The 230,035-nt window shown below is 56.0% G+C and carries 221 protein-coding genes, 2 tRNA genes, 1 pseudogene and 1 other annotated feature (1 of these 225 cut by a window edge); of the genes and pseudogenes, 104 read left to right on the top strand and 120 right to left on the bottom strand.

The features are described 5' to 3' along the window. The 3 genes in view from bcsA to bcsR are tightly spaced (at most 11 nt apart) and all read right to left on the bottom strand, a layout consistent with a single transcriptional unit that may run on beyond the window. A protein-coding gene (gene bcsA / locus ABLV66_RS01120) for a UDP-forming cellulose synthase catalytic subunit (RefSeq protein ID WP_045390803.1) crosses the window boundary here: on the bottom strand, positions 1-2,124 show its 5' portion. 495 nt of this gene lie to the left of the window's left edge; 2,124 of the gene's 2,619 nt are visible here — the first part of the coding sequence; it begins with the start codon at positions 2,122-2,124; its stop codon lies off the left edge, out of view. Continuing rightward, positions 2,121-2,858 (bottom strand): cellulose biosynthesis protein BcsQ, encoded by a 738-nt coding sequence (bcsQ, locus tag ABLV66_RS01115; protein ID WP_348876589.1) that lies wholly within the window; start codon positions 2,856-2,858, stop codon positions 2,121-2,123. Before bcsQ ends, bcsA begins: the two co-directional genes overlap by 4 nt. A gap of 11 nt (positions 2,859-2,869) precedes the next feature. After that, the gene (gene bcsR, locus ABLV66_RS01110; RefSeq protein ID WP_045390797.1) at positions 2,870-3,058 is read right to left on the bottom strand and encodes a cellulose biosynthesis protein BcsR; all 189 of its coding nucleotides are present in this window, start codon (positions 3,056-3,058) and stop codon (positions 2,870-2,872) included. Positions 3,059-3,226: 168 nt separating this feature from the next. On the opposite strand from bcsR, the gene bcsE reads away from it, so the two are divergent. From bcsE to bcsG, 3 genes are read left to right on the top strand one after another with little or no spacing between them, the layout of a single operon-like run. Then, on the top strand, positions 3,227-4,783 hold the full coding sequence (gene bcsE / locus ABLV66_RS01105; protein ID WP_047047793.1) for a cellulose biosynthesis protein BcsE: 1,557 nt from the start codon (positions 3,227-3,229) through the stop codon (positions 4,781-4,783). Continuing rightward, positions 4,780-4,977: a cellulose biosynthesis protein BcsF gene (gene bcsF, locus ABLV66_RS01100; RefSeq protein WP_045390791.1), complete on the top strand. Its 198-nt coding sequence runs from the start codon at positions 4,780-4,782 to the stop codon at positions 4,975-4,977. Before bcsE ends, bcsF begins: the two co-directional genes overlap by 4 nt. Beyond that, on the top strand, positions 4,974-6,653 hold the full coding sequence (bcsG, locus tag ABLV66_RS01095) for a cellulose biosynthesis protein BcsG (RefSeq protein ID WP_348876590.1): 1,680 nt from the start codon (positions 4,974-4,976) through the stop codon (positions 6,651-6,653). Before bcsF ends, bcsG begins: the two co-directional genes overlap by 4 nt. Positions 6,654-6,735: 82 nt before the next feature. On the opposite strand, the gene ABLV66_RS01090 is transcribed toward bcsG, so the two are convergent. The 10 genes from ABLV66_RS01090 to ABLV66_RS01045 all read right to left on the bottom strand — a co-directional run bounded on the left by ABLV66_RS01090 (position 6,736) and on the right by ABLV66_RS01045 (position 17,689). After that, positions 6,736-6,843, bottom strand: coding sequence for a type I toxin-antitoxin system toxin Ldr family protein (locus ABLV66_RS01090; protein WP_015703763.1), 108 nt, complete (start codon positions 6,841-6,843; stop codon positions 6,736-6,738). Between the two features lie 298 nt (positions 6,844-7,141). Continuing rightward, entirely contained in the window at positions 7,142-8,155 is a 1,014-nt protein-coding gene (gene dppF / locus ABLV66_RS01085) for a dipeptide ABC transporter ATP-binding subunit DppF (protein ID WP_015369233.1), read from the bottom strand. After that, positions 8,152-9,135 (bottom strand): dipeptide ABC transporter ATP-binding protein, encoded by a 984-nt coding sequence (gene dppD / locus ABLV66_RS01080; protein WP_045390786.1) that lies wholly within the window; start codon positions 9,133-9,135, stop codon positions 8,152-8,154. The genes dppF and dppD overlap by 4 nt, the downstream gene beginning before the upstream one ends. A 10-nt stretch (positions 9,136-9,145) precedes the next feature. Next, positions 9,146-10,048, bottom strand: coding sequence for a dipeptide ABC transporter permease DppC (gene dppC, locus ABLV66_RS01075; protein ID WP_045390783.1), 903 nt, complete (start codon positions 10,046-10,048; stop codon positions 9,146-9,148). Positions 10,049-10,057: 9 nt separating this feature from the next. After that, positions 10,058-11,077 carry a dipeptide ABC transporter permease DppB gene (dppB, locus tag ABLV66_RS01070; protein WP_002921786.1) on the bottom strand — a complete coding sequence of 340 codons (1,020 nt, stop codon included), beginning with the start codon at positions 11,075-11,077 and terminating at the stop codon, positions 10,058-10,060. A 133-nt stretch (positions 11,078-11,210) separates the two neighbouring features. Next, complete coding sequence (dppA, locus tag ABLV66_RS01065; RefSeq protein ID WP_047047780.1) at positions 11,211-12,818, bottom strand: dipeptide ABC transporter periplasmic-binding protein DppA; 1,608 nt, start codon at positions 12,816-12,818, stop codon at positions 11,211-11,213. 758 nt (positions 12,819-13,576) lie between these two features. After that, positions 13,577-13,653: transfer RNA gene (locus ABLV66_RS01060), tRNA-Pro, on the bottom strand. A gap of 91 nt (positions 13,654-13,744) precedes the next feature. Next, positions 13,745-15,436: a kdo(2)-lipid A phosphoethanolamine 7''-transferase gene (eptB, locus tag ABLV66_RS01055; protein WP_047067268.1), complete on the bottom strand. Its 1,692-nt coding sequence runs from the start codon at positions 15,434-15,436 to the stop codon at positions 13,745-13,747. Positions 15,437-15,658: 222 nt separating this feature from the next. Continuing rightward, positions 15,659-16,864 (bottom strand): L-lactate MFS transporter, encoded by a 1,206-nt coding sequence (locus tag ABLV66_RS01050; protein ID WP_045390772.1) that lies wholly within the window; start codon positions 16,862-16,864, stop codon positions 15,659-15,661. A gap of 240 nt (positions 16,865-17,104) precedes the next feature. Beyond that, positions 17,105-17,689: an autotransporter outer membrane beta-barrel domain-containing protein gene (locus tag ABLV66_RS01045; protein WP_196796514.1), complete on the bottom strand. Its 585-nt coding sequence runs from the start codon at positions 17,687-17,689 to the stop codon at positions 17,105-17,107. Between the two features lie 258 nt (positions 17,690-17,947). On the opposite strand from ABLV66_RS01045, the gene tag reads away from it, so the two are divergent. Then, positions 17,948-18,511, top strand: a complete 564-nt coding sequence (tag, locus tag ABLV66_RS01040) for a DNA-3-methyladenine glycosylase I (RefSeq protein ID WP_047047771.1) — start codon at positions 17,948-17,950, stop codon at positions 18,509-18,511. Beyond that, positions 18,508-18,948, top strand: coding sequence for an N-acetyltransferase (locus ABLV66_RS01035; RefSeq protein ID WP_348876591.1), 441 nt, complete (start codon positions 18,508-18,510; stop codon positions 18,946-18,948). The genes tag and ABLV66_RS01035 overlap by 4 nt, the downstream gene beginning before the upstream one ends. Here ABLV66_RS01035 and ABLV66_RS01030 read toward each other — a convergent pair. Then, positions 18,917-21,247: a molybdopterin guanine dinucleotide-containing S/N-oxide reductase gene (locus tag ABLV66_RS01030; protein WP_348876592.1), complete on the bottom strand. Its 2,331-nt coding sequence runs from the start codon at positions 21,245-21,247 to the stop codon at positions 18,917-18,919. The two genes, ABLV66_RS01035 and ABLV66_RS01030, sit on opposite strands and share 32 nt — an antisense overlap. A gap of 168 nt (positions 21,248-21,415) precedes the next feature. Here ABLV66_RS01030 and ABLV66_RS01025 point away from each other — a divergent pair, with 168 nt between their 5' ends. The 6 genes from ABLV66_RS01025 to ghrB all read left to right on the top strand — a co-directional run bounded on the left by ABLV66_RS01025 (position 21,416) and on the right by ghrB (position 27,372). After that, positions 21,416-22,078, top strand: a complete 663-nt coding sequence (locus tag ABLV66_RS01025; RefSeq protein WP_348876593.1) for an OmpA family lipoprotein — start codon at positions 21,416-21,418, stop codon at positions 22,076-22,078. Between the two features lie 102 nt (positions 22,079-22,180). Beyond that, positions 22,181-23,197, top strand: a complete 1,017-nt coding sequence (locus ABLV66_RS01020) for a LacI family DNA-binding transcriptional regulator (protein WP_045390758.1) — start codon at positions 22,181-22,183, stop codon at positions 23,195-23,197. A 109-nt stretch (positions 23,198-23,306) separates the two neighbouring features. Next, positions 23,307-24,056 (top strand): sugar phosphate isomerase/epimerase family protein, encoded by a 750-nt coding sequence (locus tag ABLV66_RS01015; protein WP_348876594.1) that lies wholly within the window; start codon positions 23,307-23,309, stop codon positions 24,054-24,056. Positions 24,057-24,059: 3 nt separating this feature from the next. Continuing rightward, positions 24,060-24,995, top strand: coding sequence for a sugar kinase (locus tag ABLV66_RS01010; RefSeq protein WP_213797583.1), 936 nt, complete (start codon positions 24,060-24,062; stop codon positions 24,993-24,995). 100 nt (positions 24,996-25,095) lie between these two features. After that, positions 25,096-26,376 (top strand): MFS transporter, encoded by a 1,281-nt coding sequence (locus ABLV66_RS01005; RefSeq protein ID WP_045390750.1) that lies wholly within the window; start codon positions 25,096-25,098, stop codon positions 26,374-26,376. 24 nt (positions 26,377-26,400) lie between these two features. Continuing rightward, positions 26,401-27,372: a glyoxylate/hydroxypyruvate reductase GhrB gene (ghrB, locus tag ABLV66_RS01000; RefSeq protein ID WP_063415760.1), complete on the top strand. Its 972-nt coding sequence runs from the start codon at positions 26,401-26,403 to the stop codon at positions 27,370-27,372. 66 nt (positions 27,373-27,438) lie between these two features. Here the strand turns inward: ghrB and ABLV66_RS00995 are convergent, their stop codons facing one another. Further along, positions 27,439-28,149, bottom strand: a complete 711-nt coding sequence (locus ABLV66_RS00995) for a DUF3053 domain-containing protein (RefSeq protein ID WP_045390744.1) — start codon at positions 28,147-28,149, stop codon at positions 27,439-27,441. 436 nt (positions 28,150-28,585) lie between these two features. Here ABLV66_RS00995 and ABLV66_RS00990 point away from each other — a divergent pair, with 436 nt between their 5' ends. From ABLV66_RS00990 to cspE, 3 genes are all read left to right on the top strand, one after another. Beyond that, positions 28,586-29,944, top strand: coding sequence for an MFS transporter (locus ABLV66_RS00990; RefSeq protein ID WP_047067277.1), 1,359 nt, complete (start codon positions 28,586-28,588; stop codon positions 29,942-29,944). A 246-nt stretch (positions 29,945-30,190) separates the two neighbouring features. After that, a complete protein-coding gene (locus ABLV66_RS00985) occupies positions 30,191-30,481 on the top strand; it encodes an HTH-type transcriptional regulator (RefSeq protein ID WP_045390740.1) in 291 nt (96 codons plus the stop codon). Positions 30,482-30,745: 264 nt separating this feature from the next. Then, the gene (cspE, locus tag ABLV66_RS00980) at positions 30,746-30,958 is read left to right on the top strand and encodes a transcription antiterminator/RNA stability regulator CspE (RefSeq protein WP_000014594.1); all 213 of its coding nucleotides are present in this window, start codon (positions 30,746-30,748) and stop codon (positions 30,956-30,958) included. 50 nt (positions 30,959-31,008) lie between these two features. Here the strand turns inward: cspE and yidD are convergent, their stop codons facing one another. From yidD to ABLV66_RS00955, 5 genes are all read right to left on the bottom strand, one after another. Further along, positions 31,009-31,413: a membrane protein insertion efficiency factor YidD gene (gene yidD, locus ABLV66_RS00975; protein ID WP_072058237.1), complete on the bottom strand. Its 405-nt coding sequence runs from the start codon at positions 31,411-31,413 to the stop codon at positions 31,009-31,011. An 86-nt stretch (positions 31,414-31,499) separates the two neighbouring features. Further along, on the bottom strand, positions 31,500-33,119 hold the full coding sequence (locus ABLV66_RS00970; RefSeq protein ID WP_348876595.1) for an ABC-F family ATP-binding cassette domain-containing protein: 1,620 nt from the start codon (positions 33,117-33,119) through the stop codon (positions 31,500-31,502). 232 nt (positions 33,120-33,351) lie between these two features. Continuing rightward, positions 33,352-35,421, bottom strand: a complete 2,070-nt coding sequence (glyS, locus tag ABLV66_RS00965) for a glycine--tRNA ligase subunit beta (protein WP_348876596.1) — start codon at positions 35,419-35,421, stop codon at positions 33,352-33,354. A gap of 9 nt (positions 35,422-35,430) precedes the next feature. Continuing rightward, entirely contained in the window at positions 35,431-36,342 is a 912-nt protein-coding gene (gene glyQ / locus ABLV66_RS00960; protein ID WP_001168551.1) for a glycine--tRNA ligase subunit alpha, read from the bottom strand. A 137-nt stretch (positions 36,343-36,479) separates the two neighbouring features. Continuing rightward, positions 36,480-36,779 carry a YsaB family lipoprotein gene (locus ABLV66_RS00955; protein ID WP_045390734.1) on the bottom strand — a complete coding sequence of 100 codons (300 nt, stop codon included), beginning with the start codon at positions 36,777-36,779 and terminating at the stop codon, positions 36,480-36,482. 184 nt (positions 36,780-36,963) lie between these two features. Here ABLV66_RS00955 and ABLV66_RS00950 point away from each other — a divergent pair, with 184 nt between their 5' ends. After that, positions 36,964-37,959 (top strand): acyltransferase, encoded by a 996-nt coding sequence (locus tag ABLV66_RS00950; protein WP_047047740.1) that lies wholly within the window; start codon positions 36,964-36,966, stop codon positions 37,957-37,959. 34 nt (positions 37,960-37,993) lie between these two features. On the opposite strand, the gene yiaA is transcribed toward ABLV66_RS00950, so the two are convergent. The 4 genes from yiaA to xylA form a co-directional block, all read right to left on the bottom strand. After that, positions 37,994-38,434 carry an inner membrane protein YiaA gene (gene yiaA / locus ABLV66_RS00945; protein WP_348876597.1) on the bottom strand — a complete coding sequence of 147 codons (441 nt, stop codon included), beginning with the start codon at positions 38,432-38,434 and terminating at the stop codon, positions 37,994-37,996. Between the two features lie 34 nt (positions 38,435-38,468). Further along, complete coding sequence (gene yiaB, locus ABLV66_RS00940) at positions 38,469-38,846, bottom strand: inner membrane protein YiaB (RefSeq protein WP_045390725.1); 378 nt, start codon at positions 38,844-38,846, stop codon at positions 38,469-38,471. A gap of 169 nt (positions 38,847-39,015) precedes the next feature. Then, positions 39,016-40,470, bottom strand: coding sequence for a xylulokinase (xylB, locus tag ABLV66_RS00935; RefSeq protein ID WP_047047735.1), 1,455 nt, complete (start codon positions 40,468-40,470; stop codon positions 39,016-39,018). 94 nt (positions 40,471-40,564) lie between these two features. Next, the gene (gene xylA / locus ABLV66_RS00930) at positions 40,565-41,887 is read right to left on the bottom strand and encodes a xylose isomerase (protein ID WP_348876598.1); all 1,323 of its coding nucleotides are present in this window, start codon (positions 41,885-41,887) and stop codon (positions 40,565-40,567) included. 372 nt (positions 41,888-42,259) lie between these two features. Here xylA and xylF point away from each other — a divergent pair, with 372 nt between their 5' ends. The 4 genes from xylF to xylR all read left to right on the top strand — a co-directional run bounded on the left by xylF (position 42,260) and on the right by xylR (position 47,322). Continuing rightward, on the top strand, positions 42,260-43,255 hold the full coding sequence (gene xylF, locus ABLV66_RS00925) for a D-xylose ABC transporter substrate-binding protein (protein WP_045390717.1): 996 nt from the start codon (positions 42,260-42,262) through the stop codon (positions 43,253-43,255). 64 nt (positions 43,256-43,319) lie between these two features. Further along, positions 43,320-44,861, top strand: a complete 1,542-nt coding sequence (locus ABLV66_RS00920; protein WP_045390714.1) for a xylose ABC transporter ATP-binding protein — start codon at positions 43,320-43,322, stop codon at positions 44,859-44,861. Next, positions 44,839-46,020, top strand: coding sequence for a xylose ABC transporter permease XylH (xylH, locus tag ABLV66_RS00915; RefSeq protein ID WP_047047728.1), 1,182 nt, complete (start codon positions 44,839-44,841; stop codon positions 46,018-46,020). The genes ABLV66_RS00920 and xylH overlap by 23 nt, the downstream gene beginning before the upstream one ends. 123 nt (positions 46,021-46,143) lie before the next feature. Beyond that, positions 46,144-47,322: a D-xylose utilization transcriptional activator XylR gene (gene xylR, locus ABLV66_RS00910; protein ID WP_045390709.1), complete on the top strand. Its 1,179-nt coding sequence runs from the start codon at positions 46,144-46,146 to the stop codon at positions 47,320-47,322. 43 nt (positions 47,323-47,365) lie between these two features. Here the strand turns inward: xylR and ABLV66_RS00905 are convergent, their stop codons facing one another. Then, on the bottom strand, positions 47,366-48,193 hold the full coding sequence (locus ABLV66_RS00905) for a protein bax (RefSeq protein ID WP_063447255.1): 828 nt from the start codon (positions 48,191-48,193) through the stop codon (positions 47,366-47,368). Between the two features lie 315 nt (positions 48,194-48,508). Between ABLV66_RS00905 and ABLV66_RS00900 the strand changes: the two genes are divergently transcribed. Together ABLV66_RS00900 and avtA are read left to right on the top strand one after the other, a co-directional pair. Next, positions 48,509-50,539, top strand: a complete 2,031-nt coding sequence (locus ABLV66_RS00900; RefSeq protein WP_348876599.1) for an alpha-amylase — start codon at positions 48,509-48,511, stop codon at positions 50,537-50,539. A 172-nt stretch (positions 50,540-50,711) separates the two neighbouring features. Further along, a complete protein-coding gene (avtA, locus tag ABLV66_RS00895) occupies positions 50,712-51,968 on the top strand; it encodes a valine--pyruvate transaminase (RefSeq protein ID WP_348876600.1) in 1,257 nt (418 codons plus the stop codon). A gap of 36 nt (positions 51,969-52,004) precedes the next feature. Here avtA and ABLV66_RS00890 read toward each other — a convergent pair whose 3' ends face one another. Continuing rightward, the gene (locus tag ABLV66_RS00890) at positions 52,005-52,493 is read right to left on the bottom strand and encodes a 4Fe-4S binding protein (protein WP_045390701.1); all 489 of its coding nucleotides are present in this window, start codon (positions 52,491-52,493) and stop codon (positions 52,005-52,007) included. Positions 52,494-52,611: 118 nt separating this feature from the next. Next, positions 52,612-53,430, bottom strand: a complete 819-nt coding sequence (gene yiaJ, locus ABLV66_RS00885; RefSeq protein ID WP_045390824.1) for an IclR family transcriptional regulator YiaJ — start codon at positions 53,428-53,430, stop codon at positions 52,612-52,614. A 217-nt stretch (positions 53,431-53,647) separates the two neighbouring features. Between yiaJ and yiaK the strand changes: the two genes are divergently transcribed. From yiaK to araD, 8 genes are read left to right on the top strand one after another with little or no spacing between them, the layout of a single operon-like run. After that, positions 53,648-54,646, top strand: coding sequence for a 3-dehydro-L-gulonate 2-dehydrogenase (yiaK, locus tag ABLV66_RS00880; protein ID WP_045390698.1), 999 nt, complete (start codon positions 53,648-53,650; stop codon positions 54,644-54,646). An 11-nt stretch (positions 54,647-54,657) separates the two neighbouring features. Continuing rightward, positions 54,658-55,122 (top strand): YhcH/YjgK/YiaL family protein, encoded by a 465-nt coding sequence (locus tag ABLV66_RS00875; protein ID WP_045390696.1) that lies wholly within the window; start codon positions 54,658-54,660, stop codon positions 55,120-55,122. A 38-nt stretch (positions 55,123-55,160) separates the two neighbouring features. Then, the gene (locus ABLV66_RS00870) at positions 55,161-56,084 is read left to right on the top strand and encodes a DUF4862 family protein (RefSeq protein ID WP_047047713.1); all 924 of its coding nucleotides are present in this window, start codon (positions 55,161-55,163) and stop codon (positions 56,082-56,084) included. Positions 56,085-56,134: 50 nt separating this feature from the next. Then, positions 56,135-57,454: an MFS transporter gene (locus tag ABLV66_RS00865; RefSeq protein ID WP_047047711.1), complete on the top strand. Its 1,320-nt coding sequence runs from the start codon at positions 56,135-56,137 to the stop codon at positions 57,452-57,454. Positions 57,455-57,502: 48 nt separating this feature from the next. Then, positions 57,503-59,008, top strand: coding sequence for an FGGY-family carbohydrate kinase (locus ABLV66_RS00860; protein ID WP_047047708.1), 1,506 nt, complete (start codon positions 57,503-57,505; stop codon positions 59,006-59,008). After that, positions 59,005-59,667, top strand: a complete 663-nt coding sequence (gene ulaD, locus ABLV66_RS00855; protein ID WP_213797575.1) for a 3-keto-L-gulonate-6-phosphate decarboxylase UlaD — start codon at positions 59,005-59,007, stop codon at positions 59,665-59,667. The genes ABLV66_RS00860 and ulaD overlap by 4 nt, the downstream gene beginning before the upstream one ends. Next, positions 59,660-60,520 carry an L-ribulose-5-phosphate 3-epimerase gene (locus ABLV66_RS00850; RefSeq protein ID WP_045390681.1) on the top strand — a complete coding sequence of 287 codons (861 nt, stop codon included), beginning with the start codon at positions 59,660-59,662 and terminating at the stop codon, positions 60,518-60,520. Before ulaD ends, ABLV66_RS00850 begins: the two co-directional genes overlap by 8 nt. After that, positions 60,514-61,212, top strand: coding sequence for an L-ribulose-5-phosphate 4-epimerase (gene araD, locus ABLV66_RS00845; protein ID WP_049060720.1), 699 nt, complete (start codon positions 60,514-60,516; stop codon positions 61,210-61,212). The genes ABLV66_RS00850 and araD overlap by 7 nt, the downstream gene beginning before the upstream one ends. 40 nt (positions 61,213-61,252) lie before the next feature. Here araD and yiaY read toward each other — a convergent pair whose 3' ends face one another. The 6 genes from yiaY to ABLV66_RS00815 all read right to left on the bottom strand — a co-directional run bounded on the left by yiaY (position 61,253) and on the right by ABLV66_RS00815 (position 68,125). After that, positions 61,253-62,404, bottom strand: coding sequence for an L-threonine dehydrogenase (gene yiaY, locus ABLV66_RS00840; RefSeq protein WP_213797573.1), 1,152 nt, complete (start codon positions 62,402-62,404; stop codon positions 61,253-61,255). A 169-nt stretch (positions 62,405-62,573) separates the two neighbouring features. After that, positions 62,574-64,430, bottom strand: coding sequence for a selenocysteine-specific translation elongation factor (gene selB / locus ABLV66_RS00835; RefSeq protein WP_348876601.1), 1,857 nt, complete (start codon positions 64,428-64,430; stop codon positions 62,574-62,576). Next, positions 64,427-65,815 (bottom strand): L-seryl-tRNA(Sec) selenium transferase, encoded by a 1,389-nt coding sequence (gene selA / locus ABLV66_RS00830; RefSeq protein ID WP_047047691.1) that lies wholly within the window; start codon positions 65,813-65,815, stop codon positions 64,427-64,429. Before selA ends, selB begins: the two co-directional genes overlap by 4 nt. Before the next feature lie 105 nt (positions 65,816-65,920). Beyond that, entirely contained in the window at positions 65,921-66,529 is a 609-nt protein-coding gene (locus ABLV66_RS00825) for a glutathione S-transferase (protein WP_047078823.1), read from the bottom strand. A 91-nt stretch (positions 66,530-66,620) separates the two neighbouring features. After that, a complete protein-coding gene (locus ABLV66_RS00820; RefSeq protein ID WP_047047684.1) occupies positions 66,621-67,757 on the bottom strand; it encodes an HlyD family secretion protein in 1,137 nt (378 codons plus the stop codon). 2 nt (positions 67,758-67,759) lie between these two features. Beyond that, a complete protein-coding gene (locus ABLV66_RS00815; RefSeq protein WP_348876602.1) occupies positions 67,760-68,125 on the bottom strand; it encodes a DUF3302 domain-containing protein in 366 nt (121 codons plus the stop codon). A 538-nt stretch (positions 68,126-68,663) separates the two neighbouring features. On the opposite strand from ABLV66_RS00815, the gene ABLV66_RS00810 reads away from it, so the two are divergent. The 3 genes from ABLV66_RS00810 (at position 68,664) to mtlR (ending at position 72,420) form a co-directional block, all read left to right on the top strand. Continuing rightward, positions 68,664-70,574, top strand: coding sequence for a PTS mannitol transporter subunit IICBA (locus ABLV66_RS00810; RefSeq protein ID WP_348876603.1), 1,911 nt, complete (start codon positions 68,664-68,666; stop codon positions 70,572-70,574). Between the two features lie 101 nt (positions 70,575-70,675). Next, positions 70,676-71,824, top strand: coding sequence for a mannitol-1-phosphate 5-dehydrogenase (gene mtlD, locus ABLV66_RS00805; protein WP_045390661.1), 1,149 nt, complete (start codon positions 70,676-70,678; stop codon positions 71,822-71,824). Continuing rightward, positions 71,824-72,420, top strand: a complete 597-nt coding sequence (gene mtlR, locus ABLV66_RS00800; RefSeq protein ID WP_045390658.1) for a mannitol operon repressor MtlR — start codon at positions 71,824-71,826, stop codon at positions 72,418-72,420. The genes mtlD and mtlR overlap by 1 nt, the downstream gene beginning before the upstream one ends. Here the strand turns inward: mtlR and ABLV66_RS00795 are convergent. After that, positions 72,409-72,633: a hypothetical protein gene (locus tag ABLV66_RS00795; RefSeq protein ID WP_045390655.1), complete on the bottom strand. Its 225-nt coding sequence runs from the start codon at positions 72,631-72,633 to the stop codon at positions 72,409-72,411. The two genes, mtlR and ABLV66_RS00795, sit on opposite strands and share 12 nt — an antisense overlap. Before the next feature lie 275 nt (positions 72,634-72,908). Between ABLV66_RS00795 and ABLV66_RS00790 the strand changes: the two genes are divergently transcribed. The 5 genes from ABLV66_RS00790 (at position 72,909) to trmL (ending at position 77,930) form a co-directional block, all read left to right on the top strand. Further along, on the top strand, positions 72,909-73,271 hold the full coding sequence (locus ABLV66_RS00790; protein ID WP_015369186.1) for a YibL family ribosome-associated protein: 363 nt from the start codon (positions 72,909-72,911) through the stop codon (positions 73,269-73,271). A 300-nt stretch (positions 73,272-73,571) separates the two neighbouring features. Then, on the top strand, positions 73,572-75,227 hold the full coding sequence (gene lldP, locus ABLV66_RS00785; protein ID WP_042893619.1) for an L-lactate permease: 1,656 nt from the start codon (positions 73,572-73,574) through the stop codon (positions 75,225-75,227). Then, the gene (gene lldR / locus ABLV66_RS00780; RefSeq protein WP_015369184.1) at positions 75,224-75,997 is read left to right on the top strand and encodes a transcriptional regulator LldR; all 774 of its coding nucleotides are present in this window, start codon (positions 75,224-75,226) and stop codon (positions 75,995-75,997) included. Before lldP ends, lldR begins: the two co-directional genes overlap by 4 nt. Continuing rightward, a complete protein-coding gene (gene lldD, locus ABLV66_RS00775; protein WP_045390646.1) occupies positions 75,997-77,181 on the top strand; it encodes an FMN-dependent L-lactate dehydrogenase LldD in 1,185 nt (394 codons plus the stop codon). Before lldR ends, lldD begins: the two co-directional genes overlap by 1 nt. Positions 77,182-77,456: 275 nt before the next feature. Next, the gene (gene trmL / locus ABLV66_RS00770; RefSeq protein ID WP_045359275.1) at positions 77,457-77,930 is read left to right on the top strand and encodes a tRNA (uridine(34)/cytosine(34)/5-carboxymethylaminomethyluridine(34)-2'-O)-methyltransferase TrmL; all 474 of its coding nucleotides are present in this window, start codon (positions 77,457-77,459) and stop codon (positions 77,928-77,930) included. An 81-nt stretch (positions 77,931-78,011) separates the two neighbouring features. Here trmL and cysE read toward each other — a convergent pair whose 3' ends face one another. The 5 genes from cysE to ABLV66_RS00745 form a co-directional block, all read right to left on the bottom strand. Next, a complete protein-coding gene (gene cysE / locus ABLV66_RS00765) occupies positions 78,012-78,833 on the bottom strand; it encodes a serine O-acetyltransferase (RefSeq protein ID WP_004106845.1) in 822 nt (273 codons plus the stop codon). Positions 78,834-78,913: 80 nt separating this feature from the next. Next, positions 78,914-79,933: an NAD(P)H-dependent glycerol-3-phosphate dehydrogenase gene (gene gpsA, locus ABLV66_RS00760; RefSeq protein ID WP_015369181.1), complete on the bottom strand. Its 1,020-nt coding sequence runs from the start codon at positions 79,931-79,933 to the stop codon at positions 78,914-78,916. Continuing rightward, positions 79,933-80,400: a protein-export chaperone SecB gene (gene secB / locus ABLV66_RS00755; protein WP_015369180.1), complete on the bottom strand. Its 468-nt coding sequence runs from the start codon at positions 80,398-80,400 to the stop codon at positions 79,933-79,935. Before secB ends, gpsA begins: the two co-directional genes overlap by 1 nt. Positions 80,401-80,460: 60 nt before the next feature. Continuing rightward, on the bottom strand, positions 80,461-80,712 hold the full coding sequence (gene grxC, locus ABLV66_RS00750) for a glutaredoxin 3 (protein WP_015369179.1): 252 nt from the start codon (positions 80,710-80,712) through the stop codon (positions 80,461-80,463). A gap of 104 nt (positions 80,713-80,816) precedes the next feature. Continuing rightward, positions 80,817-81,248 (bottom strand): rhodanese-like domain-containing protein, encoded by a 432-nt coding sequence (locus tag ABLV66_RS00745; protein WP_015369178.1) that lies wholly within the window; start codon positions 81,246-81,248, stop codon positions 80,817-80,819. A 245-nt stretch (positions 81,249-81,493) separates the two neighbouring features. On the opposite strand from ABLV66_RS00745, the gene gpmM reads away from it, so the two are divergent. The 3 genes from gpmM to ABLV66_RS00730 are packed head-to-tail and all read left to right on the top strand — an operon-like array spanning position 81,494 to position 85,270. After that, positions 81,494-83,038 carry a 2,3-bisphosphoglycerate-independent phosphoglycerate mutase gene (gene gpmM / locus ABLV66_RS00740; RefSeq protein ID WP_020077692.1) on the top strand — a complete coding sequence of 515 codons (1,545 nt, stop codon included), beginning with the start codon at positions 81,494-81,496 and terminating at the stop codon, positions 83,036-83,038. 9 nt (positions 83,039-83,047) lie between these two features. Continuing rightward, entirely contained in the window at positions 83,048-84,319 is a 1,272-nt protein-coding gene (envC, locus tag ABLV66_RS00735; protein ID WP_045390637.1) for a murein hydrolase activator EnvC, read from the top strand. Positions 84,320-84,322: 3 nt separating this feature from the next. Then, on the top strand, positions 84,323-85,270 hold the full coding sequence (locus tag ABLV66_RS00730; RefSeq protein WP_348876604.1) for a divergent polysaccharide deacetylase family protein: 948 nt from the start codon (positions 84,323-84,325) through the stop codon (positions 85,268-85,270). Between the two features lie 6 nt (positions 85,271-85,276). Here ABLV66_RS00730 and ABLV66_RS00725 read toward each other — a convergent pair whose 3' ends face one another. The 4 genes from ABLV66_RS00725 to kbl form a co-directional block, all read right to left on the bottom strand. Further along, positions 85,277-86,068, bottom strand: coding sequence for a glycosyltransferase family 2 protein (locus ABLV66_RS00725; protein ID WP_045390630.1), 792 nt, complete (start codon positions 86,066-86,068; stop codon positions 85,277-85,279). 166 nt (positions 86,069-86,234) lie between these two features. After that, complete coding sequence (locus ABLV66_RS00720; protein ID WP_348876605.1) at positions 86,235-86,963, bottom strand: hypothetical protein; 729 nt, start codon at positions 86,961-86,963, stop codon at positions 86,235-86,237. A 175-nt stretch (positions 86,964-87,138) separates the two neighbouring features. After that, positions 87,139-88,164, bottom strand: coding sequence for an L-threonine 3-dehydrogenase (tdh, locus tag ABLV66_RS00715; RefSeq protein WP_015369171.1), 1,026 nt, complete (start codon positions 88,162-88,164; stop codon positions 87,139-87,141). Between the two features lie 12 nt (positions 88,165-88,176). Then, positions 88,177-89,370 (bottom strand): glycine C-acetyltransferase, encoded by a 1,194-nt coding sequence (gene kbl / locus ABLV66_RS00710; RefSeq protein ID WP_015703795.1) that lies wholly within the window; start codon positions 89,368-89,370, stop codon positions 88,177-88,179. 212 nt (positions 89,371-89,582) lie between these two features. Between kbl and rfaD the strand changes: the two genes are divergently transcribed. From rfaD to ABLV66_RS00690, 4 genes are read left to right on the top strand one after another with little or no spacing between them, the layout of a single operon-like run. Further along, on the top strand, positions 89,583-90,515 hold the full coding sequence (gene rfaD / locus ABLV66_RS00705) for an ADP-glyceromanno-heptose 6-epimerase (RefSeq protein WP_045390625.1): 933 nt from the start codon (positions 89,583-89,585) through the stop codon (positions 90,513-90,515). A gap of 9 nt (positions 90,516-90,524) precedes the next feature. Further along, complete coding sequence (gene rfaF / locus ABLV66_RS00700; RefSeq protein WP_015703797.1) at positions 90,525-91,583, top strand: ADP-heptose--LPS heptosyltransferase RfaF; 1,059 nt, start codon at positions 90,525-90,527, stop codon at positions 91,581-91,583. A gap of 3 nt (positions 91,584-91,586) precedes the next feature. Further along, positions 91,587-92,558 (top strand): lipopolysaccharide heptosyltransferase RfaC, encoded by a 972-nt coding sequence (rfaC, locus tag ABLV66_RS00695; RefSeq protein ID WP_348876606.1) that lies wholly within the window; start codon positions 91,587-91,589, stop codon positions 92,556-92,558. Beyond that, positions 92,558-93,472 (top strand): WaaZ-like lipopolysaccharide core biosynthesis protein, encoded by a 915-nt coding sequence (locus ABLV66_RS00690; protein WP_047047664.1) that lies wholly within the window; start codon positions 92,558-92,560, stop codon positions 93,470-93,472. Before rfaC ends, ABLV66_RS00690 begins: the two co-directional genes overlap by 1 nt. A 12-nt stretch (positions 93,473-93,484) precedes the next feature. Here the strand turns inward: ABLV66_RS00690 and ABLV66_RS00685 are convergent, their stop codons facing one another. The 3 genes from ABLV66_RS00685 to ABLV66_RS00675 all read right to left on the bottom strand — a co-directional run bounded on the left by ABLV66_RS00685 (position 93,485) and on the right by ABLV66_RS00675 (position 96,421). Then, entirely contained in the window at positions 93,485-94,714 is a 1,230-nt protein-coding gene (locus ABLV66_RS00685) for an O-antigen ligase family protein (protein WP_348876607.1), read from the bottom strand. 6 nt (positions 94,715-94,720) lie between these two features. Continuing rightward, positions 94,721-95,362, bottom strand: coding sequence for a glycosyltransferase family protein (locus tag ABLV66_RS00680; protein ID WP_045386549.1), 642 nt, complete (start codon positions 95,360-95,362; stop codon positions 94,721-94,723). 96 nt (positions 95,363-95,458) lie between these two features. Beyond that, the gene (locus ABLV66_RS00675; RefSeq protein WP_045390617.1) at positions 95,459-96,421 is read right to left on the bottom strand and encodes a polysaccharide deacetylase family protein; all 963 of its coding nucleotides are present in this window, start codon (positions 96,419-96,421) and stop codon (positions 95,459-95,461) included. 111 nt (positions 96,422-96,532) lie between these two features. Here ABLV66_RS00675 and rfaQ point away from each other — a divergent pair, with 111 nt between their 5' ends. From rfaQ to coaD, 7 genes are all read left to right on the top strand, one after another. After that, positions 96,533-97,609 carry a putative lipopolysaccharide heptosyltransferase III gene (rfaQ, locus tag ABLV66_RS00670; protein ID WP_348876608.1) on the top strand — a complete coding sequence of 359 codons (1,077 nt, stop codon included), beginning with the start codon at positions 96,533-96,535 and terminating at the stop codon, positions 97,607-97,609. Next, positions 97,606-98,733 carry a glycosyltransferase family 4 protein gene (locus ABLV66_RS00665; protein WP_213797563.1) on the top strand — a complete coding sequence of 376 codons (1,128 nt, stop codon included), beginning with the start codon at positions 97,606-97,608 and terminating at the stop codon, positions 98,731-98,733. Before rfaQ ends, ABLV66_RS00665 begins: the two co-directional genes overlap by 4 nt. Positions 98,734-98,735: 2 nt before the next feature. Beyond that, positions 98,736-99,830, top strand: a complete 1,095-nt coding sequence (locus ABLV66_RS00660) for a glycosyltransferase (protein WP_213797562.1) — start codon at positions 98,736-98,738, stop codon at positions 99,828-99,830. A gap of 30 nt (positions 99,831-99,860) precedes the next feature. Then, positions 99,861-100,850: a glycosyltransferase gene (locus ABLV66_RS00655; protein WP_047066655.1), complete on the top strand. Its 990-nt coding sequence runs from the start codon at positions 99,861-99,863 to the stop codon at positions 100,848-100,850. 92 nt (positions 100,851-100,942) lie between these two features. Next, a complete protein-coding gene (gene waaA, locus ABLV66_RS00650; protein WP_015369159.1) occupies positions 100,943-102,217 on the top strand; it encodes a lipid IV(A) 3-deoxy-D-manno-octulosonic acid transferase in 1,275 nt (424 codons plus the stop codon). Continuing rightward, positions 102,217-102,987, top strand: a complete 771-nt coding sequence (locus tag ABLV66_RS00645; protein ID WP_032713074.1) for a glycosyltransferase family 2 protein — start codon at positions 102,217-102,219, stop codon at positions 102,985-102,987. The genes waaA and ABLV66_RS00645 overlap by 1 nt, the downstream gene beginning before the upstream one ends. A 2-nt stretch (positions 102,988-102,989) precedes the next feature. Continuing rightward, positions 102,990-103,469 (top strand): pantetheine-phosphate adenylyltransferase, encoded by a 480-nt coding sequence (coaD, locus tag ABLV66_RS00640; RefSeq protein WP_015703808.1) that lies wholly within the window; start codon positions 102,990-102,992, stop codon positions 103,467-103,469. A gap of 78 nt (positions 103,470-103,547) precedes the next feature. Here coaD and mutM read toward each other — a convergent pair whose 3' ends face one another. From mutM to radC, 4 genes are all read right to left on the bottom strand, one after another. After that, positions 103,548-104,357 carry a bifunctional DNA-formamidopyrimidine glycosylase/DNA-(apurinic or apyrimidinic site) lyase gene (mutM, locus tag ABLV66_RS00635; protein WP_015369156.1) on the bottom strand — a complete coding sequence of 270 codons (810 nt, stop codon included), beginning with the start codon at positions 104,355-104,357 and terminating at the stop codon, positions 103,548-103,550. Positions 104,358-104,536: 179 nt separating this feature from the next. Continuing rightward, entirely contained in the window at positions 104,537-104,704 is a 168-nt protein-coding gene (gene rpmG / locus ABLV66_RS00630; RefSeq protein ID WP_002922510.1) for a 50S ribosomal protein L33, read from the bottom strand. Between the two features lie 20 nt (positions 104,705-104,724). Continuing rightward, a complete protein-coding gene (gene rpmB / locus ABLV66_RS00625) occupies positions 104,725-104,961 on the bottom strand; it encodes a 50S ribosomal protein L28 (RefSeq protein WP_002436699.1) in 237 nt (78 codons plus the stop codon). A gap of 217 nt (positions 104,962-105,178) precedes the next feature. Beyond that, positions 105,179-105,844: a RadC family protein gene (gene radC / locus ABLV66_RS00620; protein WP_045390599.1), complete on the bottom strand. Its 666-nt coding sequence runs from the start codon at positions 105,842-105,844 to the stop codon at positions 105,179-105,181. Between the two features lie 177 nt (positions 105,845-106,021). Here radC and coaBC point away from each other — a divergent pair, with 177 nt between their 5' ends. From coaBC to slmA, 3 genes are all read left to right on the top strand, one after another. After that, positions 106,022-107,233 carry a bifunctional phosphopantothenoylcysteine decarboxylase/phosphopantothenate--cysteine ligase CoaBC gene (gene coaBC / locus ABLV66_RS00615; RefSeq protein ID WP_348876621.1) on the top strand — a complete coding sequence of 404 codons (1,212 nt, stop codon included), beginning with the start codon at positions 106,022-106,024 and terminating at the stop codon, positions 107,231-107,233. Further along, positions 107,211-107,669 carry a dUTP diphosphatase gene (dut, locus tag ABLV66_RS00610; protein ID WP_020077682.1) on the top strand — a complete coding sequence of 153 codons (459 nt, stop codon included), beginning with the start codon at positions 107,211-107,213 and terminating at the stop codon, positions 107,667-107,669. Before coaBC ends, dut begins: the two co-directional genes overlap by 23 nt. A 124-nt stretch (positions 107,670-107,793) precedes the next feature. Continuing rightward, on the top strand, positions 107,794-108,390 hold the full coding sequence (gene slmA / locus ABLV66_RS00605) for a nucleoid occlusion factor SlmA (protein ID WP_015369151.1): 597 nt from the start codon (positions 107,794-107,796) through the stop codon (positions 108,388-108,390). 94 nt (positions 108,391-108,484) lie between these two features. On the opposite strand, the gene pyrE is transcribed toward slmA, so the two are convergent. Continuing rightward, on the bottom strand, positions 108,485-109,126 hold the full coding sequence (gene pyrE, locus ABLV66_RS00600) for an orotate phosphoribosyltransferase (protein WP_015703811.1): 642 nt from the start codon (positions 109,124-109,126) through the stop codon (positions 108,485-108,487). A 112-nt stretch (positions 109,127-109,238) separates the two neighbouring features. Next, a complete protein-coding gene (gene rph / locus ABLV66_RS00595) occupies positions 109,239-109,955 on the bottom strand; it encodes a ribonuclease PH (RefSeq protein ID WP_045390593.1) in 717 nt (238 codons plus the stop codon). Between the two features lie 170 nt (positions 109,956-110,125). On the opposite strand from rph, the gene ABLV66_RS00590 reads away from it, so the two are divergent. Both ABLV66_RS00590 and ABLV66_RS00585 read left to right on the top strand, forming a co-directional pair. Beyond that, complete coding sequence (locus ABLV66_RS00590; RefSeq protein ID WP_045390591.1) at positions 110,126-110,989, top strand: YicC/YloC family endoribonuclease; 864 nt, start codon at positions 110,126-110,128, stop codon at positions 110,987-110,989. Between the two features lie 206 nt (positions 110,990-111,195). Beyond that, on the top strand, positions 111,196-111,813 hold the full coding sequence (locus ABLV66_RS00585) for a trimeric intracellular cation channel family protein (RefSeq protein WP_348876609.1): 618 nt from the start codon (positions 111,196-111,198) through the stop codon (positions 111,811-111,813). Between the two features lie 4 nt (positions 111,814-111,817). Here the strand turns inward: ABLV66_RS00585 and ligB are convergent, their stop codons facing one another. Beyond that, a complete protein-coding gene (ligB, locus tag ABLV66_RS00580) occupies positions 111,818-113,491 on the bottom strand; it encodes an NAD-dependent DNA ligase LigB (protein ID WP_348876610.1) in 1,674 nt (557 codons plus the stop codon). A 258-nt stretch (positions 113,492-113,749) separates the two neighbouring features. Here ligB and gmk point away from each other — a divergent pair, with 258 nt between their 5' ends. From gmk to fpr, 7 genes are all read left to right on the top strand, one after another. After that, positions 113,750-114,373, top strand: coding sequence for a guanylate kinase (gmk, locus tag ABLV66_RS00575; RefSeq protein ID WP_015369144.1), 624 nt, complete (start codon positions 113,750-113,752; stop codon positions 114,371-114,373). A 54-nt stretch (positions 114,374-114,427) separates the two neighbouring features. Next, complete coding sequence (gene rpoZ / locus ABLV66_RS00570; RefSeq protein ID WP_000135058.1) at positions 114,428-114,703, top strand: DNA-directed RNA polymerase subunit omega; 276 nt, start codon at positions 114,428-114,430, stop codon at positions 114,701-114,703. 18 nt (positions 114,704-114,721) lie between these two features. Beyond that, entirely contained in the window at positions 114,722-116,842 is a 2,121-nt protein-coding gene (spoT, locus tag ABLV66_RS00565) for a bifunctional GTP diphosphokinase/guanosine-3',5'-bis pyrophosphate 3'-pyrophosphohydrolase (protein ID WP_015369143.1), read from the top strand. A gap of 96 nt (positions 116,843-116,938) precedes the next feature. After that, positions 116,939-117,628 (top strand): tRNA (guanosine(18)-2'-O)-methyltransferase TrmH, encoded by a 690-nt coding sequence (gene trmH, locus ABLV66_RS00560; RefSeq protein ID WP_047047644.1) that lies wholly within the window; start codon positions 116,939-116,941, stop codon positions 117,626-117,628. Positions 117,629-117,633: 5 nt separating this feature from the next. Further along, complete coding sequence (gene recG, locus ABLV66_RS00555) at positions 117,634-119,715, top strand: ATP-dependent DNA helicase RecG (protein ID WP_020077678.1); 2,082 nt, start codon at positions 117,634-117,636, stop codon at positions 119,713-119,715. Positions 119,716-119,766: 51 nt separating this feature from the next. Next, on the top strand, positions 119,767-120,777 hold the full coding sequence (gene glpX / locus ABLV66_RS00550; protein ID WP_045390580.1) for a class II fructose-bisphosphatase: 1,011 nt from the start codon (positions 119,767-119,769) through the stop codon (positions 120,775-120,777). A 95-nt stretch (positions 120,778-120,872) separates the two neighbouring features. Then, positions 120,873-121,619, top strand: coding sequence for a ferredoxin--NADP(+) reductase (gene fpr, locus ABLV66_RS00545; protein ID WP_032709404.1), 747 nt, complete (start codon positions 120,873-120,875; stop codon positions 121,617-121,619). On the opposite strand, the gene ABLV66_RS00540 is transcribed toward fpr, so the two are convergent. After that, positions 121,620-122,048, bottom strand: coding sequence for a DUF805 domain-containing protein (locus ABLV66_RS00540; protein ID WP_045390577.1), 429 nt, complete (start codon positions 122,046-122,048; stop codon positions 121,620-121,622). It lies immediately after the preceding gene. Between the two features lie 112 nt (positions 122,049-122,160). On the opposite strand from ABLV66_RS00540, the gene ABLV66_RS00535 reads away from it, so the two are divergent. Together ABLV66_RS00535 and tpiA are read left to right on the top strand one after the other, a co-directional pair. Further along, entirely contained in the window at positions 122,161-122,760 is a 600-nt protein-coding gene (locus ABLV66_RS00535) for a DUF1454 family protein (protein ID WP_015369137.1), read from the top strand. Positions 122,761-122,868: 108 nt separating this feature from the next. Then, positions 122,869-123,636 carry a triose-phosphate isomerase gene (gene tpiA, locus ABLV66_RS00530; RefSeq protein WP_002922909.1) on the top strand — a complete coding sequence of 256 codons (768 nt, stop codon included), beginning with the start codon at positions 122,869-122,871 and terminating at the stop codon, positions 123,634-123,636. A 98-nt stretch (positions 123,637-123,734) separates the two neighbouring features. Here tpiA and ABLV66_RS00525 read toward each other — a convergent pair whose 3' ends face one another. The 4 genes from ABLV66_RS00525 to zapB form a co-directional block, all read right to left on the bottom strand. Continuing rightward, complete coding sequence (locus ABLV66_RS00525; protein WP_348876612.1) at positions 123,735-125,039, bottom strand: SLC13 family permease; 1,305 nt, start codon at positions 125,037-125,039, stop codon at positions 123,735-123,737. A 64-nt stretch (positions 125,040-125,103) separates the two neighbouring features. Then, positions 125,104-125,868: a CDP-diacylglycerol diphosphatase gene (locus tag ABLV66_RS00520; protein ID WP_045390571.1), complete on the bottom strand. Its 765-nt coding sequence runs from the start codon at positions 125,866-125,868 to the stop codon at positions 125,104-125,106. A gap of 169 nt (positions 125,869-126,037) precedes the next feature. After that, positions 126,038-127,027, bottom strand: coding sequence for a sulfate ABC transporter substrate-binding protein (locus ABLV66_RS00515; protein WP_015369134.1), 990 nt, complete (start codon positions 127,025-127,027; stop codon positions 126,038-126,040). A gap of 151 nt (positions 127,028-127,178) precedes the next feature. Continuing rightward, entirely contained in the window at positions 127,179-127,424 is a 246-nt protein-coding gene (gene zapB, locus ABLV66_RS00510; protein WP_020077673.1) for a septal ring assembly protein ZapB, read from the bottom strand. A 438-nt stretch (positions 127,425-127,862) separates the two neighbouring features. Between zapB and ABLV66_RS00505 the strand changes: the two genes are divergently transcribed. Both ABLV66_RS00505 and glpK read left to right on the top strand, forming a co-directional pair. Next, positions 127,863-128,711, top strand: coding sequence for an MIP/aquaporin family protein (locus tag ABLV66_RS00505; protein ID WP_015369132.1), 849 nt, complete (start codon positions 127,863-127,865; stop codon positions 128,709-128,711). 21 nt (positions 128,712-128,732) lie between these two features. Continuing rightward, positions 128,733-130,244: a glycerol kinase GlpK gene (glpK, locus tag ABLV66_RS00500; protein WP_045411423.1), complete on the top strand. Its 1,512-nt coding sequence runs from the start codon at positions 128,733-128,735 to the stop codon at positions 130,242-130,244. Positions 130,245-130,358: 114 nt separating this feature from the next. Here glpK and gltS read toward each other — a convergent pair whose 3' ends face one another. After that, positions 130,359-131,561 carry a sodium/glutamate symporter gene (gene gltS / locus ABLV66_RS00495; protein WP_015703819.1) on the bottom strand — a complete coding sequence of 401 codons (1,203 nt, stop codon included), beginning with the start codon at positions 131,559-131,561 and terminating at the stop codon, positions 130,359-130,361. Positions 131,562-131,848: 287 nt separating this feature from the next. On the opposite strand from gltS, the gene ABLV66_RS00490 reads away from it, so the two are divergent. From ABLV66_RS00490 to ABLV66_RS00475, 4 genes are all read left to right on the top strand, one after another. Beyond that, positions 131,849-133,240: a nucleobase:cation symporter-2 family protein gene (locus ABLV66_RS00490; protein ID WP_015369129.1), complete on the top strand. Its 1,392-nt coding sequence runs from the start codon at positions 131,849-131,851 to the stop codon at positions 133,238-133,240. Between the two features lie 161 nt (positions 133,241-133,401). After that, a complete protein-coding gene (locus tag ABLV66_RS00485) occupies positions 133,402-135,099 on the top strand; it encodes an AsmA family protein (RefSeq protein WP_289577795.1) in 1,698 nt (565 codons plus the stop codon). Between the two features lie 216 nt (positions 135,100-135,315). Then, entirely contained in the window at positions 135,316-136,875 is a 1,560-nt protein-coding gene (locus tag ABLV66_RS00480; RefSeq protein WP_348876613.1) for a PTS transporter subunit EIIC, read from the top strand. Positions 136,876-136,888: 13 nt separating this feature from the next. Continuing rightward, positions 136,889-138,268: a family 4 glycosyl hydrolase gene (locus ABLV66_RS00475; protein WP_348876614.1), complete on the top strand. Its 1,380-nt coding sequence runs from the start codon at positions 136,889-136,891 to the stop codon at positions 138,266-138,268. Positions 138,269-138,752: 484 nt separating this feature from the next. Here ABLV66_RS00475 and ABLV66_RS00470 read toward each other — a convergent pair whose 3' ends face one another. The 11 genes from ABLV66_RS00470 to ABLV66_RS00420 form a co-directional block, all read right to left on the bottom strand. Next, positions 138,753-139,475 carry a MurR/RpiR family transcriptional regulator gene (locus ABLV66_RS00470; protein WP_015369125.1) on the bottom strand — a complete coding sequence of 241 codons (723 nt, stop codon included), beginning with the start codon at positions 139,473-139,475 and terminating at the stop codon, positions 138,753-138,755. A 71-nt stretch (positions 139,476-139,546) separates the two neighbouring features. Beyond that, on the bottom strand, positions 139,547-140,221 hold the full coding sequence (locus tag ABLV66_RS00465) for a D-lyxose/D-mannose family sugar isomerase (RefSeq protein WP_047078202.1): 675 nt from the start codon (positions 140,219-140,221) through the stop codon (positions 139,547-139,549). Beyond that, positions 140,218-141,135 (bottom strand): ROK family protein, encoded by a 918-nt coding sequence (locus ABLV66_RS00460; RefSeq protein WP_047078203.1) that lies wholly within the window; start codon positions 141,133-141,135, stop codon positions 140,218-140,220. Before ABLV66_RS00460 ends, ABLV66_RS00465 begins: the two co-directional genes overlap by 4 nt. Positions 141,136-141,184: 49 nt before the next feature. Next, positions 141,185-142,045 (bottom strand): ketose-bisphosphate aldolase, encoded by an 861-nt coding sequence (locus ABLV66_RS00455; RefSeq protein ID WP_045386571.1) that lies wholly within the window; start codon positions 142,043-142,045, stop codon positions 141,185-141,187. Between the two features lie 80 nt (positions 142,046-142,125). Continuing rightward, positions 142,126-142,977: a class II fructose-bisphosphate aldolase gene (locus tag ABLV66_RS00450; protein ID WP_348876615.1), complete on the bottom strand. Its 852-nt coding sequence runs from the start codon at positions 142,975-142,977 to the stop codon at positions 142,126-142,128. 11 nt (positions 142,978-142,988) lie between these two features. Further along, positions 142,989-144,080, bottom strand: a complete 1,092-nt coding sequence (locus ABLV66_RS00445; protein ID WP_348876616.1) for a PTS fructose transporter subunit IIC — start codon at positions 144,078-144,080, stop codon at positions 142,989-142,991. Positions 144,081-144,103: 23 nt separating this feature from the next. Further along, positions 144,104-144,418, bottom strand: coding sequence for a PTS fructose transporter subunit IIB (locus ABLV66_RS00440; RefSeq protein ID WP_015369119.1), 315 nt, complete (start codon positions 144,416-144,418; stop codon positions 144,104-144,106). 21 nt (positions 144,419-144,439) lie between these two features. Then, on the bottom strand, positions 144,440-144,910 hold the full coding sequence (locus ABLV66_RS00435) for a PTS sugar transporter subunit IIA (RefSeq protein WP_074386932.1): 471 nt from the start codon (positions 144,908-144,910) through the stop codon (positions 144,440-144,442). Between the two features lie 10 nt (positions 144,911-144,920). After that, positions 144,921-146,492: a BglG family transcription antiterminator gene (locus ABLV66_RS00430; RefSeq protein WP_348876617.1), complete on the bottom strand. Its 1,572-nt coding sequence runs from the start codon at positions 146,490-146,492 to the stop codon at positions 144,921-144,923. 267 nt (positions 146,493-146,759) lie between these two features. Next, entirely contained in the window at positions 146,760-149,078 is a 2,319-nt protein-coding gene (yicI, locus tag ABLV66_RS00425; RefSeq protein WP_348876618.1) for an alpha-xylosidase, read from the bottom strand. A gap of 12 nt (positions 149,079-149,090) precedes the next feature. Continuing rightward, the gene (locus ABLV66_RS00420; protein WP_194400742.1) at positions 149,091-150,485 is read right to left on the bottom strand and encodes a glycoside-pentoside-hexuronide family transporter; all 1,395 of its coding nucleotides are present in this window, start codon (positions 150,483-150,485) and stop codon (positions 149,091-149,093) included. Positions 150,486-150,777: 292 nt separating this feature from the next. Between ABLV66_RS00420 and ABLV66_RS00415 the strand changes: the two genes are divergently transcribed. The 4 genes and pseudogenes from ABLV66_RS00415 to rhuM all read left to right on the top strand — a co-directional run. Further along, positions 150,778-150,872, top strand: a tRNA-Sec gene (locus tag ABLV66_RS00415). Positions 150,873-151,039: 167 nt separating this feature from the next. After that, positions 151,040-151,324, top strand: a complete 285-nt coding sequence (locus ABLV66_RS00410; protein ID WP_317852636.1) for a DUF6680 family protein — start codon at positions 151,040-151,042, stop codon at positions 151,322-151,324. Continuing rightward, on the top strand, positions 151,317-151,604 hold the full coding sequence (locus tag ABLV66_RS00405; RefSeq protein ID WP_063416204.1) for a SymE family type I addiction module toxin: 288 nt from the start codon (positions 151,317-151,319) through the stop codon (positions 151,602-151,604). The genes ABLV66_RS00410 and ABLV66_RS00405 overlap by 8 nt, the downstream gene beginning before the upstream one ends. A gap of 223 nt (positions 151,605-151,827) precedes the next feature. Continuing rightward, positions 151,828-152,520, top strand: a pseudogene (rhuM, locus tag ABLV66_RS00400) (RhuM family protein); the annotation flags it as partial. A gap of 202 nt (positions 152,521-152,722) precedes the next feature. Here the strand turns inward: rhuM and ABLV66_RS00395 are convergent. Continuing rightward, on the bottom strand, positions 152,723-153,919 hold the full coding sequence (locus ABLV66_RS00395; protein ID WP_015703847.1) for a porin family protein: 1,197 nt from the start codon (positions 153,917-153,919) through the stop codon (positions 152,723-152,725). Positions 153,920-154,417: 498 nt separating this feature from the next. Between ABLV66_RS00395 and ABLV66_RS00390 the strand changes: the two genes are divergently transcribed. The 3 genes from ABLV66_RS00390 (at position 154,418) to ABLV66_RS00380 (ending at position 156,935) form a co-directional block, all read left to right on the top strand. Next, positions 154,418-155,425: a zinc-binding alcohol dehydrogenase family protein gene (locus tag ABLV66_RS00390; protein WP_348876619.1), complete on the top strand. Its 1,008-nt coding sequence runs from the start codon at positions 154,418-154,420 to the stop codon at positions 155,423-155,425. Further along, positions 155,426-155,728: a putative quinol monooxygenase gene (locus ABLV66_RS00385; protein WP_238984208.1), complete on the top strand. Its 303-nt coding sequence runs from the start codon at positions 155,426-155,428 to the stop codon at positions 155,726-155,728. It abuts the gene before it with no gap. A 157-nt stretch (positions 155,729-155,885) separates the two neighbouring features. Further along, complete coding sequence (locus ABLV66_RS00380; RefSeq protein WP_047047612.1) at positions 155,886-156,935, top strand: NAD(P)-dependent alcohol dehydrogenase; 1,050 nt, start codon at positions 155,886-155,888, stop codon at positions 156,933-156,935. Here the strand turns inward: ABLV66_RS00380 and ABLV66_RS00375 are convergent. Continuing rightward, the gene (locus tag ABLV66_RS00375; RefSeq protein WP_348876622.1) at positions 156,932-157,885 is read right to left on the bottom strand and encodes a GlxA family transcriptional regulator; all 954 of its coding nucleotides are present in this window, start codon (positions 157,883-157,885) and stop codon (positions 156,932-156,934) included. The genes ABLV66_RS00380 and ABLV66_RS00375 overlap by 4 nt on opposite strands. Before the next feature lie 21 nt (positions 157,886-157,906). After that, positions 157,907-158,686, bottom strand: coding sequence for an MBL fold metallo-hydrolase (locus ABLV66_RS00370; protein WP_348876620.1), 780 nt, complete (start codon positions 158,684-158,686; stop codon positions 157,907-157,909). Between the two features lie 167 nt (positions 158,687-158,853). On the opposite strand from ABLV66_RS00370, the gene ABLV66_RS00365 reads away from it, so the two are divergent. Beyond that, positions 158,854-159,396 (top strand): NUDIX domain-containing protein, encoded by a 543-nt coding sequence (locus ABLV66_RS00365; protein WP_047047607.1) that lies wholly within the window; start codon positions 158,854-158,856, stop codon positions 159,394-159,396. Here ABLV66_RS00365 and nlpA read toward each other — a convergent pair whose 3' ends face one another. From nlpA to murQ, 4 genes are all read right to left on the bottom strand, one after another. Continuing rightward, on the bottom strand, positions 159,397-160,206 hold the full coding sequence (gene nlpA, locus ABLV66_RS00360) for a lipoprotein NlpA (protein ID WP_047047605.1): 810 nt from the start codon (positions 160,204-160,206) through the stop codon (positions 159,397-159,399). A gap of 111 nt (positions 160,207-160,317) precedes the next feature. Beyond that, entirely contained in the window at positions 160,318-160,599 is a 282-nt protein-coding gene (locus ABLV66_RS00355; RefSeq protein WP_495523850.1) for a hypothetical protein, read from the bottom strand. 148 nt (positions 160,600-160,747) lie between these two features. Beyond that, complete coding sequence (gene murP / locus ABLV66_RS00350) at positions 160,748-162,181, bottom strand: PTS N-acetylmuramic acid transporter subunit IIBC (RefSeq protein ID WP_047047603.1); 1,434 nt, start codon at positions 162,179-162,181, stop codon at positions 160,748-160,750. Between the two features lie 24 nt (positions 162,182-162,205). Further along, positions 162,206-163,108, bottom strand: coding sequence for an N-acetylmuramic acid 6-phosphate etherase (gene murQ, locus ABLV66_RS00345; RefSeq protein ID WP_015369100.1), 903 nt, complete (start codon positions 163,106-163,108; stop codon positions 162,206-162,208). A gap of 273 nt (positions 163,109-163,381) precedes the next feature. Here murQ and ABLV66_RS00340 point away from each other — a divergent pair, with 273 nt between their 5' ends. After that, positions 163,382-163,798: a GNAT family N-acetyltransferase gene (locus tag ABLV66_RS00340; protein ID WP_049061460.1), complete on the top strand. Its 417-nt coding sequence runs from the start codon at positions 163,382-163,384 to the stop codon at positions 163,796-163,798. 166 nt (positions 163,799-163,964) lie between these two features. Here the strand turns inward: ABLV66_RS00340 and ABLV66_RS00335 are convergent, their stop codons facing one another. Beyond that, positions 163,965-164,612, bottom strand: coding sequence for a TetR/AcrR family transcriptional regulator (locus ABLV66_RS00335; protein WP_348877037.1), 648 nt, complete (start codon positions 164,610-164,612; stop codon positions 163,965-163,967). An 80-nt stretch (positions 164,613-164,692) separates the two neighbouring features. Here ABLV66_RS00335 and ABLV66_RS00330 point away from each other — a divergent pair, with 80 nt between their 5' ends. After that, positions 164,693-166,186, top strand: a complete 1,494-nt coding sequence (locus ABLV66_RS00330; protein ID WP_348877038.1) for an MDR family MFS transporter — start codon at positions 164,693-164,695, stop codon at positions 166,184-166,186. Here the strand turns inward: ABLV66_RS00330 and ABLV66_RS00325 are convergent. Continuing rightward, positions 166,183-167,154: a LysR substrate-binding domain-containing protein gene (locus ABLV66_RS00325; protein ID WP_162183996.1), complete on the bottom strand. Its 972-nt coding sequence runs from the start codon at positions 167,152-167,154 to the stop codon at positions 166,183-166,185. The two genes, ABLV66_RS00330 and ABLV66_RS00325, sit on opposite strands and share 4 nt — an antisense overlap. A 39-nt stretch (positions 167,155-167,193) precedes the next feature. Between ABLV66_RS00325 and ABLV66_RS00320 the strand changes: the two genes are divergently transcribed. Next, complete coding sequence (locus ABLV66_RS00320) at positions 167,194-167,823, top strand: pyridoxamine 5'-phosphate oxidase family protein (protein WP_348877039.1); 630 nt, start codon at positions 167,194-167,196, stop codon at positions 167,821-167,823. After that, the gene (locus ABLV66_RS00315; protein ID WP_316422752.1) at positions 167,823-168,293 is read left to right on the top strand and encodes a nuclear transport factor 2 family protein; all 471 of its coding nucleotides are present in this window, start codon (positions 167,823-167,825) and stop codon (positions 168,291-168,293) included. Before ABLV66_RS00320 ends, ABLV66_RS00315 begins: the two co-directional genes overlap by 1 nt. A 19-nt stretch (positions 168,294-168,312) precedes the next feature. Here the strand turns inward: ABLV66_RS00315 and ABLV66_RS00310 are convergent, their stop codons facing one another. After that, positions 168,313-168,849 carry a carboxymuconolactone decarboxylase family protein gene (locus ABLV66_RS00310; protein WP_348877040.1) on the bottom strand — a complete coding sequence of 179 codons (537 nt, stop codon included), beginning with the start codon at positions 168,847-168,849 and terminating at the stop codon, positions 168,313-168,315. Between the two features lie 116 nt (positions 168,850-168,965). Here ABLV66_RS00310 and ABLV66_RS00305 point away from each other — a divergent pair, with 116 nt between their 5' ends. Continuing rightward, complete coding sequence (locus ABLV66_RS00305) at positions 168,966-169,871, top strand: AraC family transcriptional regulator (protein ID WP_348877041.1); 906 nt, start codon at positions 168,966-168,968, stop codon at positions 169,869-169,871. A 13-nt stretch (positions 169,872-169,884) separates the two neighbouring features. On the opposite strand, the gene ABLV66_RS00300 is transcribed toward ABLV66_RS00305, so the two are convergent. After that, positions 169,885-170,976 (bottom strand): RNA-guided endonuclease InsQ/TnpB family protein, encoded by a 1,092-nt coding sequence (locus ABLV66_RS00300; protein WP_348877042.1) that lies wholly within the window; start codon positions 170,974-170,976, stop codon positions 169,885-169,887. A 46-nt stretch (positions 170,977-171,022) separates the two neighbouring features. Between ABLV66_RS00300 and tnpA the strand changes: the two genes are divergently transcribed. The 5 genes from tnpA (at position 171,023) to ABLV66_RS00275 (ending at position 173,628) form a co-directional block, all read left to right on the top strand. Further along, positions 171,023-171,433, top strand: a complete 411-nt coding sequence (gene tnpA / locus ABLV66_RS00295) for an IS200/IS605 family transposase (protein WP_063416198.1) — start codon at positions 171,023-171,025, stop codon at positions 171,431-171,433. Positions 171,434-171,566: 133 nt separating this feature from the next. Beyond that, entirely contained in the window at positions 171,567-172,469 is a 903-nt protein-coding gene (locus ABLV66_RS00290) for an EamA family transporter (protein ID WP_015369087.1), read from the top strand. Positions 172,470-172,570: 101 nt separating this feature from the next. Then, the gene (locus ABLV66_RS00285) at positions 172,571-172,861 is read left to right on the top strand and encodes a YicS family protein (RefSeq protein WP_045390509.1); all 291 of its coding nucleotides are present in this window, start codon (positions 172,571-172,573) and stop codon (positions 172,859-172,861) included. A gap of 216 nt (positions 172,862-173,077) precedes the next feature. Beyond that, complete coding sequence (locus ABLV66_RS00280) at positions 173,078-173,311, top strand: type II toxin-antitoxin system CcdA family antitoxin (RefSeq protein ID WP_045390507.1); 234 nt, start codon at positions 173,078-173,080, stop codon at positions 173,309-173,311. 2 nt (positions 173,312-173,313) lie between these two features. Continuing rightward, a complete protein-coding gene (locus ABLV66_RS00275) occupies positions 173,314-173,628 on the top strand; it encodes a CcdB family protein (protein WP_047078232.1) in 315 nt (104 codons plus the stop codon). Positions 173,629-173,657: 29 nt separating this feature from the next. On the opposite strand, the gene ABLV66_RS00270 is transcribed toward ABLV66_RS00275, so the two are convergent. Then, positions 173,658-174,593: a LacI family DNA-binding transcriptional regulator gene (locus ABLV66_RS00270; RefSeq protein WP_047047582.1), complete on the bottom strand. Its 936-nt coding sequence runs from the start codon at positions 174,591-174,593 to the stop codon at positions 173,658-173,660. 293 nt (positions 174,594-174,886) lie between these two features. Between ABLV66_RS00270 and ABLV66_RS00265 the strand changes: the two genes are divergently transcribed. The 3 genes from ABLV66_RS00265 to ABLV66_RS00255 all read left to right on the top strand — a co-directional run bounded on the left by ABLV66_RS00265 (position 174,887) and on the right by ABLV66_RS00255 (position 178,195). After that, positions 174,887-175,201 (top strand): PTS sugar transporter subunit IIB, encoded by a 315-nt coding sequence (locus tag ABLV66_RS00265; protein WP_015369080.1) that lies wholly within the window; start codon positions 174,887-174,889, stop codon positions 175,199-175,201. 11 nt (positions 175,202-175,212) lie between these two features. Next, on the top strand, positions 175,213-176,538 hold the full coding sequence (locus tag ABLV66_RS00260) for a PTS sugar transporter subunit IIC (RefSeq protein ID WP_045390501.1): 1,326 nt from the start codon (positions 175,213-175,215) through the stop codon (positions 176,536-176,538). A gap of 277 nt (positions 176,539-176,815) precedes the next feature. Then, positions 176,816-178,195 carry a carbohydrate porin gene (locus tag ABLV66_RS00255; RefSeq protein ID WP_142425989.1) on the top strand — a complete coding sequence of 460 codons (1,380 nt, stop codon included), beginning with the start codon at positions 176,816-176,818 and terminating at the stop codon, positions 178,193-178,195. Positions 178,196-178,421: 226 nt separating this feature from the next. Here the strand turns inward: ABLV66_RS00255 and phnV are convergent, their stop codons facing one another. From phnV to phnR, 5 genes are all read right to left on the bottom strand, one after another. Then, positions 178,422-179,219, bottom strand: a complete 798-nt coding sequence (gene phnV, locus ABLV66_RS00250; RefSeq protein WP_348877043.1) for a 2-aminoethylphosphonate ABC transport system, membrane component PhnV — start codon at positions 179,217-179,219, stop codon at positions 178,422-178,424. Between the two features lie 2 nt (positions 179,220-179,221). Next, a complete protein-coding gene (gene phnU / locus ABLV66_RS00245; RefSeq protein ID WP_047044680.1) occupies positions 179,222-180,082 on the bottom strand; it encodes a 2-aminoethylphosphonate ABC transporter permease subunit in 861 nt (286 codons plus the stop codon). After that, positions 180,082-181,194 carry a 2-aminoethylphosphonate ABC transport system ATP-binding subunit PhnT gene (gene phnT / locus ABLV66_RS00240; protein ID WP_047065741.1) on the bottom strand — a complete coding sequence of 371 codons (1,113 nt, stop codon included), beginning with the start codon at positions 181,192-181,194 and terminating at the stop codon, positions 180,082-180,084. Before phnT ends, phnU begins: the two co-directional genes overlap by 1 nt. Before the next feature lie 5 nt (positions 181,195-181,199). Next, entirely contained in the window at positions 181,200-182,213 is a 1,014-nt protein-coding gene (gene phnS, locus ABLV66_RS00235) for a 2-aminoethylphosphonate ABC transporter substrate-binding protein (protein ID WP_348877044.1), read from the bottom strand. A 179-nt stretch (positions 182,214-182,392) separates the two neighbouring features. Then, positions 182,393-183,112 carry a phosphonate utilization transcriptional regulator PhnR gene (phnR, locus tag ABLV66_RS00230; protein WP_015369072.1) on the bottom strand — a complete coding sequence of 240 codons (720 nt, stop codon included), beginning with the start codon at positions 183,110-183,112 and terminating at the stop codon, positions 182,393-182,395. A gap of 141 nt (positions 183,113-183,253) precedes the next feature. Here phnR and phnW point away from each other — a divergent pair, with 141 nt between their 5' ends. After that, entirely contained in the window at positions 183,254-184,357 is a 1,104-nt protein-coding gene (gene phnW / locus ABLV66_RS00225; RefSeq protein WP_348877045.1) for a 2-aminoethylphosphonate--pyruvate transaminase, read from the top strand. Positions 184,358-184,366: 9 nt separating this feature from the next. Beyond that, positions 184,367-185,176, top strand: a complete 810-nt coding sequence (gene phnX, locus ABLV66_RS00220; RefSeq protein ID WP_348877046.1) for a phosphonoacetaldehyde hydrolase — start codon at positions 184,367-184,369, stop codon at positions 185,174-185,176. Between the two features lie 5 nt (positions 185,177-185,181). Here the strand turns inward: phnX and nepI are convergent, their stop codons facing one another. Further along, positions 185,182-186,366, bottom strand: coding sequence for a purine ribonucleoside efflux pump NepI (gene nepI, locus ABLV66_RS00215; RefSeq protein WP_015369069.1), 1,185 nt, complete (start codon positions 186,364-186,366; stop codon positions 185,182-185,184). A 261-nt stretch (positions 186,367-186,627) separates the two neighbouring features. Further along, positions 186,628-187,080 (bottom strand): DUF1198 domain-containing protein, encoded by a 453-nt coding sequence (locus tag ABLV66_RS00210; RefSeq protein ID WP_348877047.1) that lies wholly within the window; start codon positions 187,078-187,080, stop codon positions 186,628-186,630. Positions 187,081-187,350: 270 nt separating this feature from the next. Here ABLV66_RS00210 and ABLV66_RS00205 point away from each other — a divergent pair, with 270 nt between their 5' ends. Together ABLV66_RS00205 and ABLV66_RS00200 are read left to right on the top strand one after the other, a co-directional pair. Next, positions 187,351-188,211 carry a DUF6708 domain-containing protein gene (locus ABLV66_RS00205; RefSeq protein WP_348877048.1) on the top strand — a complete coding sequence of 287 codons (861 nt, stop codon included), beginning with the start codon at positions 187,351-187,353 and terminating at the stop codon, positions 188,209-188,211. Positions 188,212-188,232: 21 nt separating this feature from the next. Next, positions 188,233-189,099, top strand: a complete 867-nt coding sequence (locus ABLV66_RS00200; RefSeq protein ID WP_348877049.1) for a DUF6708 domain-containing protein — start codon at positions 188,233-188,235, stop codon at positions 189,097-189,099. A gap of 80 nt (positions 189,100-189,179) precedes the next feature. On the opposite strand, the gene uhpT is transcribed toward ABLV66_RS00200, so the two are convergent. From uhpT to ivbL, 7 genes are all read right to left on the bottom strand, one after another. Beyond that, complete coding sequence (gene uhpT / locus ABLV66_RS00195; RefSeq protein ID WP_015369067.1) at positions 189,180-190,571, bottom strand: hexose-6-phosphate:phosphate antiporter UhpT; 1,392 nt, start codon at positions 190,569-190,571, stop codon at positions 189,180-189,182. A gap of 145 nt (positions 190,572-190,716) precedes the next feature. After that, positions 190,717-192,045 (bottom strand): MFS transporter, encoded by a 1,329-nt coding sequence (locus ABLV66_RS00190; RefSeq protein WP_045397811.1) that lies wholly within the window; start codon positions 192,043-192,045, stop codon positions 190,717-190,719. A gap of 11 nt (positions 192,046-192,056) precedes the next feature. Further along, positions 192,057-193,538: a signal transduction histidine-protein kinase/phosphatase UhpB gene (uhpB, locus tag ABLV66_RS00185; protein WP_348877050.1), complete on the bottom strand. Its 1,482-nt coding sequence runs from the start codon at positions 193,536-193,538 to the stop codon at positions 192,057-192,059. A 17-nt stretch (positions 193,539-193,555) separates the two neighbouring features. Then, the gene (gene uhpA, locus ABLV66_RS00180) at positions 193,556-194,149 is read right to left on the bottom strand and encodes a response regulator transcription factor UhpA (RefSeq protein WP_015369064.1); all 594 of its coding nucleotides are present in this window, start codon (positions 194,147-194,149) and stop codon (positions 193,556-193,558) included. 150 nt (positions 194,150-194,299) lie between these two features. After that, on the bottom strand, positions 194,300-194,587 hold the full coding sequence (gene ilvN / locus ABLV66_RS00175; RefSeq protein ID WP_016162014.1) for an acetolactate synthase small subunit: 288 nt from the start codon (positions 194,585-194,587) through the stop codon (positions 194,300-194,302). A 3-nt stretch (positions 194,588-194,590) separates the two neighbouring features. Beyond that, entirely contained in the window at positions 194,591-196,279 is a 1,689-nt protein-coding gene (ilvB, locus tag ABLV66_RS00170) for an acetolactate synthase large subunit (RefSeq protein ID WP_047044651.1), read from the bottom strand. 104 nt (positions 196,280-196,383) lie between these two features. Continuing rightward, entirely contained in the window at positions 196,384-196,479 is a 96-nt protein-coding gene (gene ivbL / locus ABLV66_RS00165; protein ID WP_316422746.1) for an ilvB operon leader peptide IvbL, read from the bottom strand. 551 nt (positions 196,480-197,030) lie between these two features. Between ivbL and tisB the strand changes: the two genes are divergently transcribed. The 4 genes from tisB to emrD all read left to right on the top strand — a co-directional run bounded on the left by tisB (position 197,031) and on the right by emrD (position 199,947). Beyond that, complete coding sequence (gene tisB, locus ABLV66_RS00160; protein WP_004145059.1) at positions 197,031-197,150, top strand: type I toxin-antitoxin system toxin TisB; 120 nt, start codon at positions 197,031-197,033, stop codon at positions 197,148-197,150. Between the two features lie 89 nt (positions 197,151-197,239). Beyond that, entirely contained in the window at positions 197,240-197,686 is a 447-nt protein-coding gene (locus ABLV66_RS00155) for a GNAT family N-acetyltransferase (RefSeq protein WP_045397801.1), read from the top strand. Positions 197,687-197,753: 67 nt separating this feature from the next. Continuing rightward, the gene (locus ABLV66_RS00150) at positions 197,754-198,587 is read left to right on the top strand and encodes an EamA family transporter (RefSeq protein ID WP_063416238.1); all 834 of its coding nucleotides are present in this window, start codon (positions 197,754-197,756) and stop codon (positions 198,585-198,587) included. A gap of 175 nt (positions 198,588-198,762) precedes the next feature. Then, positions 198,763-199,947, top strand: coding sequence for a multidrug efflux MFS transporter EmrD (gene emrD, locus ABLV66_RS00145; protein ID WP_047044642.1), 1,185 nt, complete (start codon positions 198,763-198,765; stop codon positions 199,945-199,947). Between the two features lie 360 nt (positions 199,948-200,307). On the opposite strand, the gene dsdC is transcribed toward emrD, so the two are convergent. Continuing rightward, entirely contained in the window at positions 200,308-201,231 is a 924-nt protein-coding gene (gene dsdC / locus ABLV66_RS00140; protein WP_045395944.1) for a DNA-binding transcriptional regulator DsdC, read from the bottom strand. A gap of 223 nt (positions 201,232-201,454) precedes the next feature. On the opposite strand from dsdC, the gene dsdX reads away from it, so the two are divergent. Together dsdX and dsdA are read left to right on the top strand one after the other, a co-directional pair. After that, entirely contained in the window at positions 201,455-202,792 is a 1,338-nt protein-coding gene (gene dsdX, locus ABLV66_RS00135; RefSeq protein ID WP_047044639.1) for a D-serine transporter DsdX, read from the top strand. A 16-nt stretch (positions 202,793-202,808) separates the two neighbouring features. Then, the gene (gene dsdA, locus ABLV66_RS00130; RefSeq protein ID WP_047044636.1) at positions 202,809-204,137 is read left to right on the top strand and encodes a D-serine ammonia-lyase; all 1,329 of its coding nucleotides are present in this window, start codon (positions 202,809-202,811) and stop codon (positions 204,135-204,137) included. On the opposite strand, the gene ABLV66_RS00125 is transcribed toward dsdA, so the two are convergent. The 5 genes from ABLV66_RS00125 to ABLV66_RS00105 all read right to left on the bottom strand — a co-directional run bounded on the left by ABLV66_RS00125 (position 204,134) and on the right by ABLV66_RS00105 (position 208,358). Beyond that, on the bottom strand, positions 204,134-204,622 hold the full coding sequence (locus ABLV66_RS00125) for a radical SAM protein (protein ID WP_047044633.1): 489 nt from the start codon (positions 204,620-204,622) through the stop codon (positions 204,134-204,136). The two genes, dsdA and ABLV66_RS00125, sit on opposite strands and share 4 nt — an antisense overlap. Then, positions 204,619-204,981 (bottom strand): DUF202 domain-containing protein, encoded by a 363-nt coding sequence (locus ABLV66_RS00120; protein WP_015369054.1) that lies wholly within the window; start codon positions 204,979-204,981, stop codon positions 204,619-204,621. The genes ABLV66_RS00125 and ABLV66_RS00120 overlap by 4 nt, the downstream gene beginning before the upstream one ends. Beyond that, on the bottom strand, positions 204,971-205,318 hold the full coding sequence (locus ABLV66_RS00115) for a YidH family protein (protein ID WP_015369053.1): 348 nt from the start codon (positions 205,316-205,318) through the stop codon (positions 204,971-204,973). Before ABLV66_RS00115 ends, ABLV66_RS00120 begins: the two co-directional genes overlap by 11 nt. Positions 205,319-205,416: 98 nt before the next feature. Further along, entirely contained in the window at positions 205,417-206,739 is a 1,323-nt protein-coding gene (locus ABLV66_RS00110) for a 6-phospho-alpha-glucosidase (protein ID WP_020077628.1), read from the bottom strand. Next, positions 206,736-208,358, bottom strand: coding sequence for an alpha-glucoside-specific PTS transporter subunit IIBC (locus ABLV66_RS00105; RefSeq protein ID WP_047044625.1), 1,623 nt, complete (start codon positions 208,356-208,358; stop codon positions 206,736-206,738). Before ABLV66_RS00105 ends, ABLV66_RS00110 begins: the two co-directional genes overlap by 4 nt. Before the next feature lie 297 nt (positions 208,359-208,655). Between ABLV66_RS00105 and ABLV66_RS00100 the strand changes: the two genes are divergently transcribed. Then, the gene (locus tag ABLV66_RS00100) at positions 208,656-209,402 is read left to right on the top strand and encodes a GntR family transcriptional regulator (RefSeq protein WP_348877245.1); all 747 of its coding nucleotides are present in this window, start codon (positions 208,656-208,658) and stop codon (positions 209,400-209,402) included. Here the strand turns inward: ABLV66_RS00100 and ABLV66_RS00095 are convergent. From ABLV66_RS00095 to ibpA, 5 genes are all read right to left on the bottom strand, one after another. Then, complete coding sequence (locus tag ABLV66_RS00095; protein ID WP_047078169.1) at positions 209,370-211,031, bottom strand: putative transporter; 1,662 nt, start codon at positions 211,029-211,031, stop codon at positions 209,370-209,372. The two genes, ABLV66_RS00100 and ABLV66_RS00095, sit on opposite strands and share 33 nt — an antisense overlap. A gap of 439 nt (positions 211,032-211,470) precedes the next feature. Then, positions 211,471-211,827, bottom strand: a complete 357-nt coding sequence (locus tag ABLV66_RS00090) for a hypothetical protein (protein WP_319822770.1) — start codon at positions 211,825-211,827, stop codon at positions 211,471-211,473. Further along, on the bottom strand, positions 211,824-212,162 hold the full coding sequence (locus ABLV66_RS00085; protein ID WP_348877227.1) for a hypothetical protein: 339 nt from the start codon (positions 212,160-212,162) through the stop codon (positions 211,824-211,826). The genes ABLV66_RS00090 and ABLV66_RS00085 overlap by 4 nt, the downstream gene beginning before the upstream one ends. Positions 212,163-212,396: 234 nt before the next feature. After that, positions 212,397-212,825 carry a small heat shock chaperone IbpB gene (gene ibpB / locus ABLV66_RS00080; protein ID WP_348877228.1) on the bottom strand — a complete coding sequence of 143 codons (429 nt, stop codon included), beginning with the start codon at positions 212,823-212,825 and terminating at the stop codon, positions 212,397-212,399. Between the two features lie 116 nt (positions 212,826-212,941). After that, positions 212,942-213,355 (bottom strand): small heat shock chaperone IbpA, encoded by a 414-nt coding sequence (gene ibpA / locus ABLV66_RS00075; RefSeq protein WP_015703892.1) that lies wholly within the window; start codon positions 213,353-213,355, stop codon positions 212,942-212,944. After that, positions 213,349-213,423: a sequence feature (ROSE (Repression Of Heat Shock gene Expression) occurs in the 5'-region of heat shock genes and acts as an RNA thermometer to modulate expression.), on the bottom strand. It overlaps the preceding gene by 7 nt. A gap of 233 nt (positions 213,424-213,656) precedes the next feature. Here ibpA and ABLV66_RS00070 point away from each other — a divergent pair. Next, a complete protein-coding gene (locus ABLV66_RS00070) occupies positions 213,657-213,986 on the top strand; it encodes a YceK/YidQ family lipoprotein (RefSeq protein WP_348877229.1) in 330 nt (109 codons plus the stop codon). A 1-nt stretch (position 213,987) separates the two neighbouring features. Here ABLV66_RS00070 and ABLV66_RS00065 read toward each other — a convergent pair whose 3' ends face one another. From ABLV66_RS00065 to dnaA, 13 genes are all read right to left on the bottom strand, one after another. Next, a complete protein-coding gene (locus ABLV66_RS00065) occupies positions 213,988-215,214 on the bottom strand; it encodes a YidR family protein (protein WP_047078167.1) in 1,227 nt (408 codons plus the stop codon). A gap of 51 nt (positions 215,215-215,265) precedes the next feature. Then, positions 215,266-216,603, bottom strand: a complete 1,338-nt coding sequence (locus ABLV66_RS00060) for an MFS transporter (RefSeq protein ID WP_348877230.1) — start codon at positions 216,601-216,603, stop codon at positions 215,266-215,268. A 178-nt stretch (positions 216,604-216,781) separates the two neighbouring features. Next, on the bottom strand, positions 216,782-217,930 hold the full coding sequence (gene dgoD / locus ABLV66_RS00055; protein ID WP_016946147.1) for a galactonate dehydratase: 1,149 nt from the start codon (positions 217,928-217,930) through the stop codon (positions 216,782-216,784). Next, entirely contained in the window at positions 217,927-218,544 is a 618-nt protein-coding gene (locus ABLV66_RS00050; protein ID WP_047078166.1) for a 2-dehydro-3-deoxy-6-phosphogalactonate aldolase, read from the bottom strand. Before ABLV66_RS00050 ends, dgoD begins: the two co-directional genes overlap by 4 nt. After that, on the bottom strand, positions 218,528-219,406 hold the full coding sequence (locus ABLV66_RS00045) for a 2-dehydro-3-deoxygalactonokinase (protein WP_348877231.1): 879 nt from the start codon (positions 219,404-219,406) through the stop codon (positions 218,528-218,530). Before ABLV66_RS00045 ends, ABLV66_RS00050 begins: the two co-directional genes overlap by 17 nt. Next, a complete protein-coding gene (gene dgoR, locus ABLV66_RS00040; protein WP_015369039.1) occupies positions 219,403-220,092 on the bottom strand; it encodes a D-galactonate utilization transcriptional regulator DgoR in 690 nt (229 codons plus the stop codon). The genes ABLV66_RS00045 and dgoR overlap by 4 nt, the downstream gene beginning before the upstream one ends. Before the next feature lie 233 nt (positions 220,093-220,325). Then, entirely contained in the window at positions 220,326-221,465 is a 1,140-nt protein-coding gene (locus tag ABLV66_RS00035; protein WP_047044608.1) for a BamA/TamA family outer membrane protein, read from the bottom strand. Then, positions 221,462-222,475: a hypothetical protein gene (locus ABLV66_RS00030; protein WP_072251479.1), complete on the bottom strand. Its 1,014-nt coding sequence runs from the start codon at positions 222,473-222,475 to the stop codon at positions 221,462-221,464. The genes ABLV66_RS00035 and ABLV66_RS00030 overlap by 4 nt, the downstream gene beginning before the upstream one ends. Positions 222,476-222,790: 315 nt before the next feature. Further along, the gene (gene yidA / locus ABLV66_RS00025) at positions 222,791-223,603 is read right to left on the bottom strand and encodes a sugar-phosphatase (protein ID WP_348877232.1); all 813 of its coding nucleotides are present in this window, start codon (positions 223,601-223,603) and stop codon (positions 222,791-222,793) included. A gap of 202 nt (positions 223,604-223,805) precedes the next feature. After that, positions 223,806-226,220: a DNA topoisomerase (ATP-hydrolyzing) subunit B gene (gyrB, locus tag ABLV66_RS00020; RefSeq protein ID WP_032706564.1), complete on the bottom strand. Its 2,415-nt coding sequence runs from the start codon at positions 226,218-226,220 to the stop codon at positions 223,806-223,808. 28 nt (positions 226,221-226,248) lie between these two features. Continuing rightward, entirely contained in the window at positions 226,249-227,322 is a 1,074-nt protein-coding gene (recF, locus tag ABLV66_RS00015) for a DNA replication/repair protein RecF (RefSeq protein ID WP_045378107.1), read from the bottom strand. A gap of 207 nt (positions 227,323-227,529) precedes the next feature. Beyond that, positions 227,530-228,630, bottom strand: a complete 1,101-nt coding sequence (dnaN, locus tag ABLV66_RS00010) for a DNA polymerase III subunit beta (protein WP_045378110.1) — start codon at positions 228,628-228,630, stop codon at positions 227,530-227,532. Positions 228,631-228,634: 4 nt separating this feature from the next. Further along, positions 228,635-230,035, bottom strand: coding sequence for a chromosomal replication initiator protein DnaA (gene dnaA / locus ABLV66_RS00005; protein ID WP_015703901.1), 1,401 nt, complete (start codon positions 230,033-230,035; stop codon positions 228,635-228,637).

The raw sequence follows: 230,035 nt of genomic DNA, 5'->3' as shown, positions 1-230,035 counted from the left end.
CGCCGCCGGCATCGACATCTCTACGCGGTGCGAACGCCGCACCTGCTTGCTCTCCACCGACACCGCCACGGCGCCGCCGAGGATGATTAAGTTATAAAATACCCAGATGATGCTGACCCAGACGGTTAAAATTTCGTTCTCGGGTCCGTACATAAAGCGCCAGATGCCGACCGCCACGCCCACCAGATTAAGCAACACCAGATAAATATAGGGGCGTGAGATAACCCAATCGACATACTCATCTTTCACTAGTCCGCCTTTGGCGGTGACGTTGAACTTGCCTTTGTGCGGGTTAATCAGCGCGACGAAGGTCGGTGGCGCGATATACCATGCCAGCACCGTTTCGTAGATTTCACTCCAGAAGGAGTGGCGGTACTTGCCCTGGATCTTCGAGTTCGTCAGGCTGGCATGGATCATATGCGGCAGCACGAACAGCGCGATCATAAGCGCCGGCGCATAGATGATATAGGCGTGTAACAGCAGGAATGCCAGCGGCGCGGTGAGGAAGATAAGCCGCGGGATACCGGACAAAAAGTGCAGCATCGCGTTGACGTAGCAGATACGCTGCGCCAGCTTCAACCCTTTACCAAACAGCGGGTTATCAAGACGGAAAATCTGCACCATTCCGCGCGCCCAGCGAATACGCTGGCCGATATGCGCCGACAAGCTTTCCGTCGCCAGCCCCGCCGCCTGCGGGATGCGCATATAGGCGGAGGTATGGCCACGACGATGCAGGCGCAGTGAGGTGTGGGCATCCTCGGTGACCGTCTCGACGGCGATACCGCCGATTTCATCCAGCGGGCCGCGGCGAATGACCGCGCAGGATCCGCAGAAAAAGGTCGCATCCCACATATCGTTGCCGTCCTGGACTAGGCCGTAAAACAGCGTCCCTTCATTTGGCGTTTTACGAAAACGGCCCAGGTTGCGTTCGAACGGATCCGGCGAGAAAAAGTGGTGCGGCGTCTGCATCATCGCCAGCTTTTTATCCTTCAGGAACCAGCCCATGGTCATCTGCAGGAAGGAGCGGGTCGGCACGTGGTCGCAGTCGAAAATAGAGACGAACTCGCCCTTCGCATACTTCAACGCATTGTTGATATTACCGGCCTTGGCATGTTCGTGGCTGGTACGCGCGATGTAATGGACGCCGACATCTTTCGCGAACTGGCGAAACTCTTCGCGCCCGCCGTCATCAAGGATCCAGATATTGAGCTTATCCTTTGGCCAGTCGATACCCTGCGACGCGTAGATAGTATTTTTCACCACGCTAAGATCTTCGTTGTAGGTCGGGACGAAGATATCCACCGTCGGCCATTCGTTCATATCTTCCGGCAGCGGCACCGGCTGGCGATTGAGCGGCCACACCACCTGGAAATAGCCCAATACCAGCACAATCCAGGCGTAGGTTTCGGCAAACAGCAAAATCAACCCGCATACCAGGCTGACCGGATCGTTCCAGTTCAGCGTGGAGGTATAGCGCCACCAGATGTAGCGACAGGAAACGGTCAGCGACAACACGATCAACATCAGGGCGGAGAAACGCCCCGGAATACGCCGCACCAGCAGCGCGACGCCCCACAACAGCAGCAGGAAAATAAATTGCGACAGCGGGTTAAACGGCTGGGTGATACACAACAGCGCCAGAATCAGCGAGAAGAAGGTGATGGTACCCAGCACCAGCCGCCGCAGCTGTGGATGCAGGTGCTCAAGCTCTTTCTGCTTATCGAGATGGCCGGTACGGGTGTTGACCTTTTCCGGTAATTTTTCCATCCACTGCGCGTAGCGCCCGTGAACCCCTTCCAGCGCTGCCAGCGAGCGCCAGTTAATTTTTTTATCCGGTTCCGGCACCCGGGTCGCCAGTAGCCAGAGCGACTGCAGCAAATAGCGTATCGGATCTAACGGGCGTGGGCGATGCGGATTAATATGCGGAAAATAGTCGCCGTGGTGTTCGCGAATAGCTTGCCAGCGCGGCGTCTCAAGCGGCATTAACGCCCATGCCAACGACACCCACAGGCAACCGAGAAAAGCTGAAAGCACCGACGCGCCATGCTGACGATAGTCATCATAACGTGCGCTCAAGCGCTCGCCCACCGGCGGCGCCAGCAGCAACGTACTCAGGCGGATCATGCCGCTCCCTCTCTGGCATAGTGCAGCAGACACCAGTTGGCCAGCGTCAGCACCTCTTCCGCCGCCAGCGAATCCTGGCGATATTCGCCAAGCGGCTGTTTAGCCGCCAGACATTCCGCCATCGCTTCATCGCGGTGAATCGTGACCGGCAGAATACGGCGCTGGCTTTCCAGCCACAGTTGATAGAGATCTTCCTGCAGCTGGCTGCCGACGCGCAGATCGTTAATCAAAATATCCGCATTAGCAGGCAGCGCCTGCTGATGCAGGCGAATATGGCTATTGCCGTCGGGATGCACAACCTGTAGAGCGTGATGGCAAACGCTCAGTAATTCGCGGGTAAGCGGAGAGTAGCCTTCGGGTATATCAATCAGCAGCCAGCGGTGGCTCCCCTGCTGGTCGAGCAATTTGATTTGCTCCGCGATGGGTTCCAGCGTCGGACTGAACTTATCAACGTGCTCACGTTCGCCAGGCGTCAGGCGGCCAAACGGCAGAAGATCGATATGCGCGGTGTAGCGCAACCCGGCGTCGCGCCAGTCACCTCCGTCAATCAACGAGCGCGCCCAGCCGTTGCGATGGTCGAAATCAACGTTGAAGAAAAAGCGCAGCATATTGTCCGGGCTGGCATCGACCACCAGCACGGTTTCACCGAGCAGCTGTAGCGCCCAGGCCAGTGCGGCGGTAATAGATGTGGTGCCTACGCCGCCGCGTATGCCTTGTAATCCCAGAATCGCCATCGACGGCTTCCTTACTTTTTCTCAGCTAATTCGGCCAACAGCGGCCAGCGTTGCAACGCCGCAGCGAGCTGTTCGCGTCGGGAAATGTCGTGGTAATCAATATCCGGCAGGGAAAATGCCCGGCTTAATGCCAGGAAATCATTTTGGAAGGTATATCCCAGCGTTGCATCGCCAGGTACCGTAGGGTCTTTTTCCGGCATTTCTCTGTCCATTCGAAAAACACATTATAAAACCAGGAAGTGGAAACCGCTCATCCCTAAAATTACGTGTACATGCTAAAACTGATGTCCTTTAATTTCAATGTTAGGTTTACTCTCACGCTTTCGCTAGTAAACTAATCATTGTAAATAGGGCACGCGAGGAACATCGTGGATATTGTATATACATTGGGTATTTCATCATTATGGGACGAAGTATGCCATATGCCCGTTGGCGGGGTATGGTGGCTTAATGTCGACCGCTATGCCGACGCCGTCAGCCTGCTGAATCAAACGCTGGAAAGCCAGGCTCCGGAAAGCAAGGTCGCCGCCATAATAATGGGTAAAAAACCTAATGAAGTCATATCATTAAGAAAATATCGCGGTCCTGATAAAATCGCACTATTCACGATGCCAGATCGCCCGGAAGGCCTGCAGGAGTTGCACCGCGACATACTTTGTTCTATGGAACCTGGCAACTATTTATTTATTCTGCTATGTACAGAAAATTCCTGGCAAAATATAAAAACAGAAGAATTACTCCATTGGGTAGAAAAATCTAATCGATGGGCCAAATACCATAACTGCTCTCTTATGGTACTTAATTCGGCTAATGATACCGACAAACAACTTTCTCCGTTATTACGCCAGTACCGCGCCCTTTCCGGGCTGGCGAGCATTCGTTATCAGGGCGATAGCCATCTATTTGATATCGCGTGGTGGGGCAGTGAGAAAGGTATTAGCGCGCAGCAGCAGCTGGTTATTTTACACGATGATGAGGGCTGGCGGCTGGCGCAGAGCGAAGAAGCGGCAGTGCAACCGCGTAGCGACGAAAAAATCGTCCTCAGTAATTTGCGCGTGCTGGAAGGGGCGCCTGCGCTTTCCGAATACTGGACGCTGTTCGAAACCAATGACGCCGTCTTTGAAGCCGGTCGTACCGCGCAGGCGGCCACCTTGCTATTTTCCATTACCCAAAATGAGCAAATAGAGCAGCTCGGACGCTATATCCATACCCTGCGTCGCCAGCGAGGCAGCGCCTTAAAAATCGTGGTACGTGAACAAACGCCGAGCCTGCGCGCCACCGATGAACGCTTGCTGTTAAGCAGCGGCGCCAACATGGTAATCCCCTGCAGCGCCGGGCTTTCTCGCTGCCTCACGCTTATTGAAAGCGTGCAAAAGCAGAAATTTACTCGCCACGTTCCGGAAGACTTCAACACGCTGTTGACCTGGAGCCGGCCGCTTAAACTTCGCGGTTATCAAAAGTGGGACGCCTTCTGTGAAGCGGTCAGCAATATCATGGCCAACACGCTGCTGCCGCCGGATAGCAAAGGGGTAATGGTGGCGCTGCGCCCCGCGCCGGGGCTACGTGTCGAACAGGCGTTAACCCTTTGTAAACCCAACCGCATGGGCGATATCGCGACGATCGGTAATAATCGATTAGTGCTGTTTTTATCGTTTTGCCGGGTAAATGACCTGGACACGGCGTTAAACCATATCTTCCCTTTACCGACCGGAGACATTTTCTCTAACCGTATGATTTGGTTCGAAGATAAGCAAATTTCCGCGGAAATCCTGTTGATGCGCGGCATATCTCCTGACAACTGGAACACGCCGCTGCCGATTACGGTGGGCAAAAACGAAGCCCTTAACGTTAAACACGATGGGCGCCAGTGGCGGCGAATCCCTGAACCCTGGCGACTCTCCACCGACGGAGAACCGCGGTCATGATGTCTATCGCCGATATCATTCAGCTGATCGTATTGTGCGCCCTGCTATTTTTCCCGCTGGGATACCTGACGCGCCATTATCAGCGCCGTATTCGCACCACTTTACGTTTGATGTTCTTTAAACCCCGTTTCGTGAAACCGGCCGGCGTACTGCGCCGGGAGAGCGCGACCAGGCAGGGCAAACCGAAAAAATGACCAAAGCAAAAACTACCGCTACGCCGCTTCCGCTATGGCAGTACTGGCGCGGCCTGTCCGGCTGGAACTTCTATTTTCTCGTGAAGTTTGCCCTGCTGTGGGCGGGATACCTGAACTTCCATCCAATGCTCAACCTGGTGTTCCTCGCCTTTTTGCTGGTGCCGATCCCCCGTGAAAAACTGCACCGGATACGCCACTGGATAGCGATTCCGCTCGGCTTTGCCCTGTTCTGGCATGACACCTGGTTACCGGGTCCGGAAAGCATCATGAGCCAGGGCTCGCAAATCGCCGGTTTCAGCGCCGATTACATCTGGGACCTGATCACCCGTTTTATTAACTGGAATATGGTCGGCGCCTTCTTTGTGCTGCTGGTGCTGTGGCTATTCATCAGTCAATGGCTGCGCGTTACCGTCTTCGTTTCGGCGATCATGGTCTGGCTGGTTATCAGCCCGCTGCTGCCCTCCTTTACTTTATGGCCCGCCGGGCAGCCGACCACCGCAGCGGCCACGCCGGCGGCAACGACCGGTGGAACGACAACAGCCGCGGCATCAGCCAGCGCCGCCGCCAGCGGCGATATCCCGCCGCAGACCGAACCGCCAACCTCAGCTAACCTTAGCAATTGGCTGAAAACTTTCTATGCTTCTGAACAGAAAAGAAAAACACCGTTCCCGGATCAGCTGCCTGGGGATGCGCAGCCGTTCGATCTGCTGGTTATTAATATCTGTTCCCTGTCATGGTCAGACATTGAGGCTGCCGGGTTGATGGATCATCCGCTGTGGAAACATTTCGATATCCTCTTCAAAAACTTTAACTCCGCCACTTCCTACAGCGGCCCGGCAGCCGTTCGCCTGCTGCGCGCCAGCTGCGGCCAGCTATCGCATAACAACCTGTATCAGCCGTCTGGCAACGAGTGCTACCTGTTCGAAAATCTGGCCAAACTCGGCTTTACCCAACAGCTGATGCTGGGGCATAACGGCGTATTCGGCGACTTCCTCAAAGAGGTTCGCTCGCTCGGCGGCATGCAGAGTCCGCTGATGGATCAGAGCGGTTTACCGGTAATCCTGCAAGGCTTCGACGGATCGCCGGTTTACGACGACCAGGCGACGCTCGATCGCTGGCTACAGTCTACCGAGAAGCTTAACACGCCCCGTACCGCGACCTTCTACAACACGCTGCCGCTGCACGATGGCAACCATTATCCCGGCCAAAGCAAAACGGCCGACTATAAGGCCCGCGCGCAGAAGTTCTTTGATGAGCTGGACGCCTTCTTCACCGAACTGGAAAAATCGGGGCGTAAAGTGATGGTGGTGGTGGTGCCGGAACACGGCGCCGCGCTGAAGGGGGATAAGATGCAGGTTTCCGGGCTGCGCGATATCCCAAGCCCGTCGATTACCAACGTACCTGCGGCGGTGAAATTCTTCGGCATGAAGGCACCGCATCAGGGCGCCGCGGTGGAAATCACTCAGCCTTCCAGCTACCTCGCGGTTTCTGAACTCGTGGTGCGCGCCCTGGACGGTAAGATGTTTACCGAAGATAACGTCAACTGGCAGCAATATACCGCAAATCTGCCGCAGACCGCGGCGGTATCAGAAAACTCCAACGCCATTGTCATTCAGTATCAGGGCAAACCCTACGTGCAGCTAAACGGCGGCAGTTGGGTGCCGTATCCGCAGTAAAGACGAAAAAGGCCGCAGGAGAATTCCTGCGGCCTGTTCGGGCGCAAATTGCCAACGCAGCAGACTCACGCCCGCCGGTCCGTCACTTCTGGTTGTGCATCCAGCTGACGATAATGCTGACCACGATGCCAGCAATTATCGGCGCCGCCAGATCGTCCCATAAGATCAGACCTAACTGTGTGAGCGTCATAGAGCCGCCTGTATTGCAATGGCAACCGTTCGCGGCTATCTTTAACTTGTCTGGAGTTATGATAGCCCTCGTTCAGTTGCCTGGTTAACACCAGCAACGTGCGAGGGTTTTCTCTTTCCAGCAACTTATCTATGCCGCCGGGGTTCAAGCCCCCGCAACATTGCGCCTCACCGGGCGAACCCGGCTTGGCGTCGATTCTACTGCTCTGAGTCATCGCCTTCACCACGCCCTTTGGCAATCTGCGAGGCGCATTCCAGCTCTCCCCCGCAGAAATCATCACGCGACAACCCGCTTCCCATCACGCCCGCGCTTTCTCGGGATTCTCATCCTGATCAACGGCAAAGCAAGCCACCAGTTGGCCGCCGTAATCCTTAAGCTGCGGCTGAAGCTGGGTGCATGGGCCAAAGCGTCGGCGGCAGCGCGCATTGAAGGCGCAGCCCGGCGGCGGATTCAGCGGGCTCGGCAGTTCGCCGGTGAGCTTGATGCGCTCGCGTCGATCGTCCGGGTTCAGACGCGGCGTCGCTGACAACAGGGCCTGAGTATACGGATGACGCGGGTTATTAAAGATCTGGTCCTTGGTCCCCTTCTCCACGCAGCGGCCAAGATACATCACCATGACTTCATCAGCGATGTGCTCGACGACCGAGAGATCGTGGGAGATAAACACGTAGGACAAGCCTAAATCCTGCTGCAGGTCCATCATCAGGTTCAGCACCTGCGCACGTACCGAAACATCCAGCGCGGAAACCGGCTCATCGGCTATCACCACATCCGGATCCAGCATCAGTCCGCGGGCAATAGCGATACGCTGGCGCTGGCCGCCGGAGAACATATGCGGGTAGCGATCGTAATGTTCCGTTTTCAGGCCCACCTTCGCCATCATCGCCAGCGCTTTTTCACGCCGCTGCTCTTTGCTCAGGCTACTGTTGATCAACAGCGGCTCTTCCAGAATCTGCCCCACTTTTTTACGCGGGTTCAGCGAACCATATGGATTCTGAAACACAATCTGGATTTTTTGCCGCCGCAGCTTTTGCGCCTGCGGGTCGTGCTTGAGCAGATCCTGCCCCTGATAATACAGCTCGCCGCCGGTGGGAATTTCAATCATCGTCAGCAAACGACCCAGCGTCGATTTGCCGCATCCCGACTCCCCCACCACCGCCAGCGTTTTACCGCGTTCAAGGGTAAAAGAGACGCCGTCCAGCGCTTTCACCAACCGTTCCGGAGCAAACAACCCTTTCTTCACCGGATAGTGTTTTTTCAGATCAATGGCCTGCAACAGCGGTTGTTGCGTGGCGGCCTTTTGCGTACTCATAATCCAGGCCTCCCGGCATCATCGAGTGGGTAGTGGCATTTTGACTGACGGCCGCCGTCGAGATCCGCGAGCGCGGGCTCTTCACTCCGGCATTTATCCGTGGCATAGGGGCAGCGCGGGTTCAGCAGGCAGCCGTTTGGGCGGTCATATTTCCCCGGAACAACCCCCGGTAGCGATGCGAGACGCGCCTTATCCTGGGCAAACTCCGGCAGCGCGCGCAGCAGCGCCTGGGTGTAAGGATGGCGCGGCGCGCGGAAGATATCTTTCGCATCACCGGTCTCCACCACCTGACCCGCGTACATGACGATAATTTTATGCGCGGCTTCCGCCACCAGCGCCAGGTCATGGGTAATCAACACCAGCGCCATATTTTCTTGCTGCTGCAACTCCAGCAGCAGTTCGATAATCTGCGCCTGAATGGTCACATCCAGCGCGGTGGTCGGTTCATCGGCAATCAGCAGTTTTGGCCGGCAGGCGATAGCCATCGCGATCATCACGCGCTGGCTCATCCCACCGGAAAGCTGATGCGGGTAAACGTCCAACCGCGACGCCGGGTCAGGAATACCCACCAGGTTCAGCAGGTCGATCGCCCGCTGGCGGCGGGTTTGCTTATTGCCGCCCTGATGGACCTTAATCGCTTCCATTATCTGATAGCCGACGGTAAAGCACGGGTTGAGGCTGGTCATCGGATCCTGGAAGATCATTGCCACTTCCGCCCCCACCAGCTGACGCCGCTCTTTTTCCGAAATTCGCTGCAGATCGCGGCCGTTAAATTCCAGTTTGTCCGCCATCACCCGACCGGGGTAGTCAATCAGGCCCATAATCGCCAGCGAACTCACCGACTTACCGGAACCCGACTCGCCCACGATACCGACTACTTCGCCCTGCTTCACGCTATAGCTGATGCGGTCCACGGCGCGGAACGGCGCATTTTGCTCGCCGAAATGCACCGATAATTTATCTACATTTAATAACGCCATCTCGAACCTCTTACTGCTTCAGTTTGGGATCGAGCGCGTCACGCAGACCGTCACCCATCAGGTTAAATGCCAGCACCGTCAGCAGGATCGCCACGCCCGGGAAGGTCACCACCCACCAGGCGCTTTGCGCGAACTGCAATACGTCGGAAAGCATGGTGCCCCACTCAGGCGTCGGCGGCTGCGCACCCATGCCGAGGAACCCCAGCGCTGCCATGTCGAGAATGGCGTTAGAGAAGCCCAGCGACGCCTGAACGATCAGCGGCGCAAGGCAGTTAGGGAGAATATTAACGAACATCTGGCGCATCGCGCCGGCGCCCGCTACGCGGGAAGCGGTCACGTAATCGCGGTGCACTTCCACCAGCACCGCCGCGCGCGTCAGACGCACATAGTGCGGTAGGGCGACGAAGGTGAGCGCCAGCGAAGCATTGACGATTGACGGCCCGAAGATAGCCACCAGCACCAACGCCAGCAGCAGGCTGGGCAGCGCCAGCATGATATCGACCACGCGCATGATGATGGAGTCCACCACCCCGCCGAAATAGCCAGCAACCAGCCCCAGCACTACGCCGAGGATCAGCGACAGCACTACCACCAGACAGCCCACCAGCAGCGACAGGCGCGCGCCGTACATCAGGCGCGAGAGAATATCGCGCCCCACGTCATCGGTGCCAAGCAGGTGCGCCATACTGCCGCCATCCTGCCAGAACGGCGGTGCCAGCAGCGAATCACGGAACTGATCCGCCGGGTTATAAGGGGCGAGAAAGTTGGCGAATACCGCGATGATAATCATCACCGCCACGTATACCAACCCGACGACTGCCCCTTTGTTGCGTTTGAAATAGTGCCAGAACTCCTGCAGCGGGGTCATTGGCACCGGCGCGGCGACAACTTTATTTTCTGTAATTTGTGACATGATGGCCCCTTACTTCTTATGCCGGATACGCGGGTTCACCACACCGTACAGCAGGTCGACCAGCAGGTTGACGAGAATAATCATCGTCGCCACCAGCAGCACCCCGCCCTGCACAACTGGATAATCGCGGCGCTGTAGCGCATCGATAAGCCAGCGGCCTAAACCTGGCCACGAAAAAATCGTTTCGGTCAGAATGGCGCCCGCCAGCAGCGTGCCCACCTGCAGACCAATCACCGTAACCACCGGCAGCATCGCGTTGCGTAGCGCATGGATGACAATCACCCGCATGCGGGTTAACCCCTTAGCGCGAGCGGTACGGATGTAATCCTCGCCCAGCACTTCCAGCATCGACGATCGGGTCATACGCACGATCACCGCCAGCGGAATCGTACCCAGCACGATGGCGGGTAGGATCATATGCATTAAGGCATCGATAAAGTCGCCCTGTTCACCCCAGATGGCGGTGTCAATCAGCATAAAACCGGTCAGCGGCAGAGTATCGTCAAGGAATACCGTATCGCTGATACGCCCGGAGACCGGCGTCAGGTTCAACTGTACCGAAACCAGCATAATCAGCATCATGCCCCACCAGAAGATAGGCATCGAGTAGCCGGTCAGCGCCAGGCCTACGGCGGTATGGTCAAAGATGGAGCCGCGTTTTACCGCAGCCAGCACGCCCACCGGAATACCGACGGCGACGGCGAAAATCATCGCGCAGACGCCCAGTTCGAGGGTGGCCTTGAAGCGTGGCACAAACTCTTGCCACACAGGAATGCGGCTTTTCAGCGAGATCCCTAAATCACCGTGCAGTACGCCCCAAATATAATGGGCATATTGCTGCCACAGCGGCTTATCGAGGCCCATTTCGGCCAGCAGCTGCGCGTGACGTTCGGGGGAAATACCACGTTCGCCCGCCATAATCATCACCGGATCGCCGGGGATCATATGCACGAAGGCAAAGGTGAGAAGGGTAATACCGATAAATGTCGGGATGACGAGTCCCAAACGTCGGAGAATAAACTGCAACATAACCCGGATTCTCTCTAGTGACGCCAGGCCTGGTGACAAGGCGTCTGTATTGCTCACAAATGTATTCCCCGAATAGCGGGAATACGCCCCCCGCCTCTCCCACGCGGGGAGAGGGGGTCAGGCATCGTGCTTATTATTCGACAGAGACGTTATCGAAGTGGTGTTTGCCAAGCGGATCAACCACATAGCCTTTGACTTCTTTACGCACTGGCTCGTAAACGGTGGAGTGGGCGATGATCAGCGCCGGAGCCTGGTCATGCATCACTACCTGAGCCTGTTTGTACAGTTCAATACGCTTGTTGTGGTCGTCGGTGGCGCGCGCCGGTTGAATGAGGTCTTCAAACGGCTTGTAGCACCAGCGAGAGTAGTTAGAGCCGTCTTTCGCCGCGGCGCAGCTGAACAGAGTTGCGAAGAAGTTATCCGGATCCCCGTTGTCGCCGGTCCAGCCCATCATCACGGTCTGGTGTTCGCCCGCTTTTGCACGTTTCAGGTACTCGCCCCACTCATAGGTGACGATCTTGGCCTGTACGCCGACTTTCGCCCAGTCAGCCTGGATCATTTCAGCCATACGGCGCGCGTTCGGGTTATACGGACGCTGTACCGGCATTGCCCACAGGTCGATGGTGAAGCCTTTTTCCATGCCCGCTTCTTTCAGCAGCTGCTTCGCCTTTTCAGGATCGTAGGTGTAGTCTTTAACGTCATCGTTATAGCCCCACATGGTCGGCGGGATCAGGTTCTTCGCCGACTGGCCGGCGCCCTGATAAACGGCTTTGATGATCGCTTCTTTGTTCACCGCGTAGGTCAGCGCCTGGCGAACTTTGACGTTATCGAGCGGTTTTTTCTCGGTGTTGAAGGAGAGATAACCCACGTTCAGACCCGGCTGTTCCAGCAGGTTGATGTTTTTATCTTCCTTCATGCGCGCGATGTCAGCCGGGTTCGGATAAGGCATCACCTGGCATTCGTTTTTCTGCAGCTTGGCGTAGCGTACGGAAGCGTCAGGGGTGATGGAGAAGACCAGACGATCGATCTGCGGCTTGGTGCCCCAGTAGCCCGGGAAGGCTTTATACAGAATGCGCGAGTCTTTTTGGTACTGCAGCAGTTGGAATGGGCCGGTGCCGATTGGGTTGAGGTCTACTTTTTCCGGCGTGCCGGCTTTCAGCATGTTGTCGGCATATTCTTTCGACAGGATAGAAGCAAAGTCCATCGCCAGGTCAGCGAGGAACGGCGCTTCCGGGCGAGTCAGCACGAACTGGACGGTATTATCGTCCACTTTCTTCACTTCGCTAATCAGGTCCTGCAGGCCCATCCCTTCGAAGTACTCATAGCTGCCGCCAGAGACTTTATGGTACGGATTTTTGTCATTTTTCTGACGGTCGAAGGAGAACACCACGTCGTCGGCATTCAGATCGCGCGTCGGTTTAAAATCTTTATTATCCTGCCACTTCACGCCTTTACGCAGGTGGAAAGTATAGGTTTTACCATCCTCGCTGACATCCCACTTCTCAGCCAGGCCAGGAATAACTTCGGTCGTACCGGTTTTGAATTCAACCAGGCGGTTGTAAATAGGTACCGAGCTGGCGTCATAGGTGGTACCAGAGGTGAATAGCTGTGGGTTAAAGCCTTCCGGCGAACCTTCAGAACAATAAACCAGGGTTTTAGCTTGTACGCTTGCGGCGACGGTCATGGCGACCAGGCTCAGACCAAGCTTCAGCATCCCTGACTTTTTCAAGGAAATACTCATTATTCTGCTCCAAAACTGTGATGTTGTTTGCATATAGCCGCCAGACCTTTATTTATTTTTTACCCGGTCTGGTCGGTGGTGCCCGAAGGCGTTGAGAGAGATGGGGATTCCGTTCGCTAAAACGACTGAGTTGCAGTACGGATTCTCCATGAAATGCCCCTCATGCCGTACAATCTGTCAACAGAATGGAGAAACGTCAATACAGCTAACCGGGTTTTGCGTCAGGGGTGAGAATCGGTGGGCAAAGATTAAAAAAACTTGATGGCGCTATTTTCAGCAGAGAAATTTATGCTACCGGCAATAAACCAGAATAAAGCCCTTAATAGTTTGCAACATCTGGTGATAAACAATTCTTAAAAATGGTGAAAATTTCTTCCCATGTGGCCATTATGTGAGCGATTAATAGCGCGAACGTTAAAACGCACAGCGGAAAATGCTGTACTTAGTCATAAGCTTCGCGAAAAAAGATCTATTCATCGATAAAAAAAAGCAATGGAAGATGTCACAAAACAGCGAACAGCTGGCGAGATGCGCGGGGAAATGCGATTTTTGTGATTCTGACAAGGTTTTCACCCCGGCTTGCGCTGCGCTTAGCCGGGCTACCGGGCTGGTTATGCGCTGTGCGAATGTAGCCCTGATAAGGCGCTTGCGCCGCAATCAGGGAAGCGCTCGAGTCGAACCTCTGCCCCCGGAGGTTCTCATCCTCTTCGGGCCACAGATGCAAAAAAAGCCTGCTCGTTGAGCAGGCTTTTCGAATTTGGTCGGTGATAGAGGATTCGAACCTCCGACCCCTTCGTCCCGAACGAAGTGCGCTACCAGGCTGCGCCAATCACCGAATGCGGGGCGCATCTTACTGCTGGGATGCACACCCGTCAATGCCTTATTAGCAAAAAATCAATCAAGCGGCGAGAATCTCGCCACTGCAGCTATTCTTTCACCGCTTTCTTCGAAGCCGGCACGCGACACCAGTTATTGTTTTCATTAATCCCGCCGTCCGGCGAGGTATAACCAAGACAACCCATAATGGTGTCATACAGCTCAACGTGACGGTGCGGAGCCTTCGTCGCCGCCTGCTGCTTGAGACGCGCAAAGGAGGCGGCATGGTCCGGGTTCGCCAGATACTTATCCGACATCCAGACCATCATCGGCACGCGGAACTGTTCCGGCGGCGCCATCATACGCGGCGTACCGTGCAGATGTTCGTGTTCATTAATCGACTCGCCGTGATCGGCGGCGTAGAACACGATAGCCTTTTTATCACGCAGTTGGTCCAGCACGCTGACGATAAAGTGATCCACGTAGGTGACGCTATTATCGTAAGAGTTTATCAACTCGGCCTTCGAACATTTGCTGTCCACGCCGATACACTCCGGTTTCCATTGCGCGAAGCTGCGCGGATACCGCTGGGTGTAGTTAAAATGCGATCCCTTGGTATGCAGGATAATCAAGCGCTTGCCATCAGGATTTTGCTCCATACCGCGCTTCATCTCATCGACCAGCAGCATATCATCCACGTTCTTGCCGCGGTTGCGCGGCTCGGCGCCGATCTGCTCGCGATAGGCGATATTGTTGGCCATCGTATTGCTGTAGAACCACATCTCGCTCTGCATGGCGTACAGGTCGCCGGCAAAACCTAGCTGGTGCAGAACAGCGAACACATTCTGCTCTTTCAACGTCCGCTGCGGATTATCATCCGCCCCGCCCTCACGCACAAACATACAGCGCAACGACAGCTTGGTGGCGGTATCGCAAGAGGTGCCGCGGAATGCGACAAGATTCTTCTCTTGCGCCAGCTTCGGCGTGGTATTGCGGTTATAGCCGAGTATACCCATATGATCCCAGCGGGTGGTCTCGCCGATGATAAACACCACGTAAGTATCATCAAGATCCTGCGGCGCCACGTAGGTGAATTTTTTCGCCGGATTAATCAAAGATTTATTATCAGACGACTCATCCACCTGCGCCCAGGCGTACAGCCCGAGCGCCGACAGCCAGTTTGAAGGCAGATACGAGTTGGCAATGACGCCGCCGTAGCTTGGCATATCGACCTCTGAATTGCGCTCAACGTTCTTCTGGCGCACTTCCAGCAGGCGAATCGGCCCCCAGACCATCAGCCCGGCCAGCACGACTATCAGGATATTTTTCACCCGCTGACCCGGCGTTTTGACCTGTTGCAGCAGCGTCTTACGGCAGCGGTTGCTCCAGATAAGAAGGAGCGGCAACACGCTAACCGCGGCCAGCCAGAGGATCAGATGCCAGCCGATAACCTCTTTCGAAAGGTCAATATCGGTGGTCATCACCGAAGCGATTATGCCGTAGCCAATCACCACATTGAGGAAAGTCATGTAATAACTTGCCCCAGCGGAAAACAGCACCACCAGCGTGGCTAAGATGCGCCAGACCCGACGGCCAAATAACGAGAGCAGACGCAGCAGGAAGAAGGTGACCAGCACCGTCGCCACCAGTTCCACCACTCCGGACAACCCTTTCCAGACGGTAAACTCTTGAGCGTAACCATCGAAACGACGGAAAAACACCGCGGCGTTCATAAACCAGCCGATGTACAGCGCAAGCCAAAAACTCAGCTTCTGCTGCGACATCGTTTTAATGTATTTCATGCAAGCAAACCTGGGAAACGAAGAGATAAAACCGCCCTGATTAAAACGATATAAACAGGAAGATTAATTAAGTGCGTCTGGGTTGGTTATCGGAAACCTCTACAAAGCGCGCTAAGTAGACCACAGCAAATGGGAAAAGTATCCGCGAGGAATGTGATTCAGCCAGATATTTACAAAATATCTGGCTGGTAAGGCATTATTCGCTTAGGAAGGGCGATGCTATCAGGCGTGCGCCTGGTGGTAAATTTCGCTTTTCGGCTGACGAATGGTAGTGGAAAGCGCCAGCGACAAAATCAGCAGAGCGAAGATGACGCAGAAGGTGACGTAGAAGCCGCCGAACACGGAGGCAATCAGCGAACCGCAAATACTACCGATACCGAAGCCGAGATAAATCACGCCGTAGTTTTTCGCCAGGTTATTGAGGCCAAAGAACTCGCTTACCAGCGACGGGAAGACGGTAATGGTGCCGCCGAAGTTAAAGGCCACACAGGCAATCGCCGCAAAGAAGGTCATCGCATTTAGCGGCGCGAACAGCAGGGCCGCCATACCAACCAGGGAGACCACCTGACCGATGGTAATCACGCGGATACGGGAGATTTTGTCGGACAGGATACCCAGCACCAGGCGGCCGCTCAGGTTAGCGATAGAAATCACGGTAACCGCATTCGCCGCCGTCGCCACGTCGAGATGCACCATGCCCTGCGCGATATCTTTTGCTACACCAATCACATACAGACCGCTCATGCAGGCCGTCAGGAACATCACCGCCAGCATCCAGTACTGCGGTTTACGCATGGATTCAGCAAGGGTGAAATCATTTTCGACAACGCCGTTGGCGGTAGTGGTCGCGGGATGATTCGGCGCATCTTTCATCATGGTGGCGCCAAAGACGATCATCACCAGTACGATAGCGCCCCAGATAACAAAGGTTTTTTCCAGCCCGACCGTCGCCAGCAGGTGACTATCGATAAATTTAAAACCGAGGCTGCCAAGGCCATAAGCGCCAATTGAGAAGGCGGAAATCAGACCTTTACGCTCGGGGAACCACTTCACGCAGTTCGACAACGTCAGCAGATAGCCCGCGCCGTCCGCCAGACCGACCAGCAGGCCGGCGCTCAACCACAGCATCATCAGGCTGTTGGCATGGGCTGTGAGGAAAAAGCCGACGCCAAGCAGGATGCCGGATGCCATGGTGACGCGTTTCACGCCAAAGCGTTCCTGCAATTTACCGGCAACGGAAGAGGATAACGCCAGCCCAAGACTTAACAGGCCGAAGGAAAATGCCACCTGGCTTACTGGCTCGTCCAATTTGCTGGCCAGAGAACTATTAAACAAACTCCATGTATAAACCGATCCCAGAGCGAATTGCGTAATGATCGTGCCAATCAGCGTGAGCCAACGGGTATATTGAGTGTTTGCAGCGTTCATAGCAGATGTCCTGAAGGATTAACTGCCGCCACAATAACCAAATCCCCAAATCCGGTGGGGGAAAACGGCATGAACTGCCATCAATGAGGAATGAAATGCATTTATGGCGGAATGAATGACATTGCAAAACATTCATTCCCTAAATTTCACTCAAAAAGTTAGTGTGCGCTACCTCACAGAAACGCGCCGTTACTGAGATTTAACAGTAACGACTGCATTTCAAATGCGTAACAAATTCGGTCAGAAATTGGCGCTGACGCCCATCAGATACAGCGTATTTTCACCCGACGGAACGTTATCTGCCTGTGAAAGTGTAGCCCACGCCGCCAGATGTGAACCCAGCGGCATATCTGCGCCCAGCGTGACGTCGCCCCAGCTACCGTCTTTTCCGCGGCTAATCGACGCATTGTTATCGATAGAGATAGACTGGTTATAGCTCACCTGCGCCCATGGATGCACGCCCCATAGCTGTTGGTAATCCATACGCCAGCCGAGCGTGTTGACGTAAATACTTTCGCCCGCACGACGCGTCGCGGGCGGCGGGTTGAGATCGCTACGCAAGCTGGCGACCGGCCCGGAGGTCACGCCGCTGGCCAGTGAGTAGTTCCATCCCACGCTCATGCCGTGACTCAAATCCGGCGGCACCAGCGCCTGATTCAACGCCAGTCCGGCGGGCGCTTCTGACGCCCTCATTCGCTCGGCGAGAATATCTTCATAACGCGGTTGGTGATCGCTATCCCATGTATAGCGTTCCGACGTATTACTTTTTGTATCGTTAGCGATATATTCCTGTTGCCAGGCATTGGCGCCTGAAACACACGACACCCAGATAGTGATGCACGCCGGGGCCAACCCACCCCGGAGGCCATTGCATTTCTTTATTATCATTAATGCGACTCCAAAAGAGCCGAATCGGCAATGTTGCTGTGTTTTTATACTCAAAATAATTCGAGCTGCCGCCCACTTCTACGCAACTTGAAGTATAAGGAGTTGATGGGAAGTGGTTTCCCTGTATTAACTATTATCTTTATCTTTCAGCCGTCAAGGCGGATGAAAAAGTTTTCTGACGAAAGGGAGAGAAACATGCAACGTTGCGGATGGGTAAGCCAGGATCCTCTTTATATCCAGTATCACGATAACGAATGGGGAGTCGCCGAGAGAACGCCGCAAAAGCTGTTTGAAATGATCTGCCTCGAAGGCCAGCAGGCGGGACTCTCGTGGATAACCGTACTGAAAAAACGGGAAAACTATCGTCAGGCCTTTCACCAGTTTGACCCGATTCGCGTAGCGGCCATGGATGAAGCTGACGTCGAGCGCCTGTTACAGGATGCGGGCATCATCCGCCATCGGGGGAAGATCCAGGCCATCATCGGCAATGCGCGGGCGTTTCTCGCCATGGAAGCCAACGGTGAAGCATTCAGCGATTTTGTCTGGTCGTTTGTCGATAATCAGCCGCAAATTACCCATGCCGCGACGCTCGCCGAAATCCCCACCACCACACCAGCCTCCGATGCTCTATCTAAGGCGCTGAAAAAGCGCGGCTTTAAATTCGTCGGCTCCACTATCTGTTATTCATTTATGCAGGCCTGCGGGTTAGTCAACGATCACGTGACCGGTTGCTGTTGCCACCCCGGGAGACCAGCATGATCAAAAAATGGGATGCCGCAGAGACCGGCCCGCTACTCGAGTTGTGGCTGGAAAGCACTATTTACGCGCATCCGTTCATTGCAGAAAGCTACTGGCGGGAGAGTCTGGAAGTCGTGCGCGATGTCTATCTTCCCGCCGCCGCCACCTGGGTGTGGCAGGAGAATGATGCGCTGAAAGGGTTTGTCAGCGTGATGGATTCGCGCTTCGTCGGGGCGCTTTTCGTCACCCCGCAAGCGATCCGCCACGGTATCGGCCGCGCGCTGCTTGATGAGGTCAAGCAGCACTACGACTGGCTAAGTCTGGAGGTTTATCAGAAAAACGTGCGGGCGGTGAATTTCTACCACGCGCAGGGCTTCCGTATAGAAGACTGCGCGTGGCAGGACGACACCCAGCATCCGACCTGGATTATGCATTGGCCGGCGGGTCAAATGCGCTGAGCGCCAGCGCGGGTCCATCATATTTTTCCAGCCATGCCAGCGCCGTATTCCCGGCGCAACCGTTGCCCAGACGCGAGGTCGGAATATCTTTCGTCAGCACGTTCACCGCGCCGTTTTTGCAAATTCCGACATTGGGGTCGATATCCGGCCACGCGCCTTCATGCAGGCAAATCACCCCCGGGCGAATACCTTCCGTGACCACCGCGCCGGCCAGTACCTGACCACGTGAATTCCACACCCGCACCAGATCGCCGTCGGCGATATTGCGCGCCTGCGCGTCCAGCGGATGGATAGTCAGCGGTTCGCGCCCGGCGACGGCGTAGCGTTCTCGCAGCGAAGTCTGGTTCAACTGGCTATGCAGGCGGTGCGCCGGGTGGGCGGAAAGCACCTGTAGCTGACCCGCCTCGGCGTTGCCGTGCCACTCATCAGGCTCGAGCCACATCGGGTGCGGCGGACAATCGGCATAGCCAAAGCCGGCAATGGTCGGCGAGTGAATTTCAATTTTCCCGCTCGCGGTTTTTAACGGGTTAGCCTGCGGGTCTGCGCGGAATGCCGCGAAGCGGGAGAATCGGGCATTGTCCGGGTTTTCCGGCATTTCTATTAGCTGATTAGCCTGCCAGAATTCGGCAAACGGCGGCAGCGTCACCTGCTGCTGCGCCCCGCGTTGGGCGGCAATCTGGTAGAAGGTCTCCAGCCATTGCAAATCGTTTTTTCCTTCGGTGAAACGTTCGCGACCGCCCGCCTCCCAGCGTTCGCTCAGGTCCGCAAAGACATCGAAATCATCGCGCGCTTCATCGCGCGGCGCGACCACCCGCTTCATCGGCACCAGATGCTGATTGCTGTAGTCGCCGGTCATGGTCAGATCGTTGCGCTCAAACGAAGTGGTCGCCGGTAAGACGATATCGGCATGGCGCGCGGCGGCGGTCCAGAAGCATTCGGAAATCACAACCAGCTCCGGCTTCTGCCAGGCCTGAATCAGGCGGTTGGTATCCTGATGATGGGTAAAGTTGGCGCCGCCCGCCCACCAGATAAAGCGGATATCGGGAAAGCGTCGCGTCATCCCGTTGTGCTGATAGCTTGCCCCAGGGTTTTCCAGCGCCTCAACGATACGGGCGACCGGGATTTTCTCCACCGCATCGGTTCCTCCCGCCACGCTCCCCTGCATAGAGGCCAGCACCGCGGCGCGGCGCGTCGGGTTGCCGCCGTTGGCAAAGTGGTAAGAAAGACCAAAACCGCCGCCGGGCGTGCCAATCTGCCCCAGCATCGCCGCCAGCGTCACCAGCATCCAGTGTTTTTGCTCGCCAAACTGCTGGCGCTGCATGCCCCAGCCGGACATCAGCATGGTGGTATTTTCATGGAAAAGTTTTGCCAGTTCGCGGATTTTATCCGCCGCTACGCCGCAGATCGCCGCCGCCCATTCGGCGGTTTTGGCGACGCCATCGCTTTCACCACTCAAATAGCGGGCGAAAATGTCATAACCGCTGGTACAGCGGGCGAGGAATTCATCGTCCTGCCAGCCATGCTCGACCAGGGTATGGGCGATCCCCAGCATCAACGCGACGTCAGTGCCCATATGCGGCGCGATCCACTCCATTGATTCGCCAAAGAAATCAACGCTTTCCGATCGCATGGGATCGATACAGATCAGCCGTTTGCCGCTCTGGCGCAGGCGATCAAACCAGGGGATCCCTTGTTCATCCGAGGCGTTCCAGGCAATTTTCAGCGTATTCAGCGGATTAGCGCTCCACAGCACCACCACCTCGCTGTGCTCCAGAATAAGCGGCCAGCTGGTCTGCTGCTGATAAACTTCATTACCGCCTACCACATAAGGCATGATCGCCTGCGCCGCGCCGGTTGAATAATCGCCGAGGTGGCCGGTATAGCCCCCGGCAAGACTCATATAGCGCTGCAGCAAGGTTGCCGCCTTATGCAACACGCCGTTAGAACGCCAGCCATAGGAACCGGCGAAAATCGACTGCGGGCCGTAGCTTTCACGGATCCGCCGATGCTGAGCATCAATCAGGTCAAGCGCCTGCTCCCAGCTTACCCGCACGAATTCATCCTGACCGCGCACGCCCTGCGGCTGTTGGGGCGAGGCGAGAAAGCCTTTTCGCACCATCGGATAGCGAACGCGAGTTTTACTATGCACCTGTTCGCGCACCGCCGTTTGCAGCGAGTTGGCGAAGGGAGTGTCCAGCGCGCCGCGGGACGAAATCACATTTTCACCATCCGTCTCTACCAGCATTGGCCCCCAGTGGGCCGCGGTTAGGATGGTTTTAGTTGCAGATGAGGTTGGCAAAGCAGGCTCCTGGGTCAGCGAATGCAGGTGTTGTGGCGGTTTGTTAGTCAACCGTTCAATGTTACTTACAAAAAGAGATACCCTGCGGGGAATTTTCTCCGTATTCGGACGTCATAATCAACCGTCACGCTTGCGGTGGCAAAGAATAAAAAGGATTAAGGAAATAAGATGAAAAAACGCGTACTGATGATTGCTGCTATCGTTAGCGGCACACTGGCTATTTCTGGTTGTACTACCAACCCTTATACCGGCGAACGCGAAGCAGGAAAATCCGGCATCGGCGCGGGTATCGGCTCCTTAGTGGGCGCAGGCGTCGGCGCGCTCTCCTCTTCCAAACATGACCGCGGCAAAGGCGCGCTGATTGGCGCAGCGGCAGGCGCGGCGCTCGGCGGCGGCATCGGTTACTACATGGACGTGCAGGAAGCGAAACTGCGCGAAAAAATGCAGGGAACCGGCGTCAGCGTGACGCGAAATGGCGACAACATCGTGCTTAACATGCCGAATAACGTCACCTTTGACAGCAGCAGCGCCAACCTGAAACCTGCAGGCGCCAACACCCTAACCGGCGTCGCGATGGTGCTGAAAGAGTACGAGAAAACCGCCGTTAACGTCGTCGGATATACCGATAGCACCGGCAGCAACGATCTGAACATGCGTCTGTCACAACAGCGTGCCGACAGCGTCGCCAGCGCGCTCATCACTCAGGGCGTGGCGGCTAACCGTATTCGCACCACCGGCATGGGCCCGGAGAACCCGATCGCCAGCAACAGCACGGCGGAAGGCAAAGCGCAGAACCGTCGCGTGGAAATTACCCTCAGCCCGCTGCAGTAATCTTCTCGTTTCCGGCCCGGCAGCCTTCCTGCCGGGCAAAATGCTTGATATCGCTATTTTTCGCGCTAAGGTGTTGGCAGATTTTCAGCAAAGGAAGCCATCATGGCGAAAGCGGCGCGAGCAACCATCAGCGACGTGGCGAAAGCCGCGAAGACCGGTAAAACCAGCATTTCACGCTATCTCAACGGCGAAAAGCATCTGCTATCCGACGATCTACTGGCGCGGATTGAAAAAGCGATTGCCGAGCTCAACTACCGTCCCAGCCTGATGGCCCGTGGCCTGAAACATGGCCGTACCCGCCTGATTGGCCTGATCATCGCCGATATCACTAACCCTTACTCCGTGAACGTGTTAAGCGGGATTGAAGCCGCCTGCCGCGAAAAAGGCTTCACCTTGCTGGTATGTAATACCAACAACGAAATCGATCAGGAGCTCCACTATCTCGACCTTTTACGCAGCTATCAGGTTGAAGGGATTGTGGTTAATGCGGTCGGCATGCGCGAAGAAGGCCTCAACCGTCTGCAGCAATCCGCGCTGCCGATGGTGCTTATCGACCGTAAAATCCCCGATTTCGCCTGTGATGTCGTGGGGCTGGATAACACCCAGGCCGCCACCACCGCCACCGAGCATCTGGTAGAAAAGGGTTTTGAAGCGCTGCTGTTTTTAAGCGAGCCGATTGGCTCCGTTAACACCCGCCGCGAGCGCCTGGACGCCTTCCGCGCCACCCTACAGCGCTATACTGGCGTAGTGGCGGAAAATGCTGAAGTACCGCTTAACGATGGCGCCATGATGGATAACGTCCTGCGCCAGTTCCACGCCCGCCACCGCGGAATGCGCAAAGCGGTGATTTCCGCCAACGGCGCCCTGACGTTACAGGTAGCCCGCTCGCTGAAGCGCGTTGACCTCATCTGGGGCAGCGATATCGGCCTGCTGGGCTTCGATGAGCTGGAATGGGCGGAGCTGGCCGGCGTCGGCATCACCACCCTCAAACAACCAACCTGGCAGATTGGCTATGCCGCAGTCGAACAGGTCGTCAGACGTATCGAAGGCGGCAGCGACCCCATCTGCGAGCGGGTGTTCTCCGGCGAGCTCATTGTGCGGGGATCAACTTCTCGTTAACGATTCATCGTGATGACGATCATAAATTAAACATCCTGGCCTTTTCTTTGGAACCGGTACCATCTAGCGTAATAGGGAGTTAAGCCCCACCACGCCAGGAGTTTGTTCAATGGCCAGAAAAATCATTGTCGTCACCGCCGCTTATGGCAACGACCACGTTAAAGCGCTTGGCGGGCAGTCCGCCGTATTACCCTTTATCGCCGGTTCCGGCGCCGATGGCGTGGAAATTCGCCGCGAGCTGTTCAGCGCGGCGGAACTGAAGCAGTTGCCGACGCTGGCGGCCGACATTGAAAAACGGGGCCTGCAGGCCTGCTACTCCGCGCCGCAAGCGCTGTTCGCCGACAATGGCGAGCTCAATCCTAATCTCCCGTCATTACTTGAGGAAGCGCAAACCCTCAACGCCCTGTGGCTGAAGCTCTCCCTCGGTCATTTCGTCCATAATCAACAGCTGGAGACGCTGCGCGATATTCTGAGCGACAGCGGCATGGCGCTGGTGGTGGAAAATGACCAGACCGATTGCGGCCAACTGGCGCCGATGCAGCGCTTCAAAGCCGCCTGTCGGGTCCATCAGATGCCGGTGACGCTGACTTTCGACATGGGGAACTGGCTGTGGGTCGGCGATTCGCCGGAAGAAGCCGCACGCCATCTGGCCCCCGCAGTCAGCTATATTCATGTGAAGGCGGCGGAGCCTCATCATGAGAAGTATCGCGCCGTCCCACCGGACCAGGCGGACGCACGCTGGCTGGCGCTGCTCGATAACCTGCCCGCCGACGCGCCGCGCGGTATTGAATTCCCGCTGGTCGGCGACGACCTGACCGCCGTCACCCGCCATTACGTTGATCTGCTACGCGAGGATTAAGCCATGGAAAACTTAGATGTCATTACCATTGGCGAAGCCATGGCGATGTTTGTCGCCACCGAAACCGGCGAACTGGCGGAAGTTGAACGCTTTATCAAACGCGTGGCCGGCGCTGAACTGAACGTGGCGACCGGACTGGCGCGACTGGGGCTGAAGGTGGGCTGGGTGAGCCGCGTCGGCAACGATAGTTTTGGCCGTTTCGTGCTGAATTCACTGGCCAAAGAAGGTATTGACGCGCGCGGCGTAGCCGTTGACGAGCGCTACGCTACCGGCTTCCAGATGAAATCTAAAGTCGAAAATGGAACCGATCCCATCGTGGAATATTTCCGTAAAGGATCGGCTGCCAGCCATCTGTCGACGGAAGATTTCCGCGCCGATTACTTCACCAGCGCCCGCCATTTGCACTTAAGCGGCGTCGCCGCCGCGCTGTCCGACAGCTCGTATGCATTGCTGGAACATGCGGCCAACGTAATGAAAGCCGAAGGGAAAACCCTCTCTTTTGACCCAAACCTGCGCCCGGTACTGTGGAAAAGCGAAGCCGAGATGGTGGAGAAACTGAACAGCCTCGCCTTCCAGGCTGATTGGGTTTTGCCAGGCTTAAAAGAGGGGGTGATTCTTACCGGCCAGCAGACGCCGGAAGGTATCGCTGATTTCTATCTGTCGCGCGGCGTTAAGGCGGTGGTGATTAAAACCGGCTGCGACGGCGCATGGTTCAAGACCGCCGACGGCGAACAGGGCGCCATCGCCGCGATTAAAGTCGATAACGTGGTGGACACCGTCGGCGCGGGCGATGGCTTTGCCGTCGGCGTGATCAGCGCGCTGCTGGAAGGCAAAACGCTGACGCAAGCCGTGAACCGCGGTAACAAAATTGGCTCGCTGGCCATTCAGGTCCAGGGCGATAGCGAAGGGCTGCCCACCCGCGAAGCGCTGGGCGAATAATCTTTTCACCTAAAACAGCCGTCCTGTACCCTACATGCAGTGCGGCACAGCAGCGCCCGTCCCGGCGGGCGTATGTCACCTCATTGACAGAGGCAAGCCTATGAACAGTTCAACAAATGCAGCAAAACGTTGGTGGTACATCATGCCTATCGTGTTTATCACGTATAGCCTGGCGTACCTTGACCGCGCCAACTTCAGCTTTGCATCGGCCGCGGGCATTACCGAAGACCTTGGCATCACTAAAGGCATCTCATCGCTGCTGGGCGCCCTTTTCTTCCTTGGATACTTCTTCTTCCAAATCCCCGGAGCGATTTACGCCGAACGCCGCAGCGTGCGTAAACTTATCTTTATCTGCCTGATCCTGTGGGGCGGCTGCGCCTCGCTGACCGGCGTAGTGCATAACATCCCGGCGCTGGCGGCCATCCGCTTTATTCTTGGCGTGGTGGAAGCGGCGGTCATGCCGGCGATGCTGATTTACATCAGTAACTGGTTCACCAAATCAGAGCGTTCGCGCGCCAACACCTTCCTGATCCTCGGCAACCCGGTCACCGTACTGTGGATGTCGGTCGTATCGGGTTATCTGATCCAGGCCTTCGGCTGGCGTGAAATGTTTATCTTTGAAGGGATCCCTGCAGTAATTTGGGCCTTCTGCTGGTGGGTACTGGTGAAAGACAAACCGTCGCAGGTGAACTGGCTGGCGGAAAGTGAAAAAGCGGCGCTGCAGGAACAGCTGGAGCGCGAGCAGCAGGGTATCAAAGCGGTGCGTAACTATGGCGAAGCCTTCCGTTCACGCAACGTGGTGCTACTGTGTATGCAATATTTCGCCTGGAGCATCGGCGTGTACGGTTTCGTACTGTGGCTGCCGTCAATCATCCGCAGCGGCGGCGAAAACATGGGGATGGTCGAGGTAGGCTGGCTCTCTTCAGTACCCTATCTGGCGGCAACGATTGCGATGATTGCCGTCTCCTGGGCTTCCGATAAGATGCAGAACCGTAAGCTGTTTGTCTGGCCGCTGCTGCTCATTGGCGGGCTGGCGTTCATCGGCTCGTGGGCCGTCGGCGCCAACCATTTCTGGGTCTCTTATACCCTGCTGGTGATCGCCGGCGCGGCCATGTACGCCCCGTACGGTCCGTTCTTTGCGATTATCCCGGAGATGCTGCCGCGCAACGTCGCCGGCGGCGCGATGGCGCTGATCAACAGTATGGGAGCGCTGGGTTCCTTCTTTGGCTCATGGTTCGTCGGCTATCTTAACGGCGCAACCGGCAGCCCGTCCGCCTCGTACATTTTCATGGGTGTGGCGCTTTTCGCCTCGGTATGGCTTACTTTAATTGTTAAGCCTGCTAAGAATCAAAAACTTCCGCTTGGCGCTCATCACGCCTGAACTACTTACGCTACGGAGATTCGCATGAAGCCGTCTGTCATTCTCTATAAAACGCTTCCCGACGACCTGTTACATCGTCTGGAGGAACATTTTTCCGTCACCCAGGTGAAAAACCTGCGTCCGGAAACCGTTTCACAGCACGCGGAGGCTTTCGCCCAGGCGGAAGGTTTACTGGGTTCGAGTGAAAAGGTTGACGCCGCGTTACTGGAGAAAATGCCGAAGCTGCGTGCGACCTCTACCGTGTCTGTCGGCTACGACAATTTTGATGTCGATGCGTTGAACGCGCGCAAGATTTTGCTGATGCATACGCCGACCGTGCTGACCGAAACCGTCGCCGATACGGTGATGGCGCTGGTGCTGAGCACCGCGCGTCGGGTGGTTGAGGTCGCTGAACGCGTAAAAGCGGGCGAATGGACCAAAAGCATCGGGCCGGACTGGTTCGGCTGCGATGTACACCATAAAACCTTAGGCATCGTCGGCATGGGCCGCATTGGCATGGCGCTGGCGCAGCGCGCGCATTTCGGTTTCGGCATGCCGATTCTGTATAACGCGCGCCGTCAGCATCCGCAGGCGGAAGAGCGCTTTAACGCCCGCTACTGCGATCTGGATACCCTGTTACAGGAAGCGGATTTCGTCTGCCTGATCCTGCCGCTGAGCGAAGAGACCCACCACCTGTTCGGCGCAGCGCAGTTTGCCAAAATGAAATCTTCCGCCATCTTCATTAACGCCGGGCGTGGTCCGGTGGTTGACGAGCAGGCGCTGATTGCGGCGCTGCAGGCCGGTGAGATTCACGCCGCCGGTCTTGATGTCTTTGAACATGAACCACTGGCAAAAGATTCGCCATTACTGAAACTGCCGAACGTGGTCGCGCTGCCGCACATTGGTTCCGCTACCCACGAGACGCGTTATAACATGGCGGCCTGCGCGGTAGACAATCTGATTGACGCGTTGAACGGCAAGGTAGAGAAGAACTGTGTGAACCCGCAGGTGAAGTAAGCGAGAAAAGCAGAAGCCCGGCCGGCGGCGCTTACGCCGTCAGCCGGGAGAACAGCGATATACCGATTAACGCGTGGCGTTAACCGCCGCCGTCCAGGCCTGATTAAAGGCCTGATGCTGTGCGGCCAGCGGGGCGATCAGCGCATTGTACTGGCTCGCCTGCTGTGACGTCGGGAACTGAATACCGTTGGCCACGAAGCTCACCTGCGTCCCCTGCTGAGCGACAAAATCACCCACCTGGACCAGCTGCTGAGTAAAGATCTGCGCGGCCGGGATCAGCGGCTGCAGCGCATTCGCCGGCGCCGTCACGACTTTATTAAACACCTGGTCATAAACCGGCTTAAGGTCATCAGCCTGCTTCAGCGCGCCATGCGCGGCATCGGCCTGCATTTTGGCGTTTTCCAGCTGCTGGCTCAGCACGCCCAGCGCGCCGTTAGCCTGACGCAGCGGTTCACGCTGAGTGGTATAATCCTGCGCCACGCGAATGGCGTTAACGCTATCAACCACCGGGCGCAGACCTGCATCCATCGCCTGGCTGACCTGCTGTGAATAAGCGTAAATCACCGCATAATCGGAAACGAAGGGGCCGAACTGTTTTTTCTGATCGGCGGTAAGCGTTGGCAGACGTTCGCCGCTACGCATCGCCGTATTCTGCAGGAAGTCGATGAACGCTTTGCGCTGATCGCCTTCTTTATCAAAACACCCACTCAGGCTAACCACCATTAATATGGCCGCAACGGCCGCAAACCAGCGAGAGCAGGACTTTCCTGTCGCCATTTTTTTACTCCTTCAGCCAAAAAAAGCGCAAACAGGCACACGCGTGCCAGACGCTGACAAGGATAGTCCAGGACGGGCTTGCAGGATACCCTTTCCTGATAATCTTACCGTGGAAAATGCCCTTTTTTGCCACCCCGGCGCCAGCCATGTCCGCTGTTAAGTTCATCACATTTAACGCGATAACTTAACCGGCAAAAATAGTAAATATCTTTTTGATTTAATTAAAATTAATAAAATCATCGGTGAATGAGTTGGGCAAAGCGGACGATAATCGCACGCTTCCTGACGGCGGCACATTGTCTACAGGCAGGTTCAATGGTTTGATTAATGAGCGATTAACGGCGTTATGTTCGATTATCGCACAAACAACATCAATGATAGCGAGGGAGACTATAACAATACCTCTGTCCCCCGCTCAGCCTGCCAGGAATGCCGTATGAAGAAAACAACCATCGATATTCAGGCTTTTATCAACGAACATCCATTCACTAAGTACCAATGGATGATTCTCGCCTTATGTTTTATTACCGTCGCGATGGACGGATTTGATACCGCGATTATCGGATTTATTGCTTCAGACCTGGTACAGGAATGGGGCGTTGAGAAATCCGCGCTGGGCCCGGTAATGAGCGCCGCTCTGGTCGGGCTCGCCGTCGGCGCGCTGACGGCCGGGCCGCTCGCCGACCGTATTGGCCGCAAGAAAGTGCTGATTATGTCGATCCTGGTGTTCGGCGGCTTTAGTTTGTTAACCGCGTTTGCCAGCAGCCTGAACCAACTGACATTATTACGCTTCCTCACCGGGTTGGGCTTAGGCGCGGCAATGCCGAATGCCGCGACGCTAATGAGCGAATATGCTCCGGAACGCCGCCGCGCGCTGATGGTAAACCTGATGTTCGTCGGCTTCCCGATGGGATCGTCGCTCGGGGGCTTCCTGTCAGCCTGGATGATCCCGCACTATGGCTGGCAAAGCGTGCTGGTGCTTGGCGGCGTGATGCCGCTGCTGCTGGCCGTGGCGTTAATGTTCCTGCTGCCGGAATCCGCCCGCTATATGGTCGTGAAACGGCAGCCGGCACAACGCATCGCCGCCATCCTGAAGCGTATCGCGCCGCTGCCGGATGCGGTTGAATTTGAGCTACGTGAAGCAGGCCAGGTGAAGGAAAAGTCGGCCATTGGCGTGATTTTCTCCCCGCGCTACGCCGTGGGCACCGTGATGCTGTGCCTGACCTATTTTATGGGATTATTGATTTTCTATCTGCTGACCAGCTGGCTACCGCTGCTGATCCGCGAAACCGGCGCCTCGATGAGCCAGGCTTCTATCATCACCGCGCTGTTCCCGCTCGGCGGCGGGATTGGCGTATTGATCCTCGGCGCGCTAATGGACAAGATCAACCCTAACAAGGTGGTTGCCGTCGGCTGGCTGCTCACCGGCGTCTTTGTTTGCCTGGTCGGTTTCTCAACCAGCAATCTGCTGCTGATGGGAGTGATGGTGTTCATCGCCGGCAGCATTATGAACGGCGCGCAATCATCAATGCCGGCGCTGGCTGCCGGGTTCTATCCAACCCAGGGCCGTGCCACCGGCGTTGCCTGGATGCTCGGTATCGGCCGCTTCGGCGGGATCCTCGGCGCCTTCAGCGGCGCTTTCCTGATGCAGGCGCAATTGTCGTTTGAAACCATCTTCACGATGCTGGCGATCCCGGCGTTTTTATCCGCCATCGCTCTGCTGGTGAAATACAAAATGAGCCAGCGCCAGCCAACCGTCAGCGAAAATGACAGCAAGAATTTACAAAAAGCCTAATCAATCCAGCCAGCGCTCTGCGCTGGCTTTTTCTTGCCGCAAACCATCATTTACATAAATTTTCTAAAGCCGCTGTCGATGTTAGGAATCATCATCTTAGCTTTTACGCACGCCGCTTTTCCGGGTGATTAACGAAACCACGCCAACAAATAATCACTGCGGTTATTATTTTCCTTACTTTTGCGACTATTCTTAAATGGCTCGATGTATTTTCCTCTCCGCAGTGAGACAGAATAGGAGCTCTCAATGGAATATAAAGATCCCGTATTTGATTTGTTGAGTAACCTGGAACAAATTGTTTTTAAAGATCAGCCGCAAACGGCCACGCTTGCCCGTACACCAAGCGTTTTTAATGAATTTGAACGGCTGCGTAAAGGCACAGGGCTTAAGACCGATGATTTCGCCAATGCCATGGGCGTCAGCGTCGCAATGGTCGAAGAGTGGGAGTCGCGACGGGTAAAACCGTCATCCACGGAACTCAAACTGATGCGCCTGATGATGGCCAATCCGCAGCTCTCAAGGCAGCTAATAGATTGAAAAACTGGTTTACTATCTTCTTTTGGTAACGGTCCTGATGCAGGGCCGTTTTATATCCTGATGAAAAAAAGTTTGCTATCCGACTGAGAACATGCGTTAATGCTCGCAGGTTTGATGTACAGACCACAGAGCAGTCGAATAGAGCAGTCCTTCAAAGGTTATCCATTAGATATCCCCGTAGTGAACTTTCCCTTTATCGCTTTAAATCTGTAGTCCAGACCACTACGCCGCAAGGCTCACTAATTTTTTTAAAGGTAATTCACTATGTCCGGTAAAATGACTGGTATCGTAAAATGGTTCAACGCTGACAAAGGCTTCGGCTTCATCACTCCTGACGATGGCTCTAAAGACGTGTTCGTACACTTCTCTGCTATCCAGAACGATGGCTACAAATCCCTGGACGAAGGTCAGAAAGTTTCCTTCACCATCGAAAGCGGCGCTAAAGGCCCGGCAGCTGGCAACGTAACTTCTCTGTAAGTTCAAGCCGCTAAGAATAATAAATCCCTGCCTTATGGCGGGGATTTTTTTTATCTATTCCGGCGCCACAATCTCACTGATAAACAGTCGCAAGGACAATCCAGATCCGGCAGCTTATCCGGCACCAGGTGGGAACAGCACTTACCGTCGCAGCCAGTGACAACATCACAACCATCGCAAGCATCGCGCTTTCTTCCCGGTTTACGTCTTTTTTTACCCGCTGGGTTAGCCGCGAGTTTTTGTTGCTGTAGGGTTTCCGCAGCCACCCGACAGTCGGCGAATCGCTGACGAATTTCTCGCCAACCGTCAACGACGCCTTTGTTATGAATAATGTCTTTTACCGCACCTGAACAACCCTGCGTATGATGTAAAACGCTATAGGCGCAGCGGTAGCCCTTACGGGGAGAGACAATCCGTTGATAGAAAACAATTAATTTTAAAATTAGGTTGTCCATATATACCTAAAATGTACTGGCTATCAGTCATCATATCCCTCCCGATCGACCGACAGGTATAAATGAATTCCTAAAAACGACCACTTTTAAATGACAGTGAAATGCCAGCCCGTATCCCGCCACTCCAGGCAATGGGTCAATTTCAGGCCTTGTAAAAATACCTCGTCATGCGATACCACCAGCATCGCGCCGGGAAACGCCGCCAGCGCGCTTTCAATTGCCTGGGTCGACGCCAGATCGAGGTGATTGGTCGGCTCATCCAGTAACAGAAGTTGTGTTGAGTCCCGCCGCCAGAGCGCGCAGGCAAGCGCCGCTTTCAGTCGCTCGCCGCCGCTTAACGCCGCCAGCGGAAGGCTGACCTTGTCAGCCCCCAGCTGGAGCTGCGCCAGACGGCTACGCAGCATTCCTTCATCCAGCGGAGTGTTTCCTAAGTTCAGGTGCTCCATTGCCGATAGTGATAAATCCAGCTGCGTCAGATGCTGATCGAGATACGCCGCGCTCACCGACAGCCGAACATCGCCAGAGGTTGCCTGCTCCAGCCCCACCAGGGTTTTCAACAATGTTGTTTTGCCACAGCCGTTTGGCCCCTTTAGCGCGATACGCATCGGGCCATCCACCCGCCAGTCGAGCGGCGCGGTGGATGAGTGAGCTAACTGCAGTGATTCCAGTACCAGTACCTGCTTGCCGGCGGCCACTTCACTGCCCGGTAGCGTGAACATCACCGGACTATCTTCTTCTACCCGCTCCCACGCCTGCTGCACGGCGGCATTCAGGCTGCTGTTCTGTTCACGATGCTGACGGCGCAGCGTGCCCGGGCGCTCTTTTGCGGCCCCCTTGTACTTCACACGTTCGAAAGAGGCGATATTCAGCGTATCGACAGTACGCAGCGTCTGCGCCGATCGCCGCTGGGCCGCATCATGCTCCTTTTGCATCCGCGCCCGGGTGCGCCGCCGTTCGATAGCGGCATGCTCCAGCGCCGCTCGGGCGGCCTGTTGCTCCGCTTCGCGCTGCTGCTGATATGCGGCATAATTACCGCCATAGCTGCGCAGCGCCGCCGGCGTTAGCTCAATAATCTTCGACATCCGAGCCAGTAATTCACGGTCGTGGCTGGCGATTAATGCCCCGCCCCGCCAGATTTCCAGCTGCTGATACAGCCACTCCCTGCCCTGACGATCGAGATGATTCGTGGGTTCATCCAGCAACAGATAGTCCGTGCCGGAAACAAATGCGCCGCACAGCAGCGCCTTCATCCGTTCGCCGCCGCTGAGCGAAAAAGCGGGACGATCGGCGGAGAATGCCGGGAGATCGGCATCGCGAAAGGCTGAACTCAGGCGATCGGGCAGATCCCAACGACCATCTAACAGTTCGAAGTCATCTGCCAGTCCTTTCCCCTGTTCAAGACGGGACAAAGCGTCAAATAGCGGTGCATAACCCAGTAGCGAGGCAATGGTGGTCCCGGCCGTGAGGGTCGGCTGCTGCGCCACCCAGGCAACCGTAGCCGACCGTTCGATATGTCCGCCGGAAGGAGAATCGAGGCCCGCCAGCAGACGCAACAGGCGTGTCTTGCCAACGCCGTTGCGTCCAACAAGGCCGCAAAGCAACGGTTCCAGCGATAAATTCAGCGGCCCAAAAAGCGTCTGTCCCGTCGCGAACTGACAGGTGACCTGATGTAAAACAAATGAGGGGGTGTGGGCGCAATGAGCCATAAGCACTCCTGAATGAAATCAATACTCCCCTACCCGCAGCGTCTGCAAGGTAAGGCGTGAAATTCATCAGTCGTGTTTGTTCATTTGTCGTGTGCGCTCCAGTGAGACGAGGGATTCGTCGGGACATAGGATAGCCAGGCCCGAGCCTGGATTTCAAGATTATTTTTTCACCATCGCGATAAAGCAAAAAAAAGCCTGCCGGATGGCAGGCTTTTGACCTTTCTCGAGATAGTTACTGCAGCAGCGAAATATCCGCAACCTGCAGGAACAGCTCGCGCAGTTTGGACAGCAGCGTCAGACGGTTGATGCGGACATCTTTGTCTTCAGCGTTAACCATCACATTTTCGAAGAACTCATCAACCGGCTCGCGCAGCGCAGCCAGCTCAATCAGCGCATCCTGATAACGGCCTTCGGCGAAGTATGGCTGCAGCTTATCACGCAGCACCACCAGATTACCGGCCAGCTTGATTTCCGCCGCTTCTTTCAGCACCGAGGCATGAACGATATCGTTCAGGGTCTCGTCGGATTTCGCCAGGATGTTGGATACGCGCTTGTTTGCCGCCGCGAGGGCGGAGGACTCTTCCAGCGTACGGAAGTGCGATACGGCCTTCATGCGCGCATCGAAATCCGCCGGGCGAGTCGGACGACGCGCCAGTACCGCCTGAATAGTGTCAACGCCGTAGCCTTCGTCCTGATACCAGGCGCGGAAGCGTCCCAGCATGAAGTCGATGACGTCATCAACGACGTTGGCGTTAGTGAGTTTCTCGCCGTACAGACGCACCGCTTCTTCGGTCAGCGTTTGCAGATCGAGATTCAGGTTCTTCTCAACGATGATACGCAGCACGCCCAGCGCGGCACGACGCAGCGCAAACGGGTCTTTATCGCCTTTCGGATGCTGGCCGATACCGAAAATACCCGCCAGGGTGTCCATCTTGTCGGCAATAGCCACCGCGCAGGCAACCGGGTTAGACGGCAGCGCATCGCCGGCAAAACGCGGCTGATACTGCTCGTTCAGCGCCACTGCGACGTCTTCCGCTTCGCCGTCATGACGCGCGTAGTGCATCCCCATCACGCCCTGCGTGTCGGTGAACTCGAAGACCATATTGGTCATCAGGTCACACTTGGACAGCAGACCCGCGCGGGTCGCATGGTTAACGTCAGCGCCGATTTGCTCGGCAATCCAGCCCGCCAGCGCCTGAATGCGATCGGTCTTGTCGCGCAGGGTTCCCAGCTGCTGTTGGAACAGCACGGTTTCCAGACGCGGCAGGTTATCTTCCAGACGTTTTTTACGGTCGGTATTGAAGAAGAACTCGGCATCCGCCAGACGCGGACGAACGACCTTCTCGTTACCGGAGATGATCTGCTGCGGATCTTTGGACTCGATATTCGCCACGAAGATGAAGTTCGGCAGCAGTTTGCCGTCGTTAGCATAGACCGGGAAGTACTTCTGGTCGCCCTTCATGGTGTAAACCAGCGCTTCGGATGGCACCGCGAGGAATTTCTCTTCAAACTTCGCCGTCAGCACTACCGGCCACTCGACCAGAGAGGTCACTTCTTCCAGCAGGCTTTCGCTCAGGTCAGCTTTACCGCCAATCTTACGCGCCGCCGCTTCAGCGTCCGCTTTGATTTTGGCTTTACGCTCGGCGTAGTCCGCCATCACTTTACCGCGCTCCAGCAGAATCTGCGGATACTGATCGGCATTGTCGATGGTGAATTCCGGCTCGCCCATAAAGCGATGTCCACGGATGATACGGTCGGAAGCGATGCCCAGAATGGTCGCCGGAATAACCTGATCGCCCAACAGCAGGGTCACAGTGTGTACCGGACGCACGAAGTGAACGTCAGAAGCGCCCCAGCGCATCAGTTTCGGGATCGGCAGCTTCGCCAGCGAGGTTGCAACCATGTTCGGCAGCAGAGTCTGCGCGCTTTCACCTTTAACGTGGGCACGATACAACAGCCATTCGCCTTTATCGGTGGTCAGACGTTCAGCCTGATCGACGGTGATTCCACAGCCGCGCGCCCAGCCTTCGGCCGCTTTGCTTGGTTTACCTTCCGCGTCAAACGCCTGGGCAATGGCCGGGCCGCGTTTTTCGACTTCGCGATCCGGCTGCGAGGCGGCCAGATTCGCCACTTTCAGCGCCAGGCGGCGCGGCGCGGCAAACCATTCGACGGCGCCGTGCGCAAGGCCAGCGTTGTCCAGTTCCGCAGTAAAGTTGGCAGCGAAGGATTCAGCCAGGCTGCGCAGTGCTTTTGGTGGCAGCTCTTCGGTGCCGATCTCCACCAGGAAAGTTTTCTCAGACATGGCCGCCTCTTATTTGTCTTTGTTGCACATCGGGAAGCCCAGGGCCTCACGGGAAGCATAGTAAGCTTCTGCCACTGCTTTGGTCAGGGTGCGGATGCGCAGAATATAGCGCTGACGCTCGGTGACGGAGATGGCTTTACGCGCATCCAGCAGGTTAAAGCTATGGGCGGCTTTGAGAATACGTTCGTAGGCAGGAAGCGGCAGCGGGTTTTCCAGCGCCAGCAGTTGCTGCGCTTCTTTCTCGTACTGCTCGAAGCAGGTGAACAGGAAGTCTACGTCCGCATATTCAAAGTTATAGGTGGATTGTTCCACTTCGTTCTGGTGGAACACGTCGCCGTAGGTGGTTTTGCCCAGCGGGCCATCGCTCCAGACCAGATCGTAGACGCTGTCCACGCCCTGGATGTACATCGCCAGACGCTCCAGGCCGTAAGTGATTTCACCGGTAACCGGTTTACATTCCAGGCCGCCAACCTGCTGGAAGTAAGTGAACTGCGTCACTTCCATACCGTTCAGCCACACTTCCCAACCCAGCCCCCAGGCGCCCAGCGTCGGGTTTTCCCAGTTATCTTCAACGAAGCGGATGTCGTGGATGGTCGGATCCATACCCAGCTCTTTCAGAGATCCGAGGTACAATTCCTGAATGTTGTCCGGAGACGGCTTAATCACCACCTGGAACTGGTAATAGTGCTGTAAGCGGTTCGGGTTTTCGCCATAGCGACCGTCGGTCGGGCGACGAGAAGGCTGCACGTAGGCGGTCGCCATCGGCTCTGGCCCCAACGCGCGTAAGCAGGTCATCGGGTGGGAGGTGCCGGCGCCAACTTCCATGTCCAGTGGTTGAACAATGGTGCAGCCCTGACGAGCCCAGTAATCCTGTAAGGTCAGGATCAGGCCCTGGAAGGTCCTGGTATCAAACTTTTGCATATTATTTCGTGCTGGATACGTGTGGATTTAAAGGAAGGGATCAGTATACCCGCTGGCTGCGAGATATACAGTATGAAACGCCTTTGTTTAGCGAAATTTGAGCAAAGCGGCGCCATCATGCGGCGTTCAAGCCGCATTTAGCGCATAGAAAGATGCAAAAACTGGCCGTCCGGATCAAAAGAACAGATAAAACGTTCATTCCGCGAAGTCAGGCCGGAAAGCTCATAGCTCGCCTGGAACTGCTCGAAATGATTGACGTCGACGCGACGGGTGTCTGTGCTATAACGTAACGCCGCCTGATCCTTGCATAGTTTTTCCATATTCAGCGTCGTTTGCGGCGTGATACGTGCCTTTTGCGCTTTTTGGACAGGTTGAGCAGGTGTCTGGCTGCAGCCGACCAGCAGCAGCGCCACCAGGACTGATACGAAATATTTCATCACTATTTTTCTCAACCGCCTTGTTAGCCAATTGTTATCGTGCAGACCATGTAAACCCAGACAAACATTTTGCGAATCTCACTGATGCTCTACAAGAGTGTGGCGATAAACTCAGAATATTCCATTGTGATGACGACAAACTACGGGAGTCAGACTCTTTTTACGCAGGAGCCATGAGGTACAGATGCAGGAAAAAATAAGCTGGATTACCAACTTGCGCGGCATAGCATGTCTGATGGTCGTGATGATTCACAGCACCACCTGGTATATTACCCATCCGCATAGCATCAGCCTGTTTGAATGGGATATCGCTAACCTGCTTAACTCGGCATCGCGCGTCAGCGTCCCGCTTTTTTTCATGATTTCAGGTTATCTTTTTTTTGGCGAACGCAGCGCCCAGCCGCGTCATTATCTGCGCATCGTGCTGTGTATCCTGTTCTACAGCGCGCTGGCGCTGCTCTATATCACCCTGTTTACCCATATCAACGTTGGGCTGTCATTAAAAAACTTACTGCAGAAGCCGGTGTTTTATCACCTGTGGTTTTTCTTTGCCATTGTGGTGATTTATCTGCTCTCGCCGCTGATTCAGGTGAAGCAGGTCAGCGGCAAAATGCTGCTGGCGCTGATGCTGGTGATTGGCCTCATCGCCAACCCTAATACGGTAAGTATTAAAGCCGGCGGCATTGAATGGCTACCGATCAATCTTTATATCAACGGCGATACCTTTTACTACGTACTGTACGGGATACTGGGCCGGGCGATCGGCGCTATGAACACTGACAGAAGAGGATTAACCCTGCTGTGCGCGCTGCTGTTTACCGCCGCGGTGTGGGTTATTTCACGCGGCACGCTGCATGAACTGCAATGGCGCGGCGATTTCGGCGATACCTGGTATCTTTATTGCGGACCAGCAGTATTTGTCTGCGCGACCTCGTTGCTGACGCTGGGCAAAAACATCCTCAATAATCGCGAGCTCCCGGGTATTGCGTTAATTTCCAGACATTCGTTAGGCATTTATGGTTTTCACGCGCTGTTTATACACGCGCTGCGCGCAAGTGGTCTTGAGCTTAGCCGCTGGCCATTACTGGATATTGTATGGATTTTCGCCGCTGCGCTCTTGGGTAGCCTGGCGCTGTCTGTACTGGTGCAGCGAATTGACCGCCGCCGGTTAGTGAGCTAAAAAAGCGCCCGCCGTTCAACGCGGGCGCCGTCGGTTACTCTGCGGCCTCTTCGATTACTGCGTTCCCCTCGCTTAACGGCGAGCGATCCCAGGCGTCACGAATATTCTTCTGTACTGCTACCGCGCCGAACAGGCTCAAAAAGAATGCCAGGCCATAGAAGCCTTTCTCGCTTAACATCAGCGTTGCGTTCCACAATCCCACTACCAGCAGGCCTATCGCAATCACGAAGGCGATCAGGCAGGACATGTAATACATAGCGGTGGTTGGAATTTTGTCGTATTTATCACGTACCGTTTTCTGATAAGAAGCGGCGGAAAAAAGACCCAATACCAATACGGCAAAATAGTAGCCCTTTTCATTGAGCTCCATTGGCGCGTTCCACAGGCCAATCAAATACACGAGGATACCGCCCACCAGCGCAATCCATGAGATCAGGTGAAACGCGGGTGAATATGTCGTCGCTTTCATTTCCATTACTGACTACCTCTCTTCGCTGTCGACTGACAGCTTATTCCACTGAGCTATTGCGAGCTTTATCCGCGACTTTGGCGGGATAAGATATCGCTGAAGCGCCATACATACAGACAAACCATGCCATCACGTAAATGCTTTTTTCACGCCACGGCGCGGGGACAAACCAGGCGCCGACCAGCAGCAATCCCACCGATAGCAACAGCACCAGCCGGCACAGAGAGATAAAATCGTCGTCTCGCTGCGCTTCCAGCTCCGTTCGCTGATGCGTGAGCACGGCAAACATCCCCATCACCAGCACACCAAGAAAGTACCCTTTGCCGCTGAATAGCGGACACGTTCGCCAGATGCCGATTAAGTAAACCAGCGAGCCCAGCAGCATGACCAATCTTGCCGTCGTACGTTTTAATTTCATTGCGCCTCCCTGGCCATCGTAACGCTCATTATGACCGGGGAATTGCCAGTTGCGGCGGTTTCAGCGAATTGAAATCCACAATTCGGAATAAATAAATATGTGAATTAAATCAATGCAAAGTGAATCATTCAGAAAGGGAATTCGCCCCAATAAATGGGGCGAGAACATCTTATGACATCAGTGGCTTAAGCTGCTGATAGATCTGGCGGAATGTTTCACGACGCGGCGCATAACGGGCAAACCGTTGAGCATCAGGCAAGTGCGCCTGCTCCAGCGGCAGCTGCGGCAGGAGGTCAGAGAAAGCCGCACCTTGATGAACGCCCAGCTGCGCCAATCTTGCCGCGCCTAACGCCGGGCCGACATCGCCGCCGGTGCGGAAATTCAGCTGCTGCCCGCTAATATCGGCGAGCATTTGCCGCCAGTATGCGCTCCGCGCGCCGCCGCCGATAAGAGTGACGCTTTCCGGTTTCACGCCGCAGGAGTGCACAACATCCATACCGTCGGCCAGCGCGTAACCCACCCCTTCAAGCACCGCCCGCGCCAGTTCGGCGGGACCATGTTGATGGGTAAGGCCGAAGAACACGCCTTTAGCCTGCGGATTGTTGTGCGGGGTACGCTCGCCGGAAAGATAGGGGAGAAACCACACCGGATCGGCATTTTCGGCCGCCGCCTGCGCCGCGGCGAGCAGCGCCGGTACGCTGCCAAGGCCGGTCAACTTCGCCGCCCAATCCAGACAAGACGCGGCGCTGAGCATCACCGACATCAGATGCCAGCGGCCCGGCAGCGCGTGGCAGAAACTATGCACCGCGCTTTCCGGTTTACTCAGAAAACCATCGCTGACGGCGAAATAGACGCCGGAGGTTCCCAGCGATAACATCGCCTGCCCGGCATCGGCCATGCCAACGCCGACAGCGCCTGCGGCGTTATCACCGCCGCCCGCAACCACCAGCGCCCGCGGCATATTCCACGCCTGGGCTACCTCAGCACGCAGTTGGCCGGTCACCTCACAGCCTTCAAATAGCGACGGCATATTGTCGCGGCTGAGCCCGCAGGCGGCGAGCATCTCATCGCTCCAGTCACGACGCGCGACGTTCATCCACATCGTGCCGGCGGCGTCGGACATATCGCTGGCGAATTCACCGCTCATGCGTAGCCGCAGATAATCTTTCGGCAACAGGACCTTATCAACCTGTTTAAAGATATCGGTTTCATGACGCTGCACCCACAGCAGCTTAGGCGCCGTAAAGCCCGGCATCATCAGGTTACCGGTGATTTGCCGCGAAGCGCCGACTTTTTCTTCCAGCAGCATGCACTCTTCGCCGCAGCGGCCATCATTCCACAAAATCGCCGGACGCAGCACCCGTTGCTGTTTATCGAGCAGCGTGGCGCCATGCATTTGTCCGGCGATCCCTAAGGCTTTTACCTCACGCAGAGCGTGTTGCGATCCCAGCGCTTGCATCGCGGTATTCGTCGCCTGCCACCACTGTTCGGGATCTTGTTCGGACCAGAGCGGATGTGGGCGCGAGACGGTCAGTTTTTCGGTATGCGTCGCCAGTACGTCGCCCTGTTCATTGAGCAGAATGGCTTTTACGCCCGAGGTCCCTAAATCAATCCCGATATACATGCAGCGTCTCCTTAACACGAACGCCACGGCAAAGCGTGGCGCAGCAAAAATGGTTACAGCCAGCGCCCGGATTTAGCGGGCGCTTTTGTCGGCATTACTTATCGAACAGGTAATGATTCACCAGGTTTTCCAGCAGTTCCTGATGTCCGCTGTGGTGCTGCGGCGCCAGGTTGTGCTGAGTCGCATAGTGCGCGATGTCGGTCAGGGTCATCTGGCCTTTAAGGATCTGCTGGCCCAATTCACCGTTCCAGCCGGCGTAGCGTTTTGCCACGCGTTTATCCAGCTCGCCATCTTCAATCATGCGCGCCGCGACCTTCAGCGACAGCGCCATGGTGTCCATCGCACCGATATGACCGTAGAACAGGTCGTATTTGTCGGTGCTCTGGCGACGAACTTTAGCATCAAAGTTCAGGCCGCCGGTGGTGAAGCCGCCCGCTTTGAGGATCTCATACATCACCAGGGCGTTCTCTTCCACGCTGTTCGGGAACTGGTCGGTATCCCAGCCAAGCTGCGCATCGCCGCGGTTAGCATCAACCGAACCGAACAGGCCCAGCGCAATAGCCGTCGCGATTTCGTGATGGAAAGAGTGGCCGGCAAGGGTGGCGTGGTTGGCTTCAATGTTCAGTTTAATCTCTTTTTCCAGACCAAACTGTTTCAGGAATCCATAAACCGTGGAGGCATCATAATCATACTGGTGCTTGGTCGGCTCCTGCGGCTTCGGCTCGATCAGCAGGGTGCCCTGGAAACCAATTTTGTGTTTGTGCTCAACCACCAGCTGCATAAAGCGGCCGATCTGCTCGCGTTCCTGACGCAGGTCGGTATTAAGCAGGGTTTCATAGCCTTCGCGACCGCCCCACAGAACATAGTTTTCACCACCCAACTTGTGGGTCGCATTCATTGCGGTGACTACCTGAGTCGCCGCCCAGCTAAAGACTACCGGATCGGGGTTAGTCGCCGCCCCTGCGCCATAACGCGGGTTGGTAAAGCAGTTTGCCGTCCCCCACAGCAGTTTGACGCCGCTCTGCTGCTGTTTTTCCGCCAGCACGTCCACCATCTGCGCGAAGTTGTTGCTGTACTCTTTCAGCGAAGCGCCTTCCGGAGAAACGTCGACATCATGGAAGCAGTAATACGGCACATTCAACTTATGGAAAAACTCAAATGCCACTTCGGCTTTACGCTTCGCCATTTCCAGCGCTTCGCCCGGCTGCTGCCATGGTCGATCGAAGGACCCCACGCCAAACATATCCGCGCCATTCCAGCAGAAAGTGTGCCAATAGCAGGCGGCGAAACGCAGGTGGTCTTCCATGCGTTTACCCAGTACTAATTCATCCGGATTGTAGTGGCGGAAAGCCAGCGGGTTAGTCGATTTCGGGCCTTCATAACGAACGCGTTCGAGTTGATCGAAATAGGTCTGCATAGAGAACTCCATATTCAGGGGTGCGGCGAGTAACAAGTTATACGCCAATATAGAATTCCACTTTCGCCTTCCTCAATTACGTTATTTCACACCGCCATTGAGAGAATCCACAAACGTGCGCCAGCTCGCAAAAATAATTCCTCTCCGCATCATTTCTGGAATCCTATGATGGAAGAAGAATGAAATAATCTGCATACTCTTGAATAAAATACGATCGCGGTCATAAATTACAAAACAAACTAAATTTCATAATGCGAAAATAAGAACAGGTAATTGCCAGCCCTCGCTTCCCCGTTAAGAATCTGCAACGTATCTGCAACCTGAAGTTTATTCCTGTACGCCTTACCTACCCTTTGAAAAGGTATCGTTATTATGAAGATAAAGAACCTTTGCCTTACGCTCTGCGCCTCATCGCTCCTTCTCGCCAGCATGGCGGGTATGGCTAAAGAAGTTAAGATTGGGATGGCCATCGACGACCTTCGTCTGGAACGCTGGCAAAAAGATCGCGATATTTTCGTTAATAAAGCAGAATCCTTAGGCGCCAAAGTATTTGTGCAGTCCGCCAATGGCAACGAAGAAACGCAAATGTCGCAAATTGAAAATATGATCAACCGCGGCGTCGATGTTTTAGTGATTATTCCTTACAACGGCCAGGTGCTCAGCAACGTTATTAAGGAAGCAAAACAAGAGGGAATTAAAGTCCTCGCCTACGATCGCATGATTAATAATGCTGACATCGATTTTTATATTTCTTTCGATAATGAAAAAGTCGGTGAAATGCAGGCCCAAAGTCTGGTTGACAAAGTGCCGCAGGGTAATTATTTCCTGATGGGCGGCTCGCCGGTGGATAATAACGCCAAACTGTTCCGCGCCGGCCAGATGAAGGTACTCAAACCTTATGTCGATGAGGGCAAAATTAAGATCGTTGGCGATCAGTGGGTCGACGGCTGGCTGCCGGAAAATGCGTTAAAAATCATGGAAAACGCGCTGACGGCGAATAACAACAAAATTGACGCGGTAGTGGCTTCCAATGACGCGACCGCCGGCGGCGCTATCCAGGCGCTAAGCGCCCAGGGGCTGGCGGGTAAAGTCGCTATCTCCGGGCAAGACGCCGATTTGGCTGGCGTGAAACGTATTATTTCCGGCACCCAGACGATGACCGTTTATAAACCTATCACCACCCTTGCCACCAACGCTGCCGAAATCGCCGTTGAATTAGGCAACGACCAGCAACCCAAGGCCGACGCCACGTTGAATAACGGCTTAAAAGATGTCCCCTCGCGCCTGTTAACGCCAATTGAAGTCAATAAAGAGAATATTGACGCCACGGTGATTAAAGACGGTTTCCACAAAAAGAGTGAACTGTAATGGCTGACGCCCCGATACGGGGCGTCATTTTCGTCCTGCCGGATATCGCTTTTGCGGAGTCTCTATGTCCTGGTTACTCGAAATGAAGAACATCACCAAAGCCTTCGGCGCGGTTAAAGCCGTGGATAACGTCAGCCTGCGGCTGAATGCCGGGGAAGTGGTGTCGTTATGCGGTGAAAATGGTTCGGGGAAATCAACGCTGATGAAAGTGCTGTGCGGGATCTATCCGCACGGTAGCTACGAAGGTGAAATTATTTTCGCCGGCGAGACGCTGCAGGCGAATCATATTCGCGATACCGAGCGTAAAGGTATCGCCATCATTCACCAGGAGCTGGCGTTGGTGAAGCATCTCACGGTGCTGGAAAATATCTTTCTCGGCGCCGAGATCTCACGCCATGGCCTGCTGGATTACGAAACCATGACCCTGCGCTGCCAGAAGCTGTTGGCGCAGGTGAATTTATCGATCTCGCCGGATACCCGCGTCGGTGATTTAGGTCTGGGCCAGCAGCAGTTAGTCGAGATCGCCAAGGCGCTGAATAAACAGGTACGTTTGCTGATCCTCGATGAACCCACGGCATCGTTAACTGAACAAGAAACCGCGACGCTGCTGGCGATTATTCGCGATCTGCAAAACCACGGTATCGCCTGTATTTATATTTCGCACAAGCTCAATGAAGTTAAAGCCATCTCCGACACTATCTGCGTAATACGTGACGGTCAGCATATTGGCACCCGCGACGCCAGCGGAATGAACGAAGATGACATCATCACTATGATGGTCGGGCGCGAGCTCACGGCGCTGTATCCAAACGAACCCCATAGCCATGGCGAAGAAATCTTGCGTGTCGAGCATCTCACCGCATGGCACCCGGTAAACCGCCATATTAAGCGCGTCAACGACGTCTCATTTACCCTCCGCCGCGGCGAAATCCTCGGCATCGCCGGGTTAGTCGGCGCCGGGCGCACCGAAGCCGTACAGTGCCTGTTTGGCGTCTGGCCGGGGCGCTGGCAGGGAAGCATTTTTATCGATGGCCAACCGGTGACAATTAACAATTGCCAACAGGCGATTGCCCATGGCATCGCCATGGTGCCGGAAGATCGCAAAAAAGACGGCATCGTGCCGGTGATGGCAGTCGGCAAGAACATCACTCTCGCGGCGTTAAACCAGTTCACCGGCCCGGTGAGCAGTCTCGACGACGCCGCAGAGCAGCACTGCATCCAGCAGTCGATTCAGCGGCTGAAAATTAAAACGTCATCGCCGGATCTGGCGATTGGCCGCCTGAGCGGCGGCAATCAACAAAAGGCGATTCTGGCCCGCTGCCTGCTGCTCAACCCGCGCATCTTGATCCTCGATGAACCAACCCGCGGCATCGATATCGGCGCGAAATACGAAATCTACAAGCTTATCAATCAACTGGTGCAGCAAGGCATCGCCGTCATCGTCATCTCATCCGAACTGCCTGAAGTGCTCGGGCTGAGCGATAGGGTACTGGTGATGCACGAAGGCAAGCTTAAGGCCGATTTACTTAATCAAGGTCTGACCCAGGAACAGGTGATGGAAGCCGCGCTGAGGAGCGAACGCCATGTCGAAAAACACGTCGTCTGAAATCAAACTCACCCCATCCGCCCCTACCGCTTTTCCGGCGCTGAAAGGGCTCAATCTCCAGGTTTTCGTGATGATCGCCGCGATTATCGCCATTATGCTGTTTTTTACCTGGGTTACCGACGGCGCCTATTTGAGCGCACGTAATATTTCCAACCTCCTGCGGCAAACCGCCATCACCGGCATCCTCGCCGTCGGCATGGTGTTTGTGATCATTTCGGCGGAAATTGACCTCTCCGTCGGCTCGATGATGGGGCTGCTCGGCGGGGCGGCGGCGATTTTCGACGTCTGGCTCGGCTGGCCGCTACCGCTCACCATCCTCGTTACGTTGGTTATGGGGCTACTGCTCGGCGCGTGGAACGGATGGTGGGTCGCCTATCGTAAGGTGCCCTCTTTCATTGTGACCCTTGCCGGCATGCTGGCGTTTCGCGGAATTTTAATCGGCATTACCAACGGTACCACCGTCTCGCCCACCACACCGGCAATGTCGCAAATCGGCCAAAGTTATTTACCGGACGGCATCGGCTTTGGAATCGGCGTTATTGGCATGGCGGCTTTTATCATCTGGCAATGGCGCGGACGGATGCGCCGACAGGCGTTAGGGCTGGCGACCACCAGTTCTGGCGGCGCCGTTGGTCGTCAGACCATCACCGCGGTTATCGTGCTGGGCGCTATCTGGCTGCTCAATGACTATCGCGGCGTGCCGACGCCGGTGCTCATACTCGCCGCTCTGCTGCTGGCGGGCATGTTTATGGCGACCCGCACCGCTTTTGGCCGCCGCATCTATGCCATTGGCGGCAATCTGGAAGCGGCTCGCCTCTCCGGGATTAACGTCGAGCGTACCAAGCTTGCAGTCTTCGCCATTAACGGCCTGATGGTGGCCATCGCCGGGTTGATTCTCAGCTCGCGGCTGGGAGCAGGCTCGCCTTCCGCCGGCAACATCGCCGAACTGGACGCTATCGCCGCCTGCGTGATTGGCGGCACCAGTCTGGCGGGCGGCGTCGGCAGCGTTGCTGGCGCGGTGATGGGGGCATTTATTATGTCGGCGCTGGATAATGGCATGAGCATGATGGACGTCGCCACCTTCTGGCAATACATCGTCAAAGGCGCCATTTTACTGTTGGCGGTCTGGATGGATTCGGCTACCAAACGGAGAACATAACGGTATCACTATGAAAAATGCCCGAATAACTTGCGCCACCGCCAAACTTCGCAATAAGGCGCTTGAAATAATTCGGGCATTAGCCGGTATTGTATGACCGGGGTAAGAGCAGGAATATCATCTATGTTTGAAAAGCGTCACCGCATTACGCTGTTATTCAACGCCAACAAAGCCTATGACCGTCAGGTGGTTGAAGGCGTTGGCGAATATCTGCAGGCATCACAGCTGGAATGGGATATTTTTATCGAAGAGGATTTTCGCGCGCGTATCGAAAACATCAAAGAGTGGCTGGGTGATGGCGTGATCGCCGATTACGACGACCCGGAGATTGAAAAGCTACTGGCGGATGTCAAAGTGCCGATTATCGGCGTCGGCGGCTCTTACCATAAGCCAGAATGCTATCCGCCTGTTCACTATATCGCCACCGATAATGCCGCGCTGGTCGAAAGCGCATTCCTGCATCTGAAAGAAAAAGGCGTGAACCGCTTCGCCTTTTACGGGCTACCGACCTCCAGCGGCAAGCGCTGGGCGATGGAGCGCGAACACGCCTTCAGCCAGCTAGTCGCCAAAGAAAAATACCGTGGCGTGGTCTATCAGGGGCTGGAGACCGCGCCGGAGAACTGGCAGCATGCGCAAAATCGGCTCGCCGACTGGCTACAAACGCTGCCGCCGCAAACCGGCATTATCGCCGTGACCGATGCCCGGGCACGTCACGTCCTGCAGGCCTGTGAGCTGCTGCATATTCCGGTGCCGGAAAAATTGTGCGTTATCGGTATCGATAACGAAGAATTGACCCGCTATCTCTCCCGCGTCGCGCTCTCTTCCGTGGCGCAAGGTACCCGGCAAATGGGCTACCAGGCGGCGAAACTACTGCACCGTTTAATGGAAAACGAAGCGCTGCCGCTGCAGCGCCTGCTGGTGCCGCCGATGCGCGTCATTGAGCGGCGTTCCACCGATTATCGCTCACTCACCGACCCTGCGGTGATTCAGGCGATGCATTACATCCGCAACCACGCCTGCAAAGGCATTAAGGTTGAGCAGGTGCTCGACGCCGTCGGTATTTCCCGCTCTAATCTGGAGAAACGCTTTAAAGAAGAGGTCGGCGAGACCATCCACACGGTGATCCACAGCGAAAAGCTGGAAAAAGCGCGCAGCCTGCTGGTCTCCACCACGCTATCGATAAACGAAATTTCGCAGATGTGCGGTTATCCGTCGCTGCAGTATTTCTATTCGGTGTTTAAGAAAGAGTACGACGTGACGCCAAAGGAATACCGCGACCAGCACAGTGAAGTAATGATGTAGCGGGAAAGAAAAATGCCCGGGCTTACGCACCGGGCATTGATGATTACATATGAGCGGCAATTAAGCGCTGATTGTCCTGATACATGGCGAAGAGATAGTTGTTGTAGCTCGACCCTTTTGTCGAATATCCCTTCAGCTTGTGGATCATCGCGCTGGCAGTTACTTCCTGATCCGTCTTACGCAGCTGTGCGCGAGACTTACGGAAGGATGAATAAGCCGGGTGCGTATTCAGGTTTTTTACATAAGCCTGAACCGACTGCTCGACAGATTCAAACTGGGAGTAGCCTTTCATTGCACCGCGACAGTTACCGCCGCCACACTTCATACCAAACAGGTTGTTGTTCTCACGCGCCAGCTTCGAGGTGCCCCAACCGCTTTCCGCCGCCGCCATGGTTGCCACCATGCTGTTCGGAATAATGTCGACACGCTCAAGCAGCGAGTTCCATGGTATATGGCGAGTATTGCCAGACCACTTCACTTTATAACGTGAGGCGATGTCTTTCAGGCGCGCCTGCTCGCTCGGCGACCAACGGCCGTCGTATTGCTTAGAGACAAGCCAGTTACGATCTGCCGTGATCGCTTGATTTTGCTTTGTAATGTAAGGCATAACCGTCCGGAGAAACGCTTTTTTCCTTGGTGTCCCGGAAGGGTATTTTCGCAAATCAGGAAGTGAACTGCTCTTTACACTATTGCGAGAATACTCTTGTTTACTGCTAACCTTGATACTACTGGGCTTCTTTACTTTCTTAACTACTGAGGCTTTATGACTCTTTGTTGCTGTGTGCGTTGTCGCCAACACACTACCTGAAAATATACAGGTAAGTAACATGAGTATCGCAGCCCCATATCGTCGCATGGGAATCGATATCATTAGGTCTCCTGGTCGGATTTACTCATTCCAACACCTTGTTTTTCGCAAAAAATCGATAGTTGAATCGCGAATAGTATCAAAAATACCCAGAGAGAGCATCAAGAGAAATAGTCCAATTCCGAATCGCTGTCATCTGAAATCGGTTTCTGCACCGTCGCGAAGGTGCAGAAATGCTATCTCCGTCTCATTTATAGCTCATTTTTTGAACTAAATCACTCACCCCTTTTCATCCTCCCCGCAAAATTACCGGCAGGATGAGTTCAACCTTATGGCGTGCAGGCACACTGTGATAAAAACCGCTAACAGGACTCCAGCATGAAACTCGCTGCGCTCGCCTCGCTACTGCTGCCCGGGATGGCTTTTGCCGCCTGGACAACCGCTGACTTTCCCGCCTTCACTGAACAGGATGCAGGCCGCTTCACGACGCAAAATGAGGTGACGAAGGGTACCCGCCCTTTGCGGATAAGTTTTGACCAACAGTGCTGGCAGCCTGCGGGGGCGATAAAACTCAATCAGATGCTATCGCTGGAACCTTGTCGGGATACGCCGCCGCAGTGGCGCGTGTTCCGCGACGGGCGCTATACGCTGGAAGTCGATACCCGCTCCGGTACGCCAACGCTGATGCTGTCGCTGGCGGAACAGGAAACAGCCAGCACGCAGCCGCTGGTGCGCCAATGTCCGAAGTGGGATGGTAAACCGTTAACGTTTGATGTCGGCCAGACGTTTGCCGAGGGAAGCCAGGTCCGCGATTTTTACAGCGGTAATCTCGCTACGGTGAAAGCAGGCAAAATCACGCTGCAGCCCGCCGAAGGCAGTAATGGGCTCCTGCTGCTTGAACAAGCGGATAGCGCCGCCAGCGCGCCGTTTAACTGGCATAACGCCACGATCTATTTTGTCCTGACCGATCGCTTCGTCAACGGTAATCCGACCAATGACAACAGCTACGGGCGCCATAAAGACGATATGCAGGAGATAGGCACCTTCCACGGCGGCGATTTACAGGGGCTGACCAGCAAGCTGGATTATCTTCAACAGCTTGGCATCAACGCGCTGTGGATAAGCTCGCCGCTGGAGCAAATTCACGGCTGGGTTGGCGGCGGCGCCAAAGGCGACTTCCCCCACTACGCTTATCACGGTTACTACACCCAGGACTGGACCCGTCTTGACGCCAACATGGGTGACGAAGCCGATCTTCGGCAACTGGTTGATGAGGCCCATCGGCGCGGCATGCGCGTCCTGTTTGATATCGTCATGAATCACACCGGTTACGCCACGCTCGCCGATATGCAGGAATTTCACTTCGGTTCCTTGTACCTGAAAGGCGATGAACTGAAAAAAACACTTGGCGAGCGCTGGACCGACTGGAAACCGGCGCCGGGGCAAAGTTGGCATAGCTTCAATGACTATATCAACTTCAGCGATAAAGCGGGCTGGGAACAATGGTGGGGGAAAAAATGGATCCGCACCGATATCGGCGACTACGACAATCCAGGTTTCGACGATCTCACCATGTCGCTGGCGTTCCTGCCGGATCTGAAAACCGAATCGACGCTCCCTTCTGGCTTGCCAAATTTCTACCGTCACAAGCCGGATACCGCCGCCAAAGAGATAGCCGGCTACACGCCGCGCGACTATCTGACCCACTGGCTTAGCCAATGGGTACGCGACTATGGGATTGACGGCTTCCGCGTCGATACTGCGAAACACGTCGAACTGGACGCCTGGCAGCAGCTCAAAACGCAGGCCACGGCCGCGCTGGCAGACTGGAAAAAAGCGAATCCGCAGAAAGCGCTGGATGACGCCCCATTCTGGATGACCGGCGAGGCCTGGGGCCACGGCGTGATGCAGAGCGACTACTATCGCCACGGTTTCGACGCGATGATTAATTTCGATTATCAGGATCAAGCGGCGAAAGCAGCAAACTGTCTCGCAAACATGGACGCCACCTGGCAGCAGATGGCGGACAAGCTGCAGGATTTCAACGTGCTGAGCTATCTCTCCTCGCACGATACCCGCCTGTTCCGCGAAGGCGGCAGCCGGGCGGCGGAACTGCTATTACTCGCGCCAGGCGCCGTACAACTCTTCTATGGCGATGAATCTTCACGTCCGTTCGGCCCCACGGGTTCCGACCCGCTGCAGGGTACCCGCTCCGATATGAACTGGCAGGATGTTGTCGGTAGCGCATCCGATAACGTCGCGCACTGGCAAAAAATCGCCCAATTCCGCGCCCGCCATCCGGCCATTGGTATGGGTAAACAACAGACGCTGACGCTAGAGCAGGGCTATGGTTTCGTGCGTGAAAGCAGCGCTGATAAAGTGATGGTTGTCTGGGCCGGACAGCAATAGCAGTCGCTTACCGGGCTCCTTGCCGCTGGCGGGAGCCTTTTCAGCACAAATTACTAACATCTCCACTTTTAGCAGAACAAAAAATAGATCGCTCCCTCCTGTGCCGATTTGCACCGCGTTGACGCTGGCGTTATGGTAATTCCCTTTCCAGAAGACCAACAGAATATCCGCGATGACATTTTCACTTTTCGGCGACAAATTCACCCGTCATTCAGGCATCACCCGCCTGATGGAAGACCTCAATGACGGCCTGCGCACACCGGGCGCGATCATGCTGGGCGGCGGCAACCCCGCGCAAATCCCGGAGATGAATGAATACTTCAATAGCCTGCTGGCCGATATGCTGGATAACGGCAAAGCCCTTGATGCGCTTTGCAATTATGATGGTCCGCAAGGGAAAAGCGAGCTTCTGACCTTGCTTGCGCAAATGCTGCGCGAAGAATTAGGTTGGGAGATCGAACCACAGAATATTGCTCTGACGAATGGCAGCCAGAGCGCATTTTTCTACTTATTTAACCTGTTTGCCGGCCGCCGTGCCGACGGCACCACCCGCAAGGTGCTGTTCCCGATGACGCCGGAATATATCGGCTACGCCGATTCCGGGCTGGAAGAGGATCTGTTTGTCGCCACCCGCCCCAACATTGAACTGCTGCCGGAAGGCCAGTTCAAATATCACGTGGACTTCGAACACCTGCAGATCACCGAAGAGACGGGAATGATCTGCGTCTCCCGGCCAACCAACCCGACCGGTAACGTCATTACCGATGAAGAGCTCATCAAACTGGATGCTCTCGCTAACCAGCATGGCGTCCCGCTGGTTATTGATAACGCCTATGGCGTACCTTTCCCCGGCATTATCTTTAGCGAAGCGCGCCCGCTGTGGAACCCGAATATTGTGCTGTGCATGAGTTTATCCAAGCTCGGACTGCCGGGCACCCGCTGCGGCATCATCATCGCCAACGAAAAAATCATCACCGCGATCAGCAATATGAACGGCATTATCAGCCTCGCCCCTGGCGGAATTGGGCCGGCGATGATGTGCGAAATGATCAAGCGCAAGGACCTGCTGCGGTTGTCCGAAACGGTAATTAAACCGTTCTATTATCAGCGTGTTCAGGAAACTATTGCTACCATTCGCCGCTATTTGCCGGAAGAACGCTGCCTGATTCATAAACCGGAAGGGGCGATTTTCCTGTGGCTGTGGTTTAAGGATCTGCCGATCTCCACCGAGCTGCTGTATCAGCGCCTGAAGCAACGCGGCGTGCTGATGGTACCGGGCGATTACTTCTTCCCGGGGCTGGACAAGCCGTGGCCGCATACGCATCAGTGCATGCGCATGAACTACGTGCCGGACCCGGAGAAAATCGAGGCGGGGGTTAAAATTCTTGCCGAAGAGATTGAGCGCGCCTGGCAGGAGCAAGACGCCTGATGATGTTCCCGGCCATCGCTGGCCGGGAACATCCAGTTACATTGCCTGCGCCGCCCAACGACGGCGCTCGGCGCTTAATCTTTCCAGCTCGGCGGGCTCAATACAGCGCAGCGCCTGAGTCGGGCAGGCCGCTACGCACGCCGGCCCCGTTTGCCGGTGCGCGCACAGGTCGCACTTCAGCGCCTGCACGCCTTCGTCGGTCAACATCACCGTCATCGCCCCATAAGGGCACGCCACCATACAGCTTTTACAACCAATGCACAGCCGTTGATCGACTCGCCAGACGTCGCCCTCATGGCGTATTGCCCCTTCCGGGCAGACGTTCGCGCAAGGGGCATCTTCGCACTGACGACACAGCGTCGCCGTTGATAACTCATCGCTCTTCACTACCCGGATCCGCGGCGCAAAGCGTCTTGCAGAAACGGTAGAACAATCCTGCCCCTGCTGATGCGACACCACGCAGGCCACCTCGCAGGTTCGGCAGCCAATACACTTTTGCGCATCGGCGATAATAAACCGGTTCATCCTCAACTCCCTTCGGGATAAAAACGCAGCGTGCCAGAAAAACCCCGCTGCGCGCTTTGATCCTGAATGGAATCAGCTGCGTTTTAGGCAAATACCCAGCAAGATCTCGCCAATTGCCTTAGCCTTCGCGAATAACAAACCCCAGCTCGCGGGAAATCGCCTCTGCCGTTTCACGCAATGGTTTAAGCAGATTTTTCTCACCAACCTGTTTCAGGCGCGAAGTCGACAGCGAAATCGAAATGGCGTAAGGCACGCGACCGTGAATATCGAATACCGGTACCGCCAGGCACGAGACGCCGAGTTCGTTCTCTTCGCGGTCCATCGCCATATTACGTTCACGAATCTGCGCCAGCTCGTCGTTCATCGCCGGCAGGCCGGTAATGGTGTTACGGGTCAACGGCTGAATAATATCCTGATGGCTATCCCAGTAGCTGGCAACGTAGTCAGGATGGCCGAACGCCATGTAGATCTTACCCATCGCCGAACAGTACAGCGGCATATGCTGGCCAATATAGGCGCGGGTACGCAGCATACCGGTAGTCGGCTCCAGCTTATAAATCAGAATCGCGTGGTCGTCCTCACGGCTGGAGAAGTTCACCGTCTCGCCGGTGGCGATGTTTAAAGCTTCAAGATGCGGCGCAGCGACATGAATAATATTCAGCGACGACAGCGCCTTTTGGCCCACGGCTATAAATTTGGTGGTCAGGCGGTAACTTCCGGCGGCAGGCGCCGGCGTAACGTAGCCGCAGGACTGCAGGCCCTGCAACAACCGATGCACGGTACTTTTGTTCAGGCCCGCCAGTTCAGACAGATGCGCCAACGGACAACCGTTTGGATAGTTACTGAGGATCTCAATCAGCATTAACCCGCGAAATAGACTCTGGCTTCCGGCTGGCCTCTCTTTCTCTTGCGTCATTTCACTCTCTTTTGTGCCCATCGCTTCGGCTTCCTTTTTAATCGCGCTCTGATGGTAGCGCAAAGTGTGGTTCAGTTCACGATCTGAACTGAAAAAACACAACCAACTGATTTTAATGATTTTTAAAAATAGCATCTGCCGTTGATCTGTCAAAAATTGATCGTTATATTTGAAATCAGATTTCGATATGTGAAACGTAAAGATAAAAAATCACTCAAACCCTAAGGGGAACACGGGAATGAAAGTAACTTTTGCGCAGCTAAAAGAGGCGTTCAATCGGGTATTACTCTCACGCGGTATTGCGGCGGAAACCGCCGACGCCTGCGCGGAAATGTTCGCCCGCACCACGGAATCCGGCGTCTACTCACACGGAGTGAATCGCTTTCCACGTTTTATTCAGCAACTGGATAACGGCGATATCATTCCGGATGCGAAACCTCAGCGCGTCACCAGCCTTGGCGCTATTGAGCAGTGGGATGCCCGGCGTTCGATTGGCAATCTGACGGCGAAAAAGATGATGGATCGCGCCATTGAATTGGCCTCCGACCACGGCATTGGCCTGGTGGCATTACGCAACGCCAACCACTGGATGCGCGGCGGCAGCTACGGCTGGCAGGCGGCGGAAAAAGGCTATATCGGCATTTGCTGGACCAACTCCATCGCCGTCATGCCGCCGTGGGGCGCGAAAGAGTGCCGCATTGGCACCAATCCGCTGATCGTGGCAATTCCCTCCACTCCCATCACAATGGTCGATATGTCGATGTCGATGTTCTCTTACGGCATGCTGGAGGTTAATCGCCTGGCTGGCCGCACGCTGCCGGTAGATGGCGGGTTTGATGATGACGGTAATTTGACGAAAGAACCCGGCGTGATTGAGAAAAATCGCCGTATCCTGCCGATGGGCTACTGGAAGGGTTCCGGTTTATCAATTGTGCTGGATATGATAGCCACTCTGCTTTCCAACGGTTCCTCCGTTGCTGAAGTCACCCAGGACAATAGCGACGAATATGGCGTATCGCAGATTTTCATCGCCATTGAAGTCGACAAGCTCATTGATGGCAAAACTCGCGATGCCAAACTACAGCGGATCATGGACTTTATCACCACCGCCGAACGCGCCGATGAAAATGTGGCGGTCCGCCTACCGGGCCACGAGTTTACGCGATTGCTGGAAGAAAACCGCCGTAATGGGATCACCGTCGACGACAGCGTATGGGCCAAAATTCAGGCTCTATAGGGGAAACCACTATGATCTTCGGCCATATTTCACAACCGAATCCGTGCCGTCTACCGGCAGCGATTGAAAAGGCGCTCGATTTTCTTCGGACTACCGATTTTCGCCACCAGCCGCCCGGCGTCGTCGAAATTGAGGGTAAGAATATTTTTGCGCAGATCATCGATCTGACCACCCGCGCGGCGACAGAAAACCGTCCGGAGGTACATCGGCGTTATTTAGATATTCAATTTCTCGCTTCCGGTGAAGAAAAAATAGGTATCGCCATCGATAGCGGAAATAACCAGATCAGCGAATCGTTATTAGAACAGCGCGATATTATTTTTTATCACGATAGTCAACACGAATCGTTTATTGAAATGATACCCGGTAGCTATGCCATATTCTTTCCACAAGATGTGCATCGCCCTGGATGCATTAAAATGACTGCCACCCCTATTAGAAAAATAGTCGTCAAGGTAGCTATCGATATTCTGTAAAAGAACTAATTATCTCATTAAATTTACAGGAGCACATAATGAACATTACTACCGGTTATATTATCGGTGCGTATCCCTGTGCCCCCTCATTTCACCAAAAGAGTGAAGAGGAAGAGAAGGAATTCTGGCGACAACTTGCCGATACTCCAGATATTCGTGGCATAGAACAGCCTTGTCTTGAGCATATCCATCCTTTAGGCGATGAGTGGCTGCTGCGCCATACGCCGGATAACTGGCAAATTGTGATTACCGCCATTATGGAAACCATGCGCCGCCGCGGAGAGAACGCGGGTTTCGGTCTGGCCTCCAGCGATGAACAACAGCGTGTAGCCTGCGTTGAATACTACCGCCACCTTCATCGCAAAATTAATAAAATCAACGGTATTCAACCCGGTAAAGTCACCGCGCTTGAGTTACAGGCCGCGCCGCTGGCGGGAGATCAAAACATCGCCCAGGCAACGGACGCCTTTTCCCGCTCGCTCAAAGAAATCGCCAGTTGGGACTGGCGCTGCGACCTGGTGCTGGAACACTGTGACGCGATGAATGGCCCGGCGCCGCGTAAAGGCTTCCTGCCGCTGGATAATGTACTGGAAGTTATTGCCGACTACGAGATAAGCGTGTGCATTAACTGGGCGCGCTCGGCCATTGAAGGCCGCGATACCGCGCTGCCGTTGGCCCATACCCGACAGGTTAAACAGGCCGGGAAACTGGGCGCGCTGATGTTTTCCGGCACCACCCAAACAGGCGAATATGGCGAATGGCAGGATTTACACGCGCCGTTTGCCCCCTTCTGCCCGCAAAGCCTGATGACCGCGCAGCATGCCCGCGATATTTTCGCCTGCGCCGCCGGCGCATCGTTGCAGTTCGCCGGTATTAAATTACTGGAAATAGACGCGAATGCCGATGTTAACCACCGCATAGCCATTTTGCGTGACGGTATCACCCTATTAAAAAACGCATAAGAACAACTACGTTTTCATTGTCATAATATTTACTCTACGAGAATATTAATATGAACATGACCTCTCGCCCTACAGCAAAAGATATTCCACGCCAGCGTTGGCTCAGAATTATCCCACCGATTCTTATTGCCTGTATTATTTCCTATATGGACCGCGTTAATATCGCATTTGCGATGCCGGGCGGTATGGATGCCGAACTGGGTATTTCCGCCACCATGGCGGGGCTCGCTGGCGGTATTTTCTTTATCGGTTATTTATTCTTACAAGTCCCTGGCGGAAAAATTGCCGTACACGGCAGCGGCAAGAAATTTATCGGCTGGTCGCTGGTCGCCTGGGCCATTATTTCCGTACTGACCGGTTTAATCACCAATCAATACCAACTGCTGATCCTGCGCTTCTTATTAGGGGTGGCGGAAGGCGGCATGCTGCCGGTGGTGCTAACGATGATCAGCAACTGGTTCCCGGACGCTGAACGCGGCCGCGCCAACGCCATTGTGATTATGTTTGTGCCGATTGCCGGGATTATTACCGCCCCGCTGTCAGGCTGGATCATCACCGTTCTCGACTGGCGCTGGCTATTTATTATCGAAGGCTTGCTCTCGGTGGTCGTGCTGGCGCTGTGGGCATACACCGTTTATGACCGTCCGCAGGAAGCGCGCTGGATATCCGCAGCGGAAAAAACCTACCTGGTCGAAACGCTGGCGGCGGAACAAAAGGCGATTGCCGGAACTGAAGTCAAAAATGCCTCGCTCGGCGCGGTGCTCTCTGACAAAACCATGTGGCAGCTCATCGCCCTTAACTTCTTCTACCAAACCGGGATTTACGGTTACACCCTGTGGCTGCCGACCATTCTGAAAGAGCTGACCCATAGCAGCATGGGACAAGTCGGCGTGCTCGCCATCCTGCCCTACGTTGGCGCGATTGCCGGTATGTTCCTTTTCTCTTCGCTCTCCGATCGTACCGGCAAACGCAAGCTATTTGTCTGCCTGCCGCTGATCGGCTTCGCACTGTGCATGTTCCTCTCCGTGGCGTTGAAAAATCACATCTGGCTGGCCTATGCCGCGCTGGTTGGCTGCGGATTCTTCCTGCAATCCGCCGCAGGCGTGTTCTGGACCATACCGGCACGCCTGTTCAGCGCCGAAATGGCCGGCGGCGCCCGCGGGGTGATCAACGCTCTCGGTAACCTCGGCGGCTTCTGCGGCCCTTACGCCGTGGGCGTACTGATCACCCTCTACAGCAAAGATGCCGGCGTCTATTGCCTGGCTATCTCACTGGCGCTGGCGGCCCTGATGGCGCTGCTGCTGCCGGCAAAATGCGATGCCGGCGCAGCACCCGCAAAGACGATGACTCCGCGTAACCACGCAGCTTAAAACTGTCCCGGACGGCCAGGCGTCGTCCGGAAAAACTGGAAGACTAAGATGAGTGAAAAAGAGACCTTCTGGCTGGGTATCGATTGTGGCGGTACTTATCTAAAAGCCGGTTTATATAACAGCCAGGGCGTAGAGCGGCGTATCGAGCGCTGCCCTTTACGCACCCTCAGCGCGCAGCCGGGATACGCCGAGCGGGAAATGGATCTGCTCTGGCAACGCTGCCATGAAACCATCGCCAGGCTGCTCAGCGCCGCTAACGTCAATGGTAAGCAAATCAAGGGCATCGCTATCTCCGCGCAGGGCAAAGGGCTATTTTTACTTGATAAACAGGATCGCCCGTTAGGTAACGCGATGCTCTCCTCCGATCGTCGGGCGTTGGAAATCGTTCAACGCTGGCAGCAGGATGGCATCCCTGAGCGACTGTATCCCCTTACCCGCCAGACGCTGTGGACCGGCCATCCCGCTTCATTGCTGCGGTGGCTGAAAGAAAATGAACCGCAGCGCTATGGGCAAATCGGCTGCGTCATGATGGCCCATGATTATCTTCGCTGGCGTTTAACCGGGATGAAGGGCTGCGAAGAGAGCAACATTTCTGAGTCCAATCTCTACAACATGAACAGCGGGCAATACGACCCACGCCTGACCCAGTGGTTAGGCATAAGTGAAATTGACGAGGCGCTACCGCCGATCGTCGGCTCTGCGGAAATATGCGGGGAAATCACCGCTCAGGCGGCCGCCGTTACCGGTCTGGCGGCGGGAACGCCCGTCGTCGGCGGTCTGTTTGATGTGGTTTCTACCGCGCTCTGCGCGGGCCTCAATGATGAATCAGTGCTCAATGCGGTGATGGGGACCTGGGCGGTTACCAGCGGGATCACCCACGGGCTGCGTGAGCATGAAGCTCATCCTTACGTCTATGGCCGTTTCGTCAATGACGGTGAATACATCGTCCACGAAGCGAGCCCCACCTCTTCCGGCAATCTTGAATGGTTTACCGCGCAGTGGGGCGGGCTCTCATTTCCCGAGATTAATGAGGCCGTCGCCAGCCTGCCAACAGCGGGAAGCGAGCTCTTCTTTCTGCCGTTCCTTTACGGTAGTAACGCCGGCCTGGAGATGACCGGCGGTTTTTACGGCATGCAGGCCATGCACACCCGCGCGCATTTACTACAGGCGGTGTATGAAGGGGTGGTCTTCAGCCATATGACGCATCTCAACCGCATGCGCGAGCGCTTTACCCGAGTCCAGGCTCTGCGCGTCACCGGCGGTCCGGCGCATTCCGAGGTATGGATGCAAATGCTGGCGGACGTCAGTGGTCTGCGCATCGAACTGCCGCAGGTTGAAGAGACCGGTTGTTTTGGCGCCGCGCTTGCCGCCCGCGTCGGTACCGGCGTCTATCGCCACTTCCGCGAGGCCCTGAGCAGCCTGCAGCATCCGGTACGAACCCTGCTGCCTGACATGACCGCACACCGTCTTTATCAGCGTAAATACCGCCAATACCAGCAATTGATTAGCGCACTACAGGGCTATCACGCCCGCATTAAGGAGCACACATTATGAGCCGACCATTACTACAACTGGCGCTCGACCATACCAGCCTGGAAGCCGCTCAGCGCGATGTCGCCGTACTGCGCCATCACGTTGATATCGTGGAAGCGGGCACAATTCTGTGTCTGACGGAAGGACTCAACGCGGTAAAAGCCCTGCGCGCCCAGTGTCCGGATAAAATCATCGTCGCCGACTGGAAAGTCGCCGATGCTGGCGAAACGCTGGCCCAACAGGCCTTTGCCGCAGGCGCCGACTGGATGACCATTATCTGCGCCGCGCCGCTGGCGACCGTTGAGAAAGGCCATGCCGTCGCCCAGTCCTGCGGCGGCGATATTCAGATTGAACTCTTCGGTAACTGGACGCTGGATGACGCGCGCGACTGGTACCGCATCGGCGTCCGCCAGGCGATTTATCACCGCGGCCGCGATGCGCAGGCCAGCGGCCAGCAGTGGGGCGACGCCGATCTGGCGCGTATGAAAGCGCTGTCGGATATCGGCCTGCAACTGTCTATTACCGGCGGCATCACGCCGGCCGACTTACCCCTGTTTAGCGATATTGACGTCAAAGCGTTTATTGCCGGACGCGCGCTGGCGGGCGCGGCGCAGCCCGCGCAGGTGGCAGGTGATTTCCACGCCCAAATCGACGCCATCTGGGGAGAGCAGCATGCGTAATCATCCCTTAGGCATCTATGAGAAAGCGCTGGCGAAAAACCTTAGCTGGCCGGAACGGCTGGTGCTGGCGAAAAGCTGTGGTTTTGATTTTGTCGAAATGTCGGTCGATGAAACCGACGAACGTCTGGCGCGCCTGGAGTGGAGCGCCACCCAGCGCGCCTCTCTGGTCGCGGCGATGCTGGAGACCGGGGTAGCCATTCCGTCAATGTGCCTGTCTGCCCATCGCCGCTTCCCGTTTGGCAGCCGCGATGAGCCAACCCGCCTGCGGGCGCGCGAGATCATGACCAAAGCCATTCAGCTGGCTCGCGATTTAGGGATCCGCACCATCCAACTGGCAGGCTATGACGTCTACTACGAAGAACACGATGACGGCACGCAGCAACGCTTTGCCGAAGGGCTGGCGTGGGCGGTCGAACAGGCGGCCGCGGCGCAGGTCATGCTGGCGGTCGAAATCATGGACACCGCGTTTATGAACTCCATCAGCAAATGGAAAAAGTGGGACGAGATGCTCGCCTCGCCGTGGTTCAGCGTCTATCCGGACGTCGGCAATCTGAGCGCCTGGGGCAACGACGTCAGCGCCGAGCTTAAACTGGGCATCGACCGCATCGCCGCTATCCATCTTAAAGACACGCTACCCGTAACCGCACAATCGCCGGGGCAGTTTCGCGACGTCCCCTTCGGCGAGGGTTGTGTCGATTTTGTCGGCATCTTCAAAACGCTGCATGAGCTGAACTATCGCGGTTCATTCTTAATTGAGATGTGGACGGAAAAAGCCAAAGAGCCGGTACTGGAAATTATACAGGCGCGCCGCTGGATAGAAGCGCGGATGCAAGAAGGAGGTTTCACATGTTAGAACAATTGAAGTCTGAGGTATTAGCCGCCAACCTGGCGCTACCTGCGCATCAGCTGGTGACGTTCACCTGGGGCAACGTGAGCGCCGTCGATGAAACGGGCAAGCTGATGGTTATCAAGCCATCCGGGGTGGAGTACGACGTCATGCGCGCTGACGACATGGTGGTCGTCGATATCGCCAGCGGCCATGTGGTTGAAGGCGCTAAAAAGCCCTCCTCCGATACGCCAACCCACCTTGCCTTGTACCGCCGCTACCCGCAAATCGGCGGTATCGTTCACACCCACTCGCGCCACGCGACTATCTGGTCGCAGGCAGGGTTGGATTTACCGGCCTGGGGCACCACGCACGCGGATTATTTTTATGGCGCGATCCCCTGCACCCGCCTGATGACTGCCGATGAAATTAATGGTGAATATGAGTATCAGACCGGCGAGGTGATCGTTAAAACCTTTGAAGCGCGCGATCTCGATCCCATGCAGGTCCCGGCAGTGCTAGTGCATTCACACGGTCCGTTTGCGTGGGGTAAAAACGCCGCCGACGCCGTGCATAATGCCGTCGTCCTCGAAGAGTGCGCTTATATGGGGCTTTTTTCCCGTCAGCTCACGCCACAGCTGGCCGATATGCAGCAAGAACTGCTCGACAAACATTATCTGCGTAAGCACGGCGCGAATGCCTATTACGGGCAAAACTAACATCACCCGGCGGCGTATCGCCGCCGGGGAGTTTTTAGGATTACATCGCGGCGCGGAAAATCGCCATGATTTCTTCGTGGGTCGCCTGAATCGGATTGGTTAAACCGCAGGCATCTTTCAGCGCGTTGCTGGCCAGTAGCGGAATATCCTCTTCTTTAACGTTCAGATCGCGCAGACCGGCCGGAATGCCGACTTTACGCGCCAGCTCGCGGATGGCCGCGATGCAGGCATCCGCCCCCTGTTTATCGTTTAGCCCGGCAACGTTCACGCCCATCGCCTGCGCGCAGTCACGCAGACGCGCGGCGGCGACGCTGCAGTTATACTCCTGCACGAATGGCAGCAGGACGGCGTTGCAGACGCCGTGCGGCAGATCGTAGAAGCCGCCCAGCTGGTGCGCCATCGCGTGGACATAGCCCAGCGACGCGTTGTTGAAGGCCATCCCGGCGAGGAACTGCGCATAGGCCATTGCTTCACGCGCCTGTTCATTACCGCCATCTTCCACTGCGTGAGTTAAATTCTGTGAAATCATGGTCATCGCTTTCAACGCGCAGGCATCGGTGATCGGCGTCGCCGCGATAGAAACATAGGCTTCGATAGCGTGAGTCAGCGCGTCCATACCGGTAGCGGCGGTCAGTGATTTCGGCATCCCCATCATCAGCGAAGAGTCGTTAACCGACAGAACCGGCGTCACGTGCTTATCGACAATCGCCATTTTGATGTGGCGATCGACATCGGTGATGATGCAGAAGCGGGTCATTTCCGAAGCCGTACCGGCGGTGGTATTGATAGCGATCATCGGCAGTTGCGGTTTTGCCGAACGGTCCACCCCTTCATAGTCACGGATGTTGCCGCCGTTTGCCGCGACCAGCGCGATCCCTTTCGCGCAATCGTGCGGCGAACCGCCGCCCAGAGAAATCACGCAGTCGCAGTTATTCTCTTTCAGCAGCGCCAGGCCGTTTTCGACGTTCAGAGTCGTCGGGTTCGGGTGCACGCCGTCATACACCACGCTGAAGATATCCCGTTCCTGCAACGCCTTTTGTACTTCACCCGCCATACCTAATTTATTCAGCATCGCGTCGGTGACGATTAATGCCCGACGATATCCGTATTGCTGGATAGTATTCATCGCTTCAGTAACAGAACCAGCGCCAATAACGTTTACTGGCGGAATATAAAAAGTCGATGCAGCCATGATGATTCCTTCATTTAGGTGAATATCATGGAAGGGTACGAGGATGTCGCAATAAAAAACATGACCTGAACGCCATTTTTGGCAAGAAATTGGATGAAAAACAGTACGTTAATATTTTCATTTTTAACGTACTGTTAAACATTACCGGCTTAATTTTTCATTTGCGTTATTATTCGCCGTTTTTATTTTCAGGGAATAACAGCGCGTCGCGGAGAAGATGATCGTTACCACGACGGCGGGTAAAGCCAATGCGGTCGAAATATTCAAGAATTTGAATCGCCAGTTTACGGCCAATATTTAGCGTATCGCGAAAATCCGCTGCGCAGGTGGAACCGCGCTGCAGATCCAGTCGGCGGATCAACTGCGCAAATTCAACGATGCGATCGTTGCGATAATAACGATCTTTTACGATCGCCGTAATCATCCCCTGCTGCGCCGCCTGGCGCAGCACCGCGCGCATCAACGACTCTTCGACGTTCAGATCGCGCGCCAGGTCGCGTACCCACCATGGCTCATCGGCGAAGAGCGGTTCCACGCGCTGCCAGATGGCCTGCTGCTCATCGGTAAACCCGGCTTTATGCTCCGGCAGGTGCAGCCAGCCGTGATGGCTTTGAATGACGCCGCTGCTGCGCATCTGTTCAATCAACAGCAGCACCAGCGCTTCATCTTCCATCGGCAGCGCAATTCGCCGCAGGCGTTCACGACCGGTCCCCGGCTCATCGCGATGCTGGTCGTGATAACGGGCCAGCGCGTCGAGCAGCTTTTTCTGCCAGCGGGCGGCTAGCGGCGCGCTAAGCAGACTGTTACCGGCCTGCAGATAATCCGGACGGTTAATTAATGCCGTCAGGCCGTCGGCGCTCAGCTGCCGCGCCCAGGCAAACTCGTCAAGACGCACCGCATCACGCTGCAGATGAATATCCAACGCCTGCGCGTCGTCTCGCGCGGCGGCGAGCAAAGAGAGCCACTGCAGATATTCCGGTTTGCGTTTACCGCGGCGCGGCGGATTCAGCGTCACCACCCGCGCGCCAGCCAGCGTCAAACGGGCGGAGATATCGCGCAACACCAGGCGATCGTTATCCGCCAGCCACAGCGGGGTATCCAGCACCAGCTCGGCCAAATTGCCTTCCAGTAGCGAAACGCGGCCGGTGATATGGCTGGCGGCATGGTGGATATGCAGCGACTGCCACTGGCTGAGGGGCGCGTGGCAGGTCAGCTCGACAATCGCCCGCTCGCAAGGTTCTGCGGGCTGCGCCGAGAGCAGCCAGTCGCCGCGGCTGAGATCCTCTTTTTGCGCGTCGCCGACGATGTTCAGCGCGATACGCTGCCCGGCCCGCGCCTGTTCAACCGGCTGATTCTGCGCATGCAGCCCGCGGACGCGCATGGGTTTATTGGCGCCGGTCAGCCAGAGGGTATCGCCGATTTTTACCTCGCCGGATAACGCCGTCCCGGTCACCACCAGCCCCGCGCCCTTGACGGTAAAGGCGCGATCCAGCGCCAGACGAAAACGCTGCTGTCGCGGATGCTCGCGCTCAGCCAGCTGAAGCAAATGGCTGCGCAGTTCGGCAATGCCGAGATTTTCCGTCGCCGCGGTGGCGAAAAAAGCAGCGGCGTCGAACCCCAGCTCGCTCAGCGTGGATTCCACCTGCGCCCGAACTTCGGCAACGCGGGCCGCTTCCACGCGGTCCGTTTTGGTCAACGCGACGGTTAACGTCGGTTTTCCCGTTAACTGAAGAATCGCCAGATGCTCGCGGGTTTGCGCCATCACGCCGTCATCACAGGCCACCACCAACAGCGCGTGATCGATCCCGCCCACGCCGGCCAGCATGTTGGACAAAAACTTTTCATGCCCCGGAACATCGATAAAACCCAACACCCGGCCATCGGGCTGCGGCCAATAGGCGTAGCCGAGATCGATAGTCATCCCGCGTGATTTCTCTTCCGGCAGGCGATCGGCGTTGACGCCGGTAATCGCCTGCAGCAGCGTGGTTTTGCCGTGGTCCACATGACCGGCGGTGGCAATAATCATCTCAATAACATCTCCATAAACCGGGGTTCATCTTCAAGACAGCGCAGATCCAGCCACAGACGGCCATCATAGATTCTGCCGATCGTCGGTATCGGTAAGGCGCGCCAGCGGGCGGCCAGCGCTTCCAGCTGGCTGCCGCGACCATCGCGCGGCGTAAAGGTTAACGCGGCGCTGGGCAGTCGGTCGACCGGCAACGACCCGCTGCCAATCTGCGACAAACACGCTTCAACGCGCACGTCAAAATCGCTATAGTGCGCCGCTAACGCAGGCTGTATGCGCTCGCCCTGCTGGCGAATATCCTCGGCGCGGCGGGTTAGCAAGCGTAGCGTCGGCAGCTCGTCGGCCAGCGCTTCCGGATGCAAATACAGGCGCAGAGTCGCCTCCAGCGCCGCCAGGGTCATTTTATCCGCCCGCAGCGCGCGCTTAAGCGGATGACTCTGTAACTTCGCGATCAGCGACCTGTCGCCGACGATAATCCCCGCCTGCGGCCCGCCGAGCAGCTTATCGCCGGAAAAGCTCACCAGGTTCACGCCCGCGGCAATCAATTCCTGCGGCATTGGTTCTTTCGGTAAACCGTACTGGCTCAAATCCACCAGCGAGCCGCTGCCGAGATCGGCCACCACCGGTACGCCATATTCGCGGCCAATTTCCGCCAGTTCCGCTTCATCAATCGCTTTGGTAAAACCTTCAATGCTGTAGTTGCTGGTATGCACTTTCATCAGCAGGGCGGTCTGCTCATTGATAGCCTGACGATAATCTTTGCCGTGGGTGCGGTTAGTAGTGCCCACTTCATGCAGCAGGCAGCCGGCCTGGCGCATGACGTCGGGGATGCGAAATGCGCCGCCGATCTCGACCAGTTCGCCGCGCGAGACCACTACTTCTTTCCCGCTGGCCGTTGCCGCCAGCATCAGCAGCACCGCCGCCGCGTTGTTATTGACGATACAGGCATCTTCCGCGCCGGTAATGCGGCACAGCAGATCGGCCAATGCCCGGTCGCGATGACCGCGTCCGGCATCGTCGAGATCGTATTCCAGCGTGACCGGCGCGCGCATCGCCTGCGCTACCGCCTGTACCGCGGCTTCCGCCTGGATTGCGCGCCCCAGATTGGTGTGCAGCACGGTGCCCGTGAGGTTGAATACCGGACGCAGCGCGCTCTGCTGGTTAAGATTCAGCCGGCTGGCGGTCTCTTGCGGCCAGTCGTCGCACCACTCTGGCAATGCCTGCGCCTGGCGGATATGCTCCCGCGCCTCATCCAACATCTGGCGCAGCAGCGCCACGATTTGCGAATGGCCATGACGATCGAGCAGTAAAGCAAAAGCGGGATCGCGAAGTAAACGATCAATGGCCGGAAGCCGGGTATAAAGCGCGCGAGTATCGGTAGACATGAGTGAACCTGACGATAAGTTATTTTCCCCCCTCCCGACGGGAGAGGGAGTCAACAATGAGTGGCGATTGTAACGCCTGCGCGAGGAAACTGTTACCTGCCTGGGTCAACTCCCTGGCGGTTCGGTACGCGCAAAACTGGTGCGCTGAAATAAGGTCTCGACCAGTTTGACCAGTTTTGGCCGCGTCGCGCACCATCCGGGAGCCACGCGACGGAAATTCAGATAAGCAATGGCGCAGGCGGCAGTAATGGTCGCCAGATTCAGTTCACCATTACGCAAGGTACCGTCGGCGGCATACCCTTCCAACATATCAAGACCGCGGGCGATTTTTTCCCGCTGGCGGAGCAGCTCGGTTTCTGACTGCTGGGCCGCCGGACGCGCTTTTTCCCGCACCAGCGCGATCGCCGCCTCCATGATGCCGTCAGATAAGGCTTCCAGCTGGCGTATCTTCAGCGCCGCCAGAGGTTCCGCGGGCAGCATCGCCGGCGCGACGTTAAGCAGTTCCAGATATTGCGCAATAATGGGCGAATCAAACCAGCACGCGCCGTCATCGGTCAGCAGCGCCGGGACTTTACCCAGCGGGTTGTACTGCGCCACGCCGTTGACGTCGTTATAGGGGAGTTCGTTCACAAACTCGAAGGGAATCGCCTTTTCCAGCAAGATGACGGAAATTTTACGTACAAAAGGACTGGTATAGCTGCCGATAAGTTTCATTGCCTGCTCCTTTCGCCAACGAAAAGATCAGTATGGTTCAGGCGCAGGCAAATGGCAGGCGCGACGTTGTCTCAACCTGCCGCCGATCGCATTAATGATCGAGATAGAGGTAGTGCATCCAGCTGGTCATGCGCAGCAGCACTTTTCTCATCACCGACACGTGGGTGAAATGGTCGGAATAGACCGCTACCTGGGCGTAGATGCCGTCGGGCAGCGCATCGACTTGCGCATCGGGATCCAGTTCAATCGTCGCCAGCACGCCATCGGTACCCGGCGTGACGCTCAGCGACTGCAGCGATCCCTGCGCCTGATAAGTCCCCCCCGGCACCACCGGCAATACGTTTACCAGTTTACCGTGGAATACCTGCCCTGGCAGTGCGTTAAACACCGCTTCGGCATCATCGCCGGCTTCCAGCCTGAGCAACGAATTCTGGCGGAACTGGGCGACAATCAGCCGTTTTTGTTGCGGAATAAAGACCATCACCGGGCGCAGCGGCAGCGACGCGGCGTAGGTTCCCGGACGAATCAGTACCTGGGTAATGTAGCCATCGCTCGGCGCCCGGACGGTGGTCTGATCGAGATTATATTTCGCTTCCGCCAACTGCGCGCGCAGGCTCACCACCTGCGACTGTTCGCCATTCAGCGTGCTATCCAGTTGGCTCTGAATCTGCGCCTGCTCGGCGACGGAGGCTTTCACCAATGCATCCTGGGCAAGGTAGTTTTGCCGGGCATTATCGATATCGCTTTCCGAAAACGGGTTGACCCGCGCCTGGCTGCCTTTCAAATAGCGCTGATAATCTTTATACAGCCGGTCGCGCTCGGCGGAAACGCGCACGGTGTTCGCCTGCGCTTCCTGCAGTTGGGCTTTCAGGGTGTTGATACTGTGCAATGCGGTGACCAAATCGGCCTGCAGTCGGTCGACACGCGCCTGGTAGCGCACCGGGTCGATAGTAAATAATACCTCGCCCTTTTTCACCCGCTGGTTGGCTTTATCGGTCACGCTGCTGACAATGCCGGTAACCTGCGGCGTAATAGGAATGGAAATAACCGCTTTCTGCGCCGTAAAAGTATAAGGGTGGTTATAGTTCATCAATAAAATAAGCGCGCTAACAATAAATACGCCGCCCAGGGCCGCGGTCGGGACCGTCCATTTATTTACCGGAATACGGAATATTTTAAATACCGACCACGCAATGGCCACGTACGTCAAAATGATCAACAGGTCCATGATTATTTCTCCGTCGAGGATGGCGGCGCTGTCGGCTGCAGATGCGCGATTTTATGTTCGAGTTCAGCGATACGCTGATTGAGCTGCGCCAGCTCGCTGTCGGCATCATCAGCCCCTGCTTCATTCGGCTTATGCTGCATTCCCCAGCCGCGCTCCGGCTGATAGAGGGTGGCCCAGATCCATAAAAATGGCCATATTACGTGCAGCGTAAACAGGCTGACCCACCCCGCGACGTGAATTGCGTCAGAGTGCGGATGATTACGTTTCTTCGCAATCAGGTACGGAATATCGTGCAAAATAATAATCCCGTAAAAAATAACCAGAAAAACGAAGATCAGAACGCCCAGCGCAAAATAATTGAGAAACATAATTTCCTCGATTCACGCTAATAGATTATTGGAATTGTGAGCGACCGCGAAGCGGCGCCTGGCTGACAATTTGAGCATAATTCACCGTATTCATTTCCGCCATTAGCGGCAAAAAATGTTCTTCATGCAGGCGAGTTGCAAAGTTACATCGTTGGCCGCTGGGGAAGACAGAACCTGCCGCAGATCACACATGACGGAATTGAGCGCAAAATATTTTGTGACGTATATCACAAACAAATAACAAAACAGCAAAGTTATAATGTGACAAACACCACATAAATATGCGATTTATGGCCTCCCATTACGTGTTGTTGTTTTTTTACACATCATTTTTGTGATTGCGATCACTACATATAAGTACCAGCCCCCTATATTCATGTGATGCACATCACATAAAAAGTCACTTGCTGGACAGCTTAACGATTCAGTGCCAGATTTCGCACTATCAATCAGGGTCCGGCTACCTCTGCCGCCACATTAACAACAAACCTCGGGCGTTCAGCCTGCGCGATAAGCAAAACAGAAGAAGGGGTGTTTTATGTCATCCGATATCAAGATCAAAGTGCAAAGCTTTGGTCGTTTCCTCAGCAATATGGTGATGCCGAATATCGGCGCGTTTATCGCGTGGGGGATTATCACCGCGTTATTTATTCCAACAGGGTGGTTGCCGAACGAGACGCTGGCGAAGCTGGTCGGCCCGATGATCACCTATCTGCTGCCGCTGCTGATCGGTTATACCGGCGGTAAACTGGTGGGCGGCGAACGCGGCGGCGTCGTCGGCGCTATCACCACCATGGGCGTTATCGTCGGCGCGGATATGCCGATGTTCCTCGGTTCGATGATCGCCGGTCCGCTCGGCGGCTACTGCATCAAGAAATTTGACGCCTGGGTAGACGGTAAGATCAAATCCGGTTTCGAAATGCTGGTGAATAACTTCTCCGCCGGTATCATCGGGATGATCCTTGCCATTCTGGCGTTCCTCGGCATTGGCCCGGCGGTTGAAGTGCTGTCAAAACTGCTGGCGGCCGGCGTTAACTTCATGGTGGCGCACGACATGCTGCCGCTGGCGTCTATCTTTGTTGAACCGGCGAAAATCCTGTTCCTCAATAACGCGATTAACCACGGTATCTTCTCGCCGCTGGGTATTCAGCAGTCCCATGAGCTTGGCAAATCCATCTTCTTCCTGATTGAAGCTAACCCGGGTCCGGGGATGGGCGTCCTGCTGGCGTATATGTTCTTTGGCCGCGGCAGCGCGAAGCAGTCTGCGGGCGGTGCGGCAATCATTCACTTCCTGGGCGGTATTCACGAAATTTACTTCCCGTACGTGCTGATGAACCCGCGTCTGATTCTGGCCGTTATCCTCGGCGGTATGACCGGCGTCTTCACCCTGACTATCCTCAACGGCGGCCTGGTTTCTCCGGCTTCCCCAGGTTCCATTCTGGCGGTACTGGCGATGACGCCAAAAGGCGCCTACTTCGCTAACATCGCGGCCATTATTGCGGCGATGGCGGTCTCCTTTATTGTCTCTGCCATCCTGCTGAAAACCAGCAAAGTGAAGGAAGAAGACGATATCGAAGCCGCAACCCGTCGCATGCACGACATGAAAGCCGAGTCCAAAGGCGCGGCGACGCCGCTGGCCGCGGGCGACGTGGCTAACGACCTGAGCCACGTGCGTAAAATCATCGTTGCCTGCGACGCCGGTATGGGTTCCAGCGCCATGGGCGCCGGGGTACTGCGTAAGAAGGTGCAGGATGCCGGACTGAGCAACATTTCGGTCACCAACAGCGCGATTAACAATCTGCCGCCGGATGTCGACCTGGTGATCACCCACCGCGACCTGACCGAGCGCGCCATGCGCCAGGTACCGCAGGCGCAGCATATTTCGCTGACCAACTTCCTCGACAGCGGCCTGTACACCAGCCTGACCGAGCGTCTGGTTGCGGCGCAGCGCCACATCGACAACGAAGTAAAGGTCACCGATAGCCTGAAAGATAGCTTTGATAATGACGACAAAAATCTGTTCCAGCTGGGCGCGGATAACATCTTCCTGGGGCGTAAAGCGGCCACCAAAGAAGAGGCGATTCGCTTCGCCGGTGAACAACTGGTGAAAGGCGGATACGTTGAGCCGGAATACGTGCAGGCGATGCTTGACCGCGAGAAGCTGACCTCGACCTATCTTGGCGAATCCATCGCCGTACCGCACGGTACCATCGAAGCGAAAGACCGGGTGCTGAAAACCGGCGTCGTCTTCTGCCAGTATCCGGAAGGCGTGCGCTTCGGCGAAGAAGAAGATGAAGTCGCGCGTCTGGTCATCGGTATCGCCGCTCGCAACAACGAACACATTCACGTTATCACTAGCCTTACCAACGCGCTGGATGATGAAACCGTGATTGAGCGGCTGGCGAAAACCACCAGCGTCGAAGAAGCCCTGTCGTTGCTGAATAAATAACCACAACGCTCCACGCCCTCTCCCTTTGGGAGAGGGTTGGGGTGAGGGAAAAGCCTCACCCCAGCCCTCTCAGGTAAAAACATTAATTGAAGGTTAATACTATGAAAGCATTACATTTTGGCGCAGGTAATATCGGACGTGGCTTCATTGGCAAACTGCTGGCTGACGCCGGTATCACCCTCACGTTCGCCGATGTCAATCAGGTGGTCCTTGACGCCCTGAATGCCCGTCATAGCTATCAGGTTCACGTAGTGGGCGAAAACGAACAGGTTGACACCGTCTCCGGCGTGAATGCCGTCAGCAGCATTGGCGATGAAGTGGTGGATCTGATCGCCGATGTCGACCTGGTGACCACCGCCGTCGGTCCCGTCGTTCTGGAGCGTATCGCTCCGGCCATCGCCAAAGGCCTGGTGAAACGCAAAGCGCAGGGTATTGAACGCCCGCTGAATATCATCGCCTGCGAAAACATGGTGCGCGGCACCACCCAGCTGAAAGGCCATGTGTTTAACGCGCTGGCGGAAGAAGATAAATCGTGGGTTGAAGCGCATATCGGCTTCGTCGATTCCGCCGTAGACCGTATCGTGCCGCCGTCGGCTTCCGCCACCAACGATCCGCTGGAAGTCACCGTTGAAACCTTCAGCGAATGGATTGTGGATAAAACCCAGTTTAAGGGCGAGCTGCCGAACATCCCAGGAATGGAATTAACCGATAACCTGATGGCATTTGTCGAACGTAAGCTATTCACCTTAAACACCGGGCATGCTATAACCGCCTACCTCGGGAAACTGGCGGGCCATCAAACGATTCGCGACGCGATTCTTGATGAGAACATTCGCGCCGTCGTAAAAGGCGCAATGGAAGAGAGCGGCGCGGTGCTGATCAAACGCTACAGCTTTGATGCGCAGAAACACGCGGCTTATATCCAGAAAATCCTTGGTCGCTTTGAGAACCCGTATCTGAAAGATGATGTGGAGCGCGTCGGCCGCCAGCCGCTGCGTAAACTGAGCGCGGGCGATCGTTTGATCAAGCCGCTGCTTGGCACGCTGGAATACGGCCTGCCGCACCGGAACCTGGTAAAAGGGATTGCCGCGGCGATGCATTTCCGCAGCGAAGACGATCCGCAGGCGCAGGAGCTGGCGGCGCTGATTAGCGAAAAAGGCCCACAGGCCGCGCTGGCGCAGATTTCCGGCCTGGATGCGGCAAGCGCGGTAGTGGCGGAAGCCGTTAACGACTACAACGCGGTAAAATGATGTACAACCTGGCGCGGCCGATGCCGCGCCCAATACCACTCCTGTCCGATATGCAGGCAATAATGGAAGAAACACAGGCATTTGAAAACCGCGTACTTGAGCGTTTAAATGCTGGTAAGACCGTAAGAAGTTTCCTGATAGCCGCCGTCGAACTCCTGACGGAGGCGGTCAATATTCTGGTACTTCAGGTATTCCGCAAAGACGATTACGCGGTGAAATACGCAGTGGAGCCATTGCTGGACGGCAGTGGGCCGCTGGGCGACCTTTCCGTACGCCTGAAGCTTATCTACGGCCTTGGGGTGATAAGCCGCGCCGAATACGAAGATGCCGAGCTATTGATGGCGCTGCGTGAAGAGCTCAATCATGACGGTAATGAGTACACTTTCACCGATGATGAAATTCTCGGGCCGTTAGGCGAACTGCACTGCGTCGCCGCGCTTCCGCCGACGCCGCTATTTGATGAGAGCGATAGGGAACTGCTGGCAATGCAGAAACTGCGCTACCAGCAGATGGTACGTTCAACGATGGTGTTGTCTCTGACTGAGCTGATTTCTCGAATCAGCTTAAAAAAAGCCTTCCAGAAATCAACGCTCTGACTCCGTTTCTTGCTGGTCGCACGTCGGCCGGTACAGCTGCCGGTAATACTCCAGACGACTCAGGAATAGCTCCTTTTTATCCTCAGGAATATCGCGCGGTATCCGCTGTAAACGCGGGCATTTTTTCAGATATTCCATAAACGCCTGGCTCGAGGCCATGAAATCTACCGTTTTATCGATGATACGTGGTACGCCGTCGCCGATTTTCGCCATCACGCTCTCCTCTGTTCAGGGGGATCTTATTAAGGATTGGCGAAAAAAAGGGAGCAAGTTGAGGAAAACGTGCGGAATGGCCGTCAGGCTTCACAAAAATGACAAACAGCTTAATTAAAACGACAATATCATTATTTTTCAAATAATTATAATCTATCTGGTCTCATGCTTATGGCCGTATAGCCGCGAGTATTTCGATAAAAAACTATCAACAAAGGCCCGCCCGGCCCATACTATGTAACGTCGAAGCCCTTTTATTCACAGATAAAATTACCATGAAAGAAGTCGAAAAGAATGAAATCAAGCGTTTGAGCGACCGTCTCGACGCCATCCGCCACCAGCAGGCCGACCTGTCGCTGGTCGAAGCCGCCGATAAATACGCGGAGCTGGAAAAAGAAAAAGCGACCCTGGAAACGGAAATCGAACGTCTGCGTTCCGTCCAGTCGCAGAAGCTGAGCAAAGAAGCGCAGAAGCTGATGAGCATGCCGCACCGTCGCGCTATTACCAAGAAAGAGCAGGCCGATATGGGCAAGCTGAAGAAAAGCGTGCGCGGACTGGTTGTCGTCCACCCGATGACCGCGCTGGGCCGCGAAATGGGCCTCAAAGAGATGACCGGCTTCGCGAAGAGCGAGTTTTAATCTTTTGTCCGCTGTGAGTTCGTCGTCTATTACCCGGTAGCCCTACCGGGCCGTGAACTCACAGCCAATTTCTCCTTCCCCATCAAATTGGCCCAACCAATTATTTCTTAAACCGTCAATCGGTTCACATATCCATCACTTTGCATCACAAACGCGTTGCCACGTCATAACATTTGGTTAACCATCAATTGTCGTTAACCCTACAATCGCAATTTGGCTGGGCCAATTTTACAAACAGTGTGATCGGCAATGGGCGCAGACCCAACCTGACGCACTGGATGTGGCCCGATGGAGACCTGCATGAACCTCTGGCAACAAAATTACGATCCGGCTGGTAATATCTGGCTATCGAGCCTTATCGCCTCACTGCCGATTCTGTTTTTCTTTTTCGCCCTGATTAAGCTCAAGCTTAAAGGCTATATCGCCGCCACCTGGACCGTTGCCATCGCGCTGCTTGTCGCCCTGCTGTTCTACAAAATGCCGGTCGATCGCGCCTTATCGTCGGTGGTATACGGCTTCTTCTACGGCCTGTGGCCTATCGCGTGGATTATTATCGCCGCGGTCTTCGTCTATAAAATCTCGGTGAAGACCGGGCAGTTCGACATTATCCGCTCGTCGATTCTTTCGATTACGCCGGATCAGCGCCTGCAGATGCTGATTGTCGGCTTCTCCTTTGGCGCCTTCCTCGAAGGGGCCGCTGGTTTCGGCGCGCCGGTGGCGATTACCGCCGCGCTGCTGGTCGGGCTCGGCTTCAATCCGCTGTACGCCGCCGGGCTGTGCCTGATTGTTAACACCGCGCCGGTGGCTTTCGGCGCCATGGGGATCCCGATTCTGGTCGCCGGCCAGGTCACCGGCATCGATAGCTTCGCCATCGGCCAGATGGTTGGCCGTCAGCTGCCGTTCCTGACCATTATCGTGCTGTTCTGGATCATGGCGATTATGGACGGCTGGCGCGGGGTGAAAGAGACGTGGCCGGCGGTGATGGTCGCGGGTGGTTCGTTCGCCATCGCGCAGTACCTCAGCTCCAACTTCCTCGGCCCGGAACTGCCGGACATCATCTCTTCGCTGGTGTCGCTGGTATGCCTGACGCTGTTCCTCAAACGCTGGCAGCCGGTACGTATCTTCCGCTTTGGCGATATGGGCGCCGCGCAGGTTGATCAAACCCTGGCGCGCACGCATTACACCGCCGGTCAGGTCATTCGCGCCTGGTCGCCGTTCCTGTTCCTCACCGCTACCGTCACCCTGTGGAGCGTGCCGCCGTTTAAAGCGCTGTTTGCGCCGGGCGGGGCGATGTATGACTTCGTGGTTAATATTTCGGTACCGTTCCTCGACAAAATGGTCGCCCGTATGCCGCCGGTGGTGAGCGCCGCGACGCCATACGCCGCGGTGTATAAATTCGACTGGCTGTCGGCAACCGGCACCGCCATTCTGTTCGCCGCTATACTGTCTATCGTCTGGCTGCGTATGAAGCCAAAGGATGCGCTGACCACCTTCGCCGGGACGCTGAAAGAGCTGGCGCTGCCGATTTACTCCATCGGCATGGTGCTGGCGTTCGCCTTTATCTCGAACTACTCCGGGCTGTCATCGACGCTGGCGTTGGCGCTGGCGCATACCGGCCACGCGTTTACCTTCTTCTCGCCGTTCCTCGGCTGGCTGGGGGTCTTCCTGACCGGTTCGGATACCTCGTCTAACGCGCTATTCGCCGCGCTGCAGGCGACGGCAGCCCAGCAAATCGGCGTCTCCGATATTCTGCTGGTCGCCGCGAATACCACCGGTGGGGTGACGGGCAAGATGATTTCGCCACAGTCGATCGCCATTGCCTGCGCCGCGGTAGGCCTGGTGGGTAAAGAGTCGGATCTGTTCCGCTTTACCGTCAAGCACAGTCTGATATTCACCTGCATGGTGGGCCTGATTACCACGCTACAGGCGTATGTCTTAACCTGGATGATTCCGTGAAAGTGATGCCAAAACGCCTGGCTGACGACGTCGCAAATCGCGTCCGGGCGCTGATAGAAGAACAACAGCTGGAGGCGGGCATGCGTTTGCCCGCCGAGCGCCAGCTTGCCGTCCAGCTCGGTGTTTCACGCAATTCGCTGCGTGAAGCGCTGGCGATGCTGGTCAACGAAGGGGTGCTGCTTAGCCGTCGCGGCGGCGGCACCTTCGTGCGCTGGCAGCATGAGCCCTGGTCGGAGCAAAACATCGTCCAGCCGCTGAAAACGCTGCTCGCCGACGACCCCGACTACAGTTTTGATATTCTCGAAGCCCGCCACGCTATTGAAGCCAGCACCGCCTGGCATGCGGCGATGCGGGCCACCGACGCCGAAAAAGAAAAAATACGCCTCTGTTTTGAAGCCACCCTCAGCGATGACCCGGATCTCGCCTCACAGGCGGATGTTCGCTTCCACCTGGCGATCGCTGAAGCCTCGCATAACGTGGTGCTGCTGCAAACCATGCGCGGTTTCTTCGAGCTTCTGCAATCCTCGGTGAAGCAGAGCCGCCAGCGCATGTATCTGGTGCCGCCGGTGTTCGCGCGTCTGACCGAACAACATCAGGCGGTGATGGAAGCGATCTTCGCCGGCGACGCGGAAGGCGCGCGCCAGGCGATGATGGCCCACCTCGGTTTTGTCCACGCCACCATTAAACGTTTTGATGAAGACCAGGCCCGCCAGGCGCGCATTACCCGCCTGCCCGGTGACCACAATGAAAATTCCAGGGAGAACTCGTGATGATTATTTCCGCCGCCAGCGACTATCGCGCCGCCGCACAGCGTATCCTGCCGCCGTTTCTGTTCCACTATATCGACGGCGGCGCCTACGCCGAACACACCCTGCGCCGTAACGTTGAAGACCTCTCCGACGTGGCGCTCCGCCAGCGCATTCTGCGCAATATGTCGGATTTGAGCCTGGAAACCACGTTATTCAACGAGAAGCTGTCAATGCCGACGGCGCTGGCGCCGGTCGGGCTATGTGGCATGTACGCGCGCCGCGGCGAAGTGCAGGCGGCGGGTGCGGCAGACGACAAAGGCATCCCGTTTACCCTCTCTACCGTTTCCGTTTGCCCGATTGAAGAGGTCGCCCCGACCATCAAACGCCCGATGTGGTTCCAGCTGTACGTCCTGCGCGATCGCGGATTTATGCGCAATGCGCTGGAGCGCGCTAAAGCCGCAGGCTGCTCCACGCTGGTCTTTACCGTGGATATGCCGACCCCCGGCGCGCGCTATCGCGACGCCCATTCTGGCATGAGCGGTCCGAACGCTGCCATGCGCCGCTACTGGCAGGCCGTCACTCATCCACAGTGGGCATGGGACGTCGGCCTCAACGGACGCCCGCACGATCTGGGTAATATCTCCGCCTATCTCGGCAAACCGACCGGTCTTGAGGATTACATCGGCTGGCTGGCGAATAATTTCGATCCGTCAATTTCATGGAAAGACCTGGAGTGGATCCGCGATTTCTGGGACGGCCCGATGGTGATCAAAGGGATCCTCGACCCGGAGGACGCCCGCGACGCGGTGCGCTTCGGCGCTGACGGCATTGTCGTCTCCAACCACGGTGGCCGCCAGCTTGACGGCGTGCTCTCTTCCGCCCGCGCCCTGCCCGCCATTGCCGATGCGGTTAAAGGCGACATCACTATTCTCGCCGACAGCGGCATCCGCAACGGTCTCGACGTGGTGCGGATGATCGCCCTTGGCGCCGACAGCGTGCTGCTGGGCCGCGCGTATCTGTACGCGCTGGCGACCCACGGCAAGCAGGGGGTGGCGAATCTGCTCAATCTTATCGAGAAAGAGATGAAAGTGGCGATGACGCTGACCGGGGCGAAATCCATCAGTGAAATCAGCCGCGATTCGCTGGTGCAGAATGCCGAAGCGCTGCAGACCTTTGATGCGCTCAAGCAGGGCAACGCCGCGTAAGTCCCTCACTCTCCCCCTCTCCAAAAGGGAGAGTGGATCATCCGGCTGGCATCGGTTTTCTCCCTCTCCCAAAGGGAAAGAGACCGTCCGGCTGGCATCGGTTTCTCCCTCTCCCAAAGGGAGAGAGACCGTCCGGCTGGCATCGGTTTTCCCCTCTCCCAAAGGGAGAGAGACCGTCCGGCTGGCATCGGTTTCTCCCTCTCCCTCTGGGAGAGGGTCGGGGTGAGGGTTCGGCAAATATCTGCTATTCTGCCCCCCGCAATTAAGGGGGCAGTATGCTGAACATCGTGTTATTCGAACCAGAAATCCCGCCGAACACCGGCAATATCATCCGCCTGTGCGCCAACACCGGCTTCAATTTACATATCATTGAGCCAATGGGCTTTACCTGGGACGATAAACGCCTGAGACGCGCCGGGTTGGATTATCACGAGTTCACCGCCGTACAGCGCCACGCGGATTATGCGGCGTTTATCGCCAGCGCGAAGCCGCAGCGCCTGTTCGCCCTCACCACCAAAGGCACGCCCGCCCACAGCGCGGTAAGCTATCAGGATGGTGATTTCTTGATGTTTGGTCCGGAAACGCGCGGCCTGCCGGCCAGCATCCTCGATGCCCTACCGGCGGAGCAAAAGATCCGTATTCCAATGATGCCGGACAGTCGCAGCATGAACCTGTCAAACGCGGTGTCGGTGGTGGTGTATGAAGCCTGGCGCCAGTTGGGATACCCGGGCGCCGTGTTACGCAGCTAACCTGAGCGGTTCCCGGATTGCGGCGCGTTGCGCCTTATCCGGGCTACCTCTCTGAGCTGAACAGCGGCAAATGGCAATAAATCAAATCCCGTCGCCGTACTCGAAGGTATGGTGGATGCCATTAAAATGCTGATCCATATCCATCGCCGGTTTGTCGCTCTCCGGCTTACCGACGATGCGCGCCGGTACGCCTGCGGCGGTGGTATGCGGCGGCACAGGTTGCAGCACCACGGAACCGGCGCCAATCTTCGCCCCGCGCCCGACTTCGATATTGCCGAGGATCTTCGCCCCGGCGCCAATCATCACGCCTTCGCGAATTTTCGGGTGACGGTCGCCGCTGGTTTTGCCGGTACCGCCGAGGGTCACGGACTGCAGAATGGATACGTCGTCTTCAATCACCGCCGTTTCACCGACCACGATACCGGTGGCGTGGTCGAGCATGATCCCACGGCCAATCTTCGCCGCCGGATGGATATCGACCTGGAACGAGACGGAGACCTGGTTCTGCAGGAAAATAGCCAGCGCGCGGCGCCCCTGATTCCACAGCCAGTGGCCGATGCGGTAGGCCTGCAGCGCATGGAAGCCTTTCAGGTACAACAGCGGCGTTGAGTATTTATCGACTGCAGGGTCGCGGGTACGTACCGCCTGGATATCACAGGCGGCGGAAGCGATCATCTCAGGGTCAGCGGCATAAGCCTCTTCCACTACTTCGCGAATGGCGATAGCGGGCATAATCGGCGAGGCCAGCTTATTCGCCAGCATATAGCTCAGGGCGCTGCCCAGATTTTCGTGCTTGAGTAGCGTTGCGTGGTAAAAACTGGCGAGCATCGGCTCACAGTCGGCCAAAGCCCGGGCTTCGGCTTTAATATTGTTCCAGACGATATCCAGTTCTTCACACGGCATTGCATACTCCAGACGGTAAGAATTATGACCGGTCAGTTCTTCGCTGACCGGGTCATACAGGTAACAGACTTTCCCTGCGGCTAGTTGGCGCTGCGTTCGTCCTTGCGTGCGCGACCCAATAAGGTCAATGCTGCCTCGCGCGCAATTTTTCCGCAATACAATACCTGATAAATTTCCTCGGTTATTGGCATTTCGACGCCTAAACGCTGCGCCAGAACGCGAACCTCTTTGGTATTGCGATAGCCTTCAACCACCTGGCCAATCTTGTCCTGCGCGCTTTGCACGTCCATGCCCTGTCCGAGCATCATGCCAAAACGGCGGTTTCGCGATTGGTTATCGGTACAAGTCAGTACCAGGTCGCCCAGCCCGGCCATGCCCATGAAGGTTTCCGGATCGGCGCCCAGCGCCGCCCCGAGACGGGACATTTCCACCAGACCACGGGTGATCAACGCCGTACGGGCATTCGCGCCAAAGCCGATACCGTCAGACATCCCGGCGCCGATGGCGATAACGTTTTTCACCGCGCCGCCCAGCTGCACGCCGATAAAGTCCGGGTTGATGTAGACGCGGAAGCTTTTACCGCAGTGCAGCAGGCGCTGAAGGTCTTCCGCAAACTGCGGATCCGTCGCCGCCAGAGAAATCGCCGTCGGCAGGCCGGCGGCCAGCTCTTTGGCGAAAGTCGGACCGGAGATGACCGCTAATGGGATGTCATCGCCCAGCGCTTCACGCGCCACGTCCTGCAGCAGACGGCCAGTTTCGGCCTCCAGGCCTTTCGTCGCCCACACCAGACGCGCATCTGAACGCATCAGCGGTTTAATCTGGCGCAAAACCTGACCGAAGACGTGGCTCGGCACCACCACGAGGATATCGCGGCTGGCGGCCAGCGCCGTCGCTAAATCGCTCTCAAGGCGCAGCGTGTCCGGGAAGGGCACATCGGGAAGGAACGCGGCGTTGCAGCGATCGTGTTGCAGCGTCGCGATATGTTTCGGGTCATGGCCCCAGAGGACAACCTCGTGGCCATTTCTTGCCAGGGTGATGGCAAGAGCGGTGCCGTAAGAGCCGGCACCGATCACAGTCATTGCAGCATTAAGCGCGTTCATCAGGCATCCTGATGTTGTTCAGCACCTTCGCCAGCCTGCTGTTGCAGATAGTTCATAAACAGCGCGTCAAAGTTCACCGGCGCAAGGTTGAGTTGCGGGAAGGTGCCGCGGGAAACCAGGCTGGTAACAGTCTCGCGAGCGTACGGGAACAGAATGTTCGGGCAGTACGCGCCGAGGCAGTGCGCCATCTGGTTGCCATCGATGCCGTCGATGGAGAAGATGCCGCCCTGCTGTACTTCGCACAGGAATGCGGTTTCTTCGCCCAGCGATGCCGTTACGGTGACACGCAGCACCACTTCATAAACGCCTTCAGCCAGCTGGCTGGAAGCGGTATCCAGATCAAGTTTAACTTCCGGCTGCCAATCTTTCTGGAAAACTTGCGGCGCATTTGGCGCTTCGAAGGAAACGTCTTTGGTGTAGATGCGCTGAATCTGGAAAGTCATTTCGGTGCTGTTTTGTTCTGACATAGTAAAACCCTTTCGTGTTGTCCTTAAATACGCGGCCCCTGAATGGGGAAAACGTAAAAATTAGCGCAAGAGGGGATCAAGTCCACCACGTGAATCAAGCGCATACAAGTCGTCACAGCCGCCAATGTGCTGCGCATCAATAAAAATCTGCGGAACCGTCGTCCGGCCGCTGCGCTGGATCATCTCTTCACGCTTTGCGGCATCGCCATCGATAGGCAGTTCGTTGAACGTCACGCCCTTGCTGTTCAGCAGCGCTTTGGCGCGGATGCAGAACGGGCAGGTCGCTTTGGTATAGATCTCAATATTGGCCATGACTCACTCCTGTTTTTACCCCGAGGGATTTTACGCCGCAGAGGCTCCCCGCCGCCTGAGAGGTTATCGGGGGAACCGCTGCGCCATAACGACGCGGGGGTAAATTATTTGCCGCGTACCAGCGGAAGGTTCTCGCCGCTCCAGCCTGCGATGCCTTCTTTCAGTACAAAGACTTTTTCGAATCCGGCTTTATTCAGCAGGCTGGCAGGTTCTTGCGCCTGCATGCCGGACCCATCCACAACAATAATGGGTTGTGCTTTGTGTTTTTCCAACTCGCCGACGTTATTTGCTTTGATATCGGCAGGCAGCAGGTTGATAGCGCCGGCGATATGGCCTTTACGGAAGTCGTCACGCTGACGCAGGTCGACAACAACGGCTTCTTCTTTGTTGATAAGACGCGTCGCTTCACCACGGGTGATGACTTTAACTTTCGACATCAAGCCCTTAAAGGTGGTGAACAGTACCGCACCCAGCAGCGCGATCCACGCGATGCTCAGGACCGGGTGACGGCCGATGAATTGCATAATTTCTTGCATGGGGGGTTACAACTCCCGACTAAGTGATAAAAAACCAGGGAAGGAGTATACCTGTGCATTGCGGCAAATACAGCCAGTGAGCGCGATGTAATGTATTTTCTGCGGCCCGTCACGAAAAAAAAGCCGACTTCGCCATCGGCTCTGGCGTCGTCCCTTCCCTTTCTTTGATCTTTTACGGTGATTTGATCGATTCAGCTGTAGTAAAATTACGCAAATTTTCTGTCTTTGAGCATGAGGTTGTCGCAATGTCGGTTACTAAAAAACCTATGGTACTGGTGATTCTGGATGGCTACGGCTACCGTGAAGACCAGCAGGATAACGCCATTTATAGCGCGAAAACGCCGGTAATGGACGCACTGTGGGCAAAACGTCCGCACACCCTGATTGACGCATCCGGTCTGGAAGTCGGGCTGCCTGACCGCCAGATGGGTAACTCCGAAGTGGGTCACGTAAACCTCGGCGCGGGTCGTATCGTGTATCAGGATCTGACCCGTCTGGACGTTGAAATCAAAGAACGCACCTTCTTCGCCAACCCGGTGCTGACCGGCGCGGTCGACAAAGCCGTCGCCGCAGGTAAAGCGGTACATATCATGGGCCTGATGTCGCCTGGCGGCGTTCACAGCCACGAAGACCATATCATGGCGATGGTAGAACTGGCCGCCGAGCGCGGCGCAGAGAAAATCTATCTGCACGCTTTCCTCGATGGCCGCGACACGCCGCCGCGCAGCGCTGAAGCGACGCTGGCTAAATTCGAAGCTAAATTCACCGCGCTGGGCAAAGGCCGTATCGCCTCTATCATTGGTCGCTACTACGCCATGGACCGCGACAACCGCTGGGATCGCGTAGAACAAGCCTATGACCTGATGACGCTGGCCAAAGGCGAATTCCAGGCCGATACCGCCGTAGCGGGCCTGCAGGCAGCCTATGCCCGTGACGAAAACGACGAGTTCGTCAAAGCGACCGTTATCCGCGCCGCCGGCCAGGCCGATGCCGCGATGGAAGACGGCGACGCGCTGATCTTCATGAACTTCCGCGCTGACCGCGCGCGCGAAATCACCCGCGCCTTCGTTAACGCCGACTTCGACGGCTTCGCGCGTAAGAAAGTCGTTAACCTCGACTTCGTGATGCTGACCGAATACGCCGCCGACATCAAAGTCGCTTGCGCCTATCCACCAGCTTCACTGGTTAACACTTTCGGCGAGTGGATGGCGAAGCACGACAAAACCCAGCTGCGCATCTCCGAAACCGAGAAATATGCGCACGTGACCTTCTTCTTTAACGGCGGCGTAGAAGATCCGTTCAAAGGCGAAGACCGTATTCTGATTAACTCGCCGAAGGTCGCCACTTACGACCTGCAGCCGGAAATGAGTTCCGCCGAGCTGACCGAGAAACTGGTTGCGGCCATCAAAGGCGGCCAGTATGACACCATCATCTGTAACTACCCGAACGGCGATATGGTTGGCCATACCGGGGTGATGGAAGCGGCGGTAAAAGCGGTTGAAGCGCTGGATCACTGCATCGAACAAGTGGCTGCGGCCGTTGAATCCGTCGGCGGTCAGCTGCTGATCACCGCCGACCACGGCAACGCCGAGCAAATGCGCGATCCAGCGACCGGACAGGCGCACACCGCGCATACTAACCTGCCGGTTCCGCTGATCTACGTTGGCGACAAAACCGTGAAAGTGGCCGAAGGCGGCAAGCTTTCCGACATCGCGCCAACCATGCTGTCGCTAATGGGAATGGAAATCCCGCAAGAGATGACTGGCAAGCCGCTGTTCATCGTGGAATAATCCTTCCCCATGAGGGGAAAGGCGACTTATTCAAATACATGGATCGCAACGGCTGTTCGATCCGTTCTTTACGCCAGCGCGCTTAGCGCTGGCGTATTGCTGTGCGCCGCATCCGCTCACGCCGATGACCGCGACCAGCTGAAATCCATTCAGGCCGATATCGCCGCCAAACAGCGCGCGATTCAGCAACAGCAGCAGCAACGCTCCTCTCTGCTGGCCCAGCTAAAAGCGCAGGAAGAAGCGATCTCCGCCGCCGCGCGTAAGCTGCGTGAAACTCAGGATACCCTCAACCAGCTCAATAAGCAGATCGACGAGATGAACGCGTCTATCGCTAAGCTGGAGCGCCAGCGCGCCTCCCAGGAACGTAACCTCGCCGCGCAGCTTGATGCCGCCTTCCGCCAGGGGCCGCATACCGGCATGCAGATGATCCTCAGCGGCGAAGAGGGGCAGCGCAACCAGCGCCTGCAGGCCTATTTTGGTTACTTTAACCAGGCCCGTCAGGAGACTATCGCCCAGCTCAAGCAGACGCGTGAAGAAGTCGCGGTGCAGAAATCGATGCTGGAAGAAAAACAAAGCCAGCAGCAAACGCTGGTTTACGAGCAAAAAGCGCAGCAGGCCAAGCTTGAGCAGGCGCGCAACGAGCGTAAAAAGACGCTCTCCAGCCTCGAATCCTCCATTCAGAAAGGCCAACAGCAGCTCAGCGAACTGCGCGCTAACGAATCGCGCCTGCGCGGTCGCATCGCCCAGGCGGAAGCGGCAGCCAAAGCCCGCGCCGACCGCGAGGCTCGCGATGCCCAGGCGGTACGCGACCGTCAGCAGGAAGCCTCGCGCAAAGGCACCACCTATAAACCAACCGAAAGCGAACGTTCGCTGATGTCGCGAACCGGCGGCCTCGGCGCGCCGCGCGGGCAGGCCTTCTGGCCGGTTCGCGGAACAATTCTTCATCGTTATGGCGAACAGCTGCAAGGTGAACTACGTTGGAAAGGGATGGTTATCGCTGCGTCTGAAGGCACCGAAGTCAAAGCCATTGCCGATGGTCGGGTGATCCTCGCCGACTGGCTACAGGGCTACGGGCTGGTGGTCGTCGTTGAACACGGCAAAGGCGACATGAGTCTTTACGGCTATAACCAAAGCGCGCTGGTCAGCGTCGGTACCCAGGTCCGCGCGGGCCAGGCTATCGCGCTGGTAGGCAGTAGCGGCGGTCAGGGTCGTCCGTCGCTCTATTTCGAAATTCGCCGCCAGGGTCAGGCGGTCAATCCACAGCCGTGGTTGGGAAGATAAGTTTTGCTCCAATTTCGCATGATTGCACTTGCTGTAGCCGGTTCACTGACTATAGCTGCGCCGGTTTTCGCCGGTAAACTCTCTATCGTTATCGATGATTTCGGCTATCGTCCACAGACGGAAAATAAGGTGCTGGCGCTGCCGCCCACCATCTCCGTTGCCGTGCTGCCGAACGCCCCCCACGCCCGGGAAATGGCCACTAAAGCGCATAATCTGGGCCACGAAGTGCTGATCCACCTGCCGATGGCGCCGCTCAGCAAGCAACCGCTGGAAAAAGACACCCTGCGCCCGGATATGAGCAGCGATGAGATCGAACGTATTATTCGTGAGGCTTACGGGAAAGTGCCTTACGCCGTCGGGCTGAACAACCACATGGGTAGCGCCATGACCTCTAACCTGTTCGGCATGCAGAAGGTGATGCAGGCGCTGGAACGCTACAATCTCTATTTTCTCGATAGCGTGACCATCGGCAACACCCAGGCCATGCGCGCCGCCCAGGGGACCGGCGTGAAGGTGATTAAACGCAAAGTGTTTCTCGACGATACCCAGAACGAGGCGGACATCCGCACCCAGTTCAACCGCGCCATCGCGCTGGCGCGGCGTAACGGTTCGGCGATCGCCATTGGTCACCCACACCCTTCAACGGTGCGGGTACTACAGCAAATGGTTTATAACCTGCCGCCGGATATCACGCTGGTGCGCCCGAGCAATCTGCTGAACGAACCGCAGGTCGATAACTCGACGCCGAACACGCCTGCGCAACCAAACGTGCCGCAGCAGCAGAAGCCGCGTAACCCGTTCCACGGCGTGAAATACTGCAAACCGAAGCGTCCGCTGGAGCCGGTGAACGCCAGCCGCTTCTTTAGCATTCTCAGCGAAAGCATCAGCCAGAGCGCGCTGGTCCAGTATTACCAGCTTAAATGGCAGGGCTGGGATAGCCCCACCAACTAATCTTCATCAGGGATCCGTGCGCTTCTCCGTCACGGTTCCCTGCCGCTTCCCGTCGTGAGCATACCAGGCTTTAAAATACTTCATGAAGCTGTACAAGGTGGCATACAGTCCGGTGACAGCCCCCACCTTACCGCTACGCCACGCGCCGCTGAACAGATACCACTTAAAAAACGCGCCGATGGCGCTGATAATCCCGCGACTGAGCGACGGCCTGACCTTTTGCGCCTTCACCAGCCGGGTGGTATAGCTATTGAGCTTGTTAAACACCTCATGCAGTGAATAGAAGGTATCGTGGCGGACAAAGCCCGGCAGCCTTATCGAGGTCAGATGGCCGACCACCTGATCGTCCACCGGCCGCTGGTTAAAGCTGGCACGCTGACGGTTGAACAGGCGTACCGGGTAATCCGGCGATGAGATGGGATAAATGGTCCGCACCTGCTCGCCAAGCACGAACCAGTAGCGCGGCAGACGCCACGCGCAGCTCGGATCCGGTTCCTCTCCCGCCTTAAGCGCCAGAATCGCCGCAACCACTTCTTCATCCAGAATTTCATCGCTATCCATACATAGCACCCAGTCATGGGTCGCCAGCGAGGTCGCATAGTTCATCTGCATGCCATGGGCGGCATAGGGGTGATGGTGAACCGTTATGCCAAACTGCTGACATATCTGCAGCGTTTCATCCGTACTGCCTGAATCCACGACAATAAACTCATCCGCCACCCGCAACAGCGGCGGCAAGACTTCCCGTAATAAGCGGGCCGAATTACAGGTAAGCAAACATACTGAGAGCTTAAACATAGGGTTTATGCGATTAAACGAAGAGTAAACCAACTGTATAAACGAATAGGCAAAAGATCGATGCGGAAATAGTGCGGTAGATGCGTATTATTTTAGAAATGTTATCCAAATCTAAATAAATCTACCATGAGATAAATTTCATCCCCTTGCCCGATACCATCGGGTATCAGTTATCGGGTTTGAGATGCCCTCTCCTTATGTACCCCCGTTTGTCACTCATACGGTCAGCTTTGCTGTCATCGTAAAGAGCGGCATAGATCCAGTATTTGTTAATAGTGCGTATTTTAACCACCACGTCATCAGCCATAACGGAATATGTATTATTCGCATTATCATCTGGCCATTCTTTGAATGAAAGCTGATTCCATTCACGCTGTAAATGATATGTCGTTAACCAGGGATAGCGTCCGTCCCCGCCGCAAGAGACCTGAACATTCATGTCGTCTATATTAGGTAAGGATTTATTTTGCGTGGGAATAAACGAGAGTAATAAGGCGCTATAGTTCTCACTGTTACATTCGGCATACTGCGCGACATTATTAACCAACAGACTGCCCGACTGGTTAACATGCCACTCGCGAAACCTGATAAAATTCTCCGGGATCTCACTAAAATTCTGCCTAATAAACAGCAACTGTTCTTTCAGCGTTCCCTTAACATATATATTGATGACTTTTTTAAATTTCCCCTGGTCATCCAGCCAATAATAGCGAAATCCGAGGGTAGGAACATTAATGGTAGCATTATCACTCCATTGCGCTTTCCAGTAGGCTTGCAGCACGCCATGCTCAAGCTTTTGCTCAGCCAAAACGCCAAAGCTCATAAAAAGCAATAGCGCCGGTAAGATAATATTCTTCAATCGCCAAAGACGGCTAATAAAAATAGAGAGGGCCATATATCTCATCCTTGTTATATGAAGATATGGCAGAATATAAATAAACCGGGCAGCAGTTCAATAGCGACCGACGTAATAACAAAAACTTTATTACCAATATATATGTGAAGAATATGCTGCCCATAAACCATGGGCAGCAAGAATGCTTATTATCGTCATCCTGACGATAATTCGCTTAATCCCAGCTCAGTACCACTTTACCAGACTGACCGGAACGCATCGCGTCAAAGCCTTTCTGGAAGTCATCAATACCGAAACGATGGGTGATAATCGGCGAAAGATCGAGGCCCGACTGGATCAGCGCCGCCATCTTATACCAGGTTTCAAACATTTCGCGGCCGTAAATCCCTTTGATAAACAGCCCCTTGAAGATGACCTTGGTCCAGTCGATAGACATATCCGACGGAGGAATACCCAGCATCGCAATACGTCCGCCGTGGTTCATGGTATCAAGCATGGTGCGGAACGCAGGCGGCGCGCCGGACATCTCCAGGCCCACGTCGAAGCCTTCGGTCATCCCCAGCTCCGCCATCACATCGTTAAGATTCTCTTTCGCCACGTTGACTGCGCGGGTGACGCCCATTTTACGCGCCAGTTCCAGGCGATATTCGTTAACATCGGTAATCACCACGTTACGCGCGCCGACATGTTTCGCCACCGCCGCGGCCATCACCCCGATCGGACCGGCGCCGGAAACCAGCACGTCTTCACCGACCAGGTCGAAGGAGAGCGCGGTATGCACCGCATTACCGAACGGGTCGAAGATGGATGCCAGGTCGTCAGAGATATTGTCCGGGATTTTGAAAGCGTTGAAGGCCGGGATCACCAGATATTCAGCGAAACAGCCCGGGCGGTTTACCCCCACGCCGATGGTATTGCGGCACAGATGCGTGCGGCCGCCGCGACAGTTACGGCAGTGTCCGCAGGTGATGTGCCCTTCGCCGGAAACGCGATCGCCGAGCTTAAAGCCGCGCACTTCCTGACCGATACCCACGACTTCACCGACATACTCGTGACCCACCACCATCGGTACCGGGATGGTTTTCTGCGACCATTCATCCCAGTTATAGATGTGCACATCGGTACCGCAAATCGCGGTCTTACGGATTTTAATCAGCAGATCGTTATGGCCGACTTCCGGTTCCGGTACGTCGGTCATCCAGATGCCTTCTTCCGCTTTCAGTTTGGATAACGCTTTCATCTCACACCCTTATTAGGCGATGACGCCCAGTTGTTTGCCGATGCGGGTAAAGGCTTCTACCGCACGTTCAATTTGTTCAGGGGTATGCGCCGCCGACATCTGGGTGCGAATACGCGCCTGGCCTTTTGGAACCACCGGATAGAAGAATCCGGTGACGTAAATACCTTCTTTTTGCAATTCGCGCGCGAACTCCTGGGCGATGGTGGCTTCACCGAGCATCACCGGGATAATCGCGTGGTCGGCGCCTGCCAGGGTAAAGCCTGCGGCGGTCATTTTTTCGCGGAACAGGCGCGCGTTAGCCCACAGGCGATCGCGCAGTTCGCTGCCCGCTTCCACCATCTCCAGCACCTTGATGGAGGCGGCGACAATGGCCGGCGCCAGGGAGTTGGAGAACAGATACGGACGAGAACGCTGGCGCAGCCACTCAACGACTTCTTTGCGTGCGGCGGTGTAACCGCCTGACGCGCCGCCCAGCGCTTTACCCAACGTACCGGTGATGATGTCGACGCGGCCCATCACGTCGCAATATTCATGGGAACCGCGGCCGTTTTCGCCGACAAAGCCCACCGCGTGAGAATCATCGACCATCACCAGCGCATCATATTTATCCGCCAGGTCGCAGACGCCTTTCAGGTTGGCGATCACGCCGTCCATCGAGAAAACGCCATCGGTGGCGATCAGCACGTGGCGAGCGCCGGCTTCGCGCGCTTCTTTCAGACGCGCTTCCAGCTCCTGCATGTCGTTGTTGGCATAGCGGAAACGCTTAGCTTTGCACAGGCGCACGCCGTCGATGATCGACGCGTGATTCAGGGCATCAGAGATAATGGCATCTTCCGGTCCCAGCAGCGTTTCAAACAGGCCGCCGTTGGCATCAAAGCAGGAGGAGTAGAGAATCGCGTCTTCCATACCGAGGAAATCCGCCAGCTTCTTCTCGAGCTGCTTATGCGTGTCCTGGGTACCGCAGATGAAGCGCACCGAGGCCATCCCGAAGCCGTGGCTGTCCATGCCGGATTTCGCCGCGGCAATCAGTTCCGGGTGGTTCGCCAGACCCAGATAGTTATTGGCGCAGAAGTTAATGACGTGGCTGTCGCCGACGGTGATGTCCGCCTGCTGAGCCGAAGTAATGATACGCTCTTCTTTAAACAACCCTTCCGCGCGCGCGGTATCCAGGTCATTGGTTAACTGTTTGTAGAAATCACCACGCATTGCAACTCTCCAGATTCGGCAAAATTTGGCACATATTACCCAAAGTTATACGTTGATACGAGATGATGCATGCCTGAATGAATAATTTGCAGCATAAATCACGCACGGCCAGCACCTTTTCGGCGAATGGCTGAAGCCTTTCGGATGTAGTGATATGATATGAGTATTCATGTCCGGATTGTTTCCGGGCTTTCTACTTCAAAGGTACAGTTATGATCATCGTAACCGGCGGCGCAGGCTTTATCGGCAGCAACATCGTTAAAGCCCTGAATGACAAAGGCATCACCGATATTCTGGTTGTAGACAATCTGAAAGACGGCACCAAATTCGTAAACCTGGTGGATCTGGACATCGCTGACTACATGGATAAAGAAGATTTTCTGATCCAGATTATGGCCGGCGAAGAGTTCGGCGAGATCGAAGCGGTATTCCATGAAGGCGCCTGCTCTTCCACGACCGAGTGGGACGGCAAGTATGTGATGGATAACAACTATCAGTACTCCAAAGAGGTGCTGCACTACTGTCTGGAGCGCGAAATCCCGTTCCTGTACGCCTCTTCTGCCGCCACCTACGGCGGGCGCACCAGCGACTTTATCGAATCACGCGAATTTGAAAAACCGCTGAACGTCTACGGCTACTCTAAATTCCTGTTCGACGAATACGTCCGTCAGATCCTGCCGGAAGCGGATTCGCAGATCGTCGGGTTCCGTTATTTCAACGTCTACGGACCGCGCGAAGGGCACAAAGGCAGCATGGCGAGCGTGGCCTTCCACCTCAATACCCAGCTGAATAATGGCGAAAGTCCGAAACTGTTCGAAGGCAGCGACGGCTTTAAACGCGACTTCGTCTATGTCGGCGATGTCGCCGCGGTAAACCTGTGGTTCTGGGAAAATGGCGTTTCCGGTATCTTCAACCTCGGTACCGGCCGCGCGGAATCCTTCCAGGCCGTCGCCGATGCGACCCTGGCGTACCATAAGAAAGGCAGCATTGAATACATCCCGTTCCCGGACAAACTGAAAGGCCGCTACCAGGCATTCACGCAGGCCGATCTGACTAACCTGCGTAAAGCGGGCTATGACAAACCGTTCAAAACCGTTGCCGAAGGCGTAACGGAATATATGGCCTGGCTAAACCGCGACGCGTAAGAAACAAGCATGAAAATATTGGTGATAGGCCCGTCTTGGGTGGGCGACATGATGATGTCGCAAAGTCTTTATCGTACGCTCAGGGCGCGCTATCCCCAGGCGATTATCGACGTGATGGCGCCGGCATGGTGCCGTCCGTTGTTATCGCGCATGCCGGAAGTCAACGAAGCGATCGCCATGCCGCTCGGCCACGGCGCGCTGGCTATCGGCGAGCGTCGTAAACTCGGCCACAGCCTGCGCGATCGTCGCTACGATCGCGCTTACGTGCTGCCGAACTCGTTTAAATCGGCATTAGTGCCTTTCTTCGCCAACATTCCGCTGCGCACCGGCTGGCGCGGCGAGATGCGCTACGGCCTGCTTAACGACGCCCGCGTGCTGGACAAAGACGCCTGGCCGCTGATGGTGGAGCGCTACGTGGCGCTGGCCTACGATAACGGCGTGATGCGCTGCGCTAAAGACCTTCCACAACCGCTGCTGTGGCCGCAGCTGCAGGTCAACGATGGCGAAAAATCACAGGCCTGCAACGCCTTTAATCTTTCGAACGATCGGCCGATTATCGGCTTCTGCCCCGGCGCGGAATTCGGCCCGGCCAAACGCTGGCCGCATTATCACTATGCCGCGCTGGCGAAAAAGCTCATTGACGATGGTTATCAGATAGCGCTCTTCGGCTCGGCGAAAGATAACGATGCCGGCAAAGAGATCATCGCCGCGCTCAGCAGCGAGCAGCAGGCCTGGTGCCGTAACCTGGCCGGCGAAACCCAGCTGGAACAGGCCGTGATTCTGATTGCCGCCTGTCAGGCTGTGGTCAGCAACGATTCGGGGCTGATGCACGTCGCCGCCGCGCTGGATCGCCCGTTGGTGGCGCTGTACGGCCCGAGCAGCCCGGACTTTACCCCGCCGCTGTCGCATAAAGCGCGGGTTATTCGCCTGATTAGCGGCTACCACAAGGTGCGCAAAGGCGATGCCGCTGAGGGCTATCATCAAAGCCTGATCGACATCACTCCAGAACGCGTCCTGCAAGAGCTGAACGAACTGTTAGCGGAAAAAACCGAGCACGAGGAAGCGTAACGGATGCGGGTATTGATCGTAAAAACCTCGTCCATGGGCGACGTGCTACACACGCTGCCCGCGCTAACCGACGCCGCGCAGGCCATCCCCGGTATCCGCTTTGACTGGGTGGTTGAAGAAGGCTTCGCGCAGATCCCTTCATGGCATGCCGCCGTCGAGCGGGTGATTCCGGTGGCGATTCGCCGCTGGCGCAAAGCCTGGTTTTCCGCGCCTATCAAAGCGGAAAGAAAGGCCTTTCGCGATGCCGTAAAAGCCGTCAACTACGATGCCATTATTGATGCGCAGGGGCTGGTGAAAAGCGCCGCGCTGGTAACGCGTCTGGCGCACGGCGTCAAACATGGCATGGACTGGCAGTCCGCCCGCGAGCCGCTGGCAAGCCTGTTTTATAACCGTCGCCACCATATTGCTGTCGAGCAGCACGCAGTAGAGCGCACGCGCGAACTGTTCGCCAAAAGCCTGGGCTATGCCAGGCCGCAAACGCAGGGTGATTACGCCATCGCACGCCACTTTATTCGCCCTGACGCACCGGCAACAGAGCCGTATCTGGTCTTCCTGCACGCCACCACCCGCGATGATAAACACTGGCCGGAAGCGCGCTGGCAAGAGCTTCTGGATCTGCTGGCGGCTAGCGCCGTGCGTATTAAGCTGCCGTGGGGCGCGCCGCACGAAGAGGCGCGGGCAAAACGGCTGGCGGAAGGACGCGATAACGTCGATGTACTACCGCGCATGAGCCTTGAGCAGGTTGCGCAGATTCTGGCTGGCGCACGCGGCGTAGTTTCCGTCGACACCGGGCTGAGCCATCTGACTGCGGCGCTCGATAAACCCAATTTCACGCTCTACGGCCCAACCGATCCGGGACTGATTGGCGGATATGGCAAAAACCAGCATATCGTCCGCCCGCCGTACGGTAGCAGCACCGGCGATATTACCGCTGAGCATGTTCAGCAACTGTTGCAAGCACAGGGATTGGTTTAATGGGATCGCTATTCAAGCAAATTTATCGCTATACCCGCCCGCGCGCCTACCGCCACAATGAAAACCTGTGGCCGTGGGTAAAGATCCGCCGGGCGGAAAGCGGTGAAATTTGTGCCTTACAATACAAGGGCGAATCGGTACCGCTGTGTAGCCTAAGTGAATTAAAAGACGCTTTCTCCGGGCCAATGCTGCTCACCGCGACCGGTCCATCAATCAACGATGTCGATTTTTCTATTATCCCGTCATCGTTGCCGGTAATGGGCGTCAACGGCGCTTACTTTCTCGAAGGAAAGGTAGGGTTTTCTCTGTATCTGATCGTTGATATGGAGTTTTTTGACCGTAAACCCGAGGTTATCGCCGGTATTGTCAGCAATCCACGGATCCTCTTTTTTACCACTACCCACGGTATTGCCAAAATCATTGAGCGCATCGGGCTCAACAATATTCAGTGTCGACTCGCCCTGATTGAAGATGCCTGTTATAAGATTTACCAGCCGAAGATCCCCGGTAACGATATCGCGACGGTCTTTAGCCGCTCCCCAAGTGCGCTCCTGCACCAAAACTTAAGCCATATTGGTTTCTCAACCGATATTCGCAAAGGGATATTTGACGCGGGAACGGTGGCTTACTGGGCGCTGCAGATTATCGCCTGGCTGGGATTCAACAGAATTATTATTGCCGGTCTGGATATGAATAATTTTGAGCAACCGCGATTTTATGAAAATGGTGAGAATAAGCTTCCCTCATATCTCGCCGATAAAGTAGATGGTATGGTTTTCCCCGCCTTTGAACTCGCCAGCCGTCATTTACAGGCAAAGGGTATTACGGTAATTAATCTTTCCCTTAATAGCGCAATTCCTGAACAGGTATTTCCTAAAATGCCGTTATCTCAAGCGCTACATGAAGTGGCCTGAACGGCCACTCCATCACGATTCTTCCGCAGTTTTTTCCGGCGATAACGCCGTGAAAACGGCTAACGCCACAATAAACATAATGATAAATCTGTCGTGGATAAACAGAGTATCGACGCAGCCAAAAAGAATCACCGGCGCGCCAATAAACGCCAATGCACATTTCAGCGTCGCCTTTCTGTAAACATAGAGCAGCATCGCGCCATACAATGCCAGCAGGAAGAGGCCGCCAATAACGCCCTGTAGCGACATGGTTTCGATCAAATCATTATGAAGATGATAAACAATGTTGCGCAACCCCTCGGGATTCCCCTGCTCTTTCTCATACATCAATTGCGAGAGGATCTGGAAACGCTGCTGCGAGCTTACGCCACCGGGATGAGCAATAATTTCATAGATCCCGGTATGCCACATACTGAGCCGGGAACCCATCGAGGTATTGTTATCGCTTTGATAGTCCGAGATCTCAGTGACCGCTTCACTCGCCCGATCTTTCAGCGAGGGAAACGCCAACTCAATCACTGCCAGGCCAGCAACCAACAGCATCAGGCACGCCAGCGCTGATTTTTTCTTCGACATCACGTTACCGGTCAGTAGGGCATAGAGCAGTACCGCCGGATAAATAAGCAGCGCCGAGCGAGTTTCAGTCAGAAAAATAATCCACAGCGAGAAAAATATCACACCGCTGGCAATATAGTTGCGATAGCGGATATTGACGCAAGCTAAAGCATATAGCGTCAATAACGAGTATATCGTATAAAGATAGGCGCTTAAGGTTGCGGAGTTATCGATTCTCAGGCGATCGCCGGAAACAAAAAAATGATAATGTAAAGCGTATAGCGTCAATACTGAAAAGCCCGCGACTAATGCGTAACTCAAGCTTTTGCCATATTGTATTGCTGTTGTCCTTAATACCGCAGGCAAGAGTAACATCATCACAGCGCCGATCATCAAATAAGCGCCTGAGCGAGGATAGCTAACATCAGCCATATAAATTTCAGCCGGATTACCCGGAAAGCGATATGACCAAATAAGCTGTGAAGCTCCTAACATCAATAGCGTCAGAGAAAGAAACATCTCCTCTTTTTTAATAGTAAGACGTTTTCTGTTAATTACCGCATAAATTAAGGTAATAACCGAAGACAGGTAAAAGAGATTTCTACCCATAATTTTCTCCGGCATCACAAAAACACATGACAATATTGCCAGAAGCAATATTGTCACTGGCGACATCACTTTACTCATAAATAATTAAGCTTTCTCAAATGGTGGCACCCAGGCTTCACCGCAGTCCCAAGGGCGTGGTTTTCCATGGAAACAGACAATTCGCGTCCCCGCAGGCACGGTGCCATCACCGGTGGCATGTTCATTCTTCTTCTTATGAATGACATGCTTTTTATAGCTAACGATCTGTCCGGGTAAAATGTCCTGCCAGATAGCGGCGTGTGGATAGATTTTGCTGATAAACTCCTGGTCACCACCGCTCTGATAGCGCGTCATGAATAGTTCCGGATAGCGCTTAAAAGCTTCCCAGACCTTGTACTTTTCCTCATGCGGAACGCGCATGATAGCGGAGTTTTTGGTTTTCTGCGGAAAGAAAAAATCACTCAGCATGGTCAGCTGTTTATTTGCCAGAATATCACTAATATCACCGACAACGACGACATCTAAATCGAGATAAAAAATATCTTCGGCAACCGAATCCGGATTAAACATCTCGATTTTTGACCACCAGCCAGGCAAATCTTCAGTTAGTTTAATGGTGTTAACGCCAGGAATAGTTAAATCGGTAAAGCACACTTTCTCGATGTCTGCTGGCAATTGTTTGTATAACCACTGCACATGGCTTTGGTTATAATCACCGCCAGAGCGTAGTACGGTTGCTATCTTCATAAAACCTCAGTATATTAATAATTCAGGCGTTAATTATTCATTCGACTGATGATATTACACCAGATTAACGCCTCACCTCTATCAGTAATGATTGTTTTATGTAAGATTTCTCTTGAAATTATAATATTCTGCTAAAGACATTCCGCGGACCTGCGGCGCAAGCCAGCTAAAGAACGCTTCCAGATCGGCATATAAACGTTCAATATCTTGTTCATTCTTAAAGGTCGGGCTACCGCCTGGCATATACTCCGATGAATGCAGCATATACTCAACATAATCATTACCCTGCGCCAGCGTCTGCTGAACTACTTTTTTCATGGTCTCGACGTTACCGCCCATCGGACGCAGCCAGTGTACGGACGGCGAACGGACTTTGCCGCGTAGCCTATCGTAGCCTTGCTTAACGCTATTCATCCATGCTGAGTGTTTGTATTGAATGCTCATAGGCACTTCCAGCAGCGGGGAATGACCTTCGCGACTGATATCATTTTCATCAAGAAAATAAGCATGTTGCGGGAAGCGACGATAATCCGTACCGCCATCGCCCTGCGGCGCGCCTTTAGCGGTTTTCCAGTTCACCCGCGGCGTCACCGAGCAATCCACCTGATAACCGTACTCCACCAGCAGGCGCGCGTAGCGCTCGTCAAACGCCCAGCGCCCGGCGCGATGGCTCACCATTTTGGTCTGGAAGGTATCTTCCAGTAGATGGGTCATATAGTCGACCTTCTCACGCATGGCGGCATCGCTGTACTCGATGAGATAAGGCTTATGACGCCAGTCATCCGCGGTCAGCGGCTCGGTCGGCGGACTGTTCCAGGCATGCAGATGCATACCGATTTCCGCCGTGCCGCGCGCGATGACATCTTTAGCAAACTCGATATAAAAAGGGTCGATGGCCATTTCATAATTGGTCAAATAGACCGGTTTGAAGCCATACTTTTCGCAAAGCTGCTGAAAACGCGGAAGATAGCGCGCATTCTCCGTGGTGATGCTGTCATGTTTTTGCCAGAGGTTGTCACCCTCTGTATCAATCGTGATGAGAAATGCGGGATTATGCACGAAAACGTCCTCAGGCCATACGTATCGGTCCATGGTAGAGCAATACAACGCTTCTCTCAATCTGCACGATCCCCTAGAATCGGAACCCTTATCCTGGATGAAGAACAGAGTATGACGCCTGAAACCCTCTCCCCCGGCCAGCAGAACCCGGCGCGGATCCTGGTCATTAAGCTGCGCCATCATGGCGACATGTTGCTGATCACCCCGCTGATAAACGCGCTCAAACAGCAATATCCCGCCGCTCGCGTCGATGTACTGCTGTATGCTGAAACCCGCGACATGTTGGCGGCGAATCCGGAGATTAACCAGATTTACGCGATCGATCGCAGCTGGAAAAAGCAGGGCAAGCGGCATCAGCTTAAGATGGAATGGCAGCTCATCCGCAATCTGCGCCAGCAGCGCTACGACATGGTGCTCAACCTTGCCGATCAATGGCCCAGCGCGATCATCAGCAAATTAACCGGCGCGCCGACGCGCATCGGTTTCGATTTCCCTAAGCGCCGTCATCTGTTCTGGCGCTACTGCCACACCGCGCTTGCTTCTACCCAGCAGCACAATCAGCTGCACACGGTGCAGCAAAACCTCTCTATTCTGTCGCCGCTGGGGCTTGAGATAAACGATGCGCCGGCGCGGATGGGCTACAGCGAATCTGACTGGACGACCAGCCGTTCGCTGCTGCCGGACGGCTTCCAGGAGAACTACATCGTTATTCAACCGACTTCGCGCTGGTTCTTTAAATGCTGGCGCGAAGAGCGCATGAGCGCGCTGATTAATGCGCTGTCAGCAGAAGGCTACGCGGTGGTGCTTACCTCTGGCCCTGACGCCAAAGAAAAGCAGATGGTAGAGAACATCATTAGCGGCTGCCCGCAGGCGCGACTGCACTCATTAGCCGGTCAGTTGACGCTCCGCCAGCTGGCGGCGGTTATCGATCACGCCCGCCTGTTTATCGGCGTAGATTCGGTGCCGATGCATATGGCGGCAGCGCTGGGTACGCCGCTCATCGCGCTATTTGGCCCGTCGAAACTGACCTTCTGGCGGCCGTGGCAGGCGAAAGGCGAGGTTATCTGGGCCGGCGACTTCGGCCCGCTGCCCGACCCCGACGACATCAATACCAACACCGAAGAACGCTATCTTGATTTAATCCCTACCGACGCGGTTATCGCGGCGGCGAAAAAGGTACTGGCATGAGTAAATTCCGGCTGGCTCTGGTACGGCAAAAGTATCGCCCCGACGGCGGCGCGGAGCGCTTTGTCTCCCGCGCGCTGGAAGCCCTCGACAGCAGTAATCTGGAACTGAACGTCATCACCCGCGAGTGGCAAGGGCCTGTCAAACCGGACTGGCATATTCACATCTGCAACCCGCGCAAATGGGGGCGCATCAGCCGTGAACGCGGTTTCGCCAACGCCGCGCGCGCGCTCTGGCAGAGTGAATCATTCGACCTGGTGCAAAGCCATGAGCGTATTCCGGGTTGCGATCTATACCGCGCAGGCGACGGCGTTCATCGCCGCTGGCTGCAACAGCGCTCGCGCATTTTACCGGCCTGGAAAAGCCGCCTGCTGTTCGCCGACCGCTATCACCGTTATGTGATGCAGGCGGAACGCGAGATGTATCAGGACGCGCACCTGCGTGGGGTGATTTGCAACGCGGAGATGATCAAGCAGGAAATTATCGAAGACTTCGGCCTGCCGGCGGATAAAATCCACGTCATCTATAACGCTATTGATAACCAACGTTTTCTGCCGCCAGGCGAAGAGACCTTTGCCGCATTACGCGCTAAATGGCAGTTGCCGCTACAGGCAAGCTGCCTGATTTATGTTGGTTCCGGCTTTGAACGAAAAGGGCTGGATGCGGCAATCCGCGCCATCGCCCCCACCGACCGTTATCTGTTGGTGGTCGGCAAAGACAAAGAACAGAACCGCTATCAACAGCTGGCAAAATCGCTGAACTGCGAAGATCGCGTGCGTTTCTTCGGCATGCAGTCCGAAACGCTGCCGTTCTATCAGATGGCCGACGGACTGCTGCTGCCGACGCTGTATGATCCATTCCCGAATGTAATTCTGGAAGCGATGGCCTGCGGCCTGCCGGTTATCACCACCACCGGCTGCGGCGGCGCGGAGTTCATCGTCGAAGGCAGCAATGGCTACGTCTGCGACGCGCTGGATATCGCCGCGTTACAGCAGGCGGTCATGGCGCTGCCCGCGCGCGCGCTGGGTTCGGCTGAAGGCACACGCGCCCGCGAACGAATTATGGACTGCACCAGCGAGCGACTGTCGACGCAGCTGCTTTCTCTCTATCAGGATCTGGTGAAATAACGATGCGCATATTGTTTGTTATCGATGGCCTGCCGGGCGGCGGCGCGGAGAAAGTCGTGCTCACGCTGGCGGAACATTTTCTCAGCCAGGGCGAACAGGTATCGCTGTTTTCGCTGCGCGACGTCTGCGATTATCCGCTGCCGGAAGGGCTCGATTATCAGGTGATTGCCGACCGCTGCCGCAAACCGTGGCGCAAGCTAACGGAACTCTCCCGCCGCGCGCGCCAGCTTGATCGCGCGATTGAACAAGCAGAACAGCATGGTCGCTTCGATCTGGTACTGTCGAATCTGCACAAAACCGATCGCATCGTCGCCCGCAGCCGGGAATTGCAGGATCGCAACGTCTGGTTCTGTCTACACGGCGTTTTCTCTACCTCTTATCTTGGCCATCGCAGCGGTTTTGACCGCTGGATGAAGCAGCAAAAAATCAAGCGGGTATACCAGGGGCGCAACGTGGTGACCGTTTCCGATGCGGTTGGAAAGGATTTGGTCGAGCAGTTCGCACTGCGCCCGGCACAGCTTAAAACCATCTATAACCCGTTCGATATCGCCGCCATTCACGCGGCGGCAGACGCGCCGGCCGATATTCCCCAAGGGGACTATATTATCCACGTCGGCCGCTTCCATCCGGGTAAGCGCCATGACCGGCTGATTGAAGCCTACGCGCAAAGCGGTATCGAGGCGCCGCTGGTGCTGCTCGGGCAGGGCAAACCGGAGCAGGAACAGCGGCTTCGTCAACTGGCGCAGCAGCTGCAGGTCGGCGATCGGGTGCTGTTTAAAGGCTTTCAGCCCAACCCGCTGCCGTGGATTAAACATGCGCGAATGCTAACGCTCAGCTCCGACAGCGAAGGGTTTGGCAACGTCATTGTTGAAGCGCTACTGCTGAATACGCCGGTTGCCAGCACCCGCTGTCCTGGCGGGGTAAGCGAGATCCTCAGCGGCGAACTGTCCCGCGGTCTGGCCGATCTCAACAGTTCTGCGCTAGCCCAGACGATGCAAAGCATTTACCATAGCCCGCCGGCCATTGATTCCGCCGCGCTGGAAAAATTCAGCGTTGAGTCGATTTGCCAACAGTACCGTCAGCTGCGCAGCGCCTGACGTCGTTTTTTAACCAGGATCGAATGAGTTATGAGTCAAACGCCTTTATTGAGCATCGTAGCCGCCGTGTATAACGGTGAAAAATTCCTTGCGCAATTCTTTGAATGCCTCGAACAACAGCAGTTGGCAAGCTATGAGCTGATCCTGGTGAACGACGGTTCTACCGACGGTAGCCTGGCGGTTATCGACCAATGGAAAGACAGGCTGCAGAACGTCACCGTGCTGGAGCAGGAGAATCAGGGCGTCTCGGTAGCGCGTAATACCGGTATGGCGGCGGCAAGCGGTAAATACCTCGCCTTCCCGGACATTGACGATAAGTTCTATCCCGGCATGTACCGCACGCTGCTGGAAATGGCCGAGAAGGGCAATCTCGATGTCGCGACCTGTAATGGCCGCTATGTGTACGAAAGCCGCGACGATATTCACCCGATTTTCCCGCCGGAGCGCCTGCAGTCTACTGGCGTCCTGCCGGGTTACGTCTGGCTAAAGCAGGCGCTCGACTCGCGTAAGTTTCTGCACGTCACCTGGCTGAACATCTATCGCCGCGATTTTATCAACCAGCACCATTTCCACTTTGAGCCGGGCCTGCGCCATCAGGATATTCCCTGGACGACGGAAGCATTGCTGGCCGCCGAACGCGTGCAGTACACCAGCGAGCAATTTTACGACTATTACATTCACTCGGAATCGGTCTCGCATAAGCCGGACAACGACGATACGCTGATGCGCTCAGCGCGCCATTATATGAAGATCCTCGAGATGCTCAGCGCCATCAACCAACGCTATCCGGACAAGGTACGGCACATTTCCGCCTGCCGCTGGCAGATAGCCAAAGAGGGGTTGGGGATTATTCATACCTTCGACTGCATGAAAGATGAGTCGAAAAAGCATATTATCATCAAAGAATTCTTCGAACGCGGCATCTGGCGCCTGATCTGGAGTAACGCCTGCACGTTCCGTTTACGCTGGCGTCTGGGACGCCGCTATTTGCGCATCAAGCGCTATCTCAACGCCGCATAGGTCGAAATCCCTCGGTTTCCGCCAAAGAGATAGCTTTACGCGGGTTAAATGCTTAGAATTTGCCCGCAAAAAACCTAAAACGGATAAATAGTTTGGAATTGCTTTATACCACCCTACTCTACCTCATTCAGCCGCTGGTGTGGCTGCGACTGCTGCTGCGCAGCCGTAAGGCCCCGGCATACCGTAAACGCTGGGCTGAACGTTATGGCTTCTGTCAAAACAAGGTAGTGCCGGATGGCATTCTGCTGCACTCCGTCTCCGTCGGTGAAACGCTGGCGGCGATCCCGCTGGTGCGCGCGCTACGCCATCGTTATCCATCACTGCCGATCACCGTCACGACCATGACGCCGACCGGTTCTGAACGCGCCATGTCCGCTTTCGGCAAAGATGTTCACCACGTCTATCTGCCGTATGACCTCCCCTGCGCCATGAACCGTTTCCTCAACAGCGTGCAGCCGAAACTGGTCATCGTGATGGAAACCGAGCTGTGGCCGAACATGGTCGCCGCGCTGCACAAACGTAAAATTCCGCTGGTAATTGCTAACGCACGACTGTCAGAACGTTCCGCGAAAGGCTATGCCAAACTCGGCGGTTTTATGCGCCGCCTGCTCAGCCGTATCACGCTTATCGCCGCGCAAAATGAAGAAGACGGCAACCGCTTCCTCGCGCTCGGTCTCAAACGTAACCAACTGGCGGTCACCGGCAGCCTGAAATTCGATATCTCCGTCACCCCGGAACTGGCGGCGCGGGCCGTTACCCTGCGTCGCCAGTGGGCGCCGCACCGTAAAGTGTGGATAGCCACCAGTACTCACGACGGCGAAGAACAGATCATCCTGCAGGCGCATAAAAAACTGCTGGAAACCTTCCCCGACCTGCTGTTGATCCTCGTACCGCGCCATCCGGAACGCTTCGGCGACGCCCGCGATATGGTGCAAAAAGCCGGGATGAGCTTCACCATGCGCAGCACCGGTGAAATTCCGTCTAACAGCACCCAGGTGGTGATTGGCGATACTATGGGCGAACTGATGCTGCTCTACGGCATTGCCGACCTGGCGTTCGTCGGCGGCAGCCTGGTTGAACGCGGCGGACACAATCCGCTCGAACCCGCCGCCCATGCTATTCCGGTGCTAATGGGTCCGCACACCTTTAACTTTAAAGATATCTGCGCCAAGCTGCAGCAGGACGATGGTCTGATCACCGTCACGGACGCCGACTCGCTGGTCAGAGAAGTTTCTACCCTGCTGACCGACGAAGATTATCGCCTGTGGTACGGCCGCCACGCGGTGGAAGTGCTGCATCAAAACCAGGGCGCGCTGTCGCGTCTGCTACAGTTACTGCAACCCTACCTGCCGCAGCGGAGCCACTAATGTCGACCCGACTCTCCGTCGTGATGATCGCCAAAAACGCCGCCGACCTGCTCGCCGATTGCCTGGCGTCGGTAAGCTGGGCGGATGAAGTGGTGGTGCTGGACTCCGGCAGTACCGACAATACCGTCGAACTGGCCCGTAGCCTGGGCGCCCAGGTCTATAGCAACACCGACTGGCAAGGCTACGGCATTCAGCGCCAGCGCGCGCAAGATTACGCCACTCACGACTGGGTGCTGATGATTGATACCGACGAGCGCGTTACGCCTGAGTTGAAAGAGTCTATCCTCAAGGTACTGGATGCGCCGCAGCGCGGCGTTATCTACAGCATCGCCCGGCGTAACTACTTCCTCGGGCGCTTTATGCGCCACAGCGGCTGGTATCCCGATCGGGTGATGCGCCTGTACGAACGCGCGCGTTACCGCTATAACGATAATCTGGTGCATGAATCTCTGGATAGCCTTGGGGCCGAAGTGGTGCCGCTCAGCGGCGATCTGCTGCACCTGACCTGCCGCGACTTCTCCGGCTTCCAGCAAAAACAGCTGGCGTATGCCGCAGCCTGGGCGCTTGAGCGTCATCAGAAGGGCAAGAAGACCTCGATGGCGGGGATTTTCAGCCATACGCTGGGCGCCTTCGTCAAAACGCTGCTGCTGCGCGGCGGCGTACTGGATGGAAAACAGGGTTGGCTGCTGGCGGTAGTCAATGCGCAATACACGTTTAATAAATACACCGAGCTGTGGGCACTGAGCCGCGGCTACTCGGAGAAAGTGTAATTATGGGCACAAAAGCGATCTATCCGGGCACCTTTGACCCTATCACCAACGGCCATATCGATATCGTCACCCGCGCGGCGGGTATGTTTGATAAGGTTTTGCTGGCCATCGCCGCCAGCCCGAGCAAAAAACCGATGTTCAGCCTCGATGAACGAATTGCGCTGGCGGAGCAGGCAACGGCGCATCTGGTCAACGTTGAGGTGATTGGCTTTAGCGATTTGATGGCCAATTTCGCCCGCGCGCAGCAGGCCAATATTCTCATTCGCGGCCTGCGGGCAGTGGCGGATTTCGAATATGAAATGCAGCTGGCGCACATGAACCGCCATCTGATGCCCACCCTGGAAAGCGTGTTCCTGATGCCGTGCAAGGAGTGGTCGTTTATCTCTTCATCGCTGGTTAAGGAAGTGGCGCGCCACCAGGGCGATGTCTCCCACTTCCTGCCGCCTAACGTGCATCAGGCGTTGTTAAATAAGCTGAAGTAGTATGTCCTTCCCCCGCTCGCGCTACGCTTAGCGGGGCTACCAGCTTACCTGGCCTGGCATAATCCCCAACCTTCTCCACTACTTCTGACACTGGCGGCAATAAAAGGTCGCTCGCTGCGCGTGTTTGCTGGCGATAATCGGCGTACCGCAGATCCGGCACGGCTCGCCTTTGCGGCCATAAACCTGTAGCTCCTGGGCGAAATATCCCGGTTTGCCGTCGCTTTGCAGGAAATCCTTCAGCGTCGTTCCACCTTGCTCAATTGAGCGTAGCAGCACCAGCTTAATCATCTTCACTAACCACTCGCATTCTTGATGCGAGAGCGACGAGGCCAGCCGATCGGGATGGATCCCGGCGGAAAACAGCGATTCGCTGGCGTAGATATTCCCCACGCCCACCACCAACTTGTTATCCATCAGCCAGGGTTTGATGGCGGTTTTCTTCTTCGCGCAACGCTGCTGGAGATAGTCGGCGTTGAATTCATCGCTTAGCGGCTCCGGGCCGAGATGCGCCAGCACCGGATGACCATCCAGCTCTTTAGTCCATAACCAGGCGCCGAAGCGGCGAGGATCGGTATAGCGCAGCACTTTACCGTTACTCAGCACCAGGTCGACGTGGTCGTGTTTTTCAGCCGGCTGCTCTTCACTGAGGATACGCAGGCTACCGGACATGCCAAGATGAATAATGATCCAGCCGTGGCGCAGCTCCAGCAGCAGATATTTGGCGCGTCGGCGCACGCTCAGCACCGGTTCATCGCTCAGGCGATAAATCTCTTCGGATACCGGCCAACGCAGGCGCCCGTTGCGTACTACGGCGTGCAGGATGTTAGCGCCTACCAGATGCGGCTCAATGCCGCGACGGCTGGTTTCGACTTCAGGTAATTCAGGCATTTTTTTCCTCTTAACCACACAGTTTCGGGTGACAGGGAGGCAGCGGGAAGAGAGGCCGGAAGGCTTAATAAAGCAAGCGGCCAGGCTGTACGCGTGCAGCCAACGCACCTGTGCTCGAAGGGTGAAGCATAAAACAAAAAACCCCGCCGGAGCGGGGTTTTAGTACAAGGAGACTAAAATTATTTGATTTTAGCTTCTTTGTAGATAACGTGCTGACGTACAACCGGATCGTACTTTTTCAGTTCCATTTTTTCCGGTTTGGTACGCTTGTTCTTCGTGGTGGTATAGAAGTGACCAGTACCAGCGGAAGAAACCAGCTTGATTTTCTCACGAATACCTTTAGCCATGATTTATTTCCTCTAAGTACTTAGTACTTTTCGCCACGGGCACGCAGTTCAGACAGAACTGTATCGATGCCTTTCTTATCGATTACACGCATACCTTTAGCAGATACGCGCAGGGTGACAAAACGCTTCTCGCTCTCAACCCAGAAACGGTGAGAGTGCAGGTTCGGCAGGAAACGGCGTTTAGTCGCGTTCAGTGCGTGGGAACGGTTGTTACCGGTCACCGGACGCTTGCCAGTAACTTGGCAGACTCGGGACATGTCTATTCTCCAAAAATCAAATTAGCTCGAGCTTCGTATGGGGTATTGGCGCCTCGTCAGGCTTTACAGCCCGGTCATCGCATAGTTCTATTGAACTCTCGATTGCCAGGCCCAAATGCCAAACCCGAGATTCTCAAAGGTGGCGTAGTATACGCTGACTCGGCGGTGTGCTCAAGTCCCGAACAGACAAAGATCCCGATAGATCGCATGATCGGGGCTAAATCCAGCCACGTTCGGCAAAAGAGACGTACGCGCCGCGGCCAATAATCAGATGATCAAGCACGCGTATCTCCATGAATCTACAACACTTAACCACCCTGTCGGTCATCAACTTATCCGACTTACTCGGTTCAGGACTACCTGAAGGATGATTATGGGCAAGGATCACCGCGGCGGCGTTCACTTTGATTGCTTCGCGTACAATTTCTCGCGGATGCACCTCTACGTGGCTAAGAGTACCAGAAAAAAGGCGGCTATGTTTCAATACCCGGTTCTGATTATCTAAAAAGATCGCCATAAAGATCTCCCGCTCTTCATCGGCGAGCTGGCTTTGTAAAAATTCTCGCGTCATGAGCGGCGTCACCAGCGACGGTTCCTCTCTCATCCGCAAGCTAAAATAGCGCCGCGCCAGTTCGGCAATGCCTTTGAGTTGCGCATATTTCGCAATGCCGATACCGTCGATATCGGCAAATTGTTCTATCTCAGCCGACAACAGCCCGTACAGCGAACCGAAGCGCTGTAGCAAGCTATGTGAAAAAGCCAGCACATCCTGGGTACGCGTGCCGGTACGCAAAAACAACGCCAGCAGCTCAACGTCGCTCAATGTTTCAATGCCGTCGCGCAGCATTTTTTCCCGCGGCATCAATGATTCCTGTATATCCATTACCCTGTCTCCTTACCCGTCCATCCCCCATCCTGGCATAGCCTTTCCGCGCTGCCGACCGGTGATTTCAAGGTCTGCGTAGACCCTCGCAAAGTGAATACCCGGCATACGCACGATGCCACAGGGATTGTGATAAGATGCGCGGATTCTGGTGTATTTCAACAGGACAAAATCATGATGAGTCTGGCTGGTAAAAAGATCGTTCTTGGCGTGAGCGGCGGTATCGCCGCCTATAAAACGCCAGAACTGGTGCGCCGACTGCGAGAACGCGGCGCCGATGTACGCGTCGCCATGACGGAAGCCGCCAAGGCCTTTATTACCCCGTTGAGTCTGCAGGCGGTTTCCGGTTATCCGGTCTCCGATAGCCTGCTGGATCCGGCTGCCGAAGCGGCAATGGGCCATATTGAACTGGGCAAGTGGGCCGATCTGGTTATCCTTGCCCCGGCAACCGCCGATTTAATCGCCCGCGTCGCCGCCGGTATGGCGAACGATCTGGTCTCCACGATTTGCCTGGCTACGCCCTCGCCGGTGGCCGTCGTCCCGGCGATGAACCAACAGATGTATCGCGCCGCCGCCACCCAGCACAACCTTGGCACTATTGCCGCACGCGGCCTATTGGTATGGGGCCCGGATAGCGGCAGCCAGGCCTGCGGCGACGTTGGCCCGGGCCGCATGCTCGATCCGCTCACTATCGTGGAGATGGCGGCGCAGCATTTCTCGCCTGTCAAAGATTTGCAACATCTCAACATCATGATTACCGCGGGCCCAACCCGCGAGCCGCTGGATCCGGTGCGCTACATCACCAACCATAGCTCCGGCAAAATGGGCTTCGCGATTGCCGCCGCCGCCGCACAACGCGGTGCGAACGTCACGCTGGTAAGCGGCCCGGTGCCGCTGCCGACGCCGCCGTTTGTGCAGCGCATCGATGTTGGCACCGCGCTGGAAATGGAAGCGGCGGTGCAGAATGGCGTGCAACAGCAGCATATTTTCATCGGCTGCGCCGCCGTTGCCGACTACCGCGCAGCGATTGTCGCCGACGAGAAAATCAAAAAACAAGGTGATGAATTAACAATAAAAATGGTCAAAAATCCGGACATCGTCGCCGGGGTGGCCGCACTAAAAAATCACCGCCCGTACGTTGTTGGATTTGCCGCCGAAACAAATAATGTGGAAGAATACGCCCGGCAAAAACGTGCCCGCAAAAATCTCGACCTGATTTGCGCCAATGATGTTTCTCAGCCAAATCAAGGTTTTAATAGCGATAACAACGCATTACACCTTTTCTGGCAGGATGGGGATAAGCGCTTACCACTTGAGCGCAAGGAATTCCTGGGCCAATTATTACTCGACGAGATCGTTACCCGTTATGATGAAAAAAATCGACGTTAAGATTCTGGACCCGCGTGTTGGCAAGCAGTTCCCATTGCCGACTTATGCCACCTCCGGCTCGGCCGGACTTGACCTGCGCGCCTGTCTTGACGACGCCGTAGAGCTGGCGCCGGGCGCAACCACCCTGTTGCCGACTGGCCTTGCGATTCATATCGCCGATCCGTCTCTGGCGGCGGTGATTCTGCCGCGTTCTGGTCTGGGCCATAAACATGGCGTCGTGCTGGGCAACCTGGTTGGCCTTATCGACTCCGACTACCAGGGGCAGCTGATGGTTTCCGTGTGGAACCGCGGCCAGCAGAGCTTTACTATCGAGCCGGGCGAGCGCATCGCGCAGATGGTCTTTGTGCCGGTGGTACAGGCGGAATTTAATCTGGTGGAAGAGTTTGACGCCACCGACCGCGGCGAAGGCGGCTTCGGCCACTCAGGGCGCAAATAAGCCCGGCTATACGGAACCCGCATCCCAAAGCGCATAATGCAATAACATCACCGCAAACTAAGGTTTGCGGTCGCTTTGTGGATGCCTGCCTGACAAGTGCTTATTTTCAGGGGTATTTTAAAACATGGCAGAAAAACAAACTGCGAAAAGGAATCGTCGCGAAGAAATACTTCAATCTCTGGCGCTGATGCTTGAATCCAGCGATGGTAGTCAACGTATTACCACGGCGAAGCTGGCGGCCTCCGTCGGTGTTTCCGAAGCGGCGTTATACCGTCATTTTCCCAGTAAAACCCGCATGTTTGACAGCCTGATCGAGTTCATTGAAGACAGTCTGATTACGCGCATCAATTTGATTTTGAAAGATGAAAAGGACACCACGGCTCGTCTGCGCCTGATTGTTCTGCTGATTCTTGGGTTTGGCGAGCGTAATCCTGGGCTGACGCGTATCCTCACCGGCCACGCCTTAATGTTCGAACAGGACCGTCTGCAGGGTCGTATCAACCAGCTATTTGAACGTATCGAAGTTCAATTGCGTCAGGTGATGCGTGAAAAGAAAATGCGTGAGGGAGAGGGCTACACCCTCGACGAGACGCTACTGGCAAGCCAGCTGCTGGCATTTTGCGAAGGCATGCTGTCGCGTTTTGTGCGTAGCGAGTTCAAGTACCGCCCAACGGATGATTTCGATGCCCGCTGGCCGCTGGTCGCGGCGCAACTGCAGTAAAGCTCTATATGCAGCCGCAAGGCTGCATGGCTCATCATTCACCTTCTCAGCGTGCTCTGGCTATACCGGCAGCCGCTGGCTGCCGGGCTCATCTTCAGACGCCGTAGGCTTCGCGGTAAGCGCGTACCGATGCCAAATGCTCAGCCATCTCAGGCTTTTCTTCCAGATAGGCGATAAGATCTTTCAGGGTGACGATAGAAATCACTTTGCAGCCATAATCACGTTCCACTTCCTGAATCGCGGAGATCTCGCCGCGACCGCGCTCCTGGCGATCAAGCGAGATGAGCACGCCAGCCAGTTCAGCGCCGTTAGCCTGAATAATTTCCATTGATTCACGAATTGCGGTACCGGCGGTAATCACGTCGTCCACCAGCATCACGCGGCCCTGGAGCGGGCTACCGACCAGGTTGCCGCCTTCACCGTGGGTCTTCGCTTCTTTACGGTTGAAGCAGTACGGCAGGTCGCGGTCATGATGCTCAGCCAGCGCGACGGCGGTGGTGGTGGCGATAGGGATACCTTTATAGGCCGGGCCGAACAGCAGGTCGAACTCGATCCCGGAATCCACCAGCGCCTCGGCGTAGAAACGGCCCAGCAGAGCCAGATCGCGCCCGGTATTAAACAGGCCGGCGTTGAAGAAATAGGGGCTTTTACGCCCGGATTTCAGCGTAAATTCGCCAAACTTAAGAACCTGCTTGCTAAGCGCAAACTCAATAAACTGGCGCTGATACGGCTTCATGGATTCGCTCCTTTTAGTACTGTCATCAATGTCGGACTACACGCTTTGTCCTTCGCAGGTGTCATGAAGGATAAAGCGCAAAAAAAAGGCGACTTCTCAGTCGCCTTAATCATTAATTTTCTAACGCCGCTTTCTGCGTCGTAATAATGGATTCGATTCCCCCTCGCGCTAACGCCAGGAGAGTGAGGAGCTCTTCATGGGTGAACGGCTCGCCTTCCGCCGTGCCCTGCACCTCAATAATGCGGCCGTCTTCGGTCATTACCACATTCATATCGGTTTCCGCGGCGGAATCTTCCACGTACTCCAGATCGCAGATGGCTTCACCATTAACGATACCAACGGAAACGGCGGCTACCATCCCCTTCATCGGGTTGGTTTTCAGTTTACCGGCAGCAACCAGCTTGTTCAGCGCATCGGCCAGCGCAACGCAGGCACCGGTAATGGACGCGGTACGGGTACCGCCATCGGCCTGCAGCACGTCGCAATCGAGCGTAATGGTGAACTCGCCCAGCGCTTTCAGATCCACCGCGGCGCGCAGCGCGCGAGCGATCAGACGCTGAATTTCCATAGTGCGGCCGCCCTGCTTGCCTTTTGCGGCTTCGCGAGCGTTACGGGTATGGGTGGAGCGCGGCAGCATGCCATATTCGGCGGTGATCCAGCCCTGGCCCTGACCTTTCAGGAAGCGCGGCACGCCTTCGTCGATGGAGGCAGTGCACAGCACTTTGGTGTCGCCAAATTCGACCAGCACGGAGCCTTCAGCGTGTTTTGTATAGTTACGGGTCAGGGTTACTGGACGCACCTGATTAGCGCTACGGCCTGCTGGACGCATGATTACTCTCCGGCTTGAAACGAATGTGGCTGCGCATTATACACAAATTCGGCCAAGTTGCATCGCGACGACGCGCGCCTGCCAATGTGGATAATGCGCGCTTATTCCTATCCTGAAAGGGCCTCGAAAGCTATAATCCTCCCCACTCTCCTTAAAAAACAGGAACGTCTATGATCCGCAGTATGACCGCCTATGCCCGGCGTGAAATCAAGGGTGACTGGGGTAGCGCCGCGTGGGAACTGCGCTCGGTAAACCAACGCTATCTGGAAACCTACTTCCGCCTGCCGGAACAGTTCCGGAGCCTGGAGCCCGTGGTTCGCGAGCGCATCCGCTCTCGCCTGACTCGCGGCAAAATCGAATGTACCCTGCGTTTTGAGCAGGATCCCAGCGCCCAGGGTGAGCTGATTCTTAACGAAAACCTGGCCAAGCAGCTGGTTAACGCCGCTAACTGGGTAAAAATGCAGAGCGATGAAGGCGAAATCAATCCGGTTGATATCCTGCGCTGGCCTGGCGTTATGGCCGCTCAGGAGCAAGACCTTGATGCCATCGCCGCTGAAATCCTCAACGCCCTGAATGGCGCGCTGGACGATTTTATCGTCGCTCGCGAGACCGAAGGCCAGGCATTGAAAACGCTGATCGAACAACGTCTGGAAGGCGTCAGCGCCGAAGTCAGCAAAGTCCGCGCCCATATGCCGGAAATCCTGCAGTGGCAGCGCGAACGTCTGGTCGCCAAGCTTGAAGACGCCGAAGTGCAGCTGGAAAACAACCGCCTCGAGCAAGAGCTGGTGTTAATGGCGCAGCGTATCGACGTCGCCGAAGAGCTCGATCGCCTGGAAGCGCACGTTAAAGAGACCTACAACATTCTGAAGAAGAAAGAAGCCGTGGGTCGCCGCCTCGACTTCATGATGCAGGAATTCAACCGCGAGTCGAACACTCTGGCCTCCAAATCCATTAATGCCGAAGTGACCAATTCAGCGATTGAGCTGAAGGTGCTGATCGAGCAGATGCGCGAGCAGATCCAGAATATCGAGTAATCTCTTCCCCGGCTGGCCTGCCCCCGCGGGCCAGCATTACTTTTTCTTATTCATTTTTGAAAAGCAAAAGCCAAATCCCCCACAGTGATTGACCATATCAATCATTCAGCATTAGCTTTTTTCATGAAAATCAGCTCACTTTAGAAAAACTCAATCGTGATCTGTCGCACAAATCGCTACCCTTTGCCCATCATTGTGGGGGATTTATGCTGCTTCATGTTCTTTATCTGATTGGTATTACGGCGGAAGCGATGACCGGCGCCTTAGCGGCCGGGCGTCGCCGGATGGACACTTTTGGGGTGATTATTATCGCTACCGCCACCGCGCTCGGCGGGGGATCCGTGCGTGATATCCTGCTCGGCCATTATCCGCTCGGTTGGGTGAAGCACCCGGAATACGTCATCATTGTGGCGGTTGCCGCCGTTCTCACCACCATCGCCGCGCCGGTAATGCTGCACCTGCGCCGCCTGTTTCTGGTGCTGGATGCCCTGGGCCTGATTGTATTCTCGATTATTGGCGCGCAAATCGCGCTGGATATGGGCGAAGGACCGATAATCGCGTCTATTGCCGCCGTGATCACCGGCGTCTTTGGCGGCGTGCTGCGCGATATGTTCTGTAAACGTATCCCGCTGGTGTTTCAGAAAGAACTGTACGCTGGCATCTCTTTTGCCGCCGCGGTGCTCTATATCGCGTTACAGCACTACGTCAGCAGCCACGACGTCGTGGTCATCGCCACGCTGCTCTTCGGCTTTACCGCGCGTATGCTCGCCCTGCGCTGGAAGCTCGGCCTGCCGGTCTTCTACTACAAACACGACGCACATTGATTCCTCAAAAACCCGGGATATGTTGCCCGTTGAGCCACTGCGCCAGCGCGGCAATATCCGGGTTTTGCAAAAAGGCGACCAGCTGGCGCGCCCTTTCCTGCCCCACCCCCGGTAATTGCCGCCACTGGGACTCATTGCGCTCCTGCAATAGCTGCCAGTTTTCTGACGCAACGCTCGCCTGCGCGGACTGAGGTATCGGTACCCCCAGCGCCAGCACCCAACGAATAAACGGCTGCTCGCGGGTCAAATTGAACTGATGCCACAGCCGCAGGCCACGCTTGCTGGTAATGCCTGGCACGCTCTGTAGTTGTTCAGGCGTCAAAGCCAGCCATGAAAAAAGATGTGCCATGCGGCGATCGTCTATTAGCGTGCGCCATAGCGCCTCTCCTGCTCCCCCCATATCCAGAACTGGCTTAGACGATAGCCAAACAAGCCGGGAGAGAAACTGCCCGGCGCACTCGGACGACGCATAATAACAGGTTAAGGAATGAAAACGGGGCGAAGGCGGTTGTGGCGCATCGCGGTGGCTGGCCCGCCAGACCACGCTATCCAGACGCGGGATCCCCTGTCCAGCCAGGCTTATTAGCACCTGGTCTCCGGCGACGATGTCTAACTGCCGCCAGCGGGCCACCGAGCCAATATTGACCCGACGCACCAGTTTATCGTCCAGTTTTACCGGTTCGAGATGCGCCACAACGGCTATCTTGCCGCTGCGCCCGACAGTGAACTGGATTGTGGTCACTTCCGCCACCTGCGAAAACGGCTGATATTTCCAGGCCGCCACCCAGTGCCCCTGTCCTGGAAGCCAACTGCCCCCGGCTGGTTCTTTTTCCGCACGGATCACAATGCCATCGGTGACAAAGGGCAGCGGCGAGGCGAACCAGCGCTCGCGCCAGACGGCGGTCTCCTGCCAGTCTTTCACCGGATGGGAATAGCGCTGCGCCAGAGGAAACCCGCCGTCGGCAAGCAGCGCCAGGCGGGCGGACATCCGGGCCGGACCGTCGGGCCAGGCCCAGATAAAAACCCCCAGCGTATTCAGCGTTGCCGATGGCGCTTTGCGCATCAGTATCCCGGCGACTTTCGCCCGTGAATTCATACCGCCCGCCTGTTTTTGTATGTGCCCCTCTTGCAGCTGAAAAATCTCGCCCTGTAGCACGCTATTTGCCAGCGCTCCTGCGGTAGTTTGCGGTACGTCGGGGATCTGGCGCACTTTTACCGTCCAGTCTTCCCCCGCCAGACCGTCGCCGCGGCTAATCGCCTGTATTAACCTCCCCGCGCGATAAACCAGCGTCACCGCCACCCCGTCAACTTTCGGCTGTACCCACAGATTGGGTTTCTCGCGCATCCAGCGTCCGACGCTTGCGGCATCAGGCAGTTTACGCACGCCGGTATGCGGGATGGGATGTTTGACTTCGCCGCACGGCGGCGGCAGCTCGTCTTCAGGCGTCTCCTGACCGAAGCAGCGCCGCCACTGCGCCAACCGGGCAGATAGCATGTCATAGACCTCGTCGCTGACCTCGCTGAGACCCTGCTGCCAGTAGGCCGCTTTCCAGTCGGCAATCTGCTGGCTCAGGCGATCTATCTCCTGCCCGGCTTGTTGCAAAGACCACGCCGGGCAGGTCGCCGTTGCCATTGCCGCCGCCATCCATAACGCTGTCGCTATCAGCCATCTGCACATGCCTTTACCTCCTTGTTCTACCTTGCGGCATCGTGCGCTAAAGACCGAAGCCGCGGCGACAGGCAAATCATTACGTTGCGAGCGGCTTTCCAGGATTTACACCTTGTTGCTGCAACTGCTTAAGAAATCAGGAAAGCGGCAGGCAAAATGAAAGAAACAGCGGCAAAAAGTGTGACAATGACTGCGTCACGCGGCGGCGGCGTGTATAATAGGCTCGTATGTAGGATCTCTTTCGACAATCACATACAAAAGACACTCATGGCTCAAGGCACGCTTTATATTGTTTCCGCCCCTAGCGGCGCGGGTAAATCCAGCCTGATTCAGGCTTTATTGAAAACCCAACCGTTGTACGATTCCCAGGTTTCTGTTTCGCATACCACGCGCAATCCGCGCCCGGGTGAAGTTCACGGTGAACACTATTTCTTTGTCGATCACGATAAATTCAGGTCGATGATTAGCGAAGACGCTTTCCTTGAGCACGCTGAGGTTTTTGGCAATTATTACGGGACCTCTCGTGAAGCTATCGAGCAGGTTCTGGCGACCGGCGTTGATGTTTTTCTTGATATCGACTGGCAGGGCGCCCAGCAAATCCGTAATAAAATGCCCGGCGCGCGCAGTATCTTTATTCTGCCGCCGTCAAAAGACGAACTTGACCGCCGCCTGCGCGGCCGCGGCCAGGACAGCGAAGAAGTCATCGCAAAACGTATGGCGCAGGCAGTTGCAGAAATGAGCCATTACGCGGAATATGATTACCTTATTGTGAATGATGATTTTGATACCGCTTTAGGCGATCTGAAAAACATTATCCGCGCTGAACGTCTGCGCATGAGCCGCCAAAAGCAGCGACATGGCGCTTTAATCACCAAACTATTGGCAGACTGAACCCACATTCAGTATCATGCCCAGTCATTTCTTCACCTGTGGAGCATTTTAAGTATGGCACGCGTAACTGTTCAGGACGCTGTAGAGAAAATTGGTAACCGTTTTGACCTGGTACTGGTCGCCGCGCGTCGCGCTCGTCAGATGCAGGTAGGCGGAAAGGATCCGCTGGTACCGGAAGAAAACGATAAAACCACCGTTATCGCACTGCGCGAAATCGAAGAAGGTCTGATCAACAACCAGATCCTCGACGTACGTGAGCGCCAGGAACAGCAAGAGCAGGAAGCCGCTGAATTACAAGCCGTTACCGCGATTGCTGAAGGTCGTCGTTAATCACACAGCGGGTCGCCCTTGTATCTGTTTGAAAGCCTGAATCAGCTGATTCAAAACTACCTGCCGGAAGAGCAAATCAAGCGCCTTCGGCAGGCGTATCTCGTTGCACGTGACGCTCACGAGGGTCAGACACGTTCAAGCGGTGAACCCTATATCACGCACCCGGTAGCGGTGGCCTGCATTCTGGCCGAGATGAAACTCGACTACGAAACGCTGATGGCCGCGCTGCTGCATGATGTGATTGAAGATACCCCTGCAACCTACCAGGACATGGAACAGCTTTTTGGTAAAAGCGTCGCCGAACTGGTAGAGGGGGTGTCGAAACTTGATAAGCTCAAGTTCCGCGATAAGAAAGAGGCGCAAGCCGAAAACTTCCGCAAAATGATCATGGCGATGGTGCAGGATATCCGCGTCATCCTCATCAAGCTTGCCGACCGCACCCACAACATGCGCACCCTGGGCTCGCTACGCCCGGATAAACGCCGTCGCATCGCCCGCGAAACGCTGGAAATTTATAGCCCTCTGGCGCACCGTTTAGGTATCCATCACATTAAAACCGAGCTCGAAGAGCTGGGCTTTGAAGCGCTGTACCCTAACCGCTACCGCGTCATTAAAGAAGTGGTCAAAGCGGCGCGCGGCAACCGAAAAGAGATGATTCAGAAAATCCTCTCTGAGATCGAAGGGCGTTTACAGGAAGCGGGGATCCCCTGCCGCGTTAGCGGTCGCGAAAAGCATCTGTACTCTATTTACTGCAAAATGGTGCTCAAAGAGCAGCGTTTTCACTCGATTATGGACATCTACGCCTTCCGCGTTATCGTTCACGATCCCGATATCTGCTATCGCGTGCTGGGCCAAATGCACAGCCTCTACAAGCCGCGTCCAGGCCGTTTCAAAGATTACATCGCCATTCCGAAAGCGAACGGCTATCAATCTTTGCACACCTCGATGATTGGCCCCCACGGCGTCCCGGTCGAGGTACAAATCCGTACCGAAGATATGGACCAGATGGCGGAGATGGGGGTTGCGGCGCACTGGGCGTATAAAGAGCACGGGGGCGAAAGCAGCACGACCGCGCAAATCCGCGCTCAGCGCTGGATGCAAAGCCTGCTGGAACTGCAGCAGAGCGCCGGTAGCTCGTTTGAATTTATCGAGAGCGTTAAATCCGATCTGTTCCCGGATGAGATTTACGTTTTCACCCCGGAAGGGCGCATTGTCGAACTGCCTGCCGGCGCCACGCCGGTGGACTTCGCCTACGCGGTGCATACCGATATCGGCCATGCCTGCGTTGGCGCGCGCGTCGACCGTCAGCCCTATCCGCTGTCGCAGCCGCTCTCCAGCGGCCAGACTGTCGAAATCATTACCGCGCCGGGCGCGCGTCCGAATGCCGCATGGCTGAACTTTGTCGTCAGCTCGAAAGCGCGCGCCAAGATCCGCCAACTGCTGAAGAATCTTAAGCGCGACGATTCCGTCAGCCTTGGCCGCCGATTGCTCAACCACGCGTTAGGCGGCAGCCGCAAGCTGGCAGAAATCCCGCCGGAGAACATCCAGCGCGAACTTGACCGCATGAAGCTTGCCACGCTTGACGATCTGCTGGCGGAAATCGGTCTCGGTAACGCAATGAGCGTCGTGGTAGCGAAAAATCTGCAGCAGGGCGAAGCCTCTGCCGCACCGGTGCCGGCCAACGCGTCGAATCACGGCCATCTGCCGATCAAGGGCGCCGATGGCGTGCTGATTACTTTCGCCAAGTGCTGTCGTCCGATTCCGGGGGACCCGATCATCGCCCACGTCAGCCCAGGCAAAGGGTTGGTTATCCACCATGAATCCTGTCGTAACATCCGCGGCTACCAGAAAGAGCCTGAGAAGTTTATGGCGGTCGAATGGGATAAAGAAACTGCGCAGGAATTTATCGCCGAAATTAAGGTGGATATGTTCAACCACCAGGGCGCGCTGGCTAACCTGACGGCCGCAATCAACACCGCGTCTTCCAATATTCAGAGCCTGAATACGGAAGAAAAAGATGGCCGCGTTTACAGCGCCTTTATCCGCCTGACCGCGCGCGACCGCGTGCATCTGGCGAATATCATGCGCAAAATTCGCGTCATGCCGGACGTGATTAAAGTCACTCGTAACCGAAATTAGCTTTTACAAAAATCGAATCCCCAGGAAGGTACTGAAGTACGTGACTGGGGTGAGTGAGTGCAGCTAACGCCGAGGCAGTTCGAAGGATTAAGTAGAATGAATTCACAGCGTTATGCGCGTATCTGCGAGATGCTCGCCAGGCGTCAGCCTGATCTGACGGTCTGCATGGAGCAGGTCCATAAACCCCATAACGTCTCTGCGGTCATCCGCACCGCAGACGCCATCGGCGTACATGAAGTACACGCCATCTGGCCTGGCAGCCGCATGCGTACCATGGCCTCTGCCGCCGCCGGCAGCAATAGCTGGGTGCAGGTGAAAACGCACCGCACGATCGGCGATGCCGTCAGCCACTTAAAAGGCCGGGGCATGCAAATCCTCGCGACGCACCTTTCCGACAAAGCCATCGATTTTCGCGAAATCGACTATACGCGCCCGACCTGCATCCTGATGGGCCAGGAGAAAACCGGCATCACCCAGGAAGCGCTGGCGCTGGCAGACCAGGACATCATTATTCCAATGGTCGGTATGGTGCAGTCGCTGAACGTCTCCGTCGCCTCCGCGCTGATCCTTTACGAAGCGCAGCGTCAGCGGCAGAACGCCGGAATGTACCAACGCGCCAATAGCATGCTGCCGCCTGAAGAGCAGCAGCGGCTGCTATTTGAAGGCGGGTACCCGGTGCTGGCACGCGTCGCCAGGCAAAAAGGTCTGCCTTATCCCCACGTCAACGAGCAGGGCGAAGTCGAAGCCGATGCCGAGTGGTGGGCAACGATGCAGGCGGCGAGGTAAATCCGATGTCAGGCCGCCTGTTAGATGCCGTACCGCTCAACTCGCTGACCGGCGTTGGCGCCGCACAGAGCAGCAAACTGGCGAAAATCGGTCTGCATACGGTTCAGGACCTGCTACTACACCTGCCGCTACGCTATGAAGACCGGACTCACCTGTACCAAATCGGCGAACTGCTGCCGGGCGTCTACGCAACCGTAGAGGGTGAAGTGCTCAACAGCAATATCACCTTCGGCGGCCGCCGGATGATGACCTGTCAGATCAGCGACGGCTCCGGCATCCTGACCATGCGTTTTTTTAACTTCAATGCGGCGATGAAAAACAGCCTGGCGACCGGTCGTCGTGTGCTGGCCTACGGCGAAGCTAAACGCGGCAAGTTCGGCGCCGAGATGATCCACCCGGAATATCGCGTGCAGGGCGATATGAGCACCCCGGAGCTGCAGGAAACCCTGACTCCGGTCTACCCGACCACTGAAGGCATTAAGCAGGCGACGCTGCGCAAACTCACCGATCAGGCGCTTGAGCTGCTGGAAACCTGCGCGATTAGCGAACTGCTGCCGCCGGAGCTGGCGCAGGGGATGATGAGTCTGCCGGAGGCGCTGCGTACGCTGCACCGCCCGCCGCCGTCGCTACAGCTCAGCGAGCTGGAGAGCGGTAAACATCCGGCACAGCAGCGTCTTATCCTGGAAGAGTTGCTGGCGCATAATCTCAGCATGCTGGCGCTCCGCGCCGGTGCCCAGCGCTACCATGCGCTGCCGCTCAGCGCCAACGACACGCTGAAAACCCAGCTTCTGGCTTCCCTACCCTTTAAACCAACGGGCGCGCAGGCGCGCGTCACCGCGGAGATCGAGCGCGATATGGCGCTGGACGTGCCGATGATGCGCCTGGTGCAGGGCGACGTCGGATCCGGTAAAACGCTGGTCGCCGCGCTGGCCGCCCTGCGCGCTATCGCCCATGGCAAACAGGTGGCGCTGATGGCGCCGACCGAACTGCTGGCCGAGCAGCACGCCAATAATTTCCGCAGCTGGTTCGCGCCGCTGGGCATTGAAGTCGGCTGGCTGGCTGGCAAACAGAAAGGCAAAGCGCGCCAGGCGCAGCAGGAAGCCATTGCCAACGGCGAAGTGCAGATGATTGTCGGCACCCACGCCATTTTCCAGGAGCAGGTACAGTTTAACGGCCTGGCGCTGGTGATTATCGACGAACAGCATCGCTTTGGCGTTCATCAACGCCTGGCGCTGTGGGAAAAGGGCCAGCAGCAGGGCTTTCACCCGCATCAGTTGATCATGACCGCGACGCCTATCCCGCGCACCCTGGCGATGACCGCCTATGCCGATCTCGATACCTCGGTTATCGACGAGCTGCCGCCGGGCCGTACCCCGGTCACTACCGTCGCTATCCCGGACACCCGCCGCAGCGACATTATCGACCGCGTGCGCAACGCCTGCACCCAGGAAGGTCGCCAGGCCTATTGGGTCTGTACGCTGATTGAAGAGTCCGATCTGCTGGAAGCCCAGGCGGCGGAAGCCACCTGGGAAGAGCTCAAGCTGGCGCTGCCGGAACTTAACATCGGTCTCGTTCACGGGCGAATGAAACCAGCGGAGAAACAGGCCGTGATGCAGGCCTTCAAGCAGGGTGAGATGCACCTGCTGGTCGCCACCACGGTGATTGAAGTCGGCGTCGACGTCCCTAACTCAAGCCTGATGATTATCGAAAACCCGGAGCGTCTGGGTCTGGCGCAGCTGCACCAGCTACGCGGGCGCGTCGGGCGCGGCGCCGTCGCCTCCCACTGCGTGCTACTCTATAAATCGCCGCTCTCCAAAACGGCGCAGAAGCGCCTGCAGGTGCTGCGCGACAGCAACGACGGTTTCGTCATCGCCCAGAAAGACCTTGAAATCCGCGGCCCCGGCGAGCTTCTCGGCACCCGCCAGACCGGCAACGCCGAATTTAAAGTAGCGGACTTGCTGCGCGATCAGGCCATGATCCCCGAGGTTCAGCGCATTGCTCGCCATATTCACGAACGCTATCCGCTGCAGGCGCAGGCGCTGATTGAGCGCTGGATGCCGGAAACCGAACGCTATTCCAACGCGTAGCGCGTCCTTTTTGCCGCGCTACGGGCAACTTTTCTACACAATGAGTGGATTATGAAACGAGAACTGGCCATCGAATTTTCGCGTGTCACCGAAGCCGCCGCGCTGGCGGGCTATAAATGGCTGGGCCGCGGCGATAAAAATACCGCCGACGGCGCAGCGGTTAACGCCATGCGCATTATGCTTAACCTCGTCAATATCGACGGCACCATCGTCATCGGCGAGGGCGAAATCGATGAAGCGCCGATGCTCTATATCGGCGAAAAAGTGGGTACCGGCAAAGGCGACGCGGTAGATATCGCCGTCGACCCAATTGAAGGCACCCGCATGACGGCCATGGGCCAGGCCAACGCGCTGGCAGTGATGGCGGTCGGCGATAAAGGCTGCTTCCTCAACGCGCCGGATATGTATATGGAAAAGCTGATTGTCGGCCCCGGCGCTAAAGGCGCTATCGATCTCAATCTGCCGCTGGAAGATAATTTGCGCAACATCGCCCGCGCGTTGAATAAACCGCTCGCTGAACTGACCGTCACCGTGCTGGCGAAACCCCGCCACGACGCGGTCATTGCGCAACTGCAGCAGTTGGGCGTGCGCGTGTTCGCGATCCCCGATGGCGACGTGGCGGCCTCTATCCTTACCTGCATGCCGGATAGCGAAGTCGACGTGCTGTACGGCATCGGCGGCGCGCCGGAAGGCGTGGTTTCGGCGGCGGTGATCCGCGCGCTGGACGGCGATATGCAGGGCCGCCTGCTGGCTCGTCACCACGTGAAGGGCGACAGCGAAGAGAACCGCCGTATCGGTGAAAACGAACTGGCGCGCTGCAAAACCATGGGCATCGAAGCGGGCAAAGTGCTGCGTCTTGATGAAATGGCGCGCAGCGATAACGTCATCTTCTCCGCCACCGGAATTACCAAAGGCGATCTACTAGACGGCATTACCCGCAAGGGCAATATGGCGACCACTGAAACGCTGCTGATCCGCGGTAAATCGCGGACTATCCGCCGTATTCAGTCGATTCATTACCTCGACCGAAAAGACCCGGACGTCCAGCAACACATCCTGTAAAACATTTGATCAATCGAGCTTTCCAGCCTTTTCGGGCTGGAAATCTTCTCCCGTCGCGGTGAAGATAGACTGACGAGATTGAAAGGAGAGACGCAATGGCAAACTGGGTTACAGGTAAAGTTGTAAAAGTGCAAAACTGGACCGATGCACTGTTTAGCCTCACCATTCACGCGCCCGTTGAGCCGTTCACCGCAGGGCAGTTTGCTAAACTGGGCCTGGATGTTGACGGCGAGCGCGTGCAGCGCGCCTACTCCTACGTCAACGCCCCCAGCAATCCCGATCTTGAGTTCTACCTGGTCACCGTTCCGGAGGGTAAACTCAGCCCGCGACTGGCCGCGCTGAAACCCGGCGACGACGTGCAGATTGTCAGCGAAGCCGCCGGTTTCTTCGTGCTGGAAGAGGTGCCGGACTGCGACACGCTGTGGATGCTCGCCACCGGTACGGCGATCGGCCCCTATCTGTCGATTCTGGAAGAAGGGAAAGACCTGGATCGCTTCAAGAACCTGGTGCTGGTGCATGCGGCGCGCTATGCCGCCGACCTCAGCTATTTACCGCAAATGCGCGAGCTGGAGCAGCGCTATGCCGGCAAATTACGTATCCAGACCGTGGTCAGCCGCGAGACAGCGGAAGGTTCGCTGACGGGCCGGGTGCCGTTCCTGATTGAAACCGGCGCGCTGGAAGAGGCGGTCGGCCTGCCGATGACCGCCGATACCAGCCACGTGATGCTGTGCGGCAACCCGCAGATGGTGCGTGATACCCAGCAGTTGCTGAAAGAGACCCGGCAGATGACCAAACATCTGCGTCGCCGACCGGGCCATATGACGGCAGAGCACTACTGGTAATCAGACGTCCGCTTTCCAGCGGACATCCTGCGTCTCTTTGCCAAACTTATTTTCGCCCTGGGTGCCGACGAACGCGCCCAGGTCGATCAACATCATGACGATAATCAGCGTCGGTACAAAGCGCCCGACGCCCCACTGCCAAACCTGCGGCAACATCGCCCAGTTGCCCGCCAGCAGCATCCACGCCAGAATCATCAGCAGCGCCCAGAGGCCGGATCTCCCGCGATCGTGCAGACGCTTCACCACGACCGCCGCCGTCGGCCAGAGCAGGCAGACGAGAATAAACGCCGCGGTCTGTAAACTCAGCAAATTGCTGCCCGCGAGAGTAAACAGCGCGCTCATGGTCAACACCCAGATAACGATCCAAATCCAGAAATCCCGGCGGCCAATACGGCCTTTAATTGAGAATAACCACTGCTGTAGGGTCATGTTTTATTCCTTATCATCATCATTCGCGTAGTTTACCCTGAAGGCGTCACTTTTTGACAAGCGTGACGGTTCCCGTTTTAATCGTCGGCAGGCAAAAAAAGGAAAGATGGGCATGAAGAAGTGGGCAATCTTAAGTTTGATTGGGCTGACAGCGTTATCTGTCGGCCCGATGGCGTTGTCCGCAGAAACGGAATCCGCCGCCACCGCCCCCTATCTTTTACCCAGCGCGCCGATTTTTGATGTCAGCATCAGCGAGTTCCGCGAGAAATTTAATGCCGATAATCCGAAACTGCCGCTTAACGAGTTTCGTTCTATCGCCTCCAGCCGCGATAAAGCCAACCTGACCCGCGCCGCCACCAAGATTAACGAGAATCTGTATGCCTCTACCGCGCTGGAGCGCGGCACGCTGAAGATTAAATCAATGCAGATAACCTGGCTGCCGATTCAGGGGCCGGAGCAAAAAGCGGCGAAAGCGAAAGCGCAGGAATATATGAGCGCCATTCTTCGCGCCTTTGTGCCGACCCTAAGCCCACTGCAGAGCCAGCAAAAGCTGCAAAAACTGCTGACCGCCGGCAAAGGCAAACGCTACTACACCGAAACCGAAGGCGCGGTGCGCTATGTAGTGGCAGATCACGGGGAAAAAGGGCTAACTTTCGCCATTGAACCGATTAAGCTAGCGCTATCTGAAACGCTGGAAGACAACAATAAATGACAAAAAGCAAAGCCTTTCCAGTGACGAGTCTCTATACTGTTTCACAGACCATGCTGCCCCCTGGGGCGGCTATATTCCTTAATTCGCTTAGTAGCGTGGAGAATTAAAATGCGACATCCTTTAGTGATGGGTAACTGGAAACTGAACGGCAGCCGCCACATGGTAAACGAACTGGTTGCTAACCTGCGTACTGAACTGGCCGGCGTAAGCGGCTGTGCAGTGGCAATCGCGCCGCCGGAAATGTATCTCGACCTGGCTAAGCGTGCGGCAGAAGGCAGCCACATTCACCTGGGCGCGCAGAACGTTGACGTGAACCTGTCCGGCGCATTCACCGGTGAAACCTCCGCCGAAATGCTGAAAGATATCGGCGCGCAGTACATCATCATCGGCCACTCCGAACGCCGTACCTACCACAAAGAATCTGACGAACTGATCGCGAAGAAATTCGCTGTACTGAAAGAGCAGGGTCTGACGCCGGTTCTGTGCATCGGTGAAACCGAAGCGGAAAACGAAGCGGGCAAAACTGAAGAAGTTTGCGCGCGTCAGATCGACGCGGTTCTGAAAACTCAGGGCGCAGCCGCTTTTGAAGGCGTGGTTATCGCGTACGAACCAGTATGGGCTATCGGTACCGGTAAATCCGCTACCCCAGCGCAGGCTCAGGCGGTACACAAATTCATCCGTGACCACATTGCTAAAGCTGACGCTAAAATCGCTGAGCAGGTCATCATCCAGTACGGCGGTTCCGTTAACGCCGGCAACGCCGCAGAGCTGTTCACCCAGCCGGACATCGACGGCGCGCTGGTTGGCGGCGCATCCCTGAAAGCAGACGCTTTCGCGGTGATCGTTAAAGCTGCAGAAGCGGCGAAAAAAGCGTAATTCGCTTTCCCGGTGGTGAAACGCCGCCGGGGTTGCTGACAAATTCGCACGAGTCATAACCCGGCTTAGCGCAGCGCGAGCCGGGTTTTATATTATCGCTACAATTTCCCCAATAGCTGATACCACGTGTAATCCAGCGGCAGCAAAATCAAATAGCTCACCGCCGCCAGCGCCAGACATAGCAACATCCCCGCTCTCGCCGGGACTTTACCTAATCCCATCGCCACCACGATCGGCGACGCCTGGTACGGCAGCAGCGGCGTGGAATAACCCAGCACCTGAATCATAATCACGCTCAGCAGCGGAAAGCCGGTCGCGTCGGCAAAGCTCTGCGCAAAAGTCGTATACAGCGCCGGGACGCCGTTGGCGGTCATAATAAAATTCAGCGCGCTGGTAATTCCGGTCAGCGCCAGGAAGCTGGTGAACGGATTATCTTTATCCAGCGGCATCACCTGCAGCAGCGCGTTACCCACCGCGCCGCCAATCCCGGTTTGGGTCACGGTAATCGCCAGTCCCAAAATGCCGGCAACATAAATGCAGGTGCGCATATTCACCCCGCTGGCGAACTCCTCGCCGCTGATAAATCCCACTCGCGGCAACAGCGTGACCACCGCCGCCGCCAGGCCGGTCCACGCCGGGCCGACGCCGTGCCAGCTCTCTGTCACCCATAACGTCAACACCACCGCCAGCAGCCACGCCAGACGCTTTTCGTCGCGGCTCATAGGCGCCAGCGGCGCCAGCTCGCGCGGCGAATGCGGTTTGCCGGGAAACAGCCAGCAGATCAGCGCCACCAGCACCGCCCCTTTCAGCCAGCCAAGTACCGGCGTATGCAGCAGTAAATAGGGAACGTAATTCAGATGGATCCCGTAAGAGCCTTCCGCCGCGCCGCTCATCACCAGATTCGGCACGTTAGCGGGCAAAATGGTCGCAGATAGCTGGAAGGTGCCAAAGCCCACCGCCAGCGCCAGGCCGTACCAGCCGCGCGTGCCGTCGGCTATCCCCGCGCGCCGGGCCATCGCCGCCACGATCGGCATTAACAGCGCGATGCGCCCCATATTTGATGGCATCACGAACGCCAACGCATAACTCAGTAATACCACGCTGCCGACCATCCGCGGCCAGGAGTCGGTGAGCCGCGCCGATAGCGCCTGCGCCGCTCTATCCGCCAGTCCGGTTTTTCGAATGGCGATCCCCAACACAAAGCCGCTGAACACCAGCCAGAACGCCGAGGAAGCAAAACCGCCGAAGATCACCTCCGGCGGAGCGATTTTGGTCATCATCGCCGCCGCGAAGAACAGCAGCGCGGTGATAAATTCCGGTAACAGCGAAGTCGCCCAGAGCACAATGGTGATGCCGACGATCAGCGAAGGGAGGAACAGCGGGTGGGTTAGCCAGAGCGACATGCCTGTCTCCTGTCGTTTTTTTCAGCAAGAATACGACGACAGGAAAGACAGGTAAACGCCAGAACTAGTGGTTTGCGTTAAGAATTGCGCAGCTATGATCCTGAATTTCTTCCGCCGAAGCACGGTTGAGAGTCAGCAGGTTACGCTCTGTCGCCAACAGCACCAGCGAGCCATCGCTTTGACGCGCCATCGCTAACGCATAACGCCCCATATGTTCGCGCGCTTCCGGTACCTCTTCCGCCAGCATCAGGAACGGGCTGCGCTGAGCCAGCTCGGTTTCCGTTACCCGACGCGCCAGATATTCATGGCCCTGCAGACCGCCCGGCAAGGGTAGCCAGCGGCTGCTAATCGTCGCCGCATCATTATCTAACTGCGCGCGGACATCGGGACGCAGGCAGGAGATATGAATATGGAAGTGGTTTTGCGTGCGCCCGCTGCGCGAGTTAATCGCCAGCGATACCGCGTTATCATCAATTGGCGCGCCGCGGCGCTGGCTCATAATTTCGCGCCCCTGCCAGGCCTGCCAGAAGAAATTCGGCGTTAGCGGATCCAACAACAGCGGACTTTCGGTACCGTTAATACGGTAGGTCGGCATTAGCAGATATTGCAGCGGGCCGTTGCGATCTTTAAACAATACGTAGCCGCCTTTCAGGTTCACTTCCGCGCACGGCGACGGGTTCTGATGTTGCTGCTGATTGGGTACGCACTGCTGCAGGACAATATGACGTAACGCGTTCGGGTTGCCGGAATGCAGCCAATAGTAGCCGCCGGCCAAAGCCGCCAGAATAACCACCAGCAGCGCCCACAAAAAGTATCTTACTCTTCTCATTATCGTTCCCTGTTAAGCCTGAACCGGAAGAGTAACGTAATTTGATGACTAAATGAAAACAGATGGTCGGCGAGGAGTTATCCCGGGTAACGGCTGGCGCCTTACCCGGGCTACCGGACGGCGCAGAACTGTAGCCCTGCTAAGCGTAGCGCCAGCAGGGACAAGAGGATTAACGCTGGCTAATCTGGTCGAAGGTACCGCCGTTGGAGAAGTGCTCCTTCTGCGCTTTCGTCCAGCCGCCGAACTCCTGATCGATGGTAAACAGCTTCAGTTTCGGGAACTCGTTGGCATATTTCTTCGCCACATCAGGATCGCGCGGACGATAGAAATTCTTCGCCGCAATCTCCTGGCCTTCCGGCGAGTAGAGATACTTCAGGTACGCTTCCGCCACCTGACGAGTGCCTTTCTTATCCACCACTTTATCGACGACGGAAACCGTCGGCTCTGCCAGAATGGACTCGCTCGGCGTCACGATTTCAAACTTGTCCTTGCCCAGCTCTTTCGTCGCCAGCAGCGCTTCGTTCTCCCAGGCAATCAGCACGTCGCCGATCCCGCGTTCCACGAAGGTGTTGGTAGAACCGCGCGCGCCGGAATCCAGCACTTCCACGTTTTTATACAGCGCCTTCACGAACTCCTGCGCTTTAGCCTGATCGCCGTGATTCTGATGCAGGGCATAGCCCCAGGCCGCCAGATAGTTCCAGCGGGCGCCGCCGGAGCTTTTCGGGTTCGGGGTGATGACCGATACGCCTGGTTTAATCAGGTCGTTCCAGTCATGGATCTGTTTTGGGTTGCCCTTACGGACGAGGAACACGATGGTTGAGGTATACGGCGCGGAGTTATCCGGCAGGCGTTTCAGCCAGTTTTTATCGATACGACCGCGTTCGGCAATGGCGTCTACGTCGTAGGCCAGCGCCAGGGTGACGACATCCGCTTCAATCCCGTTGATAACCGACGTCGCCTGTTTGCCGGAGCCGCCGTGCGACTGACGGATCACCACGTTATCGCCGGTTTCCTGCTTCCAGTGCGCGCTAAACGCTTTATTGTACTGTTCGTACAGCTCGCGCGTCGGATCGTACGAGACGTTCAACAGCTGATAATCTTTTGCCAGCACGCTGGCGGATGCCAGCAACAGAGTTAACCCTACGCCCCACTTATTCATCGCACCGCTCTCTTTATGTGTGTTGTGATGAACTTAGCCTGCCAGAAAGCGAATCAATGATTAAAGAATAAAAAAAGATTGGCTATAACCTGGAGATATAAAGCGGGGGATAGAGAAAACCCCCTCCCGGGCGGGAAGGGGCGGGAAGCGATTAGACTTCTTCCATGCGGCCCAGCAGCGCCTGCAGACGATCCTGCCAGCCCTGCTGTTGTTCTCTCAGCTGGCTATTTTCACGCTCCAGCTCTTCACGGCCGTGCTGCGCGCTCTGCACTTCCTGCGCCAGCGTGGTGTTCTTTTCTTTCAGCTCTTCGATTTCCATCTGCAACAGAGTGATGGTATCAATCGCCTGCTGAACTTTTGATTCTAATTTCTCAAACACTTCTAATGACATCGTCATACCTCTCCTGATCTTGCAAGGCGTTGATAGAAACTCGTGTTTCGTATACGCGGTCCCGCCTTAACGAATTAGCGCACAATAGCGGTGTTGTCGTCGATTGTATGAATCCCCGCCTCACCTGTCCAGCGACAACCCGCGCAGATTGCGGTTTGCAACACTTTTCAGTCTTTACCTGGTGCGTTCGCGGCAATTGCCCCGAACTTCTCTGGCGATTGTTAATCAATGAGATAACAAAATACGCAGAAAAAGGTGGGTAAATGTGCCGCAACACGCGTTTATGGCGCGAAAACGCTCATTTTCTTGACGAGGGACACAAATTTAAATTTCGATATTTCTCGTTTATGCTCGTTAACGATAAATTAACACTATGCCTACAAGGCACCGTGGTCGTCCGCGACCAACATACTTACAATAATCACTTCGCTTCAGGATCCGATTATGAGCCAGACATCAACATTAAAAGGCCAGTGCATCGCAGAGTTTCTCGGTACCGGGTTGTTGATCTTTTTCGGCGTTGGGTGCGTAGCTGCGCTCAAAGTCGCAGGAGCCAGCTTCGGTCAGTGGGAAATCAGCATCATCTGGGGTCTGGGGGTGGCTATGGCTATCTACCTGACCGCGGGCGTATCCGGTGCACACCTTAATCCGGCAGTCACCATCGCCTTATGGTTATTCGCCTGCTTTGATGGGCGCAAAGTTGTTCCTTTTATTATTTCGCAATTCGCCGGCGCCTTTTGCGCTGCGGCATTAGTTTACGGGCTTTATTACAATCTTTTCTTCGATTTCGAACACACCCACAACATGGTACGCGGCAGCGTGGAAAGCCTTGAGCTCGCCGGTATCTTCTCGACCTACCCTAACCCGCATATCAATTTTGTGCAGGCCTTCGCGGTAGAAATGGTGATTACCGCTATTCTGATGGGCGTGATTTTAGCACTGACCGACGACGGCAACGGCGTGCCGCGCGGCCCGCTGGCGCCGCTGCTGATTGGCCTGCTGATTGCCGTTATCGGCGCCTCCATGGGCCCACTGACCGGCTTCGCGATGAACCCGGCGCGTGATATCGGACCGAAAGCCTTCGCCTGGCTGGCAGGCTGGGGCAACGTCGCCTTCACCGGCGGCAAAGATATTCCTTATTTCCTGGTGCCGCTGTGCGCACCGGTGGTCGGCGCGGCGCTGGGCGCATTCAGCTACCGCAAATTCATTGGCCGCCATCTGCCTTGCGACACCTGCGTCGAGGAAGAAAAAGAATCCGCTTCTTCCGCGTCGCAACAAAAAGCTTCGCTGTAATCTGACTACGGGACACCAATTATGACCGAGAAAAAATATATCGTTGCGCTCGACCAGGGCACTACCAGCTCCCGCGCCGTCGTGATGGATCACGACGCCAATATCGTCAGCGTGTCACAGCGTGAATTCGAACAAATTTATCCGAAGCCAGGCTGGGTTGAGCACGACCCGATGGAAATTTGGGCCTCGCAGAGCTCTACGCTGGTCGAAGTGTTGGCGAAAGCCGACATCAACTCCGACGAAATTGCCGCCATCGGCATCACCAACCAGCGTGAAACCGCCATCGTATGGGAGCGTGAGACCGGCAAGCCTATTTACAACGCTATCGTCTGGCAGTGTCGCCGTACCGCGGATATCTGCGAGCAGCTCAAGCGCGACGGCATGGAAGAGTACATCCGTAAAGCCACCGGCCTGGTGGTGGACCCGTACTTCTCCGGCACCAAAGTGAAGTGGATCCTTGACCACGTCGAAGGCGCCCGCGAGCGCGCCAAGCGCGGCGAGCTGCTGTTCGGTACCGTTGATACCTGGCTTATCTGGAAAATGACCCAGGGGCGCGTGCACGTCACCGACTACACCAACGCCTCGCGTACCATGTTGTTCAACATCCATGAACTGGACTGGGACGACAAAATGCTCGACGCGCTGGATATCCCGCGCGCCATGCTGCCGGAAGTACGTAAGTCTTCTGAAGTGTACGGCCAGACCAACATCGGCGGCAAAGGCGGCACCCGTATTCCTATCTCCGGCATCGCCGGCGACCAGCAGGCGGCGCTGTTTGGCCAGCTGTGCGTGAAAGAAGGGATGGCGAAAAATACCTACGGTACCGGCTGCTTCATGTTGATGAACACCGGTGAAAAGGCGGTGACCTCAACCCACGGCCTGCTGACCACCATCGCCTGCGGCCCGACCGGCGAAGTGAACTACGCGCTGGAAGGCGCGGTGTTTATGGCCGGGGCGTCGATTCAGTGGCTGCGTGATGAAATGAAACTAATCAACGATGCTTTCGATTCTGAATACTTCGCCACTAAGGTGAAGGACACCAACGGCGTGTATGTGGTGCCGGCCTTTACCGGTCTTGGCGCGCCGTACTGGGATCCGTATGCCCGCGGCGCGATTTTCGGCCTGACCCGCGGGGTGAACGCCAACCATATTATCCGCGCCACGCTGGAATCTATCGCCTATCAGACGCGTGACGTTCTGGAAGCGATGCAGGCCGACTCCGGTATTCGTCTGCACGCCCTGCGCGTGGACGGCGGCGCGGTCGCCAACAACTTCCTGATGCAGTTCCAGTCCGATATTCTCGGCACCCGCGTGGAACGCCCGGAAGTGCGTGAAGTCACGGCGCTGGGCGCCGCCTATCTGGCAGGTCTGGCGGTCGGCTTCTGGCAAAACCTCGACGAGCTGCAGGAGAAAGCGGTGATTGAACGTGAATTCCGCCCGGGTATTGAAACCACCGAGCGCAACTATCGTTACAGCGGCTGGAAGAAAGCGGTGAAACGCGCGTTAGCGTGGGAAGAGCACGACGAAGCGTAAGATTGTGGAGGTATTCCCGGCTTGCGGCGTAAACGCCTTAGCCGGGCTACAAAATCCCAAACAGCACGATCTTGTAGCCCGGACAGGTGCGCAGCACCGCCTCCGGGTTTTTTATCAGCCAAATATCGGCAGCAACAGGTACAGCTTAATCACCAGCGCGTTGACGATGTCGATAAAGAACGCCCCCACCATCGGCACCACCAGGAAAGCCATATGCGACGGGCCAAAACGGTCGGTAATCGCCTGCATATTGGCAATCGCCGTCGGCGTCGCGCCAAGCCCGAACCCGCAATGACCGGCTGCCAGCACGGCGGCATCATAGTTCTTGCCCATCATCCGGTAAGTCACAAACACCGCATACAGCGCCATCGCCACCGCCTGCACCGCCAGAATAATAATCATCGGCAGCGCCAGCGACGCCAGTTCCCACAGCTTGAGGCTCATCAGCGCCATCGCGAGGAACAGCGACAGGCTGACGTTGCCCAGTACCGATACCGCGCGGTCAAACACGCGATACAGCCCAGCCAGCGCCAGGCCGTTGCTGAGGATCACGCCGATAAACAGCACGCAGACGAAGGTCGGCAATTCAAACACGGTACCTGCCAGCAGTTGCGCAACCACCTTCCCTACCGTCAGGCAGATAGCGATTAACGCAATACTTTCAATCAGCACCAGCGAGGTGATCATGCGGCCCATGTCCGGCTTCTCAAACGCCGTCGGCGCCAGCTGGTCGTCCGGCGTACCGTCCGGCGAGGAAGAGTGCTTCACCAGATAACGCGCCACCGGCCCGCCGATCAGGCCGCCGAGCACCAGGCCGAAGGTTGCGCAAGCCATGGCGACCTCGGTGGCGTTGGCAAATCCGTAACGCTCAACGAACAATTTACTCCACGCCGCCCCGGTGCCGTGGCCGCCGGAAAGCGTAATAGAACCGGCCAGCAGACCCATCAGCGGATCCAGCCCCAGCAGCTTCGCCATGCCGATACCGAGCGCGTTCTGCAGCAGCAGCAGGCCTACCACCACAATCAGGAAAGTGCCAAGCACTTTGCCGCCCGCCCGTAGGCTGGCAAGGTTAGCGTTAAGGCCGATAGTGGCGAAGAATGCCAGCATCAGCGGGTCCTTCAGGCTCATATCGAAATCAATTTCGATATCCATGCTTTTTTTCAAAACCAGCAGCGCCAGCGCCACCAGCAGGCCGCCGGCGACGGGTTCAGGAATGGTATATTTTTTGAGGAATGGGACGTTCTGAACGAGCTTTCGCCCTAAAAGCAACACCATGGTTGCGGCAACGAGCGTCGATAAGGTATCGAGATGCAACATAAAAAAGAGCTCCTTATGGGCGCATGATTCATTCACACGCGACGGTATTCCCGGTGTCGATTACTTCTCATCTTGAGGAGTCGGAGAGCGATTTTAAGCAGAAGTGCGCAAAAAATGACAGAAAAAGATATTTTGTATTAGCGTTGATGCGATCAAGCATACAAAATGTTAATTAATTTGTTACATCTATTCAGTGAGGATATTTTTCGCGCCAAATCGTGGCAAACGTTTGCTTTTGGTCTACAGTCCGATAAAATTCCCGCTTTGCCACCTTGGGATTGTTTGTGATGTCCGTTACGACCGCAGAGTCAGAAAATGCGCAACCGGTTGCGCATAAACCAGCCAGCGAATTAATCTATCGCCTCGAAGACCGTCCGCCGCTTCCGCAAACGCTGTTTGCCGCATTCCAGCACCTGCTGGCGATGTTTGTCGCGGTCATCACCCCGGCGCTGCTTATCTGTCAGGCGCTCGGCCTTCCGGCCGAAGATACGCAACACATCATCAGCATGTCGCTGTTCGCCTCCGGCGTGGCATCCATTATCCAGATTAAAGCCTGGGGACCAGTAGGCTCCGGCCTGCTCTCCATCCAGGGCACCAGCTTCAACTTCGTCGCCCCGCTGATTATGGGCGGCACCGCGCTGAAAACCGGCGGCGCCGACGTGCCGACGATGATGGCCGCGCTGTTCGGCACCCTGATGCTGGCGAGCTGCACCGAAATGGTCCTCTCGCGGGTTCTGCATCTGGCGCGCCGCATTATTACGCCGCTGGTCTCCGGCGTGGTGGTGATGATTATCGGCCTGTCGCTGATTCAGGTTGGCCTGACTTCTATCGGCGGCGGCTATGCGGCGATGGCCGACCACACCTTCGGCGCGCCGAAAAACCTGCTGCTGGCGGGCATCGTGCTGGCGCTGATCATTATCCTCAACCGCCAGCGCAACCCGTACCTGCGCATCGCCTCGCTGGTCATCGCGATGGCTGCCGGTTATCTGGCGGCGTGGTTCCTCGATATGCTGCCGGCTAACACCGCGCCTACCAACAGCAGCCTGATCACTATCCCTACGCCGCTCTATTACGGCCTGGGCATCGACTGGAGCCTGCTGCTGCCGCTGATGCTGGTCTTTATGATCACCTCGCTGGAAACGATCGGCGATATCACCGCCACCTCCGACGTCTCTGAACAACCGGTCTCCGGCCCGCTGTATATGAAACGCCTGAAAGGCGGCGTACTGGCGAACGGCCTGAACTCATTTGTTTCCGCCGTTTTCAATACCTTCCCGAACTCCTGCTTCGGCCAGAACAACGGCGTGATCCAGCTGACCGGCGTCGCCAGCCGCTATGTGGGCTTTGTGGTGGCGCTGATGCTGATTGTGCTCGGCCTGTTCCCGGCGGTAAGCGGCTTTGTACAGCATATTCCTGAGCCGGTACTTGGCGGCGCGACGCTGGTGATGTTCGGTACCATTGCCGCATCCGGCGTGCGCATCGTCTCCCGCGAGCCGCTGAATCGCCGCGCCATTCTGATTATCGCCCTCTCTCTGGCGGTGGGTCTCGGCGTATCGCAGCAGCCGCTGATCCTGCAGTTCGCGCCGGACTGGCTGAAAAACCTGCTCTCCTCCGGTATTGCCGCTGGCGGTATCACGGCGATTGTTCTGAATTTAATCTTCCCACCTGAGAAGAACTAACGCATTGAAGTTGCGCTCCCCGGTATCGCCACGGCGACCAGGGAGCGCGGCGGCTGTAACATCTCTTCACCTCACTTCATCTCATTTCACTATTCCTGCCTTGAGGATTGCGCATAAATCGTGCATAACACGGTGATGTGTACTTATCAGGATGGAAGATCATGAAATTTCTTGGAAAGCTGATTCTCTGGCTGCTGATCGCCCTGCTGGTCGTTATCGTCGCCGCTTACTTTGCGCTGCAAACCCGCTGGGGGGCGCGCCAGGCGAGCAGTTGGTTAAGCGAAAGCACCGGCTGGAAAATCGCCTTCGATAAGATGGCGCATGACTTCTCTTCCCCACTGCATCTGCAGTTGCAAAATGTCACCTTTGGCCGCGACGGCAAGCCGCCGACGCTGGTCGCCAGAACGGTGGATATCGGTTTTAGCACCCGCCAGTTCAGCGACCCGCTGCACGCCGATGAAATCGTCCTCAGCGACGGCACGCTGAATCTCTCTCCGGCTTCCGCCTCGATGCCGTTTGCCGCCGACCGCCTGCAGCTACGCGATATGGCCTTTAACAGCCCGGACAGCGAGTGGAACCTGAGCGCGCAGCGGGTGACCGGCGGCGTGATGCCGTGGCAGCCGGAAGCGGGCGACGTGCTGGGCAGAAAAGCGCAAATTCAGATGAGCGCGGGCTCGATGAATATTAACGGCGTCGAAGCCAGCAACGTCCTGATCCAGGGGGCAATTGATAACGGCGAGGTGACTCTGAACACCCTTGGCGCCGATATCGCGCGCGGCACGCTGACCGGCAACGCCAAACGCCGCGCCGACGGTAGCTGGCTGGTTGATAACCTGCGCCTGAATGAAATTCGGCTACAGAGCACCAAACCGCTAAATGAGTTCCTTGCGCCGCTCACCTCGGTGCCGTCGCTGCAGATTGGCCGGCTGGATGTGACCGATGCTCGTTTGCAGGGGCCAGGCTGGGCGGTGACCGACCTCGACCTCAACTTGCGCAATCTGACTTTGAGCCATAACGGCTGGCAGAGCGACGACGGGACGCTATCGATGAACGCCAGCGAGTTTATCTACGGTTCGTTGAATTTCCTCGATCCCATCGTCAATGCCGAATTCTCGCCGCAGGGCATTGCGCTGCGCCAGTTCAGCTCCCGCTGGGAGGGCGGCATGGTGCGTACCTCCGGCAACTGGCTGCGCGCCGGTAATGCGCTGGTGCTCGACGATGCCGTCTTCGCCGGGCTGGAATATACGCTGCCGTCCAACTGGAAACAGCTGTGGATGGAGCCGATGCCGGGCTGGCTGCAAAGCCTGACGTTGAAGAAATTCAGCGCCAGCCGAAATCTGATTATCGATATCGACCCGGCCTTCCCGTGGCAGATCACCGCGCTGGACGGTTACGGCGGTGAACTACAGCTGGTGAAAGATGGCCAGTGGGGAGTGTGGAACGGTAGCGCCAACCTCAATGCCGCCGCCGCGACCTTCAACCGCATCGACGTACGCCGCCCGTCGCTGAAGCTGAGCGCGAACGCTTCGACGGTCAACATTAGCGAGCTGAGCGCTTTTACCGAGCGCGGCATTCTGCAGGCGACCGCCGCGGTGTCACAATTGCCGCAACGCCAGGTTAATCTGAGCTTGAACGGCCGCGGCGTGCCGCTGAATATTCTGCAGGCCTGGGGCTGGCCTGCGCTGCCGATTAGCGGCGACGGCAACTTCCAGCTAACCGCGAACGGTAGCATGCAGGCCAATGCGCCGCTGAAACCGAGCGTCAACGGCCAGCTCAGCGCCGCCAATATGGATAAGCAGCAGGCGGCGCAGGTGATGCGCAACGGCGAGGTTAGCAACGCGCCCGCCGCGCCGCAGTAAAGTCATCCTCACCCTGCCCTCTTCCCGCAAAACTCAGCTCTGACAGCTCCCTCTCCCTTTCAGGGAGAGGGAGCTGAAACCTGTGCGCAATGAGCGGCTATTTGTACCTATTTCCCGCAACAGGTTCCTTTCAAATATCAGAATTGCTATAACCAAAATACTGGAAGTTGATAAAAATAATGATCCCCTGTACCTACAAAAATAAAAGGAACAACCATGTCTGTAATACGTCAACGTATTCTGGAGAATATGCAAAAATTCTCCAGGGCCATGATCGGCGCAGTATTGTTCTTGCCGGTCATTGGATTAATTCTGGCTCTCAGTTCCGTCTTAACTAACCCAACTCTTATTGCTGAAACCAGTTTCCTTCATCAATTAGGGCAACTGCTTGGCGATACCTTCTGGCCATTATTCGGTAACCTCGGATTATTGTTTTGCGTGGGAATAAGTTACGGCCTGGCAAAAGATAAAAAAACGGAAGTCGCGCTTGTCTCGGTGATGTGTTTTATCATGTTTCTCGGCGCCAACCATTCATGGCTGGAACATACTCATGCGGTGGCGGAAAAAATTAACGGCGAATATTACGGCACCGGGCAAACGCAGCTATTAGGCTTTGTGGTCGTCGATATGGGGGTATTCCTCGGAATCATCCTTGGCTGCACCATTGCCTGGGTACATAATAAAGTCTCCAATATTGAGCTGCCCGGCGCACTATCGATGTATGGCGGGGCGAAGCTGACGCTGGTCGCGATGACGCCAGTCATTATCTGCTACGCCATTGCTTTTACCTGGATTTGGCCGTTTATGACCCACGGTATTAGCGCGCTGACCGGGTTTATGAAGAACGCCGGCGTCGCGGGAGTGTTTGTCTACGGCTTCTTTGAAAAATTCCTTATTCCCACCGGCTTGCACCATTTCGTGTGGTCGCCTTTCCAGCTCACGCAAATCGGCGGCACGCTGAATGTCGATGGCCAGGTGGTCTCCGGCACCCAGGCGATTTTCCTCGCCTATATGCGCCATCCAGACCTGACCCCGGTGATGAACGACGCGTTGCGTTTCTCGCAACAGGGGATGACCACCATCTTTGGCCTGGCGGGCGCATCGCTGGCGTTTTATCACACCGCGAAGCCGGAGAAGAAAGCGATGGCGAAGGCGATTCTGCTGCCGGCGATTATCACCTCGATGCTAACCGGCATCACCGAACCCATTGAGTTCACCTTCTTATTTGTCTCGCCGCTGCTGTGGGTGATCCATGCGACCTTAACCGCCGCTTCACAGGCAATTTGCGACATCTTCACCGTGCGACCGTGGGGCGCCTCCGGCCTGATTGAATTTCTGATCTACAACCTGCCGCTGCCGGTGTCGTTAACCCGCTGGCCTGGGTACGTGCTGATCGGTATTGGCCAATTTATCGTTTATTACGCGATATTCCGCACGCTGGTCGTGAAGTTAAATCTGAAAACGCCGGGCCGCGAGGATGACGATAACGTCAAGTTATACAGTAAGGCGGACTACCGTAAAAAAGTTAGCGGCCCGCAGTCAATGACGGATGAAATTATTAATGGTTTAGGCGGTAAAGCCAATATTATCTCCGTTGATAACTGTTTCACGCGCCTGAGGGTGGCCGTCCATAATATGGCATTAGTTGATGATGAAATATTAAAAAGCACCGGCGCAAATGGCGTAGTACGCAATCGTAATGAAGTTCAGGTTATTTATGGCGTCAAAGTCGGGCAAGTCCGTTCCCGGGTTGATAGCTGGCTAGCAGATAATTAATTGGGAGTAATGTATGAAATTAACCGTATTAGGCGGGGGCGGCGTACGCTCTGCATTTCTGGCGAAGTCGCTGGCTTATAACGCGCACCGCATTGGTTTAACGGAAGTGGTATTTCAGGATAGCTCAGCGGAGAATTTATCGCTATTTGGTGAAATCGCCCGCTATGTATTTAATACCATTCGCCCGGATATTCATTTTACTACCACCAGCGATCCAGTTACCGCGCTGCAGGGTACCCATTACGTGATTACCACGCTGCGCGTCGGCGGCGATGAGAGCCGCATCCGCGACGAGCGGATTGCGCTGGAGCATAACACGCTGGGCCAGGAGACCACCGGCGCAGGCGGTTTTGCCATGGCGATGCGCTCGATCCCGGCGATCCTGCGCTACTGTCAGTTGATCGAGGAACACGCCGACAAAGACGCGATCCTGTTTAACTTTACCAATCCCTCCGGGCTGGTTACCGAGGCGATTATCAAATCCGGTTTCAAACGCCGGGTGTACGGGATTTGCGATGCGCCGTCGGAGCTCATCCGCGAGCTGCCGGAGATCCTCAGCTGCGACCCGCACGACCTGAGCGTGGAATGCTACGGCTTAAACCACTTTTCCTGGTTTACGCATTTCACCGTGTGCGGGGAAGATGTTACCGCTCAGTTGGTCGCCAACCCGGATTTGTATCGCAAAACGGCGATGCAGTACTTCTCGCCGGAGCTGGTCAAACTGTGCGATAACCAGTTGCTCAACGAGTATCTCTATTACTACTACTATCGCGAAGTGGCGCTACGGGCGATTCAACAAGCGCCGGAGACCCGCGGCGAGCAGATTGCCCGTATCAACCACGATATGCGTCAGGAGCTCAGCGGCGTGGATGTTAAAGCGGATCCGCAGGCGGCCTTTACCATCTGGATGAAGCACTACCTGCGCCGCGAAAACAGCTATATGCAGAACGAGTCGCAGCAGGAAAAATTCCATACTCGCGAGCCGTTAACGTTGCGGCAGTTTATCGAAGAGCCGGATACCGGCGGCTACGCCGGGGTGGCGCTGGATATTCTGGAGGCGGTCAACAGCACCACCACCAAACGCATCGTGGTGTCGATACAGAATAACGGCACGCTCGATTTTTTACGCCCCGACGATGTGATTGAAATCAGCTGCGATCTGAGCAAAGAGGGTCTTAAGCCGGTGACGCCGATAAACGTGCCGACGGCGCAGAAAAATATGATTGCCAGCGTGAAGGAGTATGAACGGCTGGCGGTGGCGGCAATTCTGCAGCAGGACAAATCGCTGGCGGTAAGGGCGTTAATGGCTCATCCGCTGGTCGGTTCATATTCGCTGGCGAAGAGGCTGGTTGCGGCCTATCTCGACGATGAACAGTTCGCCGGGTGGCGGTAACGAGTTCACGCTTGATTGAGTAGATACTGTTATCGATTTGCAACTTTTTCGCTTGAGAAAACGTTTATCGCATGTCGCTTCAGAGGACATTGCGCTCCCGGTTGATTTTTATGCAATATGTTTTCCGTGGCGCAGTGAGCGCTCAGGGGGCGGCCAGTCGCCGCCGCCCCCTGTACCCCCGGGCTTTGGCCGCCAAAATCGCCGCTACGCGGTCCCCTCGACTTATCCCTGCAGGCTTCGGGTCGGGCCGAGGCTGCGTCCCTGCAAATCACGGCCCTCAGCCCGCATCCATGCGGGCTGCCCCGGCCTTCCGGGAACGTCTCAGCGATTTTGAGGCCATCAGCACTGGCAGTTTCAGCCAGTGTGGTGAAGACATTAAAGGCAGGTCGCCCGGACTGTAGCCCGGGTAAGGCGTAGCCGCCACCCGGCGCAAAAGCGGCTCCTTATCCGCGGATATTGCCCGGCGGCGCTACGCTTAGCGGGGTTACCTATTGCTACGTACGCTGGTAAACCACATTTTTAACAACCGCTCAAAGCCCAATATGCAGTAGCCAAAAAACGGGTTGCTCCAGTAAATATCATCGTCGAACTTCTGCGGGTCGTGAATAATAAACGCCGTATTCGCGGCCTGCGCCAGCGGGCTTTGATAATCGCCGGTAAAGCAAACCAGGTTTATCTCCTTACCTTCCAGCGCCTTAACCCAATTTAACGCCGAACTGCTGCGTCCGGATTTCGAAATGATCCAGATAGAATCAAAGCGGGCAGCGTTTTTTTGCTCAAGGATTTCGTAATCGGGCCACAGCGCCAGGCTGGCGTTCACGCCGGTAACGAGAAACTTATTATAAATATACTGGGCAATCAGCTGCGAAAAGCCGCTGCCGTGGATCAAAATACGCTGCTGCTCAAGGCCTGCCAGCAGCGGCGTCAGCGCTTCTGCCGGCTGAATGCTCATATAATCGATATCGTTGGTGACATCGAGCTTTGGCATGGTGATATTGAACTTGATGAAATAGACCAGCTCCAGCCAGCCGCTGAACTTAAGCTTCTTCGCCAGCCGCACCAGCGAAGAAGGATTACTGTAGCAGCGCTCCGCGACGGTGCGGATCCCTTCGCGGATACACAGCTGCGGGTCATTCTGAATAAAACGCAGCACGGTCATTTCGGTTTTACTCAACTTCACGTCACGAAAGATATTTTCTAAGTCCATTACGGGCTCCTCTCAGCGGCAGATTACGCTACCACCGGAGGGCAAATCGGTCTGTGGGATGGCTCTCAACGTCACTGCCGGTATTCACTGCACAGCAGCCATCTTGCAGGTTCATCTTCCTCAATGGAGGGAAAGCGCCCGCCCGCTTCGAGAAAACGATTATCCGTATGGTCGTCATTAACCATTGAAATCTCCCAACCCATCACTATCCCTTTTTCGGCCCAGAAGCGATGATAGAGGCCCACCGGTAGACAGACGCTCTGCCCCGGATGCAGCACCAGCGTCTCAGCGGGTTTCAGCGTACGCTGGCAGCCATCGATCATCACGCTAACATGGCGCTGTTGGTCTAACTGTTCGTCCTGCGTCGCCCAGGCCAGTTGCATGCAGAGGTCGCCGCCGCCGCGGTTAATGATGTCCTCCATTTTGTGGTAATGGAAATGCCAGGGGGTTTGCTGATCTTGCTGAATCTGCAACATTTTTTCCGCGTAGGGTTTGGTATAACGCGGGTCGGATAAGGAACCGTTACGTAACGTCAACAGCGTAAGGCCCGTTTCGCGAAAGCAACCGCTGGCGAAATCCGTCACATCCCATCCAAGCTGTAGATCCTGGACTTCATGCCAACCTTCATGCCGCTTCTGCGGCCAGATTGATGCCGTAAAGTGGGCAAATTCCGGCAGGCTGATGCGAAAAGTTTCGGCCATCGCCAGCGCTTTATCTATCGCATAGTTAATCTGGGAACGTTTCATGGTTTAACTCCGCTTCGCACGGCAAGCCAGGCAGCGCCGCGCATACCGCTACTGTCGCCATGCCGCGCAGAAATGATAGGGGTAGAAAAATGGTCGGTGAAGACCAACGGGGCGACCACCGATGGTAAATCCGCTACCAGCTGCGGCGCGTTGGATAAACCGCCGCCCAACACAATCACGCCGGGATCGATGATATTGACAATAGTCGCCAGCGTCCGCGCCAACTGTTGACGAAAGCGATGGATCTGATGGCAAGCGGCGGATTCTCCCGCCTGCGCGCGGGCGAGAATCTGCTCGCTCGACAAACGCTCTCCGCTGAGCAGTCGATAGCGTTCACGTAGCCCCGTTGCGGAAATAAAAGACTCCACACAGTTAAATCTGCCGCAATAACAACGTGTCGGCGGCCCATCCTCCTCAGGAGAATAGCCGGGCAAGGCGATATGCCCGCACTCTGCGGCAATACCTGAGGCACCGACGAAAGGCTGCCGCTCCAGGGTAATACCACCTCCGCAGCCGGTCCCTAACGTCATGCCGAAAACCGATGAAAACCCTTCTCCGGCGCCATCGCATGCTTCTGATAAGGCGAAACAATTGCCATCGTTGGCTAACACCACCGGCTGACCGAGCGCCTGTTCAAGCGCATCCTGTAAACGATAGCCGTTAATTACCTGAATGTTGGCGTTACGAATGGCGCCATGCTGTGGCGAAACGCTACCCGGCAACGCGATGCCAATAGCCATCGGCGTTCCCGTCCGCGCGCGAATATCGGCAACGAAATCCACGATGCACGATATAAATGCCTGACGGTTTTCTTTCCGTGTTGCGCGGCGGTAACGCCCCCGCTCCCGTCCCTGCTCATCCATCACGACGGCGGCGATTTTCGTCCCACCGACATCCAGTCCGAGGTAATTCATCTTTGCCTCCTGCCGATTGGAAGGCGGGCGTACCCGCCTTCCGACTGGGTCAATACAAGCTTGCTTTGCCGGTGGAACCAAACAACTTCATTTTGTGGCGAATAACTTCACGTGCGGCATTAATCGGTTCCGGATAAATCACATTCGGATCCCACCAGCTCTCTTTACTTAAAATTTCACGTACTTTCAGGAAGTAGGCGTGTTTCATATCGCTGGAGATATTGATTTTCCCGACTCCGAGCGTGACCGCCTCGGCAATTTCCGCATCCGGATTGGCGGAGCCGCCGTGCAACACCAGCGGAATCGACACTCGTCCGGCAATATCGCGCAGGATGTGCATCTGCAGTTCAGGCTGCATCCCTTTTGGATAGATGCCGTGCGCGGTACCAATCGCCACCGCCAGAGTGTCGACGCCGGTACGCGTGACAAAATCCTGCGCCTGCGCCGGGTCGGTATAAGTCACTTTCGACACTCCGCCCTCTACAGACGTTCCCGTTTGGCCGATGGTCCCCAGTTCACCTTCGACAGAGACGCCAACCGCATGCGCCAGCCTGACCACTTCCCGAGTTAGAGCGACGTTTTCTTCATAGGGCAGCAGCGACCCATCGATCATCACCGAGGTAAAACCGCACTGGATCGCACGCAGAACATGCTCCACCGAGGCGCCATGATCGAGATGTAATGTAAACGGCACCCGGCTACGCTGGGTGATATCCCGCACGTAGCTAAAAAAGGAATCGCCGACAAAGTCGTGCTCGCTGGGGTGAATTGAAATGATGGCGGGAGTATTTGTCGCTTCCGCCTCTTCCACGACGGCGCGAATAAAGCAGCTGTCCGCAACGTTAAATGCGCCGATAGCAAAGCCGTGTTCACGAGTCGGTTTAAGTATTTCTTGCATGGAAACTAACATGGTCTTCTCCAGTTTCAGGGTGTAGTTCGCCCTGCCAGGGCGAATATGCGCTGGCATAAAGGGCGTGACTGATAAGTGAATCAGGCGCGGTTTATCGCGCCGGATGCTTGTAAGTAAGGGACGATAGCTTCAGCGCTGGCGTGTTCCATCACCGCCATGGCATCGGCCAGTTCAATAGCGCTGTCATGGCAAAGGGTATGGAGTAGTGCGGCTTTACCTGCCTCAAACACCGCCGCGCCGACATTAATCTTCGCCACGCCAAATGCCGGGCAGCAGGCAAGCTGATCAAATGGCGTGCCGCTGCCGCCGTGCAGGGCCAAGGGCACCGAAGAGGCTCGCTGCACCTGCGCCAGACGGTCAAAGTCCAGCGCGGGCGTGACCCCAGGCGCATACATGCCGTGGGCCGTGCCGACGGAGACCGCCAGTAAGTCGATACCGGTTTGCTCGATAAACGGAGCGACGTCCTCAGGTTGCGTCATCAGGTCGGCGTTCGTCGCAGAGTCATAGCGCGGAGCATCCGCCAGATGCCCCAATTCCCCTTCAACACACAGCCCGATGCTGGCAGCCAGAGTGGTGACTTCGCGGGTCTGGCGGATATTTTCCGCAAGTGGAAATGCAGAAGCATCAATCATCAACCCGCTGAATCCAGCGCGAAAAGCCTGACGGATCTTCACCGGTTCTTTCCCATGATCGAGACTCAAGGTCACGGGAACGCTGGCCTCTTCGGCAAGGGTCCTGACCACCGCCATCGCCGTCGCTGGAGGGAAATGCGCCAGATGGCCCTGATAGAGATTGAGAATAATCGGCGCGCGGTATTTTTCCGCCACGCGTACCGCGGCGCGGGCACTCTCCAGATTCATACAGTTAATCGCCAGCAGGGCATACTGTTCACGCCAGGCTTTCTCAACCATCTGCTTCATATCGGCAAACATAGGGCCTCCGTTTACTCAAGGGTAAAGGTGATTTTATCATCGGCGACTTTTTGGTCGCTCAGTTCATCAAACTCTTCATCACTCCCCGTGACCGGTTTTTTCCATAGCGACAACATCACGCCGCAGATAACCGTCCCAATCGCCAGCGCCAGACAAAACAGCAGTGGATGGGTGAATAGCGGCACCACAAACATACCGCCATGTGGCACCGGGCTTTCCACGCCCCAGGTCATAATCAAGCCGCCAGCCACCGCTGAAGCCACGACGCAGGATCCCACCACCCGCAGCAGATCGCGGGCCGCGATAGGGATCACCCCTTCGGTGATCATGCAAATACCCATCGGGAAGGCGGCCTTTAACGCTTCACTTTCGGCACGGGTATATTTATGGCGGGTCAGAAGGAAGGACAACGTAATACCGAACGGCGGGATCATGGAGCCGACAAACTTGACCGCCTCCGGCCCATAGACCCCGCTCACCAGCAAGCCATCGGCGAATAACGACATGGTTTTATTCACCGGCCCGCCAAAATCAAAGGTGGCCATCGCGCCAAGAATGGCCCCCAACAGGAATCGTGAACCGCCCTGCATCGACTCCAACAGATGAATCAAGGCCTCCTGCAGCCAGGCAATCGGCTTGCCTATCAGGGTCATCATCAACAGACCGCTGATAATGGTGCTTAATACCGGCAACACCATAATGGGCATCAGCCCTTGCATCGATTTTGGCAATCGAACGTAATGCTTTAACAGCAGCACCGTATAACCCACCAGGAAACCGCCCAGCATCCCGCCGATGAAACCGGTGTGGATTTGCCCGCAGACAAACCCAACTATCAGACCTGGGGCAAAACCGGGTCTGTCGGCGATTGAATATGCAATCGCCGCGCAGATGAGCGGGACGATAAGCCCCATCCCCCAACCGCCGATTTGATTCAACATCCACGGAATGGTGCCGACTTTCTCGGCGACATTGGTACCGCCCAGGACCTGACCGAGGGCAATGCAGATCCCGGCGGCAACAATCAGCGGTATCATCCATGAAATACCCGTTAATAAATGCTTTTTAATTTCCTGCGAAACAGGTGGTTTATTCTCACTCATGGTAGATCCCTCCAGAATAAGGATCAGGCATTAGCTAAGGATTTCTCGACCTTTTCGATAAACTGAATCGGTGATTTAATAACGACCTCCGTTTTCACGCGGACAATTCGTTTGTTTTTAAAACGCTCTTCGCCTTTAATTTTCACATCAACGGCAAGAATAACGACATCGGCGGCAGCGATATCTTCAGTTGTCAGTTCATTCTCAGTACCTATTGTTCCCTGAGTTTCAACTTTGACATTGTGGCCCAGCGCTTTCGCGCCTTTCATTAACTTCTCACGTGCGATATAAGTATGAGCAATACCCGCCGTACAGGCGGCAACACAGACAATATTCATCTCAGACTCCAATAGTTATTGTTAGTAAACATCCGATTCAGCATATTGACTAAAGAGATCAATAATCTTCTGCGGACTGGTTTCTTCGAGCAATTGCGCAATAATGTCATCATCGGCCAACGCTCCAGCGACCTGGGAGAGTAAGCGGATATGGGTGGTATTTTGATCTTCCAGACGGACGGCAAATAAAATAATGCAACGAACCTGGCTTCCATCGAGCGTTTCCCAGGCAATATCCTGACGAGTACGGCCAATGGCGAGCGTAGTATTCAGCACCGCGGATGATTTCCCATGAGGAATAGCGATGTGATTTTCAAATCCGGTCGAACCTTCCGATTCACGCTGCCAAACGTCCTTAATAAACGTTTCGCGACAGCTTATGGCCCCATCTTTCTGCAGCAGGTCGGTTAATTCTTCAATAACTTCCGCTTTAGTCGTGGCCTTCATATCCAGCAATACACGCTTAGTATTTAAAATCCGGCTGATGTCCATATTATTTACCTCATGGATATAAAATTTCATTGCTGGCAGTTGACGTTGCAGCATGGTGTAATTTCTCGGTGATAACTTTTTCTGTTACCCGCTTAATATCGGCATCGTTAAAAAAAGCCGTGACATAGACTACCGGTAACGCAATCTCCGGCAGATGAATGGTTGAAATGACCAGTTCAATATCATCCTGTCGCTGTAGCGTATGTAGACTACCCGCAGGCAGTACGCCGACGATGGTCCAGTCAGGAAAGGCCCTGAGGACCCGGCTTTTCAACAGATGCGAGGTACCAATCCCGGTCGAACACACCAGCAGCACCCGCTTTCTGGCCACCTGCCTCTCCATCGCGGCCTGGAAATGCACGGTTAAATAACCCACTTCATCTTCCGAAACCGCGTTCTCGCCCCAGGCGGCAAATACCTGATTCACCACCCGCAGAGTTAATGGCCACACCTCTGTTAATTCGCCCTTGATATCTTCCAGCAGCGGATTACGGATATAGATACGATAATTCAGCCGGTTGAGCAGCGGCTTGATATGAATGAGCAACCCTTCATATAACGCGGTGTCATGCGTCAGATCGATATCAACCACCGAGGAAAACAGGGCGATCAGCCGGGAGGTGATTTGCCGGGCCTCATCGCTGGAATGTATATTGCGCAGCATGCTGACATCATCACGCTCTTCCACCAGCATGCCGGACGAAATAATGTATTGATAAATAAACCAGCTTTCGTCCTCTGGTAAAGGATGGGCAATACGGGCCTCAATTTTTTGCAGCATATTCTGCGCGATACGAAAGATGGACTCATCAAATAACGGATGTCCCTGTTCCCGGCGCGGTAATGCATTGCCGCGGGTGATGCGATACATCATAATCAGGATATGGGTAAAAATATTGACGTAATACGGCTCGCCCAGTGACCAACTTAATTTTCGTTCCATATCCTGAAGAAGCAACTGCACAAAGATGACATCTTCTTCACCGAAATAATGCACCAGGGCTTTATAGCTACCGCTATCCAGACGGGAGTGAATAATATTTCCTGGTTCATTATGGTTAATAACACCATTAATTAATAAGGCCATAGCCTGGCGAACATGTGATTCACTCCCCTCAATATGAGTGCCGCTCTGGCTACGAATAAGCATCAGACCCAGTGGCCTAATCCATGATTCGATCACTTTTAAATCATTTACAATCGAGGCGCTGCTAATAAAATAACGTTCAGACAATTTACTGATCGATGTTTCGCGCGGCGTTTCACTTAATAACTGAGAAGCAATTTTCACACGCCGGGAATTATTCATCATGGCATCTGTATCATCACTTTCGCTACTGAGTAACTGGTCTAATTGCAACAGATCGGCGACGTTATCAGCCAATAGCATGACGCCCGCGCCGGCACGTTTATCAATACTGATTTTCCAGTCAGAGAGCCATTGTTCAAGAAAACGTAAGTCACGCTGAACTGTTTTTTCTGAAACATTTAAGTATTCAGCCATTTTTAATAACGTAACGTATTCTCGTTTAGGCAAGAGAAATTTTAATAATCTGTTCTGTCGCGAGGTAACCATTTGCATTATTTACCCTTATTGCATAGCAGATTAATGCCAATAAGATATCGCTATACGACGCGATCTCTATGAAAATCATTGAGGATAAATATAGGGAGACGGGGGGTAAACAACAATACTAAATCGTGTCCGGATATCCGGACAGAAATAAGACAAGACAGAGAAATGACCGATATTTATAAGTCAGATCACATTTCAGTCATTAATATACGTGATAACGATCTCAAATTCGCAGAAAGAATAACTCCCGCGATATGCTGCGGGAGTTGTTATTTATAGCGTAATCGTCAGCGCATTGCCCTGGGCGCTCACCACCACGCCCAGTTCGCTGCCGACCTGCGTCCCACCCTGCACTCCTGTTATCTGCGGGATATTGCGCAGACACAGCGTCCAGCCGCGGGCTTCGCCTTCGCCGCTCACGGTGATGGTGTTGCCCTGGCGCTTCGCCTTCAGAGTGAAGATCGCGGAACCGTCGGCCGCCGGAACCTGACAGACCGTTTCATTGCCATCGCCAAGCTGGAACAGCTGGAAGGCGGTGCCTTCATGCCAGGCATAATCGGGTTTCTGGTCGTTGTTGCCCAGCGCCAGCAGGGTGTTGTCACGAACATAGACCGGCAGGCTCAGCGCATTGTGACGCTGCTTATGCCAGCGGCTACCCGGCAATTCATCGTTATGCCACAGATGCGTCCAGCGCCCTTCCGGCAGATAAAACTGCACCTCGCCCGCTTCGGAGAACACCGGCGCCACCAGGACCGAATCGCCCAGCATATACTGGCGGTCGAGATAGTCGCAGGCGGGATCGTCGGGGAACTCGAGCATCATCGAGCGCAACATCGGAGTGGCGAACTCGTTGGCCAGCGCCGCCTGGCGATAGAGATACGGCATCATGCGGCATTTCAACTGCGTGAAGTGGCGCACCACGTCACAGGACTCTTCGTCGTAGGCCCACGGCACACGATAGGATTTGCTGCCGTGCAGGCGGCTGTGGCTGGAGAGCAGGCCAAAGGCGCACCAGCGCTTATAAACGTGGGCTGGCGCGGTATTTTCGAAACCGCCGATATCGTGACTCCAGAAGCCGAAGCCGGACATGCCGATCGACAGCCCGCCGCGCAGGCTTTCCGCCATCGATTCGTAGTTGGCGTAGCAGTCGCCGCCCCAGTGCACCGGGAACTGCTGCGCCCCCACCGAGGCGGAGCGGGCGAACAGCACCGCCTCCTGCTCACCGACGGTCTCTTTCAGCACCTTCCACACCAGCTCGTTATAGATGAATGCGTAGTGGTTGTGCATTTTCTGTGGGTCGGAACCGTCAAACCACTGCACGTCGGTCGGGATACGCTCGCCGAAGTCGGTCTTGAAGCAGTCGACCCCCATCGCCACCAGGCCTTTTAACTTGTCGGCGTACCACTGGCAGGCTTCCGGGTTGGTGAAGTCATAAATCGCCAGCCCCGGCTGCCACTTATCCCACTGCCACAGCGAACCGTCCGGGCGCTTCAGCAGGTAGCCTTTCTCTTTGAGCTCCTTGAACACCGGCGAGCGCTGGCCGATGTAAGGGTTGATCCACACGCAGACCTTCAGCCCTTTCGCCTTCAGACGCTTGATCATCCCCTCCGGGTCCGGGAAAGTTAGCGGATCCCATTCAAAATCGCACCACTGGAAGGCCTTCATCCAGAAGCAGTCGAAGTGGAAGACGTGCAGCGGCAGATGGCGCTCGGCCATACCGTCGATAAAGCTATTTACAGTCGCTTCGTCATAGTTGGTGGTGAACGAGGTCGTCAGCCACAGACCGAACGACCATGCCGGCGGCAGCGCCGGGCGGCCGGTGAACTGGGTATAGCGGTTAAGCACCGCTTTCGGCGTCGGGCCGTCGATCACGAAGTACTCGAGGTGTTCGCCTTCAACGCTGAACTGGACTTTAGAGACTTTCTCCGAGCCCACCTCGAAAGAGACGCGCTGCGGGTGATTCACCAGCACGCCATAGCCACGGTTGGTCAGGTAGAACGGGATGTTCTTGTAGGATTGCTCAGTGCTGGTGCCGCCGTCTTCGTTCCAGGTTTCTACCGTCTGGCCGTTGCGCACCAGCGCGGTAAAGCGCTCGCCGAGGCCGTAGACGGTTTCGCCGACGCCGAGGTCGAGGCGCTCAAACATGTAGTTGCGCTGGGTCTTACTATCCTGCACGTAGCCATTGTTTTTCAGTTGGCTACCGGTGATACGCACGCCGTCGCGCAGAAAATCCAGCGCCCAGAATTCACCTTTAGTCACCCGCACGCTGAGGCTGCCGCTTTTCAGCTCGGCGAACTCTGCCGTATTTTCTATTTCGACATGGACGTCTTTCTGCACGCTCAGCGGATAGTGCGGACCGTTATCCAGCGCGCCCTGAAAGTGCTCCATGCGCACGCCGATTATCCCTTCCTGAGGCGAGAAAAAGCGCAGGGTGAACAATGGCGTATCCAGCTGCCAGGCGCGTTCGCGGACATCGCGCGGCGCGGCATAAACCACCATTTCATTCCCCTGCTGCTCCACCTCGTAAACCTGTACGGGTTGGATCAGGTTGAGCCCTGGTTGAATGAGCCAGTTTCCATCACTGATTTTCATTAAAACGTCCTCTTAGTTTTGCCATTCTTTGTCGATCGGGGCTGCCGTGAATTCTTGTTCGTTGCGACGCGCGCCCTCGGCCAGCTCGGCCATCATTTTTTTCAGGAACGGCGTTTTTAGCGTGTAGTAGCGTTTGGCGATTACCGCGCTCAGCAGGTAGCACACCGCCGGAACGAGGGTGAACAAGGCGATAATGATGGTGAGGGTGGCGCTGTTCTGGGTTTTAGCGGCGGCGTCATAGCCGCCGCCGGCCAGCATCCAGCCGATCAGCGCGCCGCCCAGCGCCAGCCCCAACTTGAGCACAAACAGGGTGCCGGCGAAGCTGATGCCGGTCAGGCGTTTGCCGTTGCACCATTCGCCGTAGTCGACGGTGTCGGACATCATCACCCACTGGATTGGCGTCACCAGCTGGTGCAGTACGCCAATGATGAAGATAAAGACGAACATGGTGATTTCGGCGTCCATCGGTACGAAGAACATCGCCACGCTGAGCACCGCCAGGAGGGCGTTGGTCCACCAGAAGACGCTGACTTTGCATTTCCAGTCGGTCAGCGGCTTCGCCAGCGCCGAGCCAATCAGGTTGCCAACGCAGTAGGTGGTGAGGAAGACGGTGAACAGCGCCGCCGAGCCCATGATCCAGGTGGTGTAGTACATCATCGCGCCGCCGCGAACGCAGACCGCGAGGATATTGAGGATGGTGAGTACGCCGACCACCCGCCACTGGTCGTTGCGCCAGATATCGCGCAGGTCTTCACGCATCGAGGTACTGCTCGGCGGCGCTTCGACACGCTCTTTGGTGGTGAAAAAACAGAAGGCCAGCATCAGGAAGGCGACCACCGAGAGCACCGCAATGCCGCCCTGGAAGCCCAGCGCTTTATCTTCGCCGCCGATAAAGTTGACCAGCGGCATCATCAGCACGGTGGAGAGCATGCCCCCCGCCGTCGCCAGCACGAAGCGCCAGGACTGCAGCGAGATGCGCTGCGTCGGGTTATCGGTGATCACGCCGCCGAGCGCGCAGTAGGGGATATTCACCACGGTGTAGAGCAGGGTCAGCAGCGTGTAGGTCACGGCGGCGTAGATCAGCTTGCCGTTGTGGCTTAAATCTGGCGAACTGTAGGCCAGCACGCAGACGAGACCGAACGGGATAGCGCCGAAGAGGATCCACGGGCGGAACTTACCCCAGCGGCTGCGGGTACGGTCGGCAAGCAGGCCCATGCACGGGTCGGAAATCGCATCCAGCGCCCGCGCCAGCAGGAACATGGTACCGACAAATCCGGCGGGGATACCGAAAATATCGGTGTAGAAAAACATCATGTATAACATGACGTTATCAAAAATAATGTGGCTGGCGGCGTCACCCATACCGTAGCCGATTTTCTCTTTGACGGACAGAATATGATCTTTCATTTGCGCACTATTCCCTTAGCGGCACCGCGGATTGGTACCGGTTACGGTTTTTTTAAACCTTTGGCGCAGTAAGATGAATTGCGATATCTCGTTATCAAATTACGTTTCTTGTTTTCTGTGATCGCGGTAGCCCGAAAGAGTGTGAAAAAGTGTAACCCATGGATTTTGAACGGATTTGTCTCAGACTGTTCTGCAAAGTCCAGTTTTAACAGTAAAAAAGTGCGTTTAGGTATGTGGTAAATGCCTGAAAGTAGCTATAATGCGCCCCGCCTCCATGTAGCAATCGAGGCGCGGAAGATCGTCATCTCCGGTGAGGTGGCTGGACTTCAAATCCAGTTGGGGCCGCCAGCGGTCCCGGGCAGGTTCAACTCCTGTGATCTTCCGCCAAAGTTTCTCATTCTCTATCGGCCATTCGGCATATATTAAATATTCTGCTGTTAGCCTACCCTGTTGAATACTTCCTTCTGGAAGTTGTATTTCTCACATCTAAATACAACATATCCAAACAACGATAACGCCAGCGGTCTTATCTGGAATCAAAACAGCAATAATTTATTTGTGACCTTCTTTCAGCTATTGCAAAAGATATTGGTTATGATTTTGAGCGCGTTCAGTTACAAACTGCTATCTACTCGCCAATAGCACACGGTGAAATTGAAAACGATCAATTAAAAATAAGAAAGGGTCTGGCATCCATAATCACTGATGAAGGGACTATAAAATGGAGATTGTTGGTGTTCCCAGCCGAGAGGAGAGTTAAGTTCATCGACCCCATCAGGTACTCGCAATATCTGATAAGTGCTAACCTCACCAACTATCAAGGAGTTGATTATGGCTGATTTTCATTCTACCCCAGATATCACCGCTAGCGGAACCGAGCGTCAGCTGCTGGTTGGCTATCGGCCCAATGGCCAGGATACCAGTACACTAAGTCTTACCCTTTCCGGCAAGTGGCTACGCGAAGCGGGATTCGATACCGGGAAGCCGGTCACGGTTAAGGTGATGGATGGCTGCATTGTATTGCTGCCTCTCAGCGATAAAGAAGAGAAGCTAACAGCCGAATTACGGCATATTCAACAATCGCTGAAAAGCGTCAACGGCACGCTGCAACATACCTGATAGCGCGAGCAAGAAAAATCCCCGGGTGGCGGCTAGCGCCTTACCCGGGCTACCAGACGGCGCAGAACCGTAGCCCTGCTGAGCGCAGCGCGAGCAGGGAAATTCCTCGGATTACGGCTGCCTTAACACCCGCAAACGCGCCAGATTAATCGTTCGTCTAATGAAATTTATGCCCCGCTTCTGACATACTCTACCGTTGTGAACAGGTTGACCCGGAGACCATATGGCAAAGGAAAATATAACGTCGTCCCCAGCAGGTGAGTTCATTATGTTTGCCAGCGGTGATGGGAAAGTGTGCGTTGAATGCCGTTTTGAGTCAGACACAATCTGGTTATCCCAGGCGACAATGGCTGAACTGTACGATAAAGACGTTCGGACTATTAATGAGCATTTAATCAATATCTTCTCTGAAGGTGAACTTGCTCAAAATTCAACTATCCGGAAATTCCGGATAGTTCGCCAGGAAGGAAAACGCCAGGTTTCCAGGGAGATAGATCATTACAATCTTGAAGCCATACTCGCTGTTGGCTATCGCGTTCGCTCCTCTCGCGGCACGCAGTTCCGCCAGTGGGCGACCCAGACGCTCCAGGAATACCTGATCAAAGGTTTTGTGATGGACGATGAGCGGCTGAAGAATCCGCCTGTGGGTTCATCGGCTGTACCCGACTATTTCGATGAGATGCTGGAGCGTATCCGCGATATTCGCGCCAGCGAACGCCGCGTTTATTTGCGGGTGCGAGAGATTTTTGCATTAGCGGCTGACTATCAACCATCGCTAAAAGAAACCACGCAGTTTTTTCAAACTATCCAGAACAAGTTACATTTTGCCTGTACCGGACATACCGCCGCTGAGCTCATTCATCAACGTGCTGACGCAAGTCTGCCGCATATGGGGCTGACCAGCTATAGAGGTGAGTAGCTCAGGATCCCCTGCCCCCTCACAAGCCAAATCATCTGGGGCTTATGGGGGCTAACTCATTGAAAAGCGTCAACAGCACGTTGCAACATGCCTGATAGCGAGCAAGCCCCCGAGCGGCGGCTAGCGCCTTACCCGGGCTACCAGACGGCGCAGAACAGTAGCCCTGCTGAGCGCAGCGCGAGCAGGGAAAATTCCCGCCTCAGAAGTAATAGCCAATATTGACGTTAGTGCGAAAGTACCATTTGCCGCTGCCCTCGGACTGGGTGCTGGTCCAGCCGGTAGCGTTCAGCGCGCCGCCCCACGGATTAACGTTCTTCGCCCAGCTGAGATCGACCCAGAACATCACCGGCAGAGCGAAGACCTGTACGCCAAGGGTGTTCATCTGCGAATCGCTCCAGCCGCTTTTATCTTTCCACAGCACGCTGTAGTCATTGTAAAAACGCAGCTTCGACACGCCGCCCCACTTCACGTCGACATCGCGGGCGACGTTCAGCGACGCGGTCGTCGCTTTCGCCGGGATCAGGTAGGCCGGCGTCAGGCCGTTGCCGCCCATCAGAATCGTATCGTCGCTGACGCCCGCCGGATTCTTCGGATCGTATTGGTAGCGAATCAGTTGCGAGGTCAGTTGCCACGGCCCGTTATGTAACATGCCGTGCACGCCTGCCGCCCAGAAGGTGCCGTCGTCGTCGGTCTCGCGGTTGTGCAACCGCGCCAGCGCCAGCGAGCCGCCCAGCTCGTTATTCCAGCCGCCGCCGTGAAAATCCCGCGCAATACGCACATTCACCTGGTCGCGCTTTTCATTATGCTGCTGATGCTGAGTCGGATAGATAGTGTTTTTTAGCCGATCGTAATCGCCAACGTCCGGCGCATAGCGCAAATTCTCCGGTTCCATCCACGGGAAATAGGCCACATCCAGCGACCAGTTATTATCGTGATATTGATAATTCACGCCGCTACCGGCGCTCACGCCAAAGCCTAAATAAAACGGAATACCATAGGACCAGCCAAATTGCGGATAAGGCTCAAGGCCAAATGGTTTGCCGGGGATCCCCAGTTGAATATTATTATTGTTGTCGAAGCGATACCCTACGTAAGCGCGGTCGATGGCGTATTTACGGTGATCCTGAAACCAGAACCCGGCATCAAAGAAATAATTATCATAGAAGCCGCTGCTGTCGATACGGAAGGTATCAAAACGCAGATGCGGCGGGTTGCGGTAATTACTGCCTTTCCAGTCCTCATAGCGATAGTTCGCCCGCAGCGCGCCGCCGAAATCCAGCCCGGCGAGATTATCCGCGCTGCGCCAGCCGATATGCGGGAACGGCTTGCCGTCGTCCGCCAGCGCCAGCCCGCTGGTCGCGGCTGCCAGCAGCAGAGAAAGGAGTATTTTACGCATAGCACATCCCTCACTTTATTTTTATAAGCGATAAAAGACCGTCGATTAATATCGACTTATTATTTTGTCTCAGTGGTGAAACTCTTAATTAAATAGCATGATGTTTTTATTTTGTTCCAAATATGAAACTCTGTTTATTATTTGATAGAAGAAAAATCGCACGCAGGATGTCGGGCGTCAAGGTATAAACCTTGAGCCATAACGCAATATTATTATTCTTCCGGAGTGATATTAATATTTGCGACATGGAGGAGGTAACTTTCTCAAATATGAAACACTATGTTTATGGTAATTTATATTGTTGAACCATCATGGTCCTGGTACCTGACCATCGTACTGTTTATCTGTAGTGGCAGGCGGGCGCAGGATGGGTGGTGTCGCCGATTTTCACTTTTTTTATATAACTGTTATCGCCGCCGGGCCGTTTTTCCCGACGGTAGAGCGGTCTATCCTCGACACATTCACACCATGAATCCTTTTTTGTAGACCGGAGAACCTATGAAAGCCATTGCTATTACCCAGGCCGCCGTCGACGGCAACAACATCCCCTTTTTACGCGATATCGATCTGCCGGATCCGCAGGCGCAGGGGCACGATCTGCTGGTCGAGGTCAAAGCCATTTCGGTGAACCCGGTCGACACCAAAGTGCGCGCCGGGTTTAATGCCGATACCCCGCGGGTGCTGGGCTGGGATGCGGTTGGCGTGGTGAAAGCCGTTGGCGATGCGGTGACGCTGTTCACGCCGGGCGATGAAGTGTGGTACGCCGGCGCGCTGGGCCGCCCCGGCAGCAACAGCGAACTGCAGCTGGTTGATGAACGCATCGTGGCGCTGAAGCCGCGCTCGCTGGAGAATGCCGCCGCCGCCGCGCTGCCTCTGACCGCTATCACCGCCTGGGAATTGCTGTTCCACCGCCTTGGCGTGCAGGAAGGCGGTAACGCCGGCGATACGCTGCTGATTGTCGGCGCGGCGGGCGGCGTTGGCTCTATCCTTACCCAGTTGGCCAGCAAACTCACCAACATGACGGTAATTGGCACCGCATCGCGCCCGGAAAGCCAGAAGTGGGTACGCGAGGCCGGGGCGCATCACGTCATCGACCACAGCAAACCGCTCGGTGAAGAACTGGCGAAAATCGGCATTCATGCCGTGACCCACGTCGCCAGCCTGACCAATACCGATCAGCACTTTAACGAACTGATCGCCGCGCTCGCCCCGCAGGGTAAGCTGGCGCTGATTGATGACCCGGAGAGCCTGGACGTGGTGCCGCTGAAAGCGAAAAGCATTTCGCTGCACTGGGAATTTATGTTCACCCGCTCAATGTTTGAGACGGATGATATGATCGCCCAACATCAGCTACTGACCCGCGTCGCCGCGTTGATTGACGATAACACGCTGCGCACCACCCTTGGCGAACACTACGGAACCATCAACGCCGCCAATCTGCAAAAAGCCCACGCTAAGTTGGAAACCGGGCGCTCGGTCGGCAAAATCGTGCTGGAGGGTTTCTAAATGCGCGACGACACTATTGCGCTTATCGCGGTTCTGAAGGCGAAAGCCGGGCAAACCGAGGCCCTGCGCGACGCGCTGCAGGCGCTGCTGCTGCCAACCCGCGAGGAGCAGGGTAATCTCGACTACGCGCTGTTTCAGCTGCGCGACGCGCCGGATACCTTCTACATGCGTGAGTCCTGGCGCGACCAGCAGGCGCTGGATGAGCATATCGCTCAGCCCTACTTCCAGGCCTTTATCGGCCAGATGGAGATCTTGCTCGCCGAGCCGCTGCGGCTGGATTATCTGACGCCGATCGCGCCTTGATATCACGAGCGCCTCATCTCGGTGAGGCGCCTTTTTTAACCCTTCGAGCTGCGCTTTTCTCATCCTGCCTTAGCCAGGCTACGCTTACCCTTGCCGCGCAAAAAACGCTCACTCCCTTCCGCTTGATTTATCACGCTATTGCACAAGAGGTAATGCTATGCAGATCAACGCTATAGGTACGTACTCCGCCAGCCAGCCGCTCGAATCGATGTCTATCACCCGCCGCGAACCCGGCCCACAGGATGTGCAGATCGCCATTGCATACTGCGGCGTCTGCCATTCCGATCTCCATCAGGCGCGAGCGGAATGGGCCGGGACACTGTATCCCTGCGTGCCGGGCCATGAAATCGTTGGCCGGGTGACGGCGGTCGGCGATGCCGTCTCAGGTTACGCCGTAGGCGATCTGGTGGGCGTAGGCTGTATGGTGGATAGCTGTAAGCAGTGCGAGGAGTGCGCTGAAGGGTTGGAGAACTACTGCGACCATATGGTGCTGACCTATAACGGGCCGACCCAGGACGCGCCAGGGCACACGCTCGGCGGTTATTCACAGCAGATCGTGGTCAATGAACGCTACGTATTGCGGATAAATCATCCCGAAGCGCAGCTCGCCGCCGTCGCGCCGCTGTTGTGCGCCGGGATCACTACCTATTCGCCGCTGCGCCACTGGCACGCCGGGCCGGGCAAAAAAGTCGGCGTCGTCGGCATCGGCGGGTTGGGGCATATGGGGATCAAGTTGGCCCACGCCATGGGGGCCCACGTGGTGGCCTTTACCACCTCCGAATCCAAGCGCGACGCGGCCAGAGCGTTGGGCGCGGATGAGGTCGTAGTGTCGCGTAACGAAGACGAAATGGCGGCCCACGCCAAAAGCTTCGATTTCATCCTCAACACCGTGGCGGCGCCGCACAACCTCGATGCCTTCACCACGCTGCTAAAACGCGATGGCACCATGACGCTGGTTGGCGCCCCGGCCACGCCGCATCCGTCGCCTGAAGTGTTCAATTTGATCTTCCGTCGCCGCTCGATTGCCGGCTCGATGATCGGCGGTATCCCGGAAACCCAGGAGATGCTCGACTTCTGCGCCGAACACGGCATCGTCGCCGATATCGAGCTGATTCGCGGCGATCAGATCAACGAAGCCTGGGAAAGAATGGTCAAGGGCGACGTGAAATATCGCTTCGTGATCGACAGTTCGACCCTCGCCGGCTAAACGCCGCGGCGGAAAGTCCGCCGCCACTCCGTCGGGCTGACGCCAAAACGCGCTTTAAACTGCTGGCGCCAGGTGACGGCGGAAAGATAGCCCACAGCTTCCGCCACCTGCTCGACCGGCAAATCCCCCGCTTCGAGCAGGCTCTGGCTACGGCGCAGACGCTCGGCGGTCAACCAGTCGGCGATGCTCATCCCGGTCGCCCGGGCGAAGTGGCGGGTCAGCGTACGGCGGCTCATCGCCACCACCTCGGCCAGCGAATCAAGATTATGCGGCTCGGCAATGTGCTGCTGCAGATAATCCAGCAGACAGTTCATCCGCGCATCGCGGGTGTTGCGCGGCACCGGCTGGGCGATAAACTGCGCCTGGCCGCCCTCGCGGTGCGGCGGCACGATCATCCTCCGGGCGATCTGGTTGGCGGCGAGGCTGCCAAAACGCTGGCGAATGATATACAGGCAGCAATCTAGCGCCGCCGCGGTCCCCGCCGAGGTAATCACCTTCTGGTCATCGACGTACAGGGCGTTGATATCAAGCTGAACCTGCGGAAACAGGCGCTGGAAATCCTGCTCGAACTCCCAGTGGGTCGCCGCCCGCTTACCGTCGAGCAGCCCGGCGTAGCCAAGGACAAACGCGCCGAGGCACAGGCCGACGATTTCCGCGCCGTTATCGCGCGCTCGAACCAAACTCGCGATCAGCGCCTGCGGCGGGCGCTGGTTAACCTCGCCCCAGTAGGGCACCACCACGATATCGGCCTGTTCCATCGCGGTAAAATCGCCGCTGGCGTATAGCGCAAAGCCGTCGCGGGCGCTGAGTAATCCCGGCTGTTCGGCGCAAATCTGCAGATTAAAACGTTTGGTTTCCGAGACCGTATCGCCAAACAGCATACAGGGGACAGCATAATGAAACGGGCTAAAGCCCTCTACGGCGACAATCGCCACGTCGGTTAATTTCATCATCCCTTCCCCTTGAGCAGGTTAATAAACAACGGTTTCCCCATCCTGCGGAATACTGACTACCCCGGCAATCTGATTATCCGCGACGTACTGGCGCATCTCTTCGCGTCTCACCAGACAATGGTTAACCGCCTCCAGGTGGATGGCCATGATTTTCGCTTCCGGCAGGGCGAAATGCGCCTTCAGCAGATCCTCTTTACCCATGATGATCGGGCCAAAGCCGATAACGTGAGCGTAACCGGCGTTAAGCACCACCACATCCGGGCGCAGCTTCAGCATGTCGGCTTCGATCTCATCGCGCCAGATGGTATCGCCGACCAGCCACAGCGTCTTCTCCTGCGGATGACGGAACACCACGCCGCAGGCCTCGCCCAGACGTTCAGCCATCGCCGGTACCGCGTAGGTACGGTCGCTGCCATGTTGCCCGGAAGTGGTTTTCTGCAGACTAACGCCGGCAAATTCACTGTCTGCCGACAGCAGGCGGATATCCTGAAATCCCTGGCTGCGCAGCAGCGCGGCGTCGGCCTCATGCTGGACGAAAACCGGCAGGGCTTTCGGGATCGCCGCGATCGCCGCCTCGTCCCAATGATCGTCATGGGTATGGGTGACGATAACCGCGTCAACGTCGATAATCTTTTCGCGGGAAAACGGCAGCGCCACCAGCGGATTACGTAGCTCGCTGCGCGCGGTTCCGGGAAAGCCCGGCCAGGCGCCTTTGTCAGCCAGCATAGGGTCGATCAGGAACTTTTTACCAGCGTATTCAATAATCTGTGTAGCATTGCGGATATGGGTGATGTTCATGTTAGCGTTCCTCTGTGGGGTAATCTGACGAACATCGTACTGAGTACCAGCCTGGCGCAATATGGGCGTTTGGGCAATGATCGATGGAATCGGGCCAACCTGCGACGGTTGCCAATCACAGCCGGCTATGTTGTTCTGAAGGTTAAACTTTCTACAGGAATGGCAGGATGAAGAAGAAACTAACCGCCGCCGATATGCACAACCCGCAGGTCATCGCCGAGACGCCGTGGTTCAGCATGCGCAAGGTAGGTATTGATGTCGCCCCCGGCGAGCGGCGCGACTTTTATTCCATTCACTACCCGCGCCCGGCGGTCGGAATTGTGGCGCTCCAGGATGACAAAGTGCTGCTGATTCGTCATTACCGCTATCTGATCGATAAGGTGGTGTGGGCCATTCCCTCTGGCGGTGTCGATGAAGGCGAAGAGCCCGCCGTCGCCGCGCTGCGCGAACTGCGCGAAGAGACCGGCTGGCAGGCGCAACGCGCCGAGGAAATCATCCGCTACAACCCGTCATACGGCAGCAGCGACCAGCTGTTTATCACCTGGCTCGCCACCGATTTAAGCTGGGTTGGCATGGACGCAGATCAGGATGAAGTGATGGAAACCGGCTGGTTTACCTTCGAGGAGATAAACCAGCTGATCGCCCGCGGCGAAATGCCGGACGGGCTGTCTCTGGTGCCGCTACTGCACCTGATGGCGCAGCGTAGATGATTACCAGCCCGGTACCGCGCCGCCGTTGAAGATGGTTTCTGCCGCCTTCGCCACTTCCGGCGACTGGTACGACTGCATAAACTCTTTCACGTTTTCGGCGTCTTTATTGTCTTCACGCGCCACAATGATGTTCACGTATGGCGAGTTTTTGTCTTCAATAAAGATGCCATCGCGCACCGGCGATAACCCGGTTTGCTGCAGGTAGGTGGTGCTGATAATGGCGACATCGACCTTCGGATCGTCCAGCACCCGCGGCAGCTGCGCGCCCTCCAGCTCCATAATTTTCAGGTTGCGCGGGTTGCTGGTGATATCCACCGCCGTCGGCAGCAGGCCGGTGCCCGCTTTGAGGGTAATCAGTTGCTCTTTTTGCAATAACAATAGCGCGCGGCCGAGGTTGGTCGGGTCGTTGGGAATGGCGATGGTCGCGCCATCTTTAATATCGGCAACGGATTTAATCTTGCGCGAATAGCCGGCCATGGGAAAGACGAAAGTATTGCCGATGGCCACCAGGTGGTAGCCGTGCGCTTTGTTGTCTTGTTCCAGATAGGGACGATGCTGGAAGACGTTGGCATCCAGCTCCCCGGCGTTGGTGGCATCGTTCGGCAGCAGCGAGCCGCTAAAGCCCACCAGCTCGACGTCGAGGCCATATTTTTCTTTCGCCACCTTCTTCGCCACTTCCGCCACATCCTGTTCCGCGCCGTTAATCACGCCGACTTTTATGTGTTTGGCATTGTCATTCTTCTGGTCACAGCCCGCTAACAGCAGGCCAGCCAGCATCACTGCCGCCGCCGTGCGTAAACGCCATTTCATTGTTAGTACCCCGTCAGTCCATGGAAAATCATTATTATATTTCGAGCAAAACTATAACGATTTTGTGCTCGATTTTTAAACACGAAAAGGTATCAATAAGATGAAAATCGTCTAAGCGCGGGATGAAGCGATGGCCAGCAGCTCCCCGGTAGCGCTTACGCTTACCGGGGCTACCGACCGAATGCCCAACCATAGCCCGGATGAGGCATTAGCCGACATCCGGGACTCTTCCCCGGTAGCGCTTACGCTTACCGGGGCTACCGGCCGAATGCCCAACCGTAGCCCGGATGAGGCGTTAGCCGACATCCGGGACTCTTCCCCGGTAGCGCTTACGCTTACCGGGGCTACCGGCCGAATGCCTAACCGTAGCCCGGATGAGGCGTTAGCCGACATCCGGGACTCTTCCCCGGTAGCGCTTACGCTTACCGGGGCTACCGCCCGAATGCCCAACCGTGGCCCGGATGAGGCGTTAGCCGACGTCCGGGACTCTTCCCCGGTAGCGCTTACGCTTACTGGGGCAACCGTAGCCGGGGAAATACGCTTAACTCAGGTCGACGTTTTTGCTGGCGAACAGCCAGGTGAGCACAAAACCGCATAGATACGAAACCGCCAGACCGCCGGCGTACACCGCCATCCCGGCATAAATTCCGCTTCCGGAGGTCATCAGCGGCAGCGCCACCAGCCCCGAGGGGCCGAACACTGTGTTCAGGCCGACCGGCAACCCCAGCCAGGCAATCAGGCCCACGAAGAAACCGCCGCAGGCGCCGCCGATACAGGCGGTAATAAACGGTTTCATACGCGGCAGGGTTACGCCGTAAATCAGCGGTTCGCCAATACCGAGGAAGCCCGGAATAATCGCCCCTTTGATTTGGGTTCGCAGCAGCGAATCGCGCTTCGCGCGCCAGAACAGCGCCAGCGCCGCACCCACCTGCCCGGCCCCGGCCATCGCCAGGATCGGGAACAGCGAGTTAAAGCCCTGCGCATCCACCAGCGCAAAATAGACCGGCACAAACCCCTGATGCACGCCGAACATCACCGCCAGCAGGAACAGCCCGGCCAGCACCGCCGAGCCAAACGGATTGCCGTTAAGATGCAGGAACAGCCACGACATACCGGTAAACAGCCAGCCGCCAATCGGCATAATCACCGTAAAGGTCACCGCGCCCATAATCAGCAGCGTCACCGCCGAGGTGAGGATCATATCGAGGTTAGCGGGCATTATCCGCCGCACCTGACGCTCCACCCACGCGCCAAGAATCGAGGCGATTAGCACGCCGATAATATTGCCGCGCGGGTCGATACCGTGGCCGAAGAAGGTCGAAATTCCGGCGTAGAATCCGCTGGTTGCTTCCGGGTTGTAGCCCAGCACGAACAGCGAGGCGATAATCGCGCCGTTCACGCCCGAACCGCCGAAGGCTTTCTGAGCGTTATAGCCAATCAAGATACTCAGGAAGGTAAACATCCCTTTGCTGAATACCTTCATGTAGCCAATCAGCGCCACCAGGCTGGCGTTAGGGTGCGTGTTCTCCAGCACGAAGATTTGTTCCGCCAACGTGGCAAAGCCCAGCAGCAGACCGACGGCGATGAATCCGGGGATCAACGGCGTAAAGATAGTGGCGAACTTCGCGAGAAATTTCTGTACCCCGCTGGTCTGTTTGCTCTTCAGCGCCTGCTTTTTTTCCGCCGCCACATCCGCCAGCGAGGCGGCTGCCTGCGGCGCCGCATCCATCAGGCCGTTCATCATTTCCGCGGCGGTCTGCGCCTTGCCGGGGCCTAATACCACCTGGAACTGTTCATCGCTGACGATAACCCCCATCACGCCGTCAATCTGGCGAATGGCGGCGCTATCGGCCAGGCTTTCATCGCGCAGGGTCAAGCGCAGGCGCGTCATGCAGTTACCCGCCTGCGCCACGTTTGCGGCCCCGCCGACGTGAGCCAGGATCCGCGCTATCATCTCTTTCGTTATTTTTGCCATTGCCTGTTACCTGTCTGTCGGCGCTCAGGTGTTGCTTAGCGCCTTGCGGATATAACCGTTGTTTTTCGCCAGCAGCGACTGCGCTTCTGCGGCGCTTAAGTCAGCCAACACCATCACAATCGCCGTCTTACAGTGGCGGCCACAGGCATCCAGCGCATTCTGCGCGGTGGCGCGATCGCAGTCGGTCGCTTCCATCACGATAGACACCTGGCGCTCAATCAGCTTGGCGTTGGTCGCTTCGACATCCACCATCAGGTTGCTGTAGACCTTGCCGATGCGGATCATCGCCCCGGTGGAGATCATGTTTAGCACCAGCTTCTGCGCGGTGCCGGCTTTCAGGCGGGTCGATCCGGTAACCACTTCCGGGCCGACCACCGGGGTAATTGCGACATCCGCCAGCTGCGCCATTTCACCGTGCGGGTTACAGCTGACGATAGCGACAAACGCATTTTGGCTATGGGCGTATTCCATCGCACCAATGACGTACGGCGTACGCCCGCTGGCCGCCAGCCCCACCAGCACATCGCGGTTGCTGAAGTTAAGGTTCTGCAGGTCCATCGCCCCTTGCGCTTTATTGTCTTCCACGTTTTCCACGGCGCTCAGAATCGCTTTATGTCCGCCGGCGATAATCCCCACCACCTGTTCCGGACGGGTGCCAAAGGTCGGCGGGCATTCGCTGGCGTCCAGAATACCCAAACGCCCCGACGTGCCGGCGCCGATGTAAATCAGCCGTCCCCCGGCCCGCAGCGCCGCCGCCACTTTATCCACGACTTCCGCTATCTGCGGCAAGTAAGGCGTTATCGCCTGCGCCACTTGCTGATCTTCCTGGTTTATCACCGTCAGCATGTCGACAGTGGAGAGGGTGTCAATGTTGGCGCTGTTGGCGTTGCGTCGTTCGGTCAGCAGTTTGCTCAGGTCGATACTCATAAAAACCTCGTTATTCTCAGTTGCGCGCAGTATAAGGAATTTTTTATTCCATTCATGTGAAGAGTATCACGATTAATACGCTGGGGATAATAGGGAAATAGTAGACATATTGCGGTAGTCAGGATGGAATATTTTATTACAAAACGGATATTTGGCCGAACAGAAAGGGTTTGACGACTCTGCAATCACAAAAATTAATGGAGGAAATCAGCCTGTTTTGTGACAGTAAGAAGGCTTAAACCGACCTGGAAACCGCGCAACTGGAGAAACTTAATGGCTCTAATAATTACAAAAAGCATTAATCCCGACGATCAACAAGAATTGTTTGCCGGCCTACGGCAGTATAATCAGCAGTATCTCGACGCAGCTCAGTTTGGCGATCTGGGCATTTACTCCCGCGATGAGCAAGCGGTAATGCGCGGCGGGCTTATCGCCAAACGCAAAGGCAACTGGCTGTGTATCGAATACCTGTGGGTGAGTGAAGCGACGCGCGGCAACGGTCTGGGCCGCGAGCTTATGCAGGAAGCGGAACAGCAGGCGCAGGCGTTGGGCTGCAGTCATTTGCTGGTCGATACCTTTAGCTTCCAGGCGCTGCCGTTTTATCAGAAATTAGGCTATCAGTTGCAGATGTCGCTGCCCGATTTCCCGCACGCGGGTATGCAGCGGCACTACTTGTCGAAAGCGCTGTAACGATAACCGCGGATAAGGCGCGACTTTTGCGCCGGATGGCGGCTACGCCTTATCCGGCCTACAGTTCTTAGGTAGCCCGGACAAGGCGCAACGCGCCGCCTCCGGGAAAATCCCTGCGCCAGGAGAGTCATAACGCAGAAGCAGTGTCGGCATCTGAATTAACACCTTAACCGCCGACCCCGTGGCCCATTAACGCCAGCGCGTGGCTCACAATGGTCTGCCGGGTTACCGCCTGTAAACGCGGATCGCTATGGATGCGCGAGAACGGCACCAGCACCAGGCTAATCACCGTGGTAAACAGCAGCTCCGGCGCCAGCGCCGGGTTAATTTTCCCTTCCTGCTGCCAGCGGCGAACCGTCTCCAGCATCACCTGAAAACGCTCCTCGCCGAAGCGCGCATCCATGTGCTGGCGCAGCATCGGCATCTCGCCGATGATCTCCTGCATCCACAGCGGCGCAAACCAGGCATTTTGCTCCGCCATGTCCGCCAGGGTCTCAACCATCATCGTCAACGCCGTCACCGGATCCTGCGGATGGTCGACAAATATGCAGCTGATATCGTTGCGCAGCGGCATAAAGCGCTCTTCCAGCAAATTCTCAATCAGCGCTTCCCGCGACGTAAAATAGTAATTCAGCATCGCCGGCGTCACCCCGGCCTCTTTGGCAATGGCATTTAGCGACACGCGGGCCGCGCCGTGACGAGCAAACAGCGCCAGGGCGATATCGATCAACTGCTCGCGGTTAGCGGTTCCCGGCTTTTTACCGCGTGGCCGACCAGGGCGGCGCGGCGCTTCATTAGCTTTTTGTGCTGGCATATGTTGGCGATCTCTTGACCCGATTCATCATTTCCCTAAATATTAATTATGCATTTAATTAATTTCAAGCGAGTGATGCAATGACATCTGAAGTCGCAAGCCAACCGGCGCCGTCAATCCGCCTGCTGTTCAGCGCCCTGCTGCTGGTGATGCTGCTGTCGGCGCTGGACCAGACCATTGTCTCCACCGCCTTGCCTACTATCGTTGGCGAGCTCGGCGGGCTGGATAAACTCTCGTGGGTGGTCACCGCCTATATCCTCAGCTCGACCATCGTAGTGCCGCTGTACGGTAAATTCGGCGATCTGTTCGGGCGTAAAATCGTGCTGCAGGTGGCGATCGTGCTGTTTCTTGCCGGTTCCGCGCTCTGCGGGCTGGCGCAGAACATGACGCAACTGGTGCTGATGCGCGCGCTACAGGGGCTCGGCGGCGGCGGCCTGATGGTGATCAGCATGGCGGCGGTCGCCGACGTTATCCCACCCGCCAACCGCGGACGCTATCAGGGGCTGTTCGGCGGCGTCTTCGGCCTGGCGACGGTTATCGGCCCGCTGATCGGCGGTTTCCTGGTACAGCACGCCTCGTGGCGCTGGATTTTCTATATCAACCTGCCGCTGGGCCTGTTCGCACTACTGGTCATCGGCGCGGTATTCCACAGCAGCAACAAACGTAGCCAGCATCAGATTGACTGGCTGGGGGCGATTTACCTCAGCATGGCGCTGTTGTGCATCATCCTGTTTACCTCGGAAGGCGGCAGCGTCCATGCGTGGAATGATCCGCAGCTGTGGTGCATTCTGGCCTTCGGCATCGTGGGGATCATCGGCTTTATCTATGAAGAACGGATCGCCGTCGAGCCGATTATTCCGCTGTCGCTATTCCGCAACCGCAGCTTCCTGCTGTGCAGCCTGATTGGCTTTGTTATCGGCATGTCGCTGTTCGGTTCGGTCACTTTCCTGCCGCTCTATTTGCAGGTGGTGAAAGAGGCGACGCCAACCGAGGCCGGGTTACAATTAATCCCGCTGATGGGCGGCCTGTTGCTGACCTCGATCATCAGCGGCCGGATGATTAGCCACACCGGGAAATACCGGATTTTCCCGATTATCGGTACCCTGCTCGGTGTGACCGGCATGGTGCTGCTGACCCGTATCACCATTCATTCGCCGATGTGGCAGTTATACCTGTTTACCGGCGTGCTCGGCGCGGGCCTGGGGCTGGTGATGCAGGTACTGGTGCTGGCGGTACAGAACGCAATGCCGGCGCAGATGTACGGCGTCGCAACCTCCGGTGTGACCCTGTTCCGCTCAATTGGCGGCTCCATCGGCGTGGCATTGTTCGGCGCGGTCTTTACCCATGTGCTGCAAAATAACCTGCAGAAACTGTTGCCGGAGGGCGCGGCGCTGCCGCCAGCCATGAACCCGGTGGCGGTACAGCATCTGCCAACGGCGATCCGCCTCGATTATCTCGACGCCTTCGGCGCGGCGATCCATGCGGCGTTCCTGATGGCGGCCTGCATTATGGCCGTCGCGTTTGTTCTTTCCTGGCTATTGAAGGAGGCGCCGCTGAAAAGCGCGGCGCATTAAGCGGCCCCGGCAATACGCAGCAAGGACTGGCGCAGCGCCGGCGCGGCAAAATCGATAAATTTCCGCAGCTTAAGCGGCGCCAGCTCCCGCGCGGTATATAACAAATGAACCGGCGCGGGCTCCGGCTCGACGCTTTCCAGCAGCAGACGCAGTTCCCCGCAGCGCAGGCCATCCAGCGCCTGATAGTGCAGCAAGCGGGCCACCCCAACGCCCAGCCGGGCGGCATCGGCGGCGCTCTCCGGCGTGGTGACGGCCAACACCGGCGGCAGATTAATCAGCTGATCTTCCCGTTCAACGGCGCGAAAGCGCCAGCCGCGATAGGGCATCGGCGATTCAATACGGATGATCGGCAGCGCCGCCAGATCGCGCGGACGCTGCGGTTCGCCGTATTTCGCCAACAGCGCGGGATGGGCGCAGGCTACAATGCGCATCGCGCCCAGCCGGGTGGCCACCATGCTGCTATCAGCCAGTTCACCAATCCGTACTGCCAGATCGATATGGTCACCGACCAGATCGGCATTACTGTCGCTGAGTAACAAACGTACGCGAATCTGCGGATAACGGGCGATAAATTCACTAATAACTGGCAGAACGTGCTGGCGACCAAACATGGTCGGCGCGGAGATCACCAGCTCGCCCTTCGGCTCCTGGTATTCACCCGTTGCCCGGCGTTCGGCGTTTTCCACCTCTTCGAGGATCCGCCGCGCGGCGGCGACATAATCGACGCCGGCATCGGTAAGGGTGAGTTTACGGGTAGTGCGCGTCAATAAACGGACTCCCAGCGCGCTCTCCAGCTCGCCGATATTACGGCTCACGGTCGTCAACGGCGTATTCAGCGCCCGCGCCGCCGCCGACATACTGCCCAGTTCAGTGACTTTCACCAGCAGCGCCATAGCGCTTAATCGGTCCATTATTCTCCCGTTATCCGGAAAGATGATTACCAGATAAGCAGTATTATCATTTTTCACAGCACAGTCCATGATAGCCCCCTACCTTCAGGAGGCGTTATGGCAGCAACCTTTCTCGATATCGCGATCACCCCGGATGTCATGGATGTGCAACATGAAATGGGCAGCGACCAGCTGTGGCAAACGCCGCACAGCCGCCGTCAGGCGGATCGCTTCGGCGCCAGCGAAGAGGGGATGATCGCCACCCGCGACAGTTTTTATCTGGCGACGGTGTCGCAAAGCGGCTGGCCCTACATTCAGCATCGCGGCGGCTCGCCGGGTTTTCTGCGCCTGCTGGATGACACCACGCTGGCCATGGCCGATTTCGGCGGTAATCGCCAGTACATCACCACCGGCAACCTGCGCGGCAGCGACCGGGCCTGCCTGTTTTTGATGGATTACCCGCGCCGTGCCAGGCTGAAAATCTACGCCACCGTCGAGGTGCTGGCGGCGGAAGAGCAGCCTGAGCTGCTGGCGTTAGTGACGCCGGCAAACTACCGCGCCCGCATCGAACGCCTGTTTCGTTTTCATCTGCAGGCTTTTGACTGGAACTGCCCGCAGCACATTACGCCGCGCTACAGCGCACAGCAGGTCGCGGAATACAGCCAGAGCCTGCAAGAGCGTATTCATGAACTGGAGCAGGAGAATCAGCGCCTGCAGCAACAATTATCCCCAAAAGGAGAGTCCTGATGAGCGAACAACGTCCCCCGTTACCGCCGTTTACCCGCGACAGCGCCGCGCAAAAGGTGCGCGCCGCCGAAGATGGCTGGAACAGCCGCGATGCGCAAAAAGTCGCGCTGGCATACACCGTGGATAGCGAATGGCGCAACCGCAGCGAATTTGTCCACGGACGGGGGCAAATCGTGGAGTTTCTGCAGCGAAAATGGCGTAAAGAGCTGCAATACCGGCTGATTAAGGAGCTATGGGCATGGCAGGATAATCGCATCGCCGTACGCTTCGCCTATGAGTGGTGCGACGACAGCGGCAACTGGTTTCGTTCGTACGGCAATGAAAACTGGCAGTTTGATGAGCACGGCCTAATGTCCACGCGCTACGCGTGCATTAACGATTTGCCGATCGCGGCAAGCGAGCGCCTGTTCCACTGGCCTCAGGGTCGCCGCCCTGACGATCATCCGGGGCTAAGCGAACTGGGACTGTAAACAGGCGCGCGACGACGGGTTAATCGGCTTTCGGGAAGTCCACTACCGTGTCGTTAACCCGGTTCACCATGTTGGTGAACAGGATGGCGCTGACGGCGCTGACGATCTCAATCACCTGCTGGTCGCTAAAACCGGCGTGACGCAGCGCGGCGACGTCCGCTTCCGGCAGCATACCGGTGGTGGTCACCAGGGTTTGGGCGAATTTCACCAGCGCGTCCAGGCGCGCATCTTCCGTATACACGCCGCGGCGCAGGGCGTGGATTTGCTCGCCGCTGAAGCCCGCTTTTTTGGCCATCAGGGTATGGGCGGCCAGGCAGTAATCACAGCCGGTCGCTTCGCTGACCGATAAATTAATCGCTTCCAGCTCCTGCGCGCTGAGGCTGCTTTTATGCAGCATCGCGTTGTGCGCCAGCGCCTGTTGCAGCGCCGCCGGCGAGTGGCCGCCGATGGTCAGATAGGCATTCGGCACTTTACCCATCGCTTTTTTAATTCCGGCGAAAATATCGGCGGCTTTCCCGGTGGCATCTTGTTCACGGATATCGGCTAAACGGCTCATGGTGTACTCCTGTTATTTGAGGGTATGTTGTGGCAATGGAGACATCTTAGTGGTCGGCGGCGTGCTAGACTGGCGCTCTTCGTCTCATTTTTTTGTCTTATCGTCTCAGGAGTCGCATGGATAGTTTGAGCCATCTGTTGACGCTGCTGGCCCCGCGTTGCGAAGTGAATCTGCATTGCCGTTTCGGCGGCCGCTGGCAGGCCGGACACGATCAAATGCGAGCGGGCGTGGTGCCGTGGCACTTTGTGTTGCGCGGCGAAGGGCGCCTAACCGTCGGTCATCAAACCCGCCACATGCGCGCCGGCGACGTGATCCTGCTGCCGCACGGTTCGCCGCATCTGATGGAGAGCCTGGTGGAGTGGGGCCAGGTACTGCCCGTCGCCCATCGCTTTAACGGCACGCTAACGGAAGTGCGTACCGCCGTGGAAAGCGACGCGCTGGAGATGCTGTGCGGCGAGTTTTACTTCGGCCCGCACGTCAACTGGCTGTTCGCCGAAGAGTCGGAGCTTATCCATTTACACACCGACGAGCGCGAAGATTGCCCGGAGCTGGATATATTGCTTAACGTGCTGGTACGCGAAAGCCTGGCGGAACATCCCGGCGGTAGCGCTATCGTGCGCAGCCTTGGCGATACGCTGCTGGTGCTGCTGTTACGTACCCTGCTCGGCGCGCAGGAGCCGCCGGGCGGCCTGCTGCGCCTGATGAGCGATGCGCGGCTGATGCCGGCCGTTCTCGCGGTGCTGGCCGCGCCGGAACAGCCGTGGACTATCGAGAGCATGGCGGCGCGGGCGTTTTTATCGCGCGCCACCTTCGCCCGTCATTTTGCCCGCGTCTATCATCTGACGCCGCAGGCGTGGCTGTCGCAACTGCGGATGGCGATGGCCGCTCGCCTGCTGCATCTCGATCGCCAGGCGCGGCTGGAAGTGATTGCCGAACGCTGCGGTTTTCAATCACAGGCTTCATTTGCGAAAACCTTTAAAAAACACTACGGCATGACGCCGGGCGAGTGGCGTCGGCATTGACATCCTCCCCGTCCTAAAGGACGGGGATTCCTACAGCTAGACGGCAATGTCCTGCCGCGAGAATGTTCTTTGCGGCGTTAACGTCGCGATCATGAGCGGTTCCGCACTCACAACAAGTCCATTCTCTTATTCGCAAACCTGCTCTACCTTTCGGACTGTTGTTGGAGATAGCCCCGCAACACGAACAAGCCTGGGTGGAATACCTTTCGTTGACCACTTCGAACACCACTGAGCGCGCAATCGCTTTATATTCCAGTTGTGTTTTGAGCATCGCCCAGCCAGCGTCCAGGACGCTTTTAGCCATTTTGGTTTTGGCTAACTTGCTGCTGCTCACATCGCCTACGAATATCGCCGCATGGCTGTTTACCAGCGCCGTGCTGAACTTGTGCAGGGCATCTTTGCGGCGATTCTTAATTTTGGCGTGGATGGCGCGTACACGGGCTTTTTTGCCTGCCTGTTGCGCCTTGCCTAATGCTGGTTGCAGGTCGCGATAAAAACGACCGGCGATCAGTTTGCTGCCATCGGATACCGTGGCGGTATCCTTTAACCCGAGGTCTATGCCGACAGCGGTCGCGCCCGTGGTATGGACGGTCGCAACCTCTACGCAGATATTGAAGTACCATCGCCCTCGGCTATCTTCGGAAAAACTGCCTGCGCGGAATTTGTAGCCCGCAAGACCGTAGCTATCCCAAACTTTAAAGTAGTGCCCGGCGAACTTAACGCAGCCGTTTTGCCACTTCGCCTGCTTTGATTTGAACGGCACCCAGCCCAGCGAACGGCGAGCGCCGCCACTGACGCGCCAGCGCAGGCGGGAACGCTTGAACTGTTTCCGCGCCTTGCCGTGGTGAGCGATCACTTCCTGCACTGTAGCGCTGCCGATGGAATAGCCGCGCTCACGCTGTATGCCGGTTGTCATCTTCTGAACATCAAACGCGGTTAACCACTTTGGAACCTGCGCACCAAAAACGCCAGCGTTGCTGTATGCCTCGCTGGTTATCTCGTTTGCCAGATTAAAGACCTGATTGACCTCAAAGGCCATCTGCCGCAAAACGGCGGCGTGGCAGTCTTTAACTCTGACTGATAAAGTTTTGGTCTGAATGCTCATAACGAGCTACGCTACTCGCATAAAATCACTTTTGCAAGGTTGGTCTATGGACTTAATATATCGAACGGGGCGACATTGCGTTTTCATGCTGCACTGTCATTTAATCTTCATAACGAAGTATCGCGGGCGTGTCTTTAATGAAGCGCACCTGGAAACGCTTGAGGGGATTTGTCGCAACGTTTGCGAGCTGTTTGAATGCGAACTGGTGGAGTTTAACGGTGAGTCGGATCACGTTCACATGCTGCTTAACTTCCCGCCGAAGGTATCAATCAGCAAGCTAGTTAACAGCCTAAAAGGGGTTAGCAGCCGCAAGATGAAATTGCATCATCCAGACCTGCATAAACCCGCCTGGAAGTCAGACGCTCTATGGTCGCCGTCTTATTTCGCTGGCAGCGTGGGCGGTGCGCCCCTTGAAGTGATTAAGAAATACATTGAGGATCAGAACCGGCCTCATTAGCGCCCTGGCGGGCGCTTCGCTCTACATCCCCGACCTCAAAGGAAGGGGCTTTCCGCGAAACCCCTGGTAAAACACGCGCCGCGTCGCCGCCGTGCTATGATTCCTGCTTTGCGCTATTTCACGCGAGGGAAAAATGGGTTCCAGCAAAAGAGGGATGTTGAACGTATTGATCGCCGCCGTCCTGTGGGGCAGTTCCGGGGTCTGCGCGCAGTACATTATGCAGCAAAGTCAGATGTCATCGCCCTATCTGACCATGATCCGCCTGCTGTTCGCCGGGCTGATTTTGCTGATGCTCGCTTTCGTTCACGGCGACAAAATTTTCCGCGTCATGCAAAACCGCAAAGATGCCCTTAGCCTGCTGTTTTTCTCGCTGGTCGGCGCGTTAACCGTGCAGTACACCTTCCTGATGACTATCGAGAAGTCGAACGCCGCCACCGCCACGGTGCTACAGTTTTTGTCGCCGACGATTATCGTCGCCTGGTTCGCGCTGGCGCGTAAGGCGCGGCCCAGTCCCTTTGTGCTGCTGGCGATTGGCACCTCGCTTGCCGGCACCTTCCTGCTGGTCACCCACGGCAACCCGACCTCGCTCTCCATCTCGCCGGCGGCGCTGTTCTGGGGGATCGCTTCTGCCTTCGCGGCGGCGTTTTATACCACCTATCCCTCAACGCTTATCGCCCGCTACGGCACGCTGCCGATCGTCGGCTGGAGCATGCTGATTGGCGGGGCGATGCTATTGCCGTTTTATGGCAGCCAGAGCGCGAACTTTGTGGTGAACGGCCGTCTGCTGCTGGCGTTTTTCTATCTCGTGGTGATCGGCACCTCGCTGACTTTCAGCCTGTATCTCAACGGCGCTCAGAAAATTGGCGGCGCAAAAGCCGGGATCCTCAGCTGCGCCGAGCCGCTGAGCAGCGCCCTGCTCTCTCTCTTGCTGTTGGGCATTACCTTTACTCTGCCGGACTGGCTGGGGACGCTGTTGATTCTCTCTTCGGTCATTCTTATCGCGGTGGATTCCCGGCGGCGGGTACGCGCGGCGTAATAGCAATCGTCTGATTTTAAACAACAAAAAATGTCTAACATTTGCGCAATTCACCTGCTGCGCATATAGTTGACTGAAGCGAAAAGTGAAGGAGAAGCGCCATGAAAGCGTGTTGGATGTTGTGTCTGGTTACTGCCCTTAGCGCCAGCGCGGCGTGGGCCGAATCGCCGCTGCAAAGCCTGCAGTTTGAGCAGCAAAAACAGCAGGTGTTGAAAGCGGTGAAGGAAAAATGCGCCCCGGCGAGCACCCTCAGCGATAACGATTTCGCCAATAAAATCCTCGCCTCGAAAGACAACCAGAGTTACGTTCGCGAAGCGACGCTGGCGAAAGAGCGCAATAATCAAAAAGGCTATCTGGCCGCCATTGATAAAATTCGCTGCCCGGGTAAATAACGGGCTGAATTATCAGGAAAACCGTTGCCACTCCAAATTATCCTCACCTGAGTTCGGTACTTCGCCGGACTCAGGCTTTACGTCCCATGAGGGCGTTACCCTCACCGTATCTCCTAAATAATATGTTTTATCGCGATGAGCTATCAGAGGCCGCCAGGTAGCGATCGCGTCAGTATAAGTGTAAGCTCCACATATCTGCTCACTGGAGATCTCATCATGACTGTAAAACGTAAAACGCAAAACGTGACCGTCACTCTCGAACGGGATTTACTCAATCGTGCGCGCGAAGCCGGTGTAAATATGAGCGCTACATTAGCCGCAGCGCTTGATGCTGAGCTGAAAAAACATGCTGCCCTGCGTTGGCGCGAAGCTAATGCTGAAGCAATAGCTGCAATGAATGCTTTAGGGGAAGAGACCGGATGCTTTTCTGATGAATATCGGAGTTTTTGACAGTGCAATATTATGTCTACAGAAGTACCAGTAAAAACCCGGCCTTCCCACTTTTAATTGATGTTACCAGTGACATTATTGGCGACATTAATCGCCGCTTAGCGATCCCGTTAATGCCCGTTGAGCGACTCGGTGTTAATCCCGCGCCGGAGCGTTTAAACCCGATACTGGCTTTGGTTGACGGGAAAAAATACGTTTTGATGACACACGAAGCGGCAACCATTCCTGTTAAAGCCTTAGGGGTCGAGTTTTGCGATGCGAGCGGATACCGCAACGCTATTAAAGGAGCGCTCGATTTCATGCTTGATGGCATTTAGATACGCATGTTTAGAATATCTCCGCACCTCTAGGGAATAATTAAGTCGCCGCGCAGCAGGCTGCCGCCGGGCTGCGGGCTTTTGCCGATCAGCCAGTTGACGATCCGCGAAGCCATCGCATCCATCGAATACTCAATCGCCGGGATGGTTGGAATACCCGGCATCTGCAGCGAACCCGCGAGACTGAAGACCATTACTTTTTCCGGCACCGCGCGGTTAAACGCCTGCAGCTGCGGCACTACCCGCTGCGCCTGCAGTTCATCGCTCACCAACAGCGCATTAAAGTTCAGGGTAGTGGCGTTATTCATCAGCTCCTGCACCGCCACCGACGACGAGGGGCAGTCCAGGAAGACCAGGTTGCGATTAAACGGCAGGAAGTTCTTCTCCAGCGCATGCTTATAGCCCAGCAGCACCTGGTCGGCAAAGCCGCTCCCCTGCGGATGGATCAGCGCAATCTGCCGCCGCCCCTGATTAATCAGATAATGACAGGCGGTTTCCGCGGCGAAGGCGTGATCAAACTGAATACTGTTCTCGCCATCGCTTTCCAGACAATCAATCAGCACCACATCGGGGCGCTCGATCTGCAGCGGAAAGCGCGCGCCGATGATCAGCACGTCATCACACAGGCCACAGGTGAGTTCATCCAGCGCGCTTAATACGTCGCCGCGGTTATTGGCGAAGCGCAGCAGTAGATGCTTCTGATGCTGGCTGAGCTGTTTTTCCAGGGCGTAGAGATAGCTGGTGGTCTGATTGATGTTGTCCTGCGCGCAAATCACGCCGATACAGCCCGTCGACTGGCTCAGTAAGGATTGGGCAATCATATTGGGCCGGTAGTTAAGCGTTTCCGCCGCCTGGAGCACCGCCTGGCGGCTGGCCTCTTTTACCCCGCGCGAACCGCTGAGCACGCGCGAAACCGTGGCTTTCGATACCCCGGCTAACCGTGATACATCATTGATTGTCGACATCTTTTTTCCCCTGGCAGGCGCGGTTAGGCCCCTGTAACGCTGTGTCCTGAATCGCTTCAATTATAACCAGCGGCAGTATAGCCGTTTCCTTTTTTATTTGGAAACCGATTTTCCATTTTGGCAAAAAACCACGCCAAATCGACATTATTTTGTGAGCAAAATCTAATTAGTAAGGCCGCTAACGATGAGTTATTGACCGCGCTCACAGTTCTGTTTTTTATAAATGGAAACCGGTTTCCGTCTGATATCAAATCATCCTCGCAATAACTTTTTACATATGAGGAAAACCGTCGATGTACAAGATTATGCTGTGCTGCTCCGCCGGAATGTCCACCAGCCTGCTGGTGAGGAAAATGGTGGATGCCGCAAAGGAACGCGACCTGCCGGTGCAGATTGACGCCTATGGCGTTGCCGAATTTGATATGCAGTTTCCGCAATACCAGGTGGTGCTGCTTGGCCCGCAGGTCAAATACATGCTGAAAATGCTTAGCGAGAAAGCCGCTCCCCTGAATATTCCCGTCCAGCCTATCGATACGATGGATTACGGAATGCAGCGGGGAGATAACGTTCTGAATTATGCCCTGTCGCTGATCGCCGCGGCGCACTAAGAGGTGTTCAAATGAGTTCTCTGTATCAGTCGATGATTGCCGTGATCGAGCAGTCTATTACTCCGCTGGCAGGACGCCTTGGGCAACAGAAATATGTTATCGCCATCCGCGATGGCTTTACCGCCGCATTGCCGTTCATGATCATCGGCTCTTTCATGCTGGTATTTATCTTTCCGCCTTTCTCGCCGGAGACCACTAACGGCTTTGCCCGCGGCTGGCTGGATTTTTCCCAGCAGTACCGTGAACAGCTGATGCTGCCGTTTAATCTCAGCATGGGCGTCATGACCTTCTTTATCTCGGTCGGCATCGGCGCCAGCCTCGGACGCCAGTTCCAGCTCGATCCGGTCATGTCAGGCCTGCTGGCGTTTATGGCCTTCCTGCTGGTCGCCGCGCCCTATGCCGATGGCAAAATTTCTACTCAGTATTTATCCGGCCAGGGCATTTTCACCGCGCTGATCACCGCCATCTACTCCACCCGCGTTTACGCCTGGCTTAAGCAAAACAACGTGACCATTCGCCTGCCGAAAGAGGTGCCGACCGGCGTCGCCCGTTCATTTGAGATCCTCATTCCGGTACTGGTGGTCATCGGTACTCTGCATCCGCTCAACCTGTTCATTGAAGCGCAAACCGGCATGATCCTGCCGCAGGCGATTATGCATCTGCTGGAACCGCTGGTCTCCGCTTCCGATTCGCTGCCGGCGATTCTGCTGTCGGTGCTGATGTGCCAGATTTTCTGGTTCGCCGGTATTCACGGCTCGCTTATCGTCACCGGCATTATGAACCCGTTCTGGATGGCCAATCTGTCGGCAAACCAGGCGGCGCTGGCGGCCGGCGCGGCGCTGCCGCACGTTTACCTGCAGGGCTTCTGGGATCACTATTTGCTGATTGGCGGCGTCGGTTCGACCCTGCCGCTGGCCTTCCTGCTGCTGCGTAGCCGGGTCACGCATCTGCGGACTATCGGCAAAATGGGCATCGTGCCGAGCTTCTTTAATATCAACGAACCGATTCTGTTCGGCGCGCCGATCATCATGAACCCAATGATGTTTATCCCCTTCGTCTGCGTGCCGATGGTTAACGCGGTGCTGGCTTACGGCGCAACCCGTCTTGGCTGGCTGAGCCAGGTGGTGTCGCTGACGCCGTGGACGACGCCCGCGCCGATTGGCGCCTCGTGGGCGGCTAACTGGACCTTAAGCCCGGTGGTGATGTGCGTTATCTGCATGGTGATGTCGGCGGTGATTTATCTGCCATTCCTGCGTGCCTATGAGCGTTCATTAATAAAGAATGAAGTGGAAAAGGCGAAAAGCGTTGCAGCTGTCGCCGGAGCCGTTAGCCAGTAATTATTGTCTTACCTGAAAATATGAATTTATGCGGAAAAGGGATTTTCGCCAAATGACCTGATTATAAACTCAATAACCTCAGGAAATATTATGATCTATTTTCAAATAAATTAATCCATCTGTATTAGTCATTAACTTTCGCCACTGAGAATAAGATATTTATTCTCCGGCGTAGCTGTACCCTGAAAAAACAAATCAGCTTATTTTGGTTATTTTTATTTTAACCAGAATGGGGCGGTTATTGTCTGCATATATTAATTATTAAAGTGAGATAACCATGAATACAGTTAAAAAGCTGCCATTGGCCATGGCGGTTATCGCCGCGCTGTGCCCAATTTCCGTACTGGCGCAGGAGTTTACCCAGGAGCAGATCGACGCCATCGTCGCGAAAGCCGTCGATAAAGCGCTGGCCGACCGCCAGGCCAAAATCGACGCCGCCGCCAATAAAAAAGTCGACGTGATGACCAACCCGCAAACCACCGCGGCTTCGCCGGATCTGGCGATCCCCTTCGGCCTGAAATTTAGCGGTTACGCCCGCTATGGCGCCCACTTCCAGACCGGCGACCAGAAATATGTCGGCGTCGACGGCTCCTATAACGGCGCCTCGGCGATCGGCCGTCTCGGTAATGAAAGCAACGGCGGCGAATTCCAGATCAGCAAAGCGTTCAAAAGCGCGCAGGGGGCCATCTGGGATCTCAACGTCATGTTTGACCACTGGAGCGACGAGGTTAACCTGAAAAAAGCCTACGTCGGCGTCACCAACGTCCTCGAATCTAACCCCAATGCCTATATCTGGGCCGGCCGCGACTTCCACCAGCGCCCGCAACAGGGGATCAACGACTACTTCTGGATGAACCACGACGGCCAGGGCGCCGGGGTGAAGAACTTCGATATCGGCGGCGTGCAGTTCGACGTGGCGACGGTGTCGCAGGTGAAATCCTGTAGCCCGGAAGTGATGGCCGACGAGACCAACCCGTCGCGCATCACCTGTACCGGCAGCTCCGATACCGGCGACAACGGCCACTACGCGTTGACCACCAAAACCCACAACATCAAGGCCGGGCCGATCGACGTCGAGGTATATGCCAACTACGGCTTTGACTCAAAAGCGGTGGACAGCGACGCGCGCCTCGATGCCTGGCAGGGCGGGCTGGTACTGAGCCATACCAACGACAGCGGGGTGAACAAAGTTATTCTGCGCTACTCCGACAACTCGGATAACAGCGTCTACAACAAGACCGATGACCTGACCACGGTCTACGCCAGCTTCGAGGGCAGCCATAAGTTCACCCAGCAGGCGCAGATCGAGTATCTGCTGGCCTTCCACGATTACGACAACGGCAAGGACAATACCGATAACCGTAAAAACTACGGCGCGATCGTCCGGCCAATGTACTTCTGGAACGACGTTCACTCGACGTGGCTGGAAGCGGGCTACCAGCGCGTTGACTACGACCAGGGCGGGGATAACCACGGCTGGAAGCTGACGCTGTCGCAGAACATCGCCATCGGCATGGGGCCCGAGTTCCGCCCGATGCTGCGCTTCTATGTTACCGGCGGCCAGGTGGATAACGAGCACACCGCGAAAGTAGACGGCACCAGCGACGAGCGGCTGGATTCGTTAAACATCGGCGGCATGTTTGAGGCATGGTTCTGAGGCAATAACCTGTGTCCGCATTTATGCCGGATGGCGGCATAAATGCCTTATCCGGCCTACGGTCCGTGCGGCCTGCCTTTAATTTATTCACCATGCTGGCTGAAACTGCCGGTGTTGGCGGCCTCAAAATCCCCGGTGGCGCTGCCGCTTACCGGGGCTACAGCGCTGAGGCAATCCGATTCCCGGCTGGCGCTACGCTGAGCCGGGCTACAGCTCCGGGTACAAATTATCTCTGGCTTAATCGGCGGGCGATGCGCTCAAGCTTCATCATCAACAGCAGCGTGACGCCCACCAGCACAATGGTCAGCGCCGAGCCATCGGCGATATTACCGCGATCGGTGAGGCTGAAAATGGTCACCGGCAGCGTCGTCCAGCCCGGCGGATAGATCATCACCGTTGCCCCTAGCTCTCCCATCGACAGCGATAGGCTCAGCGCCAGCGCTGAAATCATCCACGGCGTCATCAGCGGCAGCGTCACATGGCGCAGGCGATACCACGGCGAAGCGCCCAGGCTTGAGGCGACGTTTTCAATATCGGCGGAAATCCGCGCCAGCCCGGTCGTTACGTTGCTGAAGGTAAAGGCGGAAATCAGTACAAAGTGCGCCACCAGGACGATCCAAAAAGTACCGTTCATCTGCAGCGGTCCCTGACTAAATGCCACCAGAATGCCCAGCCCGACGGAAACCGAGGGGATAGCGCTGGGCAGATAAAACGCCAGGCCAAGATATTTCTGTAGCGTCGCGCCATACTGGCGCAGCGCCAGCGCCGCCCACATCCCGCACAGCAGCGCCAACAGGCTGGCGCAGAAACCCACCATCAGGCTCGAAAACAGCGAATCCCACGCCGCACCGCGAAAGGCGTTAACAAAGTGAGCAAAGGTAAAGCCGGTGGGCAGCAGGCCGTTCCATTGTTTACTCAGGCTGGAGAGTAAAATCACCGCCAGCGGCAGCAGGAAAACGCCGGCAAATAGCGTCACCGCCAGCGCGCCCGCCGCCGCGCGGCCTTTACGCGACCAAATCAACATCGTTAACTCCTTACGCCAGTGCGCGCCGCCGCCAGCCGATAGAGCATAAACAGCCCCAGCGACAGCAGAATATTAATCAGCGCAATCATGCAGGCCACGCTGTAATCCGACTCCAGAATCGCCTTGCTGTAGACCATCATCGGCAGGGTATTAACCCCTTTGGCGCCAATAAACAGCACGATACCGAACTCGTTAGTGGTCAACAGCAGGCACAGGCTGCCGCCCGCCATCAGCGCCGGTAGCGCCGCCGGGAAGATAACCTGGGTAATCACCCGTAGCGGATGGGCGCCGAGAATACTCGCCGCTTCCAGCTGGCTCTTATCTATCTGCCGCAGTCCGGCCATCAGCGGGCGCATCACCAGCGGCGTAAAGACGGTGATCTCCGCCAGAATCACGCCGTTGATCGAATAGAGAAAGTCCACCGGCGGCAGCTCAAAAGCAAACAACGACATCAGGGTGCCGTTGAGCAGCCCCGCCGAGCCGTAAATAAAGGTGAATGCGAGGGTAATCAGGAAGGTCGGCAGCGCGATAAACGTATCAATGACCCGGCTCACCAGTTGGCTGCCGGGGAACGGAATAAACACCAGAATCAGCGCCAGCACGCTGCCGAGTACCAGGCAGCCAAGGGTAGCGAACACCGCAATCTGTAAGGTATTGAGCAGCGCGCCAATAAAGCGTTTTGAGTCAATCACCTGCCAGAAAGTCTCGAGGCTCAGGTTGCCGCTGGCGTCGCGTAACGCCTGTTCGGCGATCAGCAGTAGCGGATAGAAAAATAGCGTCGCCAGCACCAGCAGCGGCAACGCCAGCCACAGGTAAGGGCGTAAGTTTCGCGCCGGACGCGCGAGCGTTAGGGTTTGCGCCATTATTGCACCTCGATCAGAACCGCATCGCCAGGTTCGAAGTAGAGCGCCAGCTTGTCCCCCGCGCGCGGCAGTGGGTTTACGTGGGTCATGACGATCCGCACCGCTTCGCCCGCGACGTCGCACAGCAGATGCGTCAGATCGCCCTGCCAGTGTATCGAGGTCAGGGTGGCGTTGAGACGATTACTCATCGCTGAACGCGGCGCCAGGCTCATGTGCTGCGGGCGAATGCATAACAGCTTGTTGTTGCCATGCAGGCCGCCCCGGCTGAAGGCGTTAATCAGGCCGCCGCCACAGCTCACGCTAACCAGCCCCGGCTCGGTGCTGTCTTTCAGCGCCGTCGCCTGCAGGATATTGGCGCGGCCGAGGAATTCGGCGCTAAAGCGGTTCGGCGGATAGTGGTACAGCTCGTGCGTTTCGCCGTGGGCGATCAGCGAACCGTCTTTCATGATGCCGATTTTGTCCGCCAGGGTCAGCGCTTCGGTCTGATCGTGGGTGACGTAGAGAATGGTCAGTTCCGGCAGTTCGCGATGCAGACGGGCAATCTCTTCCACCATGTTATGACGAATTTGCGCATCCAGCGCCGACAGCGGTTCATCAAGCAACAGTACCCGAGGACGCACGGCAATCGCGCGGGCTATCGCGACGCGCTGCTGCTGGCCGCCAGAAAGCTGATGCGGGTAGCGGGTGGCGTAATCCGCCATACCGACGATTTTTAAGGCTTCAGTCACCCGCTCGGCGATAAGCCCCCTGGGCTGCTTTTGCGCCCGCAGGCCGAAGGCGACGTTATCTTCCACCTTCATATGCGGAAACAGCGCGTAGTTCTGCACCACCATCGCCAGCCCGCGTTTGTACGGCGGCAGCTGGGTGACGTCCGTGTCGCCAATCAAGATCCGACCGCCAGCCGGTTGCACAAAACCGGCAATCGCCCGCAGCACCGTGGTTTTCCCGGAACCGGAAGGGCCAATCAGCGCCAGCACCTCACCGGGTTCAATGGTCAATGACAGCGGTTTTAAGACCACGTTGCCGTGGTATGAAACGCGCAGCGAGTCCAGGGTGATCCCGGAAGTCCCCGCCAGCGACGGGGAAGAAGTGACGGTGGTTTTCATCAACATCAGGCTTACTCGCTATCGGTCACTTGGTGCCAGCGGGCAATGTCAGCCGACAGCGATACCGCGACATCATCCCAGTTCGGCTCCCAGCTCTTCACGCCGTCGAGCGCCGCTTTCGCCGCCTTAAAGTTAGCGTCATCCGGCGCCACATCGCTGCGTACCGGCAGGCCCCAGGAGCGCGCGCTGACGCTGGATTGCGCCGGTTTATCCAGCAGGAAATTGATCAGCTTCTTGCCGTTTTCGCTGTTCGGTCCGTTCTGTACCAACCCGATGGTGTAGGGCAGCGCCAGCGCGCTGCGCTCGCCTTTATCATCCGCCGGCCAGAAAATTTTAACGTTCGGGTTACGCGCCATCTGCGACAGGTTCATCTGCAAATCGCCGTTGGCGACGTACAGCTCGCCTTTATTGACCAGCGCAGTCAGCTTGCCGGTCGAGGCCGATGGGCCAACGTTATTGGCCTGCAGCTTACCCAGATACGCAAAACCGGCGTCTTTACCGCCGAGGCTGTGGAACGCCTGCAGCATCACCGCGGTACCGTCGCCCGCCTGCCCCGGCGTGGAGTACTGCAACTTGTTCTTGTAGCGGCTATCCAGCAGATCCTGCCAGCTGGCCGGCGCGCTTTTCAGCAACTGGCCGTTATAGATAAAGGTCAGATAGTTGTTCACCAGCGGCGCGTAGCGGTCGTTAGCGCCGGGGATCTGCGCGCTACCTTGCGGGGTAAAGGTTGCCAGCAATTGCTCTTTCGCGGCGCGCTGGATAAACGGCGGCACCGTAACCAACACGTCAGCCTGCGGATTGGTACGCTCCTTCGCCAGACGTTCCACAATCGCGCCGGAGCCGCCTTCCACATACTGCACTTTGATGCCCGTCGCTTTGGTGAAGGCGTCGAACTGGCTCTGATACCAGCTGTTATCGCCGTCATGCAGGCCGTCGGCGGAGTAAACCGTGACGACGCCGTCCGCCCAAACCGGAGAGCTGGTCAGCGCGAACAGGGACAGCAGAGCACTTCGGGAGAGTTTCATCGTTTAAGCCTCATCGGATAGTCAGTTATTCTGGTGTAGACCAGATTTGCCTTCACGCTACCGGGGGTTTATGACAAAACGATGAAAGAAGTGTGTCGAAAGAGTTAAAACGAGGGGAAGTGCATAGCCCCGGCACGCGCTAGCGCCACCGGGGAGATCAAAAAATTTAACTAATAAAATCAATGGGTATCGACTTCGATCCGCAGGCTGTCATGCCGCCAGTATTCAATATCGTAATCGAGAATACGCCCGTGTTGATCGTAATTCAGACGGCGCAACAGCAGCGCCGGGCGCCCTTCCATCACCCCCAACGCTTCTGCGGCCTGCGGCGGCATTGAGGTGGGATAAAACGACAGATGCATACTGGTATAGATCAGGTCGTACTGAGTTTGATAAATCTCGGTCAGACTGCCGTTGAGATCGTGGCGCAGCAGCTCAGGCACCCGCGCGGGCAGGCAGTGGTTTTCGCAGTAGCACACCGGCCGGCCGTCGGCATATCGCAGACGCGTCAGCAGGTAAACCTGATCGAAGGGCTGCAGCGCCAGCGGGGCCATCACGTCCAACGGCACGGCGGTTAAGCGTCCTTCAAGCAGCACCGTTTTCGGTTCGCGCCCCTGCTCGAGACACAGCTTGTGGAAGTTGGTATTTTGCGTCGGATCCAACCACAGACGCTCCGGCGTCACGAACCAGCCGCGGCGGTCGGCGCGGTAAATCACGCCGCTGGCCTCCAGCTGCGCCAGGCTCTCACGCACCGTAATCCGGGTCGTGTTGAACAGCGCGCACAGCTCGCGCTCGGAAGGCAGCTTGTCGCCGCTTTTGAGGGCGCCGTTTTGAATACGCGCCTGCAGCTGCGCCTTAATCATCAGGTATTGCGGCATCTCGCCAGAGGGTGATTTCATGTTTACTCACTGCCACTTTTCGTGCGCTCATTATACATAGCCAGATGAATTTTTTGTTGCAGCGCCACATTTCCTTTGACCCTGCCCCGGCTTTGTCTCCATGATAAATATAAATCTGGTATAGACCAAATGGTGAGACAAATGACTTCACGGAACTACCTGCTGCTGACTCCCGGCCCGCTAACCACCTCCCGTACGGTGAAAGAGGCGATGTTGTTCGATAGCTGTACCTGGGATGATGATTACAATCTCGGCGTGGTACAGACCATTCGCCAGCAGCTGGTGCAGTTGGCTACCCCGGCCGACGGTTATACGGTGGTGCTGCTGCAGGGTAGCGGCAGCTACGCGGTCGAAGCGGTACTCGGCAGCGTCATCGGCGAACAGGGCAAAGTGCTGATCGTCAGCAATGGCGCCTATGGCGCGCGTATGATTGAGATGGCGCAGCTGATGGGTATCGCCTGCCACCCTTACGACTGCGGCGAAGTCTCCCGTCCGGACGCGGCGGCGATCGAACAGATCCTGCAGAACGACCCGGCGATCACCCATATCGCGATGGTACATAGCGAAACCACCACCGGCATGCTCAATCCGATCGAAGAGGTGGCCGAACTGGCGAAACGGTACGATAAACGCTATATCGTCGATGCGATGAGCAGCTTTGGCGGCATTCCGTTGGATATCGCCGCGCTGAATATTGATTACCTGATAAGCTCCGCCAACAAATGCATTCAGGGCGTGCCGGGCTTTGCCTTCGTGATTGCCCGCGAAGCGGAGCTGGCCGCCTGCAAAGGCCGTTCGCGCTCGCTGTCTCTGGATCTGTACGCCCAGTGGCGCTGCATGGAAGATAACCACGGTAAGTGGCGCTTCACCTCGCCGACCCATACCGTGCTGGCCTTCGCCCAGGCGCTGAAAGAGCTGGCGCAGGAGGGCGGCGTCAGCGCCCGCCATCGGCGCTACCGCAACAACCAGCGCCGGCTGGTCGCCGGAATGCGCGCGCTCGGCTTCCGGCCGCTGCTCGACGATAGCCTGCATTCGCCGATTATTACCGCCTTTTATTCTCCGGATGCGCCGCAGTACCGCTTTCACACTTTCTACCAGAAGCTGAAAGATCAGGGCTTCGTTATCTATCCGGGCAAAGTATCGCAAAGCGATTGCTTCCGCATCGGCAACATTGGCGAAGTCTACGACGCCGATATCACCGCCCTGCTGGCGGCTATCGACAACGCCATGTACTGGAAACAATAAGGAACCGCCATGAACCGTATTAGCGCACTGATCCTTGACTGGGCAGGCACCACCGTAGACTTCGGCTCTTTCGCCCCGACGCAAATTTTCGTCGAGGCCTTCCGCCAGGCCTTCGATATTGAGATCACCCTTGAAGAGGCCCGCGTGCCAATGGGGCTTGGCAAGTGGCAGCACATTGAGGCGCTGGGCAAACTCCCTGCTGTCGATAGCCGCTGGCAGGCCAAATTTGGCCGCGCGATGACTGCCGCCGATATCGATGCGATCTATGCCGCGTTTATGCCGCTGCAAATCGCTAAGGTTGTCGATTTTTCCGCACCGATTGCCGGCGTTGTCGACACCATCGCCGCGCTACGCGCCGAGGGTCTGAAGATTGGCTCCTGCTCGGGTTATCCGCGCCCGGTGATGGAAAAGCTGGTACCGGCCGCCGCCGCCCAGGGCTACGCCCCGGACCACTGGGTCGCCACCGATGATCTTGCCGTCGGCGGTCGTCCGGGCCCGTGGATGGCGCTGCAGAACGTGATTACCCTGAGCATAGACGATGTGGCCCACTGCGTGAAGGTCGACGACGCCGCACCGGGCATCAGCGAAGGGTTACATGCCGGAATGTGGAGCGTCGGCCTGGCGGTGTCCGGTAACGAATTCGGCGCTACCTGGGAGGAGTACCAGGCGATGTCGAAAGAGGAAATCGCCACCCGTCGCGAGCGGGCGGCAGGCAAACTGTATGCCGCCGGGGCTCACTATGTGGTTGATACCCTGGCGGATCTGCCAGAAGTGATTGCCGACATCAACGCCCGGCTGGCAAAAGGCGAACGGCCGTAAGCGGGTTAATTCACCTTCACTTTGGTCGTCACCAGCAGGCCGGTAAACAGCATTAATATTCCTGACAACACCAGCGGCGACAGCAGCCCTAAGTGGTCGAGCGCAACACCGCCGACCGCGGCGCCGCAGGTGTTGGCAAGCTGGATCACCGCCACCTGAATCGACCCGGCTTTTTCCGCCTGATCGGAGAGCGAACGGGTGATCCACGTTGACCACCCCACCGGGATCAGCGCAAACGCGAAGCCCCAGATAATCGCCACCGTCGAGGCGACGATTTTGCTTTCTCCCCACAGTACCAGCGCCGCCGCGCAGGCTGTCAGCACCAGCGGCGAAATCGCCAGCGCCGCTTTGACCGAGCGCTTCAGCACTACCGAGGAGAGCGAGGTGCCGATAAAGCTGGCGATACCAAAGCTCAGCAGCACCAGCGTCAGGCCGTCGACGTCAAAACCGGCGAGGGTCATGTAAACCGGGCGAATATAGGTAAAGAAGGCGAACTGTCCGGCAAAGGCCATGAAAATGGCGCACATCCCGGCCATCACCCCCGGACGCTTCAGCAGACCAAACATATTTTGCTGCTGAGCCGCCGATTCACCCGGCAGCGACGGCAGCGCTTTCAGCACCCAGAGCGTACACAGCACGCCCATCACCGCCGCGCCGTTAAAGACGTTGCGCCAGCCGATAAGCCCGCCAAGGAAACTGCCCAATGGGGCGGCGATCACCAGCGCGATTGATACCGCGCCGAAGATAATCGATAGCGCTTTCGGCACCACGCGCATCGGCACCAGACGCATGGTCAGCGATGCCGACATCGCCCAGAAACCGCCGAGCGCCAGGCCCAGACAGGCGCGTCCCAGCAGCAGCAGGGTGAAGCTATCGGCAAACGATACCAGCAGGCAGGATAGCGTCAGCAGCAGCGAAAACAGGATAACCACGTAGCGGCGATCGGTTTTGCCGATAACCGTGGTGATAAACAGACTGGAAAACATCGCGACGAATGCCGTCGTCGTCACCGACTGCCCGGCCATCCCTTCGGAGATGCCTAAATCCAGCGCCATCGGCGTTAACAGGCTGACCGGCAAAAACTCGACGGTAATCAGGCAGGCGACGCAGAAAGCAACCGCGAAGACCGCCGACCAGTTTGGCCGCGCGAGATCGCGTGCATGGGGTTTGGTTTCATTTGAATGACTCATGAGTGACCTGCGAAGAAAGTGGCGGAAAGCTGCGCAGTGTAACATTTTGTATGTGACGTACTTAACGTTTTCGCAACTCTTCTCGCTTTTCATAACGTACTACAAAAGCGTAGCCTGAGAATACAGGCCTCGTCATTCTGCCGGATGGCGCTTACGCTTATCCGGCCTACAAGTGACGAGTGCGGAAACCGTAGGCCGGAAAAGGCGCAGCCGCCATCCGGCACACAAAAGCGATGAACCACAGGCCGGATAACAATGAGATCAGTGCAGCCAGTGCACGCCGCCTTCCGGGAGAAACAGGTCGTTATAGCGCTGCTGTAGGTTATGTAAATCGATCACATCCGGGTCCAGTTCGCGCAGAAAACCTTGCGCCAGGCGGATCTGCGCGTCGGTAATCGGCGCCGCTAATCGCGCTTTTTGCATCAGGCGATACCAGTAATGCAGGTTTTTTTCGCTGGCGTCGACAATCGCAACCTGCCAGATGAGCAGCACCTGCGCGGCATTCTGCAGATGTGCTTCATTCGGCCGCTCCAGGTAACGCAAATACTCATTACCGGCGGTTTTTCCCAGCTGATCGATCATCGATTCCAACGGAACAGGCGTAATGCCAAGGCGTTCGCTCAGGCGACGAATCGCGCGGCGTGAATCAGAGGTAAGCACCCGAAATCCCACAACAAATACCACTATCAGGGTGGCCAGTCCTATCCAGATCATGCATCCTCTCATCCAATCGCAGCCTCACTATCATAATGGGAATTTGCCTGCTGTCGACTGTCGGACGAACCATAATGTGACTTATCGCGTTACTTTATAGTTTTAACGAATTAATCAATCATACTGACATAAAGAAACAATATATTAAAAACAAATATTCGCATTAATGTAATTAGCTTAATCTATGAATTGCTATTTTTGCACTGTAATAATTAAGCATGTTATCCTTTTATGGATTCACTACCCTTATCAAGCAACGGAATGCATATTATGCAACACACCTATTTAGCAAAACATATAGATGACGATGGCCTTGCCAGACTCAATGCCGAGACGAGAAGTAATACAGATAAACTCACGCACGCGGGTAAACTCTCCTGTGTAAATGATGATTATTGCGAAATAACTCGTAACTACACATCATTTTATGGCATGAATATTCTGTGCATTGCATTGTTCTTACCAATGGTTATATTGATATTTCTTGGGGTCATTGCGTTTTTATATGAAGCAGCTTTTGATTTTGAATGGTATATTGACTCATTCTGGGCCGACCCAAACAAACAACAAGTGACACTGATTTTACATTTTACAATATTAGTATTATTCGCACTGGCCTTTCCTTTAGCAGCACTGGTAAATTACTCAGTTTTCGCTCCCAGGCATTATCCAATCCGTTTTAATCGCAAAACTGGGAAAGTTTATGTTTATGAGTATATTCTCCATGATTTATTTCATACTCAGCCCTATACATTTTTCTTCCACCATCCTTTCTATAAAAAGACAAAACCTGAATACAAAGAATTTGCCTGGAGCGATATTAAAGGAATTTGTCAGTTTTCGAATAATAACGCGCGACTTAACTGTCATGTATATGAAAACAACAGCATCGTTGACTCCTTTACACTCACTACGGGTGATATGGGAACAGAAACAATGCTGTTGAATAACTATAAACTATGGCTGTGGATCAGTAGCTATATGGATTTCAAAGACGAGATATTAGATATGACCGTCAATCCTAACGTGGGTATTTACGGGCGCAAAGTCGAATGGCCTGAGGTGATGCTTAAGAAATCTACGGTGTCATCATTAGATGAATATGAAAAAATCACCGAAACGGTATCATAGTCAATAGGCAAAGGAATGCATATGCTCCCGATCCAGAACCATTATTTAGCAAAGCAAATTACCGATACGGAACTTAAAAACCTTATCGCAGAGACTCCAGGCGATACAAATAAGTTAACGCATGCGGGGAAATTATCCTATGTTAATGATGACTATTGTGAAATCACTCGCAATCACTCTTCATTTTATGGGATGAACATTCTCTATATCATTATGCTATTACCTTTGGTTATTTTATCATGTTTGGGAATCATTATGTTTTTATACTATATGATTTTCGATTTCAAAAGTTACGCGGCTTTTTTTTGGCAAGAGAAAAGTGAACTCCTGCTAACACTCACTATCCATTTTGGCGTCATTATTATATTGACCATAGCTTATTTCTCCTCATTTGCAGTAAATTACTGCTTCTTTTCGCCACGACATTACCCAATTCGTTTTAATCGAAAAACAGGAAAAATTTATATTTGCGAATACGTTTTTTTTGTACTGCTCCAAAGACCGAACCGCAACTATAAAGCCAGAACCCGCTTTCCATTCTATAAACGGACCCGGCCAGAATACAAAGAATTCTCCTGGGATTCTATAAAAGGCTATTATGATTTTTATCAGCAAAGGTCGTGTATTTGCTGCCATGTTTATCAAAATGAAAACATTGCCGACACATTTACGCTTATTTCAGAAAAAACTATTATTGAGTCTGAATATTTTAATAACTATAAACTCTGGGCTTGGGTTAACCACTATATGGATTTCAAAGACGAGATGTTAGATATGACCGTCAATCCTAACGTGGGTATTTACGGGCGCAAAGTCGAATGGCCGGAGGCGATGCTTAAAAAATCTACCGCGTCATCGTTAGAAGAATATGAAAAAATCGCCGACTAATTTAATGCGTTTGCCGCCCAGAAAACCCTATAAAAAAGCCCGGCGCAATGGCCGGGCAAGGTTACCAAATACCTGGTGAATCAGGCAGTCTGCAAAACTCGATTCTTTTTCTCGCGGCGAATTTTACGCTCTTCGAAGATAGCCACGATGGCCATCAGGCAGATACAGCCGATGGCGGCGGCGTCCAGCGCCGCAAAGGTGCCGGCCCAGCCGGTCAGGCCGAAGACCGGCGTGCCGTCGGCGATCATCCCGAGACCCAGTTTGGCGAAGCTATCGCCGATCAGATAGGCGAAGGTGCCCTTGATTCCATCGGCGGCGCCGATCGCTTTTTTCGGCACAAAGCCGACGGCGGCGACGCCGATCAACAGTTGCGGACCAAACACCAGGAAGCCCAGCGCAAACAACGAGGCCAGATAGACGTACTGGTTGCTGGCATGTTGGTAAACCCCGAGGGTGGCGATAATCAGCGCCAGCGCGACGCAGGCTACCAGCGCGCGGCGGCCGTTGGCCAAGTCCGACAACCAGCCCCACAGTAGCGTGCCAACCAGCGCGCCGACTTCAAATAGGGTAAAGCCCTGAATCGCCACCTCTTTAGACAGCTTCAGCTCCTGGAAGGCATACACGGTGGACCACTGATCGATACCGATACGCACCACGTAGAGGAAGATGTTGGAGAAACACAGCAGCCAGATCACTTTGTTTTTCAGCACGTACTCAACAAAGATCTGCCACTTGGTCATCGCATTTTCTTCAGTCTCTTTGTCCTCTTCGCTGATCGCTTCGCCAAACAGCTCTTCCGCCGTGCCGAGGCCGTAGGATTCCGGAGAGTCGCTACCGTAGCGCAGGCCAATAAAGCCAACGATCAGCGCAATAATCGACGGGAAGATAAACATGCCTATCACATGGCCGTCGAACAGATAGTTGGCGCCAAACAGCGCCACGCCCGCCGCGCCCGCGCCGCCGAGGTTGTGGGAGATATTCCAGAAGCCGAGGAAGGTGCCGCGTTTGCGTCTGGGCGTCCACTTGGTGATGGTGGAATAGCTGCACGAGCCGCCGGTGCTCTGGAAGAAACCGCTCAGCGCATAGAAGGCGATCATCAGGAACAGGCTGGTTGAACCCGCCCCCATGCTGGCGCTAAAGCCCAGCATACAGATAGCGGAGAGGATCAGCATAAACGGCAGGAACTGCTTGGTGTTTTTACCGTCGGCATAATAAGAGACCAGCGTCTTGCCCACGCCGTAGGTAATGGAAAAGCCCAGGCCAATCATCCCCAGTTGCGTCATGCTCAACCCGTAGGTGGAGATCATGTCGTTCTGCGCGATGTTAAAGTTCTTGCGGATCAGATACATGGTCAGGTAGCCGATGAAGACCACCAGATAGGACTGCATGAAAGGTTTGAACCACATTTTGCGCCGCACGTCGAGCGGCAGATCCAGGGTCGGCTTGCGCACCTGATTCAGAAAGGCCAGCATGGGTATCTCCTGAGCTGATTTTTTATGCCTGCGTAATAACCAGGCATTGTAAAAACCAGCGCGCCGTCTGGCCTGAGACGGCGTCCAGGTGAAACCGGGAAAATTTCTTAGTTTTGCCCCGTTCGCGGCGAAAGGGTGAGCTACATCACGCTTCGCTGGCGGTACGCGGCGCCTGCGCGTTTAAAAACGGCAGCAGCAGCAGCGCGGAAATGCCGGCGGCAATCGCAATCACCACGAAGAATCCGGTCCAGTGCCAGATATCCATCACCTGCGCCAGCGGCCAGCCGGAAAGCGAGGCGCCAAGATAAGCGAACAGGCCGACAAACCCGGTCGCCGCCCCGGCGGCTTCTTTATGCGAACATTCCGCCGCCGCCATGCCGATCAGCATCTGCGGGCCGAAGACGAAGAATCCGGTGGTGAAGAAGCAGGCCGCCTGCATGACATAGCTGGCGAACGGCATCAGCCACAGCCCGCCAACCGACAGCAAAATTCCGGCGGCGAAAATCAGGTTCATCGGCCCGCGATTGCCGTTAAACAGCTTATCCGAGCCCCACCCCGCCACCAGCGCGCCGATAAAACCGCCCAGCTCAAACATGGTCACCGCCGAGTTAGCGGTCACCAGATCGACGCCAAGCGTCTCCGACATATACAGATTGCCCCAGTCGTTAATCGCCGCCCGCACCACGTACACCAGCACATAGCACAGCGATAACAGCCAGATATAGGGATTGGCCAATACGTAGCGGGTCAGGATCTCTTTGCGCGTCAGCCCTGCGCCTTCCTGCTGCTGGGCGATTTCCAGCGCATCGTGACGCCAGTCGCCTACGGCGGGTAACCCCACCGCCTGCGGGCGATCGCGCAGCCGCCAGCACAGATACAGTCCGGCGAGGATCGCCAGACAGCCGGCAATCGTCATCCCCGCACGCCAGCCGTAGTGCAGCGCCGCCGCCCCCACGACCATTGGGATCAGCGCGCCGCCGACGTTATGCGCGGTATTCCACAGCGCCCACCAGCCGCCGCGCTCGGTTCGCGAATACCAGGCCGTCAGCAGCCGGGCGCACACCGGCGAGCCCCAGCCCTGGAAGAAGGCATTCAGCGCCCACAGCAGCGCGAAAGCCCACAGCGAGGTGGAAAAACCGAACAGAATATTCACCACCCCGGTGGCAATCAGCCCCAGCCCCATAAAATAGCGGGCATCAGAACGGTCGCTGACGATACCGGAGAAAAATTTCGACAGCCCGTAAGTGATGTAAAACAGCGTGGCCAGCAGGCCAATATCGCTGCGGGTCAGCACATTGCTGGCCAGAATTTCAGGTACCGCGGCATTAAAGCTTTTGCGGGTGAAATAAAATAGCGCGTAACCAAGCCAGATAGTGAGCAGAATATGGCGACGCCAGTAACGATAACGCTCGTCCAGCTCGCGTTTATCGCTAATTGGCGCGGCGTCCGGCGGCGCTTTTAAAAAGGCAAACATCGGCGCTCCTTTCAGACGTAACGCAGCGGTAAATTGACGCACACGCGGGTACCGTGTGTACAGGAGATAGTTAACGTACCGCCCAGCGCGGTCACGCGCTCACGCATGCCGGTCAGGCCGAACCCCTGCAGATTCGACCCCGGCGGCAGGCCGCAGCCGTCATCCTCCAGCACCAACATCAATCGCCCATCCTGCTGCCAGCCCTGGAGGGTGACGGCGCTGGCGCTGGCGTGCTTGACGATATTATTCAGTCCCTCCTGGCAAACGCGAAACAGCGTCATGCGCTGGTTTTCGCTAAGCCCCGGCTCGTTAATCCGCCATTCGAGATGGCTGACGATGCCGCGGTCTTCCAGTTCCATTTCGCGCATCAACGAACGTATCGCCTGTTCAAGCGGCAGATCGTCAAGCTGGCGCGGACGCAGACGACCAAGCAGTCTTCGCACAGAGTCGTAAACCCCCAGCGACAGCTGTTCTATCAACTGACCGCTCTGCCGTACGCTACCGTTGTGTGGCGCCAGACGCTGCACGATCCCCGCCTGGGTGCGAATTGCCGTGATAGTCTGGCCAATATCATCGTGGAGCTCGCGCGCCACGTCGCGCCGCACGCTCTCTTCCGTTTCCAGCAGGCGTTCCGCCAGCCGCCGATTACGCGCCAGCTCGTTCTGTAGCGACAGGTTAAGCTCGCGCAATCGCTGGATCCCTGCTCCCAGCAGCAGTCCGGTCAGGCTCTGGGCTAGCAGTGAAAGCAATAAATCAACCGGGTGATCGTGCCAGGTTTGGCTGGCAATCAGCGCAATGGCGTTCATCAGGGTGGCGATCAGCGCCCCTTGCCAGCCGTAGTGCCAGGCGAGAGCGATAATCGGCAGCGCCAGACAAAAAGGGGTAAAGCGGGAGAGTTCGGCGGGCAATCCGAGCTGTAGCCACAGGCTGACGGTAAAGAGCAGCAGGTACCAGATCAGATGCCGGCCACGCCAGTTAACCGGCTGCGACACCAGCGACGGTCCCAGCGGCCGCCAGACGGTGCTGGTAAGATAGTGCCAGATAACCAGGCAGGTCGGCGCCAGCGTCAGGCCGCCGGTCAGCGTCAACAACAGCGCGGTCAATCCTTCGCTCCCTTGCGCCAACCACGGCAGCGATTGCAGCAGCGAGGCGGCGATCAGCGCCCCGCCCTGTCGCAACAATGTCAGCCAGTCGCGCTGATGGCGATAGCGTGAAATCAACGCTACCGGCAGCAGGGTCAGCAGACTTCCGGTCATCAATATTATAGGGTGCGCCAGCGCCACTTCCTGCGCCAGCCAGAAGATAAGCAGCCACTCGGCTCCCAGCAGCACCGGCCAGTAGCCACGCGGGCACTGCAGCATCAGCCCTAAACGCAGGCCAAAGGGAAACAGCAGCACCGCCAGGTCCGCGCGTTCCACCAGATGCAGACTGATGCTCCACAGGCAGAACCAGGCGGCTGAGAAGATAAAGGCGCAGCCGATCACCGACAGCAATCGTGAGACGACGGCCTTCATTGCCAGCTATCGAACATGCGGCGCGCCAGCTCAACGTCGTTACTGACGCCCAGTTTTTCCAGCAGGTTGGCGCGGTGAACGTGAACGGTTTTCGGCGACAAGCCGAGCTCGGCGGCGATCTCTTTCACCGCCATGCCCTGCGCCAGCTTTTCCGCCACCTGGCGTTCACGTTTGGTGAGCGGATCCTGGCGCCCTGCAGCCAGCTTCATGGCGATATCCGGCGTGAGATAGCAACCGCCCGCCGCCACCGTGCGGACCGCGGCGATAAGTTCATCCGGGCTGCAGCGTTTCGACAGGAAGCCGCGCGCGCCGGCGTTCAGCGCCTGCTCGATCAGCGCCGGGCTATCGTGCACCGACAACATGATGGTCGCCATCCCCTTAGGCAGCTGGCTTAGCAACTCCAGCCCGGAAATATCCGGCATTGAGATATCGCAGATACAGACCTGTACACCGCGCCCCGGTAGCCCCGCCAGCGCCTCCCGTCCACAGCCGAATTCAGCGACAACCTGAAAATCAGCTTCCAGCCCCAGCAGCTGAGCAAAACCGGAGCGGACAATCAAATGATCGTCAATAAGGGCGATGGTAGTCATGGTGTTTCCTGGTGCTTGAAAGCGCCGGATGGCGGCGTAAACGCCTTATCCGGCCTACGGATTCACTCCCTGTAGGCCGGATAAGCGCAGCGCCATCCGGCAAAGGCGCTTACCTTAGCGGTAAGCGCGTAGCTGTTCAAGCCTTGAGCGTTATTCGAAGAACACCGCAATTTTGTTAAACATGGTGGGATCGGATTGGTTACGCGCCACGTTGGTGACATCTTCCAGCTTTTCAATCTGGCTAATCATCTGCCCCAGCCGCTGGTCATCATTTACCAGCAGCCAGATGCGGCTGTGCTCGCTGCCCTGGATCGGCAAGCAGAGAATGCCTTCAACGTTAAACGCGCGGCGGGCAAATAGCCCGCAGACGTGGGTCATGACGCCAGGGTGGTTGCGGACGGTGAGTTCCAGAATGACGTTATCGTGTTGCTTTTGCATGGCTTATTCCCCCACCATCTCAGTATTGGCCGCACCCGGCGGTACCATCGGATACACTTTCTGCTGCGCGTCGATACGCACGTGGATCAACGCCGGACCCGGACGGTCGATAATCGCCTGCAGCGCCGCCTGCGGATCTGCTTCGTTATTTAAATCACAGGTTTGCAGACCAAAACCGGCGGCGATCTGCATAAAGTTAATCATCCCCGGATAGGTCGCGGCGAAGACGCCCTGTTGATAGAACAGGCTCTGCTGCTGATGCACCAGCCCCAGCGCTTCGTTGTTCATCAGGATGATTTTTACATCCAGCTGATTTTCGGCAGCGGTGGCCATCTCCTGAATATTCATCATCAGGCTGCCGTCGCCAGAAAAGCAAATAACCTTACGCTGTGGATTGGCCAGCGCCGCGCCGATGGCCGCCGGCAGGCCGAAGCCCATGGTACCGAGACCGCCGGAAGTCAGCCACTGGCGCGGACGGTTGAGCGGATAGGCCTGCGCCGTCCACATCTGATGCTGGCCAACGTCGGTGGTGATGATCGCCTCATCATCAACGCAGGCGGCCACGGCGTTAATCAGGCCGTAATGGGAGAGCGGGTCGCTTTCCTGCGGGATGGCGCAGGGGAATTCTCTTTGTAAATCAGCCACCAGCTGGCGCCACTCATCACGCGGCTGCGCTTCAATCTGCGGAATAAGCTGGGCTAAGACCTCCGCCACATCGCCCTGAATCGCTACGTGCGGTTGCTTAATTTTGCCCAGCTCCGAGCGGTCGATATCGACGTGAATAATCTTCGCGTTCGGGCAGAACTGCTCGGTCTTGCCAATCGCCCGGTCATCAAAACGCGCACCTAAAACAATCAGTAAATCAGCCTCTTGCAGAATAAAGTTAGTGCTGCGCGCGCCGTGCATCCCCAGCATGCCCAGCGACAACGGATGTGCCTTCGGCAGCATACCCAGCGCCATTAAGGTCATGGTGGTCGGCAGGTTGGCTTTTTCCGCCAGTTCCCGAATCGGCTGCGGCGCGTTAATCACGCCGCCGCCCAGATACAGTACCGGGCGTTTCGCCGCGTTGATCATTGCCGCCGCTTCACGCACGCTTTCAGGCGCGAATGCCGGGGCCGGGGCGCGCTCGCCTGGCTCAGGCAGCGTTTCCAGTTCAATCGTCGCCGACTGTACGTCCTTAGGAATATCTATCCACACCGGCCCGGGGCGCCCGGACTGGGCAATACGGAAGGCGTCGCTCATCACCTGCGGCAGCTCGGCGATGTCGCGCACCAGGTAGTTATGCTTGGTGATGGGGATAGAAATGCCGTAGGTATCGACTTCCTGGAAGGCATCGGTGCCAATCATTGAGGCCGGAACCTGGCCGGTGATGCAGACCAGCGGAATAGAATCGAGGCGGGCATCGGCGATGGCGGTAATCAGGTTGGTGGCGCCCGGGCCGCTACAGGCCATGCAGACCGCGGGTTTACCTTCGGTACGCGCCATCCCCTGAGCGATAAAACCCGCCCCCTGCTCGTGGCGCGCCAGAATGTGGCGGATCTGCGTGCTTTGGCTCAAGGCATCGTAGATGGGCAGGATGGAGCCGCCCGGAATGCCGCTGACCATAGTGATACCCTGGCGTTCCAGTAAATGAACAACCAGCTGCGCGCCGGTAAAGCGCATTGTGTTTGATGTGGTGCCCGAACTTGCCATGCTCCAGTCCTTTTATTCTGGGCCGACTTTACCGGGGGGCTCGCCAACAAAAAACCCCGCTCGGTTTGCGCCGGCGGGGTTTGGAATTCGTGTTGTTCCGGACCCTACGGCGCATTGCCGACGACGACCACCACAGACACGACGACCACCGCGGCAGGCGCGGTTTTTAGTAGGGTCGAAATCATCATGGCAGCGTTCATTAGGGACCTGTTGTGTCAAAAAATAAGCTGAATTTATACAAACACAGGTTTTGCGTTTTCACAATGGATTTATTTTCATCCACGAGAATTTGCGCGAAAGATCACAATTCGCGACATCAGCGGCAGAAAACAAAAAACCCCGCCGGAGCGAGGTTTTTATCAGCATTTTTACGGGTGGTAGCCGCAAGCACACTGTATTACGTCAACGACAAAAGTATACGCGATCGCTGCAATTCGCGCAATTTAAGGTCGAAATTTCTCTGTCATAGAGTATGGATGGCGGATGCGAATTTGTCCAAAAAATACTGTTCATACATACAGTATTTATCTATACTGGATGTGTTCACTTTGTGCCATTCGGGGGCCGCAAGTTTGACCGGCGCAACGAAGTCCTGGCTGAAACGGGTGGTGCCGTCAGTGCCTTAACCCCGAGAGAGCACACTGTGTTACGTCAACAATGCGTCGTGTCCGGCCCGTGCGGCCATCACTGCGCAACCCCTGTGAGAACAGGGATAAGCTGGCAACAGGCAGCGGAAAGGTACGTCAGCTTATTGTGCTCCTTAACCACAGGAGACGCGCGTATGGGCGGAATGGATATTATTATTTTAATCCTGAAACTCATGGTTGCTGTGTTGCAACTACTTGATGCAGTCCTGAAACAGTTCCGCTGATTCAGGTTCAAGTCGCACCTGAGGGGGGTGGGCAACCGCCCCCCTGCAGGCGCCCTGCGGGCGTTCCGGGATGACTTGATGGAGGAACCATGCCACCGCTATTAATTGCCGCAACGACGCCGGATGATCCGGGGTTCGTCGCGCTGCGCGCCGAAAGCCTTGAACAGCACTTCAATATGCTGCGTCGGCTGGCGGAAAACTGGCAAAGCGGCAAAAACCGCTTTAACGCCCCTGGTGAAAAGCTGCTGGGCGCGTTCGTCCGTGGCCAGTTAGTTGGGGTCTGCGGTCTGAACGTCGACCCCTTCAGCCAGCAGCCGCGGGCCGGGCGCATTCGCCATCTCTATATTCGCGATAGCCATCGCCGCCAGGGAATTGGCCAGCAGCTGCTGGTCTCGGTCATCACGCATTCCGGCGCCTGGTTCGATTTCCTTAATACCCATGCCCCGGCGCAGGCCTGGCCCTTTTATGAACGCTTTGGTTTCCGCCCGGTATACGATGAGCCTCGGGTTACGCATCGCCTGTTCTGCTCGCTGTAAGCGCGGCTGGTTGGCGCAGCGGGCGCGTGTTACAGTCCGCTGACCTTAACTGCTGAATTTGCCTGCGATGACCATCACCGTATTCTGCATTTTGCTGTTCGCCGCACTGCTGCACGCCAGCTGGAACGCTATCGTCAAAGCCAGCGGCGATAAAATGTACGCGGCGATAAGCGTCAGCGGGTCGGCCTCGCTGATCGCCCTGGTGATGCTCCCCTTCGCGCCACAGCCGACGCTGGCCAGCGCCCCCTATCTGGTGGCGTCATGTGTATTACAGGTGGTGTATACGGTACTGGTGGCGAAGACCTATCAGGTGTCGGATATGAGCCAGACCTATCCGCTAATGCGCGGCACCGCGCCGCTGCTGGTCGCGGCTATCAGCGTGATATTTCTCGGCGATCGCTTATCGCCGCTGGCCTGGTTGGGTATTGGCGTCATCTGTCTGGCGATTCTGGCAATGGCCTTCAACGGCCGCGTCAGTTCCCGCAAAGGCATCATGCTGGCGCTGATCAACGCCTGTTTTATCGCGGGCTATACGCTGGTGGATGGCACCGGGGTTCGGCTGGCGGGATCGGCGCTCGGCTATACCCTGTGGACCTTTTTTATGAACGGTTGCTGCCTGCTGTGCTGGGCGATGGCGGCACGGCGGCGCGAAGCCAGCCGTTATTTACGCCAGCACTGGAAAAAGGGCATCCTCGGCGGCGTCGGCACCATGGGATCCTACGGCCTGGCGCTATGGGCGATGACTCAGGCGCCGCTGGCGGTGGTCGCCGCGCTGCGTGAAACCTCCATTCTGTTCGGCGCGCTGATCGCATTTATCGTCCTGAAGGAACAAGTGGTAGCGCTGCGCATCGTTGCCGCCTGTGGTATTGCCGCTGGAGCAATCCTGCTGCGTCTCTCATAGATTAAAATGGCAACATTAGTTGCCGATCCTGTTTACAAAACCTGCCTGAATTTTCCCCAACAATCGGTGCTATGTAGTTGTTCTGTCATTTTATTGTGGTAGATTCCTCCATCGTTTAAGGGGTGTGCCAGTCACATATTCTTCATTTCTCATTGCTCACGAAGTATTCATCGACATGAAACGGCATAAGAACTTCAATTTGTTGTTGATGCTGGTACTGCTGGTGGCCGTTGGCCAGATGGCGCAGACCATTTATATTCCGGCTATCGCCGACATGGCGGTATCGCTTAACGTCCGTGAAGGGGCGGTACAAAGCGTAATGGCGGCCTACCTCCTGACGTACGGCATTTCGCAGCTGTTCTACGGCCCGCTCTCTGACCGCGTGGGCCGCCGCCCGGTGATCCTCGTCGGGATGTCTATTTTTATGCTGGCGACGCTGGTTGCCATCACCACCCATAGCCTGCCGGTGTTGATCGCCGCCAGCGCCATGCAGGGGATGGGCACCGGCGTCGGCGGCGTCATGGCGCGCACCCTGCCGCGAGACCTGTATGAAGGCGCGCAGCTACGTCACGCCAACAGTTTGTTAAATATGGGGATACTGGTCAGCCCGCTGATTGCGCCGCTGCTCGGCGGCATCCTCGATACCCTGTGGAACTGGCGCGCCTGCTACGCCTTCTTACTGGTGCTGTGCGCGGGCGTGACCTTCAGCATGGCGAAATGGATGCCGGAAACGCGGCCACAAGGCGCGCCGCGGACGAAACTACTGGCCAGTTACAAAACGCTGTTCGGTACCGGCGCCTTTAACTGTTACCTGTTGATGCTGGTGGGCGGGCTGGCCGGGATTGCGGTGTTCGAAGCCTGTTCCGGCGTGCTGATGGGCGCGGTGCTCGGCCTGAGCAGTATGGCGGTCAGTATTCTGTTTATTCTGCCGATCCCGGCGGCGTTCTTCGGCGCGTGGTTCGCTGGCCGTCCGAATAAACGCTTCTCAACGCTGATGTGGCAGTCGGTTATCTGCTGCCTGCTGGCGGGAGTTATGATGTGGTTGCCGGGGCTGTTCGGCGTTATGACCGTCTGGACATTATTGGTGCCTGCGGCGCTGTTCTTCTTCGGCGCGGGTATGTTGTTCCCGCTGGCTACCAGCGGCGCGATGGAGCCATTTCCGTTCCTCGCCGGTACCGCTGGCGCGCTGGTTGGCGGCTTGCAGAATATCGGCTCCGGCGTGCTGGCCTGGCTGTCGGCGATGATGCCGCAAACGGGGCAAAGCAGCCTCGGCCTGCTAATGATGTTAATGGGGCTGTTGATTCTGCTGTGCTGGCTGCCGCTGGCCTCGCGCTTTACCAGCCACCAGCAGCCGGTATAAGCGCCGCTGGCGCTCCCCGGATAGCGGCTTACGCCTTATCCGGGCTACCGTTCTGATGAAGGCCCCCGGCAGTGGGTTCCGTAGAACCGTAGCCCTGCTAAGCGTAGCGCAAGCAGGGAAATCCCCGGATAGCGGCTTACGCCTTATCCGGGCTACCGTTCTGATGAAGGCCCCGGCGGTGGGTTCCGTAGAACCGTAGCCCTGCTAAGCGTAGCGCAAGCAGGGAAATCCCCCGGATAGCGGCTTACGCCTTATCCGGGCTACCGTTCTGATGAAGGCCCCCGGCAGTGGGTTGCGCAGAACCGTAGCCCTGCTAAGCGTAGCGCAAGCAGGGAAATCCCCCGGATAGCGGCTTTTACCCTATGTCAGGCTGTGCAGCCATTCGATAAAGGCGTCGATTTTCGGCCACTGACGGCCCGGCAGGGTCGTCACATAGTAGTGCTGGTGACACTTCAGCGTCATGTCGCCGAACGGCGCGATAAGCTCCCCGCTCTCTAACCGCTTCTGCACCAACCGCTTACGCCCCATCGCTACCCCGACGTCATTCATCGCCGCAATCACCGCTAAATCAGAACGATCGAAGCCGATACCCGACGATTGCGGCAATTCAATTGCAAATTGCTGCGCCCAGCTGAACCACTCATCGGTGCCGGAATCATTGCTCCATGCCTGGCGGTCATGGAGTAACGTGCAGTAGCGCAGATTGCCTGGATTGTGGATTAACTGCTGCTGTTGCGCGTATTTCGGCGTACATACCGGCACGATCGCTTCATCCATCAGAAAATGATGGCTGAGCTGTGTTGACGGCGCGTCATCAAAATAGATTGCCAGATCGATACCCGCGCGCTGTAGATTGACGTTATCGTTGCCGGTGAGCACAGTCAGCGAGATGGACGGATAGCGGCGAGTGAAATCGCCCAGCGCCGGTACCAGCCAGCACTGCGCGATCGACGGGCGCGAGTACACCGTCAGCGTGCCGGAGAGCTCCTGATTTTTAATATCCAGAATCTCCTGGTTAAGGCTATCCAGCGAGGATTTCAACGCCCAGAATACCCGCCGCCCCTCGCGGGTCAGCTCCACCCTGCGGTGCGAACGTATAAATAGCTGAATACCCAGCTCTTCTTCCAGCTGGTTGATGCGATGGCTAACGGCGCTCGGCGTCAGCGACAGCTCTTCCGCCGCCAGTGCAAAGGACTCATGGCGAGCCGCGACTTCAAAGGTGTACAGCTTTGACAACTGCCAGCCGTTCAGCAGCCGATTGCCTATCTCTTTCATCACATCCATCACAATTCCTCGCCTTTTCTTTGCCGGTAAGTGTAAAAAAAACGCAGCCGGAGCGCGCCTGAAAGATGAATAAAAGTGACCCAATACACATTTAACGGGCTATTTAAGAACCAAATCACGCTTTTGCATCAATTTGGATCACCTGAAAGGCGATTTTTATCGTTTGTCAGCCTATGTCGCTTTTCTGTTCAATAACCACACGTTATTTACGGCGAGGTGGGGTATGGAATCTCAAATCTGGGTGGTAGGCACGCTATTTATCAGTATCGTGTTAATCGTTTTAACGATCGTCAAACTGAAGTTTCATCCGTTTCTGGCGCTCCTGCTGGCGAGCTTTTTCGTCGGCGCGATGATGGGCATGGGGCCGCTGGATATGGTCAACGCCATTGAGAGCGGTATTGGCGGTACGCTTGGCTTCCTGGCGGCGGTGATCGGTCTCGGTACCATCCTCGGGAAGATGATGGAAGTCTCCGGCGCGGCGGAACGCATCGGCCTGGCGCTACAGCGCTGTCGCTGGTTGTCGGCGGACGTAATTATGGTGCTGGTTGGCCTGATCTGCGGTATTACGCTGTTTGTTGAAGTCGGCGTGGTGCTGCTAATCCCGCTGGCGTTCTCCATTGCCAAAAAAACCAATACCTCGCTGCTGAAGCTGGCCATCCCCCTGTGTACCGCGCTGATGGCGGTGCATTGCGTGGTGCCGCCGCATCCGGCCGCGCTGTTCGTGGCGAATAAACTCGGCGCAGATATCGGTACGGTCATCGTCTATGGCCTGCTGGTGGGCCTGATTGCCTCGCTGGTTGGCGGCCCATTGTTCCTCAAGCTGCTCGGCAACCGCCTGCCGTTTAAACCGGTGCCGACCGAGTTTTCTAACCTTGAAGTACGCGAAGAATCGACGCTGCCCTCGCTCGGCGCTACGCTATTTACCGTGCTGCTACCGATTGGGCTGATGCTGGTGAAAACCGTCGCTGAATTGAACATGACTAAAGGCGGCACGCTGTATATGTTGCTGGAATTTATCGGCAACCCGATCACCGCGATGTTTATTGCCGTTTTTGTCGCTTATTACATTCTCGGTATTCGTCGCCAGATGGGGATGGGCGTCCTGCTAACTCATACTGAAAACGGCTTCGGATCGATTGCTAATATTCTGCTGATTATTGGCGCGGGCGGCGCGTTCAACGCGATTTTGAAATCCAGCGGCCTGGCCGATAGCCTGGCGGTGATCCTCTCGAATCTGCATATGCATCCGATTCTGCTGGCCTGGCTGGTGGCGCTGATCCTTCACGCCGCCGTCGGTTCCGCTACCGTAGCCATGATGGGCGCCACCGCTATCGTCGCCCCGATGCTGCCGCTGTATCCCGGCGTAAGTCCGGAGATCATCGCTATTGCCATCGGTTCCGGCGCCATTGGCTGCACGATCGTAACGGATTCCCTGTTCTGGCTGGTGAAACAATACTGTGGCGCAAGCCTCAGCGAAACGTTCAAGTATTATACGACGGCGACATTTATCGCTTCTTTACTTGCACTCGCCGCCACCTTCCTGCTTTCTTTCATCATCTAAGCGAACGAGACGTAATATGAAAAACGCTGACCTGACCCAATTAACCGCGACCTTCCCGCTTGTGCAGGAGCTGATCGCGCTGAAAGAAACCACCTGGTTTAACCCGGCGACGACGACCCTGGCGCAAGGTTTGCCCTATGTCGGCCTGACCGCCGCAGATGTAAAAGACGCTCACGAACGCCTGCAGCGCTTCGCGCCGTATCTGGCGGAAGCCTTTCCGGAAACGGCCGCCACCGGCGGGATTATCGAATCAGAAGTGGTTGCCATTCCGGCAATGAAACGCCGCCTCGAGCAACAATTCAATCAGCCGATTAATGGCGATCTGTTACTGAAAAAAGATAGCCACCTGCCGATTTCGGGTTCCATTAAGGCGCGCGGCGGCATTTATGAAGTGCTGACCCATGCGGAAAAGCTGGCGCTGGAAGCCGGGCTGCTCACCATCGCAGATGATTATCGCAAATTGCTGACGCCGGAATTCAAACAGTTCTTCAGCCAGTACAGCATCGCCGTCGGTTCTACCGGCAACCTCGGTATGTCGATCGGCATCATGAGCGCGCGCATCGGTTTTAAGGTCACGGTGCATATGTCGGCGGATGCCCGCGCATGGAAAAAGGCCAAACTGCGCAGCCACGGCGTAACGGTCGTTGAGTATGAAGAAGATTACGGCGTGGCGGTCGAACAGGGGCGCAAGGCGGCGGAATCCGACCCGAACTGTTTCTTCATCGACGATGAAAACTCGCGCACGCTGTTCCTCGGCTATGCCGTGGCCGGCGAACGCCTGAAAGCGCAGTTTGCCCAAGCAGGACGCGTGGTCGATGCCGATCACCCGCTGTTCGTCTATCTGCCATGCGGCGTTGGCGGCGGCCCCGGGGGCGTCGCATTCGGCCTGAAACTGGCGTTTGGCGACCACGTTCACTGTCTGTTCGCCGAACCGACCCATTCGCCCTGTATGCTGCTCGGCATTTACACCGGGCTCCATGACCAGATTGCGGTGCAGGATTTAGGGATTGATAACCTGACCGCCGCCGATGGTCTGGCGGTCGGCCGCGCTTCCGGCTTCGTTGGCCGGGCGATGGAGCGCCTGCTCGACGGCCTGTATACCCTTGACGATCAAACGATGTACGACATGCTGGGCTGGCTGGCAACGGCGGAAAACATTCGCCTTGAGCCGTCCGCGCTGGCCGGGATGGCAGGGCCGCAGCGCGTCTGCGCCAGTAAAGCGTACCATCAGCTACAAGGACTGAGCGACGAACAGCTACGTCAGGCCACCCACCTGGTATGGGCGACCGGCGGCGGTATGGTGCCGGAAGAAGAGATGGCGCAGTATCTGGCGAAGGGACGTTAAATCGCTCGCAGCAGCGGCATCAGTTCGCCCGGTGACCGCTGCTGTTTACGCAGATCGCGCATAACCCGCATACAGGGGGCGCTGGCGACATAGAACTGGCGGTAGCCTTCACAGAGCGGGTCGTCGTCGCCCGCGCACAGCCTCCGCCATGCACAGACAAAACAGGCGCTATTGGCGGCCACCTGCCGCTGTTCGCGCAGCGGTTCGCCGCACCAGATACGCAGGGTTTCCTCAAACAACGTAATCGTTATGCGGCCAATATCTTCCCGCGCCCAGATATGGAAAATGGCGCAAAGGAAGTTTCCCCATGCATTGGCATCTTCCGCTCTGAGCTGCGGAATAAAACGAACGGCGCGCACGCCCTGCGCGCGTAGCTCCCGATATAGCTGCTGCGGTTGCTGGCAATGGTGGCGATAAACTTTCACCTCCTGTACTGCCGGTTCGTTGTGAGCGAGGGAGTGGCATTCTGTCCGACATCCTGTCATGTCACATCCTTAAGAAATAAAATGATCTGCCGTAGATGCGTTACAGCAAACAATAATGACAGCGAAAGCACTGCGAGGGAGATCAAAAATTTGTCACGAACTGCTCCCGGCTGCAAAAAATCGCTCTCGGCAACATCCATTAAATGGCGGCTGCGGGTGTAGCGCCAGAGAACGATCGCCACCACAGCCAGTACGCCAATCGATATCCAGAACGCCAGCCCGGCGCTATGCCAGTTGTGCTTAATCGCCAGCGCCATCAGCGCCCCGTAGCCAAGCAGAGTACGGAACCACGCCAGCGAGGTGCGCTCCGGCTGTAAACCGGGATCGTTCTCCCGCCGCGCCCGGCGTTTATCCGCCATACAGCACCAGCAGCATCACCGCCGCCACGACCGCCAGCAGCAGGACGCTAATCACCAGCAGCGTACGGGTATAGGGGAGATCCTGCTTCAGGCGCATCGCCTTTTCGTTACTCAACCAGCGCAGATAGCCATACACCGCCAGCCCGCCGGCAAACAGGCACAGCAGCAGCGCCAGCACTTCGCGAATAAGCGGAGTGGCAAAATCCGGCGCCAGCTGATCGAGCCCGACGCCCGCGGCGAGAAAGCCGAGCGCCGTACGGATCCACGCCAGAAAGGTGCGTTCATTGGCCAGCGAAAAGCGGTAATCCGGCGCTTCGCCAATGCGGGAAATTTTCATCAGCAGTCCTTGTTCGTCACGCAAACAGGCCACAGCATAGCCTAAATCACGAACAGGAGAGAAGAACCGGCACCCGATGGATGCCGGTAAAGCGAGGGTTAATGCAGCTCAGGCCAGTACGCTTTATTGGCGGCAATCAGGTCATCGAGGATCGCTTTCGCCACCGAGGCGCTCGGTACGGTTTTCGATAGCGTAATCGCCTGCCACAGCTTGTGATATGAACGCTGCTCCCACGCATCCACCACCAGTTTTTCCACCGCCACCTGCTGGCTCATCATCCCTTTCTGGAAATGCGGAATATCGCCCACCGTCAACGGCTCCGGTCCGTTATGACCGACCAGACAAGGGATCTCTACCATCGCGTCGGCATCAAAGTTATGGATTGCGCCATTGTTCGGCACAATCAACAACATTCGTTCCTGAGTGTTAAAGGCGATAGCCGTCGCTAAATCGACGATATACGACGCGTGTTCGTCGATCTCCAGATCGCCCGCGGAAGATTTACCGGCGGCAATAATCGCCCGGCAGGCGCTAAAGACGTTTTTCTCCCGATGATCCATTACCTCATTCGCGCGGGTACGCTCCGGGTTGGAGTGCGCGACCACGTAATCCGGGAACAGATAATATTTCAGGTAAGTGTTTGGCATCGTTTGCGGATCCAGCGCCTGTACATCTTTCGCTTTGGCAAACGTATCGTTCCAGCTGGCTTCGGTGTGCGGGTCGTTCGATGGCGGTACATAGCCGTATTTCGCCACATACTCGCGCAGTTTCGGCATCAAATCGTTGCCGTCGAGATCTTCAATCGAGGTCCACCAGCCGAAGTGATTAAGGCCGTAGTAACGCACGCGCATCTGTTTGCGGTCTTTCAGCCCGACGATTTGCGCCATCCGCCCTTCAATGCCGATCGGCATATCGCAAATATTGAGAATTTTAGCATTAGGCCGCAGGCGACGGGTGGCTTCAGCCACTATTGCCGCCGGGTTGGAGTAGTTGAGCATCCAGGCGTTTGGCGAATATTTCTCCATATAATCCACCAACTCCAGCACGCCGCCGATAGAGCGCATACCATAGGCAATCCCGCCCGGTCCGCAGGTTTCCTGACCCAACACGCCGTGGCGCAGCGGTATTTTTTCATCTTGCTCGCGCATCGGGTATTTGCCGACGCGGATGTGCGCCATCACGAAGTCGACATCGCTAAAGGCGGCCTGCGGGTCGGTGGTGTAGCTGAACTCAATCTCTGGCGCCTGTTCTTTGAGGATAATTTTACAGGCTTCGGCGATAGTCTCCTGACGCGCGCCGTCGTTGTCATAAAATTTTAGCGCCCGCAGCGGGAAACGATCGCGGTTTGCCAACAGCATTAAAACGATGCCAGGGGTAAAGGTGCTGCCGCCGCCTGCGATAACAACTGAGAATTTTTTCATGATACTGCCTCCGTCATGGTGGTGTGTTCGGTCGATAAAGAATCTTTCATTAAGGTTTCCAGCTGGTCGCGAACCTGCGGGACATGCAGACCAACAATGACCTGAATGCCGTTGCCGCGGCGGACCACGCCGTGAGCGCCGAGCGCTTTAAACACCTCGTCGCTTTGCGTTTTCGCCATATCCACCAGCGCGATACGCAGTCGGGTGGCGCAGTTATTGATGCTTTCAATATTGCCGGCTCCGCCCAGCGCCTGCAGGAAGCCGGCGGCCTGGCCCAGCTTGTTTTCCGCAGCTGCCGCCACGCTGGTTTTACCGCGCGCCTCCTGATAATCCGCTTTGCTGTAAAGCTTGATTTCACTGTCTTCGCGACCCGGCGTTTTCAGGTTCAGGCGTAGGATCAGGGTGCGGAAGATGACGAAGTAGATGCCGGTAAAGCAGAGGCCGATGCCTATCTGGATAAACATCATCGACGCGTGGTGATGGAACATCGGGATCCAGTTTTGCGGCAGGAACTGATCGAGCAGGCCGCCGCCGAAGTTCCCCACGACGCCGCAGATATACATCACCGTCGCCATGGTGGCCGCCAGCAGCGCATGCACGGCAAATAGCAGCGGCGAGATAAACAAGAAGGTAAACTCGAGTGGCTCGGTAATGCCCACCAGCACCGCGGTCAGGGTGGCGGGGATCAGCAAACCGGCGACCTTCACCCGGTTTTGCGGCGCGGCGGTGAAGTAAAGCGCCAGCGCAATACCCACCGAACCAAAGACTTTCGAATTGCCATGCAGCGCAAAACCGCCCTCAGGGAACAGCGCTTTCAACGGTTCAACGCTCTGGCTAAATTCCTGCAGATGCTGCGCCCAGTAGACCTGGATGCCGCCTTCCACTACCGCCGGACCAAAGATAAATGGCCCATAGACAAAGTGATGAAGGCCGGTCGGGATCAAAATGCGCTCAAGAAAGATGTAAACCCACACCCCGAGCGCGCCGGCTGAGCGCAGGAAAGCCTGTAGCGACTCAATCCCCATCTGTACCTTCGGCCAGCCGAGCAGCGTAAGCCAGGCACAAGGGATCATCGCGAGAAAAGCAACTATCACCACGAACGACGATCCCTGAAAAATACCGAGGAACACCGGCAGCGGTTTATCGAAGTAACGATTGTGCAGCGCGGTGACGATGCCGGAGATCACAATGGCCCCGATAATGCTGGTATCCAGGGTTTTAATCCCGGCAATCATCGTCAGGCCGCTTCCCGCCGTGGGATCCAGGGTGAAATCAACGCCGAAGAAGTGGCCCCAGGTCATCCCCATGGCGTTGATGAAGTAGTTCCAGGTAAGAAAACTGACCAGTACCGCCAGGCAGGCCCGGCCCTGGGCCTGCTTCGCCAGGCCAATCGGCAGGCCGACGGCGAAAATCAGCGGCATATTACGAAAGACGGTCCAGCCGCCCTCTTCAATGATGTGAACAATTTGCGCGAACAGGCTATCGGGTGCGGTGAGCGCTTCGCCGACAAACATCGGATTACGCAGCATAATGGCGATACCCACCACAATCCCGGCGAATGGGAACAGCAAAACCGGGGTAAACATGGCGCCGCCAAAGCGTTGTATTTGACTGAGCATTTGAAAATCCTCATGTAACAACTCGTAGGGTAAGTGGCCTTTTTTTGTTCTTTACCGGCCTGCTTCGAGCATAGGAATTCGCCCCGTCGGCAACATGCTGCGCCGCTGCGATTCGTGATCGCATTCATGGTTTTAATTCGGTCAATGTTGTCTACTTTTTGCGTAAAACATAGACACGATGAATTGAGGTGACGAAATCAATGTCACTTATAGTTTTTAATTTATTGTTTTTTATAATTTTATAATTCACGTCAGCTGGCTATCGCTGATTCATCAATGACGAATAGAGGTCTACTGGTGATCTACAAATCTATTGCTGACAAACTGCGTTTACGGCTCAACTCTTCCGATTTCAACATTGGCAGCCCGTTACCGGGCGAGAAAAAACTGGCGCAGGAGTTCGGCGTGGCGCGCATGACGATTCGCAAAGCCATTGACCTGCTGGTGGAAAGTGGATTAGTGGTGCGCCGCCACGGCTCCGGCACCTATGTCGCGCGCAAAGATGTACACCATGAGACCAGCAACCTGATCGGGCTGGCGGAAGTTCTGCGCCAGCAGGGTAAAGAAGTGGTGAGTCAGGTGTTGATATTCGAAGTGATGCCCGCGCCGCCGGCTATCGCCAGTCAGCTGCGAATTAAAATTGATGAACGGATCTATTTCTCACGCCGGGTGCGCTACGTCGATGGTAAACCGCTAATGCTGGAGGACAGTTATATGCCGGTTAAACTGTTCCGCCATCTGTCGTTGGGTCATCTGGAGGGGTCGAAGTTCGACTATATCGAGAAAGAGTGCGGTATCACCATCAGCGGCAACTATGAAACCCTCACCCCGGTACTGGCGGATAAACAGCTGGCACGCTCAATGAACGTGCCGGAGCAGACGCCGCTGCTGCGCATTACCTCGCTTTCCTACAGCGATAGCGGCGAGTTTCTTAACTATTCCGTGATGTTCCGCAACGCCAGCGAGTATCAGGTGGATTACCACCTGCGCCGGGTCCAGGCACAGAGCCCGCTAACTCAGCCCCCAGAACAGCACGGCCAGTAGTTGAGGGGTGATTATCCGCAGGAACATCACCAGCGGATAAACCGTGGCGTAGGAGAGCGCCGCCGCGCCGCTGGTGGCGTGCAGGTTGTTGGCGAAGGCCAGCGCCGGCGGGTCGGTCATTGAGCCCGCCAGCATGCCGCAGAGGGTCAGATAGTTCATCTTCGCCAGCATCCGCGCCAGTATGCCCACCGTCAGCAGCGGGATAGCGGTGATGAAAATACCGTAGGCTATCCAGCTGAGCCCCTCTCCGTGGAGCAGGGTGTCGACAAAATCGCCGCCGGATTTCAGCCCCACCACCGCCAGAAACAGCACAATACCGAGTTCGCGCAGCGCCAGGTTGGCGCTCGGCGGCATAAACCAGTACAGCTTACCGATGCTGCCGATACGCCCGAGGATGAGCGCCATAATCAGCGGCCCGCCGGCTAGCCCCAGTTTCAACGCCGCCGGGAAACCGGGAATAAACAGCGGAATAGACCCCAGCAGCACCCCGAGACCAATGCCGATAAACACCGGTAGCATCTGCACCTGCTGCAGCTTTTGCTGCGCGTTGCCGAGTTCATTGGCCACCGCGTCAATGGCCTGAGGCCGCCCAACCAGGTTAAGAATGTCGCCAAACTGCAGGCTGGCATGGCTGCTGGCCACCAGCTCCACCCCGGCGCGATTAAGCCGCGAGATCACGACGTCATAGCGTTGTTTAAAGTGCAGATCGCGGATTTTCCTCCCTAATACCTTCTCGTTCGTGACCACCACGCGTTCCACTTTGAGATCGGTACCGCGCGTTGAGAGCGAAGTCGCCACTTCTTTACCAATCACCAACTGCGCGTTATGTAAATCTTCCGGCCGCCCGACCAGGTGCAGCAGGTCGCCATGCTGGATAAGCGTAGCCGGCGCCGGCACCATCAATAGCTCATCGCGCTTTAACCGCGAGCAGATTATTTTGTCGCTGTTGAGCATTGGCACGTCCTGAATCGCCATATTATTCAGGTTCGGGTTCTCCACCCGCACGTTAATGGTATGCAGATGAGCATGGCCGTTACCGCTGCTCTCATCAAACTGCTGCGCCTCTTTTTCCACATTGATGCGAAAGAACAGCCGCACCAGCCACATGGTCAGCAAAATGCCGCAGATACCAAACGGGTAGGCCATCGCGTAACTCATCCCCATCTGATCGACGACATCAAACGGCAGGCCAAGGTCGCGCAGGATTTGCTGCCCGGCGCCAAGCGCGGGGGTGTTAGTGACCGCCCCAGAGAAGATGCCGAGAACGACCGGAAGCGGAATATTGAACAGTTTATGCAGGATCGCCGTCACCAGCCCGCCAAGTACGACGATAAGGATCGCGAACAGATTGAGCTTAAGGCCGGAGACGCGTAACGAGGCAAAAAAGCCCGGACCGACCTGAATACCGATGGTATAAACGAAGAGAATAAGGCCAAATTCCTGGATAAAATGCAGCATCGGGCTGCTCAGCGTAATCCCTGCCTGATCCACGAAGTGGCCCACGATAATGCCGCCAAACAGCACGCCGCCGATACCAAAGCCAACGCCGCGGATTTTGACATTGCCGATCCACAATCCCACCACCGCAACCAGCGCCAACACGCTGACGGTCAATGCTATATCACTCATACTATTTTCCCTGTGAATAACATTATCATTAACAGGGATTATGACTGCTGCCAGGTGGGTTGTATGCCGCATGGCGCACAATAATTGCGGAGTAGCTCCGCTACTCGGGAGCATTTTTCTTTTTTGCAGCACTTTTTACTCGACAGGCGCAGTAGGGACGCCGCTGCAAGGTGCGCTTTGCGTAGAAGACTCGAGGGGCCTGCGGATTTTGAATCGATCGTTATTGAAGCTCCTCATCATTAAAATACATCCTACTTAACATAGCGGGCAAAGACATAAATAATAAAAATAACAAATACCCCCACAGGCCAAACAGGACCTTCAGGGAAAAATCTGAAAAACACAACGGCGAATATAACAACCAACAAAGCTGGAACATAAGCTGATATTAACGTTTTAAAAAACCGTTTCAAAAGTGACTTCACAAACCCCATATCATCTACCTAATCATTCGTTTAATAATATCAGCAATATCATCATCAGAGATTTGATGCACTCTAAATGCACCGGCCTTTTCAAATATAGATGAGACAAGAAAATACATCATTTCCAGCCCCTTTGAATATAATGCAAAATAATACCATGGATGAAGCGAGCGCAGTTGATTAGCACTCTCAGCAGCTTTTTGTACAATGCCATATACTCCAGCAATCCCAACAGCTATACCAGCAGCCCGACCGGTTAATGCACTCATGCTAAAGCTTACATTTGTACTTACTGCGACAGCCGATGCCACCCCCAGAGAAAAGCCCTGTTGTGTCAAGGTGCTTGCTGCTATGTGAATATTTACAGTCATGAGGATTTTTTTATTTTTTCTAATTGCTGTGTCGTTTTGGACTTAAAAATCTCATCAAAATAAACCTTAACCATTTCAAAAACCACACTATCCCCTTCAATAACACGACCAAGACCTATTGTAAATCTTATATCCTCTTGCTTTTGTTGCTTGCAGACATCCTGATATTCACTGGTAAAGCATGAGGAATAATACAACGCTCTTTTAGCTCCTGAACCTATCATTTCAATCTGATTTGACACCCCCACTCTGACACTGGACAGAGCCCTATCAAATTTCAAAGCTAAGATTCTATTATTTTTAAAATATCGCTGAACTTCATTCCGGTAGTACATATCGCTCCTTGCTTCATTTATCATAATAGCTGTTAACTGCATCACTGGAACGGGTGGCCGCTCCCCTCACTTCAAGTGACTGCCGTTCATTCATAACATATCCCTTGTTTTAGTAAGCTTATATGGCAAGCATTCGTTTTTAAACTGAAACATCTGTTGCAGCAAGGTGATTTAATGCGCTTTCACGCACAAAAAAGCCCCGAATTATCGGGGCTTGAAAGCGATGTTGCTTAATTAACTATTCAGCGCCGGGCGCTCGCTAATGGCGATACGCTGCGGGGCGGCGACTTCCGGCTCGTGGCGGGTTAAGTCGATATGTAACAAGCCGTTGGTGAAGGTGGCGCCAGAGACTTCCATATTATCCGCGAGGGTGAAACTCAGGCTAAAGGCCTGATTCACCAGCCCCTGATGCAGCCATTTGGTCTCTTTTTCAGCCGCCTGCGGCGTGCCTTTAACGGTCAGACGCGTACCTTCCAGCTGAATATCCAAATCTTCCTGACGGAACCCGGCTACCGCGAGGGTAATGCGGTAATGGTTATCGTCGCTTTTTTCGATGTTATAGGGCGGGAAGGTTTGGCTTTCACCGGCGGTTTGCAGGGCGTTAACCAGTTTGTCAAAACCGATCCATTGACGCAGCAGTGGGGATAAATCGTAGTTACGCATAGTGTTTTCTCCTTCTGAGAAGCGAGTAGGTACCTGCGAATTCAGCGAATTCGCATCTGCTCCCTGACGGCGAGCAAGTTGTTTATTCAGGCCGCCGCGCGGCCTGAAGCGGGCAATTAGTTAATTTCGATACGGCGCGGTTTGTTCGCTTCCGGAATCACACGTTCCAGATCGATATACAACAGGCCGTTGACCAGGTTAGCGCCGCGAATATGAATGTTATCGGCGAGCTGGAATTTACGCTCGAAGTTACGCTCCGCGATCCCCTGGTACAGGTAGGTGCGCTCTTTCTGCTCGGCGGCATGGGAGCCTTTCACCACCAGAAGATTGTCTTGCGCGGTTATCTCTAATTCGCTTTCCGCAAAACCGGCGACGGCAATCGCGATGCGGTAATTGTTTTCATCTACTAATTCAACGTTATACGGAGGGTAGCCGCCGTTGCCCTGGCTTTGATTATTTTCTAACAGGTTGAACAGACGGTCGAAACCAATAGCAGAACGATAAAGCGGGGAGAGATCGAAATTACGCATAGTAAATAGCTCCTGAAATCAGCGAGAATTCAATGGCTTTCCATCATGGACAAGCCGTTATGACCCGGAATACCCCTCAGGCGTATCCTCATTGGGTGACACTACTAAAATGGGTGTGCCCCGACGCTTTTCAAGGCCTTTTCGGCCAAATTTTTTTGCAGTTTGCTGGCGAATGCTTAGACTGGTTGCAAAGCACAAAAGGCAAAGTGCGATACTCGCCACAGTGCAGTGCAATAACGCTAGGCATTCACGGGACGGCTCGTTATAACCGAAGTAACCCCGATAAAATGACGGAAGAGTGATGAAAAGCGGATTGTTAAAGCTGGTCCTGTTCAGCGGGATGATTAGTGTGGGCGGTTGCTCCAGCGTAATGTCGCATACCGGCGGCAAGGAAGGAACCTACCCAGGCACGCGCTCCAGCGCCCATACGCTGGGCGACGACGAAACCAACTGGGGCGTGAAATCGCTGGTGGCCCTCGATATGCCGTTCACCGCGGTCATGGACACGCTGCTGCTGCCGTGGGATATGTTCCGTACCGACAGCTCGGTAAAATCGCGCGTCGAGAAAAGCGAGCAGGAGACGCTGGCGACCAACTCCGTTATCCCGCCAGCGCCAATGCCTTCGCGCTAAGCTAGCGCTGCGTTTCGGTTATCCACAACTGGCGATAACCGTCGACGTCTTCCATCCACGCCAGGTATTTGCCATCCGGCGAAAATACGACGGCATCCGCGGACGGCGGATTTTCGCGATCGGTCGTCAAATAACTTACCGCGCCGCTGCGGGCATCGCAGAGCGCGATTTTGTTTTCCACCACGCATCCCAGCCACGCGCCCGATGGATGCCAGTTAAACGCCGACTGAATCCCCGTAGCAGTATGTGTCAGCTGGCGCGGCTCGCCGCCCGCAGGCGGGATAAGCCACAGCTGTACAATGCCTGCATCATCACGCATCAGAAAGGCAATCTCGGTGGCCTGCGGATTGGCGCGTACCCAATGGCGCGGCACATTCACCAGCCCCGGATAGCGGCGCTGGTGGGTAAAGGTCAAACGACGCTGGCTGACGCCTGCCGGCGGCGCGGGCATCGTCGTTGCACTTCCGGCCAGCGGCGCATCGCCCTGCCGCTTCCACCCTGCCTCATCCCGGGGCAGCGTCACAATAAACAGTTCAGGCACTTTGTCGCCGTTTTCCGCCAGCGTATCGCCGATAAAGGCTAGTGCATGATTGCCGACCCACCCCTCTTCATAAGCGCGATTGATCTCATCGCTGCCGGGTCCTGGGTTCGCCGTGGTACGGCTTACCAGCACGCACCAGTGGCTGCCGGCATATTCGCGGGGATGGGCGCCCTGCGGGCTCACCGGGCCATAGGGCGCGGCTACGCCAACGTTGCGCAGATCCAGCGCCGGATCGTATTCGTGAAGTACGTGGTCGTTATAGGTGAAGCTAACGAACTGGCCGTCAGGGCTGAAGACATGAACATGGCTGCCGCCGCGCAGCGCGCCGGGAGTATAAGGCGCGGTAATATCCAGCGCATCCAGATTGCGGGTTTCGCCCTGCCAGTTAACCACCCCGCGACGGTGATGAAAATCGTAATGCCAGTTGGCGTCCGGGTGTTCCGGACCGTGAATAAAAACGTATTTATCTTGCGTCGGGTGCACGGTGACCACGCCAACGCAGGCGCCGTCAGCGGCGCGATACAGCGTTTCAACGGCGCCGCTATGGATATTCACCCGTTCAATGGTCTCGCCGGTGAAAGAGGCCCCCGACGGGCGCACGTCGAAAACCAGCCACTGGCTGTCCGGGGTCCAGGTATTGATATTGGTAAGCTGATGGTGACGGGGAGCAAAAGTGACTTGTTTCATGACGATACCCTGATGCGAGACTTACGCATCAGGGTAGCGTATCGCCAAAATTTAGCCTACACGTTTCACATCGCCGACCAGCAGGATATAAGACAGCGCGCCTATCAGCGCCACCACGGAGATATAAACCAGCGCCGGGCCAAAGCCGTAATCCTGCGCCAGATAGCCAATCACCAGCGGGACGGTGATGCCGCCCAGCCCGCCAACAAAGTTAAAGACCCCACCAGTCAGGCCGATCAGGCGCATCGGCGTCAGGGAGGAGACCAGCGACCAGGTGATAGATGCAAAACCGTTGCCGAAGAATGCCAGCGCCATCAACGCCATGATCCAAACGGGGTCGTTGGTATAGTTCGCCCCCATGATGCAGGTGGAGATCAGCAGCCCGCAGATAATCGGCGTTTTGCGCGCCACGCCCAGCGAGTAGCCTTTTTTCACCAGCTTATCCGCCAGCCAGCCGGAGAGCAGGACGCCAAAAAACGCGGCGAGGAAGGGCACCGTGGTCATAAAGCCGGCCTTCAGCGCGGTAATGCCTTTTTCCTGGGTTAAGTAGTTCGGGAACCAGGTCAGGAAGAACCACAGCGTCGAGGTAACCGCGAACTGCCCAAGGTAAACGCCAACCAGCTTACGGTGAAAGACCAGCTTCCAGTCCGCTTTCGATAACGGTTGCCGCGCCTCTTTCTTCAGCGGCGCATCGCCATCCACCAGGCCGCCGCCGTCGCGGATATAGTCGAGTTCGGCTTTGCTGATGCTTTTAGTCAGGCGCGGTGGTTGATAAACCTTAAACCAGATTAACGACCAGATAATGCCGATACCGCCGGTAACGATAAATACCCAATGCCAGCTTAATAGCTCCTGGATCCAGATCAGTAGCGGCGTGAGGAAGGCCAGGCCCACAAATTGCCCCGAGGTATAAAACCCGACGGCGGAGGCGCGTTCGTGCTCCGGGAACCAACTGGTCACCATGCGGTTATTGGTCGGGAAGGCTGGCGCTTCGAAGATGCCGGTAATGGCGCGTAAACCAATCAGCGACATTAAGCCGGTGGCGAAACCTTGTAGCAACGTCGCCACCGACCAGCCAAATATAGCGATAAAGTAGGTGAGTCTGGATCCCACGCGGTCAAGGAACCAACCGCCAGGGATCTGACAGAGGGTATACAGCCAGGCAAAGGCGGAAAATACGTAGCCCATTTCCGCTTTGCTAATACCAAACTCCTCCTGAATATGCGCCGAGGCGACGGCGAGGTTGGCGCGGTCAACATAACAAATAACCACGGTAATAAAGATCATGATGAGCGTCAGATAACGGCGACGCCCGGTTTTTACAGCGGTAACTGAAATATCCATCGCAATCTGTCTCCAGATTTTGGGCATAGCGAAGCCGCTCACCATGCCCGGTAATTTACAGAGGGTGTTTTTGTTTTTTATTAATAACTATGTTGCGATGCGCTAAATAATTCGTGCTGGGGAAAGGCGGCAAATTTTCGCATCCCTGGGATGCATACAATAGTATGTGACCAGGGTAAGAAAATGCAGCCAACGCATCGCCAGTGCGAAGTATGACGCGCATTTACCATTCGGCGACAGAGCCATCCTCATACCGCCACAACGGATTTCGCCAGTCCGGCGCATTTTTACTCAACTCAATCACGCGGGCCTCATCAATTTCTACGCCCAGCCCCGGCTTCATCAGAGGTTTAAAGAAGCCGCCTTCCATATTGAAATCTTCTTTATTTTTCACAAAATCAAGCAGTTCTGCACCTTTGTTGTAGTGGATCCCCATACTCTGCTCCTGGAAGACCGCGTTATGTGAAACGAAATCGACGTGCAGACAAGCGGCCAGCGCGATCGGCCCCAGCGGGCAGTGCGGCGCCAGCCCAACGTCATAGGCTTCCGCCATTCCGGCAATTTTATAGCATTCGGTAATACCGCCTGCGTGCGACAAATCGGGCTGTAAAATAGCCACCCCGCCCGCTTCCAGTACCCGTTTAAATTCAAAGCGCGAGAACATACGTTCGCCGGCGGCAATTGGAATATGCGTTTGCGCCGCCAGCCGTGGATAATATTCCGCCTGCTCGGCTAATACCGGTTCTTCAATAAATAATGGGCGATATGGCTCCAGCTCTTTAATTAATACCTTAGCCATCGGCGCGCTAACGCGGCCATGAAAATCGAGACCAAACTCAATTTCATTGCCAAACGCTTCGCGGATTTGCGCCACGGTATTCACCGCCGCATCAACCGCGCGGGAATTATCGATGAGCCCCATCTCTTCGCAGCCGTTTAATTTAAAGGTGTCGAAACCAATGCCGCGCAGTTTCTTAATCCCGTCAATCACTTCGGCGGGGCGGTCGCCGCCCACCCAGCTGTAGGCTTTAATTTTGTCGCGCACCAGCCCGCCCATCAGTTGCCAGACCGGGGCATTCAGGACCTTACCTTTAATATCCCATAATGCCTGGTCAATACCGGCGATGGCGCTCATCATAATCGGGCCGCCGCGGTAAAAGCCGCCGCGGTACATCACCTGCCACAGGTCATTAATCCGCGCCGGATCCTGGCCAATCAGATAGTCGCCAAATTCATGAACGGCCGCCTCTACCGTGCGGGCGCGCCCTTCAATCACCGGTTCGCCCCAGCCGACAATGCCTTCATCGGTTTCAATTTTCAGGAACATCCAGCGTGGGGGTAAACGGTACGTGGTGATGTTGGTTATTTTCATTTCACTGCCTCTCGATACGCTTTTACGAATGCGGCTGCCTGCTGCGCGGTACGTTCAACCGGCTGGCCGGCGCGATAGAGATCGCTACCCAGCCCTGCCCCCACACAGCCGGCATTAATCCACTGCGCCAGGTTTTCCGGCGTCACGCCGCCGACGGCAAAGACCGGAACCTCCGGCGGTAGCACGGCTTTCAACGCTTTGATGTAATCCGGGCCAAAAGCCGATGACGGGAAAATTTTCAGCGCCTGCGCGCCGGCATCCAAGGCGCTGAAGGCTTCGCTGGCGGTGGCGCAGCCTGGGCACACGGCCATGCCGTAACCCACCGCACGCCGGATCACTTCCGGTTGAATGTTTGGCGTCACAATCAGCCGACAGCCCATGGCCGCCAGCCTGTCGACCTGCTCCGGTTGCAGCACGGTGCCCGCACCGATAAGCGCCTGCTCGCCGTAAGCGTCGACGACCTGCGGAATACTCTTCTCCCACTGCGGCGAGTTCAACGGGATTTCGACCGCGTCGAAACCGGCGTCAATAACGGCGCCAACGTGAGCCAGCGCCTCGTCTGGCGTAATACCGCGCAGGATAGCGATAAGCGGAAGGTTAGTTTGCCACTGCATAAGCGATGCTCCTTATTCCTGTCTGAAATGCCGTATCGCCCGCAACCGCGGTGACTTCGCGGCCAATGGCGGCAAATGCCTGCTGATAGCGGGACGTTAACGATGACCCGGCGACAAGGCTAATAGCCTGCTGCCCGGCGAACGTGTCGCTGAGGGTGGCAACTTCAGCGCCAATCAGCAGGCCGGAAAGAAATTCGCTAACCTGCTCGCGAGGCAGCACGCCCAGCACGTGCGAAGCGCGAACTTCAAACAGCTGCGGCAGGACGGCGGGGTTGTTGATACCGCGCTGCAGACCTGCCGCGAATGCGTCGGTGGACGTCTCCTGCGGCGGTAAGCCGGCGCCCACCAGCGAGTGCTGAAGCAACAGATGATGCAACTCACCGGTCAAAACGGTACGAAAATCGTGAATTTGCAGGCGATCGGCCAGTACCCACTTGCAGTGGGTTCCCGGCATCACGTAGACAGATGAAGGCGCTAAGGCGCGTGCGCCCAGCAGTTGCGTTTCTTCTCCACGCATGACGTTATGGTTATCGTCACGGGAAACGCAAAGACCGGGAATTATCCAGATATTGTCGCCAACGGCAGTTAACTGCTGGCCAATGTCCGAGAAAGCGGCAGGAAGCGGCAAATAAGGGGCGATTTTCCAGCCCACGTTGCTGCCAACCATACCTGCCATCACCACCGGTGTGGCGCCATCGCGCCAGTGTTGGGTAATTTCCGCTAACACCGCAGCGGGAGAGCGACCGTTCAGGCGCGTTACGCCTGCTTCAGATTGCCTGCTTTCCAGGCATTCTTCGCCCTGATAAAGCCAGGCGCGTAAATTCGTCGATCCCCAATCTATTGCGATGTAGCGAGCCGTCATGTGATTTCCTTGAGCCTTCGTGTCGAGCTGGCGATCATCGTCAACGCCGCCTGCTCCGCCGCGTCGCTATCCTGATGCCGAATGGCGTCAAATAGCGCTTTATGTTCCTGGAGGGTTTTCGGCATGTTGCCTTCATCGCCCATCCAGGTCCGTTCAAATACCGCCCGCTGCAGCGAACTGATCGCCACGCTAAGCTGCTGCAAAACCGGGTTATGTACTGACTGCAGCACCGCTTCGTGGTAACGAATATCGGCCTCGTTAAAGGCATCCCGGTTTTGGTTGTTGGCGATCATGTCATTGAGCGCCGACTCGATTTCCGCCAGATCGCTTGAGGTGGCGCGTTCCGCCGCCCAGCGTGCAATGGCGGGCTCTACCAGATTACGCACTTCACTCATCGCGCTGATAAGACGCGGGTCATAATCATTTTCCAGTACCCACTGCAGAACCTCAGTATCGAGGTAGTTCCACTGGTTTCTGGGAGCGACAAACGCGCCGCGATAACGCTTCATTTCGATCAGCCGCTTCGCCATTAGCGAGCGAAACACTTCGCGGATGATGTTGCGCGAAGTTTCAAACTCTTCACACAGTTCCGCTTCGGCCGGTAGCGCCGAACCCGGTACGTACTTACCGCTGACAATCTGTTTGCCCAGCGTGATCACGATGCGATCGGTTTTATTGAGAGTCATGGAGAGTCCTTATGCTCTATGTGTACTGCTCTACTTTACCGTCGCTGTCGAATTTCGCCTCACTTTTGTACTACTAGCGTGATGTCAGGCGTCGTCGTCATGAGCTCAATGTAGTACAACATGATTGTGTTGTACTACAATTTAGATCACAAAAAGAACAACCCATAAAAATAAAAATGCCTGTGACCACGACAGATGGCGCCGTCAAAGCAGGAAAGGAGGGTAAATAAGAGTTAGAACGCTTCGCCGACCTGGAAGTAAAAGCCGCTGCTGCCCTTACCGATACCGTAGTCGAGGCGAATATTAACGCGAGGTTTGAATTCAAAGCGGTAGCCGACGCCCGCCGAAGGTAGCCAGCGTCCATCATTCAGTGAATCAATGGATGGCCCCATGGTGCCCGCGCCGACCCAGGCAACAACGCCGTGTCGCCACGTCAACTGACGACGGTATTCAAGCTGAGAGCTGACCACGTTTTTATCGCGGTAGCGCCCCTGGTAATAGCCGCGCATACGTTCATCGCTGCCGAGTAGCGGCATCATGCTCCACGGCACATCGCCCTGGGTGAAGGTGCCATCCGCTTCCCAGGCCAGCACGCTTTTATCGCTCAGGGCCTGATAGCGGCTGTAGTGCAGGCGAAACTCATCAAATCGCGTGTCGCTGCCGAGTCCCGGCGCATAGTGGGTATAGCGAAAATCGGCATACTGGCCCTTGCGTGGGTTGGGGACAAAATCGCGATCGTCCCAGTTGATATCAATACTGGCGCCGGAGCTGAATACCGACGGCCCCTGTGGGGTGTTTTCTATTTTCGGCAGATCGTCATGGTCCATCTCATCGGCATTTTGCGCCGCCAGCGACCACCCCGCTCCCAGATAAACATTATCGATGAGCTGCCGGTAGACCATCGGGCGCAGGGTCAGCACCTGGGCGGTATATTTTTCTTTCTCATTGTCTTTGTCGCCGGCGTGAAAACCTTGTCCCCAGTAGTATGTCGGCGTGTTGGCCATCGAGCCTTCAACAAATACCCGCCACAAATCGTTGTCGAAAAAAGCATAGTTTTTAACGCTGAGGCCAAATGCGCCGGTGGAGCTAACGTAGCCGCTAAGCGTCAGCGTGGAGTTCTGGCTGATGGTGTCACTTGGGTCCGGGCGATACATGCCAACGACCGCCGTACCCAGCCCAAGCCCCAGCTCCGGCGTATAAAATGGCCCCGGCATGACGCCCCAGTCGATGCCTTTGCTGGCGTCAAACTTGTCGCTGGCGCCAAGGCTCTGCAACCAGCCGTCGATTTTTTCGCGGCTGAGCGCCTGCGCCTGCGCCTGCCCAATAACAAGGCATGTTAGCAACAGCAGGATAGGGTTAAACGGTCGGCTCAAAAGCGATACTCGCCGGCGATAAAGAAGCTGTTACGTTCGGCAAAACCAAACTCCGTAGTGATATTAAAGTTCCGGGTCATCTCATACTGCGCGCCCACCAGCACGTTCCACGGCGACTGCAGATGCTGTTTCACATCAAAGCGACCGTTGCCGTTCTTGTTGGCAAGATTGACCATGTTTTGCAGCATCGTCGACGGCATCGACAGATCGTTCAGGCTGCCCTTAAATTCCTGCTGCACATCCTGATACATACTGCCTACCCAGACATTCAGCTTCCCGTTCGGCAGATGCAGCGCATCTACCGACGGCGTATTGAAACGATAGCCCAAACGCGGCGAAAAGGTAAAAGCATCAATGCTGCCGTCGAGAATATCAAAACGCGTCTGCGTATAGTTGGCATCTAATACCGTGAACCAGTTGCCGACGCCGCCCACCAGCGTGGTACCGACGCCGTAGGTAGTGCCTTTAAAATCAAGACGAAAATCAAGATCCTGCATACCTGGCATAGGTACTACTTTACCATTCGGCCCTTTCAGACCGACGGCGATTTGCGAGATAGAATGGCCTTTAGTATGTCCAACCAGGCCATAGACGTTCATAAACGGCAGCAGCCAGGCATCCAGCTTAAGGGTCTCGGTTTTACTGCTTTCCCGCGTATTACCGACGCCAATCTGGAAGGCGTTATCCAGTGAAAAATTACCTAACGATAAGCCGGTAAAATTAATGCTATCGACATTAATATTTTGCCGCATATCCATATAGTTAACGCCGACGCCAAACGGCAGCGGCAGGACGTAGCCGTGTTTTCTGGCTTCATCACCTAAAAAGGGCAATACCGATGTCGATTCCGGCGCCGCGGCCTGACTATTGTCAGGCGCGGGCAGATCCGCCGGTTCGCTATCGTGCCAGGCGTATACGGGTTCAAGTTGGGTTGTTGGTTCTGCGGCCGCGCAGACCTGAAGAGAGGAGAAAGGCAGCGCAACCAACATCAAAAAGTGATTTTTATTCATAGGAAATATGATGTTAGTTATTAACGTATTGTTAAAAGGGGGCGGGTAGCTTATAGAATCCCGGATACTGATTAAGGGATTTAAATGCGGATTAACATCTATTCATGAAAAAAGAGAAGACAGGCCCGGAGAATTCCGGGCCTGAGATTGATGACAAACCTCATGCAACCGTTGCACTTACAGATTGCACCAGACAAAAAACATGGAAAATCAATTTATTGATTTTCGGTTGATAACCACAAAGAAGGAAAAACCACGCTTTTTCCTTCTTTGTCAGCAGTCTGAGGCCCGGAGAATTCCGGGCCCGAAATGCGCTTAGGCTAAAACGTATTTTTCAATGGCGAAGGCAACGCCATCTTCAAGGTTCGATTTGGTGACGAAATTCGCCGCTTCTTTAGCGGTCGGGATAGCGTTATCCATCGCCACGCCGACGCCGGCAAATTCAATCATCGCGATATCATTTTCCTGATCGCCAATCGCCATAATTTCTTCCGGCTTGATGCCCAGCGTATCGGCCAGCGACTTCACGCCGGTGCCTTTATTGACGCGTTTATCGAGGATTTCGAGGAAGTACGGCGCACTTTTCAGCACGGTATACTTCTCTTTCACTTCCGCCGGAATACGGGCGATAGCCCGATCGAGAACGGCAGGCTCATCGATCATCATCACTTTCAGCAGCTGAATATTACGGTCCATCTTTTCTGCTTCGCAGAATACCAGCGGAATGGTCGCCACGTAGGATTCATGCACCGTGTAGTAGCTGATATCGCGGTTCGCGGTATAGAGCGTATTACGATCGAGCGCGTGGAAGTGCGAGCCAACTTCGCGAGAGAGTTGCTCAAGGAAGCGATAATCATCGTAGCTTAACGCCGTTTGCGCCACGGTGCTGCCGTCACTGGCTTTCTGAACCAGCGCGCCGTTATAGGTGATGCAGTAGTCGCCCGGCTGTTCCATGTGCAACTCTTTCAGGTAGCTATGGACACCAGCGTACGGGCGGCCGGTCGTCAGCACCACGTTAACGCCGCGGGCGCGTGCTGCCGCGATGGCGGTTTTCACCGCCGGAGAAATGGTATGGTCCGGCAGCAACAGCGTGCCGTCCATATCAATTGCAATCAGTTTAATAGCCATGGGATCCCCGGGTAAGATGAGTCTTCACTCATGCTAACGCGATTCCGCTCAAAAAACAGCTCTCGCAGCGGGAGAAAACGAGGATGGATTGCGCAGGCGGATTCCCCTTTTGCCGCAAAAGAAAAACCCGGCAGCGCAACGCGTACCGGGTTTAGCAAAACCGTAGCCCCGGTAGACATCATGTCACCGGGGAAATACAGGCTTAGATATCGATGTTCGCCGCTTTCAGGGCGTTCTCTTCGATAAAGGCGCGACGCGGTTCAACGGCATCGCCCATCAGGGTGGTGAACAGCTGGTCGGCGGCAATCGCATCCTTCACGGTGACGCGAAGCATGCGGCGGCTGTCTGGATCCATGGTGGTTTCCCACAGCTGATCCGGGTTCATCTCGCCCAGACCTTTATAACGCTGGATAGAGAGGCCGCGACGCGACTCTTTAACCAGCCAGTCGAGCGCCTGTTCGAAGCTGGCTACCGGCTGGCGGCGCTCGCCGCGTTCGATAAACGCGTCGTCTTCGATAAGCCCGCGCAGCTTCTCGCCGAGGGTGCAGATGCGGCGGTATTCCGCGCCGGTGATGAACTCGTTATCCAACGGGTAGTCGGTATCGACGCCGTGGGTACGCACGCGCACGATCGGCTCGAACTGCTGCAGTTCGCTGTTTTCACGAATATCAAACTTCCACTGGCTGCCGTGCTGCTCTTTTTCGTTCAGCTCGCTGATCAGCTGGTTAATCCAGCGGGTGACGGTCTGCTCGTTGCTCAGATCGGCTTCGGCCAGCGTCGGCTGATAGATAAGCTCTTTGAGCATCGCTTTCGGGAAACGGCGCTCCATGCGGCCAATCATTTTCTGCGTCGCGTTGTACTCGGCCACCAGTTTTTCCAGAGACTCGCCGGCTAAGGCCGGTGCGCTGGCGTTGGTGTGCAGGGTCGCGCCGTCGAGCGCGATGGAGATCTGGTACTGATCCATCGCTTCGTCGTCTTTAATGTACTGTTCCTGCTTGCCTTTCTTCACTTTGTACAGCGGCGGCTGAGCAATGTAAACGTGACCGCGCTCCACGATTTCCGGCATCTGACGATAGAAGAAGGTCAACAGCAGGGTACGAATGTGCGAGCCGTCGACGTCCGCATCGGTCATGATGATGATGCTGTGATAACGCAGCTTATCCGGGTTGTACTCATCGCGACCGATGCCGCAGCCCAGCGCGGTAATCAGCGTGGCCACTTCCTGAGAAGAGAGCATTTTATCGAAGCGGGCTTTCTCAACGTTGAGGATTTTACCCTTCAGCGGCAGGATAGCCTGGTTCTTACGGTTACGGCCCTGTTTCGCAGAGCCGCCCGCGGAGTCCCCTTCCACGAGGTACAGTTCAGACAGCGCCGGGTCGCGTTCCTGACAATCCGCCAGTTTGCCCGGCAGGCCTGCCAGGTCAAGCGCGCCTTTACGACGGGTCATTTCACGGGCGCGACGCGCGGCTTCACGCGCACGCGCGGCGTCGATAATTTTGCCGACCACGATTTTCGCATCGGACGGGTTTTCCAGCAGGTATTCGCTCAGCAGTTCGTTCATCTGCTGTTCAACCGCCGATTTCACCTCGGAGGAGACCAGCTTGTCTTTGGTCTGTGAGGAGAACTTCGGATCCGGCACCTTCACGGAAACCACGGCAATCAGGCCTTCACGCGCATCGTCGCCGGTGGCGCTGACTTTCGCTTTTTTGCTGTAGCCTTCTTTATCCATGTAGGCGTTCAGGGTACGGGTCATCGCCGCGCGGAAGCCCGCCAGGTGAGTACCGCCGTCGCGCTGCGGAATGTTGTTGGTAAAGCAGTAGATATTTTCCTGGAAACCGTCGTTCCACTGCAGCGCCACTTCAACGCCGATACCGTCTTTTTCGGTGGAGAAATAGAAGATATTGGGGTGGATCGGCGTTTTGTTCTTGTTGAGATACTCAACAAACGCCTTGATGCCGCCTTCGTAGTGGAAATGGTCTTCTTTACCGTCGCGCTTATCACGCAGGCGGATAGAGACCCCGGAGTTCAGGAACGACAGCTCGCGCAGACGTTTCGCCAGGATTTCGTATTCGAATTCAGTGACGTTGGTGAAGGTTTCCAGGCTTGGCCAGAAACGCACCATGGTACCGGTGCTTTCGGTTTCGCCGGTTACCGCCAGCGGCGCCTGCGGCACGCCGTGCTCATAAATTTGTTTGTGGACTTTGTTATCGCGTTGGATAACCAGCTCCAGCTTCTGCGACAGGGCGTTAACCACCGAGACGCCTACGCCGTGCAGACCGCCGGACACTTTATAGGAGTTATCATCGAATTTACCGCCGGCGTGCAGGACGGTCATGATAACTTCCGCCGCGGAGACGCCCTCTTCCGGGTGAATGCCGGTTGGGATGCCGCGACCGTCATCCTGTACGGAGACGGAGTTATCGCTGTGGATAGTAACAACGATGTCTTTACAGTAACCTGCGAGCGCTTCGTCGATAGCGTTATCCACAACCTCGAATACCATGTGGTGCAGACCGGTGCCGTCATCCGTGTCGCCGATATACATACCCGGGCGCTTACGCACCGCATCCAGCCCTTTCAGGACTTTGATACTGGAGGAGTCATAAGAATTCGACATCAACGTTTCTCGCTCATTTAATCTTGGGTTAATCCGTTATTTTACCCTTTTCCACGGTGAACATCTTCGAATTTTTGTCCGACATGTCCATTACGTGTTCAGCGCTGATTGCGCTGACGAAAACCTGCGATTGCGTGGCTTTTAAGCGGCTGGCAAGCAGCCCGCGCCGGGCATCGTCAAGCTCCGAGGCAAAATCATCTATCAGGTACAGGCAGCGCCGCCCGCTTTCGCGGGTCAGGAACTCGCCCTGCGCCAGTCGTAGGGCGCACATCAGCAGCTTAAGCTGCCCGCGCGACAAGGTATCTTCCACCGGCGCCCCATCGGCGCGAATGCGAAAATCCGCTTTATGCGGACCGTGGGCGGTGTAGGTTAACATTCTGTCGCGTTCGAAATTCCGCTCCAGCACCTCGGCGTAGTCCGTTTCTTTTTCCCAGCCGCGCTGGAAAGAGAAGGTGAGGGTGAATTCCGGTAAAAATTGCTGACAGGTATCCGCCATGTCTTCGACAATAGCGGCGCTGTATTCGGCACGCCAGCGGCTGATTTGTTCCGCCAACGGGATTAATTCCAGGTCCCACGGCCGCAGTTGCGCATATCGGCTCACCTGGCGCAGCGCGGCGTTGCGCTGTTTCAGCAGGCGCTTCAGGTTGCTCCAGGCGGTGAAGAATCCGGCTTCGTTATGAAAGCATCCCCAATCAATGAACGCTCTTCTGTATTTGGGGCCGCCGTTGAGTAAAGTAAACCCCTCCGGCGTGATCAGCTGCATCGGCATCAGGTGCGCCAGTTCCGCCACCTTGTGGCCATCGGTGCCGTCGATACGCACCTTGCTGTCGCCCTGCTTGTCTTTGGTCAGGCCAATGGCGGTTTCGCGCTCTTCGCCCTGTAAACGCCCGTGCAGGACAAACGAATCCTGCTCGTGGCGAATCACCCGGCCAATTTGCAAACTACGAAACGCCCGACCATGGCCGAGCGTATAGATAGCTTCCAGTACGCTGGTTTTGCCGCTGCCGTTTGCGCCAACCAGGAAGTTAAAGCTGGGGGATAAAGCGAGATCCGCATTTTCAATATTGCGGAAATCTTTGATCAGGAGTCGGGATAGCGACATATCAACTCGTCATCATTCAAGGGGCGTGGGTGCCGCAGCCAGTTCGTCTACCGCCAGCGCGCAGAAAGCGGAGCGTACACGAAGTACGCGAGCATTTGCTCGCTCCGCTCGTCCTTCGGACCGTCTTACAGACGTCCAAAACGCATAGCGTTTTGTCGAGCACTGCCGGAAGGCGAAATGGCAAGTAAACCAGCCCCTTTGCAGATTCTACAATCTCATAGGCATAACAACATAGGCGGCGGATTGTGAAGCCGCATCCTCAATCTGCACGCTCGATACGGAATCCGTCAGCAGAATGCGCACATTCTCGCATTTCAGCGCATTGAGCACATCCAGCACATAGCTAACGTTGAAGCCAATCTCCATCTCCGTTCCGGCGTAGGTCACGTCAAGGATCTCTTCCGCCTCTTCCTGTTCCGGGTTGTTAGCGGTGATTTTCAGCTGGTTCTCGCTGACGTACAGCCGCACGCCGCGGAATTTCTCGTTCGAGAGGATTGCCGCGCGGGCGAAAGCCTGCTTGAGAATGTCGCAGCCGGCATCAAGGTGTTTATCCGGGTTTTTCGGCAATACGCGGCGATAGTCCGGGAAACGGCCATCAACCAGCTTCGAGGTGAAGATAAAATCGCCGACGTGAGCGCGGATATTGTTGCTGCCGATCTGCACGCGCAGCGGCGTATCGCCGCCGTCAAGCATACGCATCAGCTCAATCACCCCTTTACGCGGGACGATCACCGAATGGTTCGGCAGCGACTCTTCCAGCGGCATTGAACAAACCGCCAGACGGTGGCCGTCGGTGGCGACGGTGCGCAGTTCGCTACCTTCGGTTTCAAACAGCATGCCGTTTAAGTAGTAACGAACGTCCTGGTGCGCCATCGAAAACTGGGTGGCTTCAATCAGGCGCTTCATCGTCGCCTGCGGCAGGGTAAATTCCACTTCGCTCTGCCAGTCGTCGAGATTCGGGAAATCGGCGGCAGGCAGGGTCGACAGCGAGAAGCGGCTGCGGCCTGAGCGCACCAGCATACGGTCGCCCTCAAGCTGCACGGCGATCTCCGCGCCTTCTGGCAGGCCGCGGCAGATATCAAAGAATTTACGCGCCGGAACGGTGGTAGCGCCCGCTTCGTGCGGCTGAATCAGCGACACGCGCGCGACCATTTCCATTTCCAGATCGGTACCGGTTAGCGACAGCGTGCCGTCCGCGACCTGAAGCAGCAGGTTACCGAGAATCGGCAGCGTCGGACGACCACCTAACGGACCGCTCACCTGTTGCAGCGGTTTTAATAAATGTTCACGTTCTACGGTAAATTTCATAGCGTCACGAGGATAATGTTCTGATTAAATTGGAAAAATCTTCTTTAATGTCGTGGCTTTCTTCACGCAACTGCTCAATCTTACGGCAGGCGTGCAGCACGGTGGTATGGTCGCGGCCGCCAAACGCATCGCCGATTTCCGGCAGGCTGTGGTTAGTCAGCTCTTTGGCCAGCGCCATCGCCATCTGGCGTGGGCGCGCCACCGAACGGGAGCGGCGTTTGGACAGCAGGTCCGCTACCTTAATCTTGTAATACTCCGCCACCGTCTTTTGAATATTGTCGATGGTGACTAATTTTTCCTGCAGCGCCAGTAAATCGCGCAGCGCTTCGCGCACGAAATCAATGGTGATAGCCCGGCCGGTAAAGTTGGCGTTAGCAATGACGCGGTTCAGCGCCCCTTCCAGCTCACGCACATTCGAACGCAGACGCTTGGCGATAAAGAATGCGACTTCGCCCGGCAGGCGGATGTCGTTCTCATCGGCTTTTTTCATCAGGATCGCAACGCGGGTTTCCAGCTCAGGCGGCTCGATCGCCACCGTCAGGCCCCAGCCAAAGCGCGATTTCAGACGATCCTCAACGCCGTTGATCTCTTTTGGATAACGATCCGAAGTGAGGATGATCTGCTGATTACCTTCCAGCAGGGCATTAAAGGTGTGGAAGAACTCTTCCTGCGAACGCTCTTTATTGGCGAAGAACTGAATATCATCGATCAGCAGGGCGTCAACGGAGCGGTAATAGCGTTTAAATTCTTCGATGGCGTTGTTCTGCAGGGCTTTTACCATGTCCTGCACGAAACGCTCGGAGTGCATATAGACCACTTTAGCATTTGGCTTACGCGCCACAATGCCGTTGCCGACGGCGTGCAACAGGTGGGTTTTACCCAGACCGGTGCCGCCATATAGGAACAGCGGGTTATACGCGCCGCCAGGGTTATCGGCCACCTGACGCGCCGCCGCGCGTGCCAGCTGGTTAGATTTACCTTCGACGAAGTTATCAAACGTATGCTTGACGTTGACGTTGGAACGGTAGGTGGGCTCTGCCGGCGCCGGAACGTTATCCCAGCCCTGACGGGCGACAGCCGGCGCGACGCGCGCGGTTTGCACCTGAGCGGCCGGGATCGCCGTGGCGACGTTGGCCGTACCCTGGTGGGACGGCGCCGCAGGCTTCGCGCCCACTTCAAAGCGCAGCTGTGGGGCGTCCGCACCACAAAAGTCATTGAGGAGCCCATTGATATTATTAAGGTATTTGTCCCTTACCCAATCGAGCACAAAACGGTTTGGCGCATACAGTGCCAGCGTGTTATCGCTCAGTTCCGCCTGCAATGGGCGGATCCACATGCTGAATTCTGTGGCTGGTAACTCATCCTGCAATCGGGCAAGACACTGCTGCCAAAGCGAAAGTGACAC

Source organism: Klebsiella sp. CN_Kp073, assembly GCF_040065495.2.
In the GTDB taxonomy this organism is placed as follows: domain Bacteria; phylum Pseudomonadota; class Gammaproteobacteria; order Enterobacterales; family Enterobacteriaceae; genus Klebsiella; species Klebsiella aerogenes.
The sequence above is the reverse complement of the archived record's forward strand: the minus strand, read 5'-3'. Positions and strand labels throughout refer to the sequence as shown.

Coding starts and splice junctions, on each gene's coding strand:
- bcsQ (WP_348876589.1), bottom strand. CDS start 2,858: ATGGCGATTCTGGGATTACAAGGCATACGCGGCGGCGTAGGCACCACA.
- bcsR (WP_045390797.1), bottom strand. CDS start 3,058: ATGCCGGAAAAAGACCCTACGGTACCTGGCGATGCAACGCTGGGATAT.
- bcsF (WP_045390791.1), top strand. CDS start 4,780: ATGATGTCTATCGCCGATATCATTCAGCTGATCGTATTGTGCGCCCTG.
- bcsG (WP_348876590.1), top strand. CDS start 4,974: ATGACCAAAGCAAAAACTACCGCTACGCCGCTTCCGCTATGGCAGTAC.
- ABLV66_RS01090 (WP_015703763.1), bottom strand. CDS start 6,843: ATGACGCTCACACAGTTAGGTCTGATCTTATGGGACGATCTGGCGGCG.
- dppF (WP_015369233.1), bottom strand. CDS start 8,155: ATGAGTACGCAAAAGGCCGCCACGCAACAACCGCTGTTGCAGGCCATT.
- dppD (WP_045390786.1), bottom strand. CDS start 9,135: ATGGCGTTATTAAATGTAGATAAATTATCGGTGCATTTCGGCGAGCAA.
- dppC (WP_045390783.1), bottom strand. CDS start 10,048: ATGTCACAAATTACAGAAAATAAAGTTGTCGCCGCGCCGGTGCCAATG.
- dppB (WP_002921786.1), bottom strand. CDS start 11,077: ATGTTGCAGTTTATTCTCCGACGTTTGGGACTCGTCATCCCGACATTT.
- dppA (WP_047047780.1), bottom strand. CDS start 12,818: ATGAGTATTTCCTTGAAAAAGTCAGGGATGCTGAAGCTTGGTCTGAGC.
- eptB (WP_047067268.1), bottom strand. CDS start 15,436: ATGAAATACATTAAAACGATGTCGCAGCAGAAGCTGAGTTTTTGGCTT.
- ABLV66_RS01050 (WP_045390772.1), bottom strand. CDS start 16,864: ATGAACGCTGCAAACACTCAATATACCCGTTGGCTCACGCTGATTGGC.
- tag (WP_047047771.1), top strand. CDS start 17,948: ATGCAACGTTGCGGATGGGTAAGCCAGGATCCTCTTTATATCCAGTAT.
- ABLV66_RS01035 (WP_348876591.1), top strand. CDS start 18,508: ATGATCAAAAAATGGGATGCCGCAGAGACCGGCCCGCTACTCGAGTTG.
- ABLV66_RS01025 (WP_348876593.1), top strand. CDS start 21,416: ATGAAAAAACGCGTACTGATGATTGCTGCTATCGTTAGCGGCACACTG.
- ABLV66_RS01020 (WP_045390758.1), top strand. CDS start 22,181: ATGGCGAAAGCGGCGCGAGCAACCATCAGCGACGTGGCGAAAGCCGCG.
- ABLV66_RS01015 (WP_348876594.1), top strand. CDS start 23,307: ATGGCCAGAAAAATCATTGTCGTCACCGCCGCTTATGGCAACGACCAC.
- ABLV66_RS01010 (WP_213797583.1), top strand. CDS start 24,060: ATGGAAAACTTAGATGTCATTACCATTGGCGAAGCCATGGCGATGTTT.
- ABLV66_RS01005 (WP_045390750.1), top strand. CDS start 25,096: ATGAACAGTTCAACAAATGCAGCAAAACGTTGGTGGTACATCATGCCT.
- ghrB (WP_063415760.1), top strand. CDS start 26,401: ATGAAGCCGTCTGTCATTCTCTATAAAACGCTTCCCGACGACCTGTTA.
- ABLV66_RS00995 (WP_045390744.1), bottom strand. CDS start 28,149: ATGGCGACAGGAAAGTCCTGCTCTCGCTGGTTTGCGGCCGTTGCGGCC.
- ABLV66_RS00990 (WP_047067277.1), top strand. CDS start 28,586: ATGAAGAAAACAACCATCGATATTCAGGCTTTTATCAACGAACATCCA.
- ABLV66_RS00985 (WP_045390740.1), top strand. CDS start 30,191: ATGGAATATAAAGATCCCGTATTTGATTTGTTGAGTAACCTGGAACAA.
- cspE (WP_000014594.1), top strand. CDS start 30,746: ATGTCCGGTAAAATGACTGGTATCGTAAAATGGTTCAACGCTGACAAA.
- yidD (WP_072058237.1), bottom strand. CDS start 31,413: ATGGACAACCTAATTTTAAAATTAATTGTTTTCTATCAACGGATTGTC.
- ABLV66_RS00970 (WP_348876595.1), bottom strand. CDS start 33,119: ATGGCTCATTGCGCCCACACCCCCTCATTTGTTTTACATCAGGTCACC.
- glyS (WP_348876596.1), bottom strand. CDS start 35,421: ATGTCTGAGAAAACTTTCCTGGTGGAGATCGGCACCGAAGAGCTGCCA.
- glyQ (WP_001168551.1), bottom strand. CDS start 36,342: ATGCAAAAGTTTGATACCAGGACCTTCCAGGGCCTGATCCTGACCTTA.
- ABLV66_RS00955 (WP_045390734.1), bottom strand. CDS start 36,779: ATGAAATATTTCGTATCAGTCCTGGTGGCGCTGCTGCTGGTCGGCTGC.
- ABLV66_RS00950 (WP_047047740.1), top strand. CDS start 36,964: ATGCAGGAAAAAATAAGCTGGATTACCAACTTGCGCGGCATAGCATGT.
- yiaA (WP_348876597.1), bottom strand. CDS start 38,434: ATGGAAATGAAAGCGACGACATATTCACCCGCGTTTCACCTGATCTCA.
- yiaB (WP_045390725.1), bottom strand. CDS start 38,846: ATGAAATTAAAACGTACGACGGCAAGATTGGTCATGCTGCTGGGCTCG.
- xylB (WP_047047735.1), bottom strand. CDS start 40,470: ATGTATATCGGGATTGATTTAGGGACCTCGGGCGTAAAAGCCATTCTG.
- xylA (WP_348876598.1), bottom strand. CDS start 41,887: ATGCAGACCTATTTCGATCAACTCGAACGCGTTCGTTATGAAGGCCCG.
- xylF (WP_045390717.1), top strand. CDS start 42,260: ATGAAGATAAAGAACCTTTGCCTTACGCTCTGCGCCTCATCGCTCCTT.
- ABLV66_RS00920 (WP_045390714.1), top strand. CDS start 43,320: ATGTCCTGGTTACTCGAAATGAAGAACATCACCAAAGCCTTCGGCGCG.
- xylH (WP_047047728.1), top strand. CDS start 44,839: ATGTCGAAAAACACGTCGTCTGAAATCAAACTCACCCCATCCGCCCCT.
- xylR (WP_045390709.1), top strand. CDS start 46,144: ATGTTTGAAAAGCGTCACCGCATTACGCTGTTATTCAACGCCAACAAA.
- ABLV66_RS00905 (WP_063447255.1), bottom strand. CDS start 48,193: ATGATATCGATTCCCATGCGACGATATGGGGCTGCGATACTCATGTTA.
- ABLV66_RS00900 (WP_348876599.1), top strand. CDS start 48,509: ATGAAACTCGCTGCGCTCGCCTCGCTACTGCTGCCCGGGATGGCTTTT.
- avtA (WP_348876600.1), top strand. CDS start 50,712: ATGACATTTTCACTTTTCGGCGACAAATTCACCCGTCATTCAGGCATC.
- ABLV66_RS00890 (WP_045390701.1), bottom strand. CDS start 52,493: ATGAACCGGTTTATTATCGCCGATGCGCAAAAGTGTATTGGCTGCCGA.
- yiaJ (WP_045390824.1), bottom strand. CDS start 53,430: ATGGGCACAAAAGAGAGTGAAATGACGCAAGAGAAAGAGAGGCCAGCC.
- yiaK (WP_045390698.1), top strand. CDS start 53,648: ATGAAAGTAACTTTTGCGCAGCTAAAAGAGGCGTTCAATCGGGTATTA.
- ABLV66_RS00875 (WP_045390696.1), top strand. CDS start 54,658: ATGATCTTCGGCCATATTTCACAACCGAATCCGTGCCGTCTACCGGCA.
- ABLV66_RS00870 (WP_047047713.1), top strand. CDS start 55,161: ATGAACATTACTACCGGTTATATTATCGGTGCGTATCCCTGTGCCCCC.
- ABLV66_RS00865 (WP_047047711.1), top strand. CDS start 56,135: ATGAACATGACCTCTCGCCCTACAGCAAAAGATATTCCACGCCAGCGT.
- ABLV66_RS00860 (WP_047047708.1), top strand. CDS start 57,503: ATGAGTGAAAAAGAGACCTTCTGGCTGGGTATCGATTGTGGCGGTACT.
- ulaD (WP_213797575.1), top strand. CDS start 59,005: ATGAGCCGACCATTACTACAACTGGCGCTCGACCATACCAGCCTGGAA.
- ABLV66_RS00850 (WP_045390681.1), top strand. CDS start 59,660: ATGCGTAATCATCCCTTAGGCATCTATGAGAAAGCGCTGGCGAAAAAC.
- araD (WP_049060720.1), top strand. CDS start 60,514: ATGTTAGAACAATTGAAGTCTGAGGTATTAGCCGCCAACCTGGCGCTA.
- yiaY (WP_213797573.1), bottom strand. CDS start 62,404: ATGGCTGCATCGACTTTTTATATTCCGCCAGTAAACGTTATTGGCGCT.
- selB (WP_348876601.1), bottom strand. CDS start 64,430: ATGATTATTGCCACCGCCGGTCATGTGGACCACGGCAAAACCACGCTG.
- selA (WP_047047691.1), bottom strand. CDS start 65,815: ATGTCTACCGATACTCGCGCGCTTTATACCCGGCTTCCGGCCATTGAT.
- ABLV66_RS00825 (WP_047078823.1), bottom strand. CDS start 66,529: ATGAAACTTATCGGCAGCTATACCAGTCCTTTTGTACGTAAAATTTCC.
- ABLV66_RS00820 (WP_047047684.1), bottom strand. CDS start 67,757: ATGGACCTGTTGATCATTTTGACGTACGTGGCCATTGCGTGGTCGGTA.
- ABLV66_RS00815 (WP_348876602.1), bottom strand. CDS start 68,125: ATGTTTCTCAATTATTTTGCGCTGGGCGTTCTGATCTTCGTTTTTCTG.
- ABLV66_RS00810 (WP_348876603.1), top strand. CDS start 68,664: ATGTCATCCGATATCAAGATCAAAGTGCAAAGCTTTGGTCGTTTCCTC.
- mtlD (WP_045390661.1), top strand. CDS start 70,676: ATGAAAGCATTACATTTTGGCGCAGGTAATATCGGACGTGGCTTCATT.
- mtlR (WP_045390658.1), top strand. CDS start 71,824: ATGTACAACCTGGCGCGGCCGATGCCGCGCCCAATACCACTCCTGTCC.
- ABLV66_RS00795 (WP_045390655.1), bottom strand. CDS start 72,633: ATGGCGAAAATCGGCGACGGCGTACCACGTATCATCGATAAAACGGTA.
- ABLV66_RS00790 (WP_015369186.1), top strand. CDS start 72,909: ATGAAAGAAGTCGAAAAGAATGAAATCAAGCGTTTGAGCGACCGTCTC.
- lldP (WP_042893619.1), top strand. CDS start 73,572: ATGAACCTCTGGCAACAAAATTACGATCCGGCTGGTAATATCTGGCTA.
- lldD (WP_045390646.1), top strand. CDS start 75,997: ATGATTATTTCCGCCGCCAGCGACTATCGCGCCGCCGCACAGCGTATC.
- trmL (WP_045359275.1), top strand. CDS start 77,457: ATGCTGAACATCGTGTTATTCGAACCAGAAATCCCGCCGAACACCGGC.
- cysE (WP_004106845.1), bottom strand. CDS start 78,833: ATGCCGTGTGAAGAACTGGATATCGTCTGGAACAATATTAAAGCCGAA.
- gpsA (WP_015369181.1), bottom strand. CDS start 79,933: ATGAACGCGCTTAATGCTGCAATGACTGTGATCGGTGCCGGCTCTTAC.
- secB (WP_015369180.1), bottom strand. CDS start 80,400: ATGTCAGAACAAAACAGCACCGAAATGACTTTCCAGATTCAGCGCATC.
- grxC (WP_015369179.1), bottom strand. CDS start 80,712: ATGGCCAATATTGAGATCTATACCAAAGCGACCTGCCCGTTCTGCATC.
- ABLV66_RS00745 (WP_015369178.1), bottom strand. CDS start 81,248: ATGCAAGAAATTATGCAATTCATCGGCCGTCACCCGGTCCTGAGCATC.
- gpmM (WP_020077692.1), top strand. CDS start 81,494: ATGTCGGTTACTAAAAAACCTATGGTACTGGTGATTCTGGATGGCTAC.
- envC (WP_045390637.1), top strand. CDS start 83,048: ATGAGGGGAAAGGCGACTTATTCAAATACATGGATCGCAACGGCTGTT.
- ABLV66_RS00725 (WP_045390630.1), bottom strand. CDS start 86,068: ATGTTTAAGCTCTCAGTATGTTTGCTTACCTGTAATTCGGCCCGCTTA.
- ABLV66_RS00720 (WP_348876605.1), bottom strand. CDS start 86,963: ATGGCCCTCTCTATTTTTATTAGCCGTCTTTGGCGATTGAAGAATATT.
- tdh (WP_015369171.1), bottom strand. CDS start 88,164: ATGAAAGCGTTATCCAAACTGAAAGCGGAAGAAGGCATCTGGATGACC.
- kbl (WP_015703795.1), bottom strand. CDS start 89,370: ATGCGTGGTGATTTCTACAAACAGTTAACCAATGACCTGGATACCGCG.
- rfaD (WP_045390625.1), top strand. CDS start 89,583: ATGATCATCGTAACCGGCGGCGCAGGCTTTATCGGCAGCAACATCGTT.
- rfaF (WP_015703797.1), top strand. CDS start 90,525: ATGAAAATATTGGTGATAGGCCCGTCTTGGGTGGGCGACATGATGATG.
- rfaC (WP_348876606.1), top strand. CDS start 91,587: ATGCGGGTATTGATCGTAAAAACCTCGTCCATGGGCGACGTGCTACAC.
- ABLV66_RS00690 (WP_047047664.1), top strand. CDS start 92,558: ATGGGATCGCTATTCAAGCAAATTTATCGCTATACCCGCCCGCGCGCC.
- ABLV66_RS00685 (WP_348876607.1), bottom strand. CDS start 94,714: ATGAGTAAAGTGATGTCGCCAGTGACAATATTGCTTCTGGCAATATTG.
- ABLV66_RS00680 (WP_045386549.1), bottom strand. CDS start 95,362: ATGAAGATAGCAACCGTACTACGCTCTGGCGGTGATTATAACCAAAGC.
- rfaQ (WP_348876608.1), top strand. CDS start 96,533: ATGACGCCTGAAACCCTCTCCCCCGGCCAGCAGAACCCGGCGCGGATC.
- ABLV66_RS00665 (WP_213797563.1), top strand. CDS start 97,606: ATGAGTAAATTCCGGCTGGCTCTGGTACGGCAAAAGTATCGCCCCGAC.
- ABLV66_RS00660 (WP_213797562.1), top strand. CDS start 98,736: ATGCGCATATTGTTTGTTATCGATGGCCTGCCGGGCGGCGGCGCGGAG.
- ABLV66_RS00655 (WP_047066655.1), top strand. CDS start 99,861: ATGAGTCAAACGCCTTTATTGAGCATCGTAGCCGCCGTGTATAACGGT.
- ABLV66_RS00645 (WP_032713074.1), top strand. CDS start 102,217: ATGTCGACCCGACTCTCCGTCGTGATGATCGCCAAAAACGCCGCCGAC.
- coaD (WP_015703808.1), top strand. CDS start 102,990: ATGGGCACAAAAGCGATCTATCCGGGCACCTTTGACCCTATCACCAAC.
- mutM (WP_015369156.1), bottom strand. CDS start 104,357: ATGCCTGAATTACCTGAAGTCGAAACCAGCCGTCGCGGCATTGAGCCG.
- rpmG (WP_002922510.1), bottom strand. CDS start 104,704: ATGGCTAAAGGTATTCGTGAGAAAATCAAGCTGGTTTCTTCCGCTGGT.
- rpmB (WP_002436699.1), bottom strand. CDS start 104,961: ATGTCCCGAGTCTGCCAAGTTACTGGCAAGCGTCCGGTGACCGGTAAC.
- radC (WP_045390599.1), bottom strand. CDS start 105,844: ATGGATATACAGGAATCATTGATGCCGCGGGAAAAAATGCTGCGCGAC.
- coaBC (WP_348876621.1), top strand. CDS start 106,022: ATGAGTCTGGCTGGTAAAAAGATCGTTCTTGGCGTGAGCGGCGGTATC.
- dut (WP_020077682.1), top strand. CDS start 107,211: ATGATGAAAAAAATCGACGTTAAGATTCTGGACCCGCGTGTTGGCAAG.
- slmA (WP_015369151.1), top strand. CDS start 107,794: ATGGCAGAAAAACAAACTGCGAAAAGGAATCGTCGCGAAGAAATACTT.
- pyrE (WP_015703811.1), bottom strand. CDS start 109,126: ATGAAGCCGTATCAGCGCCAGTTTATTGAGTTTGCGCTTAGCAAGCAG.
- rph (WP_045390593.1), bottom strand. CDS start 109,955: ATGCGTCCAGCAGGCCGTAGCGCTAATCAGGTGCGTCCAGTAACCCTG.
- ABLV66_RS00590 (WP_045390591.1), top strand. CDS start 110,126: ATGATCCGCAGTATGACCGCCTATGCCCGGCGTGAAATCAAGGGTGAC.
- ABLV66_RS00585 (WP_348876609.1), top strand. CDS start 111,196: ATGCTGCTTCATGTTCTTTATCTGATTGGTATTACGGCGGAAGCGATG.
- ligB (WP_348876610.1), bottom strand. CDS start 113,491: ATGTGCAGATGGCTGATAGCGACAGCGTTATGGATGGCGGCGGCAATG.
- gmk (WP_015369144.1), top strand. CDS start 113,750: ATGGCTCAAGGCACGCTTTATATTGTTTCCGCCCCTAGCGGCGCGGGT.
- rpoZ (WP_000135058.1), top strand. CDS start 114,428: ATGGCACGCGTAACTGTTCAGGACGCTGTAGAGAAAATTGGTAACCGT.
- trmH (WP_047047644.1), top strand. CDS start 116,939: ATGAATTCACAGCGTTATGCGCGTATCTGCGAGATGCTCGCCAGGCGT.
- recG (WP_020077678.1), top strand. CDS start 117,634: ATGTCAGGCCGCCTGTTAGATGCCGTACCGCTCAACTCGCTGACCGGC.
- glpX (WP_045390580.1), top strand. CDS start 119,767: ATGAAACGAGAACTGGCCATCGAATTTTCGCGTGTCACCGAAGCCGCC.
- fpr (WP_032709404.1), top strand. CDS start 120,873: ATGGCAAACTGGGTTACAGGTAAAGTTGTAAAAGTGCAAAACTGGACC.
- ABLV66_RS00540 (WP_045390577.1), bottom strand. CDS start 122,048: ATGACCCTACAGCAGTGGTTATTCTCAATTAAAGGCCGTATTGGCCGC.
- ABLV66_RS00535 (WP_015369137.1), top strand. CDS start 122,161: ATGAAGAAGTGGGCAATCTTAAGTTTGATTGGGCTGACAGCGTTATCT.
- tpiA (WP_002922909.1), top strand. CDS start 122,869: ATGCGACATCCTTTAGTGATGGGTAACTGGAAACTGAACGGCAGCCGC.
- ABLV66_RS00525 (WP_348876612.1), bottom strand. CDS start 125,039: ATGTCGCTCTGGCTAACCCACCCGCTGTTCCTCCCTTCGCTGATCGTC.
- ABLV66_RS00520 (WP_045390571.1), bottom strand. CDS start 125,868: ATGAGAAGAGTAAGATACTTTTTGTGGGCGCTGCTGGTGGTTATTCTG.
- ABLV66_RS00515 (WP_015369134.1), bottom strand. CDS start 127,027: ATGAATAAGTGGGGCGTAGGGTTAACTCTGTTGCTGGCATCCGCCAGC.
- zapB (WP_020077673.1), bottom strand. CDS start 127,424: ATGACGATGTCATTAGAAGTGTTTGAGAAATTAGAATCAAAAGTTCAG.
- ABLV66_RS00505 (WP_015369132.1), top strand. CDS start 127,863: ATGAGCCAGACATCAACATTAAAAGGCCAGTGCATCGCAGAGTTTCTC.
- glpK (WP_045411423.1), top strand. CDS start 128,733: ATGACCGAGAAAAAATATATCGTTGCGCTCGACCAGGGCACTACCAGC.
- gltS (WP_015703819.1), bottom strand. CDS start 131,561: ATGTTGCATCTCGATACCTTATCGACGCTCGTTGCCGCAACCATGGTG.
- ABLV66_RS00490 (WP_015369129.1), top strand. CDS start 131,849: ATGTCCGTTACGACCGCAGAGTCAGAAAATGCGCAACCGGTTGCGCAT.
- ABLV66_RS00485 (WP_289577795.1), top strand. CDS start 133,402: ATGAAATTTCTTGGAAAGCTGATTCTCTGGCTGCTGATCGCCCTGCTG.
- ABLV66_RS00480 (WP_348876613.1), top strand. CDS start 135,316: ATGTCTGTAATACGTCAACGTATTCTGGAGAATATGCAAAAATTCTCC.
- ABLV66_RS00475 (WP_348876614.1), top strand. CDS start 136,889: ATGAAATTAACCGTATTAGGCGGGGGCGGCGTACGCTCTGCATTTCTG.
- ABLV66_RS00470 (WP_015369125.1), bottom strand. CDS start 139,475: ATGGACTTAGAAAATATCTTTCGTGACGTGAAGTTGAGTAAAACCGAA.
- ABLV66_RS00465 (WP_047078202.1), bottom strand. CDS start 140,221: ATGAAACGTTCCCAGATTAACTATGCGATAGATAAAGCGCTGGCGATG.
- ABLV66_RS00460 (WP_047078203.1), bottom strand. CDS start 141,135: ATGAATTACCTCGGACTGGATGTCGGTGGGACGAAAATCGCCGCCGTC.
- ABLV66_RS00455 (WP_045386571.1), bottom strand. CDS start 142,045: ATGTTAGTTTCCATGCAAGAAATACTTAAACCGACTCGTGAACACGGC.
- ABLV66_RS00450 (WP_348876615.1), bottom strand. CDS start 142,977: ATGTTTGCCGATATGAAGCAGATGGTTGAGAAAGCCTGGCGTGAACAG.
- ABLV66_RS00445 (WP_348876616.1), bottom strand. CDS start 144,080: ATGAGTGAGAATAAACCACCTGTTTCGCAGGAAATTAAAAAGCATTTA.
- ABLV66_RS00440 (WP_015369119.1), bottom strand. CDS start 144,418: ATGAATATTGTCTGTGTTGCCGCCTGTACGGCGGGTATTGCTCATACT.
- ABLV66_RS00435 (WP_074386932.1), bottom strand. CDS start 144,910: ATGGACATCAGCCGGATTTTAAATACTAAGCGTGTATTGCTGGATATG.
- ABLV66_RS00430 (WP_348876617.1), bottom strand. CDS start 146,492: ATGCAAATGGTTACCTCGCGACAGAACAGATTATTAAAATTTCTCTTG.
- yicI (WP_348876618.1), bottom strand. CDS start 149,078: ATGAAAATCAGTGATGGAAACTGGCTCATTCAACCAGGGCTCAACCTG.
- ABLV66_RS00420 (WP_194400742.1), bottom strand. CDS start 150,485: ATGAAAGATCATATTCTGTCCGTCAAAGAGAAAATCGGCTACGGTATG.
- ABLV66_RS00405 (WP_063416204.1), top strand. CDS start 151,317: ATGGCTGATTTTCATTCTACCCCAGATATCACCGCTAGCGGAACCGAG.
- ABLV66_RS00395 (WP_015703847.1), bottom strand. CDS start 153,919: ATGCGTAAAATACTCCTTTCTCTGCTGCTGGCAGCCGCGACCAGCGGG.
- ABLV66_RS00390 (WP_348876619.1), top strand. CDS start 154,418: ATGAAAGCCATTGCTATTACCCAGGCCGCCGTCGACGGCAACAACATC.
- ABLV66_RS00385 (WP_238984208.1), top strand. CDS start 155,426: ATGCGCGACGACACTATTGCGCTTATCGCGGTTCTGAAGGCGAAAGCC.
- ABLV66_RS00380 (WP_047047612.1), top strand. CDS start 155,886: ATGCAGATCAACGCTATAGGTACGTACTCCGCCAGCCAGCCGCTCGAA.
- ABLV66_RS00375 (WP_348876622.1), bottom strand. CDS start 157,885: ATGAAATTAACCGACGTGGCGATTGTCGCCGTAGAGGGCTTTAGCCCG.
- ABLV66_RS00370 (WP_348876620.1), bottom strand. CDS start 158,686: ATGAACATCACCCATATCCGCAATGCTACACAGATTATTGAATACGCT.
- ABLV66_RS00365 (WP_047047607.1), top strand. CDS start 158,854: ATGAAGAAGAAACTAACCGCCGCCGATATGCACAACCCGCAGGTCATC.
- nlpA (WP_047047605.1), bottom strand. CDS start 160,206: ATGAAATGGCGTTTACGCACGGCGGCGGCAGTGATGCTGGCTGGCCTG.
- ABLV66_RS00355 (WP_495523850.1), bottom strand. CDS start 160,599: ATGTCGGCTAACGCCTCATCCGGGCTACGGTTAGGCATTCGGCCGGTA.
- murP (WP_047047603.1), bottom strand. CDS start 162,181: ATGGCAAAAATAACGAAAGAGATGATAGCGCGGATCCTGGCTCACGTC.
- murQ (WP_015369100.1), bottom strand. CDS start 163,108: ATGAGTATCGACCTGAGCAAACTGCTGACCGAACGACGCAACGCCAAC.
- ABLV66_RS00340 (WP_049061460.1), top strand. CDS start 163,382: ATGGCTCTAATAATTACAAAAAGCATTAATCCCGACGATCAACAAGAA.
- ABLV66_RS00335 (WP_348877037.1), bottom strand. CDS start 164,612: ATGCCAGCACAAAAAGCTAATGAAGCGCCGCGCCGCCCTGGTCGGCCA.
- ABLV66_RS00330 (WP_348877038.1), top strand. CDS start 164,693: ATGACATCTGAAGTCGCAAGCCAACCGGCGCCGTCAATCCGCCTGCTG.
- ABLV66_RS00320 (WP_348877039.1), top strand. CDS start 167,194: ATGGCAGCAACCTTTCTCGATATCGCGATCACCCCGGATGTCATGGAT.
- ABLV66_RS00315 (WP_316422752.1), top strand. CDS start 167,823: ATGAGCGAACAACGTCCCCCGTTACCGCCGTTTACCCGCGACAGCGCC.
- ABLV66_RS00310 (WP_348877040.1), bottom strand. CDS start 168,849: ATGAGCCGTTTAGCCGATATCCGTGAACAAGATGCCACCGGGAAAGCC.
- ABLV66_RS00305 (WP_348877041.1), top strand. CDS start 168,966: ATGGATAGTTTGAGCCATCTGTTGACGCTGCTGGCCCCGCGTTGCGAA.
- ABLV66_RS00300 (WP_348877042.1), bottom strand. CDS start 170,976: ATGAGCATTCAGACCAAAACTTTATCAGTCAGAGTTAAAGACTGCCAC.
- tnpA (WP_063416198.1), top strand. CDS start 171,023: ATGGACTTAATATATCGAACGGGGCGACATTGCGTTTTCATGCTGCAC.
- ABLV66_RS00290 (WP_015369087.1), top strand. CDS start 171,567: ATGGGTTCCAGCAAAAGAGGGATGTTGAACGTATTGATCGCCGCCGTC.
- ABLV66_RS00285 (WP_045390509.1), top strand. CDS start 172,571: ATGAAAGCGTGTTGGATGTTGTGTCTGGTTACTGCCCTTAGCGCCAGC.
- ABLV66_RS00280 (WP_045390507.1), top strand. CDS start 173,078: ATGACTGTAAAACGTAAAACGCAAAACGTGACCGTCACTCTCGAACGG.
- ABLV66_RS00270 (WP_047047582.1), bottom strand. CDS start 174,593: ATGTCGACAATCAATGATGTATCACGGTTAGCCGGGGTATCGAAAGCC.
- ABLV66_RS00265 (WP_015369080.1), top strand. CDS start 174,887: ATGTACAAGATTATGCTGTGCTGCTCCGCCGGAATGTCCACCAGCCTG.
- ABLV66_RS00260 (WP_045390501.1), top strand. CDS start 175,213: ATGAGTTCTCTGTATCAGTCGATGATTGCCGTGATCGAGCAGTCTATT.
- ABLV66_RS00255 (WP_142425989.1), top strand. CDS start 176,816: ATGAATACAGTTAAAAAGCTGCCATTGGCCATGGCGGTTATCGCCGCG.
- phnV (WP_348877043.1), bottom strand. CDS start 179,219: ATGTTGATTTGGTCGCGTAAAGGCCGCGCGGCGGCGGGCGCGCTGGCG.
- phnU (WP_047044680.1), bottom strand. CDS start 180,082: ATGGCGCAAACCCTAACGCTCGCGCGTCCGGCGCGAAACTTACGCCCT.
- phnT (WP_047065741.1), bottom strand. CDS start 181,194: ATGTTGATGAAAACCACCGTCACTTCTTCCCCGTCGCTGGCGGGGACT.
- phnS (WP_348877044.1), bottom strand. CDS start 182,213: ATGAAACTCTCCCGAAGTGCTCTGCTGTCCCTGTTCGCGCTGACCAGC.
- phnR (WP_015369072.1), bottom strand. CDS start 183,112: ATGAAATCACCCTCTGGCGAGATGCCGCAATACCTGATGATTAAGGCG.
- phnW (WP_348877045.1), top strand. CDS start 183,254: ATGACTTCACGGAACTACCTGCTGCTGACTCCCGGCCCGCTAACCACC.
- phnX (WP_348877046.1), top strand. CDS start 184,367: ATGAACCGTATTAGCGCACTGATCCTTGACTGGGCAGGCACCACCGTA.
- nepI (WP_015369069.1), bottom strand. CDS start 186,366: ATGAGTCATTCAAATGAAACCAAACCCCATGCACGCGATCTCGCGCGG.
- ABLV66_RS00210 (WP_348877047.1), bottom strand. CDS start 187,080: ATGATCTGGATAGGACTGGCCACCCTGATAGTGGTATTTGTTGTGGGA.
- ABLV66_RS00205 (WP_348877048.1), top strand. CDS start 187,351: ATGCAACACACCTATTTAGCAAAACATATAGATGACGATGGCCTTGCC.
- ABLV66_RS00200 (WP_348877049.1), top strand. CDS start 188,233: ATGCTCCCGATCCAGAACCATTATTTAGCAAAGCAAATTACCGATACG.
- uhpT (WP_015369067.1), bottom strand. CDS start 190,571: ATGCTGGCCTTTCTGAATCAGGTGCGCAAGCCGACCCTGGATCTGCCG.
- ABLV66_RS00190 (WP_045397811.1), bottom strand. CDS start 192,045: ATGTTTGCCTTTTTAAAAGCGCCGCCGGACGCCGCGCCAATTAGCGAT.
- uhpA (WP_015369064.1), bottom strand. CDS start 194,149: ATGACTACCATCGCCCTTATTGACGATCATTTGATTGTCCGCTCCGGT.
- ilvN (WP_016162014.1), bottom strand. CDS start 194,587: ATGCAAAAGCAACACGATAACGTCATTCTGGAACTCACCGTCCGCAAC.
- ilvB (WP_047044651.1), bottom strand. CDS start 196,279: ATGGCAAGTTCGGGCACCACATCAAACACAATGCGCTTTACCGGCGCG.
- ivbL (WP_316422746.1), bottom strand. CDS start 196,479: ATGAACGCTGCCATGATGATTTCGACCCTACTAAAAACCGCGCCTGCC.
- ABLV66_RS00155 (WP_045397801.1), top strand. CDS start 197,240: ATGCCACCGCTATTAATTGCCGCAACGACGCCGGATGATCCGGGGTTC.
- ABLV66_RS00150 (WP_063416238.1), top strand. CDS start 197,754: ATGACCATCACCGTATTCTGCATTTTGCTGTTCGCCGCACTGCTGCAC.
- emrD (WP_047044642.1), top strand. CDS start 198,763: ATGAAACGGCATAAGAACTTCAATTTGTTGTTGATGCTGGTACTGCTG.
- dsdC (WP_045395944.1), bottom strand. CDS start 201,231: ATGGATGTGATGAAAGAGATAGGCAATCGGCTGCTGAACGGCTGGCAG.
- dsdX (WP_047044639.1), top strand. CDS start 201,455: ATGGAATCTCAAATCTGGGTGGTAGGCACGCTATTTATCAGTATCGTG.
- dsdA (WP_047044636.1), top strand. CDS start 202,809: ATGAAAAACGCTGACCTGACCCAATTAACCGCGACCTTCCCGCTTGTG.
- ABLV66_RS00125 (WP_047044633.1), bottom strand. CDS start 204,622: ATGACAGGATGTCGGACAGAATGCCACTCCCTCGCTCACAACGAACCG.
- ABLV66_RS00120 (WP_015369054.1), bottom strand. CDS start 204,981: ATGGCGGATAAACGCCGGGCGCGGCGGGAGAACGATCCCGGTTTACAG.
- ABLV66_RS00115 (WP_015369053.1), bottom strand. CDS start 205,318: ATGAAAATTTCCCGCATTGGCGAAGCGCCGGATTACCGCTTTTCGCTG.
- ABLV66_RS00110 (WP_020077628.1), bottom strand. CDS start 206,739: ATGAAAAAATTCTCAGTTGTTATCGCAGGCGGCGGCAGCACCTTTACC.
- ABLV66_RS00105 (WP_047044625.1), bottom strand. CDS start 208,358: ATGCTCAGTCAAATACAACGCTTTGGCGGCGCCATGTTTACCCCGGTT.
- ABLV66_RS00095 (WP_047078169.1), bottom strand. CDS start 211,031: ATGAGTGATATAGCATTGACCGTCAGCGTGTTGGCGCTGGTTGCGGTG.
- ABLV66_RS00090 (WP_319822770.1), bottom strand. CDS start 211,827: ATGACTGTAAATATTCACATAGCAGCAAGCACCTTGACACAACAGGGC.
- ABLV66_RS00085 (WP_348877227.1), bottom strand. CDS start 212,162: ATGTACTACCGGAATGAAGTTCAGCGATATTTTAAAAATAATAGAATC.
- ibpB (WP_348877228.1), bottom strand. CDS start 212,825: ATGCGTAACTACGATTTATCCCCACTGCTGCGTCAATGGATCGGTTTT.
- ibpA (WP_015703892.1), bottom strand. CDS start 213,355: ATGCGTAATTTCGATCTCTCCCCGCTTTATCGTTCTGCTATTGGTTTC.
- ABLV66_RS00070 (WP_348877229.1), top strand. CDS start 213,657: ATGAAAAGCGGATTGTTAAAGCTGGTCCTGTTCAGCGGGATGATTAGT.
- ABLV66_RS00065 (WP_047078167.1), bottom strand. CDS start 215,214: ATGAAACAAGTCACTTTTGCTCCCCGTCACCATCAGCTTACCAATATC.
- ABLV66_RS00060 (WP_348877230.1), bottom strand. CDS start 216,603: ATGGTGAGCGGCTTCGCTATGCCCAAAATCTGGAGACAGATTGCGATG.
- dgoD (WP_016946147.1), bottom strand. CDS start 217,930: ATGAAAATAACCAACATCACCACGTACCGTTTACCCCCACGCTGGATG.
- ABLV66_RS00050 (WP_047078166.1), bottom strand. CDS start 218,544: ATGCAGTGGCAAACTAACCTTCCGCTTATCGCTATCCTGCGCGGTATT.
- ABLV66_RS00045 (WP_348877231.1), bottom strand. CDS start 219,406: ATGACGGCTCGCTACATCGCAATAGATTGGGGATCGACGAATTTACGC.
- dgoR (WP_015369039.1), bottom strand. CDS start 220,092: ATGACTCTCAATAAAACCGATCGCATCGTGATCACGCTGGGCAAACAG.
- ABLV66_RS00030 (WP_072251479.1), bottom strand. CDS start 222,475: ATGAATAAAAATCACTTTTTGATGTTGGTTGCGCTGCCTTTCTCCTCT.
- yidA (WP_348877232.1), bottom strand. CDS start 223,603: ATGGCTATTAAACTGATTGCAATTGATATGGACGGCACGCTGTTGCTG.
- gyrB (WP_032706564.1), bottom strand. CDS start 226,220: ATGTCGAATTCTTATGACTCCTCCAGTATCAAAGTCCTGAAAGGGCTG.
- recF (WP_045378107.1), bottom strand. CDS start 227,322: ATGTCGCTATCCCGACTCCTGATCAAAGATTTCCGCAATATTGAAAAT.
- dnaN (WP_045378110.1), bottom strand. CDS start 228,630: ATGAAATTTACCGTAGAACGTGAACATTTATTAAAACCGCTGCAACAG.